Here is a 224,780-nt window from a genome sequence, read left to right on the forward strand (position 1 = left end):
CCATCCCGTAGGACTTCTGCGCCTTCCGGACCACGAAGGCGTCGACCTCGCGGCCAGCCTCACGCGCGGCGTGCATAATCGCGGTACCTACGGGGTCCGCGCCCATGGTGAGACCGCCGGCGGCCTCGACCCCGACGCCGGCCTGGTCGATGAGATCGAGCATGACGCGGCCCACGAGCTGCGAGGCCTCGTGGTGGAGCGTGATGCGGCGGAGGTCGATGTAGTAGTCCGCTTCCTTGCCGCTCGAGAGCGTCACGCGGCCGTGGACGACGGCGAGCTCCTTGATGAGCTCGAGGAGGCGCGCCCGGGCGGCGGCCAGGTCGGGCAGTGCTGAGTCAAGGGGCGCAGTCATGGCTACGATTCTAATTGCTGCCTCCGACACGTTTGGGCGGCGCCGCCGGCATCAGCGCGCGAAAGGCATCCATGGACTCCACGACGCCCGACGAGGTCTATTTCGCCACGCCAGACGCGGCGGGGGTCGAACCTGTGCAGGAGGTCACTTCAGCCGCGGCCGGACGGCGCCTCGGGGACCGAGACGACGTCATCAGGACCAAGCGCGGCTACGCGCTCGTCAACCGGACCCTGACCCCGCACGAGGCGATGGTCGAGGACCTCCTCTTCGTCCGCGACGTGCTCGACAATGCGGGGATCCCCTTCCTCCTCGTGCGCGGCAACGACGCCCGGCCTGTGATCGCCGTCGACTGGAGGCAGCGTAAGGAGCTCCGCGACGCCCTCGTCGCGGCCTGCCGCAATGAGCCCTTCTACTCCATCACGGTCGACGCGCGGAAAGGCGACGCGCTGCTCGTGGCCGACGGCCGGCTCGCTGCAAGCGGAAACGCCCGGATGTTCCGGCTATACCGGCCCCGCCTCGAGCCCGAGGGCGGCCTCCTCTACAGGCAGGAGACCGGCGTCCAGATCGAGCTCTGGAGGTGGGAGGGCGATCTCCTGTACCTCCCCATCGAGAACTCGCTCACGCGCCGCACCATCCCCGTTTCAGAGGCCGTGCGCGGAACGGTCGAGCGTTTCGGGCGCACGTGGCCCACGATCGAGAACATGTTCGCGGACCACGCCACAGATATCGACTTCGAGATCGACATCGTCTTCTCGTGGGTCGACGGGAGCGACCCCGACTACCTCCGCTACCGGTCATCCTTCCTGCCAGGCGTGACCCTCGGCGAGGGGGACGAGGCGGAGGCCCGCTACCGTCAGATCAACGAACTCAAGTACGCTCTGCGATCCGTGCACATGTTCGCGCCGTGGATCCGACGGATCTTCATCTGCACTGACTCGAAGATTCCCGAATGGCTGGACGCCGATCATCCGAAGGTCACGATCGTCCGGGCCGAGGAGCATTTCCGCGACCCGTCGGTGCTGCCCGTGTTCAATTCCCAAGCCATCGAGTCCCAGCTCCAGCACATCCAGGGCCTCTCGGAGTACTTCCTGTATTCGAACGACGACATGTTCTTCGGCCGGCCCATCGGCCCCGACATGTTCTTCTCGCCGGGCGGAATCACGAAGTTCATCGAGGCGACCACGCGCATCGGCCTCGGCGACAACCACCTCTCGCGCTCGGGCTTCGAGAACGCGGCCCGGGTGAATCGGCGCCTCCTCTACGAACGGTTCGGCCGCATCACGACCCGGCACCTCGAGCACACAGCCGCCCCCTTGCGGAAGAGCGTGCTGCTCGAGATGGAGGAGGAATTCGCGCCGCAGTTCAAGGCGACCGCCGCGAGCCGCTTCCGCGCGAAGGACGATATCTCCGTCACGAATTCCCTGTACCACTACTACGCCCTGCTCACGGGGCGGGCGGTGACGCAGTCCAACGCGAAGGTCCTCTACGTGGACACGACGACGTACGCCGGGCTCGAACTGCTGCGGAAACTCCTCAAGAAGCGCAATCAGGACTTCTTCTGCCTCAATGACGGGTCATTCCCAGAGGTCCCGGCCCAGGAGCGCCAGGAGCGGGTCACGGACTTCTTGGAGAAGTACTTCCCGATCCCGGCCCCGTGGGAGCGCCCCCTCCCCTAGCCGTCTCGGGTACACCAACTCCCCCCTCAGGCCATCTCGGGTACACCAACTCCCCTTACCTCGACCAAGACCGGCGGCAGACGATCCGTCCGAGTTCTTCGCCTTCCCGGCCAACGTCCCCAGGTTCTGACGAACGACGACGGGACTCGCCGTCGTCCTTTGTGAAGTTGGGGGATTCGGCGGACCGTGGAAGGGAGTTGGCGTACCCGAAACGCCCAGAGAACCGAGTTTCCGTACCCGAAACGCCTGAGCAGGGGATTATCTGTACCCGAGACGTCAGAGGACGGGGAGCATTCCCGTCGTCGGGTGGGAGTCGTCGTGGAAGGCGCCCTCGTCCTCGGGGAACTCGACGCCGGCTTCGGCGAGGATGCGCGCGACCTCGCTCGGCGCCACCTCCTTGCCGACGGTCTGGCCGCCAGCGGCGGGCACCACCGAATGCATGACGGTGTCGCCGTACACGTGGACAAGGTTGTACGCCTGCCCCGTGTCGCGGCCGCGGGTGCCGCGGATGCCGGTCTCGGGATCGACGACGGCGGCGAGATCCTGGGTGTAGCACGTCGCCGAGGCGACCGAGACGGGGATGCCGGCGAATGTCGCGCTCGTTGAGTAATGGAGGTGGCCGGCCAGAATGGCGCGGACATCGGTCCCCTGGAGCACCTCCGCGAGGGCGGCTTGGCCGCGCAGCTCGACGAGCACGGCGAGCTCCTGCACACACGGCACCGGCGGGTGGTGCATCGCGAGGAGGGTCCCATCCGGGGCCGGGAACTCGAGCTCCTCGGCGAGCCACTCGAGCTGCGACGACTCGAGTTCGCCATGGTGGAAACCGGGCACGGTCGTGTCGATCGTGATGACCCGCAGCCCGCCGAGCCAGTGGACACGGTCGAGCGGCTCCGTCGAGGGCTCCTCGCGGAGGAGGACGGACCGGAGCGATGCGCGGTCGTCGTGGTTCCCCATCGCCCAGATGAGCCGGGCGCCGAGCCGTTCGGCGGCGGGCTCGGCTATCTCCCGCAGCCGCTCGTAGGCAGCGACCTGCCCACGGTCCGCCAGGTCTCCCGTCACGATGATCGCCTCGGGCGACCCACCGGCGTCGGCCGCTTGCTCGAAGACCCGCTCGAGGCTCGCCTCCGAATCGAGGTGACCGCCGAGCTGTGCTCCGGCGAGCAGATGGGTGTCACTGAGGTGGAGGAGGAAGTGGCGGGGCCGAGGATGCTCGGCCTTGACGGTGCCCATATCAGCCTTCTTGTCCGGTTCGGTCCCCCAGTGCGCAGATGAAGCCAGTGCACACATAAAAAACGCACACGAGCTTAATGTCCAGTGAACACACCGTGAAACTGGGAGGAACCTACCGATATGGACACGAAAGGAGCGGACGACGGCGGAACTTGCCTTCCGCCGTCGTCCGCGCCTTGATTTTTCGGGCTTCTACATGTCCAGCGACCGGTTCAGGACCTAAGGACCTCAACCTCCGGCACTTGATCCAAAAGTCCCATATGACGCTCAGTGACGTGAACCGATGCGACCGGACCGGAGCCACTCGGCTGCCTCGTGCGCGATCTGCTCCGGCGGCTGGGCGATATCGAAAACCTCGCCCACCTCGTCGGGTTCGAGGTCCTCGAGCGTCTCGATCTGCGAGTCGAGCAGGGCTGGCGGCATGAAATGGCCGGGACGGGTCTTCATGCGCTGGGCGAGGATCTCGTGGGTCCCGACGAGGTGCACGAACCGGCTGTCCGGCGCGGCGCTGCGGATGATGTCGCGGTAGACCCGCCGCAGGGCGCTGCACCCGATCACCATCGTCCCGTGGGACGAGGCCATGCGATCGCCGATCGTCCGCAGCCACGGCTCGCGGTCCTCGTCCGTGAGCGGGATGCCCGCGGCCATCTTGTCGATATTGGCCTGCGGGTGCAGCACGTCGCCGTCGAGATACTCGCCGCCGAGCTCCTTCGCGAGCAACTCCCCCACGGTGCTCTTGCCCGAGCCCGAGACTCCCATCACGATCACGTGCAACGCCTGAGTCACCTCGCCCACCTCCGTCACCAGTCGTGGACCGTGCCGTCGATGAGGCGGTTGTACGGGAGGTAGGCCTGCTGGTAGGGGAACGACGCCGCGGCCTCCTCGTTGAACTCGACGCCCAGGCCCGGCTTGTCCCCCGGGTGGAGGTAGCCGTCGATGAACGTCATCGACTGCTCGAACACGGTGTTCGTGGCGTCGGAGTGCTGCATGTACTCCTGGATCCCGTAGTTGTGGATCGCGAGGCCGACGTGCAGCTGGGCGGCGAACCCGACCGGGGAGATGTCCGTGGGGCCGTGGAAACCGGACTTGATCTGGTACTGCGCCGCGTAGTCCATGACCTTCTTCAGCGGGCTGATCCCGCCGAAGTGCGTCGAGGCCGCGCGCACGTAGTCGATGAGCTGCTCGCGGATGAGCAACTGGAAGTCCCACACCGTGTTGAAGATCTCCCCGATCGCGAGCGGGGTCGTGGTGTGCTGGCGGACAAGGCGCAGGCCCTCCTGGTTCTCCGCGGGGGTGCAGTCCTCGAGCCAGAACAGGTCGTACGGCTCGAGCGCCTTGCCCAGCTTCGCCGCCTGGATCGGGGTCATGCGGTGGTGCCCGTCGTGCAGGAGCGGGATGTCGGGGCCGAACTCGTTCCGGACAGCCTCGAACACGGTCGGCAGGTGCTTGAGGTACGCGCGGGTGTCCCAGTCCTCCTCCTGCGGGAACGCCCCCCGCCCCGCGGGCTCGTAGTCGTACCGCTCGCCCGAGGCCTGCGCCTGGGCGGCGACGCCGTACACGGCCTTGATCCCGGGGATCGCGGTCTGGACCCGGATCGACTTGTAGCCCAGCTCGAGGTGGTGCCGGATCGAGTCGAACAGCGACGGCAGGTCCGTGCCCGAGGCGTGCCCGTACGCGCGCAGCCCCCGCCGGGACGCCCCGCCCAGGAGCTGGTACACCGGCAGGTTCGCGACCTTGCCCTTGATGTCCCACAGCGCCATGTCCACCGCAGCGATCGAGGCCATCGTCACCGGGCCGCGGCGCCAGTACGAGGACCGGTAGAGGAACTGCCACGTGTCCTCGATCATGTGCGGATCCTTGCCGATCAGCAGCTGCGCGACGTGCTCCTTCAGGTACGCCGCGACCGCGAGCTCGCGCCCGTTCAGGGTCGCGTCGCCGATGCCGGTGATGCCCTCATCCGTGGTGATCTTCAGCGTGACGAAGTTCCGCGACGGGCTCGTCACAAACACCTCAGCGGCAACGATCTTCATGGTTCTCTCCATCCAGAGCGGGTTCTCAGCGCTCCATCAACAATTCACTGCTCCATCAACCATAGTGAGGCTGCGGAAAATTATGGCAATCGCTTGCCAGCCATTGCCATGTCAGGCGCGCGCGAACCCGACCAGCCCATGGATGAGGTCGACGACGGCGGCGTCCGCAGCGAGGTCCGCGTCGACGAGGCGGATGAGCGCTTCCGTCCGCTCCCGTCCTGTGCGCCCGAGGGCTTCCCGAATCGCCCCGACGAGCGGATCCGAGATCTCCTCCGCCCCCGAGACCCAGTCGATCCAGGCAGCGATCATGCGTGCCGCGCCCAGCCCCACACGGCCCTCCGCCCGTTCAGCCTGAAGGACCGGCACGCAGCGAAGGCGCAGCTTGAGCGAGCCGTCCTGGGCGATCTGGGCGAGGTAGTGCGCGATGCGCGGGTTCGCGAACCGCTCGAGCAGGGCCGCTCGGTAGGCGGGCACGTCGAGCTCGGGCAGCGTGAGATGCCGCGCGGCCTCGTCCCAGAACTCGGCCATCGCCCTGCGGCACACCGGATCGCCGAGGGCGTCCGCCACCGTCTTGTGCCCCCGGAGCTGGCCCGCGTAGGCCAGCATCGTATGGGCCCCGTTGAGGAGCCACAGCTTGCGGTTCTCGAACGGCTCGAGGTCCGCGACGAACTGCGCCCCGGCGTCCTCCCACGCCGGACGCCCGGCCGGGAAGTCGCCCGAGAGGATCCAGGACGCGAACGGCTCCGCCACAACGGGCGAAGCATCCCGGTACCCGCACCGTTCCGCGACCTCGGCGACATCCTCCGGCGTCGTCCGCGGAGTGATGCGGTCCACGGAGGTGCCGACGAAGCTCACGTTCTGGCGCACCCAGGCGCCCAGCTCCGGGTCGAGGTCCTCGGCGGTCCGGACGACGGCGCCCCTGGCCACCTTGCCGTTGTCCGCGAGGTTGTCGCAGCTCACGACGGCGATCGGCCCACCTCCCGCTGCGCGGCGCGCGGCGAGGCCGCGCACGAGGCGCCCGAGCGGCGCGTCCGGGGCGTCGTCGTCGTACACCTTCTCCGTGACGGTGAGGGTCACGACGGCGGTGGCCGGGGCTGCGAGGAGCTCTTTCAGGCGCGCGGTGTCTGCTCCGTCGACGGCCTCGGCGATCGAACCGATCACCTCGAAGCTGTCCCCGTCCGCCGAGCGCTCGACGAGCGTGAAGAGGCCGTCCTGCGGGGCGAGCGCGAGCGCGGCGTCCGGGCGCCGGCCCGTGAACGAGGCGATCCCCCACTCCCCCGCGTCGTGCGCCCTCGCCGTGAACCACGCCTGGTGGGAGCGATGGAACGCCCCGAGTCCGAGGTGGACGATCCGCACCGGCGGCGAGGGCTCTCCGTGGCGGCTCAGGAGCGGCAGCTCCGTGGTGGTGCTCGGCATGGGCTTCCTCCTAGAGCTTGACGACTGCAGGCTGGCGGCTAGAGCTTGAAGACGCGCCGGGGAGCGCGGTCGACGATGTCGACAATGAGCTCGTGCGCACGCGCCTCGGTGATGCGGTGCTCCGCGACCAGCCTAGCGAGGAACGAGGCTTCGATCCGACGCGAAGTGTCATGCCGAGCGGGGATCGAGCAGTACGCGCGGGTGTCGTCGATGAAGCCCGAGGACCGGGAGAACCCGGCCGTCTCGGTCACGGCCGAGCGGAAGCGCAGCATCGCGTCCGGCGCGTCGAGGAACCACCACGGAGAGCCGATGTACACCGACGGGTAGAAACCGGCCAGGGGGGCCAGCTCGCGCGAGAACACGGTCTCGTCCAGAGTGAACAGCACGAGGTGGAAGTCCTTCGCGGTGCCGAAGTCCTGCAGGAGCGCGTGGACGCCTTGCGTGTAGTTCACCGCGAACGGGATGTCGTGTCCGGTGTCCCCGCCGAACTCGGCGAAGGTGGGGCCATGGTGGTTGCGGAACGAGCCCGGGTGAATCGTCATGACGATCCCGTCCTCGACCGACATCCGCGCCATCTCCCACATCATGTGGGCCTCGAACGCGTCGCGGTCCGCCGCGTCCGCCTCGCCACGGCGGGCCTTCTCGAACAGGGCCTCGGCCTCGGACGGCTCGAGCCTGAGGGTGAGCGGGGTGCGGACGCCGTGGTCGGCCGAGACCGCGCCATGATCGACGAAGTACCGCCGTCGGTTTTCGAGGGCCCTCAGGTAGCCTGCGAACCCCGCGACCCCGCCAGATGCCTCGGCCGTGAGCCGCTCGATGCGCTCGGCCCACTCCGGATGGGCGATGTTGATGTACGCGTCCGGCCGGAACGTCGGCACCACGCGGCCTCGGAACGACTCGTCCTTCGCGAGCCGCTCGTGCGCCTCGAGGGAGTCCAGAGGATCATCGGTCGTGGCCAGGACCTCGATGTTGAAATCCTCGAACAGCCTCCTCGGGCGGAAGTCAGGCTCGGCCAACTTCGCGGCTATCGCGTCATAGACCGCGTCCGCGTTGCCGGGACAGAACGTCTCCACCATCTCGGCCGGCAGTCCGAAGACCTGCTCGAACTCGCTGCGCAGCCAGTACCCGGACGCCGTCCCGTCGAAGAGCGGCCACGACTCGGCGAAGCGGCGCCAGCCCGTGCGGGAGAGATCCTCTCCGAGCGTCTCGCCCGCGCCCACCCCGAGTTCGCCCAGCGGCACGCCCGCGGTATGGATGAGGCGGGTGACGTAGTGGTCGGGCGTGACGAGGAGGGCGGTCGGGTCCGTGAACGGGACATCGTCCGCGATCCACTCCGCCGGGACGTGCCCGTGGGGGGACAGGATCGGGAAGTGCTCGACGTCGGCATACAGCTCGCGCGCGATCTGGCGCGTCCCCGGATCGGCTGGGAAGAGCCGGTCCGGGTGAGAGGCAAGGGATTCAGTCATCGTCTCTTTCGATTCATCCGGAAAATGTGGGTGGTCCCAGAAGGGCGCTTCGCCGGTTTCCCAGCTTCAGCACCGGGTCCCCCAGCTTCAGCACCGGTTTCCCCAGCTTTCTGGGCCGGAACGCGGCGTGTTGTGTAGAACCGTCGGCGAGTCGCGTCGTCGTCCCCTCTGATTGTGGGGAACGCGGCCCTGAAACTGGGGAAACGGGGGCGGTACTTGGGGATACCGGCACCAGAAGTCGGGGAAGCCGGGCCAAAAAGTGGGGAGTCCGGCCCTGAACTTGGGGAAGCCGGGGCAAAAAGCGGGGAGCCCGGAACCGGAAACTGGGGAGGTTGGTCCCGAAGCTGGGGAAGCGGGCAGGAGGCTCAGGCGACCCCGACGCCCGCTTCTTCGAGGACCTTGGCGAAGGCGCGCGCCGCGACGCCGAACGAGTAGGGGCCGCTGAAGCCCCCGGTCTCGTACGCGTACGCGAGGTGAGGCTCGAGGGACGCGAAGCCCTCGTACCCGCTGTCGCGGAGGGCTTCGACGGTCCGGAGCACCTCGCCGTCGCCCTCGCCTGCCGGGACCACCTGCCGGGTCTCGAAGAGCGCGTCCTTGACCTGGAGGTACACGACGTGGGGGCGGAGGCGCTCGTAGGCTTCCGAGAACGGCTTGACGCCGACCTGGACGAAGTTCGCCGGATCCCACGCGAGCTTGAGCGCGGGGGAATCGACGGACTCGACGATGTCGAGGACGCGCTCGGGGATGTCGCCGAAGATGTCCTTCTCGTTTTCGTGCACAAGCGTGACACCGGTTCCCTCCGCGCGGCGGGCCAGCGCCGTCATGCGTTCGACGACGGCGTCCCGCACCTCCTCGGGCGCCTTGCCCTCGTAATAGAAGGAGAAGATGCGGATGTAGGGGGCGCCGAGGACCTCGGCCGCTCGGAGGGCCCGGTCCAGTCGCTCGACCTCGTGCTCGACCGGAAGGCCGACGTCTACCTTCCCGATCGGCGAGGCGATCGCCGAAGCCTTGAGCCCAGCCTCGTCGAACACCCTCTTGAGCTCGGCGAGCTGCTCCTCCGAGAGCTCGATGATGTTCGTGCCCCACGCACCCCGGACCTCGATGTGGCTCGCCCCGAGCGCGCGCATGACGGCGGCTTGGACCCGCGGGTCGTCGTCGATCTCGTCCCCGAAGCCGGACAGCGCCCATTCGACAGTCATTTCACTCCTCCGGCGGTCAGGCCGCCCACTAGGTACTTCTGGAAGAACAGGTACAGGAACACGACCGGCGCGGCGCACACGAGCGCGGACGCCATCATCTGGCCGTAGTACGGGATGGCGCCGCCCTCGGTGCTCGTCGCGAAGATCTGCAGCGCGACGGCCGCCGTCTGGCTCTCCGGATTCGTCATGACGGACGCGAACAGGACGTCGTTCCAGCCGAGCAGGAACGCGAAGATGCCGGAGACGATGATGCCGGGCCAGCTGAGCGGCAGGATGATCTTCGTCAGGATCCCGAGGCTCGTTGCCCCGTCGATCCGGGCAGCCTCCTCGAGCTCCTTCGGCAGGCCGCGCAGGTAGGTGACCATGACCCACGTCGAGAACGGCAGCGCGAACGTCAGGTACGTGATGAAGAGGCCCCATCGGGTGCCGATGACCTGGAGCCCCAGATACGTCGCCGAGGAGGAGAACAGCACGAACACCGGCAGCACGAGGAGCGTACCGGGCACCGACTGCAGCGCCAGGAGGCCGCGCATGATCGTGAGCCGTCCGAAGAACTGGTACCGCACGAGCACGTACGCCGTCCCGATCGACAGCGCCGCCGAGACGATGGCCGTCGAACCGGCGACGAGGATCGAGTTCATGAGGCCGTTGGCGAGCCCCACGTTGGTCCAGATGTTCGCGTAGTTGTCCGGCGTGAAAACGGCGGGCCAGAAGTCTCCGCGCGCCACCGAGATGTCCGAGTTGAGGCTCGCGAGGACGATGTAGACCACCGGGGCGAGCACGAACAGGGCCAGGACGCCGATGACGACGACGATCAGCCAGTTGGGCAGGAGCCGCGTCACCTGGGATTGCTGGCGCGAGCCGGGACGGTCGACGACGGCGACCCCGGGCGCGGTCGAGACAGCGGTGGTAGTCACTTGCGGCCTCCCTGTTCGGCCTCGTCGAGCTTGACGACGCGCAGGTAGATGAAGAGCGGGATCGCGATGAGGATGAGCGAGACGACCGCCATGGCGGCGCTCAGCCCGAAGCGGAAGCTCTGGAAGCTCGTCACGTAGGTGAGGACGGGCAGGAGCTCGACGTCGTGCGGCGCGGGGATGCCGAACAGCACGAACGGGAGCGTGAAGTTGTTGATGTGGTTGAGCATCCCGATGATGAAGGCGAGCGAGACCGGCCCCTTGAGGTAGGGGAAGATCACGTACCGGAGCTTCGTCCACCACAGCGCGCCGTCGAGGGCGGACGCCTCGTGGACCTCGTGGTCGACGGCTTGGAGGCCGGCAAGCGCGAGCAGGTAGATGAACGGCCAGGATGCCCAGATCTGGACGAAGATGAGCGTCCAGTACGTGTTCGGACCGTTCAGGAAGAGGCCCGGGTCGGCCCCGAGGAGGTGGAAGCTCTTGTCGATGATGCCGCCCGGCTGGAACATCGTGCGCCATACGGTCGCGACGACGAAGGAGGGCAGGATGTACGGGATGAGGAACACGGACCGGACGACCGCCCGGCCCTTGAACGCGTTCTGGGTGGCGACAGCCGCGGCAATGCCGATAGGCATCGCGATCACGGTCGCGATGAACGAGTACGAGACGCTGAGCCACACACCGTGGAACAGGTTGGTCTGGGACACCGCCTCGATGTAGTTCGCTATCCCGATGAACGGGGCCTCGATCCACTGCCTGAGCGTGTACTGGTCGAGGTCGAGCAGCGACATGTAGATGCCGAGCAGGAGCGGGACGATGATCACGATGATCATCAGCACGCCGCCCGGGACCAGCATCCACAGGGGGCGGTTGCGTTCGGAGGGGCCCCGACGCCGGTTGCCTGCGGGCGTCTCGAAGCCCTCGGCGATGGCGGGGACGGACCTCGTGGGGCTCTCCTCGGAGGTGCTGTCAGGGCCGACGGCGGGGGCCGGCCCGGAGGCCCGGCGCGCCGCGCGTGCGGCGGGCCGGGTTCCGGATGCGGAATTGCTTGTTGTCATGATTGCCTCAGCGGATCAGCGTCCGCGTCTCACTTCGCCCGGTTGAGGGACTGCTGGGCCTTGTTCTGCGCATCGCTGATACGGGAGCTCAAGGCAGAGTCGGAGACATTGCCGGACGAGAGATCCGGAATGCTCTGCACGACGACGTTCAGGAGATCGAGCTGGATGTCGCTCCACGCGCCCGTGAACGGCGTCGCCTGCGACTCCTTGGCGGCCTGGGTGAGCGCCGCCATATGCGGGGCCGAGTCCAGTGACGCGAGGGCGTCCGCATTGGCGGGCAGATCGCCGAAGATCTTCTGGTAGTTGAGCTGCTCGTCCTTGCTCGTCACGAGGTTGATGTAGGCGAGCGCGAGATCCTGGTTCTTGGAGTAGGTCGCGACGACGAGGTTGTCACCCGAGAGGATGGATGCGGCCGGGTTCGAGCCAGCCTTGTCCGACGTCTGGCCGGGAGCCACGGTCGGCATGAGGGAGTAGTCCCACTGGTCCTTGAGGGGAGACTTGTCGAGCGTTGGGATCGAGCCCGAGCTCGTCATGAGGAAGTAGGCGTCCTTGCCCGACGCGAAGTCGGCCAACGCCTGGCTGTTGGTCCAGCCGACGGAGGAGGGATTGACGACCTTGTCCTTGGTGAGCCAGCCGAAGTACGTCGAGTACGCCGTCTTGACAGTGGGATCGTCGAGCTTGGCGGTCTTGCCGTCCACGAGCGGGTTGCCGGCTTGGACCGACATGCCCCAGATGTACTTCCAGGGGTCGAAGTTGTCCTTGTAGGCAATCGCCATGCCGTACTGGCCCTTCGCTGGGTCAGTCATCTTCTTTGCCTGGTCCACGAGGCCGTCCCACGTCGTGGCGGGCTTGTCGATGCCGGCAGCCTTGAGGAGGTTCTTGTTGTAGGCCATGACGAACGGCCGGCTCACGAAGGGGACGCCGATGAGGTGGCTTTGGTCTGGCCCCGAGATGCCGAGCGCGGCCTGGTTGAAGCGAGACTTCCCGCCGATCTTGTTCCAATCGGAGTCGTTGAGCACCTTGAAGGCACCGGTGGAGTACGCCGTCGGGGTGAAGGTGGTGCCGAGTCCGTAGACGTCAGGGCCCTGACCGGAGACGACGGACGTCTGGATGCGGGTCAGCTCCTCATTGGCCGAGGTGAATGTCTCGAACTTCAGGGTGGCGCCGGTCTGCTGCTTGAACTTGGCGGCAGTGTCAGACATCCACTGCTTCTGCTGCTGCGGGTAGGCGGTGTTGATGCCGACGAGCACGTCGAGCGTCTTGCCGGCTCCGTTGACCGCCCCGCCGCTCGAACTGCTGGATGATCCGCTGCCGCATGCCGACAGGGCGAATACCGCCGCTGTAGCGATCGCGGCCACTCGGGCCTTGGTGCCGAAACGCATGTGTCTCCTCCTTGAGTGCCACGGGGGCGGAGCCTATGTGACCGAGCTCACCCCTGCATCGATATGGTCGAGCCTAGGAAGGTGTGCAACACTGCGGCAAGCGATTGCCAAAAGTTGCCAGCGGTGCTCCAATGGACGCCATGACCCCAGACCCGCCCTCTTCAGCCGAGCGGATGCCGACTATCCGCGACATCGCCGAGATGGCCGGCGTCGCCACCTCCACCGTGTCCCGCGCACTCTCGAACCCGCAGCGGGTGAACGCCCGGACGCGCGAGAAGATCGAGCGCATCGCGGCCGAACTCCACTACGTTCCGAGCACTCAGGCCCGCGGGCTCAGCTCGGGGCGCACCGGCGTCATCGCCGTCCTCGTCCCCGACATCACGAACCCCTTCTACTTCGACATCATCCGAGGCACGCAGTACCAGCTGAAGGCCTCGGGCTACACCCAGCTGCTCGTCGACACTGAGGAGGCGACCGACGTCGAACTCGACACCCTCCGCAAGCTGCGCCGCTCCACGGACGGGGTGATCCTCGCGGCGTCGCGCCTCACGGACCAGCAGCTCACGGACGCCGCCTCCCGGCAGGCGCTCGTCACCATCAATCGGGCGACGGCGGAGGCACCGACGGTGCTCATCGACACGCCGGGGGCGGTCGTCCAGGCCCTTGAGCACCTCGCGTCGTTCGGGCACCGATCCGTCGTGTACGCGGGCGGCCCGACGAGCTCGTGGTCCAATCACCGCCGCTGGAAGGCGATCGAGGACGCCGCCGCGAAGCGAGGGATGTCCGCCACCCGTCTGGGCCCCTACGCGCCCACGGCCTTCTCGGGCGCGGCGGCCGCGGATGCGACCCTTGGAACCGGGGTGACGGCGGTCATCGCGTTCAACGATCTCCTCGCCATCGGCATGCTCGAGCGCTTCCGCGAGCGCGGCGTGAGGGTACCGGAGGACATCAGCATCGTGGGGTGCGACGACATCTTCGGCGCAGACTTCTGCAACCCGCCCCTCACGACCATCTCGTCCCCCATCGAACAGGCCGGCCGAGTCGCCGTCTCGATGCTCATGGCCCAGCTCGACCCGATCCACGGGGGCACCCCCCGCAAGCTCGCCGTCATGCCGACTCACCTCAAGGTCCGCGCCTCGACGGGACCGGCGAGGGCCTCAGCCGGCCCGGCCCGCTGACGGCGCGGACCGCCGTCGTCGCCTCGCAAAGCAAGCGGGCGACGGCGGGCGCCCACCCGCCGTCGCCCGCTCACGGGGACCCGCCCGCCGTCGTCCGTTCCTGACCCTCTTTCACGCCAAGTGGCGGCGACCCGCCGCGAGACACGCCCGTATCACGGCACCGGGTGCACGAAAGGGGGTCGGGATGGGACCGACCCCCTTTCCACCATCCGTCAGCCGCGCTGGGGGAACTTGCCCTCCTCCGCGATCTTCTTGTTCAGGAGGCCGAGGAACTCGTCCTCGTCGAACTCCATCGACACCTCCTTGCCGGTCCAGGCGGAGAGGTGGATCGCGTTCGCGAGGCGGACACCCAGGATGCCGTCGCTGCCGGGTGCGATAAGCGGGGTCCCCTCGAGGATGTTGGCCGCGAAGTTCTCGAACACGGTCGCGTGCTGGCCACCCCACGCGGAGTCGAACTCGACCGTCTCGTGCGTGTAGTACTCGTTCGGATCGAACTCGTCCCGAGTCATCTTCCAGATGTCCTCGGTCGGAATGCTCACGTTGATCTCCTGCTCCGAGCGGCGGTAGCGGGTCACGACCGCAGTCTCCGAGTCGGTGACGACGATCTTGCCCTTGTCGCCCGTGATCTCGAAGCGATCTGTGCCGACCAGCTCGTGGGTCGCTGTCGTGAAGGTGCCCGTGGCGCCGTCGCCATAGTCGACGACGACGGTCACCTCGTCCTCGACGTCGATGTCGCGCCGGAACCCGAAAGCGGCCTTCGCGAACACGCTCTTCGGCACGCCGCAGATCCACTGCCACAGGTCGAGGTTGTGCGGCGCCTGGTTGACCAGGACGCCGCCGCCCTCGCCGCCCCAGGTTGCCCGCCACGCGCTCTGGTCGTAGTACGCCTGCGGCCGGTACCAAGTGGTGATGATCCAGTTCGTACGGCGGATGGCGCCGATCTCGCCCGAGGCGACGATCTCCTTGAGCCTGCGGAACAGGGGGTTGGTGCGCTGGTTGAACATGATGGCGAACGTGAGTTCGGGCTTGGACGCCGCGAACTCGTTGAGTTCACGCACCTGCTTCGTGTAGACGCCCGCAGGCTTCTCGATGAGAACGTGGATGCCTCGCTCGAGGGCCTGAATCCCCATCTGCGGGTGCAGATAGTGCGGAACAGTGGTCACGACGGCCTCGACCTGACCGGATTCGAGCATCGTGACGTAGTCGTCGAAGATCGCGAGCTCCGGGTGCCGCTCGGCAATGAGCTCGCGTCGGCCGGGGTCCGTGTCCGTGATCGCGACGAGCTCGATGTTCGGGACCTTGCCCTCGGTGAGGAACCTTGCGTAGTTGCTGCCCTGGTTGCCGAAGCCGACAATTCCGAGGCGGACTTTCCTGCTCATGCTTCTCTCTTGCTCCTGTCGGTCGTGCTGCTGGTGCTGTGGAAGAGGCCTCTAGAAGAGGTCCTTGAAACCGAGGGCCACGAGGTTGTCGTGCGAGATCTGGAGCGCCTCGAAGACCGTGCGGCCGTACAGCTGATCCTGTTCGACGAGCAGGTAGCGGGCACCGGCGTCGATCGAGGCTGGGACGATTGCGGCGAAGTCGAGATTGCCCTCACCGACCTCGGCAAACTGAACGGTGTCCCAGAAGTGCCGCTGGAACGTGGCGTGGTCACCGCTCTGGTGGGCTTTGATGCCCTCCTCCGAGAGGGCACCGATGCGGTAGTCCTTGAGATGCACCATGGCCGTGCGGCCCGCGTACTTGGCGAGGGTTCGCACCGGCTCCAGGCCTCCGCGCTGGACCCAGTGGACATCGATCTCGAGGCCCATGCTCGGCGCCTCTGCGGCGAGGATGTCGAGGACGTGGCGTCCGCCCATCTTCGCGAACTCGACGTGGTGGTTGTGGTAGTACAGCGAGATCCCCTCGCCCTCGAGGGCCTTTGCGGCCTTCTCCGCGCGCTTGGCGTAATCGACGACCGTCGCCTCGCTGCGGAGCTCACCCATGGGCAGCATGCCGATCCGCAGCATCTGGCTCCCGAGCCGCCGGCAGTCGGCGACCGCGCGCTCGAGGTCGACAGCGAGCGGATACGGCGTCGCGCCCTTCTCGCCTTCGAGTTGCGCGGACAGAGCGGCAAATTCGACGCCGAGTTCCCCCCGTGCCCGTTCGAGCTCCGCGACGTTCTCCTCGTTCATCGGAATCTGGGACACTTCCACTGCCCGGTACCCAATGTCCGCCACCTTGCGGAGGGTCTCGAAAGGGCCGATCTCTGCGAAGCTCTCCTTGAGCATCATCGCTTGGACACCGATTCTGGCCATCCTTGCGCTCCCCTCGTTCGGAATCACCGGCCGCGCTCGTGACGGCCATCACACGCTTTTCACCGTAAGCAGGGATGGCACACGATGGAAACCGTTTGCCATTACTTGCCACGGAAGGAGTTTCCGTACCCGAGACGACGAGGAGCGGGAGTTTCCGTACCCGAGACGACGAGGAGCGCGAGTTTCCGTAGCCGAAACGAAAAGGCGGAAGGGGCTAGAGCCAGCCGCCCTCGGGGAAGGAGCGCGCATAGACGTCCTTGATCAGCCGGAGGGCCGCTGTGGCCTCTTCGGCGCCGATCCAGAACGGGATGCCCGAGTCGAGCGACGCATAGAAATCGGCGATGAGCAGCCGGTGCGAGGCGCCCCAGTAGCTCCGCTCCCCCGGGAGGATCCCCGATTCCTCGATCACATCCACAGTCCCGTCCGCGTAGCGCACGGTCAGGACGCCCCGAAGGCTCAGCTCGGCGCGCTCGGTCACGATGTCGAGCGTCACGGGCGAGTTCACGGCATTCGCATTGGTGGCGTAGAAGACGGAACGCACGGACGCGCCGTCGTCCGTTGTGTGCTCAAGGAGGATATCCGCGGTGTCCTCGACCTCGATCACGCCTTCGAGCGCCCGCCTCGAGGCTCCCCCGCCCACGACCTTCGCCGGGCCGACGAGCCATTGGAGGAGGTCGAGCGTGTGGATGGCCTGGTTCATGAGGAGGCCCCCGCCGCTGCCGTCCCAGGTGCCGCGCCACGGGCGGGCGGCGTAATAGTCGGCGGTGCGGTGCCACATCACGGTCGCGTTGGCAGCGAGGACCCGGCCGAGGCTTCCGCTCTCGAGCAGGCCGCGCAGCGCGCGGATCGTCGCGTTATACCGGTTCTGGAAACAGACCCCGAACTGAGCCCCGTGCTCGGCGAAGGCCTTGCGCGCGGCCGGCGCGAGCGCCTCGGCGTCGGAGAGGGTGTGCGCCACGGGTTTTTCAGTCAGCACGTGGACCCCGCGCGCGAGGGCTTCGAGAGCGAGCGGAGCGTGCGCCTTGTGCGGGGTGCACAGATGGACGACGTCGATCTCCCCCGAGTCGAGCAACTCGCCGAGGCTCGCGTACCCGGGTACGTCGTGGGCCGCCTCCGCTTTGGCGAGCCGCTCCGGATCCGTGTCGACGACGGCGGCCAGCTTCGCGCCGTCGACCGCTTCGATCGCTGCGAAATGCTGGGCGGAGATGTCACCGCAGCCGACGACGGCGGCGCGCCTCAGGATGGACTGGGGGGACTCAGCGGGGGCGTCAGATGCCATCGTTCCAACCTAATGCCATCGTTCCAACCTAGTGAGGACGGCGGCCGGCGGGCAACCGTTTGCCACGCTTGCCTTTGTCCGGCGGTAATCCTGCCGGGATCGTGCCGTCATCCTGCTTCCAAGGACTTCCTGCTCAGGACTCGTCGATGCGCTTGAGGAGCTCGCCGAGGGCTTCGCGGATCTCGTCGTGGTTGTACTGGCTCGCCCGGCTCTCACCGGAGATCACTGCGCACCGGTGAACCTTGTTCAGGTCGCCGAAGGGGAACTTGTAGTGCGCCTTGCTCTCGTCCGGGGCCTCGTCGTCGACTCCAAGGAACCATTGCGAATACTCGCCGGGCCCCTTCTTGTCGAGGAAGTCGCTCAGTTCTTGGTTGTTCGGTGCATGCTCGCTCCAGTCGTCGCGGCTGTCCCGCACGACCTTGCCCTCGCGGACCAGCGATTTGGCGTGCTCGAACGCTTTCTTGTTCAGCTTAACCGTCACGTGGGTAGGCTATGCCCATGCGCGAACTTCAGGCGAAGATCATCGAAGAAATGGGCGTCAAGCCCGAGATTGACCCGGCTGAAGAAGTCACGGCCAGGGTCAAGTTCCTCAAGGACTACGTCAAGGTCAGCGGCGCGAAGGGCTTCGTGCTGGGCATCAGCGGCGGGCTCGACTCCTCCCTCGCGGGACGCCTCGCGCAGCTCGCCGTCGAGTCCTTGGCGGAGGACGGCGTCGATGCTGACTTCATCGCCGTTCGGCTCCCCCACGGGGTGCAGCACGACGAGGAGGACGCGCGCGCGGCCCTCGAGTTCGTTCAGCCCAAAACGGAGTGGACCTTCAACGTGAAGCCCGCCGTGGACGGGTTCGAGCAGGAGTACGAGCGGACCTCCGACAAGGAGCTGAGCGACTTCACCCGCGGCAACACAAAGGCCCGCTCCCGCATGATCGCGCAGTACATGATCGCCGGCGAGCGCAACCTGCTCGTGATCGGCACCGACCACGGAGCCGAATCCGTGACCGGCTTCTTCACGAAGTACGGCGACGGCGGCGCAGACATCCTGCCGCTCTTCGGGCTCAATAAGCGCCAGAACCGGCAGATCCTCCAGCATCTCGGTGCCCCCGAACGGGTCTGGCAGAAGATCCCCACTGCGGACCTCCTCGACCTCCAGCCGGGCCGCACTGACGAGCATGAGCTCGGCATCACCTACGAGGAGATCGACAGCTACCTCGAAGGCCGCGACGTTCCGGAAGAGGTCGCGGAGTCCATCGAGAAGCGATACCTCCTCACTCGGCACAAGCGCGCGACCCCTGTGACCCGCTTCGATACGTGGTGGCAGGAGGGCGCGGCGGCCTGGACGAAGTAGGCAGCTGCCTCGGTCGCTCGGCTCGTCGCGCCGACGCCGCGCCGTTGATAGCGTGGGCTGCGTGAAGATCGCCACTTGGAACGTGAACTCCCTCCGTGCCCGCGCCGACCGTGTAGAAGGCTGGCTGCTGCGCAGCGGAGTGGATGTGCTCGCGCTCCAGGAGACGAAGTGCCGTGACGAGAACTTTCCCTGGGAGCTCTTCGAGCGCAACGGCTACGAGGTTGCGCATTTCGGCGTGAGCCAGTGGAACGGCGTCGCCATCGCGTCCCGTGTGGGCCTCGAGGACGTCGAGCGCACGTTCCCGGATCAGCCTGCCTTCGGCAAGGGTGGGATCGAGGCCGAGCAGGAAGCCCGGGCAATCGGCGCGACCTGCAATGGCGTGCGGGTGTGGAGCATCTATGTGCCCAACGGGCGCGCCCTCGACGACGAGCACATGCCGTACAAGCTGGAGTGGCTTGCGACCCTGAACAAGCACGCGTCGGAGTGGCTCGCGCAGGACCCCAAGGCACAGATCGCGCTCGTGGGCGATTGGAACATCGCGCCGCTCGACGAAGACGTGTGGGATATCGAGATGTTCCGTACCGAAGGGTTCACGCATGTGAGCGAGCCCGAGCGCGAGGCATTCCGAGCCTTCGAGCGAAGCGGATTCACCGACGCTGCGCGGGCTTACACTCCCGGCCCCGGTGTCTACACGTACTGGGACTACAAGCAGCTGCGCTTCCCGAAGAAGGAGGGCATGCGGATCGACTTCGTCCTGGCCTCCCCCGCGCTCGAGGCTCGCGTCGTCGGGGCCCACATCGACCGTGAGGAACGCAAGGGCAAGGGTGCCTCCGACCACGCTCCCGTGGTCGTGGAGCTTGCGGACGGCGCGTGAGCGGGACCTCGAGGCCGGCGGCCGGGCATGAGTGAGTCGCACAGCCCTGTCTCAAGGCCCTTGTCCTCCCACTTGCGCATCTACGAACCTCTTGAGTCGTTCAGTCCGAAGGAGCGCGAGCGCATCAAGGCCGGGCTGCTGGGGAAGGGCGGCCGGGAGGACCTCGACGCCGCGGAAACCGACGCGACGCTCGACCGCATCGTCAGCCGGGCGGACGATCCCTTTCCCCCTGAGGGGGCGGAATTCACTCGGGCCTTGACCGTCAACGGCACGACCCTCTACTGCCCTAGCCAGCTTGTGCTGCGTTCGGGTCTCGCCGCCGAATCGGTCATCAGCAGCGCTCCCCGCATCCTTGCCGAACTCATGCTCCCCGAGCAGGCTCGCGAGCGGCACCAGCGCCGTGTCGACCGGATAGCGGCGGAGACGGCGAGCCCGCGGATCAACACCCGCGAATCCCTCTGGGGCATCCCGTTCAGCTGGTTCGTCCTCTTTCAGGAATCGGACCCGACGGAGGTCGTCGAGGAGGGCGATCATGTGCGCACGGTCCGCATCGTGGCCACGTGGGCGAAGGCCATCGGGCGGGCGCGCTTCGCCGTCGCGAATCTCGCTCTCGCGGCACCGGACATGAGCATGCTCGACGAGCTCACGTCGCTGACCGAGTGGCTCGAGCAGTTCCACCCAGACTCGGTCATCGAGCTCGACTACGGGCGTGTCGCCGATCGGGTGTTCCCCGACGAATCCTGCCTCGACGTGCGCCTCGGCATTGAGTGCCTCGCGGAGGGCGATCTCACCGGCGCCGCGGCCGCTTACCGTCGGCTCGCCTCCCGCTGGATCCCGATCCGCCAGCTGGCCCGCGCCTCCTGACGTCTCGGGTACAGATAACCCCACCCCTGGCCGTCTCGGGTACAGATAATGCCCGGCTCAGGCGTCTCGGGTACAGATAATGCCCGGCTCAGGCGTCTCGGGTACAGATAATGCCCGGCTCAGGCGTCTGGGGTACAGATAATGCCCGGCTCAGGCGTCTGGGGTACAGATACCTTCGAGTTGGCGTACCCGAAACGAACCTGGGCGCGAGTTGGCGTACCCGAAACGGAATCAGCGGCGGGGCGGCGCGGTCGACTCCCGCACGATCAGCCGCTGCTCAGCCTTCTCGGGGTGGACCGCGCCCTCGTCCCCACCGAGCTCGGCGAGGAGCATCTGCGTGCCGCGGCGCGCTTGCGCTGTCGGGTCCTGCCACACGGTCGTGAGTCCGACGGCAGCGCCCATCTCGTGCCCGTCGATCCCCACCACGGAGAGCTCCTCAGGGATCCGGATACCGTGACGTCGCGCCTCGAACAGAACGCCGAGGGCCATCTCGTCGCTCGCGCACACGATTGCGGTTGGCCGCGGGGCGGGGAGCTCCAGGAATCGCCGCATGGCCTCGACCCCGCTCTCGACGGTGAAGTTGCCGAACAGCGCGGTGTCGGGGTCGAATTCGAGGCCCGACTGGTGAACGGCATCGTGGAAGCCCTCGACGCGAATCCGAGGGACACTGAAGTTCAGGTCGGAATCGTCCTGGCCATGCAGGAGCGCAATGTGCCGATGCCCGAGCTCGATGAGGTGCTCAGTGATGGTTCGAGCGGCTTGGTAGTCGTCAATGCCAACGTTGGAAAGGCCCGGAACAGGGCCGCCGACGACGACGAGCGGCATGTCTATCGCATGGAGGTCGTCGATTTCCTCCTCATGCAGATACATGCAGAGGAGGAGGAGCGCGTCGATCTGCTTCTGCACCATGGCCTTGCTGAACAGCCGCTCACGCGGCTGCGTCCGCCCCCCGAGGTTGAAGAGCGAGAGGTTGTACCCCCGCCCGTGCAGCTCGCGGTCGACGCCGGCGATCGCCTTCCCGAAGAACCAGCGGTCGACGTAGGGGGCGAGCACGCCAATGGTGTGCGTCTTCCCGCTCGCGAGCCGTGAGGCGGCCGACGACGGAACATACCCGAGTTCCTTGGCGGTCGCCAGGATCTTCGCGCGGGTTCGCGGCGATACCCGGGGAAGCCCGCGGATGGCCCTCGAGACCGTTGCCGTGGACACCCCAGCCGCAGCAGCCACGTCCTCGATTCCGACCATGTTCCCTCCGTGGTTCACCCAGCCCCAACGCTGGCGAGGGCACAGACCGCTAGCGCCGGCTGGCGCGCCTACGGCTCAGTGCCGCCTGATGCGCCTACGGCTCAGTTGTCGTGGATGTGCCCTCGAAGCACCTTACGCCTCAGCGCCCACACGCCCGCGATTGCTACGAGCACGGCAGCCAGTCCGAGCGCCCACCACAGGGCCGGCTGCCCGGTGACCTCGAGCCACACTGTGACGACGAGGAGGAGCACCGCCCAGAAGCCCAGAATGCCGACGAAGAGCTCGAACTGCTCGACCACGGCCTTCCGCGGGCCGGAGGAGCGGCGGTATGCCTCTCCTCCGACCGCGAAAGGATCCCACGGTCGATTCCGATCGTCCGTCACTTCACCGCGCCAGCGGTGAGGCCCGCGACGATCTTGCGCTGGAACACGAGCACGAGCACGACGAGCGGGATGGTGACGATGGTCCCCGCCGCCATGACGGCTGTGTACGGCTCGACGTGCGGCTGCGATCCGGCGAAGGACGCGATGGCGACGGTGACAGGCTTCGTCTGGTCGGAGGAGAGCTGGCTCGCAATGAGGAACTCGTTCCAGGCCGAGATGAAGGCGAGGATCGCGGTGGTGAACGTCGCCGGGGCGGCGAGGGGCAGAATGACCTTGCGGAAAGCCTGTCCCTGCGTGCACCCGTCAATGCGGGCGGACTCCTCGAGCTCCCACGGCATTTCGCGGAAGAACGCGGTGAGGGTGTAGACGGTCAGCGGGAGGGCGAAGGAGATGTCCGGGATGATCATCGCCTGGTACGTGCCCATCCAGCCGATGTTCGTGAAGAGCTGGAACAGCGGCGTGACGAGCGCGACGCCCGGGAACATCGACGCCCCGAGGATGAATCCCATGACAGCGAACTTGAACCGGAAGTTCAGGCGCGCGAGGGCATAGGCAGCGAAGACGCCGACAATGAGGGCTACGACCGTGGTCACGCCCGCGACGATGAGGCTGTTGAGCAGGTTCTGGGCGAAGTGGTTGCCCAGGCTCGTGTCGAACACCGTGCGGAAGTTGTCCAACGTGACGTGCGTGAAGAAGAACGTCGGGTCGAACGTGTAGCCGACGTTGCGGAAGGCCGTGACGATCATCCAGTAGAACGGTGCGAGGCACCACACAAGGATGACGACGGCGGCGATGTACGTCCGGGTCAGGCCCCAGTCGTACCCCTTCCGACGGCGCTCGGGGACAGAGACGGTCCGCGACGTGGTGGCGGTTGTTGCGCTCATTTCGTCACTTCTTTCCCGAGGAGGTCGCCGCGCCGACGGCGTTTGCGCCGAGGAAGCGGACGAAGATGAACGCGACGATGAAGATCACGAGGAACGTGATCGTCGAGAGGGCCGCGGCGCTGTTGAAGCCCTGGCGGATCTGGTCGACCACGAGGATCGAGAGGGTCGTCGTGTTGTTGGCGCCCTGGGTCATGATGGCCGGCAGGTCGTACATGCGGAGCGCGTCGAGGACGCGGAACAGGATCGCGACCATGAGCGCCGGGCGCACGAGCGGCAGGGTGATCTGGGTGAAGCGCTGCCAGGCGTTCGCGCCGTCGACCTTCGCCGCTTCGTAGACCTCATCCGGAATGAGCTGCAGACCCGCGAGGATGAGCAGCGCCATGAACGGCGTCGTCTTCCACGTGTCGGAGATGATGATCGCCCACCGTGCCGGCCACTCCGACCCTGTCCACAGGATGTGCGTATTGAAGAGCGTGTTCGCGATGCCTTGGAACGCGAAGATGAAGAACCAGAGCTTCGCGGTGACGGCCGTCGGGATGGCCCACGGCACGAGGACAGCAGCCCGGATGACGCTGCGGCCACGGAAGCTGCGCGCCATGATCACAGCCATCCAGAAACCGAGGACTGTCTCAAGCACGACCGTGATGGCCGTAAAGAGGAAGGTCGTCCCCATTGCTCCCCAGAACTGCGAGCCGAGGGTACCTGGCGGGCAGGAGACGCCGTTGCACTGCTGGGCGAGCCAGTGCACGTAGTTGTCGACGCCGGCAAAGCCGCCTTGGACGAAGAAGCCCGACGACGAGAGGCCGGCGTCGTTCTGGAACGACATGACGATCGCGTTGACGACCGGGTAGATGATGACGACTGCGAGCAGGATCAGTGTGGGGAGCAGGAGGACCGACGCCCAGCGGCCTTGCGTGACCTGTTTGCGGTCGGCACTCTCCCTCCCCGGCATTTGACGCGACGACTTCGGGGCTGCCTTGGCCCGAGACCTCGCCGGAACCTCAGTGGACATGGTGACTCCTTTTCTCCCCCTGGGGCCGGGACAAAGGCGGTCCGGCACCGAGCCGGCGCCGGACCGCCCTGGAACACTCAGCGGCTATTTGGCTCCGGCCGCTTGGAGTGCGGATTGCATGTCGCTCAAGGCCTGGTCAACCGACTTGTCGCCCTTGAGTGCTGCGTAAGCGTTGTCCTGGATCGCCTTGGTGACCGCCGGGTAGTACGGGGTGACGGGGCGCGGCACCGCGTTCTGGATCGAGGTCAGCAGGGTCGGCAGGTACGGAAGCTTCGCCGTAAGGGTGGGGTTGGTGTACAGGCTGGAGAGGACCGGTGCAAGAGAGCCCTGCGTCGCGTAGAACTGCTCGGTCTCCGAGCTCGTCATGAACTTCATGAAGTCAAGAGCCGTGGCCTTGTGCTTCGAGTAGACGCTCATGGCGACGTTGTGGCCACCCAGCGAGGAGGCGCCTGGCTGGCCGTCGGTCGCGCCCGGAAGAGGAGCGACGCCGAAGGTGTCCTTGACCACGGATGTCCCGTCAGTCTTGGCCAGGTTGTAGACGTATGGCCAGTTGCGCAGGAACAGGAGCTGGCCGGCCTCGAACGCCTGCCGTCCCTGCTCTTCCTGATAGGTGATGGCCTGCTGCGGGATGTTGCCGTCCTTGTAGGCCTGGACGAGGTTGTTGAGGCCAGTCTTCGCCTGCGGGGTGTTCACGTTGGCCTTGCCCGACGAGTCCACGATCTGGCCTCCGGCGGAGTTGATCGCCTCAGCCGCGTTCACGGTCAGGCCCTCGTACTGGGCGAACTGGCCCGCGTAGCAGCCGATGTTGTGCTGCTTCGCGATCGAGCAGTCCGACATCATCTCTGCCCATGTCTTGGGCGGGTTCGGGACGAGGTCCTTGCGGTAGTAGAGCAGGCCGCCGTCGGAGGTCTGCGGGGCCGCGTAGAGCGTGTTGTTGTAGGTCGCGGTCTTGACCGTGGCCGGCAGCATCTGCGAGGTGTCGAAGGCCATGGACCCTGTGAGCGGCTGAAGCCAGCCCTTGGCCGCGAACTCCGCCGTCCAGACGACGTCGACGTCGACGACGTCATAGTTGGAATCCTGCGCCTGGAAGTGCTGGACGAGATCGTCGTGCTGCTGGTCCGCCTGGTCCGACTGCTCTTTGAAGGTGACCTGCTCGTTCGGGTGCGCCGCGTTCCACTTGTCGACGAGCGGGCGGACTACGTTCGAGTTGTCCTTGCCCTGAACGTAGGTGATCGGGCCCCGGCCGTCGGTGTTCTGCGTGGCGGCGTTGTTGCCTCCGCCGCCCGAACTCCCGCCGCAGGCAGAGAGTGCCAGGGCCAGCACGCTGGCCGTTGCCAACGGCACTGCGTACTTGGAGAACGTCTTTCTCATGCTCGACTCCCTTGTCTGTCGGGGCAGTCTTTCGCCGCCCCCGGGGGTGTGTGACGCAGTTCACCCTAGGCTGCGCAAGAGCTGTGTGCAAGCGCTTACGCACGACTTTTCCATTCTGTGATCAAACGTGCGTAAGACTTGAAAAGCGGGCGTTCTCGGCAGTGTCAGCGGACGCGTTCGGCGCGGCTGAAACGCGCGCGCGGGCCCGACGCAATGTGCAGCAGGACGGGGCAAGGATGCCCGAAGAGCAGGTCCATCCCGCCCACGAGCCGCTCGACTTCGGCAGTGATCGAGTGAGGGTCCGCCCCCTGTCTGGCGACGACCCGCACGCGCAACGCGACCTTTCCCTCGAATTCGACGGCGGCCACGGAGGTGCTCAGGAGGTCCTTGCGAAGGGCGAGGGCCGCGCGAAGGGCCTGATCAGCCGCCGACGCCGCGATGGACACCTGCCCCGGGGCCTCACCTGTCTCCGGAACGCCTTGCTCCGCCTTCCGGTTCGACCAGGCGATGAGGTCCCGGCGGCCAGTCCCTTGGAGCGCCATCCAGCCGATCATCCCCAGGATGATCAGCACGAGCAGGGCCATTGCGAGCAGCCAGAGCCAGCTGACGTTCGTGCCTGGAATGAGTGTGGACGCGAACGCCCGACCCGCCCTCAGTGAAGCCGAGGGCGCCCACTCCGTCCACCACTCCGCGACCGCTGGCACGGCCGCAAGCATGAGCATGAGGACGCCGACCGTGAGGACAAGCAGCCCGAACAGGAGGATGAGGATGCGGTTGAGCAATCGCGGCGTTCCGTTCATGCGCCGACCACCCCCGTGCCCGCGACGCGCACCCGGAGGAGCGGGTACGGATGGGGCCGCAGGCGTCGGAGCTCATCCTCCACTGCGGCGAGGACAGCCTCCGCGCTGACCGGGATCCCCGAGGTCGGCCGTACGTTGACGATTGCCTCGTTGCGGGAAAGCACCACGTTGACTTGCTCCGGACGCACCGTTGCCGCGCTCCGAGCACGGCGGGCGAGCGCCGAGGCGAGCACCTCGTCATCGAGGACGACGGCGACCCGCTGGCCGGGCAGGGACCGGCGGCCGGAGCGGCCGCGAAGAAGTGCGACGAGCACGAAGATGAGCCCGACTACCGCGATCACGAGACCGAGCAGTCCGAGGATGTTCCGATCGGCGTCCTCCGGGAGGCCGGAGACGAAGCGGGCGGCGCTTTCAGGATCGATGATCCAAGCTGGCTGATTGATGGCTTGAAGCGTCGATTCGAGAAGGGCGTAGACGCACAGCAGCGTGACGACAAGGGCCACGATCGCGGACGCGAGCACTCGCCCCGAGCCCGTTTCCCTCCGGACGGCACGATCGAGCCGGTGGTTCGGGCGCATGCTTCCCGGCTCCGCGATTGCCCCTTGGTCATGGGGCGGCGGGGCGTGGTCGCCGTCGTGCGCAGTGCCCGGAGCGTCCACGCTCATACGACCCGCGCCTTCTGGCCGAACGGCGGCCGGACTCCTGCGATGCGGATGTCCACTCTGCTGAGTTGCGCGCCGCTCAACCCAGATACATGGTGCAGAATCGCCGCCTTCGCCGCCGTCGCCCGATCCCAGACACTCCCGCCGGCTGCCGAGACATCCTCGGGTCCCGAGATGGCTCCGAGATCGGGCACCGCAATGGGCGAGACGATCCGCAGAGCCAGCAGCCCGGCGTCGTCCGTCCACGACGCCCGCACCTCACCCGGCCGCACACCGAACTGCTCCGCGGCCGCGGCCTGCGCGAGGCTCGTGAGGGCCTGGGTGCTTACGCGGTTGTGGCCCACGAGCACGCGAGCCGCTGGGGCGGCTTCGCTCACGACGACGAGCGCCTTCCGCTCAGCGCATCCCAGACGCGGCGCAGATCGACTTTGCCCTCGAGGACCCGGCCGAGGACCGCCCCGATGGCCATGAAGATGAGGGACCCGATGAAGCCCCACGCCCCGAACTGGAAGGACATGAAGGCGACAAAGGCACCTATGGCGATGCCAATCACGGTGAGATTCACAGCACCTCGATTCCGGCCGGACCGGCCGAGCGCGGCGCCACAGGTGGCTCCGGCTGGCGCGCATCGCCCGGCCTGCTTTCGCCGATGAAGACGTCGGCGATCTCCACGTTGACCTCGATGACCGTCAGGCCGGTGAGCTCTTCGACGGCCCGGTAGACAGCGGCGCGCACATCGTCGGCGAGCTTCTGCAGCGGAATCCCATACTTCGCGACGAGCGTCACGTCCACGGCGGCCTGGGTCTCGCCGACCTCCGCACGCACGCCCCCCGCGTGATCCGCGCCGACCGCGTCCCGGATCGCGCCGAGGGCCCGGGAGGGAGCGGTGCCAAGCGAGTGCACGCCGAGGACGGATCGTGCGGCCGCCGCCGCGACCTTCGCCACGGCCTGCTCTTGGATAATCGTCCGGCCACCAGGCTCGGGAGGATCGACTGCGTACGCGGGCGGGCCCGGTCGCACCTCAGGATATTGCTCCATGCCGTTCCCCTCGCCGTCTCCCTTGCCAGTTCAGTGAGCCCTGATCCCACCTTAGTACGGCATAAAACACGAACGCCTTAAAACACGAAACCCCCGATTTCTCGGGGGTTTCCCGATCTCTCGGGTTTTCGCTGTGGCTCCCTGGCCGAACAGCAGGACGATCTCGCCCAAGAGACTGCCTTGGACGAGCGATCCCTTGGAATCGCCCACGGCATCTCGCCATTCTCCTTTTCACACGCGTGCTCTGGGTCGTCGGGCTGGCCGACAACGGAGAAGGCGGGCTCATCCAGACGATCCTGCTCGTCGGTTCCTCGGGACGATCGTGCCCAACTTCGCCCTCACCCTCCGCAGCGGAGCACCACTCATCGGCCAATAACTGCCGGGAAGAGCAGGCCAAATAGCGCTGCGATTCACAGCGAAGGCTTGTCCTCGTTGTCCTTGCACCCCGCGCCGTCAGACTCTTCAGCTGGCTGGGTCATACATGAATGCCCGCACCTCCTGGGCGCACCGGCAGGCCGCCGCAATTTTCGCAGCCCATTCGAATGCCGCCTTGCGGGAGGGCAGCTCCAGTATTGCGTAACCGCCTTCGATCTGCTTCGTCTGCGGATATGTCCCCTCAGTGACCGCACCATCCCCATCGACCCGAACGGGCAGAATGCTCTCGTCGATTCCACCGCCGAACACCCAGACGCCCGCATCCTTCGCCTCTGCCACAACCGCGTGCGCTGCATCCGAAACTGCTTGCATATCCTCGGCGGCAACGTCCATAGCGCCGCTCGGGAACGAAATCAGGTACTTCGTCATCGTCGACTCCTTCTTCCTGCCTCAGGGATGACTGGGTCAAGGATCGGACCCATCGTCGCCGAAGCGGCGCACCGTCACAAGGTTCCCATCGTGAGCGTGCCGAAGGCGTAGCCCGGAGGGCCTGTACCGGCGGCCGGACGCCCTACGATCGGGCGGCCGGCACCAGGGCCTTTTGCCCGACGCTGCTTGCGTCTGCGTCGCCACATCGTCACCCAGCGGAGGAGGGAGGCTCGGTGTGGCCGGGCCTCCCTCCTCGCTGTCCGGCGCCGTGTGGGAGAGGAAGGCGCCGGGGTCTTGCGGGCCGGTCAGAACTGTGTGACGGAGATGCTCTGGACGGCGGTGCTGTTCGCTGCCGAGAAGACCGTTCCCGCGTTCACCGCGTAGGAGGCGTTCTGGGCTGCGATGAGGGCGGTGTTCATGTCCCACAGGAGAGTCTCGCGGCTGGGGAGCAGCTCGACGGTCTCGGCGGACAGTTCGGTGATGGTGAGCTTGGTCATGATGGTCGACTCCTTGATGGTGGCGCCGTGGAGGCGGTGCCGGATGGTTGGGTGGTTCTGGTTCGAAGTTCGGACCGGTCCAGGGCGCAGGGCGGGGTTTCCCTGCCGCGGAGCGCTGGTTCCCGGTCCGCGCTCTCGGCTAGTGCTGGAGCACGCCGACGAGCTGGAGTGCGCTGGCGTTCGCCGTAGACCCGATCGTCGCGGCATTGACCGCGATGGCAAGGTTGACGGCGACGACCGGTGCGACGTTGATGTCGAAGAGCATCGTGTCGCGTTGCGGTAGCAGCTCGGCGTGCTCGGCGGCGATGTCTTCGGCAAGCGGTGCCTGCATGGTGTCCTCCTGGGTTGTGGCACCCGACGCCGACGTGGTGGTCGACGCCGGGTGCGTGTCGGTGCAGGGTCAGAACTGGGTGACGGAGACGCCTTGGAGGGCAACGCTGTTCGCGGCCGAGAGGACGGTCGCGGCGTTGACCGCGTACGAGGCGTTCGAGGCCAGGATGCCGGCGACGTTCTGGTCCCAGAAGAGGGTCTCGCGGCCCGGGAGCAGCTCGACGGTCTCAGCGGCAAGTTCGGCCTTGGTGAGCTTCTGCATGATGTTCACCCCCTTTCAGCGGTGGGTCGTGGCTCTCAGCTCCTGAGAGCTGGTGCCCGGTTCAGCTGTGTCGGCCGATCCGGAGTCTGCGGGAGGGGATCGCGTGCCGTGGCAGAGGGCGCGGCGCGCGAGGGGTGAGGCGCCGGATGGCGGCGCGTCCGACGGTCCCAAACGCCTGGGCCAGGATCAGCACTGATCCGACGGCCGGAAGCGCGATGAGGGTGATCGCGAGCACCGAGAGGGCGGCTTCGAGAGGCTGGCCCGTGGCGAGGGCGATCGAGAGGTTCCTGGCGTGGGCGGCCACGGCTGTGAGAGCGGACGAGAGGATATAGGGCAGGCTCAGAGCGAGCCACACCACGACGCCGGCGAGGAACGGGACGACGACGAGCACCCACGAGGTGACGATCCATCGCGACAGCGGCCTGAGCTCGCTCACACGGCGGTCGATGCCCCGACCCGGGACGAGGCTGCGCAGCACGGGCCCGACGCGGGCGAACAGGTCCGGGACCCCGGCGAGGTCCGCGAGGACGAAGTATCCGTCCAGTCGGATGGCGGGCGGGAGCTGCTGCGCCATCTGGAGCTGGGTCATGATGACGAGCAGAAGCAGCAGGGGACTGCCCGTCGCAAGATAGCCGAGGCCGGCGCCGAGGACCCACCACAGATGGAAGTAGAGGCCGCCCAAGTCGGTCCGGATGCGGCCGCCGCGGCTCAGACGATACGAATCGGTCACGTCCGTGTAGAAGGCCGGGAAGATGATATATAGGCCGACCCCGATGACCCCTGGCCTCGCCCCGCCATATCGGCAGGCCGTCGCATGGCCCACCTCGTGCACGAGGGCGCCGACGCTCATGAGCGCGAACAGGCTCAGGAGCAGCCCGGGCGTGAGGAGCACGTCGTTGAGTGCGGCGGCGGCGTTGGACCTGACGAACAGGAGCAGATCTAGCCCGACGAGCGCGAGGCACGCGAAGACGACCACCGGCGCCGTATACAGGGGCTTGAGCAGAACCGAGAGACGGGCGACGGCGCTGCGCGGCAGGAGCGTCGTCTTCGCGCTGAGGGCGAGGAGGGGCGTGGCCTTGGGAACCGGCGTGGCGACGCGGGCCTCAGGATGCTGGAGGAGACCGAGCGGCTCGAGCTTCTTCTCCGCGAGCAGTGTGAGTCCCTCGACATCGAGCTCCCGGCCGAAGCCGGCGCTCACACGGCGTGCGAGTTCCTCTGAGGGAAGCGGGAGGGCAGCCTCGGTGATGATGAGATGGAGGAGTTCGCCGAGCTGGACTACCTGCCCGTCCGAGCGGCGGACGAGGTACGTCACGTGGTTGAGGCCCGAGCCCGAGACGAGTCCGAGAAGCTCCAGCCCGGCCGTGCGCTCCCAGCGCTGCGGCGGTGCGGCAAGGTCCTGCGACATGTTCGTTGCTCCTGGCGTTCTTGGATGGTGGGGTGGTGGGTGGAGGCCGCTGGTCGCGGCGATGGGGAGAGCGGAGGGAGACGGCGTTGGGGCCGTGGGTCCGGGGCCCCTGCGGTGGCCGGCCGCCCCGTGTTGATCTGCTGTGGCGATATTCAGTCGAGCGGCGTGAGCCCTGCTGCTCTGAGGGTCCTGTGGGTGGCCTCTTCTGTGATTCCGCTCGATCCGTCCGAGCCTGGCTGGGGGTGCAGACCGCTGAGCTTGAGGGTCACCCATCCCGTACTGAGGGACACGTGCTCGACTGTCCCGCTCATGCGGCCACCAAAGCCACTGTCGCACTCGGCCTTCTGTCCGCAGTACAGGTCTGAAAGGTCGCACAATTCGATCACTCTCCACTGCTCTCTCTATCCGATGTGGATACGTTTAATGACTCAGCTCGCGGGTGCCGGGACTGCTTGCGACCGGTGCCCCGCTCCAGAACCGTGCAGCTCCGAGGCCATGTCTCCCTCCGGTTCTCGTGGTGGGGGAGCCAAAGTGCCCGTCCCTGCGGAGTATCTCGATGCGAGGGGAGCCGCAGCCGCTGGTCGTGCTTCCGGACCGGTCCCCCAGCAAGCTGCGCTGCCAGGGAATCCAATAGGGGCTCCGCACACCGGGCAGTCGTCACGGACCGATTCCCGCTCGGGTGGTACTGACGGGAGGATCCCAGTGGGCGGCTGACGTTCCCGTCGGCTGTGCACTAACGCAATCCGCTTCATGACACGCCTCCTGTTGTTTCAGAAGCTGACCGATGGCGGAGAGGGGAGGGAAGCGGCGTTGGGGCCGTGGGTCCGGGGCGGCCTGCGGCGGCCGGCCGCCCCGGACAGGCGGGGCAGGGTCAGCCCTGCGTGACCGTGATGAACTGGCCGGCTGCGCTGTTGGCGACCGAGCCGAGCGTCACGGCGTTGAGGGCGACCGAGCTGTTCGAGGCGAGGATGCCCGTCCAGTTCAGGTCGAACACGAGGGTCTCGCGGCTCGGGAGCAACTCGACGGTCTCAGCGGCAAGGTCGGTCATGGTCAGCTTCGTCATGGGACTCAACTCCTTGTAGTAGTGGTGATCTGAATCGGTGTCGCGATTGGGTCAATCGCTAGAGTTATTACATCGAATGGATTGTTATTCCGGAGTTATTGGCGTGTTATCGCTCTGACGTGGGAAAACGTTGCCGCTGGATGCCCCGAAAGAGCGGCGCGAGGGGCGTGGAGGCGGGCAGTGCGGGAGGAGAAGGGCCCCCCGTCGGCAACCTTTGAGGCTGCTGACGGGGGCCCTGGCAGGGGCGAGTTGACGCCCGGCTCAGCCAGCCGTCTCAATGTCGATGCGGGCAGAAGCGGGGAATGCTTGGGCGTCTGCCGCAATTGCGGCCTCGGCGCGATCCGCGGCGTCGTCCGCATCCTGCCTCACCTCGCCAGTGTGTTCAGGCGCGGCGTTGGAGCCGCCACGAGCTGGAGGCCGAGTTCTTGACCTATCGGCTGGATTCTGGCGCTCGCCGCGGCGGAGAGCCCTCCTTGCGAGCCTCCGATGACGACGGCCGCAGCGGCCCTCGGTCCTGTGAGGATCTGCACTGAGACGGCCGATGAGGAGCGGCCGGCGCAGCTCGATCAGGCGGCAGCGACGTTCTCGGCGACCGCTGCCGCATTGCCACCCGGACCGTCTGAGGCTGCTCGCGGTACCCGAGCACCCATCGCCTCCGCTCGTCGCGACGGCGGTCGCGACCGCTTCCACTCCGAACGACCTGCCATTCCTCACGTCTCCTTCGGCCGTCAGGACTGTGCGGCAAGCACAGGCGTGCGGTTCTTCGCGGCGAGCGGGCCGGGGAGACCCAATTCGTCGCCCGCGTTCCCGCCGATCGCCGCCTCGAGCCGCCGCGAGGGCTCAAGGCCCATTTCGTCGCGCAGCCGTCGGCGGAAGTCTTCGAGCGTGCGGTGGGCGCCAGCCGCGTTGCCCGCATGGATCTGACCGCGGATCATCAGCGCGTGCGCCGATTCGCGCAGGGGTTCTATAGCAGCGGCGTGCATCGCTGCAGCCACGGCCGCGGCCGGATCGTCGGTCCCAAGGTGGTGGCGCGCGATCGCCTCCAGGGCGGAGATGCGCACTTCGCGCAACCGCTCCTGCTGGAAAACGACCCAATCGTCGTACCAGCCGGGGAGGAGTTCGGCCGAAAAGAGCTTCTCGGCGATTCCAGCGCCGATGCCGGTGCCTGTTCGCGCCGCCTCCGCGCTCCGTCGCAGTGCTTGAACGTCCACCGCGACCTCGGTGGACAGCGACACCGGATCAATCCCATCGTCCAGAAGGCCGGGTAGCTGGTGGCGGACCTTGAACAACGTGGCCCGCAGGCTGCCCGAAGCCTGGCGCTCGGGACTCTCCGGCCAGAGGAGGCCGGCAAGATAGCTTCGGGAGCGCTGGCCCACGAGGGCCAGAGCGGCGATGAGGCGCTGCTGGCGGGCTCCCACCGCAGTCGCCTGGCCGTTGCACAGGAGCTGCCAGCACCCCAAAAGGCGCAGTTCCCATTCCATGGGCGAGACCCTCCGTCGAGAAGCGAGACCCCGCGGAGGGGCCTCGACTCGGCGACGACCCCCGCGATCCACGCCTGCTGAACGAAACAAGCATGACAACCCGGAGATAATCCAGTCAATAGATTTATTCGCAGTGACAGGAGATCTTGCGGAACTTCCAGCGAGCTACCGGGACCGTGAAGTCACCGGTCACGCGCGGGCTCGCTGTCCCCTTGTGCGAGGCCACTCGCGTTCCGGGCCCCAAGCCAATCGCTCACGCTCTTGACAACTGTCTTTGGATCGGGGGTGACTGTCAGTTCTCCAGGCTCCCACGCGCCGTCGGACGCCAGCCATGACGCGGGCGCGCCCTCGCAGAGGCGAAGAAGGAACTCGCCAAGGCCATGGCAGGGAAGAACCGGGGCGGGACCATGACGCTGAGCCAGTGGCACGGACGCCACTGGACCGCGGTCGCAGCCTCGGTCCGACCGGCGACCGCGCGGGCACACCCCCGCCCGCGAGATCAGACGCCCCTCCCAGGAGGCCGGGATCTCGCCGATCGACTATCCTCTTCGACGCCGGAGCCTCAGCCGCCGACGTCCAGGCCGTCCTCAGAAGAGGCAACCCCCGTCAAGCCCGGAACGGCCGAGTAACCCGCCCCTGGCCTGGAAAACACGAAATCCCGCACCTCGTGGTGCGGGATTTCCGATGTGGCTCCGACCGGCGTCGATCCGGTGACCTTTCGAGTAAGCGTAAGGCACTTTCGGGGGTTTCTGCGGGCTACCAGTATCTTCGATCGCCGCAGGTCAGGGCTGCCTTCTGCTGTCACCCGCTTTTGGCCGCTGTCATTGAATCTGCGGGATAGATGCGGGGTCCGGGACAGTCTCTGGCGGGGGCAGGAGTCGAAGATCGTGCGCATCCGCCTGGAGACTGCTGCGCCACCGCTGCTTTGCAGGCAGGGGGTTAGGGGTTCGAGTCCCCTTGCCTCCACTGAGAGGAATGAAGGAAGCCAGGCGTTCTGAACGCCCTTGAAGCGTTGAGTGAGCCTAATGTCGCAGGTGGGCTACCGGATTGGCCGGCCGTCCCGGATCCTCTCGTCATTCTGTTGCGCCTTCACCGACGGCGGATGTTGTCGCGGGCCGCGACCACCCGCTCCTGCGCGGGGGCGTGGCTCAGTTCTGGGACCACGGGCTCGACGCCATGATCAGGTTTGAGGAGCAACGGCTCCTTGCATGGGGACCCGCTCTGGACCTGCTGTCACCGACGGATCGGGACGTTTAGTTGGGCCGTGTGGATCGCCGTGACCATTGGAACGAGCGGCGGCCCTCATCCACGGCTCCAGCACGGAGGGCGCCGTGCGCAATCTCTGTCGGTGCCTTACCGTACGCTGATCGAGCAGAGCGAGGTACACAGGGGGTGCACGATGAAGCTGACGTCGTTCCGGGTCCGCCGGTACAAGAACGTGTTTGGATTCGACGGAAGTGTCGGTGGAATCGGACGTCACGACGCTGGTCGGGATGAACGAGTCGGGCAAGTCGACGATGCTGGACGCCCTCTACCGGCTGAACCCGGTCTACGGAGACGAGTTCATCGAACGGGACGACTACCCTCGGTGGCGCTGGAAGCGGGACGGGCGGAAGGAGGATCTCTCTGTTGTCACGCCGATCGAGGCGACGTTCGAGCTTGACGAGGGTGACCTCGATGCCCTGCGAGGTCACCCTAGGCGATGGCGTCACGACCGAGAGAAAGGTCACCATCGGCCGGCGCTACAACGGCTGTTGCTGGATCCGTGTGTCGGTCAACGAGCGCAGGTTCCTTCAGAACGTTCTCGAGGGCCACCCGGAGGCCGAGACACTCCTGGCGGCACAAGCCAATGTCGCCTCGCTCAAAGAAGCTCTTACAACGGATCCGATGCCTTCGCTGACAGCGGTCGAACCGACTGAGGAGGCTGAGGAAGGCACTGAAGAAGAAGATTCGGCCGCTGCCAACGCCGAAGCGCTGGCGAAAATCACGTCACATGTGGGCGATAAGGAGGACCTGGGCGCGATCGCGAGGGGGGTCGTGCTGAAGAGAATGCCAAAGTTCTTCCGCTTCGCTTCGTACCAGAACCTCGAAGGCCGTGCGGACGTCTCAAGCTTGCGCACCCAAGCCGACGAGCAGCCCGGTGCCTCGTCGAAGCAGACCGCGCGCGCCCTGCTTCGACTGGCCGACACAGACATCGACGCGGTGACCGACGCGGAGTTCGAGTCGCGAACGGCTGAGCTTGAGGCGGTGTCTAGTGACCTTTCCCGTGAGATGTCCGAGTACTGGAGCACGAACCCTGAGCTGCGGATAAAGGTGGAAATCGAGCCGGAGACCGTCACGGCCCCGAACGGCCAGACGAGTGTGGTGCGCCACCTCAACTTCCGGGTCGAGGACCGGAAGCATGACTTCACGAACAATTTCTCGCTCCGGTCCTCCGGCTACCAGTGGTTCTTCTCCTTCCTCGCGGCCTTTAGCGAGTTCGAGGATCGCGATGACGTGGTGATCCTGCTCGACGAACCGGCGTTGACGCTGCACGCGAAGGCACAGCGCGACTTCCTGCGCTTCATCAACAAGCGACTGGCCCCTGTCGGGCAGGTTCTTTACACGACGCACTCGCCGTTCATGGTCGAGCAGATCGAGCGGGTCCGAGTCGTCGAGGACCGAGGCCACGACATCGGCTCGGTTACCTCGTCGGACGCGCTGGAGGTCGGTGAGGACAGCGCGTTCCCCCTTCAGGCACCGCTCGGCTATGACCTGTCGCAAAACCTCTTCATCGGGGAGCGAAACCTCCTCGTCGAGGGCCCCTCAGACCGGGCGTACCTCGATGTGATCGGCCGTTACCTCCGCGCCCAGGGCCGCGATGGCGTCGACGAGCGCTGGCGGATTCTCCCCGCCGGTGGGGCGTCGAACGTGCCCGCCTTCGTCTCGCTACTCGGGCAGAAGGTGTCCGTGACGGTGCTGCTTGACTCGGGCACCGAGGGCAGCGGGAAGGTCGAAGCCGCGATGAAGGCGAACAAAATCGCCGCGAAGCGGGTTGTCTTCGTCGGGTCGGTCCTCGAACAGAGGCACAGCGACATCGAGGACCTGTTCACCGCGGGCGACTACCTCGGACTGTACAACGAGGCGTTCGGCAAGAAGCACAAGGTCGGCGACTTGCCCGACAATCCTGATCGGCTCGTGCTGCGGTTGGAGAAACTGGACGGGAAGTTCGACCACTGGCGACCAGCTGAGGTCCTGCTCCGTGACCCGTCCAAGGTTGAGAAGCTCTCGCAGACCACACTGGCCAACTTCGAGCAGCTGGCCAAAGCCATCAACGCAACCCACGGCTGAGAGACATCTCGCACTGAGGAATGGGCACCGATATGGCGATTACACCAGAAGGCCCGCGGCACCCGGCGGGCTCGGTCTACCCGGACATTGCCGTGGTCGCCCAGGGGCTCTGCGACCTGCTCGGCTCTGAGCTCGCCGCATCGATGGCCGGGGTGAAGGACCCGGGGCAGGCGCGCGAGTGGGCCCGCGGGGACCTCGAGCCCACCCAGGCCGCCCAGCAGCGCCTCCGCTTCGCCTACGACCTGCTCCACGAGGTCGAGGCCGCCGAGGGGCGCAAGGTCGCCCAGGCCTGGGCCACGTCCGTGAACCCGCGCCTGTACTACGGGACGCCGCTGAAGGCCATCCGCGAGGACCGCTTCCAGGACACCGCCGCGGCAGCCAAGGCCCTGATGGAAGACGCCTACGAGGGGTGACGCGCAGACGCTCCCCGTTCGCGCCTCCCCGATGGCCAGGATCAGCCACACCTCCAGTGGTCGATCTTCCGCCTAGCACTGAAGGGTGACGCTTGCCTGCCCTCCCCGGATCAGTGGGACGCCGGCACCTGAGGGATTTCTTGAACGAATCGGAAGACTATTCCAGTGTCGGAAGCTTCATTTGGGCCAGTCTCTTCACCGCCTCAGGGGTCGGCCGGCCGAGTTCGGCGTCCAGGACGACCCTCAGTTGTGCGGCCCGGATCCCACGGCGCAGGTAGCGGGCCACTTCTCTCCGTGATGCTGGATCCGTCCGCTGCTTCCCGTCCGGGGATCTGAGAGCGTCCAAGGGCGATGGCAGCGGCGGCATGGGCAGCTGTGCCAGCCGCACTACCGCTTCTGGTGTCTGACGTCCCCGGGCCTCGTCCAGGGCGACCCGCAGCTGGGCTGCCCGGATACCGCGCCGAATCCGTCGGGCTGTCTGTTCCCTCGAGATCCGGGATGCCTCGCCAGCGGCCATTGGTTCGCTCCTTCCCTGCACTTGGGTTCGTCCTGTTCCAGAGGAGCCAGCTGGGGGTGGCTCTCGTCAGCTGGGCCGCTTGGCCAGCTCCGTGATCCTTTCGGGGACTTCCTCCCCAGCCTTCTTCATCGCTGCGATGTAGGCCTTGGCGGCCGCAGCACCGTTCGCGGTCTTCTTAGACACAAGCCGGCTGGTGGACTCCTTCTCGGGCGAGGAAGTGCACCTCCGCAGCCTGGGCCATCTGCCTGAGTAGCCCCACGCCGCCTGGAAGCGTTGCCGGGTCCACAGGGCCCTCGCGCCCGTCGACGACGACGGGCACTTGGCGGCCGAGCATTGCCCAGAAGACCCCGACGCCCAGTGGTTCTGGCGGCGCTGGGCGAAATCCTGGTCGCCCGAAGTGAACGTGCATGGCGTTCAGCATCTGGTGTCGCACGAGGTCACGGCGCGGGCGCAGCGTGCTGCAATTCGTTATCGACGCGATGGTCCGAGCAAGGTCCAACCGCTGGCGGGCGCTATGCGTGGTGAGACTCTCGATGTAGTAGACCGACGTGAGAGGGAAAGCGACACCAGCGTCGGCCGCCTCGCGCACCAATTCCAACACGGCTGAGTCACTGCGGTCCTTCGGGACCCCGTTGGCCGCTCGCGCTAGGCGAATCCAGACCCACCGGTCGAGAAACACTGAAGGGCGAGAGGTGTGCAGGTCCATATCGATACCAGTTCCACTCGTCACGTCATTTTCGCATTCGGGACTGACACTACGCCTTCGGACCGCGGCGGCTTGCGGACTTGAGCGGATCAGCTATCGGGCGGCCTGACGGCGTCAGCAGGCAGACACCCGGAATCGTTGCTGGCGGCAGTCGAATGAATCGTGATTCCGGGGCCAGGTTCCAGAGCACCCGCCGTCATGCTGTCGATGTGCACTGCGAGGCGGCGTGCCGCGCTCGGTGTGGCGGTCGGGAACCAATGCCGGCCGGGGCTCACGAGGATGAGGAGCCCATCGACGTCTCCGACAGGTTGGAAGGTCGGCACTCCGCTGCCGTAAGCGCCGACGCCGAACGCCGATTCCATCGAGGCTGCGACTCCGGGAACGTCCTCGACCGCGATGCCCACTTCGCTGATGCATTGGATGTGCTCGGCGGCGAACGGCTCGGTCCGGTCATCGCGGATGTCCCTCCGGATGATGAATTCGAGGATGTTGCCATCCGGGTCCGAAAAGTAGAGGGAGTGGGCGTTCCAGTGCGGCGCCGTTTCGAATTCATCCCGGCCATCAGCGTCGCGCAGCAGAGGCTACCCGCTGGCTGATCCATTCCTTCGCGCTCTCGAACATTAGCCGAGGGATCGTGAAAGCGAGATGCTGCGCGCCCGGGCCGGCCGGACCTTCGTGCAGGGTCAGGAGCGACGAGCCCGCCCGAACGGTCAGAGTGCCGTCCTGGCGAACCGTGGGAAGCCCGAGGACCGAACCGTAGAACGCCTCCGCGCGCAGGAGGTATTCTGTCTCGAATTCGACAGAGCAGATGCGCATGGATTCCCCCAACATGCTCAACTTTGGTTCAGGTCAAGTCTACAGGTGGGGCTGGAATACCGGTTTTGGGGGAGGGATCGTGTTTCCGCCTCTACTTCGGCGATGGAAGCTTCATCTGGGCCAGTCTCTTCACGGCCTCGGGGGTCAGGCGGCCACGGGCTTCGTCCAGGGCAACCCTCAGTTGCGCGGCTCGGATTCCTCGGCGTATATAGCGGGCCACTTCTCTGCGCGAGGCTGGATCCTTCGGGAGCTTTCCGTCCGGGGACCTGAGGGCATCAATGGGTGACGGCATGCGCAGCTGCGCCAGTCGTACCACGGCTTCTGGCGTCGGACGTCCAAGCACCTCGTCCAAGACGACCCGCAGCTGGGCCGCCCTGATACCTCGCCTGATCCGTTGAGCGGTCTTTTCTCTGGAGATCTGGGATGACTCGCCAGCAGCCATTGGCTCGCCCCTCTCTGCACTTGGGTTGATGAGCTCACTCTCATCAGCTGGGTCGCGTGGCCGGCTCCCTGACCCACTCTGGGGCTTCCTCCCCGGCCTTCTTCATGGCGACGACGTAGACCTTTGCCGCCGCGGCACGGTTCGCGGCCTTCTTGGTCACGACCCGGCTAGTGGGCACCTTCCTGGGGATGGTGCCGGTCTCGTCGTCCACCTTGGCCAGCTTCCTGACCGACTCAGGGACTTCCTGCCCGGCCTTCTTCATGGCCGCAACGTAGGCCTTCGCAGCGGCGATACGATTCGCTTCCCGCTTGGACACGACCCGGCCGGTGGGCACCTTCTTGGGCGTGGTGCCAGTCTCGTCGGCCATCAGGGTTCCTCCGTCTTCTGCTGGTCCCATTCTGCGTGCCCCTTCGCGGCGCCGTCCATGGTCTCTTCCTGGTCGCCGTCGAAGAGGAGCGGCCGTAGCGCCGCGGCTGCCCTCGGAATGACGCAGGCCGGGGCGGCTACGCAAGTGGCGGCAGCTTCAACCGAGCCAGTCTTTTCACGACCTCGGGAGTTGGCCGGCCGCGTTTCTCGTCGAGGGCGACCCTCAGTTGCGCGGCCCGGATCGAGCGGCGCAGGTAGAGCGCAGCTTCTCTGCGTGATGCCGGGTCCCTCCGGAGCTTCCCGTCCGGGGACTTGAGGGCGTCCAGCGGTGACGGCAGCGGGGGCATGGGCAGCTGCGACAGCTGCACGACCGCGGGTGGGGTCTCACGCCCCCGGACCTCGTCCAGGGCGACCCTCAGCTGGGCCATGCGGATACCGTGGCGTATCCGTAGCGCGGTCTGCTCCCTTGAGGCTGGGGACCGCTCGTCACCGGCCGACGGCAGCAGCGGCAGGGGCATCTGCGACAGCTGCACGACAGCGGGCGGGGTCTCGCGTCCCAGAGCCCCGTCCAGGGTGACTCGCAGCCTGGCTGCCCGGTTGTTGCGGCGTATCCGCAGTGCGGTTCGTTCTCGGGAGGCCAGGGACCGCTCCTTGCCAGCCGACATCGGCATCATCTCCCTTTCTGCATCTGGCGACATCATGGCAGCGGGGGCAACCATCAGTTAAGGGCCGACATCTCGGCCGGCCCGGCATCGCCGAGGATGCAGTCATGGCCGTCACAGCTGGCGAGGCCCGCTGAGAGCTGGCCCGGCTGATTCAGCGGGTCAACCTCGACCGCACCGAGAACGGTCGTCTCGAAGCATGGCTCCGCGGTGCTGATCTCGAAGGCAGAGTATGACTCACTGGGTGGGGACACGGGCTACCTGCTCCAATTCCCAACCAACGCACAGCATCTCCTCTCGGCACTGCGCGAAGCCCGCGGATCTGGTGCCGCTCGCGGATGACCGGCCCCCGTCACACCGAGCCCTGACCGTCATGCCCACGATGGGCCTCGCGATAGGCCGTGAGGGCGTCGACGAGGAGTGCGTTCCTGTTGCCACCCGTCCAAGTGCCGGCGAGTCTGTCAATTACCTTCATGTGGTTCCTGTGGAACCGTACTGCACGGGTCTCGGCTTCGGCCGGACCCAGGGATGGTCGGGAGGGAACACGCGGCCGGGCGAAGATGTCGTTGAGCGGGACAGTGCTGCTGTCGGGCGAGAAGATCTCGGTGAGCCGGTCTCCCGCGGCCGCCCAGTTGACGGCGTCCAGCACGATGTCTTGGTACGAGAGGCCGGAAGCCCAGTGATGCTCTGCCAGCCAGCGGTTCAGATCTTTCGCCAGGTAGAGGGTCACGTAACCGGAATGCTCAGCGTCGCTGGCCTCGACTGAGGAGGGCGCCACCGGTGGGACAACCGGAGCGCTGGATGCAGGCTGCGATGGCAGATCTCTGCCTTCCTCTGATGGCTCCACCGCAGCCGCCGCCGGCTCTGTTCCCTGGGCCAAGTTCCGTGCCCCGACACCCGGAGTGTCGACGAGGCTATGAGCGCTATGGCCTGCTTCCGTCTGCAGGACCCTGTACCGCCTCTCGACCGCCGACAGATTCATCGCTGCCAGTACCCTCACCCGGGGTGGGGTCCCGCGCCCGGACTTCTTGTCGTGCTTCAGCCTCAGTCGTGCTGCACGGACCTCGTTCCACAGGGCGGCGTGCTCTTCCTCGCTGATCTTCAAGTTGTAGGTCCTGTCGTGCCGCTTCGAACCAGACGCTCTGCGTCGGCTGCGCCTGTGCCGCAAATGAACACTCATGAGCAGGACCGTAGCCTTGATGACGCGGCCCGCGCGACGAGGCAGACCCCCGTCCGCCGGTCGTCAGCGCAGCCGTAGGAAAACGGTTCTGCTCGGCGACGAGCAGTCTCCCGTCCCAATGGACAAAACTGGGCCGTCTCGAAGTGACGTGGTCGGCTCCGTTTGTGACGTCATCGACGGCGCCAGGGCTTGCTCGACTACCCCCGGTGGGCTCAGGTCGCGGAGTTGGACCTGTCAACGATGGTCCGCAGAGCGCCCGCTCAATCCGTCCCTATCGACGACGCGATAAGGTCATCCTCGATGGTGACCATCTCAGCGATCTTGGTGGCAATGATGGCCATCGAATCTTCCGCCGTGTCCAACCCGTTTCGGGAACCGAGCAAGGGGCTGACCATCCGAAGTTCGTCATAGGTCGTCTTGTGCACGACAGGGATCAGCAGGTCCCGCGCAAGGAGTGCCGAAAGCTCCTTGCCCGAGACCCCGCGGGTTGTCGACGCGCTTAGGGAGCGCCGGGGTGACCAGCACAAGACCCGTACGCGACTTCGCCAGGCCTCTGTCGATCTCTCGCAGGAACGGTTGGCCAAGGACAATGTCCTTCTCGCTGAACCAGACAGACACCCTTTCGGCTGTAAGGAGCTCATGTAGTTCCGTGGCGGCACCGCGCCGGTCATCCCATGCGTGGCAGAGAAAGACGTCCCGAAGGGCAGGCTCTTGGCATGCTCTTGACTCTGCCGTGCGGCGAAGAGGGGTCAGGGCCCGCACTTGGTCAGCGGTGTAGGTGACGGCTGAGTTGCTCGGCGACCAGCTCGGCCGCGTTCTGCCGCTGACTGATCCGCCGCCACCGCTCGAACTCCCGCTGCTGCGTCGCGGCGTGTAGGCCGGCGGCGAGTAGTAGGACCTGGACGAGTATCCAGAGCCTCTGCCGCCGTGCACGGGGCAGGCCGCCGCTCCAGCTGCCGTTCGGTGGCCACGCGAGGGGGCTGTGCACCTACTCATGGCCCGATCCTATCCACTCGGAGCCTTCCGGCTGGGTGGACGCGACTTCGGCCTCGGCCTCGGTCTGGAGTATCCACACGGCCGAGCGGTTCTCGCTGTCTCACAGACATCTCCTAGATGAGCCGAGCCTCGTTCACCGGCCATGCGTCGCTGAACGGGTCTCGGAAGGCGGTCTCAGAAGTCTCCGTCGCGGGTCGGAGTTTACGTGACGGAGGCGAACGAACGGTGCCGCGCGCCAGAGCTTGCTTATTGGACGTTTGAGGGCCCCAGCTTTCGGAGTCCGTGAATTCCTTTGTTCACCGGAGTCCCCGGCCACAGTCTTGCCCTGCCTGGCCTGTGCCCGAGCAGTTCCAAGAAAGGAGATGCCCCGCCGGCGGGGCCCGGCAGGGCTTCTTGGGTGTTGCGGGGACGGGAGGTCGGTGAACGACGACCGCCTGGACTGGCTGCCCGCGTTAGGCGGAACCGGGCAGCACCTCGATATGCAGGGGTGCGCAGAAGTCGGTCAGCCAGTCCAGGTCCGGGCCTACGGCGAAGATCCGGCCACTACCGGGCACGACCTCAAAGTCGCCCTCGGTCACACGGTCACCGAAGAACATGTAGGCCCGATCGCTGTTGTCCTGTCGGGACATCCAGGCGATCCCGTCGAAGCCGGCGGCGTGCGCGGCCTCTGCCCATTTGCGGGTCTGCGGGTAGTTCTGACCAGGTGTTGTCGTCAGCTGCTCGGGACCCACCTTCAACGCCCGCAGGTCGGTGCCCAGGAACGACGCCAGGCGCACTTCCCGCTTGATCTCCAGGGCGGCCATGACCTTGCTCTGGTAGTCGCCGTAGGAGATGACTCCTCCGGCGACCGGAATGTTCCGCAGCAGGGTTTCCGCGACGGCAGCCGCCTCGGTAGCGGCGGTATAGAGCACCGGAACGGCAGGTGTGCCGAAGAAGTGGAACCTTCCTGCGCCCTTGGGTCCGGGGTTGAACTCGTTCGTCCTGAACCGGTTGTCGTGCAGACGGTACATGCCGGTTGTGGCCGGCATGACGATGGTCCGGGGCCGGAAGGGCACTGGCGGATCCGGTGTCACCGGGCCGCCAGCGGTCACCAAGTACCCTCGAACTGATCCTTGGCCGCAGCCAGCACCCGGTCTTCTTCGCCGAGGTGGTCGACGGGCCGGTCCTGCTCGTGGAAGAAACTGCTCGGCGAGGTCAGCCAGAACACCAGGTCCTCGTCCGAGCGACCATTCTCCCGGGCAAGGGCGATGAGCTTGGGCATGACCGGCACGACGGCGCCTTTTTCGGCGTCGAACTGGAATCCGGGGAACCGGTAGGAGTTCGCCCGCATCACGCCGACGATGCTGCCTTCGCTGCGCAGCGTGGAGGCGATGGAGCGGTTTGGCTTCCTCGATCCCAGAAGCTCAGCGACCTGGATGCTGGTAAGCATGCCGAATTCCTTGTCGATGCTGCGCCAGATGTTCTCGGCAGCCTGGAGGCGCCGGGCCGTCTGCGGGGAGACCGCAACCGGACTCGTGGCCATGGCTGCTCCGAGGGCGTGGACGCCTTCCCACACGGTGCTTGCCAGGCTGTTGAGTGCATCAGGGTCAAGGACCGTTGCCTTTGCCGCGTCGTGGGCTGCACGGGCGGCAGGCTCGAAGCCCAGAGGGGCCAGGTGTGTCCTGGTGGCTGCGAAGGCATGAAGCGTATCGAGGACGGCTTCAGGAGCGACGTGAAGGTCGTCCAGCTCCTTGAGCAGTTGCAGCTGGGCCGGGCTCGGGTGCTCCGCAGCGGTCATGGTCGACCCTCCTTCTCGTGTTTCCTGACGTTTTTTACACTCCGATCATAGTGTCATTTTCATCAATCGGATAGGGCCGGGCGTGCTGCTGCCACCCGGTGAGTGGGGGCATGGTGGTCGAGGTCGTAGCACGAGCGCCCGCAGGCCAGGCAGCGCCAGATGGTGCGCTCGGCATTGACGCAGTTCATGGCGCCGTGCAGGAGGCAGCGCGGCTTGTTCCAGATCGGGTCCAGCGAGACACCCCGGGTGCTGACTGTCGCCCGAAGAGACCATTCCCCGCGCGACTGGTTCGTGGCCGGGTTGAAGTTCGGGCTGTCGATCATGTCGATGATGTTGATGGTGCGGCTTCCTTCGTAGCAAGCGTGTCAACGGCCAGTTGGTTTTCCCCGTGGACGGCCAGTTGTTCTCCCCGGTGGCGGCCATCTTTCCTCCCCACGTATGGCCAGTTGATTCCCCGGTTCGGGTTTGGACTGTCTGTCGGGTCAGCGGAAGGGCGTCACCCCCTTGCCGGAGGCGGCTTGGGCGAGGCGGTAGGACTCGCCCTTGGTCTCGACCCGGTGGGCGTGGTGCATGAACCTGTCCACCGTCGCGGTCGCGATGGTCTTGGGCATGATCTCGTCGAATCCGGCCGGGGCGAGGTTCGAGCTGACCGCCATCGCCCGGCGCTCGTAGGCGGCGTCCACGAGGCGGTAGAACCCCTCGGCGGCGTCTGGGGAGACCGGGAGCAGGCCTATGTCGTCCACGATGATCAGATCGCTGCGCACGACCCTGGTCAGGGCCCGGGCGATGGAGTCGTCGGCGCGGTGCTTGCGCACCAGGGCGCCGAGATCCTCGATCCCGAACCAGGACACGATCATGCCGGCCTCGACTGCCGCGTGGCCGAGCGCCTCGCAGAAGTGCGACTTCCCAGTCCCCGACGGCCCGTAGATCGCGAGATTCTCCCGCCGGCGGACCCATTCGAGGGACTTGAGTGCTTCCTGGGTCGGGCGCGGGATCGGGGAGAGCTCCTCGTCCCAGTCGCCGAAGGTCTTCCCTGCCGGGAAGCCGGCGGATTTGCGGCGGGTGATCAGGTTGGCGCGGTCGCGGCCGGCGACTTCCTCCGCGAGCAGGACCCGCACGAGCTCGGCCGGGTCCCAGCGCTGGGCCTTCGCGGTGGGGATCAGGTCCGTGAGCGCCTTGCGCATGTGGGGCAGCTTCAGCCGGCGGGTCAGCTCCAGGGCCTCGGCCAGCGGGTCGCCGTGGGCGCGGGCGACCACGGTCTGCATCGTTGTGATCGTCACCGGTCCTCCTCCTCGCCCGTCATGTCGGCGGCGGCGGGCTCTGAGCCATCGAGGCGGCCCCAGCCGCCCGTGCCCGGCTGGAGGGAATGGGCCTCGGAGGCCCGGGAGGGCTCCACGTGGGCGAGCCCGGCCTGGTAGCCCAGGATCGAGACCAGGTCCCTGTCGGCGAACCTGCCCGTCGTCGCGGCCGTGCCCAGGGCCCGGTCGACCTGGTCGGTGCCGTAGAGCTTGGCGAACGCAACGGCCTCGGCCATCTTCGCGCGGATCCGCCTGGCTCCCGCGGCGGCGGCCTCGACCAGCCACGCCTTGGCACCCGCGCCGAGCATCAGGAACGCTGCCTCCTCCGGGGTGGTCGCCCTGGGCTGGCGGTCCGCGGCCTCATCCGCCCGGGGCGGGTAGTGCGCGTCGTCCAGGACTGGGGTCCCGGGACGCCCGGTCGCATGCCGGGCCACCTCGCGGGCCTCCCCGCGCTCGGCCACGGAAGTGACGATGACCTCCTCGCCCGCCTCGCGCACCCAGACCCTGGTGTTGGCCAGCTCGTGCGGGACCGAGTACCGGACCCCGTTCATCGACACGGTCGCGTCCCAGTTCACCCGGCGGGTGGTCCCGAACACCACCGTGAACGGCGCCTTCGGAAGCAGATGCAGCCGCTCCCGCTCCGCAGCGAGCATCGCCGCCGGCGCCTGCCGTGTCTCCCGGTGCGGGCGGGCGTTGACCTCGTCGCAGAAATCGTGGCACGCCTTCTCCAACTGCCCGAAGGTGCGGTACTCCTCGAGCAGGTTCGCCGCCGTGGGCACCAGGTCCGCCTTCGAGATCCGCACCGTGGACTCCGAGCCGCCCTTGGACTGCGGGTCGGCGGGAACGCAGGTGCGCACGGTCATCCCGTAGTGGCGGCCCATCTCCACGATCTGCGGGTTGCGCACCGCGACCCTGGCGATGTGGTCGGCGGTCACGGTGCGCTCGTTGTCGGTCAGCGCGAACGCCGGGACCCCGCCCATCCTGCGCAGCGTGGCATCCATGCACGCCACGACCGTCGGCAGGCTCTTGTCCCAGATCGGGATCACGACGCGGAACCGCGACCACGCCAGCCACGCGCACCACAGCAGCGTCGCCCGGCCCCCGATCCTCGGCCCCCATCCGTAGTCCCACTGCAGCCACAGCCCAGGCTCGACGATCCAGGGGCGGAACACGCGCCGCCGCCCCGCCGCGAACTGCGCCTTGGCCTCCGCGACCGTGCGCCTCGTGGTCCTCTCCGCGCCGGCGAACCCCATCGCGACCAGCCGCTCATGGACCACATCCGCCCGGACCCGGCCTCCCGAGCGCTCGACGAGTTCTTCGATCTTCGGCAGGAACCCGTCGATCGGCCTGGCCCGCTGCCCCTTCTCGCGATCCGGCCCTCCGGCAGCCCGCAGCTTCACATACCTGGCCACCGTGTGATGGTCACACCCCGCGAGCTCCGCTGCGGCACGGTAGCTGCCGGTGAGGTCATACGCCTCAAGAATCTCCATGATCTCCTCGTTGCTCTTCATCCGCGATCATCACCACGACCGGCGGAAGGAATCCCGCACCCGGGGAGAACAACTGGCCGTGGACGGGGAGAAAGAACTGGCCGTCAGCGGGGAACTATCTGGCCGCCAATGGGGAGAATCTCATGGCCGCTGACAGCCGGCGCAGGACCCGGGACACCGTCCGGGCCGGGACCCCGACCCGGGGCCCGAGCCTGTCGGGGCCTTCGCGGTGCTCGGCCCGGGCCGCGAGGACCCTCTGCTCGGTCTCGGGCGCGGTCCTGGCCGGCATCGAGTGCGGCCTCGAGGAGCGGGTCTCCAGACCGGCCTCGCCCTCGGCCCTGTGCCGGTCGATCCAAGTCTTCACGCACTTGCGGGAGACACCCATCGCCGCGGCAATATGGGCCTGCTTCCAGCCGTCCTGATGCCGTTGGACGATCAGCTTCCGCCCATGGACGGTCAGACGGGCGTTACGGTGGGACACGAGAACCTCCGGGTTGGAGTGGGCCTTAGACAAGCCACATCCCACCCGGAGGTTCTCCCACGTTCAACCAGGCTCGCGAGCTTGTCAAGTCTTCTGTGTAAGGGGCGGGGTCATAGGTAGGGGTTGATGCGGTCGGGGTAGGCGAGGGCGAGCTGGGCGAGGGCCTGCTTCCAGTTGGTGGTGACCTGGCCTTCGACGAGGCGTCCGTCGGCGTGGCGCTTGTCGGAGGGGACGTTCTGGTCGCGTTCGCGCTGGCGGTCGCGGGCGCGCTTGTCCTCGATGTTGCAGATGGCGAGCCAGAGGAGCTTGACGACGGCGTCGTCGTTGGGGAAGTGGCCGCGGTTCTTGATGATCTTGCGCAGCTGATAGTTCAGGGACTCGATGGAGTTGGTGGTGTAGATGACGCGGCGCAGCATGGGCGGGAAGGCCAGGAACGGGGTGAAGCGCTCCCAGGCGTCGGCGAAGACGCGGACGGTGTTGGGGTTCCTCTTGCCGAGCTCGCTCGCGGCGAAGGCGTCCAGGGCGGCTCTGGCGGTGGGGGCGTCGGGGGCCTGGTAGACGGTCTTCAGGGCGGCGGCGACGGCCTTGCGGTGGCCGTAGTTCACGAAGCGCATGGCGGCGCGGATCAGGTGCACGACGCAGGTCTGGACCATCGAGCCCGGCCAGGTGGCCTCGATCGCCTCGGGCAGGCCGGTGAGGCCGTCGCAGCAGACGACCAGGACGTCGGCGACGCCGCGGTTGGCCAGCTCGGCGCAGACCCCGGCCCAGAACTTGGCGCCCTCGGCGGCCTGGACCCAGATCCCGAGTACGTGCTTGATGCCCTCCAGGTCCACGCCGACGGCGATGCGGCCTTGTTGCGCACGTGGGCCCCGTCGCGGACCTTGACGACCAGGGCGTCCAGGTAGACCACCGGGTAGAAGGCCTCCAGGGGGCGCCGCTGCCAGGCCAGGACCTCCTCGAGGATCTCGTCGGTGATCTTGGAGATGGTCTCGTGCGAGAGCTCGGTGCCGATGGTGGAGGCGAGATGGTGCTGGATGTCCCGGATCGTCATCCCGCCGGCGTAGAGGGAGATGATCATCTCGTCCAGGCCCCCGAGACGCCGGGATCCCTTCGGGACCAGGCGCGGGGCGAAGGTCCCGTCCCGGTCGCGCGGCACCTCCAGGCCCACATCCCCGACCTCGGTGGCGACCGTCTTCGGGCTCGTGCCGTTGCGCGAGTTCGGGAACGACGCTGCCTCCGGGTCGCCCTTCTCGTAGCCCAGATGGGAGCTCATCTCCGCCTGCAGGCCGCGCTCGAGGGCCGCCTTGAGAAGCCCGGGCAGCAGGCCCCCGTCGCCGGTGAGCTGGACCTCGCCCGAGTCGATCCTGGCGAAGAGAGCGTCCAGGGCCCCGGAGGCCTCCAGGTCCGCGGCGACCTCGGCCGTCGAGCGGCGCCGGCCCTGCTCCTCGTCCTCTGTCATGGTCATGATCCTGATCCCTTCAGATCCGGCCGTCACCCCTTACACAGAAGATCTGACACCTCCAGGCTCGCCGCTACCAACGTCCTGGCCGGGTACACCTAGGCGGTGCGGTCAGGGACAGGCTGCGCATGTACGACCACCTCGGCGGAGGCGACAGCTCCGTGGTCTACGGGCCCGCCACCGTCGAACGCTTCGGAGAGGCGGCCCAGAAGGCCGCCGCCGACGGCTTCACCGCGCTGAAGATCCTCGCCGTCCCCACCGGAGCGGGCCTGCCCAGCGACGACGACCTGGCCCGAGCCGCCGCGGCGATGCGGGGGGTGCGCGAAGCGGTCGGAGACGGCGTGGACATCATGGTCGACCTCCACGGCCGCACCAGCGCCGCCGGAGCGATCGCCTACGGCCACGCCCTCGCACCCTACAGGCCCTGGTTCTTCGAAGAACCCTGCCAGCCCGGCAACCCCGAAGCACTCGCCTCCGTGGCCCGCGCCCTCCCCTTCCCTGTCGCCGCCGGAGAACGGCTGATCAGCCTCCAGGAATTCCGGACCCACCTCGCAGCCAACGCGTGCGCCATCCTCCAGCCCGACATCTGCCACGTCGGCGGCCCCACAGGGCTGCGGAAGATCGCCGCCCTGGCCGAAAGCCACCACATACCCCTGGCGCCCCACAACCCCCTCGGCCCCATCGCCACCGCCGTGAACCAGCACGTCGCCTTCGCCACCCCCGGCGTCATCATCCAGGAAGTCATGCGCTCGGACGTGCCTTGGCGGAATGACGTGGTCAGCGGGACCTTCCCGATCGTCGACGGGTTCATCACCGAACCCGCCGGCCCCGGCTGGGGCGTGACCGTCAACGAAGAAGCAGCCGCAGAACACCCCTACGAACCCGAGATCCAGATCAGCACCCGCGCCTCCGACGGATCAGTGGCCGACTGGTGAACCGTTCGATCCCACGAATCGCGGACCGCGCCCTATCGGCGGCCCCTCAGCACCGCCGTTCCGATACGACCCGAAACAGGAAATCAGCATGAACATCATCGCCGGGGTCGTCCCGTCGTGCCGACCGTCTTCAACGAGGACGAAGAACTCGACCTGCACGGGCAGCGGCGCGTCATCGACTTCCTGGTCGATGCCAAGGCCGACGGCGCCTGCGTCCTGGCCAACTACTCCGAGCAGTTCTCCCTCACAGACGAGGAGCGCGACCAGGTCCTCAGGACCACCCTCGAGCACGCCGCGGGCAGGATCCCCGTGTGCGTCACCACCAGCCACTACAGCGCCCGCATCGCCCGCCAGCGCACCCTGGCCGCCCAGCGGGAGGGCGCGGCCATGGCCATGCTCATGGCACCGTTCTTCGGCACCACCGTCAGGGTCGACGAGGACGGAGTGGTCGAGTACTTCAAGCGCGTCACCGACGGGCTCGCGATCGACCTCATGAGCCAGGACGCCCCCATGAGCCCCACCCCCCTGCCCGTGGGGCTGCTGGCCCGGCTCGCGGCCGAAATCCCGCAGGTCAGGTACGTGAAGATCGAGATGCCCCAGACAGCGGACAAGCTGCGCGCCCTCGCCGCAGCGGCAGGCGGGGCCCTGCCGGGACTGTTCGACGGCGAGGAGGCCATCACCCTCATCCCGACCTGGAAGCCGGCGCGAGAGCGCCGCGGCCGCCTGGGAGGAGATCCTGCCCCTGATCCACTTCGAGAACCGCCAATGCGGCCTCCGCGCCACCAAGGCCCTGATGAAGGAAGGCCGCATCATCAACAGCGACAAGACCAGGGCCCCCTCGGCGGGCTCCACCCCGACACCCGCGCCCAGCTCCTCGAGATCGCCAAACGCAAAGACCCCCTCATCCTGCACTGGGCATAATCCGTACAACTCCGACATGGCAAGAATCAGTCATCACCACCAGCCAATCGTTTAGAACCCCGCCTCCCTTGAGGCCGTTCCTTCCCTGCGGCGCGCCGTAGACGGCGACGTTCGATCTCTCGGCGCGGTCCTGACCGTCAGCCGCGAACAGATCCGGGCCAGCCCTCCGGCGGGGCCCTGGGCTAAGCCTCTTACAGCTGCTGGGCGAGCCATGACCCGTTCCACCAGACCGTTGTTTCTTGCCTCGCTGCCCCGCCATGGCCGGCAGTTCCCGGGTCTCCGTGCCGGTGTCAGGGTCTCCCGGTTACCATCGACATCAGGCACCGGGGAATCCTGTGGCGGTCGACACAGATGGGACCGTGCGACGGGCGCATGGTCCGATTTGGGCTTCAGCCCCGACCACTGACATGTGCGCCCGGGGGGATGCCGAGGAGACGGAGAGGAGTTGTGATGGTGCGCGGCGTCGTGGATTCGCTGCCGTTCTACGTCGGACGCCTGCTCGTCGAGTGGCTGGTCTTCCTCGGGTCCTGCATGGTCCTGGTCGGCGTCTGGGCACTGGTCCTGCTGGTCGCCTCGGCGATCCTGCTCGCCCGGAGGATCGCCACGGGCGGCAGGTACCATCCGACGAAACGCTGCTTCGCCCGGCACTTCCCCTACTGGCTCTAGGGACGGGGGAAGCTCCGGCTCAACGCTCGCCGGCCACAGACGGTGCTTCGCCACCGGTGACCTCGCCTCGTCCTGGGGAACTGTCCGCGCCACCGCCGACGATCTGAAAAGCGGCGGGGAATTCGTACCGGTTCGGATCGGCCCGATGTTGGCGGGGTCAATCCACGGTCGGGGCCGGTGGATCTCACTGCACCAGTGGATCGTTGTGGGCGTATCCGGCAGCGTCAAGGGGCGACATCTGCCAAGCCAGAGAGCTCGGCGGTAGATCTGTGACCTTCGCCGCCGCCGAGCTCTCCAACGGTGTGTGGGGCTTCCTTGCCCGTCGGTGGCAAACCAGAGCATTCCTGATTCGAGAAGGCCAGACCGGTAACGAAGGAAGCCCTTCTCACTACTCCTGTTACCGCTGCGAGCCCTTCGTCGACTCCACCTCGTGGCCCTCCCTCAGCGGCCTCGGTCGGGCTGCCCATCGCAGTCGGGCACTGGGGAATTCCGCGGCGAAAGCCTGATTGCCTGGCTGGCGATCGACCGATGCACGACGGCGCATGCCCAAGGGATCGAGCCCGATGACCTTGGGCCTCCCGACCAGGAAACCGCTTCGGCACGTGTCCCGGATGCCTCACGCGAGGGTCTCTGTCTTCGCCGGGCATCCCCTTCGTCAGGCCCCGCTGACGGCCCTGGCAGCGACCGCCGGCGATCCCGTCGGATCCGGATCCGGGGTCGGCAGGCACCTGGGCCGGCGCCCTCCCGGACCCCGCCCGCCGGGGGGAAGCGAAATCTTAGAGGCTTCTTAGAACGCCGGGGCGATGATCGGCTCGTGGCCCCCAGCGACTGCGTCCCCGGCTGCCGGACCCGTGACGGGTCCGGCGCAGGTCGGCGTACCGGCCGGAAGGCGGGGTGGCGGTGAGCGGGAGCAGGCCCAGCGCGCGGGGCCGGCTGATCGGCGCCGGCACCCTTGTGGGCAGGACCATGGCATTCCTGGCGGTGAGCGTGGTGTGCGGGATCCTCGCCGCCGGGCTCCTGGGCCCAGCCGTGGCTACGGGCGCGGCGGCGGCCAACGGCTCCGTGCAGTTCTTCGACAGCCTGCCGAGCGATCTGAAGGTCACACCGCCAGCGCAGGTGACCCGGGTCCTGGCCTCGGATGGTTCGCTGATCGCGACCCTGTTCACCGAGAACCGCACCGATGTGCCTTTGAGCCAGATGTCGATGAACATGCGCAACGCGATCGTCGCGATCGAGGACTACCGCTTCTACCAGCACGGCGGCATCGACCCCATGGGAATCCTGCGCGCCCTCACGGTTGATGCGGGCGGGGGCCGTCAGGGCGCCTCGACACTGACCCAGCAGTATGTGACGAACGTGCTCAACGAGGACCTCGTCGCCCAGGGCAAGGGCTCGGACGTGGTCCTCAACGGCGACAAGACGATCGGGGACAAGCTTCGGGAGATGAAGCTCGCGATCGGTCTGGAGCAGCAGGAGTCCAAGGACCAGATCCTCCAGGGCTACCTGAACATCGTCCCTTTCAGCGGCAATGCCTACGGGGTCCAGGCCGCGGCCCAGTACTTCTTCTCGGAGGACGCGAAGGACCTGAACCTGCCCCAAGCGGCCCTGCTCGCGGGCCTGGTGAACGGGCCGGGCTACTACGACCCGACCGCCTACCCCGACAGGGCGGTCGCCCGACGGAATCTCGTGCTGGACGCGATGCTCGAGCACGGGTACATCGACAAGGCCCAGCACGACGCGGCCGTCAAGGCCCCTCTCGCGCTCAAGCTGAACCCGCCGAGGCAGGGCTGCCAGTATGCGGCGCAAGCCCCGTACTTCTGCGACTTCGTCCTGCACCAGGTCGAGAACGACCCCGCGTACGGGGCCACCGCCAAGGACAGGGTCCAGCGGGTCACGAGCGGAGGGCTGACGATCAAGACGACGCTCGATCCCCGTCTGCAGGGGCCGGCCCAGCAGCAGGTCGACGCCACGACCGGGCCGCACCCGGACAAGTGGGGAACCTCTCTCGTGACGGTCCAGCCCGGAACCGGGAAGATCCTAGCCATGGCGCAGAACTCCCGCGAGCTCGCCGGCCAGGGCACCGACTTCGTCACGAGCTACAACTTCAACGTCGACAGCGCCGACGCCAACGGCAACCCGCTCGGCGGGGTGGGGGGCATGCAGCCCGGCTCGACCCTCAAGCCCGTCACCCTGGCCGCCTGGCTGGACGAGGGCAAGCCCACCAACCAGGTCGTGGACGCGTCCCGGCGCGTGTACCCCCTGAACTATCCCTGGCGGGACACCTGCACCAAGGTCACCGGCGCGTACGACGACGCCGAGGTCGGCCAGGGAGCGACCAATGACCTCCAGAACGACGAGCCCGGCTGGTACCGGCCGATGACCGTGAGGGAGGGGATCGCCCAGTCGATCAACACCGCAACCTTCGCCTCCGCGGCCGGCCTGGACGACTTCTGCGACATCCAGCGCGCGGCAGATGCCCTCGGGCTGCACAAGGGCGACAAGGCCGGGGACAAACTCAACCTCTCCACCCTCGGAAACCTCCTCGGCGGCGAGAATGTCGCCCCGCTGACGATGGCCAACGCCTTCGCCACCTTCGACGCCGACGGGACGTACTGCACGCCGATCTCGATCACGGAGGTTGACGACGCCCACGGCAAGAAGATCGGCGGCCAGAACCAGAGCTGTCAGGCGAACGCCCTCAAGCCCGGGGTCGCGCAGGCGGCGACGAACGTCCTCCAGGATGTCGTGACCAAGGGCTCAGGCCTGCTCATTCCCGAGAAGCTCGGCGTCCCGGACGCGATGAAGACCGGCACCAACCAGTACAACAACCAGACCTGGGTCGTCGGATACACCAAGGGCCTGGCCACGGCCTCGTTCTTCGGCGATCCCTTCAACTCCACAGCCAGGCTCGGACGCAACCTGACAGTCAACGGACACTTCTATCCCGTCGTCGACGGCGCCTACATCGCTGGTCCGCAATGGGCCCAGTACATGCAGCATGCGTACGCGTACTACGACCACGGGAACTTCGATCCGCCGCCCCAGAACCTCATCACGGGCGCCCCCGCGCCCCAGCCCCCCGCACCCCCCTCGGGCGGCAGCACCGCACTCGGCCAGCCCCCGGCGGCCGCCCAGCCTCCCGCAGTCCAGGCCCCGGCGCCGAAGCACGGGGGCGGCAAGGGGTAGGCCGCCCGGGCCCCGACAAGGGGCCCGAAAGGCCACCCCCAGGCGGAGGACGGCAGCAGGCACACGAGAGAACGGACCCAGCCAGGCCGCAATGGGAGGAGAGAGCATGCCAGCGGATCGGCCAGCCCGCCCGGGCCCCCAGGGACGCTGGGGAACCCGAACCCTGCTCATGGGGATGCTCGTCGCAGCGCTCCTCGGCGCGGTGACAGCCCTCATCGGCTGCTCCCTTCTCGCACCGCCCCCCGTGCCGCCGCCCGAGCGGGTGCATTCCCGGCCCGTCCCCCGGCACGCTGGGACGATGCGAATCCTCGGCCACCGGTAAGGAGCTACCGCTCCCGTCCGAGGCCCAGGGCGAAAGGGTCCGCACCGCGTAGGGGAGAAGGGGGCCGGGAGGGACGGCGTCCTTGCCGGCCTGGCTCCCGGCCAGCCGTGGGGAGCATTGCCCGGCATAACCCCGCCTGCCGGCCCGCTGCGACGCGAGGAGCAGGCCTGGAAGGGGAATGCTCCGGCCCGTGCGCCCCGATGCCGGACGACGATGGGATGAGCGCCGGCGCAGGTTGGCAAGCGGCAGTCCCTATGCCCCGGCTCGTCCGGTCGCGGTGCCGTTCGGCGCCCCCTCCGGTGCCCGTTCCTTGGCGGCGGCGTCCCTGATCGCTGCGGGCAGGTTGTGGTTGGCGATCTCCCGGAGCACGAACACGCATCCCGGCGGCACCGCTGGGGGTGCGGGGCGCTGGTGCGGGTAGCTGATCAGGGCCACGCAGCCGAGCGTGGGGAGGACGTCCCGCGCGCGCCGGAGCACACGGAACGGATTCCGGTCCGGGGTCCTGGAGTCCAGGACGAGCACGCGGGGGCGCAGTTCGGCGATCAGTGCCAGTGCTTCGGCGGCCGAGGCGCTCTCGCCCACGACCTCCATGCCCTCCCCGCCGAGAAGGTCCCTGAGCGCCCTCCTGAGTGGCCCGTGCTCGCTGAGCACGAACACCAGCAGCCCCTCCCGGCTCTCTTCGTCCATGGAGAGTCCCTTCCTTGACGGGTTCCGGGGCGGGGCTGGATCCGGGCCCGCGCACGGGCACCCAGCGCACGAAGGCCTGCCTCCGCAAGCCCGTCCGCCACAGCCGCCCGCCCGGCGCCCCCCTGCCGCCCCACGGTGTACGGCACAGGCGCTCAGGGGCCCCCGGCTGCGGGGCACTCGCACCGGGACCGGCTTGAGCGGGCCGTCGCCGCCGGTTCAGGACCGAGTGCGTGCGCCGCCTGGGGCACGGCCGTTCCTCGTCCTCGTCTCGACGGCGGCAAAGCGGCGGGCCTCCTCGGCCCGGTACTCTTCGTCGGTGACCGTGCGCACCCAGCGTGCGGGGATCCAGGCCTTGCGGTAGGCGTAGGAGTCGTCATGCCAGGAGACACGGATGCGGTCGGCGCTCCAGAGCCTGGTCAGGGCGTAGAAGGAGACGGGGCCGAGGCTGACCCGGACCTTCAGCTCCGACCCGACCGGCAGCCGCGAGAGCGGGCCCGTCCCGGGACCGGGGTCCTCGTAGCGGTGGGTCCTTCCGTCCTGCGTCCATTCCATGTCCTGATGCCCTCTCCCCCGGCCCTCACAGCGGGAGGACCGCCCACTCGCGGTCCCGCTCCGTGCCTCGGCGTCATTCTGCTGGGACCCTGCCGGTCCCGCCTTGGTCTGGATGCGGCCGGCTCCGGGCCCGGCGGTAGTGCCTGGCCGCGATCCGTGCCAGCTCCAGGAGCTGGCGCTCCTGGTAGGTGAACTGGCCCAGGGCGGGCCCGAGCAGGCCCAGGGCAGCGGTGAGCGCGCTGGCCTGGGCCTGCTCGTCGGCGCCCTCGGCCTGCGAGGCCAGCCGCCGTGCAGCCGGGGTCGCGGCAGGGCTGGCAGCCAGGAGGGCCATGGCGTCGCGGAGGATCGCGTACTCGGGATACCGCCGAGCCTGCTCCTCCCGGCCGCCGTCGATCACCGGGACGGCCGCGGGCCCCGGACGCGAAGGCCCGCTGCCCCCCGCTTCGGCGGCAGGCGGGGGCCCTGCGGCCCGAGCGGGGCGGAACAGCCCGAACGCACCCATGCTCCCCTCCCATCCTCTCTGCCTCGACGAACGTCCCGGGGGCCGCCGGGCCCCACCAATCAAAAGTAACAACAGGATCAAGTTGCTAGAAGCTAGAGCTAGTCTACCCGACCTCCAGTCCCCCTCGCGGCCGACACCCCTGCCGCCCTGGAGCCAGGCTCCCGGCCCCCTCTCTGCCTGCTAGTGTCGGCGGGGCAGGAAAGGCAGTTCCGAGAAGGGCAGGATGGCAGCAGCAGGGATGGCTTGGGACATGTCGGAGGGTGCGGGCCGGACGGAGAACCCGGCAGCAGCCGCGCTCAGGGACCTCGTGGTCGCGGGGGAGGGCCTGCGCCGCAGGCATGCGAAGCAGCTCGGCCTCGGCACGGCCGACCTCATCGTCCTGGGGCACGTGTTCACCCACGGGCCGGCCGCACCCCACGAGCTGGGCGCACTGGTGGGGATGAGGTCCGGGGCGATGACCTCCCTCCTGGACCGGGTCGAGAGGGCCGGGCTGGTGGCCCGGGCCAGCAACCCGCAGGACCGCAGAGGCCTGCTCATCACGGCCACCCCTGCCGGCCGCAAGGCCATGGAACCGATCTACCGGCTCTTCGACCAGGCGATCGACAACGCCCTCGCCTCGACCCCCGAAATCGACCGGGACAGGCTCGCCGCGACACTCCAGTCCCTGACCGAAGGCCTCCTGCAGCCTCTCCCCCACGACACCTAGAGCGGGAACCACCCTGCCGTTCCCGGCCGAAGCAACCTTGAGGTGGCCCCGTTACATCGTGACGGGCCCACCGGCGAGGCCTCTGCGTTCCGAGGGGAGCGCTGGACTGTGACCCGACCTAACGGCGGGTCCCCCCGCCCCGAGCCCCAGGACTCCCTCGGCGCACTTGATCGGGTATGGGCTTCCTGCGCGCTCGGGGCACCAGGGCTTCTCGCCTTCGTCATGGATCAGGTTGGAGCCGACCCGCCGCGCAATACACGAGCCTCCAAAGCAGCATCTGCTACACCGGTTTCATCGGTTTCCTCTGACTGGATGGGAAGGCTGCGAGAATGCACCAGGTCATGCCCCGGACCCCCGGGCGCCCTGCCCCGCGGCCCTCGCGCCGATTCGTCCTGGCAGCCGCCGGCTCAGTCGCCTTGGGTGCGGTGGCGGCCGGGTGCGGGCCCAGGGATTCAGGCCTCTCCGCACCCGCCTCGACAGCAGAAGCGAGCACCATCCCGAGGGACGGGGCCCTTTCGGCCCCGGAGCCGTCCGCGGCTCCGGGCGCGGCGGTCCCGGCCTCCAGGTCCGAGATCGAGCGCCGGTTCGCTGGCCGTCCGCCCGGCCGATGGGGGCTCGACCTTCCGGGGATCACCACCCATACGGGCACTCATGCCGTCGCGCTGACCTTCGACGCCTGCGGAGGGCCCGGCGGGTCAGGCTACGACAGCCGGCTCATCGACCTGCTCCGCCGCCTCCGTGTGCCGGCAACGCTGTTCCTGAACGCACGCTGGACCAGCGCCAACCCGTCTCTGAGCCGGGAGCTCGCCTCCGACCCGCTGTTCGAGATCGGAAACCACGGCCTGGCCCACCTCCCGCTCTCCACGACCGGCCGGAGCGCCTACGGCATCGCCGGGACCCGCTCGGTGGACGCGGTGATCGACGAGGTCTCAGGCGGTGCCAGCGCGATCATCGCCCTGACGGGGAAGCGGCCGCCGTGGTTCCGCCCCGGGACGGCGTTCTACGACGAGACCGCCGTCCAGGTGGTCGCTGCGATGGCCCTGTGCCCACTGAGCTTCTCGGTCAACTCCGACGGCGGCGCGACCTTCCCGCCCCGCACCGTCGCTGCGCAGCTGGGCACGGTACGGCCCGGGGACATCGTGATCGGCCACCTGAACCAGCCCCGCTCCGGGACCTCCGCCGGCTACGCGGCCGCCCTGCCGGCGCTGATCGACCAGGGCCTGGACTTCACGACCCTGTCCCAGGCCAGAGCCCCCATACCGCACCGCCCCGGATTCGACTGATCCCAAGAACACTGCGTTCGGGCCACTTCACGGCCGCCTATGCCGCGACGGGACCCCCCGGCAGAATGCGCCCTCCGACGCACCAGGTAACTGATCGGCATCCTGGTCTGGTGAGACTGATGGAATGCTGGGCCAGCGGATCCGCGACCACGCCGAGCGGCTGAGCTGCGCCTGCGAGGGAGGAGGGCGTCCGCCTGTGAACGATAGGCGAATTGACAGCCAGTCCGGCGGTGCCTCCAACGACGCCCTCCAGCTGGCCCGGGAACCCGGGGAAGGCTGCGGGCGCCGCGTCGCGAACCTGCTCCGCCGCCCGGCGAAGGGACGGCTCGGCTGCCGGCAGTTCCCTCGCGCATGCAGCGCGTCCTGCCGGAATGCCCACATGCGGATTTCCTGTCGCGACTCTCACCTGCCGGCGCGAATGCCGAAAGACTGGGCAGAAACAGGGGCAATCGGGACAAAGCCGAGCAACGGCAAGCGTTGCAGGTCGATGCTGGCAATCCGACGTCGGCCCAACCGCGAGCGGGCTCGACGGCGGAGCGATCGGGGTCCCGCGTCGAGGAGCACCGGGGAGGCCAGGCTGCTGCCGAATGGGCCGCGGGCGTTCCCCGGGCAGTCGCCGGCCGGTGGCGGGCGTCAGCCCCAGAACTCCTCCTGGGCGTGCATGTCGTACGGGTATGTGTGCACGGTGCGGATGAGGCCGCCCTCGACCTTGAACACGTGGCAGACCGTGTAGTCGATGGAATGGCCGTCCCGCTGCGCCTGGCTGCGTTGGAGGACGAAGCTGTGCTCGGCCCCGTCTGCGACATCCATCACCGTGGACCGGAAGGTCCCGCCCGAGAGGCGCGGGAACTTCGGCAGGAACTCGCCCACGACGGCATCCCGCCCCCGGTACTCGCCTGCGAGGCGGCTCTTCCCCGGGAACGACCACACCCCGTCCGGGTCGAAGAACTCCCCGGCCTCCTCGACCTTGCCCTCGTTGAACAGGTCGTAGGCCTTCTGGATCAGATCCTTGTTCTGCATTTCCATGCCCTTCGTTTCGTGGATAGTGGATACAGCACAGCACGCGATCGGGCACTCGACCACGCGCGGCTTGCTCGTAACCGCCCCCACCACGGCACGGGGCTGTTCAGAATGCCCCCCAGCCGGTGCCTGCTCCGGCCGACCGCCCGAGGCGGTCACTGTACAGCTCCACGGCGATCCGCACGAGAGCGATTTGTCGGCTCCAATCCGAACTCGCGGGCCTCGGCCTCCCAGACCCCTCCCGGATCACTGGGATTCCCTTGGTTCCCGCCCCTTGCCCCTGGCCTGACCCCCGACGTCGACAGCACCGGCGCTCACGACGGGGGACTGTCCGAATAACGGTGGGTTCGGTTTGGCCCATGGTTAGTTGATTCGACCTTCGAAGGCGATCGCGAAGGCGTTCAGTGCCGGCTTCCAGCGTGTGGCCCAGCGTGCCCTGCCTCGTCCGGTCGGGTCAAGGGACCGGGTGACGAGGTAGAGGCACTTCAGCGCTGCTGCGTCATTGGGGAAGTGGCCTCTGGCCCTGACCGCGCGGCGGTAGCGGGCGTTGAGGGACTCGATCGCGTTGGTCGAGCAGACCACGCGGCGGATCTCCACGTCCCAGTCCAGGAACGGGGCGAACTCGGTCCACGCGCTGCGCCAGAGCCGGGCGATGGCAGGGTATTCGGTGCCCCACTTGGACTCGAACTCCCCGAAGCGCTCCCGGGCCGCGGCCTCGGTCGGGGCGGTGTAGACGGGCTTGAGGTCCTTGGCGAGCTCGTCCCAGCGCTGGCGCGACGCGTAGCGGAAGGTGTTGCGGATCAGGTGGATGATGCAGGTCTGGACGGTGGCCCGCTCCCAGACGGCGGTGATCGCGTCCGGGAGGCCCTTGAGCCCGTCGCAGACGGCGATGCACACGTCCTCCACGCCGCGGTTCTTGATCTCGGTCAGGACCCCGAGCCAGAACTTCGCGCCCTCCCCGCCGTCCCCGGCCCAGATCCCGAGGATGTCGCGTTCGCCGTTTACCGTCACGCCGAGGACGACGTAGAACGGCTTGTTGCGCACCTGCCCGTCGCGGACCTTGACGTGGATCGCGTCGATGAACACCACCGGGTAGACGCGGTCCAGCGGCCGGTTGGACCACTCGGCCATCTCCCCGGCGACCTTCTCGGTGATCCGGCTGATGGTGTCCTTGGAGACTGCGGCGCCGTAGACCTCCTCGAAGTGCGCGGCGATCTCGCCCGTTGTCAGGCCGCGGGCGCTCAGGGACAGGACGATCTCGTCGATCCCGTCCAGGCGGCGTTTGCGCTTCTTGACGATCTGCGGCTCGAACGTTCCCTCCCGGTCCCGCGGGACCTCGATCTGGACCGGCCCGACCTCGGTGAGCACGGTCTTCGAGCGGGTCCCGTTGCGCACGTTCGTGCCCTCCGCGGCGCCGTGCCTCTCGTGGCCGAGGTGCTCGGTGATCTCGGCTTCGAGCGCGGTCTCCAGCACGCTCTTGGTCAGCCCGGCCAGCAGCCCGCCCGGGCCCACCAGGCTCACGCCCTGCTCGCGCGCCTGCTCCAGCAGCGACTCCGCGAGCTCCTTCTGATCGATGATCTCTCCCGTCACGGGATCGATCATGTCGGCGGTCTCGGTCATTGCCCTTCCTTTCGGTCAGGCCACGCCGTTCACACCGTTTTTCTTACAGTCCCCACGACGGTCAGGACGAGAATGCCATGGAGGATGCTGGTGTTGACGCTCTTGAGGAACTGAACGTTTGTGCTCTTCGAGATCTGGTCAGTTCGAGTGGTTGGGCCGCATACCCCTGGTTCCGGATGCCGTGAGCGGTCGGGGGACTGTCCCGTGTCACGGGTGGGTTGGGCTGCGTCAAGTTTTGTAGACAGTCTGTTTGTGGGTCAGGCAGCGGTTGCGGCCTGAGGGGTCTGGCTGTCGCGGAGCGCGTCCGCTGGGGTGCGGTAGCCGAGGGTGGAGTGGCGGCGTCGGCGGTTGTAGAAGACCTCGATGTACTGCATCACGGCGAACCTCGCCCTCGCTCGCGTGCGGAACGAGTGCCGGTGGTACATCTCGTTCTTGAGCATGCTGAACCACGATTCCGCGACGGCGTTAAGAGGGACGACCCTGTCCTCCCGACGGAGAGCCTCCTCCGAGCCTTCGGGCGTGGTCGGCGTACTCCTGGGAGGTGTACTGGGCGCCGCGGTCGCTGTGAAAGATGGCACCGGGGCGGATGTGACCGTGGGTGTGCGCCATGCGCAGGGCATCGGAAATGAGCTCTGTGCGCATGTGCTCGGCCATCGACCAGCCCACGACCATGCGGGTGTGCAGGTCGATCACTGTCGCAAGGTAGAGCCAGCCCTCCCCGGTCCTGAGGTAGGTGATGTCCCCGACGAGCTTGGTCCCGGGCTCGGCGGCGGTGAAGTCCCGCCGCACCAGGTCGGGGCGCTTCTCGGCATCGTCGGCGGGGATCGTCGTGCGCTTCCTGGAGCGCGGCTGGATGCCGAAGATGCCCTGCTGGCGCATGAGCTTGCGCACCAGGCCCTCGGAGGCCGCAACGCCGGCTGCGGCCAGGTCCGCACGGACCCGGCGGTGGCCGTTAACCCCGTGGGACATCTCGTGGCTGGCCTTCACCCGGCGGGCGAGGTCCTCGCGGCGGGCCTTCGACGGCGGCACTGCTCCGAGCCTGCTGGCCCACGCGTAGTAGCCGGCCCGTGAGACTCCGAGCAGTCTGGCCATGAAGCCGACTGAGTGGTTGGCCTTCTCCGCGTGCATCAGCGTGAACTTCTCGTTCACGGCTGCTCCTTGGCGAAGAAGGCCGCGGCTTTTTTCAAGAAGGCGTTCTCCTCCGCCAGCCTCCGGTTCTCCGCCTCGAGCTGCGCTATCCGCGCCGCTTCGACCGGGGAAGGCGCCTGCCCCGCGGGCAGGCGCTCATGCTGCTGCCGGTACGCCTTCACCCAATACCCCAGCGAGCTCTCGTTGATCTCGAGCTCCTTGGCGACCTGCGCGATCGGCCGGCCCGACTGCACCACGAGTTGGACCGCATCGGCCTTGAACTCGGGAGTGAACTTCCTGCGATTCGTAGACATGACGCCCCGAGCGTCCTTCCTGATAACGACTGTCTACGAGAAGTGTCACACCCCGGGACAGCTTGCTGCGTCCATTCCATGCCTCCACGAAGTCCATGCCTGATCCACCAAGACTAGGGGCGGCCGGGGGCGCCGGGAGGACCGGAACAGGGCGGCTGCGGGAAAACTCGCACATTCCTTCAGGACGGCCCTCGAGGGCCCGGAGCCCCTGTGCGCTGATCACCGGTGGTGCGCCCAAGCCGGTGATGCAGAGCGTGCACGTCCTTGGTCCGCTCCGGGCGCCAGGCCTCCCCGCCCCCGGGGCACGCGCGTGCGTCGGGTGCTCCAGCGTCCCCGGCCACCGCACCGCCTTCGCCGTCTCCCTCCCAGCCGCCGACTCCCTGCGCCCCGTCCCGGTTGCGGGAGACGAAGGAGGGCGGCCAGAGCATGGGCGGCGGCTGGCGCCGCGCATTGAGAATGCTGCGGCCTTTTGCCGTTCCCTGCGTGCCCTTAGGATGCTGGGGTAATCCTTGGGATATCCTCGGGGAAAACCGGCGAATTTCCCGCTCGAATTCATGGGGCCCGTTGCTATTCTCGTATTGCTCTTCCCGGTAATTCGCTTTGCCGGGCGCGCCCCGATGAGGGTCCGGTATTCATGGTGCCGAGTTCTTGGCTGGGTGCGGCTTGAGGAGGGGCGGGGGCCTTGGCCAAGGCTTCCTGCCCTGTCTGGCGCTGTCGTCCCGGTCCCGGAGAAAAGGGCGGGGAGGGCGGCGGACAGGACGGCTCAAACGCGTATCCGGTGCGGCTCCCGCTGCACATGCCACGGCCGTCCGTGGAATTCCTGCCCGCGGGATTTATGCGCTTCGGGCAGGCGGCAGGGGTTTGTCAGGCCGGGCGATGGCGGCTCATTAATGCGTGCCAGTACCGGTCCCTTCGAAGAGAAAACAGGAATATCATGCGCAGAACTACAAAGGCCCTGGCGGTTCTCGCCGTCTCGGGGATCGCACTCGGCGCGGGCGCGGCGGCGGCCTCGGCCGACACGGTCGACTCGACCGTGTCGGGCGGTTCGCTGTGGAGGTGTCAGATCTTCTGTGTAAGGGGTGACGGCCGGATCTGAAGGGATCAGGATCATGACCATGACAGAGGACGAGGAGCAGGGCCGGCGCCGCTCGACGGCCGAGGTCGCCGCGGACCTGGAGGCCTCCGGGGCCCTGGACGCTCTCTTCGCCAGGATCGACTCGGGCGAGGTCCAGCTCACCGGCGACGGGGGCCTGCTGCCCGGGCTTCTCAAGGCGGCCCTCGAGCGCGGCCTGCAGGCGGAGATGAGCTCCCATCTGGGCTACGAGAAGGGCGACCCGGAGGCAGCGTCGTTCCCGAACTCGCGCAACGGCACGAGCCCGAAGACGGTCGCCACCGAGGTCGGGGATGTGGGCCTGGAGGTGCCGCGCGACCGGGACGGGACCTTCGCCCCGCGCCTGGTCCCGAAGGGATCCCGGCGTCTCGGGGGCCTGGACGAGATGATCATCTCCCTCTACGCCGGCGGGATGACGATCCGGGACATCCAGCACCATCTCGCCTCCACCATCGGCACCGAGCTCTCGCACGAGACCATCTCCAAGATCACCGACGAGATCCTCGAGGAGGTCCTGGCCTGGCAGCGGCGCCCCCTGGAGGCCTTCTACCCGGTGGTCTACCTGGACGCCCTGGTCGTCAAGGTCCGCGACGGGGCCCACGTGCGCAACAAGGCCGCCCACATCGCCGTCGGCGTGGACCTGGAGGGCATCAAGCACGTACTCGGGATCTGGGTCCAGGCCGCCGAGGGCGCCAAGTTCTGGGCCGGGGTCTGCGCCGAGCTGGCCAACCGCGGCGTCGCCGACGTCCTGGTCGTCTGCTGCGACGGCCTCACCGGCCTGCCCGAGGCGATCGAGGCCACCTGGCCGGGCTCGATGGTCCAGACCTGCGTCGTGCACCTGATCCGCGCCGCCATGCGCTTCGTGAACTACGGCCACCGCAAGGCCGTCGCCGCCGCCCTGAAGACCGTCTACCAGGCCCCCGACGCCCCCACCGCCAGAGCCGCCCTGGACGCCTTCGCCGCGAGCGAGCTCGGCAAGAGGAACCCCAACACCGTCCGCGTCTTCGCCGACGCCTGGGAGCGCTTCACCCCGTTCCTGGCCTTCCCGCCCATGCTGCGCCGCGTCATCTACACCACCAACTCCATCGAGTCCCTGAACTATCAGCTGCGCAAGATCATCAAGAACCGCGGCCACTTCCCCAACGACGACGCCGTCGTCAAGCTCCTCTGGCTCGCCATCTGCAACATCGAGGACAAGCGCGCCCGCGACCGCCAGCGCGAACGCGACCAGAACGTCCCCTCCGACAAGCGCCACGCCGACGGACGCCTCGTCGAAGGCCAGGTCACCACCAACTGGAAGCAGGCCCTCGCCCAGCTCGCCCTCGCCTACCCCGACCGCATCAACCCCTACCTATGACCCCGCCCCTTACACAGAAGACTTGACAAGCTCTTCGCTGTCGGTGACCACCGCGGCCCCGACCCTCTCGGCGGTGACGCTGAACGGGACGAACACCCAGACCTCCACCGGCACCTCGGGGACCTGGACCATCACGGACGCCCGGGGCACCGGGGCGAACTGGACGGTCTCGGCCAGCGCGACGGCCTTCACCAGCGCCGCGGGCACGGTGGAGACCACGGCCCGGACGATCCCGGCGACCGCGCTGACGGTCACCCCGGGCACGGTCGCCCCGGGCGCCGGCGCCGACGCCGCCACGATCAGCGCACCGGCGCTGGCGATGTCCACGACCTCCCAGGCCCTGATCAGCGCCACCGGCCCGGCCAAGGGCACCTACACGCTGGCCCCCTCGTTCAGCCTGGCCATCCCGGCCAACGCCTACCGCTCCAACTACTCCGGCGCGGTCGGCTCCACGGCCCTGAACCCCTACACCTCCACCGTGACCTACACCATCGGCTGACACCCGGCCGAGACGGTGGCCTGCCCGTTGCGTCATTGGCGGGCGGGCAGGCCACCGGCCCCAGCACCGAGCATCCGCAATCCCCATCGACCCCAGGAATCGAAGAAGCCGTGACCGCAAAGCCCTCCCACCCGCTCCGCCGGCGCCTCCGGCCCGCCCTGGCCGCCCTGGCCCTGGCCCTGGCCGGCCTCGCCGCCGCCGGCGCCCCGGCCCTGGCCGTGGACAACGGCACACTGGGAATCAGGCCCTCCAACGAGTCCGACTTCTTCCACCTCGACCTCGCCCCCGGCGCCGCCACCGACGCCACCGCGATCGTCTCCAACCACACCGGCGCCCCGGTCACCCTGCTGACCTACCCCGTCGACGGGCAGAACACCGCCCAGGGCACCTTCGCCTTCGCCGGGCAGGACGACCCCGCCAAGGGCATCGGGTCCTGGGTGCACCTGGACGCCGGACAGGTCACCGTCCCCGCGAACACCGACCTGCCCGTGCACTTCCGCCTCACCGTCCCCCAGGGCACCCCGCCCGGGGACTACGCCGGCGGCCTCATCATCCAGGCACCCCCCGTCCAGGGGAAGACCACCACCGTCCACGACACCGCCGTGCGGATCGACACCGTCCAGCGCCAGGGCGTGCGGATCTACCTCAAGGTCGACGGGACCCCCGTCAAGTCCCAATCCCACGGCACCCTCGCCTGGACCCAGCACGGATCCGACCTGGACTTCACCCTGCCGGTGACCAACACAGGCAACACCATCCTGCACCCCACCGCGGACCTGGACCTCACCGGATGGCCCGAGAACGGCGCCCAGGCCAAATTCGACACCCCCGAGGCCGTCCTGCCCGGGGCCACCGTCGACCTCCACGCCACCCTCCACAACGCACCCCCCGCCCAGACCGGCACCGCCGAGGCCAAGATCGCCTCCGAGGCCGGCACCCAGGACGCCGCCGCCAGCGTCCTCTACGCCCCCTGGCTGGCCCTGGGCATCGCCCTGCTGGCCCTGGCCGCCGCCGCCTACGCCGCCTTCCGGCTCGCCAGATTCGTCCGCCGCGCCCGCGCCGCCCTCGCCCAGGCCGCCGCCGCCCAGAGCACTGGAACCTGGCCCGCCGCCCCGCCGGCACAGGGCCGCACGGCACAGGACGGCACGGCACCGACCGGCCGGCGCTGAGCCCCACCGGCCCCGCCCCTTGCGGGGGCAGAGAGGAGAAGGCCATGGGAGAGCGGTTCGGGACCCAGCTGCGCGCCGAGCGCACCGCGCGCGGCCTGTCCCAGACCCAGCTGGGCGGGGAGGAACATTCCCCCAGCTACATCTGCCTGCTCGAGATCGGACGCCGCGAGCCCACGCCCGAGATCATCGCCGAGCTCGCCGCACGCCTGGAGCTCGCCCCGTTACCTTTTTCGTGGCTCCCCGATCCGGCAGGATCAGGGGTGTTGGCCGGTCGGGTTCCGGCATGACGTTCTGCCCCCAGTCGCCCATGATCCGAATCTTCTATATCTGTCAAGCCGCCCGCGGGATCGTGCCGTCGTGGGCGTGGAGCGCGTTGAGGGCGCGGTAGAGGCGGCGGGCGAGGTAGCGCTTGAGGCATCGTCGCATCTCGCGTGGGGTCTTGCCTTCGGCCTTGCGGCGTTCGGCGTAGGCCCGGGTATCGGGGTCGTGGACGGTGCGGACGACGGTGGCCATGTGGAGGGCGTTGTTCAGGCGCCTGTCCCCGCCGCGATTGAGCCGGTGGCGCACCGTGTTCCCTGAGGATGCGGGGATGGGGTTCACGCCGGCGAGGGCGGCGAAGGCTGCCTCGGAGCGCACCCGGCCCAGATGCGACCATGCCGTGTAGACCACGGCGGCGGTGATTGGGCCGATGCCAGTCTCCTCCAGCAGGGGCGCTGCGGGGCTGGCCTCGAGGATCTCGGTGGTGCGGTCGCGGTTGTCCTTGAGCTCGCCGTCGAGGACGGTGATGCGCTTGGCGAGCCGGACCGCGTCCGCCCGCTCGGTGGCAGCGGCGAGGGCCTCGTTCCGGGCACGCCAGTGGGAGACCTCGATGATTTAAGGGATCGCCCACGCCTGCATCGGCATGGTCTCCGAACGGGACACCATCATCATCGACGCCGGCACGACCTGCTACGAGATAGCCCGGCAGCTGCCCTCCGATTTCAAGGGCACGATCATCACCCACTCCGCCCCGGCCATCCAGCAATGCCTCCGGCTCGCCTCCGCCCGCACAATCTGTCTCGGAGGAGAACTTCTGCACGACAGCCAGGCCTTCATCGGCGAAATGGCCGTGGCCGCAACCGCAAGGCTGCGCGCCCAGAAGGCCTTCATCGGAGCCGCCGCAGTCCGACCGGACGGGCTCTATGTGGATCGCGACCTCGAACTCGCAGCCAAACGCTCCCTCATCCGCTCCGCCGACCAGGTCATCGTCGTCGCCGCAGCCGGGAAGATGGGCCGTTCCGCCCTCGTGCACCTCATGGACTTCAGCCCCGTCGACGTCCTCGTCACCGACGCCCCACCCCCGGCAGAGATCGCCGCAGCCCTCGAAGAATCCGGCGTCGAGCTCGTCGTCGCCCAGTCCTCCACCTGAGCCGCCGAGCCCGCAGGGAGGGGCAAGGAAAACTCGCGGCGAGGCGACCCGTCCCGGGGTCCGACCAGTCGTACTGCTCGCGTACCCAGACCGGTCCGCCTGGCCGCTTTACTACCCTCGCGCACCTCCGCCGTGGTGTCGCGGACCGAGTACCTCGTAGAGGGAGGGCTCGATCCGGGACCCAGAGGGCGTATCGGCTGCCGGTCCCGTCGAATGAGCCGTTCACTTCCGGCCCTGCTGAAGCGTCCCACTGGGTTTTCCCGGTGGGGCGCTTCTTCGTCTGCCGAGGCTCCACTTCTGGTGATGCTGCCCACATTCGAGGGGCAATTGGCCCTCCTGGGGCCCGAGGCGGTGACGGACCGCTGGACTGCCGCACACATGTATTCCGACAGCGAAAAGCACGAGCATCGGAGCACCATGGACAGCAGCACCACCAAGGCCGCAACCACCACCACGACCGCCGGCGAGGCTGGCATCGCTGCGGCAATCGGGGGCCTGCTCAGCGAGTACGAGGCGCTCGAGGAGAGGATGACGCTCCCGGCGCACGGCCGCCGCGCCTTCGCGATGGAGCGGCTTGCTGCTGCCTGCTTCGCCGCGGTCGAGGAGTACCTCGACCCCTACGGGCTCGACTCCCTCAACGAGCGGGCCGCCGAGGAGGCCCTTGGGTGGTCGCTCGCCGCCGCGGACCAGATGACGACGATCATGCTCGACTTCCGCGAGACGGTCGAGAGCGGCGGTCTGGGCTCCGATGACGGCTGCCGGGATGGGCTCCGCAGCGCCCTGCTCGAGATGTGGCGCATCGCGATGACACTGCGATAGCCAGCGGGAGCACTGGTACTGGTAGAGCCTGGGTCCGGCGCGGCCCAGCGTTGACCCCTTCGGACGGCGCGGACCATCTCGAAGATCATCCCGTGCAGCGGCGGTGCCGTATCGACTTTGTTGTCGGGCCAGCTGCCGCATGCTTCCTCTCGATGAACTCCGTGCTCGGTGTCATCGCTTGCCTTTCCGCCGTCGGGGCCACTGCGGCATCCCGGCGCCCTTCCAGGCACCGATCAGGGAGGCGGTCCACCTGACTCCTGCATAGAGCCCGTACGCAGCCGCAGAGAGGCCGCAGACTACGGCTAGCCAGCGCCCGATGCCGAGCCACACGCTTCCGTCTACGTCAGTGGCCCACTGCACCCCCGCGAAGAGGCCGCCGATGACCATCCAGATCCCGGCGACTACGGTCGCGACGGGCAGGAGTGTCAGGAACATCGCGGCAGAAGCTGACCAGAGCTGGCGAGCGGCCAGCCTCGCGGTGCCTGCCATGATCAGCTGCGCACGTTCGTTCGCAGCGGCCAGATTGGCGGTGAGGACCCTGGAGGCTTCACCGCCGATCTTGCTGACCGCCTCTTCGATCTGCCGGGTCGCCCGCTTTTCCATGCGCTCCATGGCTGCTGCGGTGCTGCTGATGAGAGCCTTGTTCTCGGCAGCCTGCAGCCGGAGCCCCTCAACTGCCGAAGCCGTGGTCTGCCGGTTCCTCTGAGCCTCGAGGACCAAGCTGTTCGAGGCGGCGCTGAAGTTCTTTCCGTCGAGACTGTGCGAGAACTCGACGAGCGTCTTCTCGATCTCGCTCAGCCTGTTCTCGATTCTCACGCTCTGCCACGACGTGCTGCCGGAGGGCAGCGAGGTCGGCGGCAGGGCCTTCTTCACCTCGTCCCTGACCGTCTCCTCGATCACGACCTGCAGATGCGCCTTCAGGCCGTTCACGGCCTTCGTCTGCGCGTTCACCGCGGCGATGACCTCGGCGTTCGACGGCTCCGACGGAATCGACGGCGTCGAGTCCTGCTGCTCCTGCCGGAGCCGGTCGGCGAGTCCCATGGGTGGTTCCCTTCTGCTGGTTCTGCTGGTGGATGTCGAAGATGGCTGTGGCCCCTTCGGCGGTGAACTCCGGGGTGAGCGCCGAGGCTTTCTTGCGCCCGGGCTTGCCGTTGTCGGAGCGCCTCATCTTGTAGCTCCACCCGTCACGATGCGTGACCGCGAGCGTGACGCCGTGCTCCTCGAGCACACGCTCGAATGCCTGCTGGTCGACTGAGCGGGGGTCGGAAAGGGCCTCGTAGACCCGGTCGCCGACGGTCTGCTCGAACCCTCCGGACACGAAGGCCTCACGGCGGAATTCCCAGTCGGGCTTGGGCTGCTCCGGGTCGGGGAGCACTCGCAGCCCCTCGGTGCGCATGAGGTCGTCGTTCAGCTGCCGGAGGCCGTGCTTCCAGCTGGTGTAGCGCTGGAGGGACTTCCCCGTAAGGTTGTCGTGGTTGGCCACGAGGATGTGCGCATGGGCGTGGCGACCGGCCGAATCCGCGTGCACGACGATGAGGTAGTCGGCGGTGTGCATTCGCTCGGCGAGCTTGACCGCGACATCCAGGACACGGTCCAGGTCGTCGGGGTCGGCGACATCGAACTCATCAGGAGAGAAGGCGAGTACGTAGGACTGGAGCTCGACCCTGCGGCTGTGGACGGCGGCCACCATCTCGGTTCGTTCGATGAACGCCGCCGGCGAGGCTCCGTGGTCGCCGGCAACCGAGATGGCGAAGGCCGCGGCGCGGGTCTGGGCGGCCCCGATGAGTTCCGCTCGGCGCTCCCTCGAGTTCCCGTAGAGGACGTAGTTCACGGCGCCTGCCGCATCACGGGACGACCGGACGTTGACCGTGCTCATGACGCGGTCCTGTCGCCGAGGGAGGCACGGACCGCATCGACGGCAGCCCGCACCTGACGGAGCAGACCATCGTCGAGCCCCGAGAGGTCTCCGCCGTTGACGGCCCGGAGGGCCTGATTGAGATTCCGACCGACCCGGCGAAGCTGTTCCACAGCCGTCGCAAGCTCCGGCTGAGGCGACGCGGGCGCCGCCAGATGCATCCGTGAGACCTCATCCCTTCGGGCGTCCAGAGCATCGAGGACGACCCCGCGCACCCAGGCGCTCGGCTTGACGCCGAGCACCTGGGCACGGCGCCGGATCGCTTCGCGCTCCGTCTCCGTGAGCCGTACGTCCAACGAGACCCGGCGACGCTGACGGGTGGTCTCGTTGGACGTACGGCTGTGCCTACGCGGGAGGGACAACGGATGCAGGCCAGCAGGGTTTTTGTCGGACATTTCGCTGGCGCTCACGTCCGACAGAAACCGCTGGCCCTCGTCCTCGCTCGCTGCGCTCCCTGCGGGCGAGGGGGAGATTGGACCCGGTCCGCGGTCACTGGACCTGGCATAGGAAGCCTCCGCGAACTCCTTCTTGAGCAGCGCAGCCTGGTCCTCCACGAACCGCCTGCCGGCCAGTTGCGCGGTTGCCAGTGCAGCGTCGAAACGGGCCGCGGGCATCAGGCGGCACCACCCAGGATGACGACCAGCCGATCACGCGATGCCGTGGAGAGCCGAGGGGCAGCTGCCCTGACGCACTTCATGGCAGCCTCAACCTCAACCTGCGGCGGAAAGGTCTTGATAGGGCCGCGGAGGCCTGCGGTCGTTTCCGTGGAGGGATTTGAGTGGACCGTGAGGTCGCAGGCCAAGATGGCGGTGGACATAGTTCTCCTGCAGTACGTTCTGCAGGTAGAGAGCCTCGCGCAACATCTCAGCTGATCAAAGCGAGGAGAGCCACCAGCCGGGAACTGATTCCCTAACCCTTGTTTCTGTCTTCGGGCTACCTTTTGTCTGACATTTACCCTAATGCCCGCTGCCTGAATTTGCAAGTGCCACGTCCTCGACGGTATCGCTAGGAAGGGACCCGAATGTGGCCCGGATTCGGGCCTCTTCAGGATGCGTATTGACCAAAAATGGCCCAGCGTTTTGATGACCATTACGCAACGGCCAATGTCGGCCCGATTCAGACCCAGAATTTGGCCGAAAATGACCAGGAATGGGCCGCCAATCTGAGGGTGGCCCAAGATTGGCTACTTACTAGCCGAAAACGGCCCACCGTTGCCCCGCAGTCTACCGACGGCCAACAATCTGTCGCCGTTCCACGCTCACAGCACTTGTCAGAGGCCGATGTGGGCAAAGAGCCGCTTCCTGGCCCCTCTGGAGATTCCGACCTGACGTGGAACGGTTCCCTGCCGGAAAGGGCATCTGCCCGCGCACAGGAGCAGGCGCCCCTTCCGCACATGTATGTCCGGAAGGGTCCGGAAGGGGTCCGGAAACCTCACTCGGTCCGGAATTCAATTTCTGCTGATATCTGAGACTCTTCAAGACTCGAAGAGGACAGGTTCCGGAAGTTCCGGAGCATCTAAGGTGGATCGGAGATGTAAGGAACTGAGCGAACCTTACACTTCCTGCGATCTTCCGGAACTTCCGGAACCCAGACCACTTACGGCGCAGGAATCCATTGATAAACCAACGAAGGCGGGTGGTTCCGAGAGTAGTTCCGCGTGCACAGAACGACGGATCTTCGGAACCTCTCGGAACTCGACCACCGCGCACCCTGAACGTCTTCCGACTCGGCGATCTCCGTTCCGGCCCCCGAGCGGAACCCGACGCCGCCCCGCAGCTTAGGAGGCTCAGTGAAAAGACGATCCAGCACAGCAATTGCCGGAACTGTGCAAAGACACCGTTCCGGCACTCCTGTCGCACCGGGCCATCACCACCTGTCGACCGCCACGGAATTCCCCAGGGCTTTCGCCACGGAATTCCCCAGTGCCTGATGCGATGGTAGCCGGACGACGGCGTGAGCAGGGAGCCCTGAGAGTGCCTCGCTGACGGCTTTGGCGGCGCCTGTTTAGGGCAGGCGTTTCTGTCCTGTTCTGGGTCAGTGCGTGGCGGGTCGTCGCCGCGCCCGGTAGGAGCCGGCCTGGATGGTGATCTGGTAGGCGTTGTTGACGAGCCGGTCCAGGAGGGACTCGGCGACGACCTGGTTCGGGAACAGGGGGTACCACTCCTGGGGTGCCCGGTTGGTGGTGACGACGATGGAGCGGGCGGGGCGCTCGTTGACGATCTCGTAGAGGTCGTCGCCCTGGGCCGGGGTGAACTCGCGCATCGCGAAGTCGTCCAGGATCAGCAGGTCGGGCTTGGTGTAGGCGCGCAGGCGATGGGCCCAGCTCCCGTCCGCGTGCCCGCCGGCGAGGTCGGCCAGGACCCGGGAGGTGGCGGCGAACCGGACGGTGTGCCCGGCCCGGATGGCCTGGTGCCCGAACGCGGTGGCGATGTGGGTCTTGCCGGAGCCGACGGCGCCGCTGATGATCACGTGCTGGCCGGTGCGGACCCATTCGGCGTTGGCGAGGTCGCGGATCCGGGCGGCGGGGATGCCGGGGTCGGCGGTGAAGTCGAAGTTCTCGATCCTGCCGTCGGATTCGAACTTCGCGGCCCTGGTGCGCCGCTCCAATGCCGCGGAGTCGCGGCGGTTGATCTCGTCCAGGCACAGGGCCTGGAGGAAGTCCAGGAACCCGAGCTGGCCCTCGGCGGCTTGGGCGAGCCGGTTCTCGAGGGAGTCGAGCATCCCGGAGAGGCGCAGGGTGCGCAGGGAGGCGGCGAGCTGGGTGCGGTCGGCTCCCGCGGGGCTTGGAAGGGCCGGGGCGGTGCTGGGCGTGGTGGTCATGGTGGTTCTCCTCTTCGTCGTGATGGGCGCGCGCCCCCGGCCGGCACGCCGGCCGGGGGCATGCGTTCGCGTCTGCGGGGTTCAGCTGGCGGTGAAGGCGCCGGGGCCGCGGAGGTAGGCGCCGGCGCCGTTGTCGCCGTTGGAGCGCACGGGCAGGACGGTCACGCCTGCGGTCAGGAGGCCCCGGACGGTCTTCAGGGTCGGGTCCCCGGCCGCGATCGCCGCGGCGCAGGCGGTCTCCACCGCCTCGGGGCGGTGGGTGCCGGCGAGGCGGATGATGCCCTGCGCGGCGCGGATCCGGTGCACCGCCGGCTCCTCCAGCAGCCCCTCGACCAGGGCCGCGGCGGCAGGGCCGATCAGGGAAGAATTCTCCCGGCACCATGCCGCGTCCCGGGTGAAGAACCCTGCGGCCGCGGGCGGGTAGTCGGACAGGTCGGTCTGGCGTCCCTTGGCGATCCTGGGGTGGACCTTCGCGATCGCCCCGTCGAGGTGGAACTCGACCGTCGTGCCGCTCAGCCGCACGTCCAGGCGGGTCCCGACGAGCTGGTAGGGCACCGAGTAGAGCACCCCCTTGACCGAGGCGTGGCAGTCCGATCCGACCATGGCGGTGCGCCACTCGGCGGGCTCGAGCCTGCGGGGCGGCAGCGGGACCAGGGCCGGGCGCTCCACCGCGGCCAGGACCTCCCAGGACGTCTGCCCGGCCAGGGCCCTGGGCTTGTGGGCCCCGGCGACGTCGCGGCACCACCGCACGGCCTCGGCGCGCATCTGCGCCATCGAGGTGAAGGACCTGCCGGCCCAGAACGAGCCGCGCACGTACTGGACCATCCGCTCCACGTGCGGCTTGTCCTTGGGCCTGTTCCCCCTGGCCGGGTCCAGCAGGGTCCCGTAGTGCTCGGCCAGCTCGGCGTAGGCCCGGTTGAGCTTGGGGTCGTAGAGGTCGGGCCTGATGACCCCGGCCTTGAGGTTGTCCGAGGTGATCCGGCGCGGGACGCCCTCGAAGAGCTCGAACGCGGCCACGTGCGCGTTCGTCCACACCGTCTGGTCCATCCGGGTCGTGGGATAGACGAAGGGCAGCTTCGAGAACGGCAGCGTGAGCACGAACGCCCACACCCGGTGGCCCCTGCCGGTCTCCGGGTCGCGCCAGTGCCCGAGCATGCCATAGTCGACCTCGCCGAGCTCTCCCGGCGCGGACGGGGGCTTGAGCACCGTGGGCTTCCGCCCCGCCCGCCCGGCATCGGGCAGGGTCGCGGCCAGCCAGCGGTAGAACGAGCGCTGCGAGGCGTTCACCCCGTGCTCGTCCACGAGGCGCTGGTGGACCACGGCCCCGGCGACCCCGGCCTCCAGCTGCTCCCTGACCCACTCGATGCGGGCGTCGAACTCCGGCCAGGAGACCTGCCGCAGCCTCCCGTCCACCACCGTCGGGAACCAGCCCGCGACCATGTCCCGCCACTCCTCGGCGTTCAGCCCGAGCCCCGGGGACAGGCCCTCGGCCTCGGCCGGGGCAAGGTACTTCGCCACAGTCTTGCGGTCCATGCCCAACGACACTGCCAGCTCGCTCTTCGAGCGGCCCGCGTCCCAGTGCATGAACAGTTCGATCAGATCCATCGCTGCCACACTCCTACGCGCCAAACCACGAACCCCGCCTCCGGCCCGACCATCGGACCCGAGGCAAGGCTCTCGGACAAGGCACCGGCGGCGCGTGACGTCATCCCCATGGGAATTCCGTGGCGAACCACCGCTCAAGGTGGGGAAATCCGTGGCGAGAACCGACCTACGAGTGAGGAATTACGCGGCGGACGACACACCACCAAGGTCGCGCAGCGGATCCGCGCCCAGTGCTTGGACGTCGGCATCGCACCGGCGGGGCTGGGCTACCGTCCGTCCAAGTTCGGCTTTGCCGAGGGCAATTACTGCTGGGCCGCCTTCCTCGAAATCAACGGGTCGGTCTGCTCGGCCCGGCGAGGCCTTCTCGGCCTCGGACCGAGACCTCCGCCAGGCCATCCTCCGCACCGGCGTCAGCGTGAGCTGAGAGGCGCCTCCGCCAGGGTCAAATCCCCCTCTTCGCACGCCCACGGCTGACTCGACTCACCAAGCCAGTGCCGACCGGGCCCGGCTTTGGCGGCGGGGGCAGGACAGCGTCTGAGGGTCAGGGCCGTGTGGCGCGGGCGAGGAGTTCGAGGATGTGGCGGTACGGCCGTCCGGTGGCTCGGGTGAGTCCGATCTCGCAGGTGCGGTTGGAGGATGCGTAGGCGGAGAAGAGGGCTCCCCGCTGCCGCTCCGCGGCGTCGATCGCGGTGGCTTCGGGCTTGGTGGCGCTCTCGGTGAGTTCGGGGTGCAAGAGGCCTCGGTCCCCCGCGAAGGCGCAGCAGCCGGCTTCGACCGGTGTGTAGACCTCGTCCGCGATGTGTTCGGCGATCAGGGCCAGCGAGGGGGCGGTTCCGGCGATGGTGCTCGAGCATGTGGGGTGGAGGGCCACCGAGGGGATGGGCGAGTGCACCTCGAGGCGGGGCAGGAGGCCGGCGGCGAACTCGATGGCGTCCACGATCCTCAGCCCGGGGGTCTGTTCGGCCGCGGTCTGGAGCAGGGTCGCCAGGCCCTCGGCGCAGGAGGAGGCATCGACGACGATCGGGATCCGGCCGCCGTCGCTCGCTTCGATCAGCGCAGGGGCGACGAGGTCCCGCATGTGTTCCCAGCCGGATCGCATGCCCTTGGACTTCCACGGCGTGCCGCAGCACATGGAGTCCAGCCCCTCGGGAGTTCGCAACCGGACGCCAGCGCGGTCGCAGACCTCGAGGAAGGCGCCCGAGGCTCCCCCGGGGTGGCCTCCTTCTTCAGGGCCGAACATGGTGCCGATGCAGGCGGCGAACAGCACTGCCTCGGCGTCTGGATCGCGCCGCTGCGGGCGTCTGGCGCCTCCGCCGGGCAGGCCGCCGTCGTACTGCGGGAGCTCCTCCCCGAAGATCTTCCGCCCTGCGCGGGTTGCTGCCTCGATCGGCGCGCTCGGGAGTGCCTTGGCCGTGCTCAGTGCCACCCCTCCGAGGCGGGAGGCAGGGCCCCAGACCCGCGCGGCACCCGCCCAGGCTGCAGACTCGATCGGCCCGGCGGCCTCGGCGCGGAGGCGGCGCACGAGGTCTCCGGTGTTGATGCCGACGGGGCAGGCGGTCCCGCACATGCCGTCGACGGCGCAGGTGGAGGTTCCCTCGTAGTCGTAGCCGTCTAGGATGCGCTCCGCGAGGGCGGAGTTGCCCTGTGCGCGGGCGTGTGCGGCGTCCCTGCGCAGGACGATGCGCTGGCGTGGGGTGAGGGTGAGCGAGCGCGAGGGGCACACAGGCTCGCAGTACCCGCATTCGACGCAGCGGTCGACTTCCTCCTCCACGGTCGGCGTGACCTTGAGGTGCTCGAGGTAGGAGCGGGGTTCGTCAGAGAGGACCGCGCCCGGGTTGAGGATCCCGAGGGGATCGACGAGCTGCTTGAGCTCGCGCATGATCGCGTAGAGCTCGTCGCCGTACTGGCGCCGCACGTAGGGGGCCATGATGCGGCCCGTGCCGTGCTCGGCCTTGAGCGTCCCGCCTGCTCCGAGGACGAGGTCCACGAGGTCCTCGGTGAAGGCCTCGTACCGGCCGGTCTTGCTTCCGTCGCCGAAGTCCTCGTTGAGCATGAAGTGGAGGTTGCCGTCCTTGGCATGGCCGAAGATCACCGGGTCCCGGTACCGGTGGCGGGCGAGGAGCCCGGCGAGGTCGTGGCAGGTCTGCGCCAGGGCCGGCACCGGCACGGCGATGTCCTCCAGGAGCTGACTCGTACCCGAGGGACGGGCACTCGCCACCGTCGAGTACAGGCCCTTCCGGACCTTCCACAGCGCTGCCCGCTCAACTGCATCACGGGTCATCGCCACGGGGCGCGCGAGGCCGAGCCCCGCGAAGATGGCCTCGGCTGCACTGGAGCGTTCCGTAAGCTCCTCGGCGTCGGCCGCGGCGAACTCGACCAGGAGCGCCGCGGGGTCGGGCAGATCCAAGGTCCGGATCTGCTCCGGGCAGCCCGGCAAGCGCGAGGAGACGCGCAGCGACATCGAGTCCATGAGCTCCGCTGTCTCGGCGCCTGCCGCGATCAGCTCCGGGACGGCCCTGGCCGCAGCGTGGACGCCAGGGAAGACCAGGAGCCCGGCAGCGATGTGGGGTTTGACCTCGACCGTTTCGAACACGGCCTCGGCCACGAACGCAAGGGTGCCCTCGGAGCCGACAACGAGGTGGACGAAGATGTCCAGCGGGTCCTCGTAGTCGAGGAAGGCGTTGAGGCCATAGCCCATCGTGTTCTTCATCGAGAACTGGTGCCTGATCCTCGCCACTGCATCGGACGAATCGAGGATGCGGCGCCGCAGGCGCAGCAGTCCCTCGTGCAGCTGCGGCTCTCGGGCGGCGAACTCCCTGGACGCGTCCGGGGCAGCCGAGTCGACGATGGTCCCCGAGGGCAGGACGAAGCGCATCGACTTCAGGGTCCTGTAGGTGTTGGCTTCGGTCCCGCAGTGCAGGCCCGAGGAATTGTTCGCCACGACGCCGCCTATCGTGCAGGCGATCTCGCTGGCCGGATCGGGGCCGAGAGCGCGCCGATGGCGGGCAAGTCGGGCGTTGACGGCCCGTACCGTGGCTCCGGGCTGGACCCGGACGGCCCCGCCGTCATCGAGCACCTCAATGGAGCCGAAGTTCCGGCGCGTGTCGGCCAGGACGCCTGCCGTCACCGCCTGCCCTGACAGGCTCGTCCCGCCTGAGCGGAACGTCAGGGGCATCCGGTGGCGTGAGCAGGCTCCCAGCACCGCTGCCACGTCCTCGGCGGACCGAGGCGCGGCGACCAGGCTCGGCACGAGGAGGTAGTGGGATGCATCGTGCGCTCTGGCGTGCAGGTCGAGCGGCCTTGCCGACACCGCCGGGGCGCCGAGCACGGCGGCGAGCTCATCGGCGAGCTCGGCCACGCTGCCGTCGCTCCCCTGCGGATTCCCCGTCGGACCCGGGCCCGTCCTCGTACGCAGCATCATGGGGAAGTCCTTCCTTCGGGAGGGGGAAACAGCGGGCCGGCCAAGTGCAGGCCGGCAGCACGACGGCGCCCCTCGGGCTCGTCACATCCGGCCAAGCTGCCTGTGCGAGACATCACAGCAAAGGCCCATATTCACCGGACGGCGGGAGGTCCCGTAGCAGATGTTGACCGGTTCCGAATCCTCCTGAGCAAGCTGCCTCGTCGATGCCCGACGATGAGCTCGAGGGGCTAGCTGCCGAACTCGCGGAGCGGATGTCTCTCGCCGTCGAGGAACGGGCTGACTCCGGAGAACCACGACGATGCGGTCTGAAAGGCCCTGTTCGTCGCTCACCCTTTGCGCTTCCCTATCCGAGGAGAGGTCCGCCCCGGCCCCCCGTTCAGTCCAGCTGGAGGGACGTTGCCGAGCAGAGCCCCGATGTAGGACTCGACCGCAGCCATCCAATATGCGACGTCGGCGGCGAGTTCTGAATCCGGGAATTTCAGCCTCTCCCGCCGCGCCCTTGTCCTCTCCAGCAACCCCGCAAGGTCGGCTTGGACGGCATTTGCCGCACAGCGGGCGGCGCGGGTAGCACCATCTTGTCGAGCGCTCATTGCCGTATCCTCCTTCACGCATTGGGCAGACCCTTAGGGCGTCCGGCCACGCCTCGGGCACGCTTCGAGAACGGACGTGGCGGATCGCCTCCCCCGCGTGGATGGACGTAGAACAGGCCGATCCGCCCCGAACGGCTCGTGGTGATGCTCACCGTTCAAGGAGGGTGTCTAGCCATTCGGCGCAGAAACCGGATCCGGCCTCGCGGGCCACACTGGTGGCATGTCAGAAGCGCGCCGTGAGGCCGCCGTCGACCACCCAGTCGGCGCCGGTGACGAAGGATGCGCTTCGAGAGGCCAGAAAGCAGACGACCTCGGCGATCTCCTTCGGCTCGGCGATACGGTGCAGCGGATGCATGTCGTCCACGGCACGCCTGGCTTCCCCGGGGTCGGCTTGTCGACCGATCCATTCGTCGACGAGGTGAGTCCGGATCCAGCCTGGACTGACCGCGTTCACGCGGAGGCCGGCCTCGGCGACCTCGAGAGCGAGGCTTCTCGTGAGTCCGATCAACCCCGATTTTGCCGCAGCGTAGGGAAAGTAGCCCTTGGCCGTGGCATGAGCATGGACGGATGCGATGTTAACGATCGATCCAGTTTTCTTGGCGATCATCGCTGGCAGGACGGCACGCGCCATCAGCCATGCACTGCGCAAGTCGACGTCGAACAAGTTCTCCCATTCGGTCTCGAGCATGGCGACCGGATCGAAGTAGGCGTTGCGCCCGGCGTTGTTGATCAGGACAGTCGGGGTGCCCACGGTCGAGGAGATGGCCCGGAGACCTTCGTCGATCGCTCTTGCATCCGTGACATCGACCTTCGCTCCCACCGCAGTACCGCCCCGCGCCTGAATGCGCTGAACGACCTCCTGGGAGTCCTTGAGATCGAAAAGTGCGACGGTGGCGCCGTGGAGAGCGGCTGTTTCGGCGATTGCAGCACCCAGGCCGCTGGCACCCCCCGTGACCAGTAAAGTCTCGCCTGCAAGGAGTGTCACCGTTCAGGCCCCACACGGGTGTGGGCAGGGCCGCTTGCGCGCTCCGGGCCGTGCAGCCGTTCGATCCTCAAGGTCATCGGGGCAGTCCTTCCGTGTTACCAGTCGTTGAGGAAGCCGTCTTCGGCGCCGATCTCGACGACGGGCTCAGGTTCGTAGGGATGGCGTGCGGCGGCCGTCTCGTCGACATCGAGCCCCCAGCCGGGTTTGTCAGGGATGGTCACCTTGCCGCGCACGATCGGCAGGGTCCCCGAGACGACTTCGTCGCGCCAGGGGACATCGCCCCGCATGACTTCCTGGATGAGGAAGTTCGGCGTGCTGAACCCCATGTGCTGGTTAACCATGGTGGCGATCGGCCCCAGGGGGTTGTGCGGTGCCAGCGGGACGTGCCAGCTTTCGGCGATGGCGGCGATCTTCTTGAGCGCGGTCGGACCGCCCACGTGGCAGACGTCGGGCTGCAGGACAGCACACGCTCCCACTGCCAGGTGGTCGCGGAACTGCTGGATTTCGGTCAGACGTTCGCCGGTGGCAACCGGGAAAGGCAGCGCGCGGGCGATGGATGCCATGGTGGCCGGGTTCCCGGGCTGGCAGGGTTCCTCGAAGAACCAGGGGTCGTACTCGGCCAGGGCACGACCGTACTGGAGCGCAGCAGCGGCAGTCGTTCGGCCGTGGAGGTCGACCATGATCTGGATGTCCGGCCCCACGGCTTCGCGGACAGCTCCCATGACCTCGGAGGCTGCCCGGATCTGGGAGCCGGTGGCAAGGCCGGCTCCCATGGGCACGGCAAGGATCTTCAGCGCGGTGAAGCCTTCGTCGATACTGTGAATCGCGCTCTCTGCGAATCCTTCCTGCGTGGCGGCGCCGTAGACGATCGACGAATCCCCGCCACCGAGATGGTCGTACATTGTCACCGTGTCGCGGACGCGGCCTCCGAGCAGTTGCCAGGCCGGCACTCCCCGCTTCTTGCCCGCGATGTCCCATAGCGCCTGGTCGATGCCGGAAAGAGCCGACATCGTAACAGCCCCGCCTTGAAAGAACTGGCCGCGGTACATGAGCTGCCAGAGGTACTCGATCCGCTCGGGATCCTCGCCGACCACGAGTTCGGCAAGGTCGGCCACTGCGCCGACGACCGCCCGGGCCTTCCACTCGAGGGTCGCCTCGCCCCAGCCGATGAGGCCAGGTTCGTCGGTGGTCACTTTGACGAACACCCAGTTGCGCAGGGAGGCGTTGACCACGACGGTCTCGACACCGGTGATGGCGGTCATTCGCCCTGCTCCTGGATCAGAACGCGGCTGTCCCACGCGCCGAGCTCCACGTCCGGGCCGACGGCGCGCTCGGGCTTGCCGAGATCCACCAGACCGGAGAGGGTCTGCGGAACGGGGAGGCGGACGGGAGTGTGGCTGTGGTTTGCCGCGAACCACAGGCGACGCCCGTCAGGCCGCACTGCACTGGTGATGCGCACCGAGTCCGGGCGTACCGTCCACTCGTCGGCGACCGGGCTGATTCCGCGTTCCCGCACGGCCCATTGCAGGATTGCGGCGGCGCTGGCGCGATCTGGCAGGGTACCGATCCAGGTCATGCGTCCGGATCCGACCGCGTTGGTGGTCGCCGCGGCGAAGGCTCCGAGGTACGGGTCAGCGTACTCGCTCAGCACCGCAGCGTTCTCCGCCTTCATTCCATCCGCCCAGCCCTCGGCCAAAGCGCCGGCGGGCAAAACCAGGTCGGGCACGCCGTCCACCGCGAGGGCGCGAAGTGCGACGGGTGTCGGAAGGTTGGTGAATTCCTGGTAAGAGGCCCCCACCTCGGTTCGCAGCAGGGCTGGCTGGCGCTCCCATCGGACGCGCGCCCACTCGTCTGCGTATCCGCTGCGGAAGGTGAGCACGACATGGCCACCAGCGCGGGCGTGTTCCTTGATGCGTTCGAGCAGGGCGTCATCGGCGATGTAGAGGGCCGGGACGATGAGCACCCGGTGGTGGGACCAGTCCGAATCCGGGTGCACGATGCGAACCTGAAGCCCTTCGTCCACCGCGCCCTGATAGAAGCGGGTGAAGATCCGGTGGTAGCTGCTGTGATCGGGTTCCGGGGTACCGGGTTGGGCTAGTGCGGGCATCGCATCCAACGCCTTGAGGCTATCGCGGGAGTACAGGATGGCGATGTCGGCGTCCGGGACGGCATCCTTCAGCTCGGGTGTGAGGAGCTTGAGTTCTGCTCCCAGATCGGCGACCTCGTCGTAGATCCGGTTGGGTTCAAGATCATGGCCGAGGACCCCTCCCCAGTAGGTCTCGCCCCCGTAGTGGAGAGAATGCCAGTGCCAGTAGGCGAGCATGTCCGCGCCGCGGGAAGCGACCAGGTGAGCCATCATGCGCAGCTGCCCGGGGAATGGCGGAATGTTGGCGGCTGGTCCGCCGAGCGAGCTGGCCTGCGCTTCGGTGACCAGGAAGCGTGAGCCGTGGGGCCCGCGGAGACTGTAGGCCATGTCCGAGCGCCACAGCGCGGACCAGGTTCCGGCGTCCAAGCCCGGCAGGAGTTCGTAGAGCCCCTCCAGCTCAGGTTCTGGGAGTTCGAGTGCCTTTTGCATCGGGACATAGATATTGACCGCGGTCTGGTCCATGATCTCGGAGATGCCCTGGATATCGGTGCTGGGGGCGCTGTGACCCCCGATCAGGTCGTGGATGACGAACTGGTCGGGACTGATGTATTCGCGGAGCAGGTCGCGCTGCCATTTGAGGAAGTCAACGGTCAGCGATGCCTGGAAGCGCTCCCACTCCAAGGCGTATCCAGGGTTGGTGTTGCCGTCCGGCGCCCAGAGATCGGCCTGCTCGGACAGGCGGTGGCTCCAATAGGTCAGCCCCCATTTCTCGTTGGCGCCTTCGACGCCGCCCAGCCGGGCCATGACATGCCTGCGGAATCGCTCGAGAACTTGAGGGTTTGCCAGCCGGTGGACACCGATCTCGTTGTCCACCTGGAAACCGATGACTCCGGGCCGGTCCGCGAAGTGTGCGCCCATGCGACGCAGCAGCCGTTCGGCGTGGAAAAGGTAGGCGGGGCTGGTGAAATCGACGTTCTGCCGCGCACCGTAGGGCAACGTGTGCGTGTTGGATGTCTGAGCCATCACTTCGGGATATTCGCGGGCCAGCCAGGGCGGGATGGCATACGTCGGTGTTCCCACGATCACCTTCAAGCCATGGGCGTGAGCGCGATCAACCACGCGGGTCAGGGCCTCGAAACCGATCTCGCCGTTCCTGGGCTCGTATGAGGCCCAGGTCGATTCTCCCACCCGGATTACGGTGAAGCCGGCTTCGACCATGAGGTCGAGATCTTTCTCGAGCCGTTCGATCGGCATGTATTCGTGGTAGTAGCTAGCGCCGAACAGCATGATGCCTCCTGTGTTGGGTCATCCTTTTACGCTGCCGGCGCTCAGGCCTTCGAGGAGCTGGCGACGCAGCGCGATGAAGATGATGAGAGCCGGGATCGTTGCGAGAATCGCTCCCGCCATGACCAGGTTGTATTGGTGGTTCTGGGCTCCGTAGAGGGCCTGGAGGCCGAGGGGGAGCGTGAAGTTCGAGGGTGAGCTGACGGCAATGAGCGGCCAGAGGAAGCTGTTGTAGCTGTTCACGAATGCCCAGACCGCGAGGGCTCCGGCACCGGGGCGCAGGAGCGGGAAGACGATCGTCCAGAATGTGCGCAGCTCCCCGCAGCCATCGATGCGGGCGGCCTCGATGAGGTCGGGCGGAACGCTCTGCTCGGCAAACTGCCGCATCATGAAGATCCCGAACGCAGGCGCGACCCACGGGACGATGAGGACGAAGTAGGCGTTGGTCAAGCCAGCGCGGGAGAGCATAACAAACAGCGGTACTGCGACCACGACGAAGGGCACTGCGAGCGAGCTGAACATCAGCGAGAACAGTGCCTCCTTGCCGCGGAAGGCGAACATCGCAAAGGCGTAGCCCGCCAGCGAGCACACGAAGGCGGAGATCGCCGACGAGAGGATCGCCACGATCAGGCTCGTCAACAGCCACCCGATGAAGGGCTGTGTGGACAGCAGGCTCGCATAGTTCGCGGTGGTGGCAGGGCTGGGAAGCAGCTTCGGCGGGTACTGGAAGATATCCCCGGGGTCCTTAAACGAGGCGGAGAGCGCCCACACCATGGGGCCTACGCACACGGCCACAAGTACGATCAGCACGACGTACAGGATGATTCGGGCGAAGGTGGGTGGATTCCTCTTCTTCATGCGTGCCTCCCGACTCCCGCGATGCTGGCGCCTATGCGGCCCATCACGAAGACGACTGCGAACAGCAGGACGGCAGCTGCACTCGCATATCCGAACTGCTGCTCCTGAAACGCCGCACGGTAGATGAACATGACGACCGACAAGGTGGCATTGCCGGGGCCACCCTGGGTGAGCAGGAAGGGTTCGTCGAAGATTTGCGCTGATCCGACAAGGACTGTGACGACGACGAACGCCGTCACGGGACGCAGGGTCGGCAGGGTCACGCTCAGGAACTTCCGCCAGGGACCGGCTCCGTCGAGGTCAGCAGCCTCGTAGAGTTCGCGTGGCACAGCCTGGAGGCCGGCGAGGAAGAAGATCGAGAGGTATCCGGTCCACCGCCAGACGACAAGGATGCCGACGCTCACCTTCGCCAGCGTCGGGTCTCCGAGCCAGTCCACTTTTGGAGCTCCGATCACGGACTGGATCGCGACGTTGATGAGGCCGAACTGCTGGTCGTAGAGCAGGCCGAAGATCAGAGCGACAACGATCGGCGAGACAATCATCGGGACGAAGTACGTCACTCGCCAGAAGTCCCGGAACTTCAGTCCGCGCACGTTGAGCGCCTGGGCGACAAGCAGCGACAGGGGCACGACGACCAGCACGCTGATCAGGACGTAGATCAGGGTGTTGATCCCCGCCGTGTAGAAACTGCCATCACCGAACAGGCGGATGTAGTTGGCGAACCCCGCCCAGGTCGGACTCCCGATCCCGGACCAGACGGTGAGGCTCAGATAGATTGCCCCTCCAATGGGCACCACCATGAACACCGCGAACAGGATGTAGAACGGGGAGATGAATGCATAGGGGGCCGCCCTCACCCTCCCCCTCAACTCGGAACCTGCTGCTTATACCCGGAGATGGCCTGGCTGACAGCTGCCTTCGCCGAGATCTTGCCCTTGTAGGCGTCCTGCAGCGGACCGACAAGCTGGTCCGTGAGCGTCACGAGATGGGGGCTCTGATAATAGCTCGGGCCCTTGTCGGCGAGCTTTGAGTACACATCGAACGTCTTCTGTCCGCCGAGGAAGGGGTCCGTGTAGTTCATGAGTTCGGGGCTCTGGTAGGCGGACTTGAGCGTCGGCAAGTAGCCGATCTCCTTGAACCGCTGCACCTGGCCGGCGACGGTCAAGAAGCCGTTGGCAACCAGATCCGCCACGGCGGTGGTGTTGGCGTGCCCCTTGACGTCCGCGAAGCCAGTTCCGCCCCAAGTGGATGTCGGATAGCCGCCGCCGGCGAAGCGCGGCATTGGGCGGATCGCCCACTTGCCCTTCTGCTCGGGCACGGTCGCCTGGATGCCGTAGGTGTTGTACCAGTCAGGCATGGCTGCGCCAAGGACAGTGTCCGACTTGAAGCCGGCCTGCAGCGCGCCTCCGTAGAGATTGTCGACGCCTACAATGAAGCCGCTCTTGAGGCCGGCGGCGAGGAAATCGATCGTCTCGACGGTCTCGTTCGAGTCCAGGGCAAGGTTCCCCTTGCTGTCGTACAGGCTGCCGCCGCGCTGGAGCAGGAACTCCAGGAAGCTTGCGACAGCGCCGGGCCCGGTATCGATAGCGAGCATGTATTTTCCCGTTTGGGCGTGGAAGTTCGCACCGAACGAAGCGAAGTCCTCCCAGGTGTCCGGGTCGGGGATCTTGTACTTCTCGAACAGGTCGGTGCGGTAGTAGTACACGCACAGCGGGTTGTCGGAGTCGAGGCCATAGACGTGGCCGTCGACTGTGAACGGCGCCAGTCGGCTCGCAATGATGTCGTCCTTGACCTTGGCGATGCGGTCGTCCCACGGCTCGAGCAGAGAACCTGCGATGCCGCCGGACATCAGCCGCGGGAACTGCGCGATCTCGATGCCCAGCATGTCGGGCAGCTGCTGATTCGCCGAGGCCGCGGCCAGGAACTTGGTGACGAGGTCGGGTGCGGCGTAGATCGTCGTGTCGAGAGTGTACGTGAAGGGTGTGCTCTTACTCGCATTCAGGCCCTCCGCGATCGTCGTGAAGAACTGCTGATAGCCCTTGTCATGAGTCCAGAGCGCGATCTTCGCCGCGCCGGATGTGGCAGCGGGAGGCGGACCGCCCTGCGAAGTGCATGCTGCGAGTGCGACGGCGGCACCGCCGAGGAGCCCCGCGGAGAGCAACGAGCGCCGTGTGATTTCAGGCATAGAACACTCCTTCGTGTGGCCAGGTAAGGCGATACGCCGAACCAGTCAGCAAGACGCTAAAGGCTAGTATGATATGTGTCAAGGTAAATCATATTTAGCGAGGCCTAAGATCACATCAACCAGATGCCATCACTGCAGGGCTCCCGTCCCAGGGCATGCGGCGAGCGGCGATACAAGGAGGCTCCCGTGATCACTTCGATGCCGCCCAGGGGCGGGGTCGGAAAGTCCAGCGACACGGTGCTGACGATCCCTACTCGGGCTTTGTCGGTTGAACGCGAAGCGTTTGGCGTACCCTTACTGGGCTGCGCGGAATCCGTCCCCTCGTTCGAGACCACCGCCGGGCCGCTCGAGGGGCGTCGGAGGGCGGGTATGCTGTCATTCCTGCTCCCCGGCGAACGACCCGGAGGCTCGAATCCCGCCCCGCCGGGCGTTGACGGTTGGCTGCTCGAGGAATGCGGGAAGGGTTCGAATGAAGGTTGAACAGCTCACGCCCCCGCTCGTGGTGCATGGGGAGGGTCCTGCCTGGTCTCCGCGCTGGTCCGGAATCCGCTGGTTGGACATGCTCGAGGGAGACGTCTTGGAGCTGATGCCGAGCGGTTCGGTCCGGCGCCGCCATGTGGGCCCGGTTGCCAGCCTCATCGCGCCGCGTCGCGGGGGCGGAACGATGCTCGCCACGGGCACGGAGGTGCTGGTCTCGGACAGCGACGATCTGGACGCCGCACTCGATCCGATCGCGTCGCTGGTGGACTCCCCCGCCTGCCGCCTCAACGAAGGCGGCTGCGCGCCGGACGGCTCGCTCTACATCGGGTCGATGGCCTTCGACGGGGCGAGCGGTCGCGGATCGCTGTGGCGCATCGGTGCAGATCACACACCTGTGACCGCGATCGACCCGGTGACCGTCTCGAATGGGATCGCCTGGAGCCCGGATGGGTCCACTGCGTACTACGCAGACACTCCAACCGACAGGGTCGATATGTTCAGCTGGACTCCCGATGACGGCTTGTCCGATCGTCGGCCCTTTGCCAGCGTCGGCGGTCCCGACGGACTGTGCGTCGATGCGGAGGGCGGCGTATGGGTCGCCCGTTACGGTGCCGGAGCCGTCCATCGATATGCACCTGACGGCGCGCTCACCGCCATCATCCGCGTCCCCGCTCCCTTCACGACATCTGTGGCCTTCGTCGGACCCGACCTCCGGCAGCTCGTTGTCACTACGTCGCGTCTCGAGCCGCAGGCCGGTGAACTCGGTGGAGCACTCTTCGCCGTAGATCCCGGAGTGGCGGGCGTGGCCCTGACGGAATTCGCGGGATGAGCACGACCGCCGGCCGTGGCCTCCGCCCCCTTTGCGTTTCCACGAATCGGGGGTGGCTCTGATGAGCAGCGCCGGCCGACTGCCGCTTGAGCCTTCAGAGGGGCTCGGGATCGAGTTCTCCGAGGTCCGCGCGGGGAGTGCCTCCGAAGTGAAGACTCCGGGCTCTCAGGGCCCGCTGGGGGGCGGGCGGCATGATCGCGTGCTCGACTCCCTTGGTGCGCGCATCGTCAGCGGGGAGCTGGCCCCCGCGACGATGCTCGACCCAGTGCAGCTCAGCCAGCACTACGACGTCAGCCGGTCAGTGGTCCGCGAGGTGCTTCGCAGCCTGGGCAGCAGGGGCCTCCTGCGAGCTGTACCAGGCCAGGGTACGTTCGTGCGCGAGCGCTCCGAGTGGACGCTGCTGGATCCGGACGTCCTGCGGTGGCGCTATCAGAGCCGGAAAGACCCGGACTTCCTGGCGCAGCTGACCGAGATGCGCCTCACCATCGAGCCGACTGCTGCACGGCTCGCTGCCGAGCGTCGCACCGACAGCGACGTCGCGAACATCTACATCGCTCTGTCCCGGATGGAGGATCCCCAAGCGAGCACCTCGGAGCATGTCGAAGCGGACGTGCACTTCCATCAAGCGCTTCTGCTCGCCGCCCACAACGAACTCTTCGAGAATATGTCGACGATCATCGAGATCGGACTGCGCGCCCGCGACGCATACGTGCACGGATCGATCGAGCTCGATGAAGGCGACAAGCTGCGAGAGGTTGTCGCCAGCCACCGTGGGGTGCTCGATGCGGTTCGAGCAGGACGCCCGAAGAGCGCGGAGCTAGCGATGCGCAAACTCCTCGAGCGGTCTGCCGCTGATATTGCGCGAGTGCAGAATAGAGCGGACTGACCCCTGCGAGCCGCGATCCGGCGAGCACGGATACGAGGCGAGCACGGATACGAATAGCCCGGCAATATTCAATTCTGAGGAGGCCTGCAGGCGAATACCCTTCGGGCCCGAAGGCCTCCACCCTCCCGGTTTCCGTCAGCAGCACCTGTCGAGCTTCTCTCTCCGGCCGCACCACGCGGTGTCCCTTCCCCTCGAGCATCCGTCAGACTGGAGGCGAGAGCCGGAGGGACTTCTTCGCGAGCGTGAGCGGCGGAGGCGGGGCTGTGCTCTCCTGCGGTCTCGAAGAGGCTGACAGGAGAGCGGGAAGGCTTTCGTTGCCCGGGATCAGGCCCAGCGGAGGATGAGGGGGTCTTTCCGCTTGGCGATCTCGAGCAGCTGGGCGCAGGTGTCGGGGTGGAGCCCGCCGAGGGGGGCGCGGGTCTTGTCGCTGTCGATGATGCGGCCCTCCTTCATGAGGGCCTTGGTGGCGCGGAGGCCGCATTGGCGGTTCTCGAAGTGGATCAGGGGCAGGAGGTCTTCCCACCTGGCCACGGCGCTCTCGCGCCGGCCTGCGTGGTAGTCGTGGACGATCAGGCCCAGCTGGTCGGGCACCAGGCAGCTGCTCATGGTCCCCTGCGCGCCGGCCTCTAGGTCGGGGATGAGGGTGATGGCTTCCTCGCCGTCGAACAGTCCCGGCAGGGCCCCGCCTGCCGCTGCGGCGAGGGCGCGCAGCTTGTCCGCTGTCTGGGGCATCTCGATCTTCACGTACCTGACCTGCGGGATTTCGGCCGCGAGCCGGGCCAGCAGCCCCACGGGCAGGGGGGTGGGGCTCATGGGGGCGTCCTGGATCATGACGTCGATCGCGAGCCCGTCAGTGACGCGCTTGAAGTACTCGACCACCGCGTCCTCGTCGGCCTTGACCGTGGCCCCGAAGAACGGTGCCATGAGCATGGCCATGGCCGCGCCTTCCTGCTGGGCCTGCAGGGTGCGCTGGCGGGCGATGCGGGCGCTGTAGTGGCTGGTGGTGACGCACACGGGGATCCTGCCCGCGGCGTGCTCGAGGGTGGTCCTGAGGACCTGGTCGCGCTCCTCGTCTGTGAGGGAGAACTGCTCGGAGTAGTTGGCCAGGACGCAGGCGCCGTCGGCCTTGGCATCGACCAAGAAGTCGATGATCCGGCGCTGGCCCTCCAGGTCCAGGTCTTCGTCCTCGGTGAAGACCGTCGGCACGACAGGGATGACCCCGCTGATGATGTTCATGCTGTTCGCTCCTGAATCAGACTTACACCGTTGAAAGCACAGTTCCCCTCGGTCCCCTCGAGGGAGAGCGGCCCGAAGTATCCGCCTCCGTCACGCGACGGAGACGCTGATCGTCGCCTCCGACCATTCCGGCGTCCTTGTCGATTGTGCTCTAGGTATTCCATATACTAGATCTCTGTTCCGAAAGTTGGCAAAGCGTAGTTGCTGATCCGGACCCGCAACCCGCCGCGCCCCGGAGCCGGACAAGGGCGCGCGCGCCCGCGACCGTATGACCCCTGCAGCCCACCTCCAAGGAGATGTTGACGTGCGTGACTATCCCGCTCCGCGCATTGCCTCCAGAAAGACGCATCAGGTCGGCGAGGGGCCGATCTGGGATCCCATCCGCGAGGAAGTGCTATGGGTAGACATCCCGGCCAGCGCCGTCATGCGTGCCGAACTCACCCGGGAAGGCTCCCTCCAGATCATCGAAACGATCCTGTTCCCGGATACCGCGGGCGCCGTCACGATATCCGAATCCGGGGAGCTTCTCGTCGCCGGACGCGAGCGCCTCTACACACGAGACCGTGACGGTGTGATCCATCCGGGAACCGTCCTTCTCCCGTCAGGCACCGGTCGGCGACTTAACGATGGCAAACCTGATCCGGGCGGCCACTTCGTGGTGGGGAGCCTAAGCCTGCGTCAGCGGAGCCAATCCGGCAGCGAGATCCTCGTACGGGTGGAGGCAGACGGGGCGGTTACAACCATCGACAGTGACCTGACCCTCTCCAACGGGCTGGCCTGGTCGACTGACCAGGCCAGCATGTACAGCGTGGACACGAACACACGACGCGTGTACGTGCGCGACTACGATGCATCGTCCGGCGCCATAGGGGACCGAGAGGTTTTTATCGAGCTTCCCGAAGGATTGCCTGACGGCCTGTGCGTCGACGCGGAGGATCACCTCTGGCTGGCGGTCTATGGTCTCGGGCAGGTTAACCGATACGCGCCATCAGGGGAACTCGTAGGACGGATCACGGTTCCTGCGCCGCGCGTCACCTGCGTCGCCTTCGTTGGACCGTCCCTCGACACCCTCGTGATCACGACCGCGACCGCCGGACTCAGCGAAGCGGACCTGGCCGACTATCCGCTCTCCGGCCAACTCTTCACGATCCAGCCGGGCGTCAGCGGCGCACCTTCCGCGCTGTGGTCGCCGACGCCGTGACCGAGCCATCCGTTTCCAGAAAACGACCATCTGAAAGGAACACCCATGAAGCTTGTCCGCATCGGCGCGTTCGGCGAAGAGAAGCCGGCGGTTCTCGTCGATGACGTCCGATATGTGGATGTCTCGGACGTCATCGACGATTTCGGCGAGGACTTCTTCGCATCTGACGGCATCACCCGGATCCTTCCGGTCGTGGACGAAAGGGCGGCCGCCGGCGATGTGCACGCCTTGGCCGACCAGCGGCTCGGGGCGCCGATTGCGCGCCCGCATCAGATCATCTGCGTAGGCCTGAACTACGCAGACCATGCCGCCGAGAGCGGACAGGCAGTTCCCGCCGAGCCGATCCTGTTCACCAAGTCGCCGAACACTTTGATCGGACCCAATGACGATGTGCGCATTCCCCGCGGCGCGACCAAGACCGACTGGGAGGTCGAACTGGGAATCGTCATCGGCAAACGCACCAGCTACCTCAACACCGCGGAGGAGGCCCGGGCCGCCATCGCGGGGTTCGTCCTCGTCAACGATGTGAGTGAGCGGGCCTTCCAAATGGAACGCTCCGGCCAGTGGCTCAAGGGCAAGTCGTCAGAGACCTTCAATCCGGCTGGACCTTGGCTGCTCACCGGGGACGAAATCGGTGATGTCACCGCGCTTGACATGTGGCTGGACCTCAACGGCATCCGTCGGCAAACTGGATCGACCGCGACGATGATCTTCGACCCGTACTTCATCGTCCAGTACATCAGCCAGTTCACGGTGCTCGAACCCGGCGACCTGATCAACACCGGAACCCCGCCCGGGGTCGGGATGGGCCACAACCCGCCCATCTGGCTCAAGCCCGGCGACGTCATGGAACTGGGCATCGACGGACTGGGAAGCCAGCGCCAGAGGGTGATCGCACCACGATGAAAGCCCTCGTACTCACCGAACCGCACCACGCGGAAGTGCAGGACGTCGAACCTCCCGTCCCCGCAGCGGACGAAGTCCTCGTCGACGTCACCCTCGCCGGGATCTGCGGGACCGACATCGAACTCTTCACCGGAGAGATGCAGTACCTGCACACCGGATACGCGAAGTACCCGCTGCGGATCGGACACGAATGGATGGGAACCGTCAGCGCCGTCGGCACTGACGTCGACCCTTCGTGGCTGGGAAGGCGCGTCACCGGCGACACGATGGTCGGCTGCGGGAAATGCCGACGATGCGCGACCGGCTACCAGCACGTGTGCGAGTATCGCTTCGAGCTCGGTGTCGGCGGCGGCCGACCCGGCGCCCTGGCAGAGAAGGTCTCACTCCCACTCCGCGCACTTCACGCCCTGCCCGACGAAGTCAGCGATGCAGCGGGGGCGCTCGTCGAGCCGGCCGCGAACAGCTTCCGAGCCGCAGCCGCCGCGAACGTGCAACCGGGGCAGCGGGCCCTCGTAATGGGTCCGGGAACTCTTGGACTGCTGTGCGCAATGTTCCTGCAGGCCCGCCGAGTCGAGACGCACCTCCTGGGACGTTCGGAAGAGAGATTGCAGTTCGCCCGCAGCCTGGGAATCGAGAATGCGTGGATCAATGAGACGCTCCCGCGACGGCCTTGGGACGCAGTCATCGACGCCTCCAGCGCCGCGCAGCTGCCGGCACGCGCGGTCGAGCTCGTAGAACCGGGCAAACGGGTCATTTATCTGGGCATCGCGGCAGCTCCCAGCCTTGTCGACACTCGGGACTTGGTCCTCTCCGACATAACAGCAGTCGGAGTCCTCAGCGGGTCACCGGTCATCCCGCAGACCATCGAGTCCTTCGCCTCGGGGGAGGTGGACCCAGCTCCCCTCATCGCCGCGACAATCCCTCTTGACCAGCTTCCGGATGTGCTAGCAGGGGCACGGCCAGCGAACGCGGGCCCCGGACCGAAGATCCATGTGACCACCCGACAATGAATTACAGGAGAGCCACCATGACTCGTGCGATCGTTACAGGCGGGGCCAGCGGCCTGGGCGCAGCCACCGTTGCAAGGATGAGGGCCGAGAACATCGAGGTCTTCGCCGTGGACATAGCCGGCGAGGCCGACATCCGGCTGGACATCACTGACGAGGAGGCTGTCCAGGAGACTGCGGCTCGCATAGGCCCCGTAGACATCCTGGTCAACTCTGCAGGAATCGTCGGACCGAACACGGCGCTCGCGTCGACCAGGTCGGATCAATGGCGCAAAGTATTCGACGTGAACGTCATCGGCACGGTCACGATGATGCGAGCTTTCATCCCGGGCATGGTTGAACGCGGATGGGGCCGGATCGTGAACATAGCCAGCATGGCCGGCAAGGACGGAAATCCCAACCTGTCCATCTACTCCGCCTCGAAAGCGGCGGTCATCGCGCTGACCAAGTCGGCCGGGAAGGAGCTGGCCACCACGGGCGTCCTCGTCAACGCGATCGCGCCCGCCGTGATCGCCACGCCCATGAACGACGACACTGCACCGGAGGTGTTGGCACATATCAGGAGCCTGATCCCGATGAAACGGGTGGGGACTCCGGAGGAAGTGGCAGAACTCATCGCCTGGCTCACCTCGAAGAAGGTGAGCTTCTCGACGGGAGCCGTCTACGACATCAGCGGGGGCCGCGCCACGTACTAGCAGCCGGCACTCCGTGCGAAGTTCGCTAGAGGTCCGGCGAGGTGCCGTGAGTGATCATGTCGATGATGTTGGGCACCTCGCGGACCAGCAGGTCCAGAGGCGTCCGAAACGCGAGGGCGCTAATGCTGATCGCGCCGGCTGTGGCAAATCCGGCTTCAAACGCGGCTGGGACTGCAACACAGTTCACCCCGGCTTCGTTCTCCTGATCGTCAATGGCATAACCACGTTCCCGCGTCTGGACGAGCTCAGCCCACAGCTCGGGGATCGACCCGATTGTGTTCGGGGTGCGACGCTCCAGAGGGCCTCCTCCATACAGTGCGCGCAGCTCAGACTCGCTGGAGATCTGGTGACTCAGCAGGAGCTTTCCAACGGCCGTGCGGTAGGCGGGGTTGCGACCGCCGACTGAAGAGGTCAGTCGGACGGCGCCTCGCGGCGAGTCGACCTTGGCGCGATAGACGACCTCGGGACCTTCCAGGACGGCATAGTGCACGGTCTCGCCATAACGTTCGGCCAGGCGCTCAAGGATCGGACGGATCAACATCCCCTCAGGCCGGGCCTCGTAGTTCTGGAACGCGAGGCGAAAAAACTCATCCCCGAGGACGTAGACGCCGCGACTGACCTGCGCGGCCAGTCGCGCGCGGCGCAGGGAGGTAAGCGCACGGTGCACGGTTGACTTCGAACTCTTCAACCGTTGTGACAACTCGTCGAGCGCCACACCAGTGGGATGCTCCGCAAGCTCGATCAGCACGGCGAGCACACGGTCGGACCCGACAACCCGGGCTTCTTCCTCGTCAGTGACGGTCACCGCCCCGTCTCCTCCATCAGCCACCTTCGAATGGTACCCAGAGACGGAATAGGCGAAGGAACCCATACCGAAGTTACTTGCAGCTATTGGAATTATAATCCACTATTCTAAAAACCGACCCGCGGCCGTCCGTGGCCGACTACAGCTGGACGGGGCCACGCAATCACAAAGGAGTTCAGATGGCCGATGTCGTCATCACGCGCATCACACCACGGCTGTTTCGGGCCGTAGACACGCCAACGCCTGTTCCGTACGCGAATCCTCTGCGCTCTTGGCTGGGCGACGCCCCGCTGGAAGGGTCGTTCAGCTTCCGCGAGTGGCTCGTCGTGGAGGTAGAGCTCTCCACGGGTGAAATCGGCTACGGCAACACAGGTCTTGCCGCCGTGCTCGGGGCCAGCGTGGTTGAAAAGTACCTGGCGCCCCTCGTCGTCGGACGGCGAGCTGCCGACATCGAGCAGATCTGGCAGCTCATGTACCGCTCGACCGTGGCGTTCGGCCGCAAGGGCGTCGGAATGGCGGCCATCAGTGCCGTCGACATCGGCATTTGGGACGCATGGGCGCGCCACCTGAACGTCCCTGTATACGACATCCTCGGCGGCCGACGCAACGACACCATCCGCGTCTACGCGAGTCGTCTGTATGCGCAGGGGAGCTTGGAGGACCTCGCCGCCGAGGCCGTCCGCTACCGGGACCAGGGTTACACCGCAGTCAAACAGCGCTTCGTATGGGGTCCCGCCGACGGGCGGCAGGGGATGCTGCGCAACGTCGAGCTGATGCGCACCGTCCGGGAGGCGGTCGGACCGGACGTAGAGATCATGGGCGATGTGTACATGGGCTGGGATCTGCCGTACGCGAAGCAGATGCTGCGGATGTTGGAACCGTTCGATGTCTCCTGGATCGAGGAGCCGCTGGTCCCCGACGACGTCGAGGGGTACGCAGCGCTGCGCGGCCTGACCTCGATCCCGATCGCCGGCGGCGAGCACGAGTTCACCCTAGCCGGATGCGCTGACCTGTTGAATCGGCGCGCGGTGGATGTCCTGCAATGCGACACCAACCGAGTGGGCGGACTCACTCAGGCTCGGAAGATCGCCGCTCTGGCGGAGAGCCGCGGTGTACCGCTGGTCCCTCACGGCGGCCAACAGCACAACTACCACTTGGTCACCTCGCAGCCCGCCTGTCCGATGGCCGAGCACTTCCCGCTGGATTCAATCGAGGTCGGCAACGAACTGCCGGCATGGGTGTTCTCGGGCGAGCCGGCCGCGACCGACGGCTACATCACCCTCGCTGAGGTCCCCGGACTGGATCTGAAAGTCGACCCGCGCTACCCGGTGGAGGAAGTCGTCCTCCACTGATTCGATGCGCGTTCAACCGCTTGCAGACGCATCGAACCCGGTTCGGAGCCTCCTGTCCTCCTAAGCGCAAAGCCGACGCGTCTCGAGCATTGAAAGCTCAGTCATGGTCCACGACCACAGCGGTTTCGCCTGCCGATTCCGTGCCCCTGCACCTCCCCGTCTCCGAAGGATCACGATGACCACCTCGCCCGAATCGCACGCCGCCAAGCTCGCTTCCCTGTCCCTGGAGGAGAAGGCGTCCCTGACTTCGGGGGCGGACTTCTGGAACACCAAGCCGGTGCCCGGTGCGGGGGTTCCGGGGATGCTGCTCACGGACGGCCCGCACGGGGTGCGCCGCCAGGCCGAGGGCGATGACCACGTGGGCCTGAACGCGAGCGTCCCCGCCACCTGTTTCCCGCCCGCCGCGGGGCTGGGCTCGAGCTGGGACCCGGAGCTGCTTGAGCGCGTCGGGGCGGCGCTGGGCGAGGAGGCGAGGGCGGGCGGGGTCTCGGTGCTGCTGGGGCCGGGGATCAACATCAAGCGCTCCCCGCTGGGCGGGAGGAACTTCGAGTACCTCTCCGAGGACCCGGTCCTGACCGGCCAGCTCGGCGCCGCCCTCGTGGCCGGGATCCAGTCGAAGGGCGTGGGGGCGTCGCTGAAGCACTTCGCGGTGAACAACCAGGAATCCGACCGGGTCCGGGTCAGCGCCGACGTCGACCCCCGCCCGCTGCGGGAGGTGTACCTGCGGGGCTTCCAGAAGGTCGTCGGCGCCGCCCAGCCCTGGACCGTGATGTGCTCGTACAACCGGATCAACGGGGTCTACGCCTCCGAGGACCCCTGGCTGCTCACCGACGTCCTGCGCGGCGAATGGGGCTACACCGGGCTCGTGGTCTCGGACTGGGGAGCGGTCAACGACCGCGTGGCCGGCCTGGCCGCGGGGCTGGACCTGGAGATGCCCTCCAGTGGCGGCGTGACCGACGCCCAGATCGTCGAGGCGGTCAAGAACGGCACCCTCGACGAGGCGGTGCTGGACACCGCAGCGGTCCGGGTGCTCGAGCTGGCGGACCGCACCGAGGCGGCCCGGGAGGCGGGCGGGTCGTACGACGCCGACGCCCACCACGCCCTGGCCCTCGAGGCCGCCCGGCGCAGCATCGTGCTGCTGAAGAACGAGGACGGCTTCCTGCCCCTCGACCCTCAGGCCACAGGCCGGATCGCCGTGGTCGGCGAGTACGCCCGCACCCCCCGCTACCAGGGCGGGGGCAGCTCGCTGGTGAACCCGACGAGGCTGGAGAACGCCCTCGATGCCATCCGGGAGGTCTCCGCCGGCGAGGTCGCCTTCGCCCCCGGCTACACCACTGGGGACGACGAACCCGATGCGGCGCTGATCGCCGAGGCCGCCGAAGCCGCCCGCGCCGCCGACACCGTCGTCCTGTTCCTCGGCTCCGAGCTCGAGTCCGAGGGCTACGACCGGAAGAACATCGCCCTGCCCGCCGCCCATCGTGCCCTCCTCGACGCGGTGGTAGAGGCGAACCCGGCCACCGCCGTCGTGCTCTCCAACGGCGGGGTCGTGCAGACCGCCGGCTGGGACCACCTGGTCCCGGCCGTCCTGGAGGGCTGGCTCCTGGGGCAGGCCGGCGGCCCGGCCACCGCCGACGTCCTCTTCGGGCTGACGAACCCCTCCGGCCGGCTCGCCGAGACCATCCCGGCCCGGCTGCAGGACACCCCCGCCTACCTGGACTTCCCCGGCGAGCTCTCCCGCGTCCGCTACGGCGAGGGCCTCTTCGTGGGCTACCGCTACTACGACGCCCGCGAGATCGAGGTCTCCTACCCCTTCGGGCACGGCCTCTCCTACACCGCCTTCGAATACGCCAACCTCACCGCAGAAGCGGACGACGGCGGGATCGCTGTTCGCGTGGAGGTCACCAACACCGGGGACCGGGAAGGGCGCGAAATCGTCCAGGCCTACACCGCCCTCCCCGGCTCGGAGTTCGTGCGGCCACGGCGGGAGCTGAAGGGCTTCGCCGCCGTCGACCTCGCCCCGGGCGAGACCCAGCGGGTCGAGATCCGCATCGGCCGAGAGGACCTGATGATCTGGCACCCCGTCCTGGAGAGATGGGTCCTGGAGGGCGGCGACTACCAGGTCGAGGTCGGGGCCTCCTCGCGCGACCTCCGCCAGGCCGCCGTCGTCCGCCTCGACGGCCACGACCTCACCCTGCCCCTCGGCCCCGGCTCCACTTTGGAGGAATGGCTCGCCCACCCCGCCGGCGGCCCAGCCCTCAGCAGCCTCCTCGAACAGGCAGCGGCCGAAGGCAACCAACTCGCCGCGATGCTCACCGACCCCGAAGGACGCTCCCTCATCGGCAACTTCCCCCTCAACCGACTCGCCGCCTTCCCCCGCAGCCCCCTCACCGCGGATTCCGTGAGCACGCTCCTCGAATCGTTGGAAGCCGAATAGGTGGAGGATCCAACGCAGCCGAAGCCCCAAGTGCCGCCGCACGAGCCGCCGTCGTCTAGACGCATCGAACTGCACTGGGTCGGCCTCGCCCACCAGCGGCACCTCTCGATCGGCGGCATCCGGGAACCCAGCGAACAGGCGAGCAAGAAGCAAGAGCCGTCAGAATGAATCCCTCACGCCAGTTCCTCGCCCCCGAGGCACGGAGTTCGGCCATACCGTTGCTCTGCGTGCACCGTATTGGGACGCTGCTGTTCGACCACTGCGCGCGATGCAGTAGGGTCCCAATCCTCACTTCAGCTACACCTGTGGCACAAAGTCCTGACCTTATGCAGCGCAAGCCAGCGGGCCAGACGGTGGCCTACGTCGGGTTCAGCTCCCGAGGGCTTCGAGGGGGCTGATGGCCCCGGCATACTTCCACCATTTGGGGCACCAGGTGATCCCGGCGGTGAGATCGATCCTCTTGCGGTACGTCACGGCCAGCTGGTCCCCGACGAAGTCGGCCACGTCGGGGTAGAGCATCACGCGCGCACCCTCTCTTCCGTCTCGGTCTCGTCTTCCCTTTGATGGATCCGAGGCTCCTGCGGCGGCCTGAAGGCCTCGCGGACCGCGGTCCAGGTGGCGGCGTCGTGGGCGACGGCCGGACGCGGCGGCCACTGCGTCGGCGTGGGGTCCGTCCTTCCACGGGACGATCTTCAGCAGGGCGGCTGGGGCGCCGCAGGCGAACATGACGGCCCGGCCCCTGGGAAGGGCGGCGAGGTCGGCGACGTCGAGGATGCGCTCCTTGCGGTCGTCGCGGTGGCTGTAGCAGGTGCCGCCCTGCCGGGAGCGGGTGGCGTTGGAGTAGCGGTAGCCGCCAATGGTCTGGGCGAGCTCGCCGAGGAAGTCGGCTTCGGCGACGCCGCCGCCGTAGACCTTGCTGTTCGCCGCACTCCAGAGCTTGCGCATGCCGTCCGTGCCCAGGCTTCCACTCCCTGGGACCAGGGCTGCAGGATGGTCATCAGGACAAGGCTGCGGTGCGGGAGCCGTAGCGGCTGTACAGGTTCGGCAGCTCGCGCCAGCGGCACACGTTCACGGCCCTGAATGCCCGGAGTCGCGGCGGTAGTCGGCCCAGTTCGCCTGGTGAGCGGCGGGGCCGACGTCGCCCCAGCCCAGCTCGACCGGGGTGCCCTGGTATTGCGCCTCCTCGATGAGGCGCGCGGGTGCCGGGCCGTAGGCGATCCTGACGAGCTCGAACAGCTCATGCGCAGGCAGCGCGCAGGCCCCTGCCCCCGTTGGACTCCAGCCGCTCGGCCAGCCCGGACAGGCGGGAGGCCAGGTCTCTGGCGACCTCCTCGGCGGTGCGCTTCAAAGGCCCCGGGCCTGGCGGCGGCGCTGAACGTCAGGGCCACCTAGGCCCGGATCGTGCTTCTGTTCCTGGAAGCGTCAGCCAAGGCGCCGATCAGCTGAAACTTCGTCCGTTACCGGTCCTTCGTATGTGGAGCGTTACGGCCATGTGGTGATCCAGCTGGGGCGTTCGCGAACTTGTCCACGCCGTGCTGGTCCGGGCAGGTTTGGGTCAGGCATCGTCGTCGCCTGCTGCCGCGGCGACGCTAGTTGCGGCCGTTTGGCGACGCACTAAGCCACGCAGCTTTTGGGTAGGCGCCTGTACGAGCTCCCTGTGAAGGCTGGTTCCGGCGAAGTTGTATGTGCGGTTCGACCATCGCTTGAGCTCGTACTCCGGCACGAGGGGTTCACGGCATCCGTTGATGCACGAAGCGTCGTAGCGCTTGGTTTCCTCGCCGTTGGGCGCAAGCTCGCGAGCCCAGACGTCCGACGACTTGGCTAACACATCGATCTGCTTCATGAAGGCCCGCGTCTCCATCTTCGCCCCACCCGGGTTGGTGCGGTCTGACCAGGCGACGTACAGGTCGTATATGAACTCAACTGGCAGCATGTCGAGCAGGAACCGGTCCTCGAACTCCTCCCAGAATTCGCGCACGGGGTCGTTGTTGACCTGATGCTCGGCGAGGAGCCTCTTGCATGCAGCGGGCTCAGCGAGCTCATAGTAGTCCGGCATGTCGACCAGAACCCTCTTCAGCAAATAGCGGAGGACATCCTGGCGGTGCAGGTAGTCGTCCTTGATGTACTTCCGCTCAGTACCGCCGAACCACTTTTCGAACGGAATGAACAACTGCCGGCGATAGATGCTCTCAGACTTGTCCTTTGAGCGGGGCAGGTCGTTGATGCACTGCACCATGAAGCCCCAGAACTGGTAGTTCACAGCACGCATGAACTTGCGGTTCATAGTCACCGCATCATGTGTGATCAGTGCCTTGAACCTCGACGAGTCGGTGACGAAGTTCCCGACAGGGTTCTCGTCCGTGAGGATCGACTGGGCCCCAATCAGGAACTCGAGCATGAACTCTTCAGCGATCTTGTTCAGCGGCAGGTTGGCCCATTTGCCCGACAGGTTGCGCATGAGCTGGAGAAGCGTCCCTTTGCCGTTGTTCCCCCGTTCCGAGTAGAGGAAAGCCGCTTTGTTCCACCTGACACCATAGCGGATGATGACTTGCCAGAGCAGTTCCACGACCTCGGCATCGTCGGAGAGGGATCTCATCCACCCCTCCACCTCCCACAGTTCGCCGTCAGGCATAGCTATGACTGGACTCTCGGCCCCAGGGTCGAAGGCGACAGGAGTCTTGACGAGGAAGACGTAGTCGGGCGTGAATTCATGCGCCGTCTTGGTCCTGTAGTCGAAGATGCCGTTCTGCACCGCGACGAGATCGTGGTCATCGCAGACAGTGCGCCACGGGGCCGCACCCCGAAGCAGGTCTAGCACCTCATTTGCCCCGCTGATTCTGAGGTGGCGATTGTAGCGGCGGGCCATTGACTTGATCGACGTATCGCTTGTGTCGTGAAGGCCGGTTGCCGGGTTGTAGATGCCAAGCAGTGGATGATCTTCATCCCGATCCTGGCCAATCGGAGCGATGCGTCGGGCGTGGTGCAAGATCATGAGAACTTCAGCGATTTGCGAGTAGGTGAGCTGTTGGAGCAGCGGGATCTTATTGCCACGGACGCGGCCTGCATTCTCGACGCTGAATTCCTTGTTCACCCGGTCGATCAGGGTACGCTCGACCTCGAAGGGCCCGGGAGGGTCCGCCGGGTCCAGTTCGGCGAGGTAACCCGCGGTGACCTTCGAGATGATCTCATTCTGAGTCTCGGCCATCACCCAACTCCCTCTGGCATGCAGGGGGCAGAACCATTAAGATCTTCTTCAGAGCCCGTCCGGAGCTTGTTGGCCGCCTCAGTGTCACCAGCACTGGGGCGGTTTTTTCGTCCGCTCATCGCGACGCGCCTCCCCGCTCTGGCTCCAGTTGCTCCTCTATCCACGCGTCGATGTCGGCCTGGCGCCAACGCACATGTCCGCCGATCTTGACGGCACGTGGCAGCGACTCCCCGAGCGAGCGCTTGCGGTAGATCGTCGACACCGACCAGCCCGTCTGCGCGGACAGGTCCTTTGCCGTCAGGAGCGCTTTTGCTCCCGTTGCGAAACGTACGGTCATCGCCATCTCTTTCTACAGGTTCTACGACTTGTCCCCGACACTAACAGCTTGTCCCGGCTTCTACAAGTTGCATAGACTGTCGATATGAGTGACCCCCAGACCATACCCAGCGCCGTCGGAGCGTTCGTTACGCGCGTCCGGCGCGAGCACGGACTCACCTTGGATCAGATCGCCGGCGCCGCACGTTCGTACGGGGCAGGTTGGAGCGCCAGCAGCGTCCGAAACATCGAACGCGGGCAGGCATCGCTCACCCTGCCAACCCTGCTGCTCCTGGCGCTCGCCCTGGGACACCTCATGGGTCGGCCGTTGAAGCTCTCGGACCTGCTCGGCGACTCCGAGGTCCTCGCTCTCGCGGCCGATAACCAGTATCCGGTCGATCGATCGTGGATCGACTCCACACTCCGGGGCGAGGAGGTGACCGTGGGCGAAGGCACCCAAGCGGACGCCCTCGACGCCGAGCACGACGACGGTGTGGAAGAAGGTTTGGAGGACGAGGTCCTGCGCACGTTGAGAGAGATGCGCGGCCGAAAGCTGACGCGTGAGCAGCGACATGGACACCTCGACCAGCTTGTCGAGCAGGCTCAGATGCCGCCCGAGCCAAACCGCCGGCTCAGGGACAGGCGCCCTGCAGCGAGCCTGGCCGAAGAGCGCGCCGCGAAGAAGCTCGGCATCAGTGCCGCACACCTGCGCCAGTTGGCTCACGATCTCTGGGCGCGGCCCCTCGAGGACGAGTCGTCCAGGAGGGCTGGTCCTGATAGCACGCCGCAGGCCCGCGGCCGCGTCACCCGTGTGCTCGTTGATGAGATGCGAGAATCCCTGAAGGAGCGGCGCTGATGGCTCGACCGAGAATGGGAATCGGAACCTACGGCACCATCAACACGACCGAACTTCAGCCTGGGAAGTGGCGGGCACGCACGCGTTACCGATTCTCGGACGGGAAGGCGCGTCAGGTCGAAAAATACGCTCCGAGCAAGGCGAAGGCGATCTCGGCGCTCAAGCACGCGCTCATGACTGTCGAAGCGGATCGGGGCGGTGAGCTGAAGCCGACCACATCTTTGCGCCTCCTCGCGCAGATGTTCCTGGATGCCAAGCGTGACGTAGGCAGATCCGAGGGCACGTTGGAGACCTACGGCTATGCCGTCTCCGCGCACATCACACCAAGGCTGGGCGACCTCACGGTCGCCGAGGCCAAGCCGGAACGCCTGCAGCCTTTCCTCAACCGCGTCGAGAAGGAGAGCGGGGCAGGCGCTGCAAAGAACTGCCGGTCCACACTGAGCGGCATGATGGCGCTGGCCGTGGTCAACGGCGCGATCGAGAAGAACCCTGTGCGTGAACTGGATCGGATCTCCCGCGCTAGGGGGAAGAAGCGCGGCAGCGCCGCAATCCCAATCGGGGAGCTGGCCACGTTCCTTAGGAAGGCCCGTGCCGACGCGGATCTGCAGAAGTGGGACACAGTCGAACTGATCGAGTTCATGCTTTCCTCCGGCTGGCGTGTGGCGGAGGCCTGCGCCCTCGACATCGCCTCGGTCGACTTCGCGGTCGGCACTGCCGCTGTAGAGGCCATAAACGTACGGGTGAAGGGCAGGGGCGTGGTCCGGCAGCAGTTTCCCAAAACTGAGAAGTCCGCACGCGTCACTCCTCTCCCAGCAAGGACGATGGACCTGCTCCGGCGCCGGCACGACCGTCTGAAGGAGTTCACCACACTGGTGTTCCCGACGCCTTTGATGCGCCTGCGCGACCCGTCGAACACCCAGCGCGAGATCCGGGACCGGCGCGTCCTGCTCGGCTACCCCGGGCTGTCGACGCACTCGTTCCGCAAGACCGTGGCGACGATCCTCGACAAGGAGGGGCTGTCCGCCACCGAGATCGCGGACTACCTCGGGCACGAGAATCCGTCGATGACCCAGGACGTCTACATGAACACACTCAAAGGATCCACGCGGGCTGCCGAGGTCATGGGCCAGCGGCTCGAGGGGCTGATCTGAATGTGCGGGGTTTCTGCGGGACGGCTGACTGTTAGAAACAGAAAACCCCCGGTTTCCCGGGGGTTTTAGTGGCTCCGACCGGCGTCGATCCGGTGACCTTTCGATTTTCAGTCGAACGCTCTACCAACTGAGCTACAGAGCCCCGGTGAGTCAATCACCGTTGGCAACATGACCGGGGCCAGTCGCCGAAGCGACCCTGACGGGACTTGAACCCGCGACCTCCGCCGTGACAGGGCGGCGCGCTAACCAACTGCGCTACAGGGCCTTGTTGTGTCCGAGACTTACCTCGCTCACAAGATCTAAATCCTAGCAGACCCGCAGGTCGTGATCCAAAACCAGATCTTGTACCCCCAACGGGATTCGAACCCGTGCCGCCGCCGTGAAAGGGCGGTGTCCTAGGCCGCTAGACGATGGGGGCCAGAGAACCTCACGAGACTCCCCTTGCGGGGCATCCCAGTCGAAGTGGACGCAGAAAACTATACGGTGTGGCCGCCGTCGCCCACAAATCGCCTAGTTAGCATGGCGCACATGGGCGCCTGGATGGACGAGGACGAGTTCGAGGAAGCGGTGGACGCGGCCCTTGCCCGCATCCCGCGGCGGCTCGCGTCGCACATGGACAACGTGGCCGTCTTCATCGAAGACCGGTACCACCCGGGCCCTCACGACGACCCCCACACGGTGCTCCTCGGCCTCCACGAGGGGATCCCCCTAACGAAGCGGGACTCGTGGTACGGCGCAGGATCCCTCCCCGACCGCATCACGATCTTCCGCGAGCCGATCCTCGAAATCTGCCGGAACCGCGAGGATGTCGAGCACGAGGTACTCGTGACCGTCGTCCACGAGGTTGCCCACCATTTCGGCATCAGCGACGCGCGGCTCCACGAGCTCGGCTGGGGGTGACCCCTCCTGCGACACGCGGCAACTTCTGCAACGAAATGACACTCTTGTTGTTTAAGCTACGTCTGTGACCCTTGTTGCAATTGTGACAATTGGTCCGTAACCTCGACCGGGGAAAGCGTCGAGGCTACGAGGTATGCATGGAGATGAACGTGAAGTCCGCCGGGCGGCCATTGGCCGCGATCAGCGCGGCGGCGGCCCTTGTCCTCACGCTCGCCGCAGGCCCGGCGACCGCAGACGATCCGAGCATCCCGACGCCTCAGGAGATCAACGCCGCGAAGGCGAACGCCGACTCGACTGCGGCGGAGGTCAGCCGGGTCGAAGGCCTCATCCTCACTGCCCAGGACGCGCTCGCCCGCAGCACCACGGATGCGATGCGCGCCAACGACGCCTACAGCATGTCGCTCCTGACCCTCGACCAACGCCGGACCCAAGCCCAGCAGGCCCGATCCAAGGCCGACACCGCCGCCGCCGCCGATCAGGCCGCGCGCAAGGCAGTCGGAGCCCTTGCGGCCGAGCTCTACCGAAGCGGCGGCCTCAACCCGAACGTCCAGGCGTTCGTCGCCGACGGGGCCGGCGCGGTCCTGGACCGCGCTGCGGCGCTTCAATCGATCGACGAGCGCCGCGCCGCAGCATTCAACTCGGCGCAGCAGGCGGCCCAAGCCGCAAAGCAGCTGAGTGACCAGGCTGACCAGGCGGCCCAGGCAGCGGACGACGCCGCCAAGGCAGCCGAGCAGGCCAAGTCGGCGGCAGACGCCGCAAACACCTCATATCAGACGGCCGTCCAGCAGGCGACTGCCAAGCACACGACCCTCGTGGGGCAGCTCGCGACCCTCCAGAACACGACCGTCGCGCTCGAGCAGGAGCGCGTGGCCGGGCTAGTGCGCCAGCGGCAACAGCAGCAGTACGCGGCCCTCCTCGCCGCATCGACCAATGCCTCGAGCAATGCCTCGAACAGCCAGGCCCAGGCACAGAACCAGGCTCAGGCGCAGAACCAGACTCAGGCACAGGCGGCCCAAGGGGCTGGGGCGGCGACGAGCGGAAGCGGCGCGGCGGGCACATCGGTGAACAGCTCGGGCCAGTCGGCGTCGGTCCTCCAGCCTGCCTCCAACGGCCAGCCCTCGTCGCTTGCACCGGCGCCGGCTCCCGCACCGGCACCAGCACCGGCTCCCGCGCCTGCCCCAGCCCCAGCCCCCGCACCGGCTCCCGCGCCGGCTCCCGCACCAGCACCTGCCCCGGCCCCGGCTCCCGCGCCAGCACCTGCCCCGGCGCCAGCACCGGCACCAGCACCCGCACCCGCACCCGCACCCCAGCCGACCGGTTCCGGCATTCAGGCTGCCATCGACGTCGCGATGTCCAAGGTGGGCGCCCCGAACTACTACGTCTGGGGCGGAACCGGGCCCACCGGCTTCGACTGCTCAGGCCTCGTCTGGTACTCGTTCAATGCAGCCGGCATCTGGGTCCCCCGCACAGCCACCGAGCAGTACGACTCCGCCCCGGTCCACGTTCCGCTCTCTGCGGCCCAGCCGGGAGACCTCGTGGTCTTCGGCACGCCCGGCAACTTCTACCACGTCGGCATCTACATCGGGAACGGCCAAATCGTGAACGCCCTCAACCCGAGCGATGGCATCACGGTCACGCCGCTCGCGTGGATGTCGGGCGTATGGCCCACGGTGGCCCGCTACTGAGAGCACGGTGGCGCGCTACTGAGAGCTCGAGCGCTACAAGTCGTCAGGGCGTGAGCATCGGCCCGAACTTGGGCCGATCGGCAAGCCGCGCGTCCTCGTGATCGGGCACCACCATGACGGGGCCCTTCGCATGGTGCAGGACGCCGTCGGTCGTCGATCCCAAGAGCATGCCAGCGAATCCGCCGTGCCCCCGGGTGCCGACGACCAGCAGTTCGACGGCGCGGCTCACGTCCACGAGGACGTCCACAGGTGCGCCATCCACAAGGCTCGTCTGTACCTCGAGGTCGGGGAAATGGCTCTGGAGCCACGCCGTTCCCGCCTTGAGCTGAGCCTGGATGTCGCGGAACAGCTGATCGCGGTCGACGGGTGCCGGGACCCACGCGAGGCTCCCGCTGAACTGCGGCACCGCGCATACGACCCGCAAGGGCACGCCCAGCAGCATGGCTTCCTCGGCGGCCACTAGCACCGCGGCGCGGGCCTGCTCCGAGCCGTCTACGCCGACGGCTACGACATGCTCAACCTCTTTCGGGCTCTCCCTGGCCTCCTCGTCGCGGATCCGCCGATCCCCCACCCGCTCGCCGAGCCGCTCGGCAAAACGCAGCGGAACGGTCACGGTCGTGCACTTCGCGTGAGCGGGAAGCGCGCTGCTCACGGAGCCGAGGAGACGGCCCACGAAGCCGCCCCTCCCCCGCGTCCCGAAGACCAGGAGCTCGGCGGTCTCCGAGAATTGGAGAAGCACCCCAGCGGCGTCCCCGCTTTCGACGGACGAGGTGATCTCGACGTCGTCGTACGCCTCAAGGGACTCGACCGCCTCCTTGAGGACGGCCTTGGCGCCGTCCTGGATGACCGTGTCGTCAATGGTCGAGTAGCCGCCGTCGAGCCCGGACGCGGCAAAGATGGGGACGCTGTACGCGGTCACGACGTGGAGCGGACGCCTCCGCCGCTGCGCCTCCTTCGCGGCCCAGATGAGCGCGCAGCGCCCGTGATCGGAACCGTCCACTCCGACGACGATGCCTGTCGGAAGGGGCGCATCCCCGCCGAGGCTCTGGCCGGTCTCGCGTTCGGGCTGGTCTGCCATGGCGTCCTCCTCGTCCGTGAGCCGCATCGGGCCCTGTGGGGCGAAACGGCCCCTCAATTGACAATGGTGGTCTGTTTACAGGGCTGGTCAAGCTCCGACGGCGGCGGGGCGAGACCGCGGGTCCCCACGAGTGGGACGGGCCTACCGGTCCGTCAAGAATCCGGGTAGTCTTCCGAAGGTGCTTCCCCGGGGGACGACGCACCCAAGTCCTTTTGCCCGCCAAACGGAGGAGAGTCGGCCTGTGTCCACGTCGCCGTCGACCACGTCGGAGTCGACCACCGCGGTCGTGATCGGCACCGGCCTTTCTGGTCTCGCTGTCGCGGGCGAGCTGAGCCGCCGGGGCGTCGAGACAGTGACGGTGCATGGCCTCGAATCCGGCGCGCCGAACACGATGACGACGGCGCTGCGCGTCACGGACCTCTCCTCGGACGATTCCGCCGAGTACCTGCAAGTCATGCGCCACCTGCGCAACCACGTCGCAAGCCTCGGCCTCGACGTCAGGACCACGGTCAGCGCCCAGCACCTCGCGCTCGTCGAACACCCGAAGACCAAGTCCCGGCTGCGTTGGGCGGTCCGCACGGAAACGGGCGTGATCTTCGCCGACGCCGTCGTCCTCACGCGGTGCGCCCACAACCAGTTCCGCCGGTTCCTCGCCGATCTGGGTTTCTCCCTCGGAGAGACGCTCGTCCAGGAGCTCGCGGGGATCGGGCTGTACCTCATCGGTGTCGCCGAGCTCTCGTCACCGTCGACTCGAGAGCTCCTCCGCCAGGCGAAGGCCGTCGGCAAGGCCGTCGCGACGGTTTCCGGGCGCCTCTCGAATGGCCTAGTCGCCGCTCTCTGAGTCTCCGGGATCGCCGTCGTCGTTCGCCCGGCGTGCGAGCACGGCCCAAGCAATCAGGAGCACGACGCCGAGCACCCCGAACACGATGAAGATCCACGTGAGCGGGTTGCCAGGCGCCTGAGGTGCGGCCGGGGGGGTCTGCGATGCCCCCGGCGCCGCGGGCTGCATCCCGGGCACGGCCGAGCCGCTGCTTGCGGACGCGGACGCTGCGACGGGCGACGGCGTGGGCTGGCTGGAGTCGGCGATGCTCACGTCCGCGGGGGCGAGCATGAGCAGGAGAGCCAGAAGCGCCGCGGAGAGGGTAACCGAAGCTACTCCCCGCAGTCTCCTTTTCCACCCTCTAAATTCAGAGTTGTCGATCACATTTCTCGCGAATTCGCATAGGGATGGGTCCACAGGGCATTAAGATAACCACGATATCCTCCCACCAAGCCAAGGGGACCTCTATGTCGACAACCACCACTGTGTCGACCAGTGCGATGGATCGATACTTCAAGATCACGGAGCGGGGATCGAGCGTGGGCCGCGAGATCCGCGGTGGCCTCGCGACGTTCTTCGCGCTGAGCTACATCGTCGTCCTCAATCCGCTCATCCTCTCGGGTGCGGACTCCTCGGGGCACACGCTGGGGATCCCGAGGGTCGCCGCAGCCACCGCGCTCGTGGCCGGCGTGCTCACGATCCTCATGGGCGTGTGGGCAAAGCACCCGTTCGCGCTCGCGACGGGCCTCGGCGTCAATGCCTTCGTCGCCGTCACGATCGCCACCCACCCCGGCGTCACGTGGCCGGACATGATGGGCATCGTCGTCGTCGCCGGCATCGTGATGTTCATCCTCGTGCTCACGGGATTCCGCACCGCCGTGTTCAGGGCCGTCCCAGAGGGGCTGAAGACCGCGATCGTTGTGGGCATCGGCCTCTTCATCGCCCTCATCGGGCTCGTGGACGCCGGTTTCGTGCGCCGTCTGCCGGACGCCGCGGGTACGACCGTGCCGCTCGGCCTCGGCGTCGACAGCCGTCTCATCGGCTGGCCGACGCTCGTCTTCGTCGTCGGCCTCGTCCTGACGATCGCCCTCATGGTCCGCCGCGTGCGTGGCGCGATCCTCATCGGCATCCTCGGGGCAACCGTCCTCGCGAACATCCTGGAGGCCGTGTTCCACATCGGCCCGAGCGCGGGTCAAAAGCCGAACCCTGCTGGCTGGTCCCTCGTCGTCCCCGGTCTCGGCAACGTCCAGCCGATCGACCTGAGCCTCATTGGCCAGGCGAACCCCATCGGAGCGTTCGCACACCTCGGTCCTCTCGCGGCGATCCTCATGGCGTTCGTGATCCTGCTGAGCATCTTCTTCGATGCGATGGGCACGATGGTGGGCCTCGCCCGCGAGGCCGGGAACATCGACGCCGAGGGGAACATCCCCAACGTCGACCGCGTGCTCCTCGTCGACGCCTTCGGCGCGATCGCCGGCGGCGGCTCGTCGATCTCCTCCAACCAGATCTTCGTGGAGTCGGGCGCGGGCATCGGCGAGGGGGCTCGAACGGGCTTGGCGTCCGTCGTCACGGGCCTCATGCTCATCCTCGCGATGTTCCTGACGCCGCTCATCAACCTCGTGCCGTTCGAGGCGGTTGCCCCTGCGCTCGTGGTGGTCGGCTTCCTCATGTTCCAGCAGGTCACGAAGATCGACTGGGCGGACCTGGGAATCGCGATCCCCGCGTTCCTCACGATCGCCCTCATGCCGTTCACTTACTCGATCGCGAACGGCCTCGGCGCCGGGTTCATCAGCTACGCGCTCGTCCGGCTCTTCCAGGGCCGTGCCAAGGAGGTCCACCCGCTCATGTGGGCGGTGGCCGCGGCGTTCCTCCTGTTCTTCGCCCTCGGGCCGATCGAGCAGGCTCTGGGAGTCTGAGCTGGATCTCTAGACCGGGCCTCTAGACCCCGGGCCTCTAGACCCTGGGCCTACACCTAGGCCGGAGCCAACCGAGGTCGCAGCCTCTGGAGCGCAATCAGCCCGAACGCGACCGCGAGCGGCAGGGACACTGCCGCGGCGCTCAACCAGGCGCCCGCGCCACCCCATCCCTGAAGGGCTGCATTGAGGGCCTCGAACCCCGTGGCGGCGGCTGCGAGGAAGAACGCCGCGGCCGCGAGCGTGGGGGCGAGGCCGGACGGCAGCGGAGCCGACTTGGGGAGGAACCGCCACACGAGCAGGAGAAGAAGCCCGAGGATGCCGAGCGCCACCCGGTACTCGACCACCTCGCCCCAGTGGTGTTCGGCGGCGGCATGAAGGCAGTCCAGGCCCGGGTACGGCGCTTGATACACGGCGCAGCGAGCGGCCGTGTAGGCGTTGCCGGGAAGGTCCCCCGCGACGAAGCCGGCACCCCAGAGGCGCCCGAAGAGTTCGGAGAGCGCTCCGCTGACGCCGACGGCGATGGCACCGGCGGCAGCGAGTCCGACGGCGGGGCGCAGGAAGGCGCGCAGCGGGAGCCGCGGAGAGCGGAGAGCGGGTGTGACTGCCTCGATGGGTCCGAACCGCCGGATCGCCTCCCGTTCGGCGCTTTCAGGGTCCATGCCTTGCGCTCTGAGGCGAGCGGAACATTCGCGAAGGTGTGCCTCGGTCTCGGCCAACAATCGCCGGGCGGAGGGCGCCTCACCGTGCCTCAGCGCGACAAACAGCTCGTCGAGGTAGCGATCGAGCGGTCCCTCCGCGATCGGCGACTCATGCTCCCTCATGACGCCGCCCCCAGAACACCGCGGACGCCAGCGGCAAAACCCTGCCACTCCTCGGCGCGTCGGGCCAACTCGGTCTGCCCCGCCGTCGTCAAGGCGTAGACGCGGCGGCGGGCGCCGTCGTCGTCCGCCCAGCGGCTCGCGACCCAGCCCGCGCCTTCGAGCTTGTGGAGCCCCGGATACACCGAACCCTCTTGCAGCTCGATGCGCTCCCCGCTGCGCGCATGGATGCGTGCGATAAGTGCGTAGCCGTGCGTCTCGCCCGCTCCGAGCGAGGCGAGCAGCAGGAGATCGAGCTGACCGTTGACTCCACTTCGTCCCATACCTAGAGAATCTAGGTATGGGACGCGAGCTTGGCAAGAGCCGGTCACAAAATCGCGTCATGGCTGGCCACGCCCGTGCTCAATTCAACTGATCAAGCTGGGCAACTGATCAAGCTGATCAAGCTGGCTACTGCTGGGTAATGAGCCGAGGCAAGAGCCATCAAGGAGGCAGGACATGATGGAACAGCGCGAGTTCGAGGCCAGGGCAGTCCGGAACGGGCATCTGTGGGAGATCGCCATCCCCGAGCTGGGCCAGACGGCAGCGACCAACGACGCCGAGCGCGTCGAACTCTACGCCCGCAAGCTCGCAGCAGCGTCGCTCGGGGTCCCGCCTCGGGCCGTCGCGATGAGGGTCACGTTTGAGGAGCCGCTGGCGGCGTTGTAAGGGCCGACGGCGGTTGACTCAGAGGGCGGTGAGGCCGCCGTCCACAGTGAACTGCCCCCCGGTGGCGTAGGCGGAGTCGTCGCTGGCGAGAAAGACCATGATCCCTTCGAGGTCTTGAGCGCGGCCGGGCCGCCCGAGCATGGTGGCGTCGACGAGACCAGCGCGCTGGGCTGGGTCTTCGGCGATGGCCCGCACGAGGGGCGTCTCGGTGTAGCCGGGGATGACGGTATTGACCCGGATACCTTCGCTGGCATAGTCGGCCGCGACGACACGAGCGAGACCGTGGATGCCTGCCTTGGAACTCGTGTAGGCGGTAAAGGTCTGCCCACAGGCGACGACGGCGGTGGGGCTTCCGGTGCAGATGATCGAGCCGCCGCGCCCGGCCATGGCGCGTACGGCGTACTTGAGCGTCAAGAATGCGCCACGCTGGTTGATCCGGATGGTCTTCTCCCAGACCTCGAGGTCAAGGTCGCCGACGCGGGCGTCTTGGCCGAAGAGCTGTACGCCGGCATTGGCGACGACGATATCAAGCGGACCACAACGGATCGCCTCGGCGAACGCAGCCTCGACGCTGGGCTCGTCTGAGACGTCCAACTGGACCGCGTGGGCATTCTCGGAGCCGGTGTCCCCCGCGGCAGTCCGAGCGCCCTCGAGGTTCACGTCGGCGAAGTAAACCACGGCGCCCTCGGCGACGAAGCGGCTGGCGACGGCGCGGCCGATTCCGGAGGCGGCACCCGTGACGAGGGCGGTCTTGCCTAGAAGACGGTTGGTCATAGGGAGTGATCCTTTCAGATGGTGAGGACGGTGGTATCCCAACCGGGAATCCACGTCTCGCAGGTCTGGCCGTCGGGCCCCGTGAGCCTGACCTCGATAGGCCAGGGATTCGGGTTGGCAAGGAAGCACGTGATCGCGGGGCCGGATCGTACGGGGTAGGCCACAGGGCCTGTCGCGGTGGTGGCTGTTGAAAGAACCTCAGACCCGGAGAGTCCGGCGAGTTGGGTCAGAAGCCGAGCCATCGGCGCCTCCGCGCCCCCGGGAAGTCCGTAGCTGAGGGAGGCTACCTCGGGGAGGGTGAGGACAGCGACGCTGCCAAGGGCCCACGCGGCGCCGAGGGGCCGGGCGGCGAGAGGGCTGGGCTGGGGCAGCTCGTCGTCGCGCGGCGCATCGGTGGCAACAGCGTTGAAGCGCGGGGCGATCGTAATCGGGCCGATGTGGAGGGGTCGCCCTCCACCGAGCCTGAACGCTTGGGCCGCCGTGAGAGGCTGCATCGCGACCGTCTCCATCACGGACTCCGGTTCCACAGCGTGCATCTGAGAGGTGACCGAGTAGACCGTCCCGTCGTAGCCGCCGGAGAGGACATGCGGGTTGCGGTTGAGCTCGGTGAAGTGGCTGCGGGCACCGGTGAGGATCTTGCCGCGGTAGCCGAGCCTGCGTGCGTGGTCGGCGAAGACTTCTAGCACCTCGGCGTTCGCCAAGTGGGTCACGGGGTCGAAGACCGTGAGCCGGAGGACCTTCTCCGCGGGGATCTCGTCCAATATCGCGTCCAATATCGCGGTAGCCTCGGCTGCGGTGCGAGCGACGATGCGCAGGTCGATCCCGTGGACCGCGTGCTCGGAGGCCTTGAGCGCCTCCGACGGCGCCACTGTTCCGTCCCCAGGCTGGGGTGCCAGGCTGACGTCCAGCACGAGCGGGCCCGGCAGCGTCTCGAGCACGGCACTCGCTGGGTCCTCGAGACAGAAGCCGATTTCCGGGACCCGGCCGACCACAGCATCGCCGACGTCTACCGTCTGTACCGCCCTGAGGCGGACCGACTGCTCGACTCGGCTCCCGGCCCCGTACCGAACAGGGAAGGGCCGGCTGAGCGGGGTGCTGTAGGTCTTGAAAGAGGCGTCGGTCCAGTTGCGTTGGTCCTCGGTCTCGAACACGTCTCCGGAGAACGCGAGCTCAAACGTCGTCCCGTCCCGGTCCCAGGACATGCCCGCGATGCCCTTGAACGGCTGGTGCGGACTGATCTCCCTGGGGAATGGAGCCTCGGTCTGTGACCCGTTCGGGTGCCCGACGACGACGGGACGCCCGGCGTCGTCCGGACGGTGGAGGACGACGAGTCCAACGCGGTTGCCCAGGAACTCTTCGACGGCGATGCCGTGGAACGCGACCGCGACCCCGTCGTCGTCGATCCGCACCTCCGCCCGGCCCGAATAGCGGGCCCCAAAGCCGCTCCACGCCACCTCGAGCTCAACGGCGAGAGCCTCGTCCGTCTCCCGGACCTCAACGGCGGCGACTTCAGGGGCGAGCGTGAGCCAGTTGTGGTTGCGGACGACGGCGCGGATCCCCCTGAGGACAGGAAGGCCGGCATACGAGATCGCAGCGATCTCGTCGCCGCGCAACTGGAAGGCCCAAGGGCCCCAAGAGAGGCCGAGGGTAGGAGTGCCTTCAGAGGCGTGCCCCGTCAAGGTGATCCTGTCCCCCGCTTCGGCCGCCGTCCCTTCTGAGGGACAGCGTGCGCCGCGGTGCTAGTCGGTGGAAGGGTTGAAGTCGGAAATGAGCCGCTGGGTGGCGGTGGCCATGTGCTCCTGCATTACGCGCCGTGCAGCCTCGGGGTCACGCCCCTTGATCGCTTCGAAGACTGCCGAATGCTCCCTCGCGGCCTGGGCCGCGTGCTCCTCGTCGCGCAGCCCACGGTCGACCCAGATGCGAAGGAGCGACCTGATGCTCTGGAGGATGTCCTCGAGCACGCTGTTGCCGGCAGCGAGCGCGATCTCGCGGTGGAAGGCCGCATCGGCCTCCTTGAAGGTTTCGAAGTCGCGAGTCGAATCGTTCATCGTCTCCACGAAGCTAGCCAGCCGTTGGATCGATTCGTCGGTGATGCGGGCCGCCGCTTGCTCGGCAGCTTGAGTCTCGAGTCCACCGCGGAGCTCGGCCAGCTCACGGGTGCGCGGCTCGCCCAGCATCAGCCCCCACGAGAGGGTCCTCGGGAGGAGTTCCGAGGCGCCGCCCCTCAGATACGTTCCTGAGCCGGGCTTCACGATGACGATTCCAAGGATTTCCAGTGCCGCGAGGGCCTCGCGGATCGCCGAGCGCCCCACGCCCAGGCTCGCCGCGAGGCTCCGTTCCGACGGGAGCCTCGTCCCCGGTGCGATCTGGCCGCTCGTGAATACGCCCATGAGTCTCTCGGCCACCTCGGCGGCGACCGAGGCGCTGTCCATCGAGCCCAAGGCCTGATTGAGGTCGACGGCGGCACTCACGTTGGTCTCCATCCTCAAGAGGTTAGCCAGCTGGCCAATGCATCCCGCGGGCTTGCGGAAGGTCCTGACGACCGTTCTACGGCTAGAACCTGCTAATTACAACCGGTTGACCAATTTCCTTCCGAGGGATTACGGTCGAAACGGTGGGTCCCAGCCCAAGAGAGCCCAGCACAAAGGGAGCCGCAAGGATGAGCAGCGTGACAGGCCCGAGCACGGACAGTCGCTCAAGAATCGGGCTCAGCACCTACGCCCTCTTCTGGGAGCTCAGCGACCGCGTGCCGGACCCGCTGAGCCTCGCCGACGCCGTCGACCGCACCCGCGAGCTCGGGCTGGGGCTCCTGCAGATCTGCGACTACGCCCCGCTCGAGACCCTCGACGAGGTCGCGCTCAAGGAACTCCGCGGGCACGCCGACGCCCGGGGAGTCGCCCTCGAGGTCGGCACGAAGGGAATCCGGCCCGCACGGCTGCGCCGCTTCCTGCACATCGCCCACCTGCTCGGCGCGACCGTGGTGCGCAGCATGCTCAACACCCCGGAGCCAGACATCTTCGCCGGCACAGGCGGGCCCGGGCACGCGCCCTCGGTGGCCGAGGCCGTGACGATCCTGCGGGAGCTGATCGGCGAGTACGAGGAAGCAGGCGTGAAGCTGGCCCTCGAGACCTACGAGCAGGTGCCCACCGCCGACCTCCTCGCCGTCGTCCGCGCCGTCGGCAGCCCGAACCTCGGGATCTGCTCGGACCCGGCCAACAGCGTCGCCGCGCTCGAGAACCCGCGAGCCGTCGTCGAGTCCGTGGCCCCGCACGTGCTGAACATGCACATCAAGGACTTCGCCTTCGCCCGCCAGGACGGCTGGGTCGGGTTCGTCTACTCGGGCGCGCCCATGGGCGAGGGCCTCCTCGACTACGACCACCTGGCCGCCGCGATCCGACCGGCCGAGAACAACATCAACCAGATCATCGAACACTGGCTCCCCTGGCAGGGCACCCCCGAGGAGACCGTGCGCATCGAGCGCCGGTGGACCGACCAAGCCATCGAATATCTGAGGAGCAAGGGAAATGCCTGAGGCAGCAAACGGAACGACGATGCACGGAACGACAGGGCAGCTCACGGTAGCCGTCATCGGCGCCGGCGGGAAGATGGGCCTGCGGGTCTCGGCCAACCTGCAGAAGTCCGAGCACACGGTCTACTACAGCGAGAACTCCCCCGCCGGGCAGGAGCGCGTACGCGGCTTCGGCCGCGAGGTCACCCCAACCGAGGAGGCCGTCAAGGACGCCGACGTCGTCATCCTCGCCGTCCCCGACGTCGTCCTGGGCAAGGTCTCCGAGGGCGTCGTGCCGCAGCTGAAGCCCGGCGCGATCCTGCTGACCCTCGACCCGGCCGCCGCCTACGCCGGCCTCCTCGCCAAGCGCGACGACGTCGTCCAGGCCGTCGCCCACCCGTGCCACCCCTCGGTGTTCCTCGAGCGCACCACCAAGGAGGAATGGGCCGACACCTTCGGCGGCGCCGGCGCACCCCAGAACGTCGTCGCCGCGATCGACGACGACGCCCCCGCCGGAGCGCGCGAGCGCGCCGAGGCTGTCATCCGCACGATGTACGCCCCCGTGATCGACGTCCACTGGGTCACCGTCCACCAGCTCGCCGTCCTCGAGCCCACCCTCGTCGAGACCGTCGCGTGCATGATCGGCACCCTCCTGAACGAGGCCCTGCACGAGACCGTCCACACCGTCGGCGTCCCGGAGGAAGCCGCAAAGGCGATCCTGTTCGGCCACGTCCAGATCGCGCTCACGAACGCACTCCGCGGCTCCAACCCGTTCTCCGAGGCCTGCGAGATCGCGATCCAGTACGGCAGACGCACCATCATCAAGGACGACTGGAAGAAGATTTTCCAAGACTCCGAGCTCGACTCCGTCATCGCTCAAATGCTCAAGCTCGAAAAGGTAGAGCACTGACCGAGGCGGTAGCGCCAATTCGGGGTTCTCAGCTCAGGCCTGATTCCTCAACTCTTGCTCGACTCAGAGAATCAGAATGGTGGGGGATCTGGCTTTGGCCGCTCCCCGTCCGCTGGCGCTCCGGCTGGTGCTCCGGCTGACGCTCCGGCTGGCGCTCCGGGTGGCGCTCCGGCTTCTGCCTCCACCGACAGGCGGATTTCGTGAATGGCGGGTCCAGCGAGGGCGTGGCCGCCCAAGGGTGAGGTCCAGAGAATGTCCCCGGCAGCGTCGCCGGCAGCGTCGTCCTCGTTCCCTAATCTGGTGGGGTGCCACAGGCGCAGGCTCTTGAGGGCATGGTGCTTCCGGCACAGGGCCTGCAGGTTCTCCGCGTCCGTGGCCCCGCCGTCCTGCCACTCGACCATGTGGTCGATCTCGGCGCTTGCCGCTGGAGACGAGCACCCGGGGAACTGGCAGGTCCCATCCCGATAGCGGATGAAGCGTCGTAGCCCCTTCGGCGGCCGATACGCGGTGCGGCCCAAGGACAGGGGGACTCCGTCCTGAGTCTCCAGCAGCCGCTGCCAAGTCGGAGCCGCAACCGCGAGCGCTCTGGCAGTCTCCGCATCGATCGGCCCATAGCCCTCAAGCAGCGCTGGATCGCCGGAAGCCCCGAGGAGCGATTCGACCGAGATGTGCACCACGATCTCCGCCGAGGGCCGGGGCGCCGAATCCTCCAGGCCGACAGTGGAGGCTGAGCCAATAGCCGAGCCAAAAGAGGAATCGTCGCCGACGGAGGAATCGTCGCCGACGGAGGAAATGTCGCCGACCGAGGAATTGTCGCCAATAGCGGACGCTGAGCCGACAGTGAAGTCGTCGCCAATAGTGGAGTCGTCGGGCACGCCTGTGGAATCGTCGCCAATAGTGGAATCGTCGGACACGGCTGACTCGAGGGCGGTACGCGCGCGTTCCTGACGGACCGCGGGGTCCGCCAGGACCAGGCCGGCGAGCTCGTCTGCGCGCAACTGGGGAAGGGTCCGTCCCTCCTCAGGGTCTGCTTCTCGGCGCTCTCTGGCCAGCGCATCGAGGCGGCCGAACGCCGCGAGCCCGACCTCCGCCGGCAGGAATGCCGCCAGAGTGCACATCCCGTCTGGCTCCGGCCTCACCCACACGGTCCGATCACGTTCGGCGCGCACCTTTCTGGCCCGGACTGACTCCGGATGCAGCCGCTCCCGCAGCGAACGCACCACCCTCCGGAACTCCCCGGGAGACCGTCGCCGCCCCGTGCGCGTCTCGAGCCGGGAGAGGCACTCGATCCCGAACCGCTCGGCCGCGGCCATTGGCAGGGTCGCCGTTTCGTCCGCAATCACCCTCGCATGTGCCTCGGTCAAGTCTCCGGCCTCCAACCGGTCCAGCACCGCCAGCTGCGCCCCACAAAGCGCCTCGGCCGCTCCTAGCAGCCGCGCCGCAGCGAACTCGGAGACCTCCCCTGCGACCGCGACTTCCGACACCGCCAGAGCGCGGCCCACGTCTCCGCCGAACCGCGGCGCCCCCGCCTCGCTCCGAGCAGCGCGCCCTGAATCGGCAGCGTCCTGCGCACGCTGAGCCTCCTCCTCGCACGCCAAGCGCACCCGCTCTACTGCCAAGGCCTCCAACGCCGCGAAGAACGATCTCGCCCTGCGGATATCTACCAGGATCCGTCTGGCCTGCTCACCTGACAGCGTCGAGGGGTCCGGGTGCCACAGCGAGCCCTCCAGCAGAGAACCGGGACGCGGCTCAAGCACTACCGCCGTGTCCGGCACAAGCCCCAACGGGCTTGGAACCTGTCCACCCATCATCGATGCTCCCCAAGCTCGATTTCGAAAGTATGTTCAGATACTATCATGAATATAGAACACGTGTTTGCATAAACGACGGGCCGCTCAGAACGAAGGGCCGGCCAGAACAACCCGCCCGTTCGAACAACGAGACGCTCAGAGGTCTGGCGCCCCAGACATCTCCTGCTCCGAACACTGGCGCGTCCCGCGCCCCATACGTTGTGCTGGTGGGATGAATGAAGTTTCCTCCCTCGCGCTGCCCGTCGACATTGAACCCCTGCCGTGGTCAGGGCGGCACGACGGCGACGGGCCGGAGCATCGCCGCTGGTGGCAGACGGTTCGGCCATGCGCCACGACCGACCTTGCCGAAGCCGTCGTAGAGGGCGCCGAGAGCGGGCGGCGACCAGCCGTCCTCCTCGGTTTTCGCTCCGATGAGGGTGTCCGCCGCAACAAGGGGAGGATCGGGGCGTCAGCGGCGCCGACGGCAGTCCGGGCCGCCCTCGGGCCGCTCGCATTCCACCTTGGGCGGGAGGTGTTCGACGCCGGCGACGTCGTCGTCGAGACGGGGCGTGATGGCGAGTCAGGGGACCTCGAGGGGGGCCAGGAACGTTGCGGGGAGGTGATCGCCTCCCTCCTCGACGCCGGCGCCCTCACTGTGACCCTCGGCGGCGGCCACGAGACCGCGTTCGCGAGCTACCTCGGGGTAGCCGACACAGAGCGCACCTCGGGCGTCCGGGTGGGGGTCCTCAATCTCGACGCCCACTTCGACCTGCGCGCCGAGGACAGGGCAAGTTCGGGCACACCGTTCCTCCAGATGGCCCGCGCCGAAGCCGCCGCGGGGCGCACGCTCGAGTACGCCGTCGTCGGCATCTCCCGGCCCAACAACACGCTCGCTCTGTTCCGCCGTGCGGACGAGCTCGGCGTGCGTTACCTCCTCGACGAGTACGCGACTCGGGAGACCGCCGAATCCTTCGTCGAGGACTTCCTCGAGGGGCTCGACGCCGTCTACCTGACCATCGATCTGGACGTTCTGCCTGCGGATGTCGCCCCGGGAGTTTCCGCACCAGCCGCACTCGGCGTCCCCCTCGAGGTGATTGTCGCCGTCGTCCGCCGCGTCGTGGCGAGCGGCAAGCTGCTGCACGCGGACATCGCCGAGCTCAACCCAACTTACGATCTCGATTCGCGGACGGCCCGAGTCGCTGCGCGACTGGTCGACACGATCCTGTCCTGACACAATCCCCGACTCAATACCACGGGCTGCATCAAACGCGCTAGCCTGAAGCGATGGATTCAAGCAACGGATCCGTGCGCAGGAGTGCCCGGGAACGGATCATGGAGGCAGCGCGCGAGCTCTTCGCCGCGCAGGGAATCCGAAGTACCGGGATCGAGGAGCTGATTTCGAAGGCGAAGGTTGCGAAAGCGACCTTCTACAGTCATTTCCACTCCAAGGACGAACTCGTCCTCGCCTGTCTCGCACGCCTGCACGAGGCGCGCAGCCACGCGATCGAGGAGGCCGTCCACCGGCAGAACGGCGACCCGAGAGGCCTCCTCGGCATCTTCGATGCCCTCTTCGACGCCTTCAGGGCGGGCGTGAACGACAGCAGCTCGTTCGTCCACGTCCTCATGGAAATGGGCGCCGAACATCCGTTGGGTGCGGCGAGCATCGAGTACATGGCCAAGTCGAAGGCGCAGATCACCCGGCTAGCGAAGGAAGCAGGGGTCCCGGACGAAGACTTCTTCGCCCAGCAGTGCCTCGTCCTGCTCAAGGGCGCGGTCGTTGCCGCCGCCCAGAGGGACTGGGACGAGTTCGACCAGGCGCGACAGATGGTCGCGGGCCTCATCGAGAGCCACCTCGGCGTAGAGGAAGACGCGACCGCAAGGCGATAGGAGACTTGGGGGAATGGCCAAGGGCCCGCACCGTCCTCGGTGCGGGCCCTTGGCGACATTCACTGGCGATGCCAGCGTTCCCCGTTGCGAGCGAGGGAACCTACGCGCGGCGTACGAGTACGCCGTCAGACTTGAGGAAGAGGCGCCGCGCCTCAGCGCCCTCGGCCATAAGCCACAGCACGTTGCCGCTCAGCGAGACCTCCTCGACCCGCCCGGTGGCCACGACCTGCGCATGCTTCACGATCTCGACCGGATCCTCGGCCCGCAGTTCCGCCCAGTCCGTGAGAGGCGCCTGGTGCGCGCTCCGCCTAGTCAGTACCGCTCCGCGTGCCTTCATTTCTCCCTAAACCCCTTCATGGAATCTGGCCCTCTAAGGGCCCGTTGTGATCCGCGCCATTGCAGACTCTACGTTTCTATCGGTTCGCGGGACGCCGTGCTATGTGGACCTCGCCCACGATTCGCTATATCTGTTGTGCAGTTCTCCAATGCTATGGTCCGACCACAGCCTTTCCTTGGGGAGACCTCGAAGGCCTCCCCAAGAGGCCTCCCCAAGGAAATCACCCGGAGAGCCAGCGTCAGCGAAGGCCGCCGACAGCCGCATTCACCGCAGTAAGCAGCTCGCCGTCGGCGAGAACCCGGTCCGCCTCCTCGAGCTCGGGCGACATGAAACGGTCGACGCCGGGCCCCGCCACCGTGCGCCGGAGAACTGCGAGCGCTGCCGCACCTCCGGGGCCGGGGACGAGGGCACCGCCGGACATCGCGGTCCGCAGATCGATCGCGCGGGCCGCAGTCACAAGCTCGATCGCGAGGACCCGCCGCAGGTTCTCGACTGCCTTGCGCAGCTTGCGCGCAGCGTGCCACCCCATCGAGACGTGGTCCTCCTGCATCGCCGAGCTCGGGATCGAATCGACCGACGCCGGGACAGCGAGGCGCTTGAGGTCCGACACGAGGCCGGCCTGGGTGTACTGCGCGATCATGAGCCCGGAATCCACACCCGGATCGTCCGCGAGGAACGCCGGGAGCCCGTGCGAGCGGGCCGGGTCCAGCATGCGGTCCGTGCGGCGCTCAGCAATCGATGCGAGGTCCGCCGCCGCGATCGCGAGGAAGTCCAGCACGTACGCGACGGGGGCACCGTGGAAGTTGCCGTTCGAGCTCACGCGGCCGTCGGGCAGGACCACGGGGTTGTCGATCGAGGCCTCTAGCTCGCGACCAGCGACCATCCGAGCGTGGGCGATCGTGTCCCGGACCGCACCGGCGACCTGAGGTGCGCAGCGGAGCGAATACGCGTCCTGAACTCGGCTGTCGCCCACCTTGTGCGACTCCACGATCTTCGAGTCCCGCAGGACGGCGAGCATGTTTGCAGCCGAATCAGCCTGGCCGGGATGCGGGCGAAGCGGCTCGTGGAGCTCGGGCAGGAAGACCTGGTCCGTTCCCATGAGCCCGTCGATGGACAGAGCCGCCGTGACATCCGCAGTCTTCACGAGGGCGTCGAGGTCGTGCAGCGCCATAAGGAGCATGCCGAGCATGCCCTCGGTCCCGTTGACGAGCGCGAGGCCCTCCTTCTCAGCCAGGGTGACCGGCTCGATCCCCTGCTCGGCGAGGAGCTCCGCCGTCGTCCGCTGGCCACGGCCGCCGCACTGCTCGCCGTCGGGGCCGAACGCCTCGCCCTCGCCCATGAGCACGAGCGCTACGTGGCTGAGCGGAGCAAGGTCGCCCGAGCAGCCGAGCGAGCCGAACTCCCGAACTACGGGGGTGATGCCCGCGTTGAGGAGCTTCACGAACGTCTCGAGGACCACGGGACGCACACCCGTCCGCCCTGATGCGAGCGTCTTGGCGCGCAGGAGCATGAGCGCGCGGACGACCTCGCGCTCGACGGCAGGCCCCATCCCGGCCGCGTGGCTGCGGATGAGCGACTTCTGCAGCTGGGTGCGCAGATCCTGGGGAATGTGGCGGTTGGCGAGGGCGCCGAAGCCCGTCGAGATGCCGTAGGCCGGGGTCTCGCTCGCCGCGAGCGCCTCGACGTGGGCGCGCACACGGGCAACCTCTTCGAGGGCCTCGGGTGCAACGCTCACCTTGGCGTCGTAACGGGCGACGGCGACGACGTCGGCCGCGGTCAGCCCGCCGAGGGCGAGGGTGACCTCGGTGGGGAGATGGGTTTCGGGGGCGGTGAGGGTCATGTGAGGCTTCCTTACTTCGCCGTGTCGGCGTGCTGCATGGGGATTTTGACGCCGCGCTCGGCGGCTACTTCCACTGCGCGTTCGTAGCCGGCGTCGACGTGGCGGATCACTCCCATGCCCGGGTCGTTGGTGAGCAGAACAGAGAGCTTCGCGGCGGCGAGCTCGGTGCCGTCGGCGACGGAGACCTGGCCGGCGTGGATCGAGCGTCCGATGCCGACCCCGCCGCCGTGGTGGATGGAGACCCAGGTCGCGCCCGAGGACGCTGCGGTGAGGGCGTTCAGGAGGGGCCAGTCGGCGATCGCGTCCGAGCCGTCCTTCATGCCCTCGGTCTCGCGGTAAGGGGAGGCGACGGAGCCGGAGTCGAGGTGGTCGCGCCCGATCACGATCGGGGCCTTGACCTTGCCCTCGGCGACGAGCTGGTTGAACAGGAGGCCGGCCTTGTGGCGTTCGCCGTAGCCGAGCCAGCAGATCCGGGCCGGGAGGCCCTCGAACTCGACGAACTCCTCGGCCGCGTCGATCCAGCGGTGCAGGTGCTCGTTGTCGGGGAAGAGCTCCTTGATCGCCTGGTCCGTCACGCGGATGTCCTCCGGGTCCCCGGAGAGCGCGACCCAGCGGAACGGGCCCAGGCCCTCGCAGAACAGCGGCCGGATGTACGCCGGGACGAAGCCCGGGAACGCGAACGCGCGCTCGTAGCCGCCCTTGCGTGCCTCGTCGCGGATCGAGTTGCCGTAGTCGAAGACCTCTGCGCCCTCGTCCTGGAACTCGACCATGGCCTGCACGTGCCGGGCCATCGCGTTCTGGGCCTTCTTCGTGAACCCCTCCGGGTCCGCCTCGGCCTCCCCGTGCCACTGCTCGAGCGTGTACTCGGTGGGCAGGTACGAAAGCGGGTCATGGGCCGAGGTCTGGTCGGTGACGACGTCCACCGTGAGCTCCCCGGCGCGGTGGCGGCGCAGGATCTCGGGGAAGACCTCCGCGGCGTTGCCGACGTAGCCGACCGAGAGGGCGCGGCCCTCTTCCTTGGCCTTGACGACCTTGGCGAGCGCGGCGTCGAGGTCCGTCTCGACCTCATCGAGGTAGCGCTTGCCGGCCCGGCGGCGCAGGCGGGATTCGTCGACGTCGACGATCAGGACCGCGCCGCCGTTGAGGGTCACGGCCAGCGGCTGCGCCCCACCCATGCCGCCGCACCCGCCGGTGAGGGTCAGGGTGCCGGCCAGGGTCGGGGCCGGGATCCGGCCCTCGGCGTGGAGCTTGGCCGCGACCGCAGCGAACGTCTCGTACGTGCCCTGCAGGATCCCCTGGGTGCCGATGTAGATCCACGATCCCGCTGTCATCTGCCCGTACATCATGAGGCCCTCGGCCTCGAGCCGGCGGAACTCGGGCCAGTTCGCCCAGTCGCCCACGAGGTTCGAGTTCGCGATCAGCACCCGCGGAGCCCACTTGTTGGTGCGGAAGACGCCGACCGGCTTGCCGGACTGCACAAGGAGGGTCTCGTCGTCGTCCATGTCCTTGAGCGTTTCGACGATCGCGTCGAACGCCTTCCACGAGCGCGCGGCCCGCCCCGTGCCGCCGTAGACGACGAGCTCGTCCGGACGCTCGGCGACCTCCGGGTCGAGGTTGTTCATCAGCATCCGCATCGGCGCCTCGGTCTGCCAGGACTTCGCGCTGATCTCGGTGCCTCGAGGGGCACGCACGGGGCGGGCACCGGTCGTGAAATCAGCCTTGTGGGCCGGATCGGAGGTGGTCATTGTGACTCCTGCGTCAGTGTTGGTGGTCTGGGGGTCCGTGCGGACCTTCTTCATCCATGAGACCGCGGTGAGAGCCCTCGAAACAGGGCCTTTCAGAGGGCGCTGTCTGGGATCTCAGACGTACTCGAAACGCCCGCCCGATCCTTGTTGGATTCCGACCGGAATCGGTGCCGCGATCTCGGCGATTCGGCGAGACACGCCGAGAAAAGCTGGCAACGTGCCTCCAATCCCGGTCGGAATCTGTCGCCTAGACGCTTAGCCCCTGCCGTAAATCCGGTGCGAGAGCTCGCCCGCGACCCGCAGGACTTGGCGCGCGAGCTCGTCCCGCTCCTCCACCGGCACCTTCTCGCCGAGGAAGGTGACGGCGACGGCCGCCGTCGGCCATCCCGCATGGTCGGTGACGGCCGCCGCGACCGAGGCGAATCCGGCGGTGACCTCGCCGTCCTCGGTTGCATAACCGCGCTGGCGCACCTGGTCCAGGGCCGACTGCAGCGCCGCGTAGCTTCGGATGTGCTCACCTTCCTCAGTGCGTTCGCTGAACGCGGCCGCGTTCGGGTACAGCGCGCGGACCTGCGACTTCGGAAGCGTCGCGAGGATCGCGCGACCGCTCGCGGTGAGGTGACTCGGGAGGCGGACGCCGACGTCGGTCACAAGGGAGGGCCGGTTCTTCGCCCGCTCCTCGACGATGTAGAGGACGTCCCTCCCATGAAGGACGGCGAGGTGGGCGCTTTCGCCGATCGTGTCGACGAGGGAGGCGAGCATGGGGCGCCCCAAGCGGGAGAGCGGCTCCTGACGCGAATAGGCACTCGAGAGCTCGAACGCCCCGATTCCGAGGCCATACCGCCGCTCCTCCGGCAGGTGCATGACGAAGCCGTTTTCCTCCATGACCGCGAGGAGGTGGTAGACGGTCGATCGCGGGAGCCCCAGCGTCGCGGCGATGCTCGCCGCCGGCTGCGGGCCACGACGCGACGCGAGCAGCCGCAGGATCCGCAGAGTGCTCTCCGCGGCGGGGACTTTGGATTTCAGGCCTGCTTCGGGGGGCATAGGGCACCTCGCGTCGGGGGCCCCTGAAGGGCCGTGTCTGGAATACCGAACTCCAGTGTGCACGCGGACGACGACGGTGCGCACCTCCCGGGAAAGCCTCGCCGTCCCGGATGCCGGACAAAGCGCGTCTGCGGTCCGAGACACAAGCAGCCGTGACTCCACTCACAGCGTTCAGACGAACCGGCAGAGTGGAAGGAATCCTTCCCAGAGACGTGAGGAACCCCCATGCAGTCTTCAACCGCCGTGCTCAGCCGCGGCCTCAACGTCCGGCACATCCGGTTCATGGCCTTGGGGTCAGCCATCGGCACCGGACTCTTCTACGGTTCGGCCTCGGCCATCCAGGCCGCCGGACCCGCCGTCCTCATTGCGTACATGATCGCGGGCGCGGCCGTCTTCATGGTCATGCGCGCCCTTGGCGAGATGGCCGTCCGCCACCCCGTCGCCGGCTCCTTCAGCCAGTACGCCAGCCGATACCTCGGCCCGCTCGCGGGCTTTGTCACCGGCTGGACCTATGTGTTCGAGATGGCGATCGTCGCCATCGCCGACGTGACGGCCTTTTCCATCTACATGGGCTTCTGGTTCCCGGACACTCCACGCTGGATCTGGATCCTCGCCGTCATCTTCTTCCTGACCGGCGTAAACCTGCTCAGCGTCAAGGTCTTCGGCGAGCTCGAGTTCTGGTTCACGCTCGTCAAGGTCGTCGCCATCGGCGCGATGATCGCCGGCGGCGCGTTCCTCATCGTCTTCGGCGTGCAGCTCGGCAGCCAGCACCCCGGCGTCGCGCACCTCGTAGACCACGGAGGCTTCCTCCCGAATGGCTACGGAGGACTGCTTGCGGCGTTCTCAGTGGTCGTGTTCGCGTTCGGCGGCGTCGAGACGATCGGCGTCACCGCCGGCGAGGCCGAGAACCCCAAGCAGGCCATCCCCCGCGCCGTCAACACAGTGCCCGTCCGCGTGCTCCTCTTCTACGTGCTCACCCTGACCGTGCTCATGAGCCTCTTTCCCTGGTCCGAGGTCGGAAGCCAGGGCAGCCCGTTCGTCCAGATCTTCAACGGTCTCGGGATTCCGGGCGCCGCGAACGTGCTCAACGCCGTCGTCATCACGGCCGCCCTCTCCGCCATCAATTCCGACATCTTCGGTGCTGGGCGCGTCCTGTTCGGTCTCGCCCAGCAGGGGCACGCGCCGTCGTCCTTCGGGAAGGTGTCGAAGCGTGGTGTGCCGTGGCTGACCGTCGTCGTCATGACCGGGGTGCTGCTGGTTGGGGTCGTGCTCAATGCCGTGATCCCCGAGGACGTGTTCACGATCATCGCGTCGATCGCGACCTTCGCGACCGTGTGGGTATGGGTCATGATCCTCGTGAGCCACGTCGCGATGAAGCGCGAGATCCGCAAGTACGCACTCGCGCCCTCGGAGTTCCCGTCGCCCCTGTGGCCCGCGGCGTCGATCGCCGCGATCACGTTCCTGGCGCTGGTGATCGTGGTTCTGGGCTGGTTCGAGGACACGCGGGTCGCACTCGTGGTCGGCGCCGTCTGGCTTGGGCTCCTCGGCGCGGCCTATGCCCTGTGGGTCCGGGGCGATGGCCGACGGCGACCCGCCCTCCGCGACGAGACCGCACCGCTTCCGGTGGTCGCGGAGGGCGAGCAGGCGCGCATCTAGCGCGCCGACCAGCCGCCGTCCATCGTGTAGCTCGCCCCGGTGACCATTGCGGCGTCGTCGGACGCCAGCCACGCCGCGAGCGAGGCGACCTCCGCGGGCTCGACGAGCCGCTTGATCGCCATCTCGGTGAGCATGACCTTCTCGAGCACCTCGTCCTCGGAGATGCCGTGGGTGGCGGCTTGATCGGCGATCTGCCTCTCGACGAGGGCAGTCCGCACATAACCGGGGTTGATGCAGTTCGACGTGACCCCGTGGTCGGCGCCCTCGAGGGCCGTGACCTTCGAGAGGCCCTCGAGGGCATGCTTCGCCACGACGTACGCGCTCTTGAAGGCAGAGGCCCGGATGCCGTGCACCGAACTGAGGTTGATGATCCTCCCCCAGCCTTGCTCGTACATGTGCGGGAGCGCGGCCCGCACGAGGAGGAACGGCGCCTCGACCATGAGCTTCTGGATCCTGCGGAAGACGTCCGGCTCGAACTCGTCGATCGGGGCGACCTTCTGGATGCCTGCATTGTTCACGAGGATGTCGCAGTCAAGGTCCAACGACTCGAGCGGGGCGGTGTCAAGGAGGTCCACGGCCCAGGCCTCGCCGCCGAGTTCGGCTGCGAGCTTCTGGGCGGCGTCGCCGTCGAGGTCTGCGATGACGACGGCGGCGCCACGCTCGGCGAGCGCCGTCGCCACCGCTGCTCCGATCCCCGCCGCGCCGCCCGTGACGAGCGCCTTGCGTCCGGCGAGCCCGCTCATGCGCGCGCCCTTGCCTCGCCCGCAACACCCACGCGGGCAGCATCCGCCGCGTCGAGCGCGTGGAGCGAGGCTCCCTTCGTCTCGCGGAGCGCGATCACGGCGGCGGCGGTGATGAGGGATGCGATCGCGAGGTAGACGGCGGTCGGCCACCACGAGCCCGTGGCCTTGAGCCACTCAGTCGCGAAGACGGGCGCGAGCGAGCCAGCCACGATCGACGTGACCTGGTAGCAGATGGACACGCCGGAGTAGCGCATACGGGTTGGGAACATCTCGGCCATGATGGCCGGCTGACCGGAGTACATGAGGGCATGGAAGACGAGACCCACGATGATCGTCAAGAGGATGGCCCAGGTGTTCTTCGTTCCGAACGCAGGGAAAGCCCAGAATCCCCAGGTCGCGGTGAGGATCGCCCCGGCGAGGTAGACGGGCTTGCGGCCGACCCGGTCGGCCATCCGGCCAACGGTGAGGATCACCACGAAGTGGCACACGTGTGCTATTGCGATGACGCCAAGGATCGAGGCCGTGTTCATCTTGAGCCCCGTACCGAGATACACGATCGAGAAGGTGACCACGAGGTAGTACATGATGTTCTCCGCGAAGCGGAGGCCCATGCCCACGAGGATCCCCCTCGGGTAGCGGCGGATCACCTCGAAGACCCCGTACCCCGCGGCCTTCTCGGCCTCGAGCTCAGCCTTGGCCGCCTCGAAGATGGGGGCTTCGGTGACCTTGGTCCGGATCACGTAGCCCACGATGATGACGATCGCGGAGACCCAGAAGGCGATGCGCCAGCCCCATGCGAGGAACGCGCTCGACGACAGCGTGGAGGTCAGAACCCAGAGGACAGCGGTGGCGAGGACGTTGCCGAGCGGCACTGCGGCCTGCGGCCACGACGCCCAGAACGCACGGTCCTTGTCGGGAGCGTGCTCCGCGACCAACAGCACAGCACCGCCCCATTCGCCGCCGAGCGCGAGGCCCTGGACGAAGCGGAGTGCGACAAGCAGGATCGGAGCCCACACACCGATCTGATGGTAGGTGGGAAGGCAGCCCATGAGGACGGTTGCGACACCGATCAGGAGGATCGTGATCTGCAGCGTCCGCTTCCGGCCGAGCCGATCTCCAATCTGGCCGAACACGACGCCGCCGAGCGGGCGGGCGATGAAGCCCACCGCGTACGTCAGGAACGCCGCGATGATTCCGTCGTACTCATTGCCCATGGTGGGCAGGAGGATCTTGTTGAAGACGATCGTCGAAGCGGTCGCGTAAAGGAAGAAGTCGTACCACTCGACGACCGTCCCGGCCATCGACGCGGACACGATCTTGGTCAGAAGCGAGCGGTCGGCGCCTGTGCCGACCGGGCGCTGGATTGAGCTCATGGGTTCCCTCCGGTGTGATACGAGCCACTTAGCCTCCGCCAGTATTCCTGCGCGAATTTGGTGCTTCAATGACCAGTACCGCAGGGTAACTGTGCAGAATTGCAGATTCTGCGCCCTCGGCACGCTACAGTGGGCGATATGACGACGGCGTCCCCCTCGCCCGACCAGCTCCTCGTCCTCCTCGAGGTCTCCCGCGCGGGGAAGTTCACGACAGCGGGCGAGAGCCTCGGCCTCAACCACACGACCATCGCCCGCAAGATCGCCGCTCTTGAGAAATCGCTTGGGGGCAGGGTGCTCGCCCGGGCCGCGGGCGGGTGGGAGCTTACTCCCCTCGGCGAGCGCGCGGTGGGCATCGCCGAAGAGGTCGCGGACGCCGTCGGCCGCCTCGCCCCGGGCGCAGACGATCCCGTCACCGGCGTCGTCCGGATGACCGCGACGGACGGCTTCAGCGCCTACATCGCCTCCCCCGCCGTCGCCGACCTGCGCGGGGAACACCCGAACCTCGCCGTCGAACTCATTACTGTGACGCGGCGGGCGCTCCAGCAGCGCTCCGGCGTCGACATCGAGGTGGTGGTCGGCGAGCCCCAGGTCCACCGGGCCGAGGCGATGCGGCTCGGCGAGTACACGCTCGGGATGTACGCCTCGCGCGACTACCTCGAGCGGCACGGCGCGCCCGAGACTCCCGAGGAGCTGGCCCGGCACGGCCTCGTCTACTTCGTGGACTCGATGCTCCAGGTGGACGACCTCGACGCACCGCGCAGACTCGCCCCGGAGATGCGGGATGGCCTCACGTCAACGAACGTGTTCGTGCATATCGAGGCGACGCGCGCCGGGGCCGGCATCGGCTTCCTGCCGTGCTTCATGGCGGATCGCCACGACGACCTTGTGCGGCTCCTGCCCGGCTACTTCCGCGAGCAGCTTCCGTACTGGATGGTGCTGCGGCCCGACTCGATGCGCCACCCCGCGGTCGCCGCCGTCGTCGACGCCCTCAAGCGCAAGGTGGCCGAGGCGCGGGCGATGCTCATGGGGTAGCGGGATCGGGTGCCGGGCTCCCGGGCGGATCGTGCCTCGGCGCGGCCTTGCCGATCCAGCTTCGAGCTTGGGCGTCGTCCCAGAACTGGGCCGGTAGGCCCCCACCCAGGAGACGACGACGGAGGGCCGCCGAGCCTTCGAGCGGGCTGTCGCTTCCCGCGACGATGATGTTCCCGTACCGCCTGCCCTTGAGCATCGCAGGGTCCGCAACCACTCCGATATAGGGGAAGACCTCGGCGATCGCGGCGGCCTCCTCGCGGGCCGTGATCTGGTCCGGCGCACTGCCGATATTCGCCACGAAGAGCCCACCGGAGTCGAGGAGCAGTGCTGAAGCCCGGGTGAACTCGACTGTTGTGAGGGGGTGCGGTGTCCGAGACCCGGAGAAGACGTCGCGAATGATGAGGTCCCGCGTCCGCGGGGTGAGCGATTCCGTGACAGCGCGCGCCTCGCCGACGCGGAGCCGCAGGAGCGGCGCCTTAGGCAGGTCGAACCAGCTCCGGACATACTCGGCGAGCTGCCCGTCGAGTTCGACGACGACCTGCCGCGCGTGCGGGTAGCGCACCGCGAGATACCGAGGCATCGAGCAGCCGCCTCCGCCCTGATGGAGTGCCCGGAGCCTGTCGGTGCTCTCGGGCGGAAAGCGCTCCTCGACTAGCGCAATGATCCAGCGCATGTACTCGAAGTCCAGCCGCAGTGGGTCACTCAGGACGATGTGGGAGCTCTGGACGCCGTTGATCTTGAGGAGCCAACCGTCGGAGGCGTCACCGTCGCGCTGGAGCTCCGCCATGCCCGTGTCGATGGGGTACAGGCCAGGAGACAACTGGGGCGTGCGCGAATCCATGACGACCACGCTATCCGTATTGCGGCGACCGAGGAGATCGTCTGGCCTTGTGTCTGAGCGCGAAGAGACAAGTTTCGGTCGGCTCGAATATGTCGCCTCTCTTCAACGAAGGATCAGCCAAGGATTGCGCAAGGTTTCGAAATCACAGATCTCCAACAGTGTGGGATGAACAAGGAAGTGCTTTCGAGAAGGGGGTAATCGATGCTGTACGCCACTGCACCCGCATTCATGGGGCTGATGTGCCGACAGATTCGAAGGGGCAACGGCAGGAAGCGGTGAAGCGAATCCACTCGCTGACTGGCCTGCGGTTCCTCGCCGCCAGTGCCGTCGCGCTCATGCATGGCTTCGCCCGCTACGACCTTCCGGTGGTGAACCTCGGATTCCTGGGGGTGAGCTTCTTCTTCGTCCTCTCCGGCTTCGTCCTGACCTGGGCGGAGACGACAGCGGACGGCACTGTCACGTTCCTGCGGAACCGTTTCGCCAAACTGTTCCCGCTAAACGCAGCCACGCTTGCCGTCGCGGCGATTGTCCCTGTCGCGCCGAACTCCAGTCGGCTCTCGTTCCTGCAGAGCCTCACCCTCACACAAGCTTGGCGTCCGTCCTCGGCATCGTCCTTCAATGCGGTGGCGTGGTCCCTGTCAGCCGAGGCCTTTTTCTACCTGCTGCTTCCCGCGATGCTGAGGGTAATGCGGCGGTTCAACGTCCGCGAGCTGGTCGGCACCGTCGTGTTCCTTATGGTCCTGCAGCCGGTGATGGGCCTGGTCTTCCAGCTCACCCTGGGTGGCGGGAACGACGGATGGGCAGCCCACTTCCTCACCTACGACTTCCCTCCCTACCGGATGGCCGAGTTCGTCATCGGCGTCGCGCTGGCCCTCCTGCTCAAGGCGGGACATGCACCATCCCGCACGAGTCAACTCACAGCAGCTGCCGTCACCACAGCCGGGATTGCCCTGACGCTCCTCGCCGATCTGTCCCATCTCACGCTGTGGTGGGCCAGCGAGGCCCTCATACTGCCCGCGATCATCGTCCTGGTCTGGGCCACAGCCCGGCGCGAGCTGGAAGGCCGGAGCTGCCTTCTGACCCATCCGCGCATAGTCCGACTTGGAGACCGCTCCTTCTCGTTCTACATGGTGCACTACCTCGTCCTCGGCGCGGTCGGACTCCTAGTCGCCCAAGGCCCCCAAAGCCTCCCCTGGTGGCTCGTCCCGCCAGCCCTCCTCTCAGCCGCCGCAGTCGCTGCTCTCGCCTACCGTTTCGTCGAGAAGCCCTGTGAACGGGCCATCCGCGACCTGTTCGCCGTCCACCGCTTCGGCTCGACCGCTCCGAGGCCTGCGTCCGAGCCTCCGAGACCCTTGGAGGGGCAGAGCGCAGAGGTACGGGTTCGCCTTAGGGGCCGGAACCTATGAACGGGGCAGGAGGGGCGACCGAGACGTCATGGGCTCCGTCAAGGCCCGCGGGAGCCAAGGCCTCGGCGCTTCCCCTGACTGTGCGGGGACGACGATGGGTCACCGAGTGCACCGGCGTCGTAGTAGCACTGGCGCTGGCACTGCTAGCGGTGTGGCACATGGACGCCACCGGCCGCTCATGGATCCTCTACTACGAATCCGACACAGTCCTGCCCGCGCTCGTGCGAGGGTCAGTCCTGGCCGGGCAGCCCCAGGACTGGTCGCTCTCAGCCGTGCTGTTCATTCCGGAAATGGGCCTCTATTCCGTGATCGCCACACTGGGGCTCGGAATCAAGGTTGCTCCTATGTCAACGCCCCCTCCCGGAGCTGGTAATCCTGGCCGCGTTCTCGCCGAGGTCAAGGCCGGTGCCCTGCGGGTGGCCTTGCGGCCAGCCTTGACCGCGGCTGCGGGCGCGGCTGGGCAGCCGGGAGCCGGGAGGGGGCCCGGATTCAGGCTGCGGCCTTTTCGGTGGTCTGGGCGTTCGAGCTGAGGGCGCGGTAGACGGCTCTGGTGATCTGCCGTTTGAGGCAGCGGAGTGCTTCCTTCGTGCTGTCACCGCAGCCGAGGCGGCGGTGGTAGTAGTCGCGGCCAGGGCATTCGTGGCGGGTCTGGGTGACGGCGATGCGGTGGAGGGCGGCGTTGAGCTGACGGTTCCCGGAGCGGTTGAGCCGGACGCGCCCTGCGGTGCTGCCGGACCAGGCGGGGATGGGTGCGGTGCCGGCGAACATCGCATAGCAGGCCTCGGAACGGAAGCGGCGGATCCCTGCTGTCTCGCCGATGATCTTGGCCGCGCTGAGTGGACCGCAGCCAGGGACCGCGAGCAGGGCGGGAGCGTACTCGCGCACAACGGATCCGATCCGCGCTGCGAGGGCCTCGATCTTCGGGCTGAGGCGGTCAATGTCGGCCAGGATCTCCAAGGCGAGCTCGGCTACGAGCCCCTCCTGCATTCCGAGCCACTCGGCGAGCTCGACCCTGACGGTCTGGCGGGCCAGCTCGCCGCGAGAGGGATCGCGTGCAGGCTCCAGCTCGTGCAGGTGCCAGCGCAGCCGGTTCACCGCCCGGGTGCGCTCGGCGACGAGGTCATCGCGCCGGTCGGTGAGCAGCTTCAGCTCACGGGAGGCCGCATCGTGCGCGGCCACCGGCAGCTCCGGTTCGCGCAGGACTGCGCGGGCGATGGCAAGGGCGTCGATTGGATCAGACTTGCCCCGCGTGCGGGCCGAGGCGCGTGCCTTCGCGGTGAGCTTCGGCGGAACCCGCACGACGCGTTCCCCGACGGCGAGCAGGTCCTGCTCGAGGCGGCCCGAGAGGTGCCGGCAGTCCTCGATCCCCCAGAGGCGCTCCTGGTCCCCGAAGCCGCATCTGGCCCAGCGGACCGCCTTGTCATGACCCGCGGGCGTGGCCGGGACGGTGATCCCGTCGAGGCGTCGTCCGTTGCCGTCGACGGCCTCGAAGGTATGGGACTTCTTGTGGACGTCGCCGCCCAGAACCACCACCATGGTTGGTACCTTCCTCTTTGAGGGAATGGCCGGACCGGTCGGTGGACAAACCTCAGTCGAGGGCGCTACCCACGCTCCTATCAAGTCACGCCGGCCGGTCCCTTCACACCCGGTGCCGGCAGAACTTTGACCAGCCAGTCCTTCCTCGACGAGGTGACGACGGGAACCTTTAGCCTTGATCCACCGATGGGGTTCGTGGCGGCGTGGCGTAATTAAGGGCAAGATGCCCGCCATCCCGGGGAGAATTGGACTTGCGACAGAACCAGTTCCCTGAGGATGAGAGGGCATCTCGTAGGTGCAAGTTTCCCACAGTCAGGCCGCGGTGGCGGTGTCCTTCGACGAGCCGAACCTCGTCTCCGCGGCAGGCCTGCTGCCGGTGATGCGCCTGGCCGAGGCCGCAGGGCTCCGGGCCCTGACCGACGCGCATCTGAGCGTGCCGACGGACAAGGGCGCGAACGCGGGCCTGAAGATCGCCTCGCTGGTGGCCGGGATGGTCGCCGGGGCGGACTCGATCGATGACATGGCCCTGCTGCGCCACGGCGGGATGGGCAGGCTCTTCAAGGCCTGCTACGCGCCCTCGACCCTGGGCTCCTTCCTGCGCGCGTTCGCCTTCGGCCACGTCCGCCAGCTCGACGCGGTCGCCGCCCGCTTCCTGGCGAACCTCGCCGCGCGGGCCCCGCTGCTGGACGCCCCGGCCGTCGGGGAGTTCGTGTTCGTGGACGTCGACGACACGATCATCGAGGTCCACGGCCACGCCAAGCAGGGCGCTGGCTTCGGGTACTCCGGGGTCCGCGGGCTCAACGCCCTGCTGGCCACCGCCACCACGGCCCAGAGCGCGCCGGTGATCCTGGCCCAGCGGCTGCGCAAGGGCGCTGCGGCGTCCCCGCGCGGGGCGTCCCGGCTGGTCGCCGACGCCCTCTCCGCCCTGCGCCGCGCCGGGACGCCGGGGAGGGCGCTGGTCCGGGCCGACTCGGCGTTCTACGGGCACCCCACCGTCGCCGCCGCCCTCGCGGCAGGGGCCGAGGTCTCGGTCACGGTGCGCCTGGACCCGGCAGTTAAGCGTGCCATCGCCGCCATCCCATCGGAGGCCTGGACGGCGATCGAGTACACCGATGCGGTCTTCGACCAGGCCGCCGGGACCTGGATCTCCCGGGCGGAGGTCGCCGAGGTCCCCTTCACCGCCTTCGCTTCGCGGAAGAAGGCCGAACAGGTCACCGGGCGGCTCGTCGTGCGCCGCATCCCGGACCTGAACCCCAAGGCCCCCGACGGGCAGGGGACCCTGTTCGACACGCACCGGCACCACGCCTTCTTCACCACCGTCCCCGCCCAGGACCTGGGCACTGTCGCGGCCGATGCCACGCACCGTGCCCATGCGGTCATCGAGCAGGTCCACGCCGACCTGAAGGACAGCGCCCTGGCGCACCTGCCCTCGGGGAAGTTCGCGGCGAACTCGGCCTGGCTCGTCGCGGCGGTGATGGCCTTCAACCTCGCCCGCGCGGCCGGGACCCTGGCCGCCGGCCCCTTCGCGAAAGCCAGGACCGGGACCATCCGCCGCAAGCTCGTGAACCTCCCGGCCCGGATCGCCGCCAGCGCCCGGAAGATCCGGCTGCGGCTGCCGGCGAACTGGCCCTGGCAGAACGCATGGGAACAGCTCTTCACCGCCGCCCACGCCCCGCCGTCCATGCCCTAGGAAGACGCAGCCTGGCCCCGCGAGGCCCCGAACAGCACCAGAAGTGGAACACCGCCGGCAGCGAGGCCGCGCCCCCACCCCTGCCCGAAACATCCATCATCCACCGCCCGCACAGGACCGCCGGACCCAACACCCGATCGGTGGATCAAGGTTTAGAGCCAAGCACCGGATGCGAAGGATCCAACCACCGCAGCACCTGCGGCACCACCCACGATGACACTGAGGAACCTTTGCGCTCAACGCGGTCGCGAACTTCCTCCTGTTCTACGGCTCGCTCAGAGCCCTGAGCGGTTTCGTCCAGAGGTCGGCGGCACCGCCGCGCCAAGTCTCCGGTGCGCTAGTGGCTTTCGCCGCGATGATGTCCCTCACACTCCTGGAAGATTCTCCCCGCCCCGATACCTTCGAGCTCGCCTCCCTCCTGGCGACTGCCACGTACTACAGCTCGACCGTGCTGGCGTCAGTGCTCGCGACGGGAATGGCCTCGTCCCTCGCCACGGCCCAAACTGGCAGAACACGCTGGCTCGGGCTCGGGCTCCTCGGCCTGAGCGCCGCGGCCACACTGACCAATCCCCTCTTCCTGGGCTGGGAGGCAGGACCGCTGGCGCTGGTCCTTGCCCTCATGGCCCGGCGGCGTATGCTCCTATGGCGCCGCCTCATCCGAATCGGGGCCCTCTTGACCCTGGGCTCCGCCCTCGGGTTCGCGGGAAGGATCCCCTTCGCTCCCCTCATCGGCAAGGACAGTACCGCTTACCTCGATGTCGGATCGGCGCCCTGGCTGGCCGTCTACTACCCCAAGATGCTGGCCGATCGCGCATGGACACTGGCCGGGGCGATCTCGCTCACGGCCGTCGTCGCCCTGATCCTCGTCTCGGGTATCGCGTTCCGCAAATTCCTCGCGGCACAAGACGCGAACGCGGCCCTCGTGTCCGGCATGGGGTGGGCGGCCCCGGTCGTCGTCATCGTCGGCGCGATCGCCCTAGGCGCTTTCGGCACAAGGTACCTCCAACCCATGTTCTTCGCGCCCGTCTGCACTCTGGTGCTGGCCCCCAGGCTCATCGACCATCGCACGCCGTTCCCCCGGCGTCTTCCCCACAGGACGCTCCAGGCGCTTCTTGCCGCCACGGTGGTGGTCTGCCTGAGCTTCTCGGCCGTCGCAACGGTCGCCCTGAGCCGGTCGGCAACGGTACTCAACCCGGACATCCGCTGTGTCGACGAGTGGATCAGCGCAAGCCACCGCACAGGCGCGGGACACTTCTGGACTATCCGAGGGCCCAAGGCCTACCTCGCCGTGCCCGACCAGCTCATCCAGATACAGGATCCCTTCAGCGCCTTCCCCTGGCTCACCGACCGAACAGACTACGCCACCCAGAAGGTCTCGTTCGTGCTCAGCGACACCGCATACCCGCTCCCTCAGCTGCCACCACCGGCCAACACGGCGCCACATCGCACAGTCTCCTGCGGCCGCTATACCATTACCGACTTCGGGGCAGCGATCCTCCCCATCGGCTGATTGGGCCTTCTACCCTCGTTCAGCCTCGCACCATCCTGATCTCCGGCACGCGCTGGTCATCGGCGACGAAGAACTCGCGCGCGCCGTCAGGCTCGAAGCCGAGCTTCCTGTAGAACGCGATCGCCCGCGCGTTCTCTTCGAGGACCCAGAGGAATGCCGGACCGTCGCCGAGGACCCGCTCCGCGAGGGCCTTCGAGAGCCCGCTCCCGTACGCCTCGGCGAGGATGTAGATCGTGTAGAGCTCCTGCGGAGCCGGGGCGTCGCCGCCCGAGTCGGCGCGCGCTGGGCCGGCCCCCGCCATCCCGACCATGCGCCCGGCCGAACGGCCCACCGCAAAGTGCTCTCCGCCGTCGCCTGCCAGAAGCTGCCGCCAACGCTCGGTGCGCTCCGGGTTGCCGCCGAGGCGCGCGAGGAAGTCGGGGGAAAACAGGTGGACATAGGCTTCCCGCCAGCCCTGATCCTTGACGGCGAGAAGCTCCTCGGCGTCGTCGGGCCCGGCGTCGGTGATCTCGAAGTCCACCGGCCGCTACTTCACAACGGCGAGCGCAAAACCGTCCCAGCCCTTCGAGCCCACGGTCTGCACGACCGTCGCCTCGAACGGCGGGCTGCCGAGCAACTCGAGCGCCGCGATGATTCCGGGGGCATTCGTCTCGTCGATCTTGGGATCGAGGAGCGCCCCCTCCCACACCGCGTTGTCGACGACGACGACGGTCCCCGGCCGCCCGAGCCGCACGGCCCACTGGAGATAGTTCGTGTCGTTCTGCTTGTCTGCGTCGATGAAGACGAAATCGTAGGGTCCTTCGAGCGCGGGAAGCGTCTCGAGGGCAGGGCCGACGTGTACCTCGACACGACCGTCGAGGCCTGCCGCGGCAACGTTCGCCCGGGCGATCTCCGCGTGCTCGGGAAGGTACTCGAGCGTGTCGAGGTGGCCATCCTCCGGGAGCGCCTGGGCCATCCAAATCGTGCTGTATCCCGCCAAGGTGCCAATCTCGAGGACCCGCCTAGCCTGGCTCATCCGGACGAGGAGATGGAGGAGCTTCCCTGCCGTGGGCTGGACTTCTATCGCGGGCATTCCGCGCTCCACGGCGGTCTGCAGCGCCCGTTCGTGCTCAGGCCCGGGCTTCACAACCGTCTTGGTCAGCCAGCGTTCGACGTCGATCCATCCGGGTTTGGGTGCGTGCTCGACCATGTCGCTCAGTCTGGCGCGGTCCCCGTGTCGGCGCAACGTGACATTCGTACCTGCTGAAATCCACGGCAGTCCAGCAACGCCGCCCCCACGATAATGAACGCTCGCCCTGCATTGCTCCGCGTCGATCAGCTCCTCGCTGCACTCGATCGAGGCCGCGGTGACCTTGTAATCATCCGTCAGGGAAGCTGCCCGATTAGATTGGCTAGACACCTGCGCCCGTCGGATCGGGTATCCCCTGACACGGTTGGCTCACCTGGTCAGGAGACCGGGGGTTGTCGGGGACTAGGCCGCGCGCGTAGAAGGAGGGTGCTCTATGGGGGGCGCGAAAGAGGGGGCATCGGGCAGCAGAGGAGGGCGTCCCATAGAGGGCAAGGCTCCCTTCGATTTCTGGCTCGCGGTTGAAGCTTTTTCGCCTCAGAGTGTGCCGAACCCTTCCAGATCCCGTGGAGCGATTCCGTACGTAGCGGACTATTCAGGGCAGGCTCCGCTTCCGTGGGAGGATCCTCGTTGGCCTCGGAGCCGCCCCGGACGGGTGTGGCGGCACAGCGTGTTTCTTGGCGTATACGACGTGGAGTCGGCTTGGACCGTCCTCGGCACGAAGACGGCTGAGGACCTTACGGCCCCGTCGGCTGGCCAAAGCGCGGTGGCGATGCTCAGTGTTGGGGAAGACGGAGTGCTTGGCGTCGATGACGTGACTCTGTCGCAGTGCGTCTGGGCTGCCGGTCGCTTCAGACAGCGGAACCGGCTGGATGATGTTCTCGAGAGCTTCACGGCTGATGAGACGAGATGGGCACAACGGCTCGGCGACCTTATCCTGGCGCGCGGAGTACGGGCGGGGGACGAATCTCCTTCTGGGTTCCAGACCCGACCCCTGGCCTACGCTGATCTCCAAGCGATTCTTGCCCTCGCCCTGAGCGAAACGGGAGCTGACGGACTTCTGACATACCGGGGCGGGGAACTGGCGGCCATCAGGGTGGAGAGCCGGGAGATCCGGGCGAGGCGGGATGCCGAAGAACCGGAGCCCAAGTTTCTCAACAGCTTCTTCTTCTCCGATCTCCTATCGATCTCGCAGAAACCCCGGTGGGGCGGGGCCATGTCCCAATATTTGGGTCCTGACACGTCCGAGCAGAGAGTCGATGTCCGCGTGGACGCCCTCGCCGTCTACGACTCGGTCTCGCCGAACATGCTGCCCGACGGCCGGTGGCCGAGCGACGTCACGCATCCTCTGGCCCTGTCGCAGCAGTTCGCGATCAACCGGGCGCTGGCCGATCTGGAAGGCGCTGAAGGGCTATTCGCCGTCAATGGACCTCCGGGCACCGGCAAGACGACCATGCTCAGGGACATGATCGCAGCATTGGTGACCAAGCGCGCCACAGCTCTGGCTTCGTTCGATCACGCGGCAAGCGCATTCGTTGGGACCAGGGAGATCAACACCAGGTCCGGAATCCGGTCCAAAGTTCACCGGCTGCACGAGAGCCTGCGCGGCTTCGAGATAGTCATAGCCTCTTCCAACAATGGGGCGGTCGAGAACATCAGTCTGGAAATCCCTGCACTCTCCGAAAACGTCATCGGCCCCACGTTTAGCGATACGGCGAGATACTTTCCCGAGATCGCAACCCGCCTGTTGAACGAGAAGCGCAACAACGACGGCGACGAAGACGAGCCACCGAAGCAGGCGTGGGGCTTGACCTCCGCCAAACTCGGGAACTCCGCCAACGTCGGAGCCTTCATCGGCGCAGCGCTCTTCGGCGACAAGAGATGGCCCGACGCCGACGATGCGGTACCTGGGCTCTTCCAATTGCTGAACCAGCCGCCTGCCGATGCCCTCTCGTGGCCGGCAGCCAGGAAATCCTTCCTGAAAGCAAAATGCGAGGTGGACCGCCTTCGGGCAGTACGGCAGCGGCTCCACGAGGCGTTCGTCGACCTGCCACGCCTCCGTCAAGAGACCCAACACCTCGAGCGCGCGCTTGAGGTCGACACCACACAGCTAAAAGAGCAAGAGTGGCTCGTCTCCCGGCAGGAGGCAGCCCTTGCAGAGCTCGCACGGGCCGAAGCGACAGTTCGTGCTGACCTTGCCGGCCATCTGGCCGCACGGCCGGGAGTATTGGAACAGATCTTCTCCCTCGGACGTGTCATGAATGCGTGGAGGCAACGGCAGGCCGACCTCGCCGAACGCGTGGATCGTGCCTGCACGGAGACCGCGAGCCTCAAGGCGACAATCGGTGAGTTACGAATCGCTGCTTCTTCGCTTCGGGCGCGCCGGGACGAGACCTCCGGCCGTCTGCAGAACCGGAAACGTCGGCTCACGACGGCGGAGGCCGCGCTCGCCCGATATACCCATGAGAAGCCACCTGCAGACTGGTTCGCCATCGGCAGCGTGGAGCGGGAGAAGGCCGCGCCGTGGCTCGACAAGGAGTTCAACGAGGCCCGATCCCGGCTTTTTCTCGAAGCCCTCCAGCTGCACCGAGCATTTGTGTTCGACCAGAACGAGAAAATGCGTCAGAACCTCTCGGCTGTTTGCAACGTGCTGAAGAAGTCGGTCGCGCCTGATACCCCGTCCGCAGCAGTGAGAGAGGCCTGGGAAGCCCTGTTCATGGTGGTGCCCACCATGACCACCACATTCGCCTCCATGCCGAGGCTCTTTGCCTCCCTCAAAGACGAACAGCTCGGATGGCTTTTCATCGACGAGGCCGGCCAGGCCACCCCTCAGGCAGCCCTTTGCGGCATCTCCCGCGCCCGACGCGCCCTGCTGGTGGGCGATCCGCTCCAACTCACACCAGTGGTGACCCTCCCAAGCGAATTCCAGAACCGGCTCCTTGAGATAGCCGGCACCCACCCGCGCTGGCTCTCCGGGACCCACCCCGCGCAGGTTCTCGCTGACCGGACGGCCAAGTACGGAACGCATATCCAACCGGCTGGGCGGGACAAGATCTGGGTTGGGGCACCACTACGGGTCCACCGGCGATGCGATAATCCGATGTTCGACACCGTCAACCAGGAGGTCTACGACGGCCTCATGATCCATGGTGGAAAAACCCTGTTCAGGAGATTTCCCCTTGGGGAGCATCATCAAGAAGCCCCGAAATCCTCGTGGCTCGATGTGACCACAACCGAATGGAATGGTCATTCCTCGATCCAGGAGCTGATCCGTTTCGATGAACTCCTCAGGAATCTGAAGGAGGCGGGGCACGATATGTCCAAGGTGCTCGCCATCGCTCCGTTCCGGCAGACAGCCTTTGAAATCGAGCGGCGGGCGAGACGGTATCTTCGCGACTCGAAGGCGCAGTCGGGGACCGTCCACCGCGCTCAGGGCAAGGAAGCAGACATCGTGATCCTCGTCCTCGGAGGCAAGACGTCCGGGGTCAGGAACTGGGCAGTTGAGACTCCGAACCTTTTCAACGTTGCCGTCAGTCGGGCAAAGCACCGGCTCTACGTCATTGGCGACCACGGGGAATGGGCCAGACTCCCGTACTTCAGCGCGATCTCGCAGCGGCTGGACCATCACCCCCTGCAGGTACCCCTCAGCGACCTGTTCGCAACGCTCACCAGACCAGAAGGCACGCCTTCCGACGGGCAAAAGCCACGGATCATTGACGATAACGGGCACCCTGTAAGCCGCATGGAATATTGGGGGCAGAGAGAGCTCAGCGCAGAACTCTGCATACCCGCCCCACGCGTTGGCGACCTCCTTAGAGAAACTGGGCTGCTGCTTCCCGGCCCGGACAAGGAACCGTCCCCCAAGGCTCTGCAGCAAGGCCTAGCCCTGTGGGTAACGGTCATGACTGCCGACGGCCCGCGCCGATACGCGAGATGGCATCGCACCCGAGCCCTGGAGATCCTCGAGCGCGCGCTCAAGGCCAAGCAGACCTGATGGACGAACGCGCTGAGAACTACTGGCGCGTCTCCTCGATCGCCCTCTCGAGCCGCTCGACCTTCCCCTCTATCTCACCCGTGTGGCCGGGGCGGATATCCGCCTTGAGGACAAGCGAAACTCGGGTCCCGTACCGGCCGACGGCCTCCGTGGCGCGCTTGACCACGTCCATGACCTCGTCCCAGTCGCCCTCGATCTCGGTGAACATCGAACTCGTCCGGTTCGGCAGTCCGGAGTCCCGCACGACCTTCACGGCGGCGGCCACAGCCTCATGCACCGAATCGGCAGGAATGTCCGACGGCGCGTGGCCCGCTTCTGCGGGCCTCTCGCCGGAGGGGGAGACAGAGAAGGCGACAATCATGGACCCAGTCTTCCACGCTCACGCGGCGCCGGGCCGGGCTTCCCTTCGAGACTTTTTCGCACCAAGAACGCGAGATTTCTCTGAGAGTTCAGCTTCACATAGACGACTCCGTCACTCTCGGTAGCTACGGTGGAGGAATGCAGTACGAAGGAGCTTGGCGGAAGCCCATGCGGGCGGACGCGGCTCGCAATATCGAGAAGATCATCACGGCAGCCCTCGAGTGTTTCCGCGAGGACGGACCGAACGTCTCGCTCAAGTCCGTCGCCGACCGGGCCGGCGTCGGTCCCGCGACGCTGTTCCGCAACTTCGCGGACAAGGAAGAGCTTGTTCTGGCCGCAATCGAGCGGCAGATCAAGGTCAAGGTCGAGCCCGTGGCCGAGGATGCCCTCGACAATCCCGACGCGGCCGCCGGGCTCGTGGAGGTCCTCAGCGCCGTCATGCAGGTGGCCAACGACGAGCACCACCTGCTCTCCGCGGTCGCCGGGCGCCGCCAGCTCCTCGTGGGGCTCGCCGGCAAGCTCATCGAGTCAATGGGTGTCCTGCTCAGCCGCGGCCAGGAACAGGGAACCCTCCGTGAGGAGCTCCGTCTCCTCGACATGGTCCGCCTCGTCGCGATGCTCATCGGAGTCGGCGACACGGTGGCCCCGGGCTCGATGGCGTGGCTCCGCTACGTGGCCCTCGTCGAGGATGCCATCCGGACCCACCGGGAACCACGGCCGCTCCCGCCGCTCGAGGCCATCCCCGAGGTGGACCTCCCGCTCTGACGCGAGCCGAAGGGGCCTCTAGCCCCAGCCGAGCAGCCTGAGACCTGCCGCGACGGCAGCACCGACGATCACGACGACGAGGAACGGCGCCCGCAGCAGGAGCGCCACGGCCGCAGCCGCGAGTGAGCCGATCCTCGCGTCGAAGGCGAGGGCCTGCCCGTTCCCGAGGGCGTTCACGACCGTGAGCGAGGCGAGCAGACCGATCGTGACCGTGCCCGCGATACGGGTCATTCGCTCGTTCTTCATCCACCGCCGTGGTACGAGATAGCCGAGCAGCTTGATGGCGTAGGCCGCGGCGCACGAGGCGATAACCCAGAACCAGAGGTTCACGCGGAATCACCCCGAGACGCCTCGTCAGGGCCTTCATCGCGATGCGCGCGATGGGCGTACGGATCGAGGTCAGGCTCCAGGCCCTCCATCTCGAGCGGGCGGTCAGCGGCCGCCCTTGCGTGGCTCACCCAGCCGAGGACGCCGGCCACGAGCGCCGCGACGAGAATCGGGACGCCCGGGGGCACGAACGGGACCGCCAGCACGGTCGCGAGGGCGCAGACGACGGCGATCGCAGCGGGCTCGCGCCCCTTGAGCCGCGGCCACAGGAGACCCAGGAAGGCAGCAACCGCCGCCCCGTCGAGACCCCATTGCTTGGGGTCGCCGATCGCATTCCCGGCGAACGCGCCCACCGCGGTGAACAGGTTCCAGAGCACGAAGACGCCAAGGCCTGCGCTCCAGAACCCGCGTCGTTGCTCGAGCCGGTCGCTCTGCCCGGAGGCGGTCGCCGTCGACTCGTCGATCGTCACGTGCGCAGCAGCGAAGCGCCGCCACCCGCGCGGACCGAACATCGCGTTGAGCTGCATCCCGTACACGGCGTTGCGGATCCCGAGGAGCGTGGCCGCCGCCCCAGCCGCGGCTCCCGAACCCCCGCCCGCGATCACGCCGATGAACGCGAACTGGGATCCGCCCGTGAACATGAGCAGGCTCAGGGCCATGGTCTGGAGAACGCTCAGGCCCGAGGTGACGCCAAGGGCGCCGAACGAGATCCCATAGAGTCCGGTCGCCACGGCAATGGACATCCCGATGCGAAACGCCGGCGAGCGCCGCAGCGTAACCCGGGCGCCGCCGTCGTCCGCTCCGCCCTGATCAAGCTGCCCGTTAGACACGGGTGGGACACCGATCACACACCGGCCGCGACCACCTGACGGAGCACGTCAGCGGGGCGGTTGGTGGTGACCTCCTGGATCCCCACGGACAGGCAGTGTTCGACGTCGTCGGGCTCGTCGACTGTCCACACCCGGAAGCGCCGGCCGGCGGAGAGCCAATCGCGCACTCGGTTCGGGTGGTTCCGGACGTAGCCGATGCCGGGTCCGGCCATGCCTGCGCGGCCGCCGTCGAGGATCGCCTCTGCCTCTGCCTGCGCTGCCTTGAGGACGTTCGCGACCGCCCCGCCCGTGAAGCGCCCGAGGGCTAGGTCTGTGCGGACATCCTCGACTTGGACGTCGTCGACGAGCATGCACACGTGTTCGGCAGGGACGCGCGCGAGCAGATAGCGGATGGCGTCTGCGTCGAAGCTCATGAAGCTCACGCGGATGTTGCCGAGGCGGGACGAGCTCGCCTCCCAGCCGCGGGCCTCGAGCACCTCGAGGACTGTGTCCTCGAGCCTGAGCTGGTATGGGCTCGGGTGCTTGAGCTCGATCGCAAGCCCGACGTCTCGCCCGGTGCCCGCAAGAATGTCGAGAAGCTCGGGCAGGGTCAGGAGCTGCTGGCTGACCCCGCCGAACTCCGCGGGAATCCGGGCACCTTTCCATGAGGAGAAATCGAGTTCGCGGAGCTCTTCGAGGGTGCGGTCGGCCACGGCCCCGGTGCCGTTCGACGTGCGGTCGAGGTTGGGGTCGTGCAGGAGGACGAGGTGCTGATCGCGGGTCAGGTGGACGTCGCACTCGACGCCGTCCGCCCCGTCCGCGAGAGCCTGGAAGTACGCGGCGCGTGTGTGCTCTGCGAACTGGGCGCTCGCCCCGCGGTGGGCATACACGAGAGGGCGCTCGGAAGTCATACCTCTACGCTATCGGACCTGCTGACTCCCGATTCCGGCGAGTAGGGTTGGCCTATGGTGATGCTCCATCGTGCCGAAAGCCCGGAGACCGGACGGACGGCTGAGCTCAGCCCCGCAGATGCCGAGCGCGCCGCAGCCCTACGCAGCATGAAGACGCTGGCCCTGAGCCTTCTCATCGCCATCGCAGCGGTGTTCGCCGTCGCCTTCGCCCTCCAACGCCAGTTCCCCTGGCTCGAATACGTCCGCTCTGCGGCGGAAGGCGGAATGGTCGGCGCGCTGGCCGACTGGTTTGCCGTCACGGCGCTCTTCCGCCACCCGATGGGCCTCAAGATCCCCCACACGGCGATCATCCCCCGGCGCAAGGACCAGATCGGATCAGCCCTCAGCGGGTTCGTCGAGGACAACTTCCTTTCGGCCGACGTCGTGCGGGCAAAGCTCGACTCGGTGGACATCGCGCGCAAGGCAGGGTCCTGGCTCTCCACTCCTGCTGGTGCCGAGCGAGTGGCCAAAGAGGGGTCGGCCGCGATCCGCGGTGCGTTCACCGTCCTCAATGACGACGACGTCCAAGCAGTCATCGAGTCCCTCGTCCGCAAGCACCTGCTCACCCCGCCGTGGGGGCCGCCGATCGGGCGCCTCGCCGAGCGCGTGTTCGACGCCGGCCACCACCACCGCCTCGTCGACCTCCTCGTCGACCGTGCGGCCGACTGGGTGGCGGCCAACTATGGGACCGTGACACGGGTCGTGACGGACCGTTCCCCCTCCTGGGTTCCGAACTTCGCGAACGAGCTGGTCGGCGACAAGGTCTACATCGAGCTCTCCAAGTTCGTCGCCGCCGTCCAGAGCGACCCGAACCACCAGGTGCGCGAGTCCATTGACAAGTACCTCAAGGACCTCGCACGGGACCTGCAGTACGACCCCGCGATGATCGCACGCGCCGAGTCCCTCAAGGGCCAGATCCTCGGCGACCCCGAGGTGCGCGATCTGGCCCGCCGTACGTGGACCACGATCAAGCACGCGCTCCTCGATGCGGTCAATGATCCCCAGAGCGAGCTCTACCACCGCTTCACAACGGCGGTCCGGGACTTCGGCACACGCCTCGTCTCCGACGATGAGCTCGCGGGGAAGGTGAACGCCTGGATCGGAGAGGCCGCGGGATACGCAGTCGCGACGTACCGCTCTGACATCGCCGGTGTCATCGAGGACACCATCGCCCGTTGGGACGCCGAGGAGACCTCGCAGAAGATCGAGCTGCAGGTCGGCAGAGACCTTCAGTACATCCGGCTCAACGGCACCATCGTAGGTGCCCTTGCGGGGCTCGTGATCTACGCGATCGCCCACGCGATCTTCGGCGGCTAGCCTGCGATCTCACCCGGCAGCACGTCGGGTGCCGCGCCGAACGCCGTGCGTGTCGAGCGGATGACGGCGCGGCCCATTGCCCGGTTGCCGAAGCCACCCACGACGGCTCCGATCCCGAACGGCAGCGCCCTGCCCACCATGACTCCGGCCTCCCGGCGCAGAAGCCACTTGATGAAACGCTCGCGCACCTGACGTTGGACGAGACGAGCCGTGGGCCCGGGAATCGAGCGGTTGATCGCCGCACCCCAGGCCGCGTTAGGTGTACCGGGGCTGCCGAGGGCATGCCCCGTGAGCTCGCTCAGGAGGGCCGTTCCTTCCTCCCCGAGCATGATTGCCATCACGGTGGTGCGGGCACGCTCCGGGTCCTCGAGGTGCACTCCGTGGAGCTCGGCGATCGAGGCTGCGTACAACGCGGTCGCTTCGAGGAAGCCCAGAGTCGCCACGGCAGAGAGACCGAGCGACGTGAGGGTGCCGACGCCGGGGACGGCGGCCGTCCCGCCGATCGCGGCGCCGCCACCGACGACGGCGCGCAAGTAGTCCCGGTCAAGGCGGCGCCCCAGCTCAGCGGTGGTCGAATTCGGGTGGCGGCGCTTGAGCCGCTGGATGTTCGCCACCACGAGCGGGCGTTGGACGTCGACGGCACGCAAGAGCGCGCGCTGGAGGCCTGGACGGGCCTTGCCCTTCCGATCGAACAGCGCGCCACGGGCTGTGGTCCCGGCGATCCGGAACGCAGAATTCTTCCTCGCCATCCCCCCAGCGTAACGGCGTGCGGCGCTCGAAAGAGAGGCCGAAAATCATGAGCAGCGCGGGTGTTTGCAGGCCTCGCGAACTGGGTAGTAATCAGTGCATCGAGTGCAAGCTGCACCCGCCAACCGTCAGGAGTGAATCATGCGAATTGGTTCATCGATCGTTCTCATCGCGCTGGGTGCCATCCTGGCGTTCGCGCTGGCCCCGGGGCTGATCCCGTACGTCAACCAGGTCGTTATCGGGTACATCCTCATGGTGGTCGGCGTGCTTGGCCTCATCGTCTCGCTGATCATGGCCGCTTCGACCCGTCGCACGGTCGTGCATCGCCACGCTGGCGTCGACGATGTGGACATGTAAGAGCACCTGTAAGTGGACATGTAAGCCGCACGGGTAAGCCCGAGCAGCAGACCCAAGAAGAACAGTAGAGCCCGGCCACGTGCCGGGCTCTACTCATGTCTGAAGCCTCCCAAAGCCTCCCGACAACGGGCGCATCTTTGTTTATGTTGGAACCCATTGACAAAGCAACACAAACACAGATAGAGTCAACTAAACCAAAGTTGTTGTGATGTACGCCACATCCGATCAGGATGGGTGCACGAGGACAAGGACGTTCGGATGCAGATGTTCGCCGAGGAACGGCAGAGACTGGTGGCGGCCCGCGTCGCCGAGGCCGGCCGCGTGAGCGTCACTGAGCTCGCAGAGCGCTTCGCGGTCACGACGGAGACAGTCCGCCGAGACCTCGCCTCGCTTGAGCAGGCGGGCATCCTGCGCCGCGTCCACGGGGGCGCGGTCCCGGCCGACAGCGTATCGACCACGGAGACCACCCTCTCCGAGCGGCTTGTGCAGCATCTCCTCCAGAAGCAGCTCATAGCGGAGGCCGCCGCCGCTCTCATCGAGAGCAGCCGGCCGGGGAGCATCCTCCTCGACGCCGGGAGCTCGACGGAGGCTCTCGTCGACGTGCTGCTCACGCAGACGAACGGGCGCCGGAACAACGGCGCGGAGCAGGTCGTCATTACGAACGCCCTTCCGCTCGCCGACAAGCTCGCGGGCAGCTCCGCGCACGCCGTGCACCTCCTCGGCGGCCGGATCCGGGGCCTCACCCGGGCCGCTGTCGGGCAGGAGACGGTCGACGCCGTCGAGCGCCTGCGCCCCGACCTCGCCGTCATCGGCACAAACGGCGTGCACGAGGCCTTCGGGCTCAGCACGCCCGACAGCGAGGAGGCAGCCGTCAAGGAGGCCTTCGTGCGTGCGGCGCGGCGCGTCGTCGTCCTCGCCGACGGGAGCAAGCTCGGCGTCGAAACCCTCGTCCAGTTCGCACGGCTCGACCAACTCGACGCCCTCGTCACGGACGCCGATCCGTCACCAGAGCTTGCTGCGGCACTTGAGAAGGCTGGAGTGGAAGTAGTGAAGGCAGGCAACTCATGATCGTGACCCTGACCGCCAATCCGAGCCTGGACCGCACCGTCGAGCTCGGCGGCCCCCTCCTGCGGGGCGAGGTGCAGCGCGCAGTCGCCGTCCGGCAGGAGTCCGGCGGCAAGGGTGTGAATGTTTCCCGTGCGCTCGTCGCCTCAGGCCTCGAGACGCTCGCCGTGCTCCCGGGCGACCCGGGAGATCCCCTCCTCGCGGGCCTCCAAACAACCAACGTCCCGTTCGCGGCGCTCCCGATCGACCAGGCCCTCCGCTCGAACGTGACCCTCACGGAGCCAGGAGGAGTGACCACCAAGGTCAACGAGCCTGGCCCGGAACTCAGCCTGGACCAGCAGGAGCAGCTCCTCAAGCTCCTTGTGGAGCAGTCGAGCGGGGCCTCGTGGGTCGTGCTCGCAGGATCCCTGCCGCCCGGGGTCCCGGCCGGCTTCTACACATCGGCAGCCGAGCGCCTGCGCGCGGAATTCGGCGCGTCCGCCCCGAAGATCGCCGTCGACTCTTCGGGTGCCCCGTTGGCCGCCTCACTCGGCGGCCGGCCGGACCTCCTCAAGCCCAACGCGGACGAGCTCGCCGAGCTCGCCACGCTCGTCGGCCTCCCAGACCCCGGCACCCCGGCGGATCTCGAGGCCTCCCCTGAGCGAGCGGCTACCGCCGCACGCTCTCTCGTCGACGCTGGAGTGGGCGCAGTGCTTGCGACGCTCGGCGCGAAAGGTGCCGTCCTCGTGACGGCCGACGGCGCGTGGCTCGCCACGCATGCCCCCATCCGGGCCGTCAGCACCGTGGGTGCCGGCGACTCCTCGCTGGCCGGGTACCTCCTGGCCGACACCAGCGGAGCGGACGCCGAAGGCCGTCTCCGTCAGGCAGTCGCCCACGGCGCGGCGGCGGCCTCCCTGCCGGGATCGACAGTCCCGGCAGTCAACCAGACCGATCCCTCTGCCGTGACCGTCACGGCTCTCACGAAGGACTGACCATGACCGAACTCATCAGCCCGGAGCTGGTCCTGCTGGACGTCGCCCTCGGCGACGCTTCGGCTGACGTGATCCGGAAGCTCGCCCAGACCGTCGCAGACGACGGCCGCGCGACGGCCGCTGACGGCCTCTTCGCGGACGCCTACGCCCGCGAGCAGAAGACGGCCACCGGGGTTCCCGGCGGCATCGCCATTCCGCACTGCCGATCGGAGGCCGTCCAGGTTCCCTCCCTCGCGATGGCTCGCCTTTCGCAGCCGGTCGACTTCGGAGCCAAGGACGGTCCGGCCGACATCGTCTTCTTCATCGCGGCCCCTTCGGGCGCCGACCAGGAGCACCTCAAGCTCCTCGCCAAGCTCGCCCGGAGCCTCATCAAGAAGGACTTCACGGCATCCCTCCGCGCCGCCCGCACCCCCGAGGACGTGGTGGCGCTCGTGAACGAGGCACTCGGCCTCAGCACCTCGGGTGCCCCGGCCGAACCGGCTGCGCCCGCTCCCGTGGCCGCCCCTGCCGCTCACCAACGCCGCCAGCTCGTCGTCGCCGTGACCGCATGCCCCACCGGCATCGCCCACACCTACATGGCGGCCGATTCACTCGTGGCAGCGGGCAAGGAGAACGGCATCGACGTCATTGTCGAGACGCAGGGCTCGGCCGGAGCGACGCCGATTCCGCAGACCGTCATCGACAACGCGGACGCCGTCGTGTTCGCCGTCGAGGTCGATGTCCGCGGCAAGGACCGCTTCGCCGGCAAGCCCTACGTCCAGTCGCCCGTCAAGCGAGCCATCGACGAGCCGCTCGTCATGCTCAACGAGGCGCTCACCGTCGCCGCGGATCCGAACGGACGGAGGCTCGCCGCGACCGGTGGTGCCCCGGCCGAGGAGTCGGAGGGCCGCGAATCGGCCGGCGGCAAGCTCAAGCGCTCACTCCTCACCGGCGTCAGCTACATGATCCCGTTCGTCGCCGCAGGCGGTCTGCTCATCGCGCTCGGCTTCCTGTTCGGCGGCTACGACATCACGAAGTACGCGAGCACGATCGTTCTGAAGAACAACTTCTTCGACCTGCCGACGCAGTTCGGGCCGCAGGCCTGGGGCCCACTCGGGGCGTATGTGGGTGCGGTACTGTTCACAATCGGCTCGACCTCGCTTGGCTTCCTCGTTCCCGCCCTTGCCGGCTACATCGCCTACGCCATCGCCGACCGACCCGGCATCGCACCCGGCTTCACTGCCGGTGCTGTCGCTGGCCTCATGGGCGCCGGCTTCCTCGGCGGCATCGTCGGCGGCCTCCTGGCCGGCTACACCGCCCACTGGCTCGGCTCGCTTTCCGCGCCCAAGTGGCTGCGCGGCCTCATGCCGGTCGCGATCATCCCGCTCATCGCCTCGATCATTGCCTCCGGCCTCATGTTCGTGGTCCTCGGCTGGCCCATCAAGGCGATCACCGACGGCCTCAACTCGTGGCTCTCGGGCATGTCAGGCGCAGCTGCGGTTGGCCTCGGCATCATCCTCGGCCTGATGATGTGCTTCGACCTCGGCGGCCCGGTCAACAAGGTTGCGTACTCCTTCGCCGTGGCCGGCCTCAGCGCCGCCACCGCGACGAACCAGGCTCCATACCACATCATGGCCGCCGTCATGGCTGCCGGCATGGTGCCGCCCCTCGCAATGGCCCTCGCGACCGTCATCTCGCCCAAGACGTTCAACGCGGCGGAGCACGAGAACGGCAAGGCTGCGTGGCTCCTCGGCGCATCGTTCATCTCCGAGGGCGCTATCCCGTTCGCCGCGGCCGATCCGTTCCGGATCATCCCGGCCTCGATGCTCGGCGGTGCCATCACGGGCGCGCTCAGCATGGCCTTCAACGCGGGCTCGAAGGCTCCTCACGGCGGCATCTTCGTCTTCTTCGCGATTGACAACTTCGTCATGTGGGTCGTCTCGATCGCTGTTGGTGTCGTCGTGACGGCTCTGGCGACCGTCGGTCTCAAGCGCTACGTTGGCAGGAAGGCCCCCGCGGCCGTCGAAGCTCAGCCTGTCGCCGCCTGACGAGCGGAGAAAGTTCGAGGTCCGAAGATGCAGCAGTTTCACGGTGTTGGTGTGACGCCGGGGCGTGTGGTGGGGCCGGTGCGGCAGATGCCGGCCCCGGTGCGGGAGCCTTCGGCGGGGGCACCGGCGGGGGTGTCCGCGGAGGCCGAGGCCGAGCGGATCCGGGCCGCGTCCAAGGCGGTCCAGGCCTCGCTGAAGGCCAGGGCCGGGGCGGCCTCGGGGGACGCGAAGGCCGTGCTGGAGGCCACCGCGCTGATGGCCGCGGACCCGATGCTGGTCAAGGGCGCCGTGAAGCTGCTGGGCCCGGACGCGGCCGGCGGGCCCCGCTCCGCCGAGCGGGCGGTGTGGGAGTCCGGGGCCGCGGTCGCGGAGAAGCTGAAGTCCCTGGGCGGGTACATGGCCGAGCGCGCCGCGGACGTCCTGGACGTCCGGGCCCGGATCGTCGCCGAGCTCACCGGCGCCCCCGCCCCGGGGATCCCGGACTCCCCGGCCCCGTTCGTCCTGGCCGCCGAGGACCTGGCCCCGGCCGACACCGCGACCCTGGACCCGGCCAAGGTCCTGGCCCTCGTCACCTCCGGGGGCGGGCCCCAGTCCCACACCGCGATCCTGGCCCGGGCCCTGGGCCTGCCCGCCGTCGTCGCCGCCCCCGGCGTCGAGGCCATCCCGGACGGGACGCTGGTCTACGTCGACGCCGCCGCCGGGCAGGTCGTGCCCGGCCCCGGGGAGCCCGAGCGGGCCGCCGCCGCGGCCTGGGCCGCCCGGGCCTCGGCCCTGGCCTCCTTCGACGGGCACGGGCGCCTGGCCGACGGGCACCCCGTGCCCCTGCTGGCCAACGTCGCCACCGGCCCCGACGCCGCCAGGGCCGCCGCCGCCGGCGCCGAGGGGGTCGGGCTGCTGCGCACCGAGTTCGCCTTCCTCGACCGCGACACCGAGCCCACCCACGCCGAGCAGGTCGCCGCCTACGGGGCCGTGTTCGCCCACTTCGCCTCGAAGAAGGTCGTCATCCGCACCCTCGACGCCGGCGCCGACAAGCCCCTGCCCTTCCTGACCAACACCGACGAGCCCAACCCCGCCCTCGGGGTCCGCGGCTACCGCACCGACGCCGCCTCCCCCGGGGTCCTGGCCCGCCAGCTCGCCGCCATCGCCGACGCCGCCGCCCAGCACGAGGCCGACGTGTGGGTCATGGCCCCCATGGTCTCCACCCCCGAGGAGGCCGCCGCGTTCACCGCCCTGGCCCACGCCGCCGGCCTCCCGGTCGCCGGGGTCATGGTCGAGGTCCCCTCCGCCGCCCTGACCGCCGGCCACGTCCTGGCCCACGCCGACTTCGCCTCCCTGGGCACCAACGACCTCACCCAGTACGCCATGGCCGCCGACCGCATGCTCGGCCCCCTCGCAGCCCTGAACGACCCCTGGCAGCCCGCCGTCCTGCACCTGGTCAAGGCCACCACCGACGGCGCCGCCGCCGCAGCCGCCGCCACCGGCACCCCCAAGCCCGTCGGAGTCTGCGGCGAGTCCGCCGCCGACCCCGCCCTCGCCGTCGTCCTGGCCGGCCTCGGCGTCACCACCCTGTCCATGACCCCCCGCGCCATCCCCGCCGTCGCCCACGTCCTGGCCACCACCACCCTCCCCCAGGCCCAGCACCTCGCCGCCCTCGCCCTCGCCGCCCCCACCGCCGACGCCGCCCGCACCGCCGTCCGCACCCACCTCCCCGCCCTGGCCGACCTCGGCCTCTGACCCACACCCAGAAGGAGAAGGAAGAAACCCATGGCAGAACGCACCGCCACCATCGGCTCCCGCGTCGGACTCCACGCCCGCCCCGCCGCGATCTTCGCCGAAGCCGCCGCCAACACCGGCATCGAGGTCACCATCGCCAAAGAAGGCGACCCCGAAGACGAGGCCCTGGACGCCTCCAGCATCCTCTCCCTCATGTCCCTCGGCGCCGAATACGGCCAGAAAGTCACCCTCCGCGCCGACGGCCCCGGCGCCGACACCGCCCTCGACCAACTCGTCACCGTCCTCGAAACCGACCACGACGCCCAATAACCACCCACCCGCCCCACCCACCCCCACAGCCACCCCACCCACCCCACAACGCTCGCGCCGTCACCTCCGCAGGGTCCACACCCCGCAGACGTGACGGCGCGAGCGTTGGGGGGCAGCTCAGTGTTGGAGTCCAGCTCAGTGTTGGAGACCTGCTCAGCCCTGGACTGTGATGCCGAGTTGCTCGGCCATGGCCTCTGCGAGTTCGGCGGCTTGGAGACTGCTCACGATCGCGCCCCGAAGACCGGGCATCCCCGCCACTCTCCCCAGTCGCGCACCTCGTAGGTCTACATGCCGGAGCTCGGCGCCGGTGACGTCGAGGGTCTCGACGATGGAGCCTTCGAAGGCCACTCGAGTGGCTTTGGCGCGGCCGAGGTCGAGTTCCTCGATGACGCAGTCCTCGAACAGCACGTCGGTGAGCTCCGCCGCGCGCAGGTTGACGAAGCCGAGCTTGCAGCCCCGGACTGCGACGCCGGACCACGTCGTGTCGTAGAGCTCGGCCGATCCGATGCGGGAGGCTCCGAGTTCAACGTCCCGGAACCGCGAGCGCGGGGCAGTGAGGCTCGGCGCACCGAGGCGGTCGATCCGAGTCTCCACGAACGACGCTCCGGTGAGGTCCGCGCCGTCGACCGTGACGCCGTCGAGCGTGCACTCGACGAAGGCAACCCCCGCCAGGCCCCGATCGGCGAGGTCGACGCCGTCGAACGCAAGTCCCTCCGCCCGCTCACCCGAATCGAGGTCCCCCGCGTATCCCGCGACGAGGTTGTCGAGGCGCAATTCGCTCAGCCGGGGACGGATGGACTCGGCGCGGGGGCTCACTCGCCGATCCTAGCCCGCCGTAGGCTGGGCGCATGAGGATCGCTGTGCTCGATGACTATCAGGGCGTCGCCGCCGGGTTCGCGGATTGGGATTCGCTGGGTGCGGACGTCACCTTCTTCTCGGAGCACTTGGGGCACGACGACGACGCTGTCGTCGCGGCGCTTGAGGACTTCGATGCACTGGTGGTGATGCGGGAGCGGACCCCGCTCCGGGCCGAGCGCCTTGAGCGCCTCCCGAATCTGCGGCTCATCGTCTCGACCGGGCGCCGCAACGCCTCGATCGACCTCAAGGAGACGGCCGCCCGCGGCATCACGGTCTGCGGCACCGGCTACGTGCCCGCGCCGGCCGCAGAGCACACGTGGGCCCTCATCCATGCCGCGACCCGGAGGCTCGATGTCGAACTGGGGGCGATCCGCTCAGGCGGGTGGCAGACGACTGTGGGACGGGGGCTCGAAGGGCGGCGGCTGAGCGTGCTCGGCCTCGGCAACCTCGGCTCGCGCGTCGCGAAGGTCGGGCTTGCGTTCGGCATGGATGTCGTGGCCTGGAGCCAGAACCTCACCGATGAGCGGGCGGCCGAGGTCGGCGTGCGGCGGGTCGAGAAGGACGAGCTGTTCGCAACGGCGGACATCCTCACCATTCACCTCGTGCTCTCGAAGCGTTCGCGTGGCATCGTGGGGCCTGATGAGCTCGCTCTCATGAGTCCGGACGCAATCCTCGTCAACACGTCGAGAGGGCCGCTCGTCGACGAGGCCGCGCTCCTCGATGCCCTCGCCCACGACCGCCTCGGGCTCGCGGCGCTTGACGTCTTCGACGTCGAACCGCTCCCCGCCGACCACCCCCTGCGGAGCGAGCCGCGCGCCATCCTCACGCCGCACATCGGGTATGTGACGCAGGAGCAGTACGAGATCTTCTACCAGGACGCCGTCGAGGACATCGCAGCGTTTACGGCCGGCTCGCCCATCCGGGTCATGGAGCTGCCTTAGTTCAGCGGCCGCCTGCGGGGCCCCACGAGGAGCCTGCGCGGGAGCACATGGCTCACGAGTGCAACGGCCTTGTACCGCCTCGACGGGATCGAGACAGCCTTCCCGCGGAGATTGTCCAGCAGCCCCTCGCGTACGACCCGCGAGGCGCGCAGCCATAGGAACGGCGGGATGAACCGCTTCGACATGCCCATGCGCTCGTGGAACTCCGTGTGCACAAAGCCGGGGCAGAGTGCCGTGACGAGGACTCCGTCGCGCCGGTAGTGGAGGTTGGCCCATCGGCTGAACGAGAGGGTCCATGCCTTCGCCGCCGAATAGGAACCCCGCGGCAGATAGGCAGCGACGGAGGCGACATTGACGATGCGACCCTCGCGCCGCTCTGTCATCGCCGCAAGAGCGGCGTGGCACAGGCTCATGGTCGCCTCGACGTGCAGCCGCAGGTGCCGCACCTCGTCCTCGAGGGGGTTCCGATCGAAGTCGTGGAGAAGGCCGATCCCGGCGTTGTTCACGAGGATTCCCACGGGCCGCGCAGGGTCGGCGACGCGGTCGACGACGGCGGAGAGCTGCGCCTGATCCGTCAGGTCGGCGGGGAGCACCTCGACCTCGACGCCGGTCCGCGAGCGGAGTTCCGCGGCGAGTCGCTGAAGCCTGTCCTCGTCGCGCGCGACGAGCACGAGGCCGTGGCCCTGGGCAGCGAGCTGACGGGCGAATTCGGCTCCGAGGCCGGAACTCGCACCCGTGATGAGCGCCGTCGTCATGCTGCCCAGCCTAGTCGCGCCCATGGACTCATCCTTCCCTTTGTCGAAGAGGCACAAAGATGAGCCTGCTGTGGGGGAACTTCGGGAAGGGTGCCTGTAGGAATCCACCAAAAGGGGAGGGCCGCCATTGACCGCTACCGCACCGCGGGAAACGTACCTCAACAGGAATACTTGAACGCATGGACCGCATTGCTATCACAGGCTTCGGGGCAGTCAGCCCCCTCGGAACTGATGCGCCGTCGACCTGGGAGTCCCTCCGCGAGGGCCGGTCCGGCGTGTCAGCCCTCGAGGCTGACTGGGCCTCCCAGCTCACCACCCGGATCGCCGGGACCGTCCCAAGCTCCTTCACCGATGCTCTCGCCGTCCGCGAGATCAAGCGGCTCGACCGCTGCGAGCAGTTCGCGCTCGTGGCAGGCCGCGAGGCGTGGGAGATGGCCGGGCGCCCCGAGATCGACGGCGACCGGCTGGGCGTGGTGGTGGGGACTGGGATCGGCGGTATCACGACGACGATCGTGCAGGAACACATCCTCGACGACTCCGGGCCCCGCCGGGTCTCGCCGCACACGGTCACGATGCTCATGGGCAACGGCGCTGCGGCCTGGCTCTCGATCGACCTCGGGGCCAAGGCGGGAGCCCGGACGCCGACCAGCGCGTGCGCGTCTGGCGCTGAGGCACTTGCGATGGGCCGCGAGATGATCCTCGCAGGGAGCGCCGACGTCGTCGTGGCCGGCGGAAGCGAGGCCGCCATCACGGGACTGACGCTCGCGGCCTTTGGCCAGATCCGGGCTCTTTCGAAGCGGAACGACGATCCGGAGGCCGCCTCGCGACCGTTCGATGCCGACCGTGACGGCTTCGTCCTCGGCGAGGGTGCTGCGCTGCTCGTCCTCGAGCGGGAATCCCACGCGCGGGCTCGCGGCGCCGAGATCTACGCGTATCTCGAGGGAGCCGCCGTTACGTCGGACGCCTTCGACATCGTGGGTGCCGACCCGTCGAACCAGGCCCGCACCATGACGCTCGCACTCCGCGCAGCCGACTTCGCACCCGGCGACATCGACTTCGTGCATGCCCACGCGACGGCCACGCCCACGGGGGACGTCAACGAGTCCGAGGCCTTGGCCGAGACCGGCATCGACGCTCCCGTCACCTCGACCAAGTCCATGACGGGCCACCTGCTCGGCGCGTCGGGGTCCCTCAGCGCGATCGCATCGGTGATGGCGCTGCGGGAAGGCGTCGTGCCGCCGACCACCAACCTCACGACGATCGACCCTGCGATCAAGCTCGACGTCGTGGCGAACGTCAAGCGTGAAGTCGACGCTCGCGCCGCGATCGTCAATTCCTTCGGCTTCGGAGGCCACAACGCTGCGCTCGTCCTGAGCCGCGCCTAGCCGGATCCGTCGTCGTCTGCGAGCGCCCGGCCGCTAAGGCTTGGGCGCTCGCCGCACTCTGCGCGCATGCAGGCGCAGCTGCAGGATTCGAACCGCCCCAGCAATCGCGACCAACACGCCGCCGGCGACAGCCGCGATGAAGAGTGCCAGCCCGAGAGGAACGTAGCCGTCGAGGCCTAAGAACTGCACGCGGGCCGTGTCCTGGTTCTGCAGGAAGAACACGATCAGCAGGATGAGAACGATCAGCGCGACGACGACGGCGGCCCAGACGACGCCTGCGCGCGTCACAGGCGGCTCCTCGCGCGTCTTCGGCTGGGCGGCCGGGCGCTCGCGCTGCAGCGGCTGCTGCGACGGACCTTTCCGGCTCGGCTGGCCTGTGCGGCTCGGCTGATCCCTGCTCGGCTGATCTGTGCTGCTCGGCTGATCTGGTCGACTCGGCTCCTGGGGCGAAGACGGAGACTGAGGTTGCTGGCTCATGGTGCTCCTTTCATCGTCTGTCCTACAACTACTGTTCCCCCGATCTCCGGATCCCGCACGATGCGCGCCGTAAAACCGGCGTCAACGATCATTTCCGCCGTCGCCCGCGACTGATGCCTGCTCGTCTCGATGAGCAGCCAGCCGCCCCCCGCGAGCCACTCCCCGGCGCCTTCGGCAACCCGTCGCTGGATCGACAGGCCGTCTTCGCCGCCGTCGAGGGCGACCAGCGGCTCGTAGTCGCGCGCCTCGGGCGGCATCAGCGCAATCGCCTCGCTCGGCACGTAAGGCGCATTCGCCGTCATGATGTCCACGCGGCCCCGGATCTCGTTCGGGAGTGCCGCGAAGAGATCGCCGGCCGAGGCCTGACCGCCGAACGGCGCGATGTTCAGGCGGGCCACCTCCACCGCGACGGGGTCGATATCGGCGGCATAGAGCTCGATTCCGGGAGCGGTGTGCGCCACGAGCGCGCCGACGGCGCCGGTCCCGCAACAGAGGTCGACGACGACGGCGTGCCCGCCCGTGGTCGACCGCGCCAGCGCGGCCGCCTCGCGCGCGAGAAGCTCGCTCCGACGCCGGGGGACGAAGACGCCGGGCGCCACGCGGATCCGGAGATCCCCGAATTCTGCCCACCCGATGACGTACTCGAGCGGCTCGCCCCCGGTCCGTCGTTGGACGAACGCCTCGAGGCGGGTGACGTCGTCGCCCGCAGCCTCGCGCAAGAGACGCGCCTCGTCTTCGGCGAAGACGCAGCCGGCTGCCCGCAGGCGAGCAACGAGCGGGTCCGGAATCCCCGGCTCGGACGGCCGGGCCGCCTCTGGCCATGGCATGGTCACGGCGATAGTCTGCCATCACCCGTAGGGCCAACGCGGCCCCTCAACGTCAGGAGGGGCCCCTCAATGTCAGGAGGAATCATGGCAGGGCACACATACAGCGTTTCAGAGATCGTCGGGACCTCCCCTGACGGAGTCGACCAAGCAGTCCGCAACGCCATAGAAACGGCCTCCGAGACGCTGCGGAACCTCGACTGGTTCGAGATCAAGTCGGTCCGGGGCCACATCGAGAACGGCAGCGTCGCTGATTGGCAGGTCACGGTCAAGATCGGCTTCCGCCTCGAGCGCTAAACAGCCCCATCCGCCCAGCCGCTCGTCACAGCGTCGTCGTCAGGCGCAGGTGCGATTCGATTTCGGCGCCTGGCCCGGCGGCTGAGCTTCTCATTCTCCTCGAGCTCAAACAGTTCGTCCCACGGCTGTTTGAGGCGTACAGCGAGGGCAATCGCAAGCTCCTCGCTCAGCCTTGCCATGCCACCCGTTTCCAACAGATGGATCGTGGTCTGCGAGCGGTTCACCAGGAAGGCGAGCTGCTTCTGCGAGAGGTTCTCCTGCCTCCGCCATCTCCGCAGCATCGCCGGGTCCTTCACCTTCATGCGGCTCTCCTTTCGGATGGTCGCCGGAGACCCGCCGCAGGGCCTCCCCACACCCTTCGCCCATCTTACAAGTTAAATTAAACGAACTGTCAATTACTTGTTGCGCCTACAAGCGGTTCATCCCGCGCCATTCCGGGCAGGATGAGTGTGTAGGTTGTTGCCTGTCGGTGTGTCGCACACGTATGAGGAGAGAGCCGAGCCCGTGAACGAGCCGTTGAGCCTGCGAGACTTGGTCGAGGCCGCCGCTGCGAAGCGCGATGCCTCTGGCCTGCGTCTCGCGGAGATCGCGGAGGCCGAGGGATTCAAGATCACCGTCACGACCATCAACGCCATCCGGCAGGGCACCTACAAGTCGAAGCCCCGGCCGAGCACGATCCGCGCAATCGCCTGGCTCGCAGGCGTGACCGAGGACGTTGCCTTCACGGCTGCCGGTCAGCCGGTTCCCGGGCCACCTTTCGCAGATGAGCTGCCGCCCGGCGTCGACAACCTCCCGCCCAAGGCCCGCCGCGCCGCCATCGAGATGTTGCGTGCGCTCGTCGACCTCAACCGACGCGCCCTGGAGTCGCTGTCCGGAGGGTCGCTGTCCGGCGGGGACCTCTCCGAAACAGGCGACGACGCCCTGCCGCCGTCATGGCAGGGACTGGCCGCCTACAGTGGCCCGGACGGGCACCTTGAGCGCGAACGGGAATGGTCAGAGCGGGGCGAGGAGCCCCAGACGCCATCAGAGAAGGAGTGAGGGTCGGCCCGCCAAAGGCGGCCCACGCGAGGAATGTCGGCCCCGTTCCCTAGGCTGGCCGCGTGTTCAGTCCTTGGGGGGCACTGCGCGACCTGACGCACGTAACCCTGCATTTCGTCGTGATGCCGGACGGCGCTCCGGCTCGCACCGACGGGCGCCGTCGGATCTGGCTCGACAAACGCCTTCAGCAGGCGGAGCGTCGCTGCGCGCTCACCCATGAGCTCGTCCACCTCGAGCATGGGCACACGAGCTGCCAAGGGCCCCGCGTCGAGCGGCGCGTGAGGGAAGAGACAGCTCGACGACTCGTTCCCTTCGAGCACCTCATCGAGGCCTACAGGTGGACCCAGCACCCCGCGGAGCTCGCGGAAGAGCTCTGGGTGACGGTCGACGTTGTGCGCGATCTCCTCGAAGCTCTGACGGACGCCGAACGCGCCCTGCTCGCGGGCTCCTCCGGGAGGCTCCCATGACCCGCCCCGAGCAGCGCCGCGTCACTCCTTCAGGAGCGCGAGGGCCTCCTCCTGCGAGAGCTTGGTCTGCCTGTACTCCTTGAGCAGGACGTCGAGCATGGCGTCTGCCCGCTCCGGCGTCTCCGCGCCCATCGCTTCCCCGGCGAAAGCCACGCGGAAGTTGTGGGCGTAGGCGTCCGAGGCGGTCTGCGCGAGGCACAGGTGGGTCGAGACTCCCGCGAGGAGCAGCTGCTCAATGTCCCAGGTCCGCAGCCGCTGGAGGAGGTCGGTCCCCCAGAAGGCACTGTCGCGGCGCTTGACCAGCTGCGGAAGTCCCTCCGTGTCGAGCTCGGGGAGCAAATCGGCCTGCTGCGTTCCGTGGAACGCGAAGCCCTGTTCGTCGTCGAGCATCGAAAGCGTCCATGTAGAGCGGTCCAGCTCATGCTCGGTCCGCAACAGGAGGATTCGTGCATCACTTTTGCGCGCCGCGGCGATGAGTTCGTTGCACGCCCCCACGACGCGCTCCCGTTCCGCGGCCAAGGCACCGTCCTCGAAGAAGGCGTTCTCCATATCGATGACCAGCAAGGCAGTCTTCATGTGGGGGTTCTACCCACGCAGCGGGCGCCCACGCGGGATGGAACTTCGGCTTGCGATTGATGTCGGTGGGCCCTGTGGGGCTCGAACCCACGACCCGCGGATTAAAAGTCCGCTGCTCTACCAACTGAGCTAAAGGCCCCGACCGGTGCAGCCCGGTCACTCAGTACTCTAGCGCAGCAAGGCCTCGCAGCCCTCCCCGCCTCCAGTCGGTCCACGTGGGCAGGTGAGCGCAACAGGAGTACCGTACTTGGCATGAGCGAGCACCCAGGTGGTCCCGGAAACGGCACTGGTCCGGTGAGGCCGCACAAGCCAAAGCCCTTCGCGCCCCTCGATTTCGAGCCCTTCGCGGGTGGAGCCGACCCCGCACGCGTCTCGGAGGCGGCGCACCTCGCTGCGCAGGCCCTCGTCCGCCGGGGACGCGAGAGCGACGACCCCGAGATCACGCGAAGGCTCGTTCGGCTCGCCGACGAACAGGGCCTCGATGCAATCGCCGAGATGTGGGCCGAGAGCCCCGCCCGATCGCTCCCGGGCGCCTTATGGCGCCTCTACGCCCTCAGGGCCGCCACACGGAGCGATCCCGAACGAATCTCGGTCTACTTCAAGGCCGGCAAGGACACCGCGCAGGTCTCGCACGCCGTCGCCGGCGTCGCTGAGCCGCCCGGTGCCGACGAGCTGACGGTCATGGCGGATGCCATCCTCTCGGGCGCGTTCGACGGCGACTTCGACGTCGCGCTCGAACGTTCCGCGGCCTTCTGCCGCGTCGTCGCCCTGGGTCAGGCGAAGCTCGCGGACAGCGCCGAATGGGGCAACGCGCAGCACGCGACGAAGCTCACGCGAAACGCCCACCAGCTCGTCAAGACGGCCGAGGACCTCGAAGCCTCAGCGAAGGCCTGGCGGCGCGGACAGCTCGACTAGGCGGAGGGCTCGTAGCCTCTGCTCCCCCGCCTAGTCAAGGTTGACTACCGCGGAGCCCCGTAGAAGACTGAAGGTGGCGTCGGACCGCGGTAGCCCCGGGCTCCAACTTTTAGCCGCTTCGAGCGGCCTTCCGCCGAGAGGCGCTCCCGGTTCGGCGCTCTTAACTTGCTCAGGCCAGTCCTGACCAGCGAAGGCTCCGCGGCACTGCCGCGGAGCCTTCGCTTTCCCGCAATCATCGAACCGCAATGATCGTGCAGCGAACCGCAATGATCGTGCAGCAATGAGAGAGGGAAGCGCGCCCGAGTCCCTCCTTCTTCGGTCACCCCCGCATTCCGTCCCCCACGGGCACCACGGGCACCTCGGGCGCGCTTCCAGGCCGCGCTGCTTCCCCCGGCGCCGCGAAGCGCCTCGGGCACGCCCCCTGCCCGTCCAGCGTCGTCCGCAACAAGTAGCCACGGCCTTCTATCAGGCTAGACGCCGCTTTGAGGCCCTCCGTGGAATACAAGCAGCTTCTCCGTGCTGACTGACCGAGACGCCTCAGTGGAGCTCTCTCTCGCCGCGAGGTCCCTACTGGTCACCGCGTACGAGGTCGAACAAGGCCCTTCGTGAGGCCGCGTTCGTCTTGCGCAGCGCGTTCGAAATGTGGCTCTCCACAGTCCGGATGCTGAGGCCGAACTGGTCGGCGATCTCCTGATTGGTGCGGGTTCCCGCAAGCAGGGCGATCTCTCGCTCCCGGTCGGTGAGGCTCAGATAGGGGACCCCGGGCTCGAACGCGATGAACTGCCCGTCGGGCCGATGCTTCCTCATGAATCGCTCGGCGGCGCGTTCAATGGCCACGACAGCTGGGCCGCTATGGCTGCTCACACGGTGCTTGCGCACGGCGCCGCGAAGGAGCATGGCGATCTGGTAGGCGTCCCCGTCGGGCTCGTATTCGTCGGGGAACCGGTCAAGCACTTCGATGTCGCCCTCGAGCACGGCGCTGGCCACCCGGAGGAGCTGATCGTGCCGAGTAATGCCCTGTTCCCGCAGGATCTTCTCGAGCCGCGACTTCACGCGGGGCGTGGGGAGAAGGCACAGCGCAAAGAGGCCCGAGTACACGGCTTCGAGGATGAACCCGTGCGCCTTCTGAGCGGCGAGGAGAGTGCTGGCGCGCTGGTCGAAGGCTTCCGCACTGGCCGGCTTCCGTGCCACCAACTCGTAGACGCCCTTGCCGATCCCCGGAAGCGGCCCGACGTCGTTCGCCGCCGTCGCCTGCTCTCCAAGGGAGGACGACGCCGCGTCGGCCCGGAGCGCAGAGAGGCGCAGCATCGCGTTGTACAGGGAACCTAGGAGGAAGCCCGGACGCTTCAGTGAGAAGGCCCAGCCCATGAGGTATTCAGCCTCGTCGAACAGGCCCCGTGACAGGAGCGCAAGCGAAGCCACGTAGCTCTGGGTGACGAGGCTGAACTGATCGACGTTGCGGAGCGCAGCGCGACGGCGCTGGAGCGAGTATGCGAGCGCCTCGTCAACACGGCCGCTCGCGAAAAGGGCCAGCCCCCGGATCAGCGGCTCGAAGCGCGGCAGGGTCTCGAAGCCCTGGGCCCCGTCCATCGCGGCGATCGCTGCCTCGGGTTTCAACCTGAAGAGCTCGAGCAGGCCACGCGCGACGGCGATGACCCCGCTGGTGGGCTGCCGCACGGGCAGGCGGGCAAATTCGGCGTCGAGATCTGCGGGCATCTCCGTGTGCTGGGAACGCACCAGCAGGCTGAAGGCGCGCGCCTCCTCCGCCCACTCGGGCTCCGCCTCGGCGAAGTCCTCGAGAATCGTGAGTCCTCCGTGCAGGTCGCCGTCGTCCATGACAGCCCAGAGCGCCCTGGTCATGTTGAAGAAGAGCAGGTCCGAAGGCTCCCCGGTAGGGTCAGTGAGCTCGAAGACCCTGCGGATGCGGCGACGGTCCAGAGCCGCTCCCCAATAGACCCGGAGGAAGGCGACCGCGTTGGACATCGTCCTCTCGGCCTCCCACGCCGCGTAGTAGAGCTGCTCGACCGATTCAAGCCGCTTGTGGAAGTACCGCACGGTCGCGGCGTGGCTGCCGCCATGCTCCTCCCTCAGCGCCACGAGCTCAGCGGCCGCCGTGCCGTCCGAGAGCGGCAGCTCGTCCTCATGCCGGAGCGCATCGAGGCCGCCGGTCAGCGAGTCGCGGAGGATCCTGCGAGAGTTCAGCACGTGGTTGGCGAGATAGTCCTCGACGACGGGAGGGAACACGGAGGCAAACAGCTGCCCATCTGGTCCCGGCACTGCCGAGACGAACCGACGATGCTCGAGGCTGTCGAGGACGTCCGCCCCCACCGAGATGACCAGCTCTGGCACGGGCGTCGGGCCGAGCACCGACAGCGTGGTGAGGGCCTTGAACTCCTCCGGTCGCAGCCCGTGGAGCAAAGACTCGACGGTCCCGTGGAGGTGCTCGTTCATGAGCGAGCCGTTGATCCCGTACTTCCCGTCCCGGAGCACGAGCCGCTCGCTGAGCACGGCCGTCTCGATGATGCGCACCGCGAGGCGGAGGTTGCCCCCCGACTTCGCGAGAATGCGGGCCGGGACATCCACCTCGGCCGGCGCGCCCAGCATCTGCAGCAGGAGCGCGTTGACCTGCTCGTACCGGAGCGGCGCGAGCGAGACCGTGGCCTCGGGCCAACGGCCAAGGACGACGGCGGGCGTCCGGGACTCGAACGGCACGTCACTCATGGTCGCGATGAGCGGCACTTCCGTCCGCTTCTGCACGATGTCGATGACCGCCAGCGACTCGCGGTCGAGGCTCTCGATGCCATCGACGACGATGGCGCGAGGCCCGATGCGCGAGACATGTTCCGAGAGGAGGTCGGCGATCCCGAGGATTCCCGAAGCCCGTGGCCGAAGATCAATCCCCATCGAGACAATCCCCGCGAACGGCACTCCGGCCAACGACTGGGTCGCGAAGACCGCGTAGACACGCGTGCCGCGCCCCTCGAGCTCTTCGACAACCCTCTTCGCGACGGAGGTTCGGCCGCTTCCCGAGGCCCCCACGATCCGAACGCCGAGATTGTGCGCGACATAGCGCAGCACCCGGTCAATGACCTGTTCAAACAAGACTAGAAGACCTTTCGCTGTTGTCTGCCCCCCAGCAGCCCTCGCCGTCGAGCCGGCGGCCGGAACCGTCGTCGTGCTCGAAGGAAGAAGGATGACGCAAACACCGCGCGCGCTGCTTCTGGACGAACCTACGGGCTGAGCGCATGGCCTCCGTGGCTCCGAAGCCGTTTCTCCGTGTACAGAACTCGGCGACTAAGTGGTGGCGCAGGTTCGGCATCAGTGCTCAACCCCTCCAAATCAGAAAACGAACTACCCCCGCGCATACTGAGCACTGAGCGACGAAGCCATGACGCGCATTCCCGGCGCGGGGAGGAATCCGAACCGCCCGCGCCCAATTCACCTTGGTCGCGTACCATGCGTCATGCCGGCCGTCGCCGGACCCCTGCCCAGCCCGCACGGCCCGCACCCCGGAGGATTCATGAAGCTGCGTCTCTTCCCGCAGGAGACGGCCGCGCTCGAACTCCTCGCGGATCTCGCGCAGCAATTGGTTCTCGCGGTGCAGGTGCTCTCCGAGATGTTCGGAGCGCCCCGCGAAGAGCACGAGCGAATCTTCGAAGAACTCATGCGGATCGATCGGCGCGCAACCGAGCTCCAGCGCTCGCTCCTGACCCAATTGCGCACAAGCTTCATCAACCCTCTCCCCCGCGAGGACCTCCTCGACCTCTCCGAGGGGCTCGGCGAAGCAATGGAGCAGCTCGTGGCCGTCGGGGAGATCACGCTCGTGAACCGTCTCGACCGGCCTGCACGGGAGGCGTCGGACCAACTCGAGATCGTGAACCGCCAGGCCGAGCTCACGGTCGGCGCGATGAGGGGCCTCGGGCACCTCGACGGCCTCGAGGACTACTGGATCGAGATGATCCGCCTCGCCAAACGGGCAAACCACACGCACCGCCTGTGGGCTGCCAACGCGGTGCGCGAACTCTCCCTGAACACCTACGCGCGGAGCATCGAGATGGCGAGGGCACTTCTCGGTGCGGCCCACGCGCTCAAAGACGTCGGCGCCAACGTGGGCCGGATCATCGTGAAAGAGTCGTGAGGTGAGCATCGCGCTACTTGTCGCGGTGGTCGTCTTCACGTCTGTCTTCGCGTTCCTCAACGGGTTCCGCGACGCCTCCAACGCGGTCGGCCTCACTGTCCGCACTCGAGCTCTCACCCCGAGTGTCGCCGTCATCCTCGCGGCCTTCTTCAACGTCGTCGGCACGGTCACTAGCGCATGGCTCCTCAACTACTTCGGCGGCAGCTGGCTCACCGCCCCCAACGGCGCGCGTGGCCTCGTCGTGCTCCTTGCCACCGTGGTGAGCGCAAGCCTGTGGAACGCATACCTCTGGTGGCGGGGCTATCCGTCGTCGTCCACGCACGCCCTAGTCGGCGGACTCGTCGGCGCAAGCTTCGCGTCGGTGATTCGCGGGCACGCGCTCCAGGACGGCCTCGCGAACCTCCTGTGGTTCCAGGTGTGGCTCCCGCTCCTCATCTCTCCGGTGCTCGCCTTCGCCGTCGCGTTCTTCCTCACGAGCTTCACCACCCGGATCGCGCGCTACCGCCAGCCGAGCCAAGCACACGCGATGCTGCGCGCGACCCAATCCGTCGGGACCGCGGCCGTTGCGTTCGGGCACGGACTTCAGGACGGGCAGCGGATCATCGCGGTCCTCGTCGTGGCGGCGATCGGGAACCGGACCGACTGGACGGGGGTCCCCGGATGGATCGTCGTCGTCGCGGCCCTCGCCCTCGGCATCGGCACGCTCGCGGGCGGGTGGAGGGTCACCTACACCCTGAGCCACCGGCTGATCCGTACGGATCCGCTTCGCGGCTTCGTCTCCCAACTCGTGACGACGCTCATGCTGTTCTTCGGCGCGCTCTGGCTCAAGTGGCCGCTCTCGACCACGCACACCGTGGCCGCCTCGATCCTCGGTGCCGGCAGCAATCAGAGGTACTCCGCGGTCAACGGACGGCTCCTGACCAGGCTCGTGGCCGTCTGGATCGCGACCCCGCTCGTGACGGCGCTTCTCGGCCTCGTCCTCGCACTCGCCTTCGACCCGCTAGCCTCGTAGCCAGCCGGGGATCGGAGGGAGGGGCCTACCCGAAGCGACCCGAGACGTAGTCCTCGGTCGCCTTCTCCTTGGGGTTGTTGAAGATCGTCGTCGTGTCCGCGTACTCGATGAGCTTGCCCGGCTTGCCGGTACCCGCGATGTTGAAGAACGCCGTCTTGTCCGAAACGCGAGCAGCCTGCTGCATGTTGTGCGTCACGATGACGACCGTGTAGCGCTCCTTGAGCTCGTTGATGAGGTCCTCGACCGCGAGCGTGGAGATCGGGTCGAGGGCCGAGCACGGCTCGTCCATGAGGATGACGTCGGGCTTCACGGCGATCGCTCGCGCAATGCACAGGCGCTGCTGCTGGCCGCCCGAGAGGCCGGAGCCCGGCTTGTCCAGGCGGTCCTTGACCTCATTCCAGAGGTTTGCGCCCTTGAGCGAGGACTCGACGATCTCCTGGGCGTCGGACTTCGAGAGCCGACCGCCGTTCAGCTTCACCCCGGCAAGGACGTTGTCGCGGATGGACATCGTGGGGAAGGGGTTGGGGCGCTGGAAGACCATGCCCACGTGGCTGCGCACGGCCACAGGGTCGACGCCCGAGCCGTAGAGGTCGTCACCGTCGAGGAGCACTTGTCCCTCGACCCGGGCGCCCGGAAGGACCTCGTGCATGCGGTTGAGCGTGCGGAGGAAGGTCGACTTGCCGCAGCCCGAGGGGCCGATGAACGCGGTGACGGAACGCGCGGCGATGTTGATGGAGACGCCCTCGACGGCCAGGAAGTTGCCGTAGTAGACGTTCAGGTCCTTGACGTCGATTCGCTTGGACATGCTTTCCTTCGGTTCGAAAAGGTCGATCTGGGGGCGGTCAGCGACCGGTCTTCGGGGCGAAGATCCGCGCGACGAGGCGCGCCACGAGGTTGAGGATCATGACGAAGATGATGAGCACGAGGGCGGCGCCCCATGCTCGCTGGATGCTCGGATCCGGGTTCGACGGCGACGTCGGGTTGAGGATCTGGAAGTAGATGTACGTCGGAAGGGACGCCATCCAGTCCGAGAACACGTTCAAGTTGATCTTCGTCGCGAAGCCGGCCGTGAGCAGGATCGGGGCCGTCTCACCGATGACGCGGGCGATCGCGAGGGTGATGCCCGAGGCGATGCCCGAGATCGCGGTGGGGATGACGACCTTGAGGATGGTCCGCCACTTCCGCACGCCGAGGGCGTAGGCGGCCTCGCGGAGCTCGTTGGGGACGATGCGGAGCATCTCCTCGCTCGAGCGGACGACGACGGGGATCATGAGGACCGTGAGCGCGATGGCCGCGACGAAGCCGGTCTCCGTTCCCGGACCGAAGATCGTGGCGAACAGCGCCGCGGCAAAGAGGCCTGCGACGATCGACGGGATGCCGGTCATGACATCGACGAACAGCGTGATCGCCTTCGCCAGCCGGCGGCCCTCGCCGTACTCCACGAGGTAGATCGAGGTGAGCAGCCCGATCGGCACCGAGATGAGCGTGGCCCACAGGGTGATGAGCAGGGTGCCCATGATGGCGTGGTAGATGCCGCCGAGCACCCGACTGCCCGTGTTCACGGACTCGTTGTCCTGGATGCCGCTCACGCCGTTCATCGACGTGCCGAGGAAGCCAGGCGTGAGGAGGCCCTTGATGCCGCCCTCGAGCACGGTCCAAAGGACCGAGAACAGTGGCAGGACCACCACGATGAACGCACCGACGACGAGGCACGTGGCGAACTTGTCGCGTGCCTTGCGGCCGCCCTCGACCGCGCCGCTCCACGAGACGTAGACGAGCGTGTAGATGACCGCCGAGAAGACTCCCCACCCGAAGACATTGAAGCCGATGAGGGTCGAAAGGGCCGCACCCACGACGAGGCCGACGGCGAGCGCCGCCCACGGGGCATAGCGCGGGAGTCGGTTGCGGGTCAGCGCAGTGCGGCGCCGAGAGGTCGCGATGGCTGTCATGTCAGTTCGCTCCCGAGAATTCCTTGTGGCGGCTGATGACCCAACGGGCCAGGATGTTGACCGCGAGGGTGACGACGAAGAGCACGAGGCCGGCGGCGATGAGCGTGTTGAGGCTCAGGCCGCTCGCCTCGGGGAAGTTGAGGGCGATCTCGGCGGCGATCGTCTGGTTGCCCGACTGGATGAGGCTCGCGATGAGGGGGCCCGAGGACAGCACGAGAGCGACGGCCATGGTCTCGCCCAGCGCGCGGCCGAGGCCGAGCATGACGGCGCTGATGATGCCTGGGCGGGCGAAGGGCAGGACCGCCATGCGGATCATCTCCCACCGCGTCGCGCCGAGCGCAAGCGCCGCCTCTTCGTGCAGCTTGGGCGTCTGGAGGAAGATCTCGCGGCAGACCGACGTGATGATGGGGATGACCATGACCGCGAGCACGATCGAGGCCGTCAGCAGGGTCTTGCCAGTCGCCGACGGGGGGCCGGCGAAGATCGGGATCCATCCGAGGACCGAGGAGAGCCACGTGTACCCGGGCACGAGTGCGGGCGCGAGGAACGAGATGCCCCAAGCGCCGAAGATGACCGAAGGGATGGCCGCAAGCAGGTCGATGATGTATCCGAGGATCTGCGCAAGACGCCTCGGAGCGTAGTGCGAGATGAAGAGCGCGACGCCGATCGAGATCGGCGTGGCGATGAGGAGGGCGATTGCCGCGGCGATGACCGTGCCGACGACGAGCGGGAAGATGTAGGGCCAGAAGCCCTTTCCGTTCGCGATCTGGCCCTGCGGGGCGAGGAGTGCCGGCATCGCCTGGACGACGAGGAAGACGGCGACGGCGACGAGCACCACGAGGATGATCGCGCCAGCCGCAAGTGCCGCGCCCGAGAAGACCTTGTCTCCCGCGGCGCCCTGTCGGGACGACAGTGCCCGGAGCCGACCTGAGCTCTCCGGTGTCTTTGTCTCGGTTGCAGTCACATCTTGTCCCTTGGTCACGCGGGGGGTCTCATGGAGGGTTCTCGTCATCTTGACACGTCCTCTCTCACTCAGCGCAAGGCCCGCTCCGACCGAAGTGGCCGAAGCGGGCTCGCGCCTTCAGGAAGCAATCAGGACTTGACCTTGATCGAGTCGATTGCGGTCTTGGCCTTCGCGGCAAGGGCCGGCGAGAGCGGCGCGCTCTTCGCGGCGGCGGCAGCGGCCTGCTGGCCGGCGTCCGAGACGACGTAGTTCTCCCACGCCTTCACGAGGTCGACCGTGGCCTGGTCCTTGTACGCGTCGCAGACGACGTGGTACGAGACGAGGACGATCGGGTACGCCGACGAGTCCGTCGGGGTGCGGTCGAGGTTGAGCGCGAGGTCGTTTGCCGCGCGGCCCGAGGCGGGCTGCGAGAGCTCGACGGCCTTTGCGGCGCCCTCAGCCGAGATGGCGACCCACGAGCTGCCGACCTTGATCTTCGCCTTGCCGAGGCTGCCGCTCACCGCAGAGTCGTCGGAGTAGGCGATCGCGCCCTGCGTATCTGTGACCGTCTTGACGACGCCCGACGTGCCCTTGGCATTCTCACCGGGGAGGGAGGAAGGCCAGGTCTGGTTCGACTTGTCGGTCCAGACAGACGGGGCAGCCTTGTTCAGGTAGTCGGTGAAGTTCTGGGTAGTCCCCGAGTCATCGGAACGGTGAACAGCCGTGATCTTGAGGCTCGGCAGGTTCACGCCGGAGTTGTCGGCCGCGATGGCCGGATCGTTCCAGTTCGTGATCTGGCCACGGAAGATCTTCGCAATCGTGTCAGGCGCGAGGTTGAGGCTCGTGACACCCGGGAGGTTGAACGTCACCGCGATCGGGGAGATGTAGACCGGGAGGTCGAGAGCGCCATCAGGGCCGCACACGGACTTCGCCTGGGTGAGTTCGTCAGTCGACATCGCGGCATCCGAGCCGGCGAACTGGCCCGCGCCCGAGATGAACGTCTTGCGGCCGGCGCCCGAGCCGACCGGGTTGTACTGGACGGTGACGCCGGAGTTCGCGGCGGTGAAGCCCTGCTTCCAGGCATCGATCGCGGCGGACTGGGCAGTCGAACCGGCGCCGGTGAGCGTTCCCGTGACCTTCGGGCCCGAAGAAGTAGCGGGGCCCGAGCCCGAGGAACCGGCCGGGTTGTCGGAACCGCACGCGGACAGGGCAAGCGCGCCAGCGGCGACGACGGCAACCGCCGAGAGGCGGCCGAAACGGAGAGCCTTCACGAAAATGACCCCTTCCAGGGTGATTTGAGGTGCGCCGTGCGAATGGCGCTGACCATCGGGTGCGTACGAGTCGTACTGAATTCGAAAGTAGGAGCCTCAGGTAAAGAGAGTCCGCGACGCTGGTTAACGCAAGGTGAACGCGTGGGAGAGGATCGGTGACATCTGGCGCGTGAGTCTTGCACATCACACTCCTGCAGAAGTAGTGGACTTCGTCCCGAGCCCAGCCTGCCTCCCTAAACTGCCTCTATGGAGATCGCCCAACGGGGGAAAGCGCCCCGGGAGGAGTCAGCGCCGCCTGCTTCCGCGAGAGCGAGGCTTGCGCGGATGCCGGGGGCGGCGAGGAAGCGAGCTCGGGCCGGCTGGGCACGCGCGAGGGCCTCGCTCATGCCCGTGATCCTCATGGCCGTGGGCGCCGTCGCGGCGTACCTCATCGCGGAGCACCTCCTCGGCCACGTCGGCCCGATCTTCGCTGCCACCTCAGCTCTGGTCTCCCTGGGCTTCGGGCGGGACCTCACGCTCCGCAAGGTGCTCGAAGTCTCGGCCGGATGCACGCTCGGCATCGTGCTCGGCGACCTCATGAGGACGCTTTTCGGAGCCGGCATCACCCAAGCAGCCATCGTGCTCGTGGTCTCGCTCCTGCTGGCCCGCTTCCTCGACCGGGGCGTGATCTTCGCAACGCAGCTCGGCATCCAGTCGCTCTTCGTCGTTCTGCTCCCCGCACCCGTCGGTGGCCCCTTCACCCGGAGTCTGGACGCCGTCATCGGCGGTCTCGTCTCCCTCCTCCTCACCGCGCTCCTCCCCCGAGACCCGCGTGTTCAGCCCCGCCACGACCTGCACCAGCTTGTCGGCGCGTTCTCCGAGATGCTCCGAGAGTGTTCCGAGGCGCTCACCGAAGCGGACTCGACCCGAGCCTGGCACGCGCTCGTGCGCGGGCGGGGCTCGCAGAACCTCGTCGACGCCATCCGGACGACGCTCAAGACCTCGGGCGAGGTCACCCGCCTCGCCCCCGCCTACCGCCGCTACCGCTCCGAGATCGAGAACTTCGAGCATGCAGTCGAATACCTCGACCTCGCTCTCCGCAACGGCCGCGTCGTGGCGAGGCGGATCGCGAGCGCGATCAACAACGCCGCGCTCTCGGAGATGGCCGCCGAAGACATCGCGGAGCTCCTCGAGAACACGGCGGAGGCACTCGACCTCGTCGCGGCAGGCCTCTCCACGGAAGACCGTGAGGAGCGGCGCGTCAACAGGCGTTCCGCGGGGCTCATGCTCGAACAGATCGCGTCCCGTGCGCACCCGCGCAAGCTCCACGTCGAAAGGCTCGAGGGCGAGGCGCTCGTGATCCTCATCAGACCGATGCTCGTGGACCTCCTCGAAGCCGCCGGCTATGGCCACGACGAGGCGGTCGCGCTCCTTCCTGCACTGTGACGGCCGGGGCGCGAATGGGAGCCGGCAGGATTGTCGTAGGTCGCCATTAGCCTTGTGGCATGGCTTCGAAGACCTCCACGCGCTCGTCCCGGCCCGCGGCCGGATACCGCTGCGCCGAATGCGGCTGGACGACCGTGAAGTGGGTGGGCCGCTGCGGTGAGTGCCAGTCCTGGGGCACCGTCGAGGAGGTCGGCGCTGCCGTGGCGCGGACGACGGCGGCCGTCACCGTCCGCGAGCCCGCGCGGCTGATCGCGGACGTCGACGCGACTGAGGCCGCCTTCCTGCCGACGGGTGTGAGCGAACTCGACCGCGTCCTCGGAGGCGGGCTCGTCCCGGGGGCGGTGATCCTCCTCGCAGGAGAGCCCGGCGTGGGCAAGTCGACGCTCCTGCTCGACGTCGCGGCCAAGGTTGCGGCGACCGCGGCGCCAGGAGTGCCCTCCCACGTTCTGTATGTGACGGGCGAGGAATCGGCCGCGCAGGTCAAGCTCCGTGCCGAGCGCATCGGGGCAGTTTCCCCTGGGCTCTACCTCTCGGCCGAGACCGACCTCGGCCAGGCTCTCGGGCAGGTCGAGAAGCTCGAGCCCCGCCTCCTCGTCGTCGATTCCGTCCAGACGCTCTCGAGCGCAGAGGTCGAGGGCAGCGCGGGCGGCGTTTCGCAGGTCCGCGAAGTGGCGGCCTCGCTCATCGCCGCAGCCAAGCGACGCAACATGACGACCCTCCTCGTGGGGCACGTGACGAAGGAGGGATCGATCGCGGGTCCCCGTCTTCTCGAACATCTCGTCGACGTCGTGTGCCAATTCGAAGGGGAGCGGCACTCGAGGCTCCGGCTCATCCGGGCGGTCAAGAACCGTTACGGGCCAACTGACGAGGTCGGCTGCTTCGACCTCGGCGAGGATGGCATTGCGAGCGTTACGGACCCTTCGGGCCTCTTCGTCTCCCGCACCAAGGAGCCCGTCTCGGGCACATGCATCACGGTCACCCTCGAGGGCAGGCGGCCCCTGCTCGCGGAGGTTCAGTCGCTCCTCGCGGAAAGCTCGAACGCCCAGCCCCGCCGGGCGACGAGCGGCCTCGACTCGTCTCGGGTAGCGATGCTCCTTGCCGTGCTCCAGCAGCGTGCAGGCTGCGTGCTGCACAAGGACGACAGCTACGTGGCGACCGTGGGCGGCGTGAAACTCAGTGAGCCTGCGACTGACCTCGCGGTGGCTCTCGCCGTCGCCTCCGCGAAGACCCGCCAAGCACTCCCCCAGCGCCTCATTGCGTTCGGCGAGGTCGGCCTGGCGGGGGAGGTGAGGCCGGTGCCCGGGATAAACCGTCGCATCCAGGAAGCCCACCGTCTGGGCTTCACCCACGCCGTCGTGCCCGCGAGCCCAACGGGCCCCGGCGAGATCCCAGCAGGATTCTCAGTGCGCGAGGTGAGCCACGTCGCCGAGGCCCTCGGGCTGCTCATCAGTACTGGCGGGTAGCTGCCTCGAATGGTCGCCAAATCGTTGCCATAGGCGAACATTGCGCGTCTGGACGCGCATATAGCATGGGACTCAGTGCCCACGTGGGTGCCTTTGCTGTGCCGCGAAAGGGAATGTCATATGGCTCGGAGTCCCGAGGAAGTGCTAGCCGCCACCTTGGGTCGGGTAGCACCGGGAACCGGCCTCCGCGACGGCCTCGAGCGGATCCTCAGGGGCCGGACGGGCGCGCTCATCGTGCTCGGCTTCGATCGCACAGTCGACTCCATCTGCTCAGGCGGCTTCGAGATCGGCATCGACTTCTCTCCCACCCGTCTGCGTGAACTCGCGAAGATGGACGGCGCGATCGTCACCGATCGCGAGGCGAAGACCATCCTCCGGGCGGCGGTTCACCTGGTCCCCGATCCGACCATCCCCACCTCGGAGTCCGGCACGCGCCACCGGACTGCCGAACGCGTCGCGATCCAGACCGGCCTCCCCGTGATCTCCGTGAGCCAGTCGATGCAGATCATCGCCCTGTACGTCCGCGGGTTGCGCTACGTCTTGGAGGGTTCGGAGAAGGTCCTCGCCCGCGCGAACCAGGCTCTCGCGACCCTCGAACGCTACCGCGCGCGCCTCGACCAGGTGACGAACTCCCTCTCTGCCCTCGAAATCGAGGCGATGGTGACCGTTCGCGACGTCGCACAGACGCTTCAGCGCCAGGAAATGGTGCGGCGCATCTCGGAAGAGATCGGCCAGTACGTGCTCGAGCTCGGCGAAGACGGCCGTCTCCTCTCCCTCCAGCTCGAAGAGCTCACGGTCGGCCGCGGGCCAGGGAGCGATGTCGTGATCCGCGACTATGCGGGCGACGACGCGACGGCCGAGACGATCGACGCCGCCGCACAAGCCCTCATCGAGCTCTCCCCGACTGATCTCATCGACCTCAACCGCATCGCCGCAATCCTCGGCTACGCGGGCGGCGAGAGCACGCTCGACGCCGTGGTCGAGCCCCGCGGCTACCGGCTCATCTCGGGCCTCAAGCCGGTGCCGCGCGCCGTCGCCGACCGTCTCGTGGACCACTTCGGCGGCCTCCAGAACCTGATGGCCGCGACGATCGAAGACCTCATGACGGTGGACGGCATCGGTGAGCAGCGCGCGCGAACCGTCCGCGAAGGGCTCAGCCGCATGGCCGAGGCCAGCCTGCTCGACCGCTTCCTCTGACCGAAACTGGGGCCGCTCGGACGAGGCGTCCGCGAGCGGCTGGCGTCACTGGAGCGTGAACACGGCCTTCTGGCTGTCCAGCGGACCGAGCGAGGTCGTCAGGACATACGTGCCAGGAAGGGGCTTGACCTGGACCGCCTTGCACCCCTCGGTGGAGCGCACCCGCGGCCACGGGAAGTTCGCCGTCTCGCTCGCGCCCGGTGCGAGGGTCTTCAGCAGGTCGGCCGAGCCGTTCTGGCAGTCCTTCGAGTCGAAGACGCGATCCGCGCCGCTCACAATCTGATACTCCATCTGCGACGTGCCGACATTCAGCGTGCACGGGATGCTGTTCTGGTTCGTGACTTTGAGAGTGAGCACTGGGTTCTCGGTAGGGCTGTAGACCCGCTGGTCCGTCGACGCGGTCAGCGCGAACTTTGCCGGATCGCATGTGGCGGTCGGCGTCGGCGTCGGAGTCGCGTCCGCAGTCGAAGCAGCGGTGGCGGACGGCGTTGCGGACGCCGTGTCAGTGGCCGTCGCGCTGGGCGTGGCAGAGCTGGCATTCGGCGAGGGCCCTGCGGCAGAGGACCCTGCGGCAGAGGACGTTGTCGCGACCGCGACTGGACCGCCGTCCTCGGAGGTACGCCCCGAGGCCGCCGGCTGACTCGAGCCGCGCGTGAGGGCCCACGCGCCACCGCCGAAAGCCACGAGTACAAGCGCCAGGAGAGTTCCGACGACCAGTCTCCGGCGGCGATAGACGGCGGGGCTCAGTTTTCCGCGTGCTGCCATGCTTCTAGGCTAGGAAACGTTGACCGGCCCACCGTTGCGCCGCGCCGCACGGCTAGAGTGGAATCGCCCACCACCCCACCCGGCGGACCCGAGGAGGAGCCCTGACCGCCAAGCTGCACGGCGCCGTCGTCCGCTGGTTCGCCACCGAGGCGCGCGACCTCCCTTGGCGGGATCCGCGGTGCAGCCCGTGGGGCGTGCTGGTGAGCGAGGTGATGCTTCAGCAGACGCCGGTCGTGCGGGTGCTCCCTGTGTGGCGCGAGTGGATGGAGCGCTGGCCCAGGGCCGCGGATCTCGCGGCGGAGTCTCCCGGGGAGGCGGTCCGGGCCTGGGGTCGCCTCGGATATCCGCGCCGAGCGTTGCGTCTCCACGCCGCCGCCACGGTCATCGCCACCGAGCACGACGGCGAGCTTCCGGACTCCGAGGACGGCCTCCTCGCGCTGCCCGGGGTCGGTGGCTACACGGCGGCAGCGGTCGCGGCCTTCGCATTCGGACGCCGGGCCTCCGTGGTCGACACGAACATCCGACGCGTGCACGCACGGCTGGTCAGCGGCGACGCCCTCCCCGCGCCCGCCCTCACGGCGGCAGAGCGACGGCTCGCGGAGGCGCTGCTCCCGGACGACGACGCGACCTCCGTCCGCTGGAATGCCGGCGTGATGGAGCTGGGGGCCCTCATATGCACAGCGCGATCGCCCAAGTGCTCGATGTGTCCTGTAGCGGACGAGTGCGCGTGGCGCGCGGCAGGGGAGCCCCCGCCGTCGTACGTGCCCAAGGGCCAGGCCTGGCACGGAACGGACCGCCAGGTTCGCGGCGCGATCATGGCCGTGCTGCGCGGGGCCTCGCGCCCTGTGCCTCGAGTGGTGCTAGACGGGCTGGCCACGGCGGAACCAGTCACGGCGGAACCGGTCACAGCGCTCACCGAAGGCTCGGCAACGAGCCCCGAGCTCGCACGCCTCCACGCCCTCGCACCCGCCCCCGAACAGCTCGAACGCTGCATCGCGGGTCTCCTCGCAGACGGTCTCGCCGTAGAGCTCACTGGTGGCCTCGCGCTCCCGCACTGAACGCGCCCCGCCACGCTACTCCCGAGCGCGTCCGGCGAGCCACTTGATCATGCGCGTGTTGCCGAGCGTGTTCGGCTTGACCCTTGCGAGGTCGAGGAACTCGGCGACGCCCTCATCGGAGGAGCGCAAGAGCTCCGAGTAGACCTCGGGATCCACGGCCGACTGGTCCGCCATGACCTCGAAGCCATGCCGCTCGAAGAAGCCCACCTCGAAGGTGAGGCAGAAGACCCGCTGCACTCCGACGTCGGCCGCGTCCGAGAGGAGCCGCTGGACGAGTGCGTGGCCCACGCCCCGGCCGCGCCACGAATCAGCAGCGGCGAGCGTGCGCACCTCGGCGAGGTCCTCCCACATGACGTGGAGGGCCCCGCACCCGATGAGTTCGCCGTCCTCGGTCTCCGCGACCCGGAACTCCTGGATCGACTCGAAGTACGCCACGGACTCCTTCGAGATGAGGATCCGGCGGTCCGCGAGCGGGGCCACAAGCCGCTTGATGGCCGCGACATCGCTCGTCCGCGCGCGGCGCACCCGGAAGGTCGGGGCGGCGGTGGGCTCGGTCGCGGCTTGGGCGGCTGTCATGGAGCCATCCTAGAGCCCGAGCTCCTTCGGCAGCTCACGCTCCTGACCCAGGACGTGCTCCGCGAGGAACGCGCTCACGACGCCGTACCAGACCTTCGCATGCTGGGGCTTGAGGATCCAATGGTTCTCGTCCGGGAAGTAGAGGAAGCGGTGCGGCGTGCGCCCGGACTCGTCAAGGGACAATTGCGACTTGTTGAGGAGCTCGTACCAGAGCCGGAGCCCCTCGCCGATCGGCACCCGGTAGTCCTTGTCGCCATGGATGACAAGCATGGGAGTGCGGATCTCGCCCACGGCGCGGTGGGGCGAATAGGCCTCCTGCATGGCCTCGTCCATCTCCTTCGCCCAGTAGTGCGCCATGTCCGTCGTCATGCCGAAGCCCTCGAGCGCCCATAGGCTCGCGTGCGTGACGATCGCCCTGAAACGGTCGGTGTGCCCGGCCACCCAGTTCGCCATGTACCCTCCGAAGGAGCCGCCCATCGCGGCGGTGCGCTCGGGGTCGAGGTCGGGGCGCTCGAGGGCTGCATCGGTGACGGCCATGAGGTCGGTGAACGGCTCGGCGCCCCATCGGCCCCAGCCGCGCTGGATGAAGTTCTGGCCGTAGCCGGTCGAGAGGGCTGGATCAGGGAGGAGGACGGCGTAGCCCTGCGCCGTCAGGAGCCACGGATTCCAGCGCCACGTCCACGCGTTCCACGAACCGATCGGGCCGCCGTGGATCCACAGCAGAAGGGGGTGCTTCGCCCCCTCTTGCGCGTCTTGGGGCAAGGCGAGCCACGCGCGCAGCGGCGTCCCATCCTCGGCCGTTGCCGTCACTTCCTCGAGGCGCCCCGGGATCTCCGGGCGCTCGGTGGGGTTCGCCAGACGCGTGACGTCGCCGCTCGCGAGGTCGATGCGCACGGCCTCCGCGGGGAAGAGGTAGGAGCTGCGCAAGGCGTAGGCGGTCGCTCCGTCAGGTGAGACAACGACGTCCGTGTAGGCGGCGTCGTCGGGCGTCACGCGGGTGACGTCGCCGCTCGTGGCGTCGATGCGGAAGACGGGCGAGCGACCGGCGTCGTCCGCCGTCACGAGGAGCGCCGAGCCGTCCGGAAGCCAGGCCTGCGGGTGAGGCTGGCGGTCCCAGCCCGGGGCGAGCCGGCGCAGCTCGCCACTTGCGACGTCGAGGAGGTACAGCTCGCTCCGGAAGGACTCGGTGGGCGTCGTGTGAGGTTCGACGACGACGGCGAGCGTTCGCCCGTCGGGGCTCACCGGGCCGGGGAAGAAGTCCTTGCCGTCCTCGGCGAGAAGTGTCCTCCGGCTGCCGCTGGCAACGTCGATCGCTACGAGCTCGTCCCGCAGGTCGGCCTTTGGGAGCGGCTTGAGGATCCCGGCGTACAGGGTCGCCCCGTCTGGGCTCACGTGCGCCTCGCCGAAGCGCAAGCCAGCGCCGACGTCCGGCGTGAGGTTGCGCAGCTCGAGCGAAGGCCCCTCGTCGACCGTGGACGGCTTGCCCGGCTCGGCCTCCTTGGAAGAGCGTTCGACGGCGAAGAGGCGCGGCTCGTCGGGGCCGAGGTCGGAGTCCCAGAAGCGAACTGGGTACGCGGAGTGCAGGATGGCGGCGACCTTGCCGTCCTTGCGCGCCTTGCGCCGCTTCTCGTCGTCCTCCTCGTCGGCGCTCCCGGCGAGCACGGACGCCTGGACAAACGTCGCCTCCGCGGCGCGCGCCGTCAGGACAGAGCCGACGCCGCCCGCCCGGCTCAGGACGACCCGCGCCTCTCCACCGTCGCGAGGGAGGAGCCACAGCGCGTTGACCGGCTCATCGTCGGGCTTCTCGGGGTCGGGGCGGGCGGATGTGAAGAAGAGGTCGCCGTTCGCCGCGAAGGCGGCGCCGGCCTCCCCCTTCGCGCTGCGGGTGATGCGGCGCGCCGGGCGGCTGCCTGCGGGATCGATCTCCCAGAGAGCCGAACCGTATTCGGTGCCTTTGCCGTTGAGGGTCGCGACGGTCGTGACGAGCCTCGAACCGTCCGGACTCAGGACCAGGCCGCTCAGTCGTGGGATCGCTACGTAGTGGTCAAGGTCGTGGAACGGGGTTTCGGGAGCCTGCTGCGGCGCAGGTTGGGAGGTCTGCGACTCTTCGGTCTGGACGTCGGCACTCATGGCACCGATTCAACCCGCTCTGTGGTGAGGAGCACAGAGGCGTTCACTCATGGTGAAACACTTCTTTCACACCTCGCCGAAGCCCCGCTCGACCTGCTCCCGCACGAGACGCACCGCCTTGGCCGCCTCCGCTCCCCACGCCTCCACGACGAGCTGCTCGCCCTTCTTCGCCCCCAAGGCCATGAGCGCCATCACCGACTGCGCGTCGACGCCGTTGATGGTGACCTCCGCGTCGAGCTGCGAGAGCCTTCCGGCGAGGACCGCGGCGGGACGGGCGTGCAGGCCTGTGCGGTTCGAGAGCGTGAGGACGGCGGACTCCGAGGGCTCGGCGACTTCGGGCGCCTCCTCCGGTTCCGCCCCGGGCACGGCTTCCTCGGCGGCGCGGACGACCGCGTCCAGACCAGCCCCCGATTCCGCCGCCACGGCAGCCGCCACGGCGCCCTCGGCGATTGCGGCGTCAGCGAGGCGCACCCGCGAGCGCTGCTCGTCGTCGAGAAACTCGAGCACGGACTCCGCCGTCATGATCGCGGAACCGAGATCCGCAATGACGACGACACCCGCACCCTGATCGGCCTCCGCGATCCCCTTCATGACCTTCTCGAAGCTCGTGCCCACGCCGCCGTCGTCCGTGCCGCCCGCGGCGACGAGCGGCACGGACGGGGCCATCTGCTCCGCGAGCTCCACGACCCCCTCCGCGAGACGCACGCTGTGCGAAACGATGAGCAGACCGACTGGGCTCACTCGACGTCTCCCGCGCTGATCTCGGAGACGGCAGCGGTGACCGCAGCACGCAGGATGTACGCCGTCGAGATGGCCCCCGGATCGAGGTGCCCCACGCTGCGGCTCCCGAGGTAGCTCGCCCTGCCCTTCCGGGCCACGAGCGGCTTCGTCGCCTGGGCGCCCGCCTCCGCGGCGGACGCCGCAGCCTCGAGGGCGGCTTCGCCGTCGGCCGGGGTCGCGGCCGCCTTGACCGCCGGGGACCACGCATCCACCATCGTCTTGTCGCCGGGCTCCGCCTTCCCGCGGGCCACAATGCCGTCCCGCGCCGCAGCGAGCACAGCTTCGACCGCGGGACCGTCGAGTTTGTCCCGGTCGCCGGCCGCCACGGAGGCGCGGAGGAACGCGGTCCCGTAAAGGGGCCCGGCCGCCCCGCCCACCTTGCCCATGAGCGTCATCGCGGCGAGCTTGAGGGCCGCCGCCACGGACTCGCTCGGCCCCTCGTCGAGCTTCGCGACCACGGCGCGGAACCCGCGGTCCATGTTCTCGCCGTGATCCCCGTCGCCGATCGCGCGGTCGAGCTCGATGAGCTCCTCCCTGCGTTCCGCGAGCACCCGGGCACACTCCCTGAGCCACCGATCCGCCCACGCCGCATCCAATGCCGTCACGGTCACACCCCCCATCGCAGCGCCGGAGTCTTGACCGGCGCATCCCACAAAGATGTCAGCTCGCCGTCGAGCCGCAGAACTGTGATGGAGCAGCCCTGCATCTCGAGCGACGTTGTGTAGTTGCCCACAAGGCTCCGTTCGACGCTCGCACCCCGGTCAGCGAGAAGCTGCGCGGCGCGCCGATACACGATGTACAGCTCCGAAAGCGGGGTACCGCCCATGCCGTTGACCAGCAGGAGGACGTTCTCCCCCGCTTCGAAGCCCAGATCCTCCACGACCGGCGTGAGCAGGTGCTCCGTGAGGACGTCGGCCGGCTCGAGGCCAACGCACTTCCGGCCGGGCTCGCCGTGGATCCCGATGCCGATCTCGATCTCTCCGTCCGCGAGCTCGAAGCTCGGCTTCCCCGCATGGGGGACGGTGCAGGGGGCCAGTGCGAGGCCCATCGAGCGGACGTTGGCGACAACCCTGTTCGCGACCGCCTCCACGGCGTCGAGGGAATCTCCCCGCTCGGCGGCGGCGCCCGCGATCTTCTCGACGAGCACCGTCCCCGCGACCCCGCGCCGTCCGGCCGTGTAGAGGGAGTCCTCGACCGCGACGTCGTCGTTCACGAGGACTGTCCGCACGTCAATCCCCTCGGCCGCGCACAGCTCAGCGGCGGTCTCGAAGTTGAGCACGTCACCTGTGTAGTTCTTCACGATGTGGACGACGCCGAGACCACCGTGCGCCGCTTGGGTCGCCGGAAGGATCTGGTCCGGCGTCGGCGAGGTGAAGACGGCGCCCGGGACAGCGGCGTCGAGCATGCCCTGCCCGACGTAGCCCGCGTGGAGCGGCTCATGCCCGCTTCCGCCGCCCGAGACGAGCCCGACCTTGCCCTGCACCGCCCCACCCCTGCGCGTCACGTAGACAGGGTCCCACTGCACCTCGACGAGGTCCGCGTGGGCAAGGCCGAAGCCCTCGAGGGACTCATCCACCACCGCCCTCGGGTCATTGATGAGCTTCTTCACCTTGCTCCTTCTGCCCCGGTCAGTCGTCTCTGCGCCGGCCAGTCTCCGCGCCAGTCAGTCGACGTCGTGCTCGCCCTGGTCCTCGTCCTCTTCTTCGGTCGCGGCGCTTTCCTGCCCGCGCTCCGGGACGCTGCTTTCCCGTCCGCCGCCTTCTTGGCCGATGCTTTCTTGGCTGGCTTCCTGTCCGGCTTCCTGTTCAGGGGTTGGGCTCCCGTAACCGCCCTGCTCCTCGGCACGCTCGACGCCCGCATCCTCCGGCCCGCTGCTGCTCGTCATGGCACTCCCCTTTCCGTCACGAGGCCGCCGCATCCGCCGACGGCGCCCGGCATCGCCGAGCACTCCGACCGTACTCAGAGGTACCCGCTCAACTCCAGACCTCACAAGACAACTTTGGCAGCCGGCCAGATTTCCCCGCCGCGGCTTCCCCACGGACGACGGCGGCCCCTCACCTCGCGAGGTGAGGGGCCGCCGTCGTTCGCTAGCCGCTGGTGCCTACGTCAGGCGCCGAGCTCCTTCGAGCCGCCCTTGCCGGCGGAGACGACCTCGGGGACGTGCGGACGCGGCGTGCCGACGAAGGTGAACTTCGCAAGATCGCCCTCGCCCTCGACGTCGACGAGCACGATGTCGCCTGAGGAAAGGTCGCCGAAGAGGATCTTCTCGGAGAGCTGATCCTCGATCTCGCTCTGGATCACGCGGCGCAGCGGCCGGGCGCCCATGGCGGGATCGTAGCCGCGGGTCGCGAGCAGGACCTTCGCCTTCTGCGTGAGCTCGATGCCCATGTCCTTGTCCTTGAGCCGCTTCTCGAGCCGCTCGATCATGAGATCCACGATCTCGATGATCTCTTCCTGCGTGAGCTGCGGGAACACGACCACGTCATCGACGCGGTTGAGGAACTCGGGACGGAAGTGCTGCTTGAGCTCCTCCGTCACGCGGGCCTTCATCCGCTCGTACGTGGTCTTCGTGTCCGTGCCCGACTGGAAGCCGGTCATGACGCCCTTAGAGATGTCCCGGGTGCCCAGGTTGGTCGTCATGATGATGATCGTGTTCTTGAAGTCCACGACCCGGCCCTGGCTGTCCGTCAGGCGTCCATCCTCGAGGATCTGCAGGAGCGAGTTGAACAGGTCCGCGTGGGCCTTCTCGACCTCGTCGAAGAGCACCACGGAGAACGGCCGGCGGCGCACCTTCTCGGTGAGCTGGCCGCCCTCCTCGTAGCCGACGTAGCCCGGAGGGGCACCGAAGAGCCGCGAGACCGTGTGCTTCTCGGAGAACTCGGACATGTCCAGCGTGATGAGCGCGTCCTCTTCGCCGAAGAGGAACTCCGCGAGGGCCTTGGCCAGCTCGGTCTTGCCGACGCCGGTCGGGCCCGCGAAGATGAACGACCCACCGGGACGCTTCGGATCCTTGAGGCCTGCACGGGTGCGGCGGATCGAGCGCGAGAGCGCCTTGATGGCGTCGTCCTGGCCGACCACGCGCTTGTGGAGCTCCCCCTCCATGTGCAGGAGCCGCGAGGACTCCTCCTCCGTGAGCTTGAAGACCGGAATGCCCGTCGAGTTGGCGAGCACCTCGGCGACGAGCTCCTCGTCCACCTCGGCCACGCCGTCCATGTCACCGGACTTCCAAGCCCGCTCGCGCTCGGCGCGCTCGGAGATGAGCTTCTGCTCCTTGTCGCGGAGCGCCGCAGCACCCTCGAAGTCCTGCGCGTCGATCGCGGACTCCTTCTCGAGCTTGAGACTCGAGATGCGCTCGTCGAGCGCCTTGAGCTCCGGCGGAGCCGTCATCCGGCGGATGCGCAGGCGCGCCCCGGCCTCGTCGATCAGGTCGATGGCCTTATCCGGGAGGAAGCGGTCGCTGATGTAGCGCTCGGACAGGTTCGCTGCCGCGGCGAGGGCGCTGTCCGTGATGGTGACCCGGTGGTGCGCCTCGTAGCGGTCGCGGAGGCCCTTGAGGATCTCGATCGTCAGGGCCACGGTGGGCTCGGCGACCTGGATCGGCTGGAACCGGCGCTCGAGCGCAGCGTCCTTCTCGATGTGCTTGCGATACTCGTCGAGGGTCGTCGCACCGATTGTCTGGAGCTCACCGCGGGCGAGCATCGGCTTGAGGATGCTCGCGGCGTCGATGGCGCCCTCGGCGGCCCCCGCACCGACGAGGGTGTGGATCTCGTCGATGAACAGGATGATGTCGCCGCGCGTGCGAATCTCCTTGAGCACCTTCTTCAGGCGCTCTTCGAAGTCGCCGCGGTAGCGAGAGCCTGCCACAAGAGAGCCGAGGTCAAGCGTGTAGAGCTGCTTGTCCTTGATGGTCTCCGGGACGTCACCGCGCACGATCGCCTGAGCGAGGCCCTCGACGACGGCGGTCTTGCCGACGCCGGGCTCGCCGATGAGCACGGGGTTGTTCTTGGTGCGGCGCGAGAGGACCTGCATGACGCGTTCCATCTCGTGCTCGCGCCCGATCACGGGATCGAGCTTGTTCTCGCGCGCCGCCTGAGTGAGGTTGCGGCCGAACTGGTCGAGCACGACCGAGCCGGCGGGGCTGCCCTCGGGCTGGCCGGAGCCGGAGCCGGTGGAGGCCGTCTCCTTGCCCTGGTAGCCCGACAGGAGCTGGATGACCTGCTGGCGGACGCGGTTGAGGTCAGCGCCGAGCTTGACCAGAACCTGTGCCGCGACGCCCTCGCCCTCGCGGATCAGGCCGAGCAGGATGTGCTCAGTGCCGATGTAGTTGTGGCCGAGCTGCAGCGCCTCGCGCAGGGACAGCTCGAGCACTTTCTTGGCGCGCGGCGTGAACGGAATGTGACCAGACGGCGCCTGCTGGCCCTGGCCGATGATCTCCTGCACCTGCTCCCGCACACCGTCCAAGGAGATACCAAGGGATTCGAGGGCCTTGGCGGCCACTCCCTCCCCCTCGTGGATAAGACCCAGAAGGATGTGCTCGGTGCCGATGTAGTTGTGGTTGAGCATGCGGGCCTCTTCTTGGGCCAGCACGACCACGCGGCGGGCGCGGTCTGTGAATCTCTCGAACATCGCTCGAACTCCCCGGTGTTGCTGATTGGGTGCAGGGCTGCCAAAGACAGCACTGGCAAGTAGTTCGATGCTACGTGGCGGGTGCTGCCCGCACAGCGCTGTTCGCCACAGGGTGAACCGTGCCGTAGCCACGGAAGTCACGGAGAGCCCCCGCCGAGATGCGGGCGGGGAGCCTTGGCCCGTCGTCGTCCGCGAGCCAGCGAACGACGGCGGGTGGGCACCCAATAGGGAGCGGAGGGCCGCCGTCGGGCGCTTCCTGATAAAGGGTCCCGAAATATGCCTAACAAATGCAAAAAACCCGGCGCCTTGTGGCGCCGGGTTTGTCGCTTTGAGAAAAGTTCTGAATCAGGCGTTCGCCTTGCGGTACGCTTCCTGAATCTCAGCCTGAATGCGTCCGCGGCTGTTCACGCTGTAGCCGTTGTCACGGGCCCACTGGCGGATCTTGGCGGATTCGGAATTCCGGGAACCGCTGCTGCCGGAAGCGGCGCGGGCGCGGGGCGCCTGCTGGCCTCGCGTGGACGACTTGCGCGCCGCCGTCACGTATCCCTGAAGGGATTCGCGAAGCTTTGAAGCATTGTCGTGCGAGAGGTCGATCTCATAGCTCGAGCCGTCGATCCCAAAACGGACGGTCTCGTCCGCGGAACCCCCGTCGAGGTCGTCAACGAGGATGATCTTGACTTTCTGTGCCATGGCGTTCTCTCTCTGTCGGCGCTGGATTGACGGCATGTCTGACAGGCACTGCTCGTGCAGGCGGCACAATTCGTGCTGGCATCGCTATTGCAATGCCATTATGCTGCCGCGCCACCATGGCGTCAAAACGAATCACTCACCAGACGGAGAGGTTTTTCCTTGATCGTGGAGCTCAGCTTCCCTTTCGGCTGCGGCCAAAGCCTCACGCTCCGACTTGTCCGCGTTGAAAATTGCGCGGATGGCGAACCAGAAAATAAGGCCGACGATGACCGGGGGAAGCAGGTTTTCTATGTAAAGCATGTTAGTTGGCCTCCGGCTTGAGCAAGGGGAAGAGGATGGTCTCTCGGATCCCCACCTGAGTGAACAACATCACGAGGCGGTCGATTCCGAGACCGATGCCACCCATGGGGGGAGCACCGTATTCGAGGGCGCGAAGGAAGTCTTCATCGAGCTGCATCGCCTCGTCGTCGCCCTCCGCGGCAAGGCGCGACTGTTCGGTAAGCCGCTCGCGCTGGATGACGGGGTCGATGAGCTCGGAGAACGCAGTCCCCCGTTCCATTCCGCCGATAATCAAGTCCCATGCCTCAATGAGGCGGGGGTCGTCTCGGTGGGGACGGGCGAGCGGCTGGGCGGAGGGCGGGTAATCATAGACGAAGGTCGGGTTGATCAGTGTTGGCTCGACGATATCTCCGAACAGTTCGACGACGGCCTTTTCCGCCGTCCACAGCGGATCCGTCTTGACCCCGTGGCGGTCGCCAATCTCGAGAAGCGTTTCAAGGGGAGTATCGGGAGTGATCTCTTCACCCACTGCTTCGGAGAGGCCGGGATAGACCGCGAGCCAACGCCATTCGCCGTCAAGATCGATCGTTCCCTGTGGCGTCTCAATCTGACGCGTTCCAGCAACATCGGCGACGTTGAGGATGATCTCCTTCATCCGCTCGGCCATCGTGAATTGGTCGGCGTAAGCCTCATAGCATTCGAGAGTCGTGAATTCTGGGCTGTGCGTCGAATCGACGCCCTCGTTGCGGAACACCCGGCCGATCTCGTAGACCCGCTCGATTCCGCCCACAACCGCGCGCTTCAGATAGAGCTCCGTTGCAATGCGCAAGGTCATCCGCTGGTCGAATGCATTGAGGTGCGTTTCGAACGGCCGAGCGGCCGCGCCTCCGTGGATGAGATTGAGCATAGGTGTCTCGACTTCCACATATCCGTGGGAATCGAGGGTGTCACGGACGGACTTTGTGATCTTCGCCCGCGTGTACACCATCTGCCGGGCCTCCTCGCGCATGAGGAGGTCGACATAACGCTGGCGCACGCGAGTCTCCTCATTGAGCTCGGCGTGCAGTGTCGGCAGCGGGCGGAGGGCCTTCGACGCCATCTTCCAGTCATCGGCCATGACCGAGAGTTCGCCGCGCCTCGACGAGATGACCTCGCCGTGGATGTAGACGTGGTCGCCGAGGTCGACGAGGGACTTCCAGTCGGCGAGGCGCTCCTCGCCGACGTTCGCAAGGCTCAGCATCGCCTGGAGACGGGTGCCGTCCCCTTCCTGGAGAGTCGCGAAGCAGAGCTTGCCCGTGTTGCGGACGAAGACGACGCGCGCCACGACGCCGACGACGTCGCCCGTTGCCGTGTCCGGCTCGAGATCGGGGTACTTCGCGCGCACCTCAGCCAGTGAATGGGTACGCTCGAGCGTGACCGGATAGGGCTCCTCGCCCCGCGCGAGAAGCTTGCCGCGCTTGTCCAGACGGACATGCATCTGCTCGCTGGCGTCGGCCGGCTCGATTCCGGACGGAAGGGCTTGCTCGGCTCCAGGCACCGTGTTCTGCGCAGTCACAGTGTTCAATTCTAGGCCAGCAGCCTGTGGGCTAAGCTCATCGTATGGCAGCCTCCCAGTTCGTCGCTTCCACCGTCCCGACATCAGATGGAGCCGTCCTCGAGCTGTTCACCGCCTCGACGGGCGAGCCTCGGGCGGAAGGCGGGGTCGTCGTCGTCCATGGCTCGATGGTGACGGCGGAGCTTTACCGGGAACTCGCGCAGCGGTTGGCCGAGGCGCTCGAGGCGCCGGTCCACGTCTACAACCGCCGGGGCCGCGGGGCGTCGTCGCCCCAGCCGGACGACTACTCACTCGCCGTCGAAATTTCCGATCTCGGTGCTGTCCTCGCCCACACTGGGTCCCAAGCGGTATTCGGGCACAACTACGGCGGGTGCATCGCGCTCAACGCAGGGCGCACGCTCGACATCACACAGCTCGCCGTCTACGACCCGATCATCTCCTTCAACGGAAACTTCAACGCGGATTGGCTCGACGACTACGAGTCCGCGCTCGGCAACGGCGACGAGGAGAAGGCCCTCGCGGTCCTCCTGCGCGGGCTCCAGACCGCGGGCCCCGTCGCGAAGCTCCCCCTGCCGATCCTCACCGTCCTCAACCGGATCGGCAGCCGCACCCAGCCGGGAAAGGTGCTCACGAGCCTCCTGCCGACCGGGCCGCGGGAGATCCGTGCCGTCGTCGCGGCCGACTCGAAGGCCGAGCCCTTCGAACAGCTCCCGCTCGAGACGCTCCTGCTCGTGGGCGGCGCCAGCCCCGAGTACTTCGCCGAGGCCGCTGAAGCGCTCGACGGCGTCCTGCCCGCCTCGGACTTCGGCGTGCTCCCGCGGCTCGCCCACGATGCCCCCGAGCGCCCGGCGAAGGCGCTCGTCGACCGCCTCGCGGAGTTCTTCGCCAGCTAGCCCCTCCGTTTCGGGTACGCCAACTCCCCTCCCACGCCAACTCGGGTACGCCAACTCCCCTCCCACGCCAACTCGGGTACGCCAACTCCCCTCCCAGAGCGCGAGGGGCGCGAGTTGGCGTACCCGAAACGGTCAGGGGCAGGAGTTGGCGTACCCGAAACGGTCAGAGGCGGGAGTTGGCGTACCCGAAACAACCAGAGGCGCGAGTTGGCGTACCCGAAACAACCAGAGGCGCGAGTTGGCGTACCCGAAACGGCCAGGGGTGGCTGGGTGGGGTGGGCCGGGTGGGGTGGGCCGGGTGGGGTGGGGTGGGTGGCGGCCGGTTAGCTTGCCTTGAGGGGCATGTTGTCGATGAGGCGCACGTCGCCGACGCGGGCCGCCACGATCGCGAGGGCCTCCCCCGTGAACGGCGTCTCCCGGCAGTTGAAGGCGAGCGGCTCGAGAGTGTCCGCGTCCACGACCTCGAAGTAGTCGAGCTCGACGCCCGGCTGCGACTCGATGAGGGCGACGGCGTCGCCCGGCTCGAGCGGTTCGTGGGCCGTGGCGCGCTCATCCATGAGCCGCAATGCCCGCGAGAGCACGAGGGCGGCCTCCCGGTCCTCGTCGTCCAAAAACTGGTTCCGGCTCGAGAGCGCGAGGCCGTCCTCTGCCCGCACGATCGGCACCCCGACCACCTCGACCGGGAAGTCGAGGTCCCTGACCATCCGCCGCACGATCGCCAGCTGCTGCGCGTCCTTCTGCCCGAAGTAAGCCCGGAAGGCCGTGGGGCGGTCCGCGACCGGCCCCGGCATGGCGAGGTGAAGCAGCTTCGACACGACCGTGAGGACGCCGTCAAAATGCCCAGGACGGGAGGCACCCTCCCACTTCTCGGCGAGCGGCCCCGCGGTCACCCGCACTAGCGGATCGCCGCCCGGGTACATCTCCTCAACCGACGGGGCGAATACCAAGTCCACGCCGATCGACTCGAGAAGCGCCGCGTCCGCATCGAGAGTACGGGGGTAGCGCTCGAGGTCCTTAGGGTCGCCGAACTGGAGCGGGTTGACGAAAACGCTAGCAACGACGACGTCGTTCGCCGCGACGGCGGCCTCGGCGAGCATACGGTGGCCGTTGTGGAGGGCGCCCATGGTGGGAACCAGGCCCAGCGAGGCCGCCATGCCCCGCCGGCCCGCGTGCTCCGTCACGAGGCGAGCGATCTCGGACCGCAATTCGGCCTTCGTCCGGACGACGGTGATGGGCATCTACGGTTCCTCTCGTGCGTTCTCGTCGTCTGGCTCGTCTTCGGGCCTGAGCGCCGCCTCCAACCGAGCGCGGACATCAGCGCCGAAGAGGCCGCGGCGCTCCGCGCGACGGGCCGTGGCGAGCGCCATCGCGCGGTAGGCCTCAAGGATATCGGCGGTGCCGCCGTCGTTCGCTCCGCCGGTCTCCTGCGTGAGCTCGACGAGCGCCTCCGCATGTGCGGCGACGGTACCGATATCCCCCCGAGCCACGGGTCCGGTGAGCGCCGACTCCCCCGCGGCGAGCGCGTTCTCGAGCGACGCACGCAGGAGGGGGCCGAGCAGCCTGTCCGGCTCGTCGACACCGATGCGCCCCAGCACCTCCGCGGCCTGCGCGACGAGGGTGACGAGGTGGTTCGAGCCGTGGGCGAGGGCTGCGTGATAAGCGGCCCTGTCCCCCTCCGCGATGACAACGGGCTCGGCGCCCATCTCGACGACGAGCGCCTGGGCGATCGGCAGCATCGCGGGGTCCGCCGTCACCCCGAAGCGGCAATCGAGGATCCGCCCGAGATCGAGGCTCATACCCGTGAACGTCATCGCAGGATGGATAGCGAGCGGGATCGCCCCGGCCGCGCGCACCGGTGCGAGCACGCCGACCCCATGACGGCCGGAAGTGTGGGCGACGAGTTGCCCCGCCTGCCACGCGCCGAGCTTCGCGAGCCCCTCCACGAGCGGCGCGAGCGCATCGTCCGGGACGGCGAGGAGCACGAGCTCCGACCGCTCCACGATGTCGGGAACCTCCAGGACCGGAACGCCGGGGAGCAGGGCCTCCGCGCGGTCGCGGCTCGCCTCGGAGACAGCGGAGACGCCGACGACGGCGTGTTCGGCCGCGCGCAGAGCCGCACCCAGGACGGCGCCCACCTTGCCTGCACCGATGACGCCGACGCCCAAGCGGCCCGGACGCATCACCTTGCCTCTCCGCCCGCCGCGGAACTGCCGCGGTCAGCGCACCGCGCATAGCCGCCCTCGGCGTCGCCCGTCTTCCGCTTGGGCGCCGTGTCCGACTCGCCCTCGTCGTTGTCCTCGGGTGGGATCTTGCAGAAGCGCTCCACGAGGAGCCCGATCGCGATCATGACGACGCCGCCGCCCATCATCGCGACAGCCTGCAGAACGACGGGGCTCGTCGCGCGCGCGGCCCAGACCGGAATCTGGTCGGCGAGGACCCCTGCGTGCCAGCCGAGGAGGACGGCCCCGGCGTACGCGCAAGCGTGCGCGAGCACGAGCGTCCGCGCGGCGAAGATGGGGTCGACCATGGTCTTCCGAGTCTCCTCGTTCCGCCACCGCAGAACCCGGATGCCGAGGGCGAGCGTGAAGACCGCGATCACGGCCATGCTTCCCAGCGCGCTGTACGGGAGGACCGGTGTCGAGGCGCCCGCACGGTCCGAGAGGTGGGCGGCGGCGAAGCCCAGAAGGCCCAGGACGATGCCGATGAGACCCAGGGCGGTGAGGCGGAGGGGTTTCATGCGAGCCCCTCGTCAAGCAGCATGTCGTAGTCCGCTATAGCGTCCGCGTCCCCGCAGTCTTCGAGGAGCTCGACGATCGGATGCCCCTCGAGCACGGCTGTCGGATCGATCAGGAGCCACGGGAACAGCACGAACGCGCGCTCGGCCGCGCGCGGGTGCGGGAGGGTGAGGACTGGGTCGTCCTGGACCAGGTTCCCATAAGTGATGATGTCGACGTCGAGCGTGCGCGGCCCCCAGCGGACCTCGCGCGTGCGGAGGTGCTTCGCCTCGACCGACTGGCAGTGCGCGAGCAGCTCGTAGGGGCCCAGACTCGTCTGCACGATCATGACCATGTTGAGGAAGTCAGGCTGGCCCTCGGGACCGCCCACCGCCTTCGTCTGAATGACCGGCGAGACGTCGACGAGCCGGACCTCTGGGCGATCGACAAGGTCCGAGACAGCCTCGGCCAGCGTCTCCGCCCGTTCGCCGAGGTTGCTCCCGAGCGCGAGGACGGCGCGCGTGTAGTCCGACTGGATCGCTGGAGTCTCCGCGCTCACGTCAGCGCTCCCGGAAAACCGTGACGGCGACATCGTCGAACGGAACGGCGATCGGCGCCTGGGGCTTGTGGACCGTGACCTCGGCGGCCGTGATGGCGCCGAACTCCGCGAGGATCGCATTCGCAATGCGGACCGCGAGCGTCTCGATGAGGTCCACGGGCTCGCCCGAGACGATCTGGGTGATGCGCTCGGCGACCTCGGCGTAGCTCGCAGTCTGGGTCAGGTCGTCCTCCGCGGCCGCCGCCGCGAAATCAGAGTGCAGGACGGCGTCGACCACGAAGGGCTGTCCATCGCGGCGCTCGAACTCGAGGACGCCGTGATGGCCGACGGCGGTGACGCCGCGAAGCGTGATGAGATCGGCTCGGGTGCCCACACGCCCTGCCTCAGGTCCGAGCCCGGGCGACGACTTTGACTGCGTCGAGGTTGGGGACGACGTCGTGGACCCGCACGCCCCAGACGCCCTTCGCTGCCGCAAGCGCGGTGATAGCCGCCGTCGCCGCGTCCCGCTGTTCAGGATCCGCCGCCTTGCCGGCCGTCGTGAGCAGCTCGCCCAGGAAGCGCTTGCGGGACGCCGCCATGAGGACGCGGTGACCCAGCTGCACAAAGCGCTCGATGCCGGCCACGAGCTCCCAGTTCTGCTCGCCGTTCTTCGCGAATCCGATGCCGGGATCGAGGATGATCTTCTCGTCCGCCACGCCCGCGGCGCGCAGCCTGTCACGGACGGAGACGGTCTCGGCGAGGACGTCCTCCACCACGTTGTCGTAATCCGTGAGGGTGGTCATAATGCGGGAATTGCCGCGGTTGTGCATGAGCACGTAATAGGCGCCGCGGTCGGCCACGAGGTCGATCATGTCCTGGCTGACCTCGAGACCGGACACGTCATTGATGATGAGAGCCCCCGCGTCGAGGGCCTTGGAGGCGGTGGTGGCGCGCCGGGTGTCCACCGAGACGAGGGCTCCCGCCTTGACGAGCGCCTCGACGACCGGGAGGACGCGGCGCTCCTCCTCGTCCTCGGGCACCTCGTCAGCACCCGGGCGGGTCGACTCGCCGCCTACGTCGATGATGTCAGCGCCCGCGTAGAACATGCGGAGGCCAGCGGCGACCGCCGAATCCACGGACTCGTGCTGGCCGCCATCACTGAAGGAGTCAGGGGTGACGTTGAGGATGCCCATGACGACGGTGCGGTCCGTCGGGAGAGATTCGAACGTGGCCCGCGGGCGGGGCTTGCGGAGAACGGGCAGAGGAGTCGTGTTGGGCCCGGTCCCGGGCGCGGCGGCGAGGGTGTCCATAGTCGCGGTTACCTTCCGAGGATCAGGCTCATGGCTTCGGCGCGGGTCGCCGGGTCGTGCAGTTGTCCCCTGACGGCGCTCGTGACCGTCTTCGCTCCGGGCTTGCGGACGCCCCGCATCGACATGCACATGTGCTCGCATTCGACGACGACGATCACGCCGCGGGGCTTGAGGTGCTTCACGAGCGCCTCCGCGACGTCGGTAGTGAGCCGCTCCTGGACCTGAGGGCGCCGAGCGTAGATGTCCACGAGACGCGCGAGCTTGCTCAACCCGGTGACGCGGCCGTCATGCGACGGGATGTACCCGACGTGGGCGACCCCGTGGAACGGGACGAGATGGTGCTCGCAGGTCGAGTAGAACGGGATGTCCTTCACGAGCACGAGCTCTTCGTGATCCAGGTCGAAGGTCACGCCCAGGACGTCTTCGGGGGTCTGGTGAAGCCCCGCGAACGTCTCCGCGAACGAGCGGGCAACCCGCTTCGGGGTGTCCCGCAGCCCGTGCCGGTCCGGATCCTCTCCTACAGCGAGCAGAATCTCGCGGACGGCGGCTTCGATCCTCGGCAGGTCCATGCGCGAGTCGAAGTCGGCGGCGGCGGCAACGTCGTCGTCGTCAATGTGGGTCACGGAATGATCCTATCGGGGGCGGCTCACGCCCCGTGTCGCGGGCCTCGGGACTGACCTTCTTGCGGAGGCTGCGTGTTGCCGGTGAACTCCTGCTCGCCCCCGGTGTGCACGTGCGGATGCTGCGTGTCGAGCGGCTGGTTGCGCCGCGCGTCGTTCGCCTCCTCCTGGGCCTTGATCTCGGCGTCGGTCGCATCGTGATCGTGGTTGGCCTTGGCCTCGAGCTCCTCGCGCTGCCGGCGCTCGTTCTCGGTCTCGACCGGGGGAATGTGCTGCACGGGCCGTGACGCCTTGGACAGCCACACCTCGCGGAAGTCCCGCTTTCGCACGTCGTTGAAGATGGCCGCGATCTCGCGCTGGTTGAGGGTCTCGTGCTCGAGGAGCGCGCCGGCCAGCCGGTCAAGGATGTCGCGATTCTCGGTGAGGATGGCGTAGGCCTCGTCGTGGGCCTGGTCCATGAGGCGGCGCACCTCCTCGTCCACGACGTAGGCGACCTGGTCGGAGTAGTTGCGCTCGTGGGCTGCGTCGCGGCCAAGGAACGGCTCGCCGCCGCCCTGGCCGAGCTTCACGGCGCCGACGCGCTCGCTCATGCCGAACTGGGTGACCATCTTGCGGGCCGTCGAGGTGGCCTTCTCGATGTCGTTGGACGCACCGGTCGACGGATCGTGGAAGACGATCTCCTCAGCAACGCGGCCGCCCATCGCGTACGCGAGCTGGTCGAGCAGCTCATTGCGCGTGACCGAGTACTTGTCGTCCTCGGGGACGACCATCGTGTAGCCGAGGGCACGGCCGCGCGGAAGGATCGTGATCTTGGTGACAGGTGCCGAGTTGCGCAGCGCTGCCGCCACGAGGGCGTGGCCGCCTTCGTGATAGGCGGTGATCTTGCGCTCGAGGTCCTTCATGACGCGGCTGCGCTTCTGAGGGCCAGCCATGACGCGGTCGATCGCCTCGTCGAGGGCGCGGTCATCGATGAGCTGCGCGTTCGAGCGGGCAGTGAGGAGGGCCGCCTCGTTGAGCACGTTGGCGAGGTCGGCACCCGTGTAGCCCGGGGTCTTCTTCGCGACAGCCTTGAGGTCGACATTGCCCGCCATGGGCTTGCCCTTCGCGTGCACGGCGAGGATCTGCTCGCGGCCCACGAGATCCGGTGCCTCGACGGGCACCTGGCGGTCGAAGCGGCCCGGCCGCAGGAGGGCGGGGTCGAGGACGTCGGGGCGGTTCGTCGCGGCGATCAGGATGACGTTGGTCTTCGGATCGAAGCCGTCCATCTCCACGAGGAGCTGGTTCAGGGTCTGCTCGCGCTCGTCGTTGCCGCCGCCGATGCCGGCGCCACGATGGCGGCCGACGGCGTCGATCTCGTCGACGAACACGATCGACGGCGAGTTCGACTTCGCCTGCTCGAACAGGTCGCGGACGCGGGACGCGCCGACGCCCACGAACATCTCGACGAAGTCAGAACCGGAGATCGAGAAGAAGGGGACACCGGCCTCGCCGGCGACGGCTCGGGCGAGGAGGGTCTTGCCGGTACCGGGAGGGCCGTAGAGGAGCACGCCCTTGGGGATCTTCGCGCCCACGGCTTGGAACTTGCCCGGCTCCTGGAGGAACTCCTTGATCTCCTGGAGCTCCTCGACGGCCTCGTCCGCACCCGCGACGTCGGCGAAGGTGACCTGCGGCATGTCCTTCGTGATCATCTTCGCCCGGGACTTGCCGAACTTCATGACCTGGGAACCGCCACCCTGCATGCGGGAGAGCAGGAACCAGAACAGCGCGCCGAGGAGGAGGACGGGAATGATGAGCGAGAGGATCGAGCCGAACCAGTTGTTCCCCGTCGGGACGTCGTTGAAGCCGCCCGGGAGGTTCGCGTTGTCGATCGCCTGAACGACCTCGTTGCCACGGGGATCGACGTAGTAGAACTGGACGTTCTTGCCCTTGTCCGACCCACTCGGATCGACATAGTCGTTCTTCAGCGTCAGGTCAACGCGTTCTTCGCCGTTGTTGATCTTCGCGGACTGGACCTTGCCGTCCTTGATGAGCTGCATGCCCACATTCGTGTCGACCGTCGCACTTCCGCCCGGAGCCAGGGTTCCGAAGGCGATGAGGAGGAGGGCGATCACGACGAGGATCCAGATCCCCGGACCCTTGACGAAGCTTTTGACGTTCATGAACTCGGGGCCGAGCCCCGTCCCTTCTGTTGTGCCGCGGCGCCAGTAACTGCTGGGGTCCCCTGACCCTGCTGCCTTCTGCCCTTGAGCAGTACCGCAACAAGCTATACCGTTCGCAGACCTTCACGCACAGTGGCGGACAAAAGTTCCCCCGAGTGCGCGCCCAAGGCCAACTGCTCGGCGGCGAGCCCGAGATCGGGCACCAGCGGCTACTCGTAGACGTGCGGCGCGAGGGTGCCCACGAAGTCGAGGTTGCGGTACTTCTCGGCGTAGTCGAGCCCGTAGCCGACGACGAACTCGTTCGGAATGTCGAAGCCCACGTACTTGACATCGATGTTGACCTTCGCCGCCGCCGGCTTCCGGAAGGCCGTGCAGATCTCGACCGACGCGGTGCCGCGGGACTCGAGGTTCGTCTTGAGCCACGAGAGCGTGAGACCCGAGTCGATGATGTCCTCGACGATGAGCACGTGCTTGCCCATGAGATCCGAGTCGAGGTCCTTGAGGATCCGGACCACTCCCGAAGACTGCGTCCCCGAGCCATAGGAGGAGACCGCCATCCAGTCCATCGTGACGTGGCTGTGGAGGGCTCGCGCGAGGTCGGCCATGACCATCACGGCGCCCTTGAGCACTCCGACGATCAGCAGGTCGCGACCTGCATAGTCCTCGTCAATCTGGGCGGCAAGCTCGGAGATCCGCTGCTGGATCTGCTCCCGGCCATAGAGGACGTGCTTGAGGTCTGCCTGGACGTCTTGAGAATCCACCTGGGCTCCTGGGACTCGGTCTCGGCTGCGGCTCGGCCAGTGCCAAAAAGGGCCACGGCCCAAGCTCAGCGTCGGGGATGCGATACAAAGACTAGCTTCCCATACTCGGTTCCGGGCGCCGCATCCTTCCTCCGCGGCTGCCGGCGGACGCTCACGTGCCCCGGAACCTCGATCGGACCCGCCGACCCCCGTCGGTCGAGAAGGCGTTCGACGGCGGCGAGCCGCTCGAACGTCGGCTGGCCCCCCAGCTCGACGACGGCGAGCGCGAGGACGCGGCTGCGGATCGCGGCGGGCAGGGCCCGGACTTCCCGGCCCGGCAGGAACACGGTCCCTGGCTCCGCTCGCTCTGCGAGGGAGCCGTACACGCGCCCGGCTTCGGAATCGAGGTAGTCGGCGTCCCGGCCCAGAATCGCCGCCGTCCGAGCCAGCCCCTCGGTGACCCCTGGCCCGAGCTCGGACTCGAGGAACGGCATGATGCCAGTGCGGACCCGCGAGCGCATGTACCGCGGATCGGAGTTCGTCGGATCGAACCATGGTTCGAGGCCCTCGGCCGCGCACACCTCGACCGTGTCCGCCCGCCGCAGTCCGAGAAAGGGCCGCACGTACAGTTCGCGGACGCGGCGCATCCCTCCTAGCGAGCGAGTACCGGAACCGCGGGCGAGCCCGAGCAGGACCTGTTCGGCCTGATCGTCGAGCGTGTGCCCGAGCAGCACACGCTGCGCGCCCCACGCGTTGGCCTCGGCCTCAAGGGCCGCGAGCCGTGCGGTGCGGGCCTCGGCCTCCGGCCCCTCGCCGGAGCGGCGCACCTCCACGGCGACCACCCGCACGGGTGAGAGCCCGAGCTCGAGCAGCAAGCCCGCCGTCGTCCGTGCGACTTCCGCCGTTGCCTCTTGAAGTCCGTGGTCGACGACGACGGCGCCCGCCTCGAGCGGGTGCCCGCCCACCTCGCCCCGTCTGGCGAAATGGGCGACGGCGGCCGCAAGCGCGAGCGAGTCGGCGCCGCCCGAGCAGCCCACGAGGACGCGGGACGGCCAACCGGCCTCCTCCAGCGCATCCTTGACCGCATTCCGGGCACGCCCAACAGCGGGATTGAGGCGGCGCCGTGAGGGCGAGGCGGCGTCCCGGGAGCTCACTCCATCCTCGCGACCCACGCTTCGGGGGCGTGGATCTCCTCCTCGGTCGGCAGGTTCTCGGGCCGTTCCCAGATGCGGTTGAAGCCGTCCATGCCGATCCGGTCCACGACCGCGGTCACGAACTTCGCGCCGTCCGTGTACTGGCGCATCTTCGCGTCGAGTCCGAGGAGCCGGCGCACGAACGATTCGAGCACGCCTCGGTTCTCGCTGCGCGCGTTGTACCTCTGGCGGATGGTCTTGACGCTCGGGACGACGCCGGCGTCGATCGCGTCCATCACGACGCTCGCATGCCCCTCGAGGAGGCTCATGATCGCCGTCAGATGCGAGATCGCGGCCTTCTCAGAAGGGTCCTGGAGCAGGTCGAGGATGGCGCCCCGGCTCGGAACCGGCTGGCTCACGCCCGCCCAAGGGCGGTCGCGGAGCGACTTGGCCACGGCCGCGGCACGCTCCATGAGCGAATCCATGTTCCCGATCAGGCTGTCGGAGAGCTGGGCTACCTGCTCGAGGATGTGGCTCCGGAGCCACGGAGCCGAGGCGAACTGGACCCGGTGCGTCTGCTCGTGGAGGCACACCCACAGGCGGAAGTCCTCGGGGTCGACGTTGAGCTCGCGCTCGATCTGGACGATGTTCGGCGCGACGAGGAGCAGGCGCCCCGCCTCTGGCGCGGTCGAGCCCGGGGCGAGCGCGGAGTACGGCTCGTACTGGCCGAGCACCTTGTTCGAGAGGAACGCGAGGACCGCGCCGAGCTGGGCCCCCGTGATGGCGCCGCCCATGCGTGCCGCGGAGGGCGTGATCTCACTCGCCTTCTTCTCGACGAGCTGCGTCAGGACGGGCCCGAGCATGACCTGGAACCCCTGCGTGTTCGCCTTCGCCCAGGAACCGCGGTCGACGACGAGCACCTGCGAGTCGCGAAGGTCCTCGGCCGCGGCCAGGCCGGTGATGCGGTGCACGTGGGGCACGGCGGCGTCCGCGAGCCGGCGGAGGCTCGCGACGGCGTCGGCGGCCTCCCACGGCTCGAGCTGCGGCCCGGGAGGGCTCAGGCGTGCCGCCGTGGCGGCCGCGAGGTCCCAGTTGATGAGCTGCGGTGCCGTCTCATGGACATCCATACACCCCATCAGACCACACTATGCAGTGGCGAGGCGCGGTATCCGCCGGGTATCTACCGACAGCCGCAGCCGGCGAGTGCGGACGCAGCGGCGTCAACGGCGGCCGCGTTGGCCGGGCTGCCGGGTGTGAGCCCGTTCCCCACGAACGAGAAGACCAGGAGCCTGCCGTCGGAGTCGACGACGTACCCGGTAAGGCCGATGACCGTGTTGAGCGTCCCCGTCTTCGCCCGCACGAAGCCAGCCCCGGGCGAGCTCGGCGGGTAACGCTTCGCCAGCGTCCCGCTGAGGCCCGCGATAGGAAGGCCGTCAAGCGCGCTTCGGAGCCGCGCGTCGTCGCCCGTTGTCATGGCGCGCATGAGCGTGACGAGGTCCGCGGGCGAAATGCGGTCCGAAATGGCGAGCCCGGACGCGTCATCCAGCTGGAGCCCCGCCGTCGTCCCGAGGATGTGCTGGGCAGTCGCCTCGAGCACTGCGCGCGCGCCGGCAATGCTCGCCTCCCTGCCGCTGGCCGCTGCCGCGAGGCGAGCGAGCGTCTCGGCCGCGTAGTTGTCCGACTCCTGAAGCGTGTAGGCGAGCTGGTCCGCGACGGGGGACGAGGCGACGCTCGCGAGCTGCTGCGCGCCCTTCGCCGCGGGGGCGAGGCTCACGCCGTCGGCCACGTCCGCCCCTGGCCCGAGCGCTGCGGCGAGCGCGTCGCGGAAGGCGGTCCCCGCGGCCATCGCCGGATCTGCGGGGCGGGGGCCCGAATCGCCGGGCTGCGTGCGGGCGATGTTGAGGGCGATCGGGGCGATGGGCGCAATCTGGCCGGCCTCGACGTCCTCGGGATCCCACGCCGGATTGATCGGGGCGCCGGTGAAGAGGGACGTATCGAGCTGGACCGAGAGCTGCCCGTGCACGGGCCCGAGGGCGGCGGCGGTCTCGCGCGCGAGCGTGGCAAGGCCTGCATGCCCCACGACCTGTCCCGGCTGGGATTCGCCGGCGCCGAGGAAGACGTCGCCGCCAGCTACGAGCACGACGCTCCCCGGTGTGCTGCCCCGTTCCACGCGCGTCTGGAGGACGGCGTCCGGACCGAGAGTTGTGAGGACTGCCGCCGCGGTCAGGAGCTTGAGGTTCGACGCCGGGGCCACGGGCTCGTTGCCAGCCCGGCTGTAGAGCGTCTGCCCGGTCAGCCCGTCGGCCACCTCGCCGCTGAAGCTTCCCCCGTCCGAGACGAGAAGGCTGTCGAGCTGCTTCCCAACCGACGCGGGCACAGGTTCCGGAGCGGTACCTGTGAGCGGCGTCGCCCCTGCGAGCGGCGCGTCCGACGACGGCGGCGCCAGCCACGGAGGGGTGCTCACCGAAGGCGTCGGGCGAGGGAGGAGCGGGGCGGGGAAGGCCGGCCCGACGACCGCGCCGACGATCGCCGCAACCACCACGACGAGGAAGGAGACGAGGCCCCACGTCACGGCTCGGTGGGCGCGGTCGGGCGACGGGATCATGCGTTGTGGTCCTGGGGTCGGGCTTGTGCGGCGGGCTGCGCTGCCTCTGCGCGGTTCTCTAGGGACAGGTCCCTGGGGAGGGGTCTCTGGAGAGAGGCCCCTGGGAGGGGTCTCTGGAGAGAGGGAGGTGCGCACCCCCAGTGCAGATATCCTCAATACTAAATGCCGCCCAAGACACTGACTGCCGCCACTGGCACGACCTCAAGGAGCACCATGAAGCACGACGTCACCATCGAGATCCCCCGCGGATCCCGCGTCAAGTACGAGGTGGACCACGAGACCGGCCGCGTCCGCTTGGACCGCGTCCTGTTCACCTCGATGCAGTACCCCACGCACTACGGCTACTTCGAGAACACCCTCGGGGAGGACGGCGATCCGCTCGACGCGCTCGTCTTCTACCCCGACGTCGACCTCTTCCCGGGCATCCTGCTCGAGGCGCGCCCGATCGCGATCTTCAACATGGAGGACGAGTCCGGCGGGGATGCCAAGCTCGTCTGCGTCCCCGCGGACAAGCGCTTCGACCACATCCAGGAGGCCTCGGACCTCGACGAGTGGCTCGTCAAGGAGATCGAGCACTTCTTCACCCGCTACAAGGACCTCGAGCCGGGCAAGTGGGTCAAGCCCGCGGGCTGGGCGGACCGCGCCGCCGCCGAGACCGAGCTCGAGGCATCGATCAAGCGCTTTGGCGAACAGGGCCACTGAGCCCTCCCCCAGGGAAAGGTGACCACTCGTCGTAGGAAAGGTGACCACTCCCCACAGGAAAGGTGACCACTCGTCACTTCCGACGAGTGGTCACCTTTCTTTCGTCGAGTGGCCACATCTCGCCCGACCCGAGGCCAGATCTCGCAGATCCCACACCCGTTGGCACTAGGCTCAGACCATGTACACGGTCACGATCAATCAGCGCGACCGCGCACCGGGTGACCGCGTTCCGCAGCTCCTCCGCGCGCTCACACGACTCACACCTGACGTCCCCCTCGCGCGAACCATCGGCGACGAGGTCCAGGGCGTCTTCTCCACGCCCGAGCCCGCGGTCGACGCAGCCCTTTCCGCCATGCGGGCGGACGCATGCGGTGGCGTCCGCTGGAACGTCGGCATCGGCGTCGGCCCTCTCGGGGAACCCCTGCCGAAGGAAATGCACGACGTCACTGGCCTGGGGCTCGTCTACTCTCGCCGCGCCGTCGAACGCGCCCAGCACATCAAGGACGAGGGTGCGGTGGCTGTCGACGGTCCCGACCGGGCCCTCGCTGCGGAGGCCGGCGCCGTCCTCCGGCTGCTCGCCCTCACCGTGGCGCGGCGCACGACGGCGGAATGGCGGGTGCTCGAGCTCCTCACCCCTGGCGTGCGGGGCCAGCAGAAGGCAGTCGCGGAGGCGCTCGGCATCACGGCACAGGCCGTCTCCAAGGCGATCGCTAGAGCCCACTGGAACGAGGAGTTCGACGCCCGGCCGGCCGTTGCGCACCTTCTGCGGCTCATGCTCGAACCGCGCTGACCGAGCCCGTCAGGCCAGCACCTAACTCGTCAGGCCGGCAGGTCAGACGAGCGAGCGAAGCACCGCAACGAGACCGTCCTCCTCGACGGCGGACGTGACCTCGTCGGCCGCCGCCTTGACCTCATCGGGAGCCTGTCCCATCGCAACCCCACGCTCTGCCCACTGGAGCATCTCGATGTCGTTCCGCCCGTCGCCGACCGCAACGGTATCGGCCGTGTCGATCCCGGCGCGGCGCCGGATCAGCTCGAGTCCGCTCGCCTTTGTGACCCCCTGGGCGGCGATGTCGAGCCAAGGCGTCCAACCAACCGAATAGGTGACGCCATGCAGTCCGATGGCCTCGACCGCCTCGCCGAACTGCTCGGCGGTCGCATCGGTCGAGAACACCACGAGGCGGACTGCGGTGAGTTCGAGGAGCTCCTCGAAGGAGACGCCTTTGGCCTCGACGCCGAAGCTCGGATCCTGGAACCGCTCGGTGGAGAAGAAGTTCCCCTCATGATCCTCGATCGCGTACTTCGCGCCCGGGAGCCGGTGGCGCAAGGCGAGGAGCGCGACGGAGGGGTCGAAGACGCGACGGTCGAGCACCGTGTACCCGCCATTCGAGCCGGCCTCGATCCGGGTCACGACGCCGCCATTGGAAGAGACAGCGTAGCCGCGCTCGATGCCGAGCAGCTCGACGATCGGAAGGGTGGCGCCGAGTGAGCGCCCGGTGGCCACGACCACCTCGTGTCCCGCCGCGACGAGAGCCTGCCCCGCGGCGCGGACGGCTCGGCTCATGTGACCGTCGTGATCCACGAGAGTGCCGTCCACATCGAGAGCGACGAGTTTGGGAAGTGCTGGAATCGGCTGGTCATCGATGCCAGCCCTGATCGTTGTTGTCATGGATCTAGTGAACCACTCCCGGCCGACAACCCCCTGAGGGGGCTGCGGACAGGGCGTGAACGGCCAGCAAATACTTGTGCCCCGGGTTTCGGTCTCAACCCTGCGGTTGAGCCCGCGGCATTGTCCGAATGAGGGGGCTGGACGCTAGCTCGCACACGGAACCCCTGCTCTGTGCAGGATCGTCGCAAACCGCTCCGGATGAAGCAGATCGTCCCAGCCCCACCGAACAACCCGCTTGCCCACGGCCCTGATCTCGTCCTCCCGCCTCTTCTCCGCCGTCAGCACCTCGACCGGCGTCCGTCCGCTGAGATCTTTGGCTCGCGTGTACTTCATGAGTCCATCGAATTCCCCAACCAACCGCAGTTTCGGCCAGTAGAAATCGACCCGCGCAATGCGTCGCCCGTCTCGATGGATCCATACCTGAAGCTGCGGAATTTCGAAGCCGAGCTCCGCCATGAGAGCTCGGCTGTACGATTCCCCCACCGATTCAGCCTGCTCGTCGGCGAACCGGACTACGGCAACCATCCGCCGTCGTGCGGCCTGAAACGGCAGGTCACCTGCCAACGCCAGCAGGGCCTCGCGTGACCTCCTTGCCGAGTGGAGACCACGGCCAGCAAGGACGGCGTCTGTGAGAACCACGGCATCAACGAAGGGGAGCCGGTGCAGTGTGTCCGAAAGCGCAGTGTCGAAAGGCTCGACCGGCAGAACCAGGCCGAGGTTGGGAACGCGCAATGCCGTGGGCTGGATCTCTGCGGCTAGATGACGCGCATCCGGGAAGCCCATTGGAAGTCTGCCGTCCCGTAACCCAAGGTCGGGGTGCTCCGCGAGAATGGCGGCTGGGTTGCCGTAGAGCCCAGATACTGGAACCGAGCCGACAGCAGAGCGCCGGGGCGTGCGATAGCGGACATGCGAGGGGACTTGGCGGAACTCGAGCCCCCACGCGACGAGAGCGGTCTCCCGACACAGGATCGGCGCGGGTCCGGATACTGCCAACGAAGCGGTTGTGAGCGCATAACGGTTCGAAGCGGTGCCCCTCAGCCACTCTTCGGTTGGCAGGTAGACCCCGCGGCGCAGGCGGACGAGACGACCTGCGGCATAGCCGCGGCTCAAGGACCTAGGATCGCGTCCTGTGCGGGCCTCGGCAGCCGCACTTTGGAAGCGGACGGTGGGAAACTGCATGGGTCCAGCCAAGCGCGGCGGGTCTGCGTCCCGCCATCGCGATCGGTCTTATGTGGACAACCACCGAAAATGCCCCGAGTTTCGGACGTCGCCCTGCGGGAAAGCGGGGGGCGATGTCCGAATCCCAGGGCAAGCCGGCCCGGGGCAAACTGGCTCAGGGCAAGCCGGCTCAGGGCAAACCCAAACCGAGGTTGGCCCGAGTCAGAGGACCGGGAGTACCTCTAGGCCGCCGAGGTAGGGGCGGAGCGCCGAGGGCACGGTGACCGAGCCGTCCGGATTCTGATGATGCTCGAGGATGGCTACTAGCCACCGGGTCGTGGCGAGCGTGCCGTTCAGCGTCGCGACGCTGCGCGTGCCCTTCGGTGCGCCGTCGCCGTCGAACATCCGCTCCCGGATGTTGAGCCGCCGCGCCTGGAAGCCAGTGCAGTTCGACGTCGACGTCAGCTCGCGGTAGCGGCCCTGGGTGGGCACCCATGCCTCGCAGTCGAACTTGCGGGCGGCGCTCATACCCAAGTCGCCAGCCGCCGTGTCGATGACGCGGTAGGGAAGCTCCACCTTCGCGAGCATCTCCTCCTCCCACGCGAGGAGCCGTGCATGTTCGGCCTGGGCCTGGTCGAGCGGCACGTAGGAGAACATCTCGACCTTGTTGAACTGGTGCACACGGATGATGCCGCGCGTGTCCTTGCCGTGCGAACCGGCCTCCCGCCGATAGCAGGACGACCAACCGGCGTAGCGGACGGGACCGTTCGAGAGGTCGAGGATCTCGTCCGAGTGGTAGCCGGCGAGCGGGACCTCGGAGGTGCCCACGAGATACAGGTCGTCCTCAGCGAGACGGTAGATCTCGGCGTCGTGCTTGACGTCGAAACCCGTGCCCTGCATCGTCTCGGGACGAACGAGAGTAGGAGTGATCATCGGGGTGAAGCCAGCGGCGATCGCCTGGTCGAGCGCCATCTGGAGAAGGGCGAGCTCGAGTCGTGCGCCGACGCCCTTGAGGAAGTAGAAGCGGGCCCCCGAGACCTTCGCCCCGCGCTCCATGTCGATGGCACCGAGCAGCTCGCCGATCTCGAGGTGGTCCCGCGGCTCGAAACCCTCCGCAGCGAAGTCGCGCGGCGTGCCCACGGTCTTGACGACCTCGTAGTCGTCTTCGCCGCCCGAGGGAACGCCATCGATGACGAGGTTCGGGAACACCCGAAGCAGTTCGTCCTGCTCGGCCTGCGCCGCATCGGCGTCCGCAGAGGAGGACTTCACCTTCGCGGCGAGCTCCTTCACCTCGGCGAGCAGTGCCTGCTTCTCCTCGCCCTTGGCCGCTGCAACCTTCTTGCCGAAGGCGTTCTGCTCGGCACGGAGCGTCTCGTACTGGGTTAGCGCCGCCCGCCGGCGGGAATCAGCAGCAAGAAGCCGGTCCACAAGGGACTCGTCCGCGCCGCGCGCACGCTGGCTGGCCCGGAACTTCTCGGGGTTCTCGCTGAGCTCTCGAACGTCGATCACGCCCCCTAGCCTAGCGGGAGGCGCCCGTCCGTCTCGCCGCCGCGGGATAGAGTGAGGAAACCATGCGCAATTGGATCATCGCTGGAGCCGTCACGACGGCTGGGGCCGTCGCGGTCACCAGCTGGTGGGGAGTGCGCAGACTGCGTGAGCAGCACAGCAGGAGCGCGGTCGGGGAACCCGCGCAGGCACCGCCGCCGGGCCACCAGCAGGTCGCCGTGATCCTGAATCCGACGAAGGCGCGGGCGGCCGAGGCCGAGATGCTCATCGAAGCTGCGTGCCGCGGAGCCGGCTGGCCCAAGCCGATCGTCTTCGAGACGACGGCGGAGGACCCGGGCCATTCGATGACCCGGCAGGCGCTCGAGGCGGGGGCCGACGTCGTGATCCCCTGCGGCGGCGATGGAACAGTGCGCGTCGTCGCGGAGGCCCTCGCTGGGAGCGATGTTGCCCTTGGTCTCGTGCCGCTGGGCACGGGAAATCTGCTCGCGCGGAACCTCGACCTCGACCTCACCCGCATCTCGCAGTGCGTGCACACGGCGCTCTTCGGCAGGCAGCGGCGCATCGACACCGCCACGATGTCCCTCGAGGATCGGACGACCGGCAAGAAGTCGACCCACACGTTCCTCGTCATCGCAGGCATGGGCATGGACGCCGAGATCCTCAGCGACACCAACGAGGACCTCAAGCGCGCCGTCGGCTGGATCGCCTACACGGAAGCCGGAATCCGGCACATGCCGGGGCGGAGGCGCAAACGTGTGGACATCTCACTCAACGACAGCGACTTCCAGACCCGGCGCGTCCGCAGTGTGCTCTTCGCGAACTGCAGCAAGCTCCCGGGCGGAGTCGACTTCATCCCCGAGGCCTACATCGACGACGGCGTGCTCGACATCGTCATCATGAGCCCGCGCAGCCTCATCGGCTGGGTCGCGATGTACATCAAGATCCTGTTCCAGCACAATCACCCGCTCCCCGTCATGTCCTTCTACGGGGCCCAGAAGGTGCGCCTGCGCAGCGCCGAGCCCCTCGAGACCCAAGCAGACGGGGACCCGACAGGTCCGGCTACTGACATCGAAGTCGAGGTCCATCCACTCTCGCTCCTCGTCCGGGTCACCCACTAGGCACCTCACACGCCCAGATCCGAGCACGACGGCGGTCGCTCGCCTCGCGCGGATCAGTCGCCGAGGATGGACCTCACCCAGTCGCTGCCGGCGTCGAACGCCGTGTCGCTGTTGTGGGGGCTGACCACTGGCTCGGCGCCGTCGGCTCGCGGGTACGAGCCGAGGAAGCGCGTCTGGGGGCTCAGGCGGTGGAGGCCAGCCAACGCGTCGGCAACGCGAGCGTCCTGCGCGTGGCCTTCGGCGTCGATGCTGAAGAAGTAGTGGCCGAGGTATTCGCCTGTAGGCCGTGACTCGATGCGGGAGAGGTTCACCCCGCGCGAGGCGAACTGCTCGAGGATCTCCATGAGCGCACCGGGGTGGTCCTGGGGCAGCGGGATCGCGACCGTCGTCTTGTCGGCCCCCGTGCGCGGTGGGAGCGGCCCCGGGCGCGACACGAGGATGAAGCGGGTCACGGCGCCCGGGTTGTCTCCGATGCCTGCCGCGAGGACCTCGAGCTCGGGGTGCTCCTCCGCCACGATCTGCCCACAGATCGCGGCGTCGCCCGGCCGGAAGGAGGCCTCCAAAAGGGCTAGCGCTCCGGCCGCTGTCGAGGACGCCGGCTCATATTCCGCAGAGGGAATATTCTCGCGCGCCCAGCGGCGGCACTGCGCCCACGCGTGGCCGTGGGTGCAGACCCGGCGCACGTCCTCAAGCCTCGTCCCAGGGCGGGCAACGAGCACGAAAGTGATCGGCACGAGCTCCTCGCGCACGATTCGCAGCTCGGGACCGGTCGAGATCGCGTCCAAGGTCGCGGTCACGCCGCCCTCGACCGAGTTCTCGATCGGCACCATGGCAGCATCGGCGCCGCCAGAGCGCACCAAATCGAGCGCCTCGGGAACGCTCGCGGACGGCACGCGCTCCGCCTCGCGGGCACCGGGAACCTTGAGGAGTGCAGCCTCGGTGAACGTCCCGGCCGGGCCGAGGAACGTGTAGAGCACTAGAGAACCGTGGGCTGCTGCCCGTTTTCCGAGACAAGTGCACGCCCGGACTCGAGCCAGGCATCCATGCCTCCAGCGACATTCATTGCCGAATAGCCTTGGTCCACGAGCCAGCTTGTCGCGCGCGCAGAACGGCCTCCGGTGCGGCAGACGACGAGAAGGTCCTCATCCGGATCGAGCTCGCCCAAACGCGCGGGCAGCTGATCCATCGGAATGTGCACGGCACCTTCGGCGTGCCCGGCCTCCCACTCGTAGTCCTCGCGGACGTCGAGCAGCGTGCCGGCGGGCAGGGCGTCGACGCGGACGGATTCGAAGTTCGCCATTGCGGTTCCTCCACTGAAACTGGCGCAGAAAGTTGGATTCTGCTTCAAGCCTATAGTGGGAAGGCCGGTGCGGATGCCGGGAGGGAGGCGGCATGGACGACGGCGTGGCCCGCCTTTCCGCGCGCGGCCTCCGCGACGCCCTGCGCGCCGGGGAACTCTCGGCGAGGGACGCCGTCGTGCACTTCCTCGGCGAGATCAGCACGCGCGACTCTCACCTCGGGGCCTTCGTCACAGTGACCGCCGAAGCCGCGCTGGCCGAGGCCTCGGCGGCCGACGACGCCCATGCGGCCGCGCGCCGGGCCGGCGACCTCGAAGCACTGCCCCCGCTCCACGGCATGCCGACGGCGTTCAAGGACCTCGTCGATGTAAAGGGCGTGCCGACGACGTATGGGAGCGCCGCCGTCGAGCCCAGACCGGCACCGCACGACGCCCCGATCGCCGCCGCCCTGAAGAGGGCAGGGGTCATCTCCCTCGGCAAGACCCAGGTACCCGAGTTCGGGCTCACCGCCTACTCCGAGAACCGCGTGGCCCCGCCCTCGCGCAATCCCCACGCACCAGCCCTCAGCTCCGGCGGCTCCTCGGGAGGTTCGGCCGCGGCGGTTGCCGCAGGAATGCTCCCGTTCGCGCCCGGGAGCGACGGCGGCGGATCGATCCGAATCCCGGCGGCAGCGTGCGGGATTGTCGGGCTCAAGCCGGGCCGCGGACTGGTTCCCCAGGCCGAGTCCCCGGGGGATGCCGCCCGGCTCGTTGTCTCCGGTCCGCTCGCACGGACCGCTGAGGACGCAGCTGTGCTGCTCGATGCGCTCGTCGACGGGGACCGCCACGGCCGCCACGCGGCGTCGTACGCGGACGCCATTGCGTACGACCCCGCGAGACTCCGCATCGGCGTGGCCCTCGCGAGCCCTTGGGACCACCGGTACCGCATCCAACCAGAGCCCGAGGCTCTCGCGGCGCTCGGCGCGGCGATCGCTCGCCTGGAAGCGGAGGGCCATCGTGTTGGCGAGGCCGATGTGCGCTACGACAATCGGTACCCCGACGCGTTCACGGCGGCGTGGACAGCCGGAGCGGGGACGCTGCGCATCGCCCCCCACCGCGAGCCGCTCCTCACGCCGCTCACCCGCGCGTTCCGGCGCCGCGCGCAGCAGAGGAGCCGGGCGAAGCTCGACGAGTGCCTCCAGTTCTTGCGGGGATTCGAGCGGGACACGATCGCGCAGTATGCGCGGTGGGACGTCATGCTCATGCCTGCCCTCGCGCAGACCGCGCGCCCGGTCGGCTGGTTTTCTGGGCCGGAATGGCGGACGACGGCGGACGACGACTACGCGAGGCAGTGCGAGTTCGCGCCGTGGTCGTCGATGGTCAACGTCTGCGGACTTCCCGCCGTGAGCGTGCCGACCGCGTGGACCGAACTCGGGCTGCCCATGGCGGTGCAGCTGGTCGGGCCGATGGGTTCGGAGGCGCGCCTTCTCCAGCTCGCGCGGATCCTCGAGACGCCGAGCGCTGGGGCTGGGCCCGGAGCGTCTCAGTAGTTGTAGCTGAACCACCCAGCACGAACGCCGCCGCGGCACCCGAGTGAAGAGAGATTTGCGTGAACCTCACGGCGGGCTGCAACAGGGCAAGTGCCGAAAGGATGGCCGCGAGCGGATTTATCCGACTGCGATAACCGGCCAGCGCAAGCCGCCGAAATTGGGCATGGATGAAACGAAAGGAGTCCCCCTTCGGAACCGAAAGCCCAGGCGGCACGGAAAGGGAGAGTCCCCGGGCAAATGTCCGGGGACTCTCCACCCCCAATCGACAGGAGAAGCGAGCTATGAACTCTGAGGGATCGGCCTTGATCGGCCTCGACCAGCGGCAGTGGGACGCCCTGCCGACGATGACCCGGCACGTCCTCGGGAACGTCCACCAGGCGTACGTGTCGCGCCTCATCGGGCACCACCCGCCGGCGCCGTCGTCCACCGGCTTCGCGTGGCGGCTCATCGTCCACCCGGGAGACGAGGACAGGATGCGCGGGATCGTGCAGGACGTCGTGGCAGGCAGCGACTCCGCCGCGGCCGCCTACCTCTACGGCTAGGACTCGGGCAGTGGGACGTAAGGTGTCAAGAGATATGGGGGGTGCAAGCATGAAACGCCAACGTAACCCGATGCTATTTGACTTCCTAGTGCTCGGTGTCAATTTGCTGGTCCAAGTATCCGGATGGGTCATCTTCGTAATTATCCTCCCGGTCGGGACCGGGAGCCTCATGGACCAGCCACTTTTTTGGTCGTCGATTCCAATCATTGGCGTATGGTTCTTGGCGTCTATCGGTGCCAGCACCACTAGCCAGAGCCCTTGGCCAACTATCGCAAACCTCGTCTACGCATTGTCCACCGTTGTTTGGTTCTTCTCGATGATGTATTGGATCATTGGCACGCCCGTCAATTTTGGCGGTTCACAGCTTTCGAAAGTCGATGCGATCTACTTTGCGCTTGGAATGCTGTCGACTGCGGGAACAGGAAGTTTGTCCCCAACGAGCGACACAAGCCGTCTGCTTGTGTCGATGCAGATGCTCGTTGACATCGCCTTCACAGGGTTCGTGCTCGTGTTGGCGGTCACGCGACTGGGCGAGCACCTCGGTGGGGCTCGTGCGCTGTCCACCTCTCTGAGCAAGATTTTGGCCCCTCAGAACAATAGGCCGGCGAAGCAAAAGGCCACCGACGGTTTGGCGTCGAAGGCCAGAGACGAAGTGCCCGGAGACCGTCAGGCCCCCACTGGAGACCCGCCCCCAAGAGTGAATGCCTACCCTATGCCCCCGGCGGCCCTTGTCTTGTCCCCTGCCCCAACGGGACGGGAAGATCCATCATTAAACGCAGAGAACAACGGGGGGAAGTGACCAGGAGTGCAGCCTCAGACAACGGATGCCAACTTCCGGAGGCATGTTTGCGTGCTCGTGCGAAAGTGGGATCAAGCGATGTCGACCATGAAAGCCCCTGGCGCAGATGCGAAGGTGGATTTCAACGTGATCGGCTACACCCAGTGCGTGGCCGAGTTGGTGGTAACGCATCTGGAGACCCCCGAGAATCGAAAGATCACTCGGACAATGCTAGTGAGGGGAATTCTTGAGTTCGGAGTCACGGCCTCTTGGCTGAGAGGCAAAGGTGATGCTGGGCTCGCGGCCCTGAGATCGGAGTTGTATCGGACGAACACGAACGCCGCGTTGGAGCATGTGAAGATTGGTGAAGAAGGGAGCCGGCTCGTAACTCTCGCTCAAGAACACCTCGACTCGCCGTCTCCTGAGTGGAATGAGCTCGTTCCCCAAGCCAAATTCTTCGAGCAGAAGTGCAAAGACATGGATACCGACCTGCCTCTGTATGTGCTGTACCGGGACTACTCGCAGTTCTGTCATCCATCGCTCGGGACGCCAGGCGTTCACCTCCCCGAGAAGGGAGACCCGGAGGGGTGGCACTTCGACCGGCCGCCCGTACAGGTCTTTCTGCCGTTCGTATGGGCTGTGAGCGCATCCAATCAGTACCTCAAGGACGCGGGAATCACCACAACCCTAAACGTCATCGGGAGCATGATCCAGGACCCCATCGGGCTCACGGTGAAAACCGCCGGAACCCTCTGAGAAGCGCTAGAGGGTCAGGAACGCGCCAGAGCAGGACGCTCAGACGCGCCGGAGGGACACGACGCTTCGGAGGCACCTCGAACGGCCCTCAGCAAGCGTCGCCATGGGACACGCTTTGCTATCGGTCACAATGGCGCAACGAAACCGAGCCCAGCCCTCTCAGCCGTGGTACGCTGGCAGACATAAACACCGGCCCCGCTGTTAGCAGTTGCTAACAAGGGCCGGTTTTCTTTTCGCAGGGGGATAACTGTGGCGGCCTATGATCGTCCCTACTTGACCTATGAACAACAGGTCGAACTTATGGTGTCCCGAGGTCTGGAGTGCGCTTCTCGTGACGACGCAGCAACGATGCTGGCCCAGATCGGATATTACCGCCTCTCCGCGTACACCTACCCATTCCGGAAGCTGCTCGCTCCCGGCGCCCCGGAAGAGTCCCCCGTCCAATTCCGCCAGGCGGAGTTCATGCCGGGCTACTCGATCGATCACGCCCTGAGCCTCTATGTGTTCGATCACTCTCTGAGGATGCTTTGTCTGGATGCACTGAAGATCGTCGAAGTAGCGCTGCGCGCCCGCGTCGCTTACGTCTTGGGCAAGCGGGACCCGTTCGGGTACCTCGAACGCGGCGCTCTCGACGAGGACACGTGTCGGAACCACGCCCCCAACGGCGCCGAGGGCGACATGTTCGAGTACTGGATGCGGTGCTACGCAGACCAGCAAGCGCGTGCGACGTCCGAGGATTTCGTTCGACACTACGTCCATAAGTACGGGGGTCGGCTTCCGGTGTGGGTCGCTGTCGAAGTACTGGACTTCGGCGCCATCACCAGGCTCTACAGCCTGCTGAAGCGAGAGGACCAGAACGAGATCTCCAGAGGTTGGGGAGTTGCGAACGCGCGTCAGCTTCACAGCTGGCTCCTGACCCTCGGGAATGTCAGGAACCTTTGCGCCCACCACTCCCGTCTCTGGAACAAAAACCTCACATACGCGATAGGCCGCTTCAACCCTAGGATCGTCGGACCCGACCTGAGACACATCTCTGATTTCGACCGGCCAAAGAAGCTGTATGCGGCCCTCGCGATTCTTGCGTACCTAGTGACGCAGATTGACCCCACAACTAACTGGCCTCGAACGCTCAAGACCAAAGTGGCGAGGAAGTTCCCCGCCATACCAGGTCTTTCTCCTGAGACTGAGATGGGGTTTCCGTCCGGATGGACCGAGCAACCCTTATGGAACTATGAGCCCGTCAAGAGGGATGGCTGAGTCCGCAGCCAGTCCGCAAGAAGTCCAGCGGAGCCCGTCTCCGACCATCGCTCCCCTACCCCAGAAACGCCGAAATCTCGCGGATCTCAATGGTTCCCAGCACCGCTCAATTACCGGTCAGTAGTTGTAGCTGTACTGGCTGATCGAGGCGATACCGATCACGAGGAACGCAATGACCACAATGCTGACGAGCAGGCAGAAGTAGCCGGTCGCGAGACCCGCGATGGCGAAGCCGCGGCCAGCAGGCTCCCGCGACAGCGCGAGGTGGCCGAGCACGATCGCCGCAAGCTGCGGCAGGAGCAGGAAGCCGAAGCCGAGCAGGGACGCGATGCCGCAGACCATCGAGACGATGCTGAGGGTTCGCGGCTCAGGCTGGGCGTAGGAATAGGGCTGGGGATACTGCGGCTGCTGATAGCCGTACGACGGCGGGTACTCCTGGCCGTAGGGCGGCGGTGCGGACTGGTTCTGGCCGCCCGGGGCGTATGGGCTCGTTCCGTAGGGGCTCGTTCCGTACGGGCTCGTTCCGTAGGGGTTCTGGGAGTACGGGCTTTGGGAGTACGGGTTCGGGGAGTAGGGGCCCTGTCCGTAGGGGCCCTGACTGTAGGGGCCACTCGTGCCGTAGGGGGAAGCGGAGGCCCCGGGGACGCTCGGTGCCTGGGGAACAGGGGGGATCGGACGAGTCGCGTGCCGGTGCTCGCGCGAGATCGGTTCGGTCGGGCGCTCGTCTGCCGGCTCGCGCGGCGACTCGCCTTGGTCAGGGCCCTCGTTGGACTCGGACACGTCTCCCCCTCTGTCTCGAAATACTTCCGACGGGATGCTTCCACCAGCCTACTCGCGCAATTGTCGGGCTACAGGTGCGCCGAGAACGGCAAAATGGCGCAGGTCACTCCCGGAAATCTTCAGGCAGACGACACGTACTGTCGGTGTTCTCTGCCAAGCTATGGGCATGGCTAACCGAGCAGGCACCGTTGCCCTTCCCAGTGATCTTGTCGACATCACGGCACTTCTCGATGCCTATTACGACATCTCGCCGGACCTGAGCGACCCGGGACAGCGGGTGGCGTTCGGGACCTCGGGCCACCGGGGATCGAGCCTCAGGGCATCCTTCAACGAGAAGCACATCGCCGCAATCACCCAGGCGATCGTCGAATACCGGGCCGGTCAGGGCATCCGCGGGCCGCTGTTCCTCGCGAAGGACACCCATGGGCTGAGCGAGCCGGCGACGAACACTGCGCTCGAGGTGCTCGCTGCCAACGGGGTGACCGTCCTCGTGGACGCCCGTCACGGCTACACTCCGACGCCTTCGCTCAGCCACGCAATCCTCAAATACAACGCCGGCCGCGCCCAGGACGACCCGGCAAGGGCCGACGGCATTGTCGTGACGCCGAGCCACAATCCGCCGGCCGACGGCGGCTTCAAGTACAACCCTCCGCACGGCGGGCCCGCGGACACCGACGCGACGAGCTGGATCGCCGACCGGGCGAACTCACTCCTCGAGGCGAACCTTGAGGGCGTCAAGCGGGTCCAGCTCCAGGAAGCGCTCTCGGCCGAGACCACGGGCCAGTACGACTTCCTCTCAAGCTACGTCGACGATCTCCCCCTCGTGCTCGACGTCGCGGCAATCCGCGACGCCGGAGTGCGCATCGGAGCCGACCCCATGGGCGGCGCGTCCGTGGACTACTGGGGTGAAATCGGCGAGCGCCACCACCTCAATCTCACGGTCGTGAACCCGACGGTCGACCCCCAGTGGGCCTTCATGACCTTGGACTGGGACGAGAAGATCCGGATGGACTGCTCCTCCCCCTCGGCGATGGCCGGCCTCATCTCGAAGGTCAACTCGGGCGAGACCAAGTTCGACATCGCGACGGGCAACGACGCGGACGCCGACCGGCATGGCATCGTGACGCCCGACGCAGGCCTCATGAACCCGAACCACTACCTCTCGGTCGCGATCGACTACCTGTACCGCAACCGATCGGGGTGGCGCCCCGATGCGGTGGTCGGCAAGACGCTCGTGAGCTCGTCGATGATCGACCGGGTGGCGGAGGGCCTCGACCGGAAGCTCGTTGAAGTGCCGGTCGGGTTCAAGTGGTTCGTGCCGGGCCTGCTGAGCGGCGAGGGTGCATTCGGCGGTGAGGAAAGCGCCGGCGCGAGCTTCGTCAAGCTCGACGGCGGGGTGTGGACGACCGACAAGGACGGCATCCTCCTGTGCCTCCTCGCCTCGGAGATCCAGGCCGTCACAGGGCAGAGCCCCTCCCAGCGCTACGCTGACCTCGCCGCGAAGTACGGGTCGCCGTCGTACGCGCGAATCGATGCCGCTGCCAACCGGGAGCAGAAGGCAAAGCTCGGGAAGCTCTCCGCCGCGGACGTGACGGCCATGGAGCTCGCAGGCGAGACCATCACCGCGAAGCTGACCGAGGCCCCCGGCAACGGTGCCAAGATCGGCGGCCTCAAGGTGACCACGGAGAACGCGTGGTTCGCAGCCCGCCCCTCCGGCACAGAGGACGTCTACAAGATCTACGCAGAGTCGTTCAAGGGCGAGGAGCACCTCAAGCAGGTGCAGGCCGAGGCGAAGGCGCTCGTGGACTCGGTCATCGCCTGACCTTGCGCCGTCACCTTTGCAGGGTGTCCACCCGGCAAAGGTGACGGCGCGACGGAAATGGGGCGCGACGGAAATCGGGCGCGGCGGAAATCGGGACGCAACCTGCGTGAGTGCGATCACGTGAGCCCAGTCATATGCTTAGCAAAGGTAATGAGCTATGCTAAGTAACGATGACCACTCCAGCAACCACTCCAGATACCGAAGCCGTCCCAGACCTCGGCGAGCTCGCCGTCGAACTGCGCGTAGCCATCATGCGCACGTCTCGCGTGCTACGGACTCAGGCGGGCAGCGACGTCGTCACCCCGGGCCAGACGACCGTGCTCGGCCTCCTTGCCAAGCGCGGCCCACAGACCATGCGTCAGCTCGCTGACGCAGAGCGTGTCCAGGCACCGAGCATGACTCGCACGGTCAACGCGCTCTCTGCGCAGAATCTGGTCGAACGGACGGAAAACCCGACAGATGGCCGGCAGGTCGTCGTCGCCCTCACCCCGGAGGGGGTCGCTGTCCTCGAGGAGTCCCGCCGCCTGCGGTCTGAATGGCTCGCGAGCCGTCTCGAGGGACTACCCGAACGCGACAGAGCCGTCATGCACCGCGCCGCCGAGATCCTCGTGGAGATGTGCGCCCGATGAGCAAGATGTTCAGCGCCCTCCGCCACCCCAACTACCGCCTCTGGGCCAGCGGGGCGGTCGTCTCGAACGTCGGAACCTGGATGCAGCGCGTCGCCCAGGACTGGCTGGTCCTGACCGCGCTGACCAACCACGACGGCGCGGCCGTCGGCGTCACGACCGGTCTCCAGTTCCTCCCTATCCTCGTCCTCGGACCCTACGCGGGCGTGGTCGGTGACAGGCTCGACAAGCGCAAGCTGCTCGTCGGCACCCAGGCCGCGATGGGCGCGCTCGCCCTCCTGCAGGCCGTCCTCGTGCTCTCGGGCGTCGCCCAGCTGTGGGAGATCTACGCGATTGCGCTGCTCCTCGGCGTCGCGAGCGCCTTCGACGCCCCTGCACGGCAGGCCTTCGTCTCCGAGCTCGTGGGGCGGCAGGACGTGTCGAACGCGGTCGCCCTCAACAGCGCGTCCTTCAACCTCGCCCGCCTCGCCGGGCCGGGCATCGCAGGCGTCCTCATCAGCGTTATCGGCACGGGTTGGGTGTTCATGCTCAATGCGGCGTCATTCGCGGCCGTCATTGCCTCGCTCATCAAGCTCCGCGTGGACCTTCTGCATCGTTCCGCGCCGGTTCCGCGGGGCAAGCACCAGATCATCGAGGGCGTCCGCTACGTGCGGAGCCAACCGCGGACGCTCCTCATCATGGCGATGGCAGGCGTCGTCGGCATGTTCACCCTGAACTTCCAGGTGACGAACGCGCTCATGGCCGCGAACGTGTTCCACACGGGCCCCGATGCGTACGGCCTCCTCGGCTCCGTCATGGCTGTCGGCACCCTCGGCGGAGCGCTGCTCTCCGCACGACGGCGGAACCCCCGCATGAGCCTCCTCGTCGGGGCAGCCGTGCTGCTTGGCCTCGCGACCCTCGTCGCCGCCGTCATGCCCGCCTACCTCTGGTTCGCCGTCATGCTCGTCCCGGTGGGCCTGACGTCGATGACGTTCCTCAACCTCTGCAACACGATCGTGCAGCTCAACACGGACTCCCGGTACCGAGGGCGTGTTCTGGCGCTCTACATGGCGGTCATCCAGGGCGGGACGCCCATCGGGGCGCCGATCATCGGGTGGGTGGCCAACACGGGTGGAGCTCGTTGGTCCCTGCTTATCGGTGGTGCGGCAGCTCTCGTGGCCGGCATCCTCGGCATCGTGGCCCTCACCCGATGGGGCGAGGGGACGATCCGCGAACAGCTGCGGGCGGTCTGGGCCGCGCGCCGCGATGATGACGAGGCGGACGACGCCGGCGCTTTGGCTCCAGCAGTCACGGCTTCATCCCCCGTGCTCACCCCCGTGGAGCGTCCACGCAGCGAACGTCCGGAGTGCAAGACCGCTCCCTCCGCGGGGCGCCCTCGTACGATCCCCTCGCAGCGCACTGCCACCGGAAGCGTTCCCCGCGTGTCCGGCCAGCGGGACCGTGGGGAGAGGGTGCCCAAGCCCTAGTCGCGTCAGGAAATGGCCACTCGTCAGGGGATAAGTGGCCACTCGTCGTGAGGGAAGTGGCCACTCGTCGTGAAGCAAGTGGCCACTCGTCGTGAAGGAAGTGGCCACTCGTCGGGTGAGAGGTGGCCACTCGTCGGGGGAGAAGTGGCCCCTCGTTGCTGAGGCAACGAGGGGCCACTTGTTGCGCGACCAGTGGTCACGAGGCGAGGTCGTGCGAGGCTCAGAGGGTCTCGACGACGTCCTCGTACGCGAACTTCGTCTTCACGGGGCCGAAGGCGTCCACGCCCGGGAGGCCGATGTTCACCACGAGGAAGCTCTTGCGTCCGCCCTCGGGGAAGAACTCGGCGTCGATCGCGTCGAAGTTCGCGCCGGTCATAGGGCCAGCCGCGAAGCCGAGCGCGCGCACGGCGAGGATGAAGTAGCCGGCCTGAAGGTGCGCGTTGTCGCGGCCGGTGCCGTAGCGGAGGGACTCGTCGGCGTCGTACATGGCCTTGGCGCGGAGGGCGACGGGGAGGAACTGGTCCCACTTCTCGTGCCACTCGGTATCGAACGCAAGGACTGCGACGAGCGGTGCGTTGCGCGTCTTCTCCTGATTGCCCGGCATCATGTGGGCGACGAGCCGCTCGCGAGCCTCCGCCGAGCGGACGTACGTGACCCGAAGCGGCTGGTTGTTGAAAGCGGTGGGGCCGAACTTCGTGAGCTCGTAGATGGCCTGCGCCTGCTCCTCAGTCACCTCTCCGGTGAACGAGTTGGCTGTGCGGGCCTCGACGAACAGAGCGTCGACGGCGGCTGCGTCCAGGGCGGCTTCCTGATGGGCGATGCTCATGGGATCTCCTTCTCCACGATCCGACGGCGGCCGAGGCGGCCGCCCTCTCAAGGGGTGAAACCCGCCGTCGTCCGCTCCGCTTCCGAGATCTGCGGTGAGATTGACCACACGCCTGCGCAGGCCGCCGTCGTACGCACACGTAAGATTTCTCTCTGGCACGCACCCCCACCCACACCGGAAGGCGACCCCCCATGAGCATGCTCGGAACTCGCTGGAGCCTCCACGGAGACGGCCGCTCCGTCCTCCCCGGCGAGGTCGTCGCACCGCAGGAGCGGCTCGCGTGGCCGCTGACGATCGGAATCGGCCTCCAGCACGTGGTCGCGATGTTCGGCTCGACGTTCCTCGTGCCGATCCTCACGCACATGCCCCCGGCGACGACCCTCTTCTTCTCGGGCATCGGGACCATCCTGTTCCTGGTCATCACGCGCGGACGTGTGCCGAGCTATCTCGGTTCCTCCTTCGCATTCATCGCACCGATCCTCGCCTCGCAGCAGCAGTTCGGCGTGGCGGGGGCGCTCGGCGGCGTAGTGGCTGCCGGAATCGTCCTCGCGCTCGTCGGCGCAGTGGTCCAGGCGTTCGGTGCGCATTGGATCAACATCGTCATGCCGCCGGTCGTAACCGGCTCGATCGTGGCGCTCATCGGCCTGAACCTCGCGCCGTCGGCGAAGCAGAACTTCACCGCAGCGCCGATCACGGCTTTCGTGACGCTCCTCGCGATCATCCTCGCGAGCGTCCTGTTCCGCGGGATCCTGGGCCGGCTGAGCATCCTCCTCGGCGTTGTGGTGGGCTACGTCGTGGCGATCGCGCGGGGCGAGGTCAACTTCTCGGGCGTCGGTTCGGCGGCTTGGATCGGGCTCCCCCATTTCCAGACGCCAGCCTTCCATGTGGGGGTCCTCGGTCTGTTCGTCCCGGTGGTGCTCGTGCTGGTGGCGGAGAACGTGGGGCACGTCAAGAGCGTCTCCGCGATGACGGGCCAGAACCTCGACGGCGTGGCCGGCCGGGCCCTCATCGCCGACGGGATCGCCACGACCCTCGCGGGGTTCGGCGGTGGCTCCGGCACCACCACGTACGCCGAGAACATCGGCGTCATGGCAGCGACGAAGGTCTACTCGACGGCCGCCTACTGGGTTGCGGGACTGTGCGCGCTGGCGCTCAGCTTCTCGCCCAAGTTCGGCGAACTCATCGCGACCGTCCCGGCAGGGGTGCTCGGCGGCGCAGCGACGATGCTCTACGGCATGATCGGCGTGCTCGGCGTCAAGATCTGGGTCCAGGGCAGGGTCAACTTCTCGAACCAGATCAACATCACGACGGCGGCCGTCGCCCTCATTGTCGGCGTCGCCGACTACACGTGGAACGTGGGCCAGCTGAGCTTCGCCGGGATCGCGCTCGGTTCGGCGGCGGCGCTGCTGATCTACCACGGCATGACAGGGCTCGCGCGCTGGCGCGGTACCGTACGGGAGCCCGAGAGTGAGAGCGTCTAGGCTGGCAGGAGCCAACGCGAGCAGGAGGGGTCCGATGACGAGCTCACAGCAGTCCATTCTCCGGCGGAAGCCGATCGGCGAGATCGAGGAGGAGCAGGGCGTCGGGCACCTCTCCAAATCGCTCGGCCTATGGCAGCTCACGGCGATCGGGGTCGGCGGCATCATCGGCGCCGGAATCTTCTCCCTCGCCGGCGCGGTCGCCCACCAGACCGCCGGCCCCGCCGTCCTCATCTCGTTCCTCGTAGCGGGCGTCGCGAGTGCCGCGGCGGCCCTCTCCTACGCGGAGTTCGCTGGCATGATCCCGAAGGCGGGCTCGGCGTACACGTACGGGTACGCATCGCTCGGCGAGATCGTCGGCTGGTTCATCGGCTGGGACCTGCTCCTCGAGTACACGGCGATCGTCGCCGTCGTCGCCATCGGCATCTCGGGCTACTTCGGCTTCCTCGTCGGTCAGCTCGGCGTCGACCTGCCCGCTTGGATGCTGGGGGCGCCCGGCACGGGGGCGGGCCACGTCGTCGACGTCTTCGCCATCATCCTGTGCCTCCTGACGGCGTGGATCCTCACGCGCGGAATCCGCAGCACGGGCCGCTTCGAGCTCGTGATCGTGGCGCTCAAGGTGCTGCTCGTCGTCGTCATCGTGGTGCTCGGCGTGTTCCACATCAACAGCGCGAACTACCACCCCTACTTCCCGTTCGGCTTCGGCGGCGTGATGACGGGGGCGGCGACGGTCTTCTTCGCGGTGTTCGGCTACGACGCGATGAGCACGGCGGCGGAAGAGTCGCGCGACGCGACGAAGCACATGCCGAAGGCGATCATCTATTCGCTCGCGATCGCGATGGCCCTCTACGTGCTCGCGACCCTCGTACTGACGGGCATGCAGAAGTACACCGAGATCGACCCCAAGTCCGGCTTTGCGAGCGCCTTCTCAGCCGTGGGCCTGCCGGCGGTCGCGGACGTGATCGCGGTCGGCGCGATCGTCTCGATCCTCACCGTCATGCTGACCTTCATGCTCGGCGTCACGCGCGTGTGGTTCTCGATGAGCCGCGACGGGCTCCTTCCCAAGTGGTTCGCCAAGACGCACCCTGAGCGGCAGGTCCCGACCCGCGTCACGTGGATCGTCGGTGTCGGTTCGGCCATCCTCGCGGGGGTGCTGCCGATCAACACCGTCGCCGAGCTCACGAACATCGGGATCCTCTCTGCGTTCGTGGTGGTCTGCGTGGCTGTGATCGTCCTTCGCTACCGCAGCCCCGAGATTCCCCGCACCTTCCGGACGCCGTGGATGCCGGTCGTCCCCGCGGTCGGCGTCCTGTTCTCGCTCTGGCTCATCATCTCCCTGCCGTGGGAAACGTGGGTGCGCTTCGTCGTCTGGCTCGTGATCGGCCTCGCCATCTACTTCGGCTACTCGCGGCGCAACTCGCTGCTCAATCCGCAAAGCCCGCGGCACACGACGACGGCGGCGGACGGCCGCGGCTAGGCGCCTGCTAGGAGCTCCGCCACCGCGCGTCGGACGTACGGACCGGCCTCCGCGATCGCCTCGGCCGGGCTCGGGGCGAGGTCGACCAGGGCGCCCGCGACCTCGATCCCATGCTCGGCAAGCTCCTCCGGCGTAGCGAGGATGCGCCCGGCGACAGCAACCACGGGAATGCCCCGCTCACGCGCGCGATCCGCGAGCGCGATGGGAGCCTTGCCCGTGAGCGACTGCCCATCCAGCGAGCCCTCGCCCGTGATCACGAGATCGGCTCCGTCGAGCTGGGCATCGAGACCGACGAGGTCCGCCACCAGCTCGAAGCCGCTCTCGAGCTCGGCGTCCGTGTACGCGAGGAAGGCGGCCGGGAAGCCGCCCGCTGCGCCCGACCCTGGGACGTCGACGTCCCGGCCCGTTGCTTCGGCGAGCACTCGCGCCCACGTGCGGAGGCCGGCGTCGAGCGCTTCGACGGTCTCGGGGTCGGCACCCTTCTGCGGACCGAAGATGTGGGCCGCGCCGTCGGGGCCGTGGAGCGGGTTGCGGACGTCGACCGCGATGCGGAACCGCGTGCGCGCCAGCCTGGGGTCGAGGGCGGAGGCGTCGAGGGCGACAACGTCGGCAAGCGCCGCGCCGCCGAGCGGGACGACGTTTCCCGCCGAGTCAACGGGTGTGAGACCGAGCGCTCGGAGGGCGCCGGAGCCGCCGTCGCTCATCGCCGAGCCGCCGACTCCGATGACGATTTCGGTGGCCCCGGCGTCGAGCGCGGCAGCGATGAGCTGGCCGGCGCCGTAGGAATGGGCTCGACGGGCCGTTTCCGCGGTCGGTTCGCCGTCGAGGGCTGCGAGGCCAGAAGACTGGGCCGTCTCGATGACCGCCGTCGTTCCCTTGAGGGCCCAAGAAGCGCCGACGGGGCGGAGGATCGGGCCGACGACGGCGTTGTTCCGCTCCTCGAAGCCCGCGGCGACGGCCGCCTCGAGCGTGCCCTCACCGCCATCCGCGATCGGGACCCGGGTGATCTCCGCGTCCGGGTAGACGCTCAGGGCCCCTTCGGCCATCGCGTCGGCGGCCTCGGCCGCGGTGAGCGAGCCCTTGAACTTGTCCGGGGCGATGAGAATGCGCATTCGACCATCCTGCCAGCTGGGGACGAGCAGCGTGATTCAATCGTCGCGTGGAGACCAATCGAGTCGAGGCCTTCAGCGATGGCGTTCTGGCCATTGCCATCACGATCATGGTGCTCGAGCTCAAGACCCCGAGCGCACCGGACGTGCACGGTGTCCTCGAAGTCCTGCCGACGCTGCTCACGTACGTCTTGAGCTTCGTGTACGTGGGAATCTACTGGACCAACCACCACCACCTCATGCACCTGAGCGACAAGGTGGACGGCGGCGCGCTGTGGGCGAACCTCAATCTGCTCTTCTGGCTCTCCCTCGTGCCGTTCACGACCCGGTGGATGGACGAAAGCAATCTCAGCTCGCTGCCCGTTCTCGTGTACGGCATCAATCTCCTGCTCGCAGCCATCGCGT

At 67.6% G+C, this 224,780-nt stretch carries 215 protein-coding genes, 5 tRNA genes and 4 pseudogenes (2 of these 224 cut by a window edge); 83 read left to right on the top strand and 141 right to left on the bottom strand.

Features of this window, described 5'->3' with window-relative positions:
• Nucleotides 1-352 carry the 5' portion of an orotate phosphoribosyltransferase gene (gene pyrE / locus L0M17_RS19005; RefSeq protein ID WP_043124648.1) on the bottom strand. 236 nt of this gene lie to the left of the window's left edge, so the window shows 352 of its 588 coding nt (coding positions 1-352); its start codon is at nt 350-352; its stop codon lies off the left edge, out of view.
• A 71-nt stretch (nt 353-423) separates the two neighbouring features.
• On the opposite strand from pyrE, the gene L0M17_RS19010 reads away from it, so the two are divergent.
• Nucleotides 424-2,028: a stealth family protein gene (locus L0M17_RS19010; RefSeq protein ID WP_241055948.1), complete on the top strand. Its 1,605-nt coding sequence runs from the start codon at nt 424-426 to the stop codon at nt 2,026-2,028.
• Between the two features lie 276 nt (nt 2,029-2,304).
• Here the strand turns inward: L0M17_RS19010 and L0M17_RS19015 are convergent, their stop codons facing one another.
• From L0M17_RS19015 to L0M17_RS19055, 9 genes are all read right to left on the bottom strand, one after another.
• The gene (locus L0M17_RS19015; protein WP_241055949.1) at nt 2,305-3,258 is read right to left on the bottom strand and encodes a phosphodiesterase; all 954 of its coding nucleotides are present in this window, start codon (nt 3,256-3,258) and stop codon (nt 2,305-2,307) included.
• A 267-nt stretch (nt 3,259-3,525) separates the two neighbouring features.
• Nucleotides 3,526-4,044 (bottom strand): gluconokinase, encoded by a 519-nt coding sequence (locus L0M17_RS19020; RefSeq protein WP_241055950.1) that lies wholly within the window; start codon nt 4,042-4,044, stop codon nt 3,526-3,528.
• Nucleotides 4,045-4,058: 14 nt separating this feature from the next.
• The gene (gene manD, locus L0M17_RS19025) at nt 4,059-5,288 is read right to left on the bottom strand and encodes a D-mannonate dehydratase ManD (RefSeq protein WP_241055951.1); all 1,230 of its coding nucleotides are present in this window, start codon (nt 5,286-5,288) and stop codon (nt 4,059-4,061) included.
• Between the two features lie 111 nt (nt 5,289-5,399).
• On the bottom strand, nt 5,400-6,704 hold the full coding sequence (locus tag L0M17_RS19030; RefSeq protein ID WP_241055952.1) for a mannitol dehydrogenase family protein: 1,305 nt from the start codon (nt 6,702-6,704) through the stop codon (nt 5,400-5,402).
• A 38-nt stretch (nt 6,705-6,742) separates the two neighbouring features.
• Nucleotides 6,743-8,170: a glucuronate isomerase gene (uxaC, locus tag L0M17_RS19035; RefSeq protein ID WP_241055953.1), complete on the bottom strand. Its 1,428-nt coding sequence runs from the start codon at nt 8,168-8,170 to the stop codon at nt 6,743-6,745.
• Between the two features lie 365 nt (nt 8,171-8,535).
• Complete coding sequence (locus L0M17_RS19040) at nt 8,536-9,369, bottom strand: sugar phosphate isomerase/epimerase family protein (RefSeq protein ID WP_241055954.1); 834 nt, start codon at nt 9,367-9,369, stop codon at nt 8,536-8,538.
• Nucleotides 9,366-10,286: a carbohydrate ABC transporter permease gene (locus tag L0M17_RS19045; RefSeq protein ID WP_241055955.1), complete on the bottom strand. Its 921-nt coding sequence runs from the start codon at nt 10,284-10,286 to the stop codon at nt 9,366-9,368. The genes L0M17_RS19040 and L0M17_RS19045 overlap by 4 nt, the downstream gene beginning before the upstream one ends.
• Nucleotides 10,283-11,341, bottom strand: a complete 1,059-nt coding sequence (locus L0M17_RS19050) for a carbohydrate ABC transporter permease (protein ID WP_241055956.1) — start codon at nt 11,339-11,341, stop codon at nt 10,283-10,285. Before L0M17_RS19050 ends, L0M17_RS19045 begins: the two co-directional genes overlap by 4 nt.
• Before the next feature lie 29 nt (nt 11,342-11,370).
• A complete protein-coding gene (locus L0M17_RS19055) occupies nt 11,371-12,723 on the bottom strand; it encodes an ABC transporter substrate-binding protein (protein ID WP_241055957.1) in 1,353 nt (450 codons plus the stop codon).
• 140 nt (nt 12,724-12,863) lie between these two features.
• Between L0M17_RS19055 and L0M17_RS19060 the strand changes: the two genes are divergently transcribed.
• On the top strand, nt 12,864-13,901 hold the full coding sequence (locus L0M17_RS19060; protein WP_241055958.1) for a LacI family DNA-binding transcriptional regulator: 1,038 nt from the start codon (nt 12,864-12,866) through the stop codon (nt 13,899-13,901).
• Between the two features lie 212 nt (nt 13,902-14,113).
• On the opposite strand, the gene L0M17_RS19065 is transcribed toward L0M17_RS19060, so the two are convergent.
• The 4 genes from L0M17_RS19065 to L0M17_RS19080 form a co-directional block, all read right to left on the bottom strand.
• A complete protein-coding gene (locus tag L0M17_RS19065) occupies nt 14,114-15,280 on the bottom strand; it encodes a Gfo/Idh/MocA family protein (RefSeq protein ID WP_241055959.1) in 1,167 nt (388 codons plus the stop codon).
• A 51-nt stretch (nt 15,281-15,331) separates the two neighbouring features.
• Nucleotides 15,332-16,192, bottom strand: a complete 861-nt coding sequence (locus L0M17_RS19070; protein WP_241055960.1) for a sugar phosphate isomerase/epimerase family protein — start codon at nt 16,190-16,192, stop codon at nt 15,332-15,334.
• 214 nt (nt 16,193-16,406) lie between these two features.
• Nucleotides 16,407-17,471, bottom strand: coding sequence for a Gfo/Idh/MocA family protein (locus L0M17_RS19075; RefSeq protein ID WP_241055961.1), 1,065 nt, complete (start codon nt 17,469-17,471; stop codon nt 16,407-16,409).
• Nucleotides 17,472-17,604: 133 nt separating this feature from the next.
• Nucleotides 17,605-17,952 carry a hypothetical protein gene (locus L0M17_RS19080; RefSeq protein WP_241055962.1) on the bottom strand — a complete coding sequence of 116 codons (348 nt, stop codon included), beginning with the start codon at nt 17,950-17,952 and terminating at the stop codon, nt 17,605-17,607.
• 17 nt (nt 17,953-17,969) lie between these two features.
• On the opposite strand from L0M17_RS19080, the gene nadE reads away from it, so the two are divergent.
• The 3 genes from nadE (at nt 17,970) to L0M17_RS19095 (ending at nt 20,553) form a co-directional block, all read left to right on the top strand.
• Nucleotides 17,970-18,815, top strand: coding sequence for an NAD(+) synthase (gene nadE / locus L0M17_RS19085; RefSeq protein WP_241055963.1), 846 nt, complete (start codon nt 17,970-17,972; stop codon nt 18,813-18,815).
• A gap of 61 nt (nt 18,816-18,876) precedes the next feature.
• Entirely contained in the window at nt 18,877-19,689 is an 813-nt protein-coding gene (locus tag L0M17_RS19090; RefSeq protein ID WP_241055964.1) for an exodeoxyribonuclease III, read from the top strand.
• Nucleotides 19,690-19,716: 27 nt separating this feature from the next.
• Nucleotides 19,717-20,553: a DUF8083 family protein gene (locus tag L0M17_RS19095; RefSeq protein ID WP_241055965.1), complete on the top strand. Its 837-nt coding sequence runs from the start codon at nt 19,717-19,719 to the stop codon at nt 20,551-20,553.
• Between the two features lie 231 nt (nt 20,554-20,784).
• Here the strand turns inward: L0M17_RS19095 and L0M17_RS19100 are convergent, their stop codons facing one another.
• The 18 genes from L0M17_RS19100 to L0M17_RS19185 all read right to left on the bottom strand — a co-directional run bounded on the left by L0M17_RS19100 (nt 20,785) and on the right by L0M17_RS19185 (nt 33,787).
• On the bottom strand, nt 20,785-21,795 hold the full coding sequence (locus L0M17_RS19100) for a LacI family DNA-binding transcriptional regulator (protein ID WP_241055966.1): 1,011 nt from the start codon (nt 21,793-21,795) through the stop codon (nt 20,785-20,787).
• A gap of 101 nt (nt 21,796-21,896) precedes the next feature.
• Entirely contained in the window at nt 21,897-22,094 is a 198-nt protein-coding gene (locus tag L0M17_RS19105) for a hypothetical protein (RefSeq protein ID WP_241055967.1), read from the bottom strand.
• 80 nt (nt 22,095-22,174) lie between these two features.
• The gene (locus tag L0M17_RS19110; protein WP_241055968.1) at nt 22,175-23,062 is read right to left on the bottom strand and encodes a carbohydrate ABC transporter permease; all 888 of its coding nucleotides are present in this window, start codon (nt 23,060-23,062) and stop codon (nt 22,175-22,177) included.
• Between the two features lie 4 nt (nt 23,063-23,066).
• Nucleotides 23,067-24,074 carry a carbohydrate ABC transporter permease gene (locus L0M17_RS19115; protein WP_372498044.1) on the bottom strand — a complete coding sequence of 336 codons (1,008 nt, stop codon included), beginning with the start codon at nt 24,072-24,074 and terminating at the stop codon, nt 23,067-23,069.
• An 84-nt stretch (nt 24,075-24,158) separates the two neighbouring features.
• Nucleotides 24,159-25,445, bottom strand: coding sequence for an ABC transporter substrate-binding protein (locus tag L0M17_RS19120; RefSeq protein WP_241055969.1), 1,287 nt, complete (start codon nt 25,443-25,445; stop codon nt 24,159-24,161).
• Between the two features lie 164 nt (nt 25,446-25,609).
• A complete protein-coding gene (locus tag L0M17_RS19125; protein ID WP_241055970.1) occupies nt 25,610-26,245 on the bottom strand; it encodes a hypothetical protein in 636 nt (211 codons plus the stop codon).
• Nucleotides 26,242-26,910 carry a DUF6286 domain-containing protein gene (locus tag L0M17_RS19130; RefSeq protein WP_241055971.1) on the bottom strand — a complete coding sequence of 223 codons (669 nt, stop codon included), beginning with the start codon at nt 26,908-26,910 and terminating at the stop codon, nt 26,242-26,244. The genes L0M17_RS19125 and L0M17_RS19130 overlap by 4 nt, the downstream gene beginning before the upstream one ends.
• On the bottom strand, nt 26,907-27,284 hold the full coding sequence (locus tag L0M17_RS19135; protein WP_241055972.1) for a hypothetical protein: 378 nt from the start codon (nt 27,282-27,284) through the stop codon (nt 26,907-26,909). Before L0M17_RS19135 ends, L0M17_RS19130 begins: the two co-directional genes overlap by 4 nt.
• Nucleotides 27,281-27,472: a hypothetical protein gene (locus L0M17_RS19140; RefSeq protein WP_241055973.1), complete on the bottom strand. Its 192-nt coding sequence runs from the start codon at nt 27,470-27,472 to the stop codon at nt 27,281-27,283. The genes L0M17_RS19135 and L0M17_RS19140 overlap by 4 nt, the downstream gene beginning before the upstream one ends.
• Nucleotides 27,469-27,945 (bottom strand): Asp23/Gls24 family envelope stress response protein, encoded by a 477-nt coding sequence (locus L0M17_RS19145; RefSeq protein ID WP_241055974.1) that lies wholly within the window; start codon nt 27,943-27,945, stop codon nt 27,469-27,471. The genes L0M17_RS19140 and L0M17_RS19145 overlap by 4 nt, the downstream gene beginning before the upstream one ends.
• A 462-nt stretch (nt 27,946-28,407) precedes the next feature.
• Nucleotides 28,408-28,749 carry a YciI family protein gene (locus L0M17_RS19150; protein WP_241055975.1) on the bottom strand — a complete coding sequence of 114 codons (342 nt, stop codon included), beginning with the start codon at nt 28,747-28,749 and terminating at the stop codon, nt 28,408-28,410.
• A 305-nt stretch (nt 28,750-29,054) separates the two neighbouring features.
• Nucleotides 29,055-29,246 carry a hypothetical protein gene (locus L0M17_RS19155; RefSeq protein ID WP_241055976.1) on the bottom strand — a complete coding sequence of 64 codons (192 nt, stop codon included), beginning with the start codon at nt 29,244-29,246 and terminating at the stop codon, nt 29,055-29,057.
• A gap of 139 nt (nt 29,247-29,385) precedes the next feature.
• Nucleotides 29,386-29,577: a hypothetical protein gene (locus L0M17_RS19160; protein ID WP_241055977.1), complete on the bottom strand. Its 192-nt coding sequence runs from the start codon at nt 29,575-29,577 to the stop codon at nt 29,386-29,388.
• Between the two features lie 69 nt (nt 29,578-29,646).
• Nucleotides 29,647-29,838 (bottom strand): hypothetical protein, encoded by a 192-nt coding sequence (locus tag L0M17_RS19165; protein WP_241055978.1) that lies wholly within the window; start codon nt 29,836-29,838, stop codon nt 29,647-29,649.
• A 61-nt stretch (nt 29,839-29,899) separates the two neighbouring features.
• Complete coding sequence (locus tag L0M17_RS19170) at nt 29,900-31,243, bottom strand: hypothetical protein (RefSeq protein WP_241055979.1); 1,344 nt, start codon at nt 31,241-31,243, stop codon at nt 29,900-29,902.
• Nucleotides 31,244-31,395: 152 nt separating this feature from the next.
• Complete coding sequence (locus L0M17_RS19175; protein ID WP_241055980.1) at nt 31,396-31,554, bottom strand: hypothetical protein; 159 nt, start codon at nt 31,552-31,554, stop codon at nt 31,396-31,398.
• 560 nt (nt 31,555-32,114) lie between these two features.
• Complete coding sequence (locus L0M17_RS19180) at nt 32,115-32,306, bottom strand: hypothetical protein (RefSeq protein WP_241055981.1); 192 nt, start codon at nt 32,304-32,306, stop codon at nt 32,115-32,117.
• A 728-nt stretch (nt 32,307-33,034) separates the two neighbouring features.
• Nucleotides 33,035-33,787, bottom strand: a complete 753-nt coding sequence (locus L0M17_RS19185; RefSeq protein ID WP_241055982.1) for an AfsR/SARP family transcriptional regulator — start codon at nt 33,785-33,787, stop codon at nt 33,035-33,037.
• Nucleotides 33,788-34,654: 867 nt separating this feature from the next.
• Here L0M17_RS19185 and L0M17_RS19190 point away from each other — a divergent pair.
• The 3 genes from L0M17_RS19190 (at nt 34,655) to L0M17_RS19200 (ending at nt 37,530) form a co-directional block, all read left to right on the top strand.
• Nucleotides 34,655-34,753: transfer RNA gene (locus L0M17_RS19190), tRNA-OTHER, on the top strand.
• 711 nt (nt 34,754-35,464) lie between these two features.
• Nucleotides 35,465-37,117, top strand: a complete 1,653-nt coding sequence (locus L0M17_RS19195) for an ATP-dependent nuclease (RefSeq protein ID WP_241056512.1) — start codon at nt 35,465-35,467, stop codon at nt 37,115-37,117.
• Between the two features lie 32 nt (nt 37,118-37,149).
• Nucleotides 37,150-37,530 carry a hypothetical protein gene (locus L0M17_RS19200; protein WP_241055983.1) on the top strand — a complete coding sequence of 127 codons (381 nt, stop codon included), beginning with the start codon at nt 37,150-37,152 and terminating at the stop codon, nt 37,528-37,530.
• Nucleotides 37,531-38,842: 1,312 nt separating this feature from the next.
• Here the strand turns inward: L0M17_RS19200 and L0M17_RS19205 are convergent.
• From L0M17_RS19205 to L0M17_RS19270, 15 genes and pseudogenes are all read right to left on the bottom strand, one after another.
• On the bottom strand, nt 38,843-39,157 hold the full coding sequence (locus L0M17_RS19205; RefSeq protein WP_241055984.1) for a hypothetical protein: 315 nt from the start codon (nt 39,155-39,157) through the stop codon (nt 38,843-38,845).
• A gap of 157 nt (nt 39,158-39,314) precedes the next feature.
• Nucleotides 39,315-39,569: a VOC family protein gene (locus L0M17_RS19210; protein WP_241055985.1), complete on the bottom strand. Its 255-nt coding sequence runs from the start codon at nt 39,567-39,569 to the stop codon at nt 39,315-39,317.
• Between the two features lie 485 nt (nt 39,570-40,054).
• Nucleotides 40,055-40,378, bottom strand: coding sequence for a hypothetical protein (locus tag L0M17_RS19215; protein WP_241055986.1), 324 nt, complete (start codon nt 40,376-40,378; stop codon nt 40,055-40,057).
• Nucleotides 40,379-40,514: 136 nt separating this feature from the next.
• Nucleotides 40,515-41,042 (bottom strand): hypothetical protein, encoded by a 528-nt coding sequence (locus L0M17_RS19220; protein ID WP_241055987.1) that lies wholly within the window; start codon nt 41,040-41,042, stop codon nt 40,515-40,517.
• 53 nt (nt 41,043-41,095) lie between these two features.
• On the bottom strand, nt 41,096-41,293 hold the full coding sequence (locus L0M17_RS19225; RefSeq protein WP_241055988.1) for a hypothetical protein: 198 nt from the start codon (nt 41,291-41,293) through the stop codon (nt 41,096-41,098).
• 98 nt (nt 41,294-41,391) lie between these two features.
• The gene (locus tag L0M17_RS19230; RefSeq protein ID WP_241055989.1) at nt 41,392-41,769 is read right to left on the bottom strand and encodes a hypothetical protein; all 378 of its coding nucleotides are present in this window, start codon (nt 41,767-41,769) and stop codon (nt 41,392-41,394) included.
• 710 nt (nt 41,770-42,479) lie between these two features.
• Nucleotides 42,480-42,644 carry a hypothetical protein gene (locus tag L0M17_RS19235; RefSeq protein WP_241055990.1) on the bottom strand — a complete coding sequence of 55 codons (165 nt, stop codon included), beginning with the start codon at nt 42,642-42,644 and terminating at the stop codon, nt 42,480-42,482.
• On the bottom strand, nt 42,625-43,215 hold the full coding sequence (locus L0M17_RS23010) for a toll/interleukin-1 receptor domain-containing protein (RefSeq protein WP_372498045.1): 591 nt from the start codon (nt 43,213-43,215) through the stop codon (nt 42,625-42,627). The genes L0M17_RS19235 and L0M17_RS23010 overlap by 20 nt, the downstream gene beginning before the upstream one ends.
• A 452-nt stretch (nt 43,216-43,667) precedes the next feature.
• Nucleotides 43,668-44,243, bottom strand: coding sequence for an RES family NAD+ phosphorylase (locus L0M17_RS19240; RefSeq protein ID WP_241055991.1), 576 nt, complete (start codon nt 44,241-44,243; stop codon nt 43,668-43,670).
• A 59-nt stretch (nt 44,244-44,302) separates the two neighbouring features.
• Nucleotides 44,303-44,992: a hypothetical protein gene (locus tag L0M17_RS19245; protein ID WP_241055992.1), complete on the bottom strand. Its 690-nt coding sequence runs from the start codon at nt 44,990-44,992 to the stop codon at nt 44,303-44,305.
• 62 nt (nt 44,993-45,054) lie between these two features.
• Nucleotides 45,055-45,315, bottom strand: coding sequence for a hypothetical protein (locus tag L0M17_RS19250; protein ID WP_241055993.1), 261 nt, complete (start codon nt 45,313-45,315; stop codon nt 45,055-45,057).
• A 159-nt stretch (nt 45,316-45,474) separates the two neighbouring features.
• Nucleotides 45,475-46,272 (bottom strand): IS21-like element helper ATPase IstB, encoded by a 798-nt coding sequence (gene istB, locus L0M17_RS19255; RefSeq protein WP_308196793.1) that lies wholly within the window; start codon nt 46,270-46,272, stop codon nt 45,475-45,477.
• The gene (gene istA, locus L0M17_RS19260) at nt 46,269-47,801 is read right to left on the bottom strand and encodes an IS21 family transposase (RefSeq protein ID WP_290427285.1); all 1,533 of its coding nucleotides are present in this window, start codon (nt 47,799-47,801) and stop codon (nt 46,269-46,271) included. The genes istB (L0M17_RS19255) and istA (L0M17_RS19260) overlap by 4 nt, the downstream gene beginning before the upstream one ends.
• 127 nt (nt 47,802-47,928) lie before the next feature.
• Nucleotides 47,929-48,261: pseudogene (locus L0M17_RS19265) on the bottom strand (leucine zipper domain-containing protein); the annotation flags it as partial.
• A 110-nt stretch (nt 48,262-48,371) separates the two neighbouring features.
• A pseudogene (locus L0M17_RS19270) lies at nt 48,372-49,726 on the bottom strand (IS256 family transposase).
• A 122-nt stretch (nt 49,727-49,848) separates the two neighbouring features.
• Between L0M17_RS19270 and L0M17_RS19275 the strand changes: the two are divergent.
• From L0M17_RS19275 to L0M17_RS19295, 5 genes are all read left to right on the top strand, one after another.
• Entirely contained in the window at nt 49,849-50,655 is an 807-nt protein-coding gene (locus tag L0M17_RS19275) for a mandelate racemase/muconate lactonizing enzyme family protein (RefSeq protein WP_241055994.1), read from the top strand.
• A 117-nt stretch (nt 50,656-50,772) separates the two neighbouring features.
• Nucleotides 50,773-51,576 (top strand): dihydrodipicolinate synthase family protein, encoded by an 804-nt coding sequence (locus L0M17_RS19280; protein WP_241055995.1) that lies wholly within the window; start codon nt 50,773-50,775, stop codon nt 51,574-51,576.
• Between the two features lie 450 nt (nt 51,577-52,026).
• Entirely contained in the window at nt 52,027-52,242 is a 216-nt protein-coding gene (locus L0M17_RS19285) for a hypothetical protein (protein ID WP_241055996.1), read from the top strand.
• Nucleotides 52,243-53,208: 966 nt separating this feature from the next.
• A complete protein-coding gene (locus L0M17_RS19290; protein WP_241056513.1) occupies nt 53,209-55,428 on the top strand; it encodes a transglycosylase domain-containing protein in 2,220 nt (739 codons plus the stop codon).
• Nucleotides 55,429-55,534: 106 nt separating this feature from the next.
• Nucleotides 55,535-55,750 carry a hypothetical protein gene (locus tag L0M17_RS19295; protein WP_241055997.1) on the top strand — a complete coding sequence of 72 codons (216 nt, stop codon included), beginning with the start codon at nt 55,535-55,537 and terminating at the stop codon, nt 55,748-55,750.
• 252 nt (nt 55,751-56,002) lie between these two features.
• On the opposite strand, the gene L0M17_RS19300 is transcribed toward L0M17_RS19295, so the two are convergent.
• The 3 genes from L0M17_RS19300 to L0M17_RS19310 form a co-directional block, all read right to left on the bottom strand.
• Nucleotides 56,003-56,437: a response regulator gene (locus L0M17_RS19300; protein ID WP_241055998.1), complete on the bottom strand. Its 435-nt coding sequence runs from the start codon at nt 56,435-56,437 to the stop codon at nt 56,003-56,005.
• Nucleotides 56,438-56,653: 216 nt separating this feature from the next.
• Entirely contained in the window at nt 56,654-56,989 is a 336-nt protein-coding gene (locus L0M17_RS19305) for a hypothetical protein (protein ID WP_241055999.1), read from the bottom strand.
• Nucleotides 56,990-57,062: 73 nt separating this feature from the next.
• A complete protein-coding gene (locus L0M17_RS19310) occupies nt 57,063-57,491 on the bottom strand; it encodes a hypothetical protein (protein ID WP_241056000.1) in 429 nt (142 codons plus the stop codon).
• A gap of 223 nt (nt 57,492-57,714) precedes the next feature.
• Here L0M17_RS19310 and L0M17_RS19315 point away from each other — a divergent pair, with 223 nt between their 5' ends.
• A complete protein-coding gene (locus tag L0M17_RS19315) occupies nt 57,715-58,197 on the top strand; it encodes a MarR family winged helix-turn-helix transcriptional regulator (RefSeq protein WP_241056001.1) in 483 nt (160 codons plus the stop codon).
• A 329-nt stretch (nt 58,198-58,526) separates the two neighbouring features.
• A complete protein-coding gene (locus L0M17_RS19320; protein ID WP_241056002.1) occupies nt 58,527-59,480 on the top strand; it encodes a polysaccharide deacetylase family protein in 954 nt (317 codons plus the stop codon).
• Between the two features lie 633 nt (nt 59,481-60,113).
• Here L0M17_RS19320 and L0M17_RS19325 read toward each other — a convergent pair.
• The 3 genes and pseudogenes from L0M17_RS19325 to L0M17_RS19335 form a co-directional block, all read right to left on the bottom strand.
• The gene (locus tag L0M17_RS19325) at nt 60,114-60,500 is read right to left on the bottom strand and encodes a nuclear transport factor 2 family protein (RefSeq protein WP_241056003.1); all 387 of its coding nucleotides are present in this window, start codon (nt 60,498-60,500) and stop codon (nt 60,114-60,116) included.
• A gap of 363 nt (nt 60,501-60,863) precedes the next feature.
• Nucleotides 60,864-62,102, bottom strand: a complete 1,239-nt coding sequence (locus L0M17_RS19330) for an IS256 family transposase (protein ID WP_241056464.1) — start codon at nt 62,100-62,102, stop codon at nt 60,864-60,866.
• 275 nt (nt 62,103-62,377) lie between these two features.
• Nucleotides 62,378-63,562, bottom strand: a pseudogene (locus L0M17_RS19335) (IS3 family transposase).
• A 934-nt stretch (nt 63,563-64,496) separates the two neighbouring features.
• On the opposite strand from L0M17_RS19335, the gene L0M17_RS19340 reads away from it, so the two are divergent.
• From L0M17_RS19340 to L0M17_RS19360, 5 genes are all read left to right on the top strand, one after another.
• Nucleotides 64,497-64,658: a hypothetical protein gene (locus L0M17_RS19340; protein ID WP_241056004.1), complete on the top strand. Its 162-nt coding sequence runs from the start codon at nt 64,497-64,499 to the stop codon at nt 64,656-64,658.
• A 13-nt stretch (nt 64,659-64,671) separates the two neighbouring features.
• A complete protein-coding gene (locus L0M17_RS19345; RefSeq protein ID WP_372497987.1) occupies nt 64,672-66,030 on the top strand; it encodes an IS256 family transposase in 1,359 nt (452 codons plus the stop codon).
• A 22-nt stretch (nt 66,031-66,052) separates the two neighbouring features.
• On the top strand, nt 66,053-66,529 hold the full coding sequence (locus L0M17_RS19350) for a WxL domain-containing protein (RefSeq protein WP_372498046.1): 477 nt from the start codon (nt 66,053-66,055) through the stop codon (nt 66,527-66,529).
• 110 nt (nt 66,530-66,639) lie between these two features.
• Nucleotides 66,640-67,698: a WxL protein peptidoglycan domain-containing protein gene (locus tag L0M17_RS19355; protein WP_241056005.1), complete on the top strand. Its 1,059-nt coding sequence runs from the start codon at nt 66,640-66,642 to the stop codon at nt 67,696-67,698.
• Between the two features lie 44 nt (nt 67,699-67,742).
• On the top strand, nt 67,743-67,985 hold the full coding sequence (locus L0M17_RS19360) for a helix-turn-helix domain-containing protein (protein ID WP_372498047.1): 243 nt from the start codon (nt 67,743-67,745) through the stop codon (nt 67,983-67,985).
• Between the two features lie 43 nt (nt 67,986-68,028).
• Here the strand turns inward: L0M17_RS19360 and L0M17_RS19365 are convergent.
• Nucleotides 68,029-68,571: pseudogene (locus tag L0M17_RS19365) on the bottom strand (transposase); the annotation flags it as partial.
• Nucleotides 68,572-68,578: 7 nt separating this feature from the next.
• On the opposite strand from L0M17_RS19365, the gene L0M17_RS19370 reads away from it, so the two are divergent.
• Nucleotides 68,579-69,106, top strand: coding sequence for a DeoR/GlpR family DNA-binding transcription regulator (locus tag L0M17_RS19370; RefSeq protein ID WP_308196921.1), 528 nt, complete (start codon nt 68,579-68,581; stop codon nt 69,104-69,106).
• Between the two features lie 303 nt (nt 69,107-69,409).
• Nucleotides 69,410-69,925 (top strand): hypothetical protein, encoded by a 516-nt coding sequence (locus L0M17_RS19375; protein ID WP_241056007.1) that lies wholly within the window; start codon nt 69,410-69,412, stop codon nt 69,923-69,925.
• A 171-nt stretch (nt 69,926-70,096) separates the two neighbouring features.
• Here L0M17_RS19375 and L0M17_RS19380 read toward each other — a convergent pair whose 3' ends face one another.
• From L0M17_RS19380 to L0M17_RS19435, 12 genes are all read right to left on the bottom strand, one after another.
• Nucleotides 70,097-70,714 carry a hypothetical protein gene (locus tag L0M17_RS19380; RefSeq protein ID WP_443729166.1) on the bottom strand — a complete coding sequence of 206 codons (618 nt, stop codon included), beginning with the start codon at nt 70,712-70,714 and terminating at the stop codon, nt 70,097-70,099.
• Nucleotides 70,596-71,801, bottom strand: coding sequence for a relaxase/mobilization nuclease domain-containing protein (locus tag L0M17_RS19385; protein WP_241056009.1), 1,206 nt, complete (start codon nt 71,799-71,801; stop codon nt 70,596-70,598). Before L0M17_RS19385 ends, L0M17_RS19380 begins: the two co-directional genes overlap by 119 nt.
• Nucleotides 71,798-72,454: a plasmid mobilization protein gene (locus tag L0M17_RS19390; protein WP_241056010.1), complete on the bottom strand. Its 657-nt coding sequence runs from the start codon at nt 72,452-72,454 to the stop codon at nt 71,798-71,800. Before L0M17_RS19390 ends, L0M17_RS19385 begins: the two co-directional genes overlap by 4 nt.
• Nucleotides 72,455-73,874: 1,420 nt before the next feature.
• Nucleotides 73,875-74,660 (bottom strand): IS21-like element helper ATPase IstB, encoded by a 786-nt coding sequence (istB, locus tag L0M17_RS19395; RefSeq protein WP_255731779.1) that lies wholly within the window; start codon nt 74,658-74,660, stop codon nt 73,875-73,877.
• 81 nt (nt 74,661-74,741) lie between these two features.
• Entirely contained in the window at nt 74,742-76,265 is a 1,524-nt protein-coding gene (gene istA, locus L0M17_RS19400) for an IS21 family transposase (protein WP_241053337.1), read from the bottom strand.
• Nucleotides 76,266-76,806: 541 nt separating this feature from the next.
• Entirely contained in the window at nt 76,807-79,686 is a 2,880-nt protein-coding gene (locus L0M17_RS19405) for an FAD-binding and (Fe-S)-binding domain-containing protein (protein ID WP_241056011.1), read from the bottom strand.
• Nucleotides 79,687-80,499: 813 nt separating this feature from the next.
• Complete coding sequence (locus tag L0M17_RS19410) at nt 80,500-81,261, bottom strand: SDR family NAD(P)-dependent oxidoreductase (protein ID WP_241056012.1); 762 nt, start codon at nt 81,259-81,261, stop codon at nt 80,500-80,502.
• Nucleotides 81,262-81,356: 95 nt separating this feature from the next.
• Entirely contained in the window at nt 81,357-82,523 is a 1,167-nt protein-coding gene (dgoD, locus tag L0M17_RS19415) for a galactonate dehydratase (RefSeq protein ID WP_241056013.1), read from the bottom strand.
• Nucleotides 82,520-84,634 (bottom strand): beta-galactosidase, encoded by a 2,115-nt coding sequence (locus L0M17_RS19420; protein ID WP_241056014.1) that lies wholly within the window; start codon nt 84,632-84,634, stop codon nt 82,520-82,522. Before L0M17_RS19420 ends, dgoD begins: the two co-directional genes overlap by 4 nt.
• An 18-nt stretch (nt 84,635-84,652) precedes the next feature.
• Nucleotides 84,653-85,489, bottom strand: a complete 837-nt coding sequence (locus L0M17_RS19425; protein ID WP_241056015.1) for a carbohydrate ABC transporter permease — start codon at nt 85,487-85,489, stop codon at nt 84,653-84,655.
• On the bottom strand, nt 85,486-86,346 hold the full coding sequence (locus L0M17_RS19430; protein ID WP_241056016.1) for a carbohydrate ABC transporter permease: 861 nt from the start codon (nt 86,344-86,346) through the stop codon (nt 85,486-85,488). The genes L0M17_RS19425 and L0M17_RS19430 overlap by 4 nt, the downstream gene beginning before the upstream one ends.
• A gap of 8 nt (nt 86,347-86,354) precedes the next feature.
• Nucleotides 86,355-87,674: an ABC transporter substrate-binding protein gene (locus L0M17_RS19435; RefSeq protein ID WP_241056017.1), complete on the bottom strand. Its 1,320-nt coding sequence runs from the start codon at nt 87,672-87,674 to the stop codon at nt 86,355-86,357.
• A 469-nt stretch (nt 87,675-88,143) separates the two neighbouring features.
• Between L0M17_RS19435 and L0M17_RS19440 the strand changes: the two genes are divergently transcribed.
• Nucleotides 88,144-88,983 (top strand): SMP-30/gluconolactonase/LRE family protein, encoded by an 840-nt coding sequence (locus L0M17_RS19440; protein ID WP_241056018.1) that lies wholly within the window; start codon nt 88,144-88,146, stop codon nt 88,981-88,983.
• A gap of 61 nt (nt 88,984-89,044) precedes the next feature.
• Entirely contained in the window at nt 89,045-89,869 is an 825-nt protein-coding gene (locus tag L0M17_RS19445) for a FadR/GntR family transcriptional regulator (protein WP_241056019.1), read from the top strand.
• 324 nt (nt 89,870-90,193) lie between these two features.
• Here the strand turns inward: L0M17_RS19445 and L0M17_RS19450 are convergent, their stop codons facing one another.
• Nucleotides 90,194-91,105: a dihydrodipicolinate synthase family protein gene (locus tag L0M17_RS19450; protein WP_241056020.1), complete on the bottom strand. Its 912-nt coding sequence runs from the start codon at nt 91,103-91,105 to the stop codon at nt 90,194-90,196.
• Between the two features lie 304 nt (nt 91,106-91,409).
• Here L0M17_RS19450 and L0M17_RS19455 point away from each other — a divergent pair, with 304 nt between their 5' ends.
• From L0M17_RS19455 to L0M17_RS19470, 4 genes are read left to right on the top strand one after another with little or no spacing between them, the layout of a single operon-like run.
• Nucleotides 91,410-92,306 carry an SMP-30/gluconolactonase/LRE family protein gene (locus L0M17_RS19455; RefSeq protein WP_241056021.1) on the top strand — a complete coding sequence of 299 codons (897 nt, stop codon included), beginning with the start codon at nt 91,410-91,412 and terminating at the stop codon, nt 92,304-92,306.
• A gap of 45 nt (nt 92,307-92,351) precedes the next feature.
• A complete protein-coding gene (locus L0M17_RS19460) occupies nt 92,352-93,212 on the top strand; it encodes a fumarylacetoacetate hydrolase family protein (protein ID WP_241056022.1) in 861 nt (286 codons plus the stop codon).
• A complete protein-coding gene (locus L0M17_RS19465) occupies nt 93,209-94,222 on the top strand; it encodes a zinc-dependent alcohol dehydrogenase (protein ID WP_241056023.1) in 1,014 nt (337 codons plus the stop codon). The genes L0M17_RS19460 and L0M17_RS19465 overlap by 4 nt, the downstream gene beginning before the upstream one ends.
• 17 nt (nt 94,223-94,239) lie before the next feature.
• The gene (locus L0M17_RS19470; protein WP_241056024.1) at nt 94,240-94,914 is read left to right on the top strand and encodes an SDR family NAD(P)-dependent oxidoreductase; all 675 of its coding nucleotides are present in this window, start codon (nt 94,240-94,242) and stop codon (nt 94,912-94,914) included.
• Between the two features lie 25 nt (nt 94,915-94,939).
• On the opposite strand, the gene L0M17_RS19475 is transcribed toward L0M17_RS19470, so the two are convergent.
• Nucleotides 94,940-95,719: an IclR family transcriptional regulator gene (locus L0M17_RS19475; protein ID WP_241056025.1), complete on the bottom strand. Its 780-nt coding sequence runs from the start codon at nt 95,717-95,719 to the stop codon at nt 94,940-94,942.
• A gap of 179 nt (nt 95,720-95,898) precedes the next feature.
• Between L0M17_RS19475 and L0M17_RS19480 the strand changes: the two genes are divergently transcribed.
• From L0M17_RS19480 to L0M17_RS19490, 3 genes are all read left to right on the top strand, one after another.
• Nucleotides 95,899-97,071 (top strand): enolase C-terminal domain-like protein, encoded by a 1,173-nt coding sequence (locus L0M17_RS19480; RefSeq protein ID WP_241056026.1) that lies wholly within the window; start codon nt 95,899-95,901, stop codon nt 97,069-97,071.
• A gap of 175 nt (nt 97,072-97,246) precedes the next feature.
• The gene (locus tag L0M17_RS19485) at nt 97,247-99,505 is read left to right on the top strand and encodes a beta-glucosidase family protein (RefSeq protein ID WP_241056027.1); all 2,259 of its coding nucleotides are present in this window, start codon (nt 97,247-97,249) and stop codon (nt 99,503-99,505) included.
• Complete coding sequence (locus tag L0M17_RS19490; RefSeq protein ID WP_241056028.1) at nt 99,506-99,673, top strand: hypothetical protein; 168 nt, start codon at nt 99,506-99,508, stop codon at nt 99,671-99,673.
• A 201-nt stretch (nt 99,674-99,874) separates the two neighbouring features.
• Here the strand turns inward: L0M17_RS19490 and L0M17_RS19495 are convergent, their stop codons facing one another.
• The 3 genes from L0M17_RS19495 to L0M17_RS19505 all read right to left on the bottom strand — a co-directional run bounded on the left by L0M17_RS19495 (nt 99,875) and on the right by L0M17_RS19505 (nt 103,047).
• A complete protein-coding gene (locus L0M17_RS19495) occupies nt 99,875-100,450 on the bottom strand; it encodes a DUF4913 domain-containing protein (RefSeq protein ID WP_241056029.1) in 576 nt (191 codons plus the stop codon).
• Between the two features lie 610 nt (nt 100,451-101,060).
• A complete protein-coding gene (locus L0M17_RS19500) occupies nt 101,061-102,710 on the bottom strand; it encodes a DNA primase family protein (protein WP_241056030.1) in 1,650 nt (549 codons plus the stop codon).
• A gap of 115 nt (nt 102,711-102,825) precedes the next feature.
• Nucleotides 102,826-103,047, bottom strand: a complete 222-nt coding sequence (locus L0M17_RS19505) for a helix-turn-helix transcriptional regulator (protein ID WP_241056031.1) — start codon at nt 103,045-103,047, stop codon at nt 102,826-102,828.
• 84 nt (nt 103,048-103,131) lie between these two features.
• On the opposite strand from L0M17_RS19505, the gene L0M17_RS19510 reads away from it, so the two are divergent.
• The gene (locus tag L0M17_RS19510) at nt 103,132-103,881 is read left to right on the top strand and encodes a helix-turn-helix domain-containing protein (RefSeq protein WP_241056032.1); all 750 of its coding nucleotides are present in this window, start codon (nt 103,132-103,134) and stop codon (nt 103,879-103,881) included.
• Nucleotides 103,881-105,032, top strand: coding sequence for a site-specific integrase (locus L0M17_RS19515; protein WP_241056033.1), 1,152 nt, complete (start codon nt 103,881-103,883; stop codon nt 105,030-105,032). Before L0M17_RS19510 ends, L0M17_RS19515 begins: the two co-directional genes overlap by 1 nt.
• Nucleotides 105,033-105,101: 69 nt before the next feature.
• Here L0M17_RS19515 and L0M17_RS19520 read toward each other — a convergent pair.
• The 3 genes from L0M17_RS19520 to L0M17_RS19530 form a co-directional block, all read right to left on the bottom strand.
• A tRNA-Phe gene (locus tag L0M17_RS19520) sits at nt 105,102-105,174 on the bottom strand.
• Nucleotides 105,175-105,223: 49 nt separating this feature from the next.
• Nucleotides 105,224-105,297: transfer RNA gene (locus tag L0M17_RS19525), tRNA-Asp, on the bottom strand.
• An 80-nt stretch (nt 105,298-105,377) separates the two neighbouring features.
• Nucleotides 105,378-105,450, bottom strand: a tRNA-Glu gene (locus L0M17_RS19530).
• Between the two features lie 101 nt (nt 105,451-105,551).
• Here L0M17_RS19530 and L0M17_RS19535 point away from each other — a divergent pair.
• Both L0M17_RS19535 and L0M17_RS19540 read left to right on the top strand, forming a co-directional pair.
• On the top strand, nt 105,552-105,932 hold the full coding sequence (locus L0M17_RS19535) for a metallopeptidase family protein (RefSeq protein WP_308196904.1): 381 nt from the start codon (nt 105,552-105,554) through the stop codon (nt 105,930-105,932).
• 137 nt (nt 105,933-106,069) lie between these two features.
• Complete coding sequence (locus tag L0M17_RS19540; RefSeq protein ID WP_241056035.1) at nt 106,070-107,617, top strand: C40 family peptidase; 1,548 nt, start codon at nt 106,070-106,072, stop codon at nt 107,615-107,617.
• A gap of 43 nt (nt 107,618-107,660) precedes the next feature.
• On the opposite strand, the gene L0M17_RS19545 is transcribed toward L0M17_RS19540, so the two are convergent.
• Complete coding sequence (locus L0M17_RS19545) at nt 107,661-108,695, bottom strand: universal stress protein (protein ID WP_241056036.1); 1,035 nt, start codon at nt 108,693-108,695, stop codon at nt 107,661-107,663.
• A gap of 241 nt (nt 108,696-108,936) precedes the next feature.
• Between L0M17_RS19545 and L0M17_RS19550 the strand changes: the two genes are divergently transcribed.
• The gene (locus tag L0M17_RS19550) at nt 108,937-109,536 is read left to right on the top strand and encodes an FAD-binding protein (protein WP_241056037.1); all 600 of its coding nucleotides are present in this window, start codon (nt 108,937-108,939) and stop codon (nt 109,534-109,536) included.
• Here the strand turns inward: L0M17_RS19550 and L0M17_RS19555 are convergent.
• Nucleotides 109,519-109,788 (bottom strand): hypothetical protein, encoded by a 270-nt coding sequence (locus tag L0M17_RS19555; RefSeq protein ID WP_241056038.1) that lies wholly within the window; start codon nt 109,786-109,788, stop codon nt 109,519-109,521. The genes L0M17_RS19550 and L0M17_RS19555 overlap by 18 nt on opposite strands.
• Before the next feature lie 194 nt (nt 109,789-109,982).
• Between L0M17_RS19555 and L0M17_RS19560 the strand changes: the two genes are divergently transcribed.
• The gene (locus L0M17_RS19560) at nt 109,983-111,431 is read left to right on the top strand and encodes an NCS2 family permease (protein ID WP_241056039.1); all 1,449 of its coding nucleotides are present in this window, start codon (nt 109,983-109,985) and stop codon (nt 111,429-111,431) included.
• Between the two features lie 56 nt (nt 111,432-111,487).
• Here L0M17_RS19560 and L0M17_RS19565 read toward each other — a convergent pair whose 3' ends face one another.
• Nucleotides 111,488-112,252, bottom strand: a complete 765-nt coding sequence (locus L0M17_RS19565) for a permease prefix domain 1-containing protein (protein ID WP_241056040.1) — start codon at nt 112,250-112,252, stop codon at nt 111,488-111,490.
• Nucleotides 112,249-112,572 carry a PadR family transcriptional regulator gene (locus tag L0M17_RS19570; protein WP_241056041.1) on the bottom strand — a complete coding sequence of 108 codons (324 nt, stop codon included), beginning with the start codon at nt 112,570-112,572 and terminating at the stop codon, nt 112,249-112,251. Before L0M17_RS19570 ends, L0M17_RS19565 begins: the two co-directional genes overlap by 4 nt.
• A 175-nt stretch (nt 112,573-112,747) precedes the next feature.
• Between L0M17_RS19570 and L0M17_RS19575 the strand changes: the two genes are divergently transcribed.
• Nucleotides 112,748-112,957 carry a hypothetical protein gene (locus tag L0M17_RS19575; protein WP_241056042.1) on the top strand — a complete coding sequence of 70 codons (210 nt, stop codon included), beginning with the start codon at nt 112,748-112,750 and terminating at the stop codon, nt 112,955-112,957.
• Nucleotides 112,958-112,975: 18 nt separating this feature from the next.
• On the opposite strand, the gene L0M17_RS19580 is transcribed toward L0M17_RS19575, so the two are convergent.
• The 3 genes from L0M17_RS19580 to L0M17_RS19590 are packed head-to-tail and all read right to left on the bottom strand — an operon-like array spanning nt 112,976 to nt 116,214.
• The gene (locus L0M17_RS19580) at nt 112,976-113,731 is read right to left on the bottom strand and encodes an SDR family NAD(P)-dependent oxidoreductase (protein ID WP_241056043.1); all 756 of its coding nucleotides are present in this window, start codon (nt 113,729-113,731) and stop codon (nt 112,976-112,978) included.
• 14 nt (nt 113,732-113,745) lie between these two features.
• On the bottom strand, nt 113,746-115,410 hold the full coding sequence (locus L0M17_RS19585; RefSeq protein ID WP_241056044.1) for a D-apionate lactonase family protein: 1,665 nt from the start codon (nt 115,408-115,410) through the stop codon (nt 113,746-113,748).
• 60 nt (nt 115,411-115,470) lie between these two features.
• Entirely contained in the window at nt 115,471-116,214 is a 744-nt protein-coding gene (locus tag L0M17_RS19590; RefSeq protein WP_241056045.1) for a FadR/GntR family transcriptional regulator, read from the bottom strand.
• A gap of 176 nt (nt 116,215-116,390) precedes the next feature.
• Here L0M17_RS19590 and L0M17_RS19595 point away from each other — a divergent pair, with 176 nt between their 5' ends.
• The gene (locus tag L0M17_RS19595) at nt 116,391-117,263 is read left to right on the top strand and encodes a sugar phosphate isomerase/epimerase family protein (protein WP_241056046.1); all 873 of its coding nucleotides are present in this window, start codon (nt 116,391-116,393) and stop codon (nt 117,261-117,263) included.
• Nucleotides 117,256-118,149: a phosphogluconate dehydrogenase C-terminal domain-containing protein gene (locus L0M17_RS19600; protein WP_241056047.1), complete on the top strand. Its 894-nt coding sequence runs from the start codon at nt 117,256-117,258 to the stop codon at nt 118,147-118,149. Before L0M17_RS19595 ends, L0M17_RS19600 begins: the two co-directional genes overlap by 8 nt.
• 71 nt (nt 118,150-118,220) lie before the next feature.
• Here L0M17_RS19600 and L0M17_RS19605 read toward each other — a convergent pair whose 3' ends face one another.
• Entirely contained in the window at nt 118,221-119,960 is a 1,740-nt protein-coding gene (locus L0M17_RS19605; RefSeq protein WP_241056048.1) for an HNH endonuclease, read from the bottom strand.
• A 211-nt stretch (nt 119,961-120,171) separates the two neighbouring features.
• Here L0M17_RS19605 and hutG point away from each other — a divergent pair, with 211 nt between their 5' ends.
• Both hutG and L0M17_RS19615 read left to right on the top strand, forming a co-directional pair.
• Nucleotides 120,172-121,170, top strand: coding sequence for a formimidoylglutamase (hutG, locus tag L0M17_RS19610; RefSeq protein ID WP_241056049.1), 999 nt, complete (start codon nt 120,172-120,174; stop codon nt 121,168-121,170).
• A gap of 53 nt (nt 121,171-121,223) precedes the next feature.
• Entirely contained in the window at nt 121,224-121,826 is a 603-nt protein-coding gene (locus L0M17_RS19615; protein ID WP_241056050.1) for a TetR/AcrR family transcriptional regulator, read from the top strand.
• A 100-nt stretch (nt 121,827-121,926) separates the two neighbouring features.
• Here the strand turns inward: L0M17_RS19615 and L0M17_RS19620 are convergent, their stop codons facing one another.
• The 4 genes from L0M17_RS19620 to L0M17_RS19635 form a co-directional block, all read right to left on the bottom strand.
• Complete coding sequence (locus L0M17_RS19620) at nt 121,927-122,163, bottom strand: hypothetical protein (protein WP_241056051.1); 237 nt, start codon at nt 122,161-122,163, stop codon at nt 121,927-121,929.
• Nucleotides 122,164-122,401: 238 nt separating this feature from the next.
• On the bottom strand, nt 122,402-124,003 hold the full coding sequence (gene hutH / locus L0M17_RS19625) for a histidine ammonia-lyase (RefSeq protein WP_241056052.1): 1,602 nt from the start codon (nt 124,001-124,003) through the stop codon (nt 122,402-122,404).
• An 11-nt stretch (nt 124,004-124,014) separates the two neighbouring features.
• Nucleotides 124,015-125,748: a urocanate hydratase gene (hutU, locus tag L0M17_RS19630; protein ID WP_241056053.1), complete on the bottom strand. Its 1,734-nt coding sequence runs from the start codon at nt 125,746-125,748 to the stop codon at nt 124,015-124,017.
• Between the two features lie 255 nt (nt 125,749-126,003).
• A complete protein-coding gene (locus L0M17_RS19635; protein WP_241056054.1) occupies nt 126,004-126,792 on the bottom strand; it encodes an IclR family transcriptional regulator in 789 nt (262 codons plus the stop codon).
• A gap of 225 nt (nt 126,793-127,017) precedes the next feature.
• Here L0M17_RS19635 and L0M17_RS19640 point away from each other — a divergent pair, with 225 nt between their 5' ends.
• Nucleotides 127,018-128,448: an amino acid permease gene (locus tag L0M17_RS19640; protein ID WP_241056055.1), complete on the top strand. Its 1,431-nt coding sequence runs from the start codon at nt 127,018-127,020 to the stop codon at nt 128,446-128,448.
• Here the strand turns inward: L0M17_RS19640 and L0M17_RS19645 are convergent.
• Both L0M17_RS19645 and L0M17_RS19650 read right to left on the bottom strand, forming a co-directional pair.
• Entirely contained in the window at nt 128,445-129,191 is a 747-nt protein-coding gene (locus L0M17_RS19645; protein WP_241056056.1) for a 3-hydroxybutyrate dehydrogenase, read from the bottom strand. The two genes, L0M17_RS19640 and L0M17_RS19645, sit on opposite strands and share 4 nt — an antisense overlap.
• Nucleotides 129,188-130,564: an MFS transporter gene (locus tag L0M17_RS19650; protein WP_241056057.1), complete on the bottom strand. Its 1,377-nt coding sequence runs from the start codon at nt 130,562-130,564 to the stop codon at nt 129,188-129,190. Before L0M17_RS19650 ends, L0M17_RS19645 begins: the two co-directional genes overlap by 4 nt.
• Before the next feature lie 138 nt (nt 130,565-130,702).
• Between L0M17_RS19650 and L0M17_RS19655 the strand changes: the two genes are divergently transcribed.
• Nucleotides 130,703-131,596: a LysR family transcriptional regulator gene (locus tag L0M17_RS19655; protein WP_241056058.1), complete on the top strand. Its 894-nt coding sequence runs from the start codon at nt 130,703-130,705 to the stop codon at nt 131,594-131,596.
• Here L0M17_RS19655 and L0M17_RS19660 read toward each other — a convergent pair.
• Nucleotides 131,586-132,437: a spermidine synthase gene (locus L0M17_RS19660; protein ID WP_241056059.1), complete on the bottom strand. Its 852-nt coding sequence runs from the start codon at nt 132,435-132,437 to the stop codon at nt 131,586-131,588. The genes L0M17_RS19655 and L0M17_RS19660 overlap by 11 nt on opposite strands.
• A 275-nt stretch (nt 132,438-132,712) precedes the next feature.
• On the opposite strand from L0M17_RS19660, the gene L0M17_RS19665 reads away from it, so the two are divergent.
• Nucleotides 132,713-133,843 carry an acyltransferase family protein gene (locus L0M17_RS19665; protein WP_241056060.1) on the top strand — a complete coding sequence of 377 codons (1,131 nt, stop codon included), beginning with the start codon at nt 132,713-132,715 and terminating at the stop codon, nt 133,841-133,843.
• Nucleotides 133,844-134,332: 489 nt separating this feature from the next.
• Here the strand turns inward: L0M17_RS19665 and L0M17_RS19670 are convergent, their stop codons facing one another.
• Nucleotides 134,333-135,379: an IS110 family RNA-guided transposase gene (locus L0M17_RS19670; protein WP_241056061.1), complete on the bottom strand. Its 1,047-nt coding sequence runs from the start codon at nt 135,377-135,379 to the stop codon at nt 134,333-134,335.
• A 295-nt stretch (nt 135,380-135,674) separates the two neighbouring features.
• Between L0M17_RS19670 and L0M17_RS19675 the strand changes: the two genes are divergently transcribed.
• Together L0M17_RS19675 and L0M17_RS19680 are read left to right on the top strand one after the other, a co-directional pair.
• Entirely contained in the window at nt 135,675-137,069 is a 1,395-nt protein-coding gene (locus tag L0M17_RS19675; RefSeq protein WP_229230975.1) for an IS1380 family transposase, read from the top strand.
• Between the two features lie 340 nt (nt 137,070-137,409).
• Nucleotides 137,410-138,579 carry a hypothetical protein gene (locus tag L0M17_RS19680; RefSeq protein ID WP_241056062.1) on the top strand — a complete coding sequence of 390 codons (1,170 nt, stop codon included), beginning with the start codon at nt 137,410-137,412 and terminating at the stop codon, nt 138,577-138,579.
• Nucleotides 138,580-138,598: 19 nt separating this feature from the next.
• On the opposite strand, the gene L0M17_RS19685 is transcribed toward L0M17_RS19680, so the two are convergent.
• Together L0M17_RS19685 and L0M17_RS19690 are read right to left on the bottom strand one after the other, a co-directional pair.
• Nucleotides 138,599-139,099: a GNAT family N-acetyltransferase gene (locus tag L0M17_RS19685; RefSeq protein ID WP_241056063.1), complete on the bottom strand. Its 501-nt coding sequence runs from the start codon at nt 139,097-139,099 to the stop codon at nt 138,599-138,601.
• Nucleotides 139,100-139,105: 6 nt separating this feature from the next.
• Complete coding sequence (locus L0M17_RS19690) at nt 139,106-139,768, bottom strand: O-methyltransferase (RefSeq protein WP_241056064.1); 663 nt, start codon at nt 139,766-139,768, stop codon at nt 139,106-139,108.
• Nucleotides 139,769-140,861: 1,093 nt separating this feature from the next.
• Between L0M17_RS19690 and L0M17_RS19695 the strand changes: the two genes are divergently transcribed.
• Nucleotides 140,862-143,639: a DEAD/DEAH box helicase gene (locus L0M17_RS19695; protein WP_241056065.1), complete on the top strand. Its 2,778-nt coding sequence runs from the start codon at nt 140,862-140,864 to the stop codon at nt 143,637-143,639.
• A gap of 19 nt (nt 143,640-143,658) precedes the next feature.
• On the opposite strand, the gene L0M17_RS19700 is transcribed toward L0M17_RS19695, so the two are convergent.
• Nucleotides 143,659-144,000 (bottom strand): thiamine-binding protein, encoded by a 342-nt coding sequence (locus L0M17_RS19700; protein ID WP_241056066.1) that lies wholly within the window; start codon nt 143,998-144,000, stop codon nt 143,659-143,661.
• A gap of 137 nt (nt 144,001-144,137) precedes the next feature.
• Here L0M17_RS19700 and L0M17_RS19705 point away from each other — a divergent pair, with 137 nt between their 5' ends.
• Nucleotides 144,138-144,764, top strand: a complete 627-nt coding sequence (locus L0M17_RS19705; protein WP_241056067.1) for a TetR/AcrR family transcriptional regulator — start codon at nt 144,138-144,140, stop codon at nt 144,762-144,764.
• 18 nt (nt 144,765-144,782) lie between these two features.
• Here the strand turns inward: L0M17_RS19705 and L0M17_RS19710 are convergent, their stop codons facing one another.
• From L0M17_RS19710 to L0M17_RS19720, 3 genes are all read right to left on the bottom strand, one after another.
• Nucleotides 144,783-145,094, bottom strand: a complete 312-nt coding sequence (locus L0M17_RS19710; RefSeq protein ID WP_241056068.1) for an AzlD domain-containing protein — start codon at nt 145,092-145,094, stop codon at nt 144,783-144,785.
• Nucleotides 145,091-145,834 carry an AzlC family ABC transporter permease gene (locus L0M17_RS19715; protein ID WP_241056514.1) on the bottom strand — a complete coding sequence of 248 codons (744 nt, stop codon included), beginning with the start codon at nt 145,832-145,834 and terminating at the stop codon, nt 145,091-145,093. Before L0M17_RS19715 ends, L0M17_RS19710 begins: the two co-directional genes overlap by 4 nt.
• A gap of 101 nt (nt 145,835-145,935) precedes the next feature.
• Nucleotides 145,936-146,811, bottom strand: a complete 876-nt coding sequence (locus L0M17_RS19720; protein ID WP_241056069.1) for a glycerophosphodiester phosphodiesterase — start codon at nt 146,809-146,811, stop codon at nt 145,936-145,938.
• Between the two features lie 60 nt (nt 146,812-146,871).
• Between L0M17_RS19720 and L0M17_RS19725 the strand changes: the two genes are divergently transcribed.
• On the top strand, nt 146,872-148,167 hold the full coding sequence (locus L0M17_RS19725; RefSeq protein ID WP_241056515.1) for a DUF445 domain-containing protein: 1,296 nt from the start codon (nt 146,872-146,874) through the stop codon (nt 148,165-148,167).
• Here the strand turns inward: L0M17_RS19725 and L0M17_RS19730 are convergent.
• Nucleotides 148,164-148,916: a hypothetical protein gene (locus L0M17_RS19730; RefSeq protein ID WP_241056070.1), complete on the bottom strand. Its 753-nt coding sequence runs from the start codon at nt 148,914-148,916 to the stop codon at nt 148,164-148,166. The two genes, L0M17_RS19725 and L0M17_RS19730, sit on opposite strands and share 4 nt — an antisense overlap.
• Before the next feature lie 139 nt (nt 148,917-149,055).
• Here L0M17_RS19730 and L0M17_RS19735 point away from each other — a divergent pair, with 139 nt between their 5' ends.
• The 6 genes from L0M17_RS19735 (at nt 149,056) to L0M17_RS19760 (ending at nt 155,377) form a co-directional block, all read left to right on the top strand.
• Nucleotides 149,056-149,271, top strand: a complete 216-nt coding sequence (locus tag L0M17_RS19735) for a hypothetical protein (RefSeq protein WP_241056071.1) — start codon at nt 149,056-149,058, stop codon at nt 149,269-149,271.
• A 264-nt stretch (nt 149,272-149,535) separates the two neighbouring features.
• Complete coding sequence (locus L0M17_RS19740; protein WP_241056516.1) at nt 149,536-150,339, top strand: DeoR/GlpR family DNA-binding transcription regulator; 804 nt, start codon at nt 149,536-149,538, stop codon at nt 150,337-150,339.
• Nucleotides 150,336-151,307 (top strand): 1-phosphofructokinase family hexose kinase, encoded by a 972-nt coding sequence (locus L0M17_RS19745; RefSeq protein ID WP_241056072.1) that lies wholly within the window; start codon nt 150,336-150,338, stop codon nt 151,305-151,307. Before L0M17_RS19740 ends, L0M17_RS19745 begins: the two co-directional genes overlap by 4 nt.
• 2 nt (nt 151,308-151,309) lie before the next feature.
• Nucleotides 151,310-153,334 (top strand): PTS fructose transporter subunit IIABC, encoded by a 2,025-nt coding sequence (locus tag L0M17_RS19750; RefSeq protein WP_241056073.1) that lies wholly within the window; start codon nt 151,310-151,312, stop codon nt 153,332-153,334.
• Between the two features lie 27 nt (nt 153,335-153,361).
• Nucleotides 153,362-155,068, top strand: a complete 1,707-nt coding sequence (locus L0M17_RS19755; protein ID WP_241056074.1) for a putative PEP-binding protein — start codon at nt 153,362-153,364, stop codon at nt 155,066-155,068.
• Nucleotides 155,069-155,098: 30 nt separating this feature from the next.
• The gene (locus L0M17_RS19760; protein WP_241051408.1) at nt 155,099-155,377 is read left to right on the top strand and encodes an HPr family phosphocarrier protein; all 279 of its coding nucleotides are present in this window, start codon (nt 155,099-155,101) and stop codon (nt 155,375-155,377) included.
• 153 nt (nt 155,378-155,530) lie between these two features.
• On the opposite strand, the gene L0M17_RS19765 is transcribed toward L0M17_RS19760, so the two are convergent.
• Complete coding sequence (locus L0M17_RS19765; RefSeq protein WP_241056075.1) at nt 155,531-156,193, bottom strand: pentapeptide repeat-containing protein; 663 nt, start codon at nt 156,191-156,193, stop codon at nt 155,531-155,533.
• A gap of 32 nt (nt 156,194-156,225) precedes the next feature.
• On the opposite strand from L0M17_RS19765, the gene L0M17_RS19770 reads away from it, so the two are divergent.
• Complete coding sequence (locus L0M17_RS19770; RefSeq protein ID WP_241056076.1) at nt 156,226-157,176, top strand: D-2-hydroxyacid dehydrogenase family protein; 951 nt, start codon at nt 156,226-156,228, stop codon at nt 157,174-157,176.
• Here L0M17_RS19770 and L0M17_RS19775 read toward each other — a convergent pair.
• On the bottom strand, nt 157,173-157,955 hold the full coding sequence (locus tag L0M17_RS19775; RefSeq protein WP_241056077.1) for an SDR family NAD(P)-dependent oxidoreductase: 783 nt from the start codon (nt 157,953-157,955) through the stop codon (nt 157,173-157,175). The genes L0M17_RS19770 and L0M17_RS19775 overlap by 4 nt on opposite strands.
• Before the next feature lie 155 nt (nt 157,956-158,110).
• Here L0M17_RS19775 and L0M17_RS19780 point away from each other — a divergent pair, with 155 nt between their 5' ends.
• Nucleotides 158,111-159,316 carry a beta-ketoacyl-[acyl-carrier-protein] synthase family protein gene (locus L0M17_RS19780; protein ID WP_241056078.1) on the top strand — a complete coding sequence of 402 codons (1,206 nt, stop codon included), beginning with the start codon at nt 158,111-158,113 and terminating at the stop codon, nt 159,314-159,316.
• A gap of 33 nt (nt 159,317-159,349) precedes the next feature.
• Here the strand turns inward: L0M17_RS19780 and L0M17_RS23015 are convergent, their stop codons facing one another.
• Both L0M17_RS23015 and L0M17_RS19790 read right to left on the bottom strand, forming a co-directional pair.
• A complete protein-coding gene (locus tag L0M17_RS23015; RefSeq protein WP_372498048.1) occupies nt 159,350-159,604 on the bottom strand; it encodes a LapA family protein in 255 nt (84 codons plus the stop codon).
• Between the two features lie 185 nt (nt 159,605-159,789).
• Complete coding sequence (locus tag L0M17_RS19790; protein WP_241056517.1) at nt 159,790-160,620, bottom strand: putative protein N(5)-glutamine methyltransferase; 831 nt, start codon at nt 160,618-160,620, stop codon at nt 159,790-159,792.
• Between the two features lie 84 nt (nt 160,621-160,704).
• Here L0M17_RS19790 and L0M17_RS19795 point away from each other — a divergent pair, with 84 nt between their 5' ends.
• Nucleotides 160,705-160,914, top strand: coding sequence for a dodecin (locus L0M17_RS19795; protein ID WP_241056080.1), 210 nt, complete (start codon nt 160,705-160,707; stop codon nt 160,912-160,914).
• On the opposite strand, the gene L0M17_RS19800 is transcribed toward L0M17_RS19795, so the two are convergent.
• The gene (locus L0M17_RS19800; protein ID WP_241056081.1) at nt 160,911-161,216 is read right to left on the bottom strand and encodes a helix-turn-helix transcriptional regulator; all 306 of its coding nucleotides are present in this window, start codon (nt 161,214-161,216) and stop codon (nt 160,911-160,913) included. The two genes, L0M17_RS19795 and L0M17_RS19800, sit on opposite strands and share 4 nt — an antisense overlap.
• Nucleotides 161,217-161,418: 202 nt before the next feature.
• On the opposite strand from L0M17_RS19800, the gene L0M17_RS19805 reads away from it, so the two are divergent.
• Both L0M17_RS19805 and L0M17_RS19810 read left to right on the top strand, forming a co-directional pair.
• Nucleotides 161,419-161,952 (top strand): hypothetical protein, encoded by a 534-nt coding sequence (locus tag L0M17_RS19805; protein ID WP_241056082.1) that lies wholly within the window; start codon nt 161,419-161,421, stop codon nt 161,950-161,952.
• 62 nt (nt 161,953-162,014) lie between these two features.
• Nucleotides 162,015-162,419 (top strand): ImmA/IrrE family metallo-endopeptidase, encoded by a 405-nt coding sequence (locus L0M17_RS19810; RefSeq protein ID WP_241056083.1) that lies wholly within the window; start codon nt 162,015-162,017, stop codon nt 162,417-162,419.
• 21 nt (nt 162,420-162,440) lie between these two features.
• On the opposite strand, the gene L0M17_RS19815 is transcribed toward L0M17_RS19810, so the two are convergent.
• Together L0M17_RS19815 and L0M17_RS19820 are read right to left on the bottom strand one after the other, a co-directional pair.
• Nucleotides 162,441-162,995, bottom strand: coding sequence for a cysteine hydrolase family protein (locus tag L0M17_RS19815; protein ID WP_241056084.1), 555 nt, complete (start codon nt 162,993-162,995; stop codon nt 162,441-162,443).
• 66 nt (nt 162,996-163,061) lie between these two features.
• Nucleotides 163,062-163,134: transfer RNA gene (locus L0M17_RS19820), tRNA-Lys, on the bottom strand.
• 113 nt (nt 163,135-163,247) lie between these two features.
• Here L0M17_RS19820 and L0M17_RS19825 point away from each other — a divergent pair.
• Nucleotides 163,248-163,910 carry a hypothetical protein gene (locus L0M17_RS19825; RefSeq protein WP_241056085.1) on the top strand — a complete coding sequence of 221 codons (663 nt, stop codon included), beginning with the start codon at nt 163,248-163,250 and terminating at the stop codon, nt 163,908-163,910.
• Between the two features lie 567 nt (nt 163,911-164,477).
• Here L0M17_RS19825 and L0M17_RS19830 read toward each other — a convergent pair.
• Nucleotides 164,478-167,012: a LuxR C-terminal-related transcriptional regulator gene (locus L0M17_RS19830; protein WP_241056086.1), complete on the bottom strand. Its 2,535-nt coding sequence runs from the start codon at nt 167,010-167,012 to the stop codon at nt 164,478-164,480.
• Between the two features lie 418 nt (nt 167,013-167,430).
• Between L0M17_RS19830 and L0M17_RS19835 the strand changes: the two genes are divergently transcribed.
• Together L0M17_RS19835 and L0M17_RS19840 are read left to right on the top strand one after the other, a co-directional pair.
• Nucleotides 167,431-168,048 (top strand): DUF47 domain-containing protein, encoded by a 618-nt coding sequence (locus L0M17_RS19835; RefSeq protein WP_241056087.1) that lies wholly within the window; start codon nt 167,431-167,433, stop codon nt 168,046-168,048.
• A gap of 1 nt (nt 168,049) precedes the next feature.
• On the top strand, nt 168,050-169,060 hold the full coding sequence (locus L0M17_RS19840; RefSeq protein WP_241056088.1) for an inorganic phosphate transporter: 1,011 nt from the start codon (nt 168,050-168,052) through the stop codon (nt 169,058-169,060).
• Nucleotides 169,061-169,085: 25 nt separating this feature from the next.
• Here the strand turns inward: L0M17_RS19840 and pstB are convergent, their stop codons facing one another.
• The 5 genes from pstB to L0M17_RS19865 all read right to left on the bottom strand — a co-directional run bounded on the left by pstB (nt 169,086) and on the right by L0M17_RS19865 (nt 173,609).
• Nucleotides 169,086-169,865 (bottom strand): phosphate ABC transporter ATP-binding protein PstB, encoded by a 780-nt coding sequence (gene pstB / locus L0M17_RS19845; protein ID WP_241056089.1) that lies wholly within the window; start codon nt 169,863-169,865, stop codon nt 169,086-169,088.
• 37 nt (nt 169,866-169,902) lie between these two features.
• Nucleotides 169,903-171,009 carry a phosphate ABC transporter permease PstA gene (gene pstA, locus L0M17_RS19850; RefSeq protein WP_241056090.1) on the bottom strand — a complete coding sequence of 369 codons (1,107 nt, stop codon included), beginning with the start codon at nt 171,007-171,009 and terminating at the stop codon, nt 169,903-169,905.
• A 1-nt stretch (nt 171,010) separates the two neighbouring features.
• Complete coding sequence (pstC, locus tag L0M17_RS19855) at nt 171,011-172,021, bottom strand: phosphate ABC transporter permease subunit PstC (protein ID WP_255732262.1); 1,011 nt, start codon at nt 172,019-172,021, stop codon at nt 171,011-171,013.
• An 80-nt stretch (nt 172,022-172,101) separates the two neighbouring features.
• Entirely contained in the window at nt 172,102-173,223 is a 1,122-nt protein-coding gene (gene pstS, locus L0M17_RS19860) for a phosphate ABC transporter substrate-binding protein PstS (RefSeq protein WP_241056091.1), read from the bottom strand.
• A 233-nt stretch (nt 173,224-173,456) separates the two neighbouring features.
• Nucleotides 173,457-173,609, bottom strand: coding sequence for a hypothetical protein (locus L0M17_RS19865; RefSeq protein ID WP_241056092.1), 153 nt, complete (start codon nt 173,607-173,609; stop codon nt 173,457-173,459).
• Between L0M17_RS19865 and L0M17_RS19870 the strand changes: the two genes are divergently transcribed.
• From L0M17_RS19870 to disA, 3 genes are all read left to right on the top strand, one after another.
• Nucleotides 173,608-174,648, top strand: a complete 1,041-nt coding sequence (locus L0M17_RS19870) for an FUSC family protein (RefSeq protein ID WP_241056093.1) — start codon at nt 173,608-173,610, stop codon at nt 174,646-174,648. The genes L0M17_RS19865 and L0M17_RS19870 overlap by 2 nt on opposite strands.
• A 59-nt stretch (nt 174,649-174,707) precedes the next feature.
• Nucleotides 174,708-176,111: a DNA repair protein RadA gene (gene radA / locus L0M17_RS19875; protein WP_241056094.1), complete on the top strand. Its 1,404-nt coding sequence runs from the start codon at nt 174,708-174,710 to the stop codon at nt 176,109-176,111.
• Nucleotides 176,112-176,231: 120 nt separating this feature from the next.
• Entirely contained in the window at nt 176,232-177,308 is a 1,077-nt protein-coding gene (disA, locus tag L0M17_RS19880) for a DNA integrity scanning diadenylate cyclase DisA (protein WP_241056095.1), read from the top strand.
• Nucleotides 177,309-177,353: 45 nt separating this feature from the next.
• Here disA and L0M17_RS19885 read toward each other — a convergent pair whose 3' ends face one another.
• Nucleotides 177,354-178,073, bottom strand: coding sequence for a hypothetical protein (locus L0M17_RS19885; protein ID WP_241056096.1), 720 nt, complete (start codon nt 178,071-178,073; stop codon nt 177,354-177,356).
• 200 nt (nt 178,074-178,273) lie between these two features.
• Here L0M17_RS19885 and L0M17_RS19890 point away from each other — a divergent pair, with 200 nt between their 5' ends.
• Entirely contained in the window at nt 178,274-179,131 is an 858-nt protein-coding gene (locus L0M17_RS19890) for an iron-sulfur binding domain-containing protein (protein WP_372498049.1), read from the top strand.
• Between the two features lie 15 nt (nt 179,132-179,146).
• Here L0M17_RS19890 and L0M17_RS19895 read toward each other — a convergent pair whose 3' ends face one another.
• The 10 genes from L0M17_RS19895 to lysS all read right to left on the bottom strand — a co-directional run bounded on the left by L0M17_RS19895 (nt 179,147) and on the right by lysS (nt 189,689).
• Entirely contained in the window at nt 179,147-179,707 is a 561-nt protein-coding gene (locus L0M17_RS19895) for an amino-acid N-acetyltransferase (RefSeq protein ID WP_241056097.1), read from the bottom strand.
• A gap of 9 nt (nt 179,708-179,716) precedes the next feature.
• The gene (locus tag L0M17_RS19900; protein ID WP_241056098.1) at nt 179,717-181,837 is read right to left on the bottom strand and encodes a S9 family peptidase; all 2,121 of its coding nucleotides are present in this window, start codon (nt 181,835-181,837) and stop codon (nt 179,717-179,719) included.
• Between the two features lie 66 nt (nt 181,838-181,903).
• Nucleotides 181,904-182,578 (bottom strand): dihydroxyacetone kinase phosphoryl donor subunit DhaM, encoded by a 675-nt coding sequence (gene dhaM, locus L0M17_RS19905; protein ID WP_241056099.1) that lies wholly within the window; start codon nt 182,576-182,578, stop codon nt 181,904-181,906.
• A complete protein-coding gene (gene dhaL / locus L0M17_RS19910) occupies nt 182,575-183,237 on the bottom strand; it encodes a dihydroxyacetone kinase subunit DhaL (RefSeq protein ID WP_241056100.1) in 663 nt (220 codons plus the stop codon). Before dhaL ends, dhaM begins: the two co-directional genes overlap by 4 nt.
• Nucleotides 183,225-184,226, bottom strand: coding sequence for a dihydroxyacetone kinase subunit DhaK (gene dhaK / locus L0M17_RS19915; protein ID WP_241056101.1), 1,002 nt, complete (start codon nt 184,224-184,226; stop codon nt 183,225-183,227). The genes dhaL and dhaK overlap by 13 nt, the downstream gene beginning before the upstream one ends.
• A gap of 54 nt (nt 184,227-184,280) precedes the next feature.
• Nucleotides 184,281-184,502 (bottom strand): hypothetical protein, encoded by a 222-nt coding sequence (locus L0M17_RS19920; RefSeq protein WP_241056102.1) that lies wholly within the window; start codon nt 184,500-184,502, stop codon nt 184,281-184,283.
• A gap of 221 nt (nt 184,503-184,723) precedes the next feature.
• On the bottom strand, nt 184,724-187,243 hold the full coding sequence (locus L0M17_RS19925) for an ATP-dependent Clp protease ATP-binding subunit (RefSeq protein ID WP_241056103.1): 2,520 nt from the start codon (nt 187,241-187,243) through the stop codon (nt 184,724-184,726).
• A 345-nt stretch (nt 187,244-187,588) separates the two neighbouring features.
• A complete protein-coding gene (locus L0M17_RS19930) occupies nt 187,589-187,933 on the bottom strand; it encodes a histone-like nucleoid-structuring protein Lsr2 (RefSeq protein WP_241056104.1) in 345 nt (114 codons plus the stop codon).
• Between the two features lie 132 nt (nt 187,934-188,065).
• Nucleotides 188,066-188,233, bottom strand: coding sequence for a hypothetical protein (locus L0M17_RS19935; RefSeq protein WP_241056105.1), 168 nt, complete (start codon nt 188,231-188,233; stop codon nt 188,066-188,068).
• Between the two features lies 1 nt (nt 188,234).
• Nucleotides 188,235-189,689, bottom strand: a complete 1,455-nt coding sequence (lysS, locus tag L0M17_RS19940) for a lysine--tRNA ligase (RefSeq protein WP_241056520.1) — start codon at nt 189,687-189,689, stop codon at nt 188,235-188,237.
• A 122-nt stretch (nt 189,690-189,811) separates the two neighbouring features.
• Here lysS and L0M17_RS19945 point away from each other — a divergent pair, with 122 nt between their 5' ends.
• Nucleotides 189,812-190,660, top strand: coding sequence for an alpha/beta fold hydrolase (locus L0M17_RS19945; protein WP_241056106.1), 849 nt, complete (start codon nt 189,812-189,814; stop codon nt 190,658-190,660).
• Between the two features lie 323 nt (nt 190,661-190,983).
• On the opposite strand, the gene panC is transcribed toward L0M17_RS19945, so the two are convergent.
• From panC to dacB, 12 genes are all read right to left on the bottom strand, one after another.
• Nucleotides 190,984-191,898, bottom strand: coding sequence for a pantoate--beta-alanine ligase (gene panC, locus L0M17_RS19950; RefSeq protein ID WP_241056107.1), 915 nt, complete (start codon nt 191,896-191,898; stop codon nt 190,984-190,986).
• On the bottom strand, nt 191,899-192,843 hold the full coding sequence (locus L0M17_RS19955; protein WP_241056108.1) for a Rossmann-like and DUF2520 domain-containing protein: 945 nt from the start codon (nt 192,841-192,843) through the stop codon (nt 191,899-191,901).
• Nucleotides 192,840-193,397, bottom strand: coding sequence for a DUF3180 domain-containing protein (locus L0M17_RS19960; protein ID WP_241056109.1), 558 nt, complete (start codon nt 193,395-193,397; stop codon nt 192,840-192,842). Before L0M17_RS19960 ends, L0M17_RS19955 begins: the two co-directional genes overlap by 4 nt.
• Entirely contained in the window at nt 193,394-193,912 is a 519-nt protein-coding gene (gene folK / locus L0M17_RS19965) for a 2-amino-4-hydroxy-6-hydroxymethyldihydropteridine diphosphokinase (protein WP_241056521.1), read from the bottom strand. The genes L0M17_RS19960 and folK overlap by 4 nt, the downstream gene beginning before the upstream one ends.
• Before the next feature lie 22 nt (nt 193,913-193,934).
• On the bottom strand, nt 193,935-194,306 hold the full coding sequence (gene folB, locus L0M17_RS19970; RefSeq protein WP_241056110.1) for a dihydroneopterin aldolase: 372 nt from the start codon (nt 194,304-194,306) through the stop codon (nt 193,935-193,937).
• Between the two features lie 10 nt (nt 194,307-194,316).
• Nucleotides 194,317-195,222: a dihydropteroate synthase gene (gene folP, locus L0M17_RS19975; protein ID WP_241056111.1), complete on the bottom strand. Its 906-nt coding sequence runs from the start codon at nt 195,220-195,222 to the stop codon at nt 194,317-194,319.
• A gap of 8 nt (nt 195,223-195,230) precedes the next feature.
• A complete protein-coding gene (folE, locus tag L0M17_RS19980; protein WP_043123769.1) occupies nt 195,231-195,845 on the bottom strand; it encodes a GTP cyclohydrolase I FolE in 615 nt (204 codons plus the stop codon).
• 23 nt (nt 195,846-195,868) lie between these two features.
• On the bottom strand, nt 195,869-198,001 hold the full coding sequence (gene ftsH / locus L0M17_RS19985) for an ATP-dependent zinc metalloprotease FtsH (RefSeq protein ID WP_241056112.1): 2,133 nt from the start codon (nt 197,999-198,001) through the stop codon (nt 195,869-195,871).
• 209 nt (nt 198,002-198,210) lie between these two features.
• On the bottom strand, nt 198,211-198,762 hold the full coding sequence (hpt, locus tag L0M17_RS19990; protein ID WP_241056113.1) for a hypoxanthine phosphoribosyltransferase: 552 nt from the start codon (nt 198,760-198,762) through the stop codon (nt 198,211-198,213).
• Nucleotides 198,763-198,827: 65 nt separating this feature from the next.
• Nucleotides 198,828-199,895 (bottom strand): tRNA lysidine(34) synthetase TilS, encoded by a 1,068-nt coding sequence (gene tilS / locus L0M17_RS19995; protein ID WP_241056114.1) that lies wholly within the window; start codon nt 199,893-199,895, stop codon nt 198,828-198,830.
• Nucleotides 199,892-201,001: an Rv3626c family coenzyme F420 biosynthesis-associated protein gene (locus L0M17_RS20000; RefSeq protein ID WP_241056115.1), complete on the bottom strand. Its 1,110-nt coding sequence runs from the start codon at nt 200,999-201,001 to the stop codon at nt 199,892-199,894. Before L0M17_RS20000 ends, tilS begins: the two co-directional genes overlap by 4 nt.
• 53 nt (nt 201,002-201,054) lie before the next feature.
• Nucleotides 201,055-202,479: a D-alanyl-D-alanine carboxypeptidase/D-alanyl-D-alanine endopeptidase gene (gene dacB, locus L0M17_RS20005; RefSeq protein WP_241056116.1), complete on the bottom strand. Its 1,425-nt coding sequence runs from the start codon at nt 202,477-202,479 to the stop codon at nt 201,055-201,057.
• 213 nt (nt 202,480-202,692) lie between these two features.
• On the opposite strand from dacB, the gene L0M17_RS20010 reads away from it, so the two are divergent.
• Together L0M17_RS20010 and L0M17_RS20015 are read left to right on the top strand one after the other, a co-directional pair.
• Complete coding sequence (locus L0M17_RS20010; protein WP_241056117.1) at nt 202,693-203,181, top strand: inorganic diphosphatase; 489 nt, start codon at nt 202,693-202,695, stop codon at nt 203,179-203,181.
• A 178-nt stretch (nt 203,182-203,359) separates the two neighbouring features.
• The gene (locus L0M17_RS20015) at nt 203,360-203,971 is read left to right on the top strand and encodes a hypothetical protein (protein ID WP_241056118.1); all 612 of its coding nucleotides are present in this window, start codon (nt 203,360-203,362) and stop codon (nt 203,969-203,971) included.
• A gap of 42 nt (nt 203,972-204,013) precedes the next feature.
• On the opposite strand, the gene L0M17_RS20020 is transcribed toward L0M17_RS20015, so the two are convergent.
• From L0M17_RS20020 to serS, 3 genes are all read right to left on the bottom strand, one after another.
• Nucleotides 204,014-204,850, bottom strand: coding sequence for an HAD family hydrolase (locus L0M17_RS20020; RefSeq protein ID WP_241056119.1), 837 nt, complete (start codon nt 204,848-204,850; stop codon nt 204,014-204,016).
• Nucleotides 204,851-204,994: 144 nt separating this feature from the next.
• The gene (locus L0M17_RS20025; RefSeq protein WP_241056120.1) at nt 204,995-206,029 is read right to left on the bottom strand and encodes a type IV toxin-antitoxin system AbiEi family antitoxin domain-containing protein; all 1,035 of its coding nucleotides are present in this window, start codon (nt 206,027-206,029) and stop codon (nt 204,995-204,997) included.
• Between the two features lie 201 nt (nt 206,030-206,230).
• Nucleotides 206,231-207,517 (bottom strand): serine--tRNA ligase, encoded by a 1,287-nt coding sequence (gene serS, locus L0M17_RS20030; RefSeq protein ID WP_241056121.1) that lies wholly within the window; start codon nt 207,515-207,517, stop codon nt 206,231-206,233.
• 62 nt (nt 207,518-207,579) lie between these two features.
• Between serS and L0M17_RS20035 the strand changes: the two genes are divergently transcribed.
• Nucleotides 207,580-208,632: a diacylglycerol/lipid kinase family protein gene (locus tag L0M17_RS20035; protein WP_241056122.1), complete on the top strand. Its 1,053-nt coding sequence runs from the start codon at nt 207,580-207,582 to the stop codon at nt 208,630-208,632.
• 53 nt (nt 208,633-208,685) lie between these two features.
• Here the strand turns inward: L0M17_RS20035 and pheA are convergent, their stop codons facing one another.
• Nucleotides 208,686-209,609 (bottom strand): prephenate dehydratase, encoded by a 924-nt coding sequence (gene pheA, locus L0M17_RS20040; RefSeq protein WP_241056123.1) that lies wholly within the window; start codon nt 209,607-209,609, stop codon nt 208,686-208,688.
• Nucleotides 209,609-209,932, bottom strand: coding sequence for a rhodanese-like domain-containing protein (locus L0M17_RS20045; RefSeq protein WP_241056124.1), 324 nt, complete (start codon nt 209,930-209,932; stop codon nt 209,609-209,611). The genes pheA and L0M17_RS20045 overlap by 1 nt, the downstream gene beginning before the upstream one ends.
• A gap of 92 nt (nt 209,933-210,024) precedes the next feature.
• Here L0M17_RS20045 and L0M17_RS20050 point away from each other — a divergent pair, with 92 nt between their 5' ends.
• The 5 genes from L0M17_RS20050 (at nt 210,025) to L0M17_RS20070 (ending at nt 214,791) form a co-directional block, all read left to right on the top strand.
• Entirely contained in the window at nt 210,025-211,458 is a 1,434-nt protein-coding gene (locus L0M17_RS20050) for an amidase (protein WP_241056125.1), read from the top strand.
• A 281-nt stretch (nt 211,459-211,739) separates the two neighbouring features.
• Entirely contained in the window at nt 211,740-212,000 is a 261-nt protein-coding gene (locus L0M17_RS20055; RefSeq protein ID WP_241056126.1) for a hypothetical protein, read from the top strand.
• A 49-nt stretch (nt 212,001-212,049) separates the two neighbouring features.
• Nucleotides 212,050-212,799: a potassium channel family protein gene (locus tag L0M17_RS20060; protein WP_241056127.1), complete on the top strand. Its 750-nt coding sequence runs from the start codon at nt 212,050-212,052 to the stop codon at nt 212,797-212,799.
• Between the two features lie 78 nt (nt 212,800-212,877).
• Nucleotides 212,878-213,534, top strand: coding sequence for a hypothetical protein (locus L0M17_RS20065; protein ID WP_241056128.1), 657 nt, complete (start codon nt 212,878-212,880; stop codon nt 213,532-213,534).
• 348 nt (nt 213,535-213,882) lie between these two features.
• Nucleotides 213,883-214,791: an Abi family protein gene (locus L0M17_RS20070; protein WP_241056129.1), complete on the top strand. Its 909-nt coding sequence runs from the start codon at nt 213,883-213,885 to the stop codon at nt 214,789-214,791.
• Between the two features lie 117 nt (nt 214,792-214,908).
• Here L0M17_RS20070 and L0M17_RS22790 read toward each other — a convergent pair whose 3' ends face one another.
• Nucleotides 214,909-215,571, bottom strand: coding sequence for a DUF4190 domain-containing protein (locus tag L0M17_RS22790; protein WP_241056130.1), 663 nt, complete (start codon nt 215,569-215,571; stop codon nt 214,909-214,911).
• A gap of 166 nt (nt 215,572-215,737) precedes the next feature.
• Here L0M17_RS22790 and pgm point away from each other — a divergent pair, with 166 nt between their 5' ends.
• The 3 genes from pgm (at nt 215,738) to L0M17_RS20090 (ending at nt 219,485) form a co-directional block, all read left to right on the top strand.
• The gene (pgm, locus tag L0M17_RS20080) at nt 215,738-217,393 is read left to right on the top strand and encodes a phosphoglucomutase (alpha-D-glucose-1,6-bisphosphate-dependent) (protein WP_241056131.1); all 1,656 of its coding nucleotides are present in this window, start codon (nt 215,738-215,740) and stop codon (nt 217,391-217,393) included.
• A gap of 170 nt (nt 217,394-217,563) precedes the next feature.
• Nucleotides 217,564-218,022 (top strand): MarR family winged helix-turn-helix transcriptional regulator, encoded by a 459-nt coding sequence (locus L0M17_RS20085; protein WP_241056132.1) that lies wholly within the window; start codon nt 217,564-217,566, stop codon nt 218,020-218,022.
• Entirely contained in the window at nt 218,019-219,485 is a 1,467-nt protein-coding gene (locus L0M17_RS20090) for an MFS transporter (protein ID WP_241056133.1), read from the top strand. The genes L0M17_RS20085 and L0M17_RS20090 overlap by 4 nt, the downstream gene beginning before the upstream one ends.
• Nucleotides 219,486-219,705: 220 nt before the next feature.
• Here the strand turns inward: L0M17_RS20090 and L0M17_RS20095 are convergent, their stop codons facing one another.
• A complete protein-coding gene (locus tag L0M17_RS20095; RefSeq protein WP_241056134.1) occupies nt 219,706-220,311 on the bottom strand; it encodes a malonic semialdehyde reductase in 606 nt (201 codons plus the stop codon).
• A 191-nt stretch (nt 220,312-220,502) separates the two neighbouring features.
• Here L0M17_RS20095 and L0M17_RS20100 point away from each other — a divergent pair, with 191 nt between their 5' ends.
• The gene (locus L0M17_RS20100) at nt 220,503-221,792 is read left to right on the top strand and encodes a uracil-xanthine permease family protein (RefSeq protein WP_241056135.1); all 1,290 of its coding nucleotides are present in this window, start codon (nt 220,503-220,505) and stop codon (nt 221,790-221,792) included.
• A 34-nt stretch (nt 221,793-221,826) separates the two neighbouring features.
• Entirely contained in the window at nt 221,827-223,266 is a 1,440-nt protein-coding gene (locus L0M17_RS20105) for an amino acid permease (RefSeq protein ID WP_241056136.1), read from the top strand.
• Here the strand turns inward: L0M17_RS20105 and L0M17_RS20110 are convergent.
• Nucleotides 223,263-224,378 (bottom strand): glycerate kinase, encoded by a 1,116-nt coding sequence (locus L0M17_RS20110; protein WP_241056137.1) that lies wholly within the window; start codon nt 224,376-224,378, stop codon nt 223,263-223,265. The two genes, L0M17_RS20105 and L0M17_RS20110, sit on opposite strands and share 4 nt — an antisense overlap.
• A gap of 47 nt (nt 224,379-224,425) precedes the next feature.
• Between L0M17_RS20110 and L0M17_RS20115 the strand changes: the two genes are divergently transcribed.
• A protein-coding gene (locus L0M17_RS20115) for a TMEM175 family protein (protein ID WP_241056138.1) crosses the window boundary here: on the top strand, nt 224,426-224,780 show its 5' portion. 239 nt of this gene lie beyond the right edge of the window; 355 of the gene's 594 nt are visible here — the first part of the coding sequence; its start codon is at nt 224,426-224,428; its stop codon lies beyond the right edge, outside the window.

This window comes from Sinomonas terrae (genome assembly GCF_022539255.1).
In the GTDB taxonomy this organism is placed as follows: domain Bacteria; phylum Actinomycetota; class Actinomycetes; order Actinomycetales; family Micrococcaceae; genus Sinomonas; species Sinomonas terrae.

Bases quoted from the DNA above. Each gene is read 5' to 3' on its own strand.
- L0M17_RS19010 (WP_241055948.1), top strand. From the start codon at position 424: ATGGACTCCACGACGCCCGACGAGGTCTATTTCGCCACGCCAGACGCG.
- L0M17_RS19015 (WP_241055949.1), bottom strand. From the start codon at position 3,258: ATGGGCACCGTCAAGGCCGAGCATCCTCGGCCCCGCCACTTCCTCCTC.
- manD (WP_241055951.1), bottom strand. From the start codon at position 5,288: ATGAAGATCGTTGCCGCTGAGGTGTTTGTGACGAGCCCGTCGCGGAAC.
- L0M17_RS19030 (WP_241055952.1), bottom strand. From the start codon at position 6,704: ATGCCGAGCACCACCACGGAGCTGCCGCTCCTGAGCCGCCACGGAGAG.
- uxaC (WP_241055953.1), bottom strand. From the start codon at position 8,170: ATGACTGAATCCCTTGCCTCTCACCCGGACCGGCTCTTCCCAGCCGAT.
- L0M17_RS19040 (WP_241055954.1), bottom strand. From the start codon at position 9,369: ATGACTGTCGAATGGGCGCTGTCCGGCTTCGGGGACGAGATCGACGAC.
- L0M17_RS19050 (WP_241055956.1), bottom strand. From the start codon at position 11,341: ATGACAACAAGCAATTCCGCATCCGGAACCCGGCCCGCCGCACGCGCG.
- L0M17_RS19055 (WP_241055957.1), bottom strand. From the start codon at position 12,723: ATGCGTTTCGGCACCAAGGCCCGAGTGGCCGCGATCGCTACAGCGGCG.
- L0M17_RS19060 (WP_241055958.1), top strand. From the start codon at position 12,864: ATGACCCCAGACCCGCCCTCTTCAGCCGAGCGGATGCCGACTATCCGC.
- L0M17_RS19065 (WP_241055959.1), bottom strand. From the start codon at position 15,280: ATGAGCAGGAAAGTCCGCCTCGGAATTGTCGGCTTCGGCAACCAGGGC.
- L0M17_RS19070 (WP_241055960.1), bottom strand. From the start codon at position 16,192: ATGGCCAGAATCGGTGTCCAAGCGATGATGCTCAAGGAGAGCTTCGCA.
- L0M17_RS19075 (WP_241055961.1), bottom strand. From the start codon at position 17,471: ATGGCATCTGACGCCCCCGCTGAGTCCCCCCAGTCCATCCTGAGGCGC.
- nadE (WP_241055963.1), top strand. From the start codon at position 17,970: ATGCGCGAACTTCAGGCGAAGATCATCGAAGAAATGGGCGTCAAGCCC.
- L0M17_RS19095 (WP_241055965.1), top strand. From the start codon at position 19,717: ATGAGTGAGTCGCACAGCCCTGTCTCAAGGCCCTTGTCCTCCCACTTG.
- L0M17_RS19100 (WP_241055966.1), bottom strand. From the start codon at position 21,795: ATGGTCGGAATCGAGGACGTGGCTGCTGCGGCTGGGGTGTCCACGGCA.
- L0M17_RS19110 (WP_241055968.1), bottom strand. From the start codon at position 23,062: ATGAGCGCAACAACCGCCACCACGTCGCGGACCGTCTCTGTCCCCGAG.
- L0M17_RS19115 (WP_372498044.1), bottom strand. From the start codon at position 24,074: ATGTCCACTGAGGTTCCGGCGAGGTCTCGGGCCAAGGCAGCCCCGAAG.
- L0M17_RS19120 (WP_241055969.1), bottom strand. From the start codon at position 25,445: ATGAGAAAGACGTTCTCCAAGTACGCAGTGCCGTTGGCAACGGCCAGC.
- L0M17_RS19125 (WP_241055970.1), bottom strand. From the start codon at position 26,245: ATGAACGGAACGCCGCGATTGCTCAACCGCATCCTCATCCTCCTGTTC.
- L0M17_RS19130 (WP_241055971.1), bottom strand. From the start codon at position 26,910: ATGAGCGTGGACGCTCCGGGCACTGCGCACGACGGCGACCACGCCCCG.
- L0M17_RS19145 (WP_241055974.1), bottom strand. From the start codon at position 27,945: ATGGAGCAATATCCTGAGGTGCGACCGGGCCCGCCCGCGTACGCAGTC.
- L0M17_RS19150 (WP_241055975.1), bottom strand. From the start codon at position 28,749: ATGACGAAGTACCTGATTTCGTTCCCGAGCGGCGCTATGGACGTTGCC.
- L0M17_RS19155 (WP_241055976.1), bottom strand. From the start codon at position 29,246: ATGACCAAGCTCACCATCACCGAACTGTCCGCCGAGACCGTCGAGCTG.
- L0M17_RS19160 (WP_241055977.1), bottom strand. From the start codon at position 29,577: ATGCAGGCACCGCTTGCCGAAGACATCGCCGCCGAGCACGCCGAGCTG.
- L0M17_RS19165 (WP_241055978.1), bottom strand. From the start codon at position 29,838: ATGCAGAAGCTCACCAAGGCCGAACTTGCCGCTGAGACCGTCGAGCTG.
- L0M17_RS19170 (WP_241055979.1), bottom strand. From the start codon at position 31,243: ATGTCGCAGGACCTTGCCGCACCGCCGCAGCGCTGGGAGCGCACGGCC.
- L0M17_RS19175 (WP_241055980.1), bottom strand. From the start codon at position 31,554: ATGAGCGGGACAGTCGAGCACGTGTCCCTCAGTACGGGATGGGTGACC.
- L0M17_RS19180 (WP_241055981.1), bottom strand. From the start codon at position 32,306: ATGACGAAGCTGACCATGACCGACCTTGCCGCTGAGACCGTCGAGTTG.
- L0M17_RS19185 (WP_241055982.1), bottom strand. From the start codon at position 33,787: ATGGAATGGGAACTGCGCCTTTTGGGGTGCTGGCAGCTCCTGTGCAAC.
- L0M17_RS19195 (WP_241056512.1), top strand. From the start codon at position 35,465: ATGCCCTGCGAGGTCACCCTAGGCGATGGCGTCACGACCGAGAGAAAG.
- L0M17_RS19200 (WP_241055983.1), top strand. From the start codon at position 37,150: ATGGCGATTACACCAGAAGGCCCGCGGCACCCGGCGGGCTCGGTCTAC.
- L0M17_RS19210 (WP_241055985.1), bottom strand. From the start codon at position 39,569: ATGCGCATCTGCTCTGTCGAATTCGAGACAGAATACCTCCTGCGCGCG.
- L0M17_RS19215 (WP_241055986.1), bottom strand. From the start codon at position 40,378: ATGGCCGACGAGACTGGCACCACGCCCAAGAAGGTGCCCACCGGCCGG.
- L0M17_RS19220 (WP_241055987.1), bottom strand. From the start codon at position 41,042: ATGTCGGCTGGCAAGGAGCGGTCCCTGGCCTCCCGAGAACGAACCGCA.
- L0M17_RS23010 (WP_372498045.1), bottom strand. From the start codon at position 43,215: ATGAGTAGGTGCACAGCCCCCTCGCGTGGCCACCGAACGGCAGCTGGA.
- L0M17_RS19240 (WP_241055991.1), bottom strand. From the start codon at position 44,243: ATGCCGGCCACAACCGGCATGTACCGTCTGCACGACAACCGGTTCAGG.
- L0M17_RS19245 (WP_241055992.1), bottom strand. From the start codon at position 44,992: ATGACCGCTGCGGAGCACCCGAGCCCGGCCCAGCTGCAACTGCTCAAG.
- L0M17_RS19250 (WP_241055993.1), bottom strand. From the start codon at position 45,315: ATGATCGACAGCCCGAACTTCAACCCGGCCACGAACCAGTCGCGCGGG.
- istA (WP_290427285.1), bottom strand. From the start codon at position 47,801: ATGAAGAGCAACGAGGAGATCATGGAGATTCTTGAGGCGTATGACCTC.
- L0M17_RS19275 (WP_241055994.1), top strand. From the start codon at position 49,849: ATGTACGACCACCTCGGCGGAGGCGACAGCTCCGTGGTCTACGGGCCC.
- L0M17_RS19285 (WP_241055996.1), top strand. From the start codon at position 52,027: ATGGTGCGCGGCGTCGTGGATTCGCTGCCGTTCTACGTCGGACGCCTG.
- L0M17_RS19290 (WP_241056513.1), top strand. From the start codon at position 53,209: ATGGCATTCCTGGCGGTGAGCGTGGTGTGCGGGATCCTCGCCGCCGGG.
- L0M17_RS19295 (WP_241055997.1), top strand. From the start codon at position 55,535: ATGCCAGCGGATCGGCCAGCCCGCCCGGGCCCCCAGGGACGCTGGGGA.
- L0M17_RS19300 (WP_241055998.1), bottom strand. From the start codon at position 56,437: ATGGACGAAGAGAGCCGGGAGGGGCTGCTGGTGTTCGTGCTCAGCGAG.
- L0M17_RS19305 (WP_241055999.1), bottom strand. From the start codon at position 56,989: ATGGAATGGACGCAGGACGGAAGGACCCACCGCTACGAGGACCCCGGT.
- L0M17_RS19310 (WP_241056000.1), bottom strand. From the start codon at position 57,491: ATGGGTGCGTTCGGGCTGTTCCGCCCCGCTCGGGCCGCAGGGCCCCCG.
- L0M17_RS19315 (WP_241056001.1), top strand. From the start codon at position 57,715: ATGGCAGCAGCAGGGATGGCTTGGGACATGTCGGAGGGTGCGGGCCGG.
- L0M17_RS19320 (WP_241056002.1), top strand. From the start codon at position 58,527: ATGCACCAGGTCATGCCCCGGACCCCCGGGCGCCCTGCCCCGCGGCCC.
- L0M17_RS19325 (WP_241056003.1), bottom strand. From the start codon at position 60,500: ATGCAGAACAAGGATCTGATCCAGAAGGCCTACGACCTGTTCAACGAG.
- L0M17_RS19330 (WP_241056464.1), bottom strand. From the start codon at position 62,102: ATGATCGATCCCGTGACGGGAGAGATCATCGATCAGAAGGAGCTCGCG.
- L0M17_RS19340 (WP_241056004.1), top strand. From the start codon at position 64,497: ATGCGCAGAACTACAAAGGCCCTGGCGGTTCTCGCCGTCTCGGGGATC.
- L0M17_RS19345 (WP_372497987.1), top strand. From the start codon at position 64,672: ATGACCATGACAGAGGACGAGGAGCAGGGCCGGCGCCGCTCGACGGCC.
- L0M17_RS19360 (WP_372498047.1), top strand. From the start codon at position 67,743: ATGGGAGAGCGGTTCGGGACCCAGCTGCGCGCCGAGCGCACCGCGCGC.
- L0M17_RS19375 (WP_241056007.1), top strand. From the start codon at position 69,410: ATGCTGCCCACATTCGAGGGGCAATTGGCCCTCCTGGGGCCCGAGGCG.
- L0M17_RS19385 (WP_241056009.1), bottom strand. From the start codon at position 71,801: ATGAGCACGGTCAACGTCCGGTCGTCCCGTGATGCGGCAGGCGCCGTG.
- L0M17_RS19390 (WP_241056010.1), bottom strand. From the start codon at position 72,454: ATGCCCGCGGCCCGTTTCGACGCTGCACTGGCAACCGCGCAACTGGCC.
- istB (WP_255731779.1), bottom strand. From the start codon at position 74,660: ATGACCACCACGCCCAGCACCGCCCCGGCCCTTCCAAGCCCCGCGGGA.
- istA (WP_241053337.1), bottom strand. From the start codon at position 76,265: ATGGATCTGATCGAACTGTTCATGCACTGGGACGCGGGCCGCTCGAAG.
- L0M17_RS19405 (WP_241056011.1), bottom strand. From the start codon at position 79,686: ATGATGCTGCGTACGAGGACGGGCCCGGGTCCGACGGGGAATCCGCAG.
- dgoD (WP_241056013.1), bottom strand. From the start codon at position 82,523: ATGACCGCCATCACCGGTGTCGAGACCGTCGTGGTCAACGCCTCCCTG.
- L0M17_RS19420 (WP_241056014.1), bottom strand. From the start codon at position 84,634: ATGCTGTTCGGCGCTAGCTACTACCACGAATACATGCCGATCGAACGG.
- L0M17_RS19425 (WP_241056015.1), bottom strand. From the start codon at position 85,489: ATGAAGAAGAGGAATCCACCCACCTTCGCCCGAATCATCCTGTACGTC.
- L0M17_RS19435 (WP_241056017.1), bottom strand. From the start codon at position 87,674: ATGCCTGAAATCACACGGCGCTCGTTGCTCTCCGCGGGGCTCCTCGGC.
- L0M17_RS19440 (WP_241056018.1), top strand. From the start codon at position 88,144: ATGAAGGTTGAACAGCTCACGCCCCCGCTCGTGGTGCATGGGGAGGGT.
- L0M17_RS19445 (WP_241056019.1), top strand. From the start codon at position 89,045: ATGAGCAGCGCCGGCCGACTGCCGCTTGAGCCTTCAGAGGGGCTCGGG.
- L0M17_RS19450 (WP_241056020.1), bottom strand. From the start codon at position 91,105: ATGAACATCATCAGCGGGGTCATCCCTGTCGTGCCGACGGTCTTCACC.
- L0M17_RS19460 (WP_241056022.1), top strand. From the start codon at position 92,352: ATGAAGCTTGTCCGCATCGGCGCGTTCGGCGAAGAGAAGCCGGCGGTT.
- L0M17_RS19465 (WP_241056023.1), top strand. From the start codon at position 93,209: ATGAAAGCCCTCGTACTCACCGAACCGCACCACGCGGAAGTGCAGGAC.
- L0M17_RS19470 (WP_241056024.1), top strand. From the start codon at position 94,240: ATGACTCGTGCGATCGTTACAGGCGGGGCCAGCGGCCTGGGCGCAGCC.
- L0M17_RS19480 (WP_241056026.1), top strand. From the start codon at position 95,899: ATGGCCGATGTCGTCATCACGCGCATCACACCACGGCTGTTTCGGGCC.
- L0M17_RS19485 (WP_241056027.1), top strand. From the start codon at position 97,247: ATGACCACCTCGCCCGAATCGCACGCCGCCAAGCTCGCTTCCCTGTCC.
- L0M17_RS19495 (WP_241056029.1), bottom strand. From the start codon at position 100,450: ATGCGCAAGCTCTGGAGTGCGGCGAACAGCAAGGTCTACGGCGGCGGC.
- L0M17_RS19500 (WP_241056030.1), bottom strand. From the start codon at position 102,710: ATGGCCGAGACTCAGAATGAGATCATCTCGAAGGTCACCGCGGGTTAC.
- L0M17_RS19505 (WP_241056031.1), bottom strand. From the start codon at position 103,047: ATGACCGTACGTTTCGCAACGGGAGCAAAAGCGCTCCTGACGGCAAAG.
- L0M17_RS19510 (WP_241056032.1), top strand. From the start codon at position 103,132: ATGAGTGACCCCCAGACCATACCCAGCGCCGTCGGAGCGTTCGTTACG.
- L0M17_RS19515 (WP_241056033.1), top strand. From the start codon at position 103,881: ATGGCTCGACCGAGAATGGGAATCGGAACCTACGGCACCATCAACACG.
- L0M17_RS19535 (WP_308196904.1), top strand. From the start codon at position 105,552: ATGGCGCACATGGGCGCCTGGATGGACGAGGACGAGTTCGAGGAAGCG.
- L0M17_RS19540 (WP_241056035.1), top strand. From the start codon at position 106,070: ATGGAGATGAACGTGAAGTCCGCCGGGCGGCCATTGGCCGCGATCAGC.
- L0M17_RS19545 (WP_241056036.1), bottom strand. From the start codon at position 108,695: ATGGCAGACCAGCCCGAACGCGAGACCGGCCAGAGCCTCGGCGGGGAT.
- L0M17_RS19560 (WP_241056039.1), top strand. From the start codon at position 109,983: ATGTCGACAACCACCACTGTGTCGACCAGTGCGATGGATCGATACTTC.
- L0M17_RS19565 (WP_241056040.1), bottom strand. From the start codon at position 112,252: ATGAGGGAGCATGAGTCGCCGATCGCGGAGGGACCGCTCGATCGCTAC.
- L0M17_RS19570 (WP_241056041.1), bottom strand. From the start codon at position 112,572: ATGGGACGAAGTGGAGTCAACGGTCAGCTCGATCTCCTGCTGCTCGCC.
- L0M17_RS19575 (WP_241056042.1), top strand. From the start codon at position 112,748: ATGATGGAACAGCGCGAGTTCGAGGCCAGGGCAGTCCGGAACGGGCAT.
- L0M17_RS19580 (WP_241056043.1), bottom strand. From the start codon at position 113,731: ATGACCAACCGTCTTCTAGGCAAGACCGCCCTCGTCACGGGTGCCGCC.
- L0M17_RS19590 (WP_241056045.1), bottom strand. From the start codon at position 116,214: ATGGAGACCAACGTGAGTGCCGCCGTCGACCTCAATCAGGCCTTGGGC.
- L0M17_RS19595 (WP_241056046.1), top strand. From the start codon at position 116,391: ATGAGCAGCGTGACAGGCCCGAGCACGGACAGTCGCTCAAGAATCGGG.
- L0M17_RS19600 (WP_241056047.1), top strand. From the start codon at position 117,256: ATGCCTGAGGCAGCAAACGGAACGACGATGCACGGAACGACAGGGCAG.
- L0M17_RS19605 (WP_241056048.1), bottom strand. From the start codon at position 119,960: ATGATGGGTGGACAGGTTCCAAGCCCGTTGGGGCTTGTGCCGGACACG.
- hutG (WP_241056049.1), top strand. From the start codon at position 120,172: ATGAATGAAGTTTCCTCCCTCGCGCTGCCCGTCGACATTGAACCCCTG.
- L0M17_RS19615 (WP_241056050.1), top strand. From the start codon at position 121,224: ATGGATTCAAGCAACGGATCCGTGCGCAGGAGTGCCCGGGAACGGATC.
- L0M17_RS19620 (WP_241056051.1), bottom strand. From the start codon at position 122,163: ATGAAGGCACGCGGAGCGGTACTGACTAGGCGGAGCGCGCACCAGGCG.
- hutH (WP_241056052.1), bottom strand. From the start codon at position 124,003: ATGACCCTCACCGCCCCCGAAACCCATCTCCCCACCGAGGTCACCCTC.
- hutU (WP_241056053.1), bottom strand. From the start codon at position 125,748: ATGACCACCTCCGATCCGGCCCACAAGGCTGATTTCACGACCGGTGCC.
- L0M17_RS19635 (WP_241056054.1), bottom strand. From the start codon at position 126,792: ATGCCCCCCGAAGCAGGCCTGAAATCCAAAGTCCCCGCCGCGGAGAGC.
- L0M17_RS19640 (WP_241056055.1), top strand. From the start codon at position 127,018: ATGCAGTCTTCAACCGCCGTGCTCAGCCGCGGCCTCAACGTCCGGCAC.
- L0M17_RS19645 (WP_241056056.1), bottom strand. From the start codon at position 129,191: ATGAGCGGGCTCGCCGGACGCAAGGCGCTCGTCACGGGCGGCGCGGCG.
- L0M17_RS19650 (WP_241056057.1), bottom strand. From the start codon at position 130,564: ATGAGCTCAATCCAGCGCCCGGTCGGCACAGGCGCCGACCGCTCGCTT.
- L0M17_RS19655 (WP_241056058.1), top strand. From the start codon at position 130,703: ATGACGACGGCGTCCCCCTCGCCCGACCAGCTCCTCGTCCTCCTCGAG.
- L0M17_RS19660 (WP_241056059.1), bottom strand. From the start codon at position 132,437: ATGGATTCGCGCACGCCCCAGTTGTCTCCTGGCCTGTACCCCATCGAC.
- L0M17_RS19670 (WP_241056061.1), bottom strand. From the start codon at position 135,379: ATGGTGGTGGTTCTGGGCGGCGACGTCCACAAGAAGTCCCATACCTTC.
- L0M17_RS19690 (WP_241056064.1), bottom strand. From the start codon at position 139,768: ATGGTCGAGCACGCACCCAAACCCGGATGGATCGACGTCGAACGCTGG.
- L0M17_RS19695 (WP_241056065.1), top strand. From the start codon at position 140,862: ATGTCCCAATATTTGGGTCCTGACACGTCCGAGCAGAGAGTCGATGTC.
- L0M17_RS19700 (WP_241056066.1), bottom strand. From the start codon at position 144,000: ATGATTGTCGCCTTCTCTGTCTCCCCCTCCGGCGAGAGGCCCGCAGAA.
- L0M17_RS19705 (WP_241056067.1), top strand. From the start codon at position 144,138: ATGCAGTACGAAGGAGCTTGGCGGAAGCCCATGCGGGCGGACGCGGCT.
- L0M17_RS19715 (WP_241056514.1), bottom strand. From the start codon at position 145,834: ATGTCCATTGCCGTGGCGACCGGACTCTATGGGATCTCGTTCGGCGCC.
- L0M17_RS19720 (WP_241056069.1), bottom strand. From the start codon at position 146,811: ATGACTTCCGAGCGCCCTCTCGTGTATGCCCACCGCGGGGCGAGCGCC.
- L0M17_RS19725 (WP_241056515.1), top strand. From the start codon at position 146,872: ATGCTCCATCGTGCCGAAAGCCCGGAGACCGGACGGACGGCTGAGCTC.
- L0M17_RS19730 (WP_241056070.1), bottom strand. From the start codon at position 148,916: ATGGCGAGGAAGAATTCTGCGTTCCGGATCGCCGGGACCACAGCCCGT.
- L0M17_RS19735 (WP_241056071.1), top strand. From the start codon at position 149,056: ATGCGAATTGGTTCATCGATCGTTCTCATCGCGCTGGGTGCCATCCTG.
- L0M17_RS19740 (WP_241056516.1), top strand. From the start codon at position 149,536: ATGTTCGCCGAGGAACGGCAGAGACTGGTGGCGGCCCGCGTCGCCGAG.
- L0M17_RS19745 (WP_241056072.1), top strand. From the start codon at position 150,336: ATGATCGTGACCCTGACCGCCAATCCGAGCCTGGACCGCACCGTCGAG.
- L0M17_RS19750 (WP_241056073.1), top strand. From the start codon at position 151,310: ATGACCGAACTCATCAGCCCGGAGCTGGTCCTGCTGGACGTCGCCCTC.
- L0M17_RS19755 (WP_241056074.1), top strand. From the start codon at position 153,362: ATGCAGCAGTTTCACGGTGTTGGTGTGACGCCGGGGCGTGTGGTGGGG.
- L0M17_RS19760 (WP_241051408.1), top strand. From the start codon at position 155,099: ATGGCAGAACGCACCGCCACCATCGGCTCCCGCGTCGGACTCCACGCC.
- L0M17_RS19770 (WP_241056076.1), top strand. From the start codon at position 156,226: ATGAGGATCGCTGTGCTCGATGACTATCAGGGCGTCGCCGCCGGGTTC.
- L0M17_RS19775 (WP_241056077.1), bottom strand. From the start codon at position 157,955: ATGGGCGCGACTAGGCTGGGCAGCATGACGACGGCGCTCATCACGGGT.
- L0M17_RS19780 (WP_241056078.1), top strand. From the start codon at position 158,111: ATGGACCGCATTGCTATCACAGGCTTCGGGGCAGTCAGCCCCCTCGGA.
- L0M17_RS19790 (WP_241056517.1), bottom strand. From the start codon at position 160,620: ATGCCATGGCCAGAGGCGGCCCGGCCGTCCGAGCCGGGGATTCCGGAC.
- L0M17_RS19795 (WP_241056080.1), top strand. From the start codon at position 160,705: ATGGCAGGGCACACATACAGCGTTTCAGAGATCGTCGGGACCTCCCCT.
- L0M17_RS19800 (WP_241056081.1), bottom strand. From the start codon at position 161,216: ATGAAGGTGAAGGACCCGGCGATGCTGCGGAGATGGCGGAGGCAGGAG.
- L0M17_RS19815 (WP_241056084.1), bottom strand. From the start codon at position 162,995: ATGAAGACTGCCTTGCTGGTCATCGATATGGAGAACGCCTTCTTCGAG.
- L0M17_RS19825 (WP_241056085.1), top strand. From the start codon at position 163,248: ATGAGCGAGCACCCAGGTGGTCCCGGAAACGGCACTGGTCCGGTGAGG.
- L0M17_RS19835 (WP_241056087.1), top strand. From the start codon at position 167,431: ATGAAGCTGCGTCTCTTCCCGCAGGAGACGGCCGCGCTCGAACTCCTC.
- pstB (WP_241056089.1), bottom strand. From the start codon at position 169,865: ATGTCCAAGCGAATCGACGTCAAGGACCTGAACGTCTACTACGGCAAC.
- pstA (WP_241056090.1), bottom strand. From the start codon at position 171,009: ATGACAGCCATCGCGACCTCTCGGCGCCGCACTGCGCTGACCCGCAAC.
- pstC (WP_255732262.1), bottom strand. From the start codon at position 172,021: ATGACGAGAACCCTCCATGAGACCCCCCGCGTGACCAAGGGACAAGAT.
- L0M17_RS19870 (WP_241056093.1), top strand. From the start codon at position 173,608: ATGCCCGTGATCCTCATGGCCGTGGGCGCCGTCGCGGCGTACCTCATC.
- L0M17_RS19865 (WP_241056092.1), bottom strand. From the start codon at position 173,609: ATGAGCGAGGCCCTCGCGCGTGCCCAGCCGGCCCGAGCTCGCTTCCTC.
- radA (WP_241056094.1), top strand. From the start codon at position 174,708: ATGGCTTCGAAGACCTCCACGCGCTCGTCCCGGCCCGCGGCCGGATAC.
- disA (WP_241056095.1), top strand. From the start codon at position 176,232: ATGGCTCGGAGTCCCGAGGAAGTGCTAGCCGCCACCTTGGGTCGGGTA.
- L0M17_RS19885 (WP_241056096.1), bottom strand. From the start codon at position 178,073: ATGGCAGCACGCGGAAAACTGAGCCCCGCCGTCTATCGCCGCCGGAGA.
- L0M17_RS19895 (WP_241056097.1), bottom strand. From the start codon at position 179,707: ATGACAGCCGCCCAAGCCGCGACCGAGCCCACCGCCGCCCCGACCTTC.
- L0M17_RS19900 (WP_241056098.1), bottom strand. From the start codon at position 181,837: ATGAGTGCCGACGTCCAGACCGAAGAGTCGCAGACCTCCCAACCTGCG.
- dhaL (WP_241056100.1), bottom strand. From the start codon at position 183,237: ATGGGGGGTGTGACCGTGACGGCATTGGATGCGGCGTGGGCGGATCGG.
- L0M17_RS19920 (WP_241056102.1), bottom strand. From the start codon at position 184,502: ATGACGAGCAGCAGCGGGCCGGAGGATGCGGGCGTCGAGCGTGCCGAG.
- L0M17_RS19925 (WP_241056103.1), bottom strand. From the start codon at position 187,243: ATGTTCGAGAGATTCACAGACCGCGCCCGCCGCGTGGTCGTGCTGGCC.
- L0M17_RS19930 (WP_241056104.1), bottom strand. From the start codon at position 187,933: ATGGCACAGAAAGTCAAGATCATCCTCGTTGACGACCTCGACGGGGGT.
- L0M17_RS19935 (WP_241056105.1), bottom strand. From the start codon at position 188,233: ATGCTTTACATAGAAAACCTGCTTCCCCCGGTCATCGTCGGCCTTATT.
- lysS (WP_241056520.1), bottom strand. From the start codon at position 189,689: ATGCATGTCCGTCTGGACAAGCGCGGCAAGCTTCTCGCGCGGGGCGAG.
- L0M17_RS19945 (WP_241056106.1), top strand. From the start codon at position 189,812: ATGGCAGCCTCCCAGTTCGTCGCTTCCACCGTCCCGACATCAGATGGA.
- panC (WP_241056107.1), bottom strand. From the start codon at position 191,898: ATGCCCATCACCGTCGTCCGGACGAAGGCCGAATTGCGGTCCGAGATC.
- L0M17_RS19960 (WP_241056109.1), bottom strand. From the start codon at position 193,397: ATGAAACCCCTCCGCCTCACCGCCCTGGGTCTCATCGGCATCGTCCTG.
- folP (WP_241056111.1), bottom strand. From the start codon at position 195,222: ATGGACACCCTCGCCGCCGCGCCCGGGACCGGGCCCAACACGACTCCT.
- ftsH (WP_241056112.1), bottom strand. From the start codon at position 198,001: ATGAACGTCAAAAGCTTCGTCAAGGGTCCGGGGATCTGGATCCTCGTC.
- L0M17_RS20000 (WP_241056115.1), bottom strand. From the start codon at position 201,001: ATGGATGTCCATGAGACGGCACCGCAGCTCATCAACTGGGACCTCGCG.
- dacB (WP_241056116.1), bottom strand. From the start codon at position 202,479: ATGATCCCGTCGCCCGACCGCGCCCACCGAGCCGTGACGTGGGGCCTC.
- L0M17_RS20010 (WP_241056117.1), top strand. From the start codon at position 202,693: ATGAAGCACGACGTCACCATCGAGATCCCCCGCGGATCCCGCGTCAAG.
- L0M17_RS20015 (WP_241056118.1), top strand. From the start codon at position 203,360: ATGTACACGGTCACGATCAATCAGCGCGACCGCGCACCGGGTGACCGC.
- L0M17_RS20020 (WP_241056119.1), bottom strand. From the start codon at position 204,850: ATGACAACAACGATCAGGGCTGGCATCGATGACCAGCCGATTCCAGCA.
- L0M17_RS20025 (WP_241056120.1), bottom strand. From the start codon at position 206,029: ATGCAGTTTCCCACCGTCCGCTTCCAAAGTGCGGCTGCCGAGGCCCGC.
- L0M17_RS20035 (WP_241056122.1), top strand. From the start codon at position 207,580: ATGCGCAATTGGATCATCGCTGGAGCCGTCACGACGGCTGGGGCCGTC.
- L0M17_RS20045 (WP_241056124.1), bottom strand. From the start codon at position 209,932: ATGGCGAACTTCGAATCCGTCCGCGTCGACGCCCTGCCCGCCGGCACG.
- L0M17_RS20050 (WP_241056125.1), top strand. From the start codon at position 210,025: ATGGACGACGGCGTGGCCCGCCTTTCCGCGCGCGGCCTCCGCGACGCC.
- L0M17_RS20055 (WP_241056126.1), top strand. From the start codon at position 211,740: ATGAACTCTGAGGGATCGGCCTTGATCGGCCTCGACCAGCGGCAGTGG.
- L0M17_RS20060 (WP_241056127.1), top strand. From the start codon at position 212,050: ATGAAACGCCAACGTAACCCGATGCTATTTGACTTCCTAGTGCTCGGT.
- L0M17_RS20065 (WP_241056128.1), top strand. From the start codon at position 212,878: ATGTCGACCATGAAAGCCCCTGGCGCAGATGCGAAGGTGGATTTCAAC.
- L0M17_RS20070 (WP_241056129.1), top strand. From the start codon at position 213,883: ATGCTGGCCCAGATCGGATATTACCGCCTCTCCGCGTACACCTACCCA.
- pgm (WP_241056131.1), top strand. From the start codon at position 215,738: ATGGCTAACCGAGCAGGCACCGTTGCCCTTCCCAGTGATCTTGTCGAC.
- L0M17_RS20085 (WP_241056132.1), top strand. From the start codon at position 217,564: ATGACCACTCCAGCAACCACTCCAGATACCGAAGCCGTCCCAGACCTC.
- L0M17_RS20090 (WP_241056133.1), top strand. From the start codon at position 218,019: ATGAGCAAGATGTTCAGCGCCCTCCGCCACCCCAACTACCGCCTCTGG.
- L0M17_RS20095 (WP_241056134.1), bottom strand. From the start codon at position 220,311: ATGAGCATCGCCCATCAGGAAGCCGCCCTGGACGCAGCCGCCGTCGAC.
- L0M17_RS20100 (WP_241056135.1), top strand. From the start codon at position 220,503: ATGAGCATGCTCGGAACTCGCTGGAGCCTCCACGGAGACGGCCGCTCC.
- L0M17_RS20105 (WP_241056136.1), top strand. From the start codon at position 221,827: ATGACGAGCTCACAGCAGTCCATTCTCCGGCGGAAGCCGATCGGCGAG.
- L0M17_RS20110 (WP_241056137.1), bottom strand. From the start codon at position 224,378: ATGCGCATTCTCATCGCCCCGGACAAGTTCAAGGGCTCGCTCACCGCG.